Origin of the sequence: Pseudomonas sp. LTJR-52 (genome assembly GCF_003691465.1) — a bacterium.
In the GTDB taxonomy this organism is placed as follows: Bacteria; Pseudomonadota; Gammaproteobacteria; order Pseudomonadales; family Pseudomonadaceae; genus Chryseomonas; species Chryseomonas luteola.
This window is the reverse complement of sequence record NZ_CP033105.1, coordinates 2332501-2563186: the sequence shown is the minus strand read 5'-3', so window position 1 is coordinate 2563186 and position 230686 is coordinate 2332501. Positions and strand designations below refer to the sequence as shown.

The following is a 230686-nucleotide window of genomic DNA, read 5'->3' as shown; positions in this document are numbered from 1 at the left end:
GGGCTCAGGGTGCTGCTCAACGAGCATGTGGTGATTGCTCACAACGGGGCTGAGCTGGTGCTGGCAGGAATTACGGATTATTCCGCCGGAATGTTTGTGCCGCAGCACAAAAGCGATCCGCAGGCGGCGCTCCAGGGTGCGCCGAACAACGTGCCCAAGGTTCTTCTGGCCCATCAGCCACGCTCAGCAAAGCTGGCAGCCGAGGCGGGGTTTGATGTTCAGCTTTCCGGACATACTCATGGAGGGCAGTTCTGGCCGTGGATGCATTTTGTGCGTTTCCAGCAGCCGTGGGTGGCCGGTATCCATCGGCTGGGGAGGCTTTGTGTCTATATCAGCCGAGGCACAGGTTATTGGGGACCTCCGATTCGCTTTGGTGCGCCCTCGGAAATCACCCGCATCCGACTGGTCTCTGCGCGTCGCTGATTACTTGTCGGACGTGGCGGTTGCTGGCGTAACCGCTGCATCCAGGAACAGAAGTGATCCGCTGAAAGACACCGCCATGAACAGGAACCAGGATACTTTGCGCAGCATCCAGATGATGATGTCGCTGCGGTTATCTGCACTGTTCAGCATCAGATGATGCGTTTTGAAGGGGTCGAAAAAACCTAGCAGGCCGAACAGTGCCAGCGTGCCGCAAAACAGGAAGACTAGCGCGAGTGCGTAATAGCGCGCGTTCTTCGAGGCGAGTAAGTTGTGCATGAAATTACCTTTGAAAAGACGTTGGATAAATAAGGCCCGGTCGGTCTTTTCAGCAACAATGCTGCGCTCTTGTTCAGGAGCGGCATGATTGATTTATCAGGTCTGAAAGCTCGATGCCCATATGCTCTATGACGGCACGGCTGTCCGATACTTGAATCGGGCCGTCGACGTACGACAGGTTCAGACCTGGTTGATGCCAGCCTAGGCGGTATTGGGATTGTTCTAGGAATAAGGGCGTTAGCCCGTACAAGCGCAGCATGAAGCTGAAAAGAGGCGTACCGGCGCAAAGGCAAATACGGTACGCATCATATGGCTGGCTCTTAATATAAGGGCAGAATGCTGGGTTTCAAATACCGCTGAACCAATTGTAGCCCTGATCTTCCCAGTACCCTCCCGGGTATTGGTTGGTTACAAACAGCTCGCCAATATGCTTGGGGTTCTTGAAGCCCAGCTTGGTGGGTACGCGCAGGCGAAGCGGGTAGCCGTAGTCGGGCGGTAACGGTGTCTTGCCAAAGTCCAGTGCCAGAAGGGTTTGTGGATGAAGGGCAGTGGCCATGTCGATGCTGGAGTAATAGCGGTCGGCACACTTGAAGGCAACATACTTTGCCGTGGTGTCAGCGCCGATGTGTTCGAGAAAGGTCTTGAGCGGTACGCCACTCCACTGACCAATGGCACTCCAACCTTCGATACAGATCAGCCGAGTAATGTCGCTGCGCTGAGGAAGTCGCCGCAGCGCTTCCAGCGTCCAGGGCTGCTTCTTTTGTACGAGCCCCGAGACCTCAAGGCGATAATCGCTCAAGTCTACGTCAGGAACGTTGTATTCAGGGTAAAAGGCGTTGAAAGGAAAGGGGTGAGTGATCTGGTCTTCCCGGTAGACCGGCGCCAGACGCTGGCCGCTAAACAACCAGGCCTGAACCCGATCATTCCAACGGGACAGGGCCCAGAGCACCTTGTCTACCTGATCGCCATCCTGCAGATTACAGCCAGTCAGCATGGCCATGGCGCCAACGGTAAGACCGGAGCGCAGGAACAGTCGCCGCTGCAGGTTAACCACTTGCGTACGCTGCGCTGGCTCAAGGTGAATTCTAGTTTTGCGCTCACTCATGATGCGCTTCCTTGGCCCGACCGGTGATCATCGGAAGAAAAGTGCGAGGGACAAGCATGACGAGGGTCAGGTGGATAATCACAAACCCGCCGATCCCAGCCATGGCAAGGAAGTGGACATAGCGTGCCCGGTCAAATCCACCGAACAGAGTGGCCAAGGCCTGCAACTGTACGGGCTTCCAGATTGCAAGACCCGACAGTACGACCAGAGCGCCCATGGCCAGTACGAACCAGTACATCAGCCGCTGCACAGCGTTATACGTACCCAGTCGATGGGCTAGCCGAAAGCGCAGCGCATCCATAAGGTCCTGGCGAAAGGCCTGGACGCCTATGGGCAACAAGTCCCGACGAAAGTGTCGACTGGCGAGGCTGTACAGCACATAGAGGGCGCCATTGATCACCAGGACCCACATGACCGCGAAATGCCAGGCAATGGAGCCACCCAGCCAGCCGCCCAAGGTAGCCCAGGTCGGAAAGGCGAACCCGAATAGCGGTGAGGCGTTGTAGATACCCCATCCGCTCAAAAACATGCAGGGCATGGCAAGGGCGTTGATCCAGTGAGTCAGGCGTACCGGCCAGGTATGCACCAGCCGCCGCGTGGTAGTCGGATGCGTCATGGGTCATCTCCGATAGGAGGGTAGGCGCACCGCTCCGGTGCGCCTCAGCTGGACTACATGGGTGGGGTATAGCCGTCTTTGCCGATTGCAACGCCTTTGGCCGTCTTGCCATCAGCATCAGGAAACAACACGATCTTGGTTCCAGGCTTGAGTTCGTCCGCCTTGCCGGGTTCTACATAGGCAATCGGCACATCTTCAGGCACATGCAACTGCTTTTCGCCGCCCTTGTACTGCACTGTCAGGGTGCGGCCATTGGCGTTTTTAAGTTCGCCCACAGTGCCATTGGTCATAGTGCCAGCGGAGCCATCAGCATTTTCCCACCCATAGTGACCCTCGCCAGTACCCCGCAGGCTGGCTTCAAATACGGTAACTTCCAGTGCCTTGAGGCTGCCGTCCGGCTGCGGAATGGCGGCGGAACCTACAAAGCTGTTGGGCTCGATCGCGTCCAGTTTGGCCGGAGAGACCAGGCGATAAGATGTCTTGTCAGTCAATGCAACCGACAGGTGTTGGCCATTGCGAGTGGTGAGATTCAGCATATTGGATTGAACGGCATCTACCGTTCCGCGAACCGGCTTGACGGTAGGCATGGCGGCGCCGGCGGGCGTGGCGGCATGGGCAAGCAACGTGCTGCTCAGCAACAAGGTACCTAGGGCAGTGGATAACAGATTCTTGGTCATGGGCGAATCCTTCTGGGATAGGTTGCAGGAGCCATGCTCGCGCAGGGAAGGGGTCATGAAGATGACGGGGGAATGACAAAAATGTAATCCACCGTCGTCGCCGTGCTCGTTAGAATCGACTGATCGCAGGAGAGCAACTGTGCACCTATTACTGATTGAAGACGACACAAAAACCGGTGAGTACCTGAAGAAAGGGCTGGGTGAGTCCGGCTATGTAGTGGACTGGGCCCAGCATGGCGCGGACGGCCTGCATATGGCGCTTGAGCAGCACTATGGCCTGATCATTCTGGACGTCATGCTGCCTGGTATCGACGGTTGGCAGATCATGGAAGTGCTGCGCAAGAAGCATGATGTGCCTGTCCTGTTTCTTACCGCCCGCGATCAGGTGCAGGACCGTATCCGCGGCCTTGAGCTGGGTGCGGATGATTATCTGGTCAAGCCGTTTTCGTTTACCGAGCTGGTGTTACGCATCCGTACGCTACTCAGACGTGGCGTTGTCCGTGAGGTCGATCACTATCACCTGGCAGATCTTGAGCTGGACTTGCTCAGGCGGCGCGTCACGCGGCAGCAGCAGGTGATTACGCTGACCAACAAGGAATTCGCATTGTTGCATCTGCTGCTGCGCCGTGAGGGTGAGGTGCTGTCGCGTACCTTGATCGCGTCGGAAGTGTGGGACATGAATTTCGATAGCGACACCAATGTAGTGGATGTGGCCATCAAGCGACTACGCAGCAAGATCGATCAACCCTATCCCATCAAACTTATTCATACGGTACGCGGCATTGGCTACGTCTGTGAGGCTCGGCCATGCGCACCCGAAGACAGCCTTCTCTAACCCTCCGGGCAACCCTGGCCTTTGCGGTCGTCGCGATGCTGACCGTAGGCGGCGCGGGCGTTTATCTGTACGGCTCGTTGAAACACACGCTACTGGAGCGCAGTGATTATGCCGTACTTGGGCGGGTCGACCATTTTCGTAAATTGTTGAGGTATGACCTGAACCTGGCGGATCTACAGCGCAATCCGCAGTTGTTCGAAAACATGCTGGGTAATGAGGAGGATGTCTTCATCATCAGCCAGCAGGGACAGCCTATCGTCATGGTCAATCCCAAGCAGGCCATACTGCCGGATTTGCCTATGGTCGGCAGTGACGAGTCATTGAGTCTGGATGACCTGCGCAGTGGCGTTGCGCCGAACAATATTCCCCTGCGCGCAGCGGCAGCTGAAGTCCGTTCCGGGGATACCTCGGTTCGTGTCGTGGCGGCTCATCTGCTGGTCAAGGAAATGGCCATGCTTGATACATTCCGTGAGCGCATCCTGGGCGCCGTAGTGCTGGCGTTTCTGCTGACAGCTATTCTAGGCTATCTATTGCTGCGCAGAGGGTTGCTGCCTATTCGTGAAATGGCTGCCCATGCCGCAACAATCACACCCGCGCGATTGAACAGTCGGCTCGACCCCGCCAATACGCCCAAGGAGCTGGATCAACTCACCACGGCGTTCAACGGTATGCTGGATCGGCTGGCAGATGGTTACCAGCGTCTGGTGCAATTTTCAGCGGACCTTGCCCATGAGATTCGCACGCCTATTGGTTCGCTGATGGGGATCTGCCAGGTTACGTTGCAGCAGCCTCGTTCCCGGGATGAGTACCAGAGTGTAATTGCCTCCAATCTGGAGGAGCTGGAGCGTATTTCGCGCATGGTGGAGAGCATTCTGTTTCTTGCCCGCGCCGATGATGCACAGGCGGTACTTGATTACAAAACCCTGGCGCTCGCAGACGAGCTGGAGCGTGTAGCGGACTACTTCGAAGGGCTGGCCGAAGAGCGTGAGCTGCGGCTCAGTACTGAAGCCGACGGGAAGTTGGAAGCTGATCCGCTGATGGTGCGCCGTGCGCTGAGCAATCTAGTTGCCAACGCCATTCGATATGCGGACAAAGGTTCCGTTATCCATATCCGTACACTGCAAAAAGGACAGGAGCAATGGATCCAGGTAGAGAACAGCTGCCCTATGCTCGAACCTCGTCAGCTGGAGCGCTTGTTTGATCGGTTCTACCGAGGTGATGCGGCACGGCATGGCTCGGAATCCAACGGGCTTGGACTGGCGATTGTAGCAGCCATCATGCGTCTGCATGGGGGAAGTGCAAGCGTCGAGCAGGATGAGCATCGGCACATTTGCTTTACCTTGCGCTTTCCCCATGTGGCTCCAAAGCGCGAGTCCATACTGACGGCACCTATGGCAAAAGGCTTACACGGATAGAAGTCGGTTGGCGCTAGGCCTGCATGCAGCATCTGCGTAATCTACACATATCGGAATGCAGCGCAGGAAGCGCTCATCGCACCTCAAGGACGACGACCACGCCAGGATGGCAACTTGACAGGATGTTGAGTAAGGTCGACGAAACCCCGCCAAGCGCGGGGTTTTTCGTTTGCGCTGAATAATTATTGGGTATTTATTTCGGCCGGTACATCTTGAAGAGCTGCGCTTCGGTAATCTCGAAATAGTCTGCCGGGCCACCCCCGCGCAAGATGGGCCGTGCGGCCGCAGTCTGGTAGACCCCATCGACCAGGAGGGATTTGTCGATATGCACGCCGACCACCTCGCCCAACACCAGCCAGCTTTCCACCGAATCCCCGGCTGCGGTTTGCAGTTGGATCAGTTGAGTGAGCTTGCATTCGAAGGACACCGGGGTTTCGGCAACACGTGGTACCGAGATCACGCGTGAGGGTGCAGTCGTCAACCCGGCCAGCTCAAATTCGTTGACCTCCGGCGCTACCGCTGCACAGCTGGTGTTCATCTGTTCCGCCAGTGCGCGTGTCGCAAGGTTCCAGCAGAACTCACCCGTCCGCTCGATATTACGTACGCTATCCTTATAGCCAATGCTGGAAAAGCCGATAATGGGCGGCACATAGTTGAAGGCATTGAAGAAACTGTACGGCGCCAGATTCAATTGCCCCTGCTCGTTGTGAGAGGAAATCCAGCCAATCGGACGTGGGCCGACGATCGCATTAAAGGGATCGTGGGGCAGATCATGGCCTTTGGCGGGTTCGTAGAAATGAACGTGTTCAGACATCGACAGCCTCTCCTGACTAGATGATTACATACTGACACACACCAGTTCGGAGTGACGCAATGCCATTTGCTTTTCTTGATACGGAGTTCACCAGTCTTACCGCGCAAGCCAGACTGGTTTCGCTGGCGCTGGTTGTTCCAGACGGCCCCGAGTTCTATGTTGAATTGCCGCAGAATTGGGACCTTGCAGACTGCTCTGACTTTGTCATTGAGATTGTGCTGCCGCAGCTGGACCCTGTGCAGTATGGCATGAGCGTGCCGGACGCCAGGGATGCGCTATGGCAGTTTCTATCCCGCTTTGATGAAGAGGTCATCGTATGCTGTGATGCGCCACTGTGGGATTGGGAGTTCTTCAGTCAGCTGGCATATCGCCATGGCAAGTGGCCTGCCAATGTACGTAACGCGCCCCGTAACAGCTATGACCTGATACCCGATCTTGCCGAGGCAATTGCTGAAGAGCAGATGCCTCATCACGCACTGCTGGATGCGCGTCTGGTAGCTGAACAGTATCTTTCAGCTACCAGACGTTAAGTGCCAGTCTACAGGCTACCGACGGTATCAGTAGAATAATGCAGGGTGCGGCCCGGAGGATTGGTTACCACTGGTACGTAGCACTTAACTGCGCCGTACGTTGCGAGCCATACCAGCACCATGAGTATGAGTAGCAGGTTGTGATGTATTCCTTGTCCGTCAAGTTGGTTACATTCAGCGCCAGCCGCAAGTTGTCGGTAGGGCTATTGATGTGGCCGATGTCATAGTGGATGGCGGCATCAAACAACGTATAGCCGGATACTTTTAAAGTGTTGGCGGCATCACCCCAAGAGGAGCTGACGTAGCGTACACCGCCGCCTACACCAAGACCTTTAACCGGCCCCTCATGAAAAGTGTAATCGGCCCAGGCGGAAGCGGTATGGCGAGGCAGGCCGTACGTAGTCGTGCCTTCCACGGGTACCTCGGAATCGTTTGCAACACCCGTCACCCCAGGGGCTCTGTTGGTGGTGTTGTTGGATTTTGTGATCCGGTTGTCGAGGTAGGCGTAGGCGGCAGTGATGTCCAGATTGTTGGTCAGGCTGGCTTTGCCTTCAATCTCCAGTCCACGGGACTGGACTTTGCCATCCTGTACCTGGCAGCGACTGCCGTTACACAGATGGGTAGGGTCTGGATCGAGTGTCGGTACGTTGGTTTTGCGCAGATCAAACGCCGCGATGGTGATAAAGCTGTTGCTCCCAGGCGGTTGGTATTTGATTCCTATTTCGTACTGCTTGCCTTCCGATGGCTGAAAAAGCGAGCCGCCATAGAGCGTGCCCGACTGCGGCTCGAACGACTCCGCATAGCTTACATAAGGTGCGAACCCATTATCGAACAGGTAGACCAGCCCCAGACGTCCTGTAAATGCTTCGCTGGACTGCGAGCTTTTGGCTTTTCTGCCGGTGCTGAGGGTGAGAGTGCTATTGCTGGTATCGGCCCAGTCGTATCGTCCTCCTATTAGCAGGACCCAGCGGTCCCAACTCAGGTGATCCTGTAGATAGAGACCTTTCTGCTCACTGCGCTGAGTCGCGTCGGTCGAGAAGGCAGGATAGCGATCGATACCGGTATAGACAGGGTCGAAGATATCCAGGCTACTGCCTTTTCCATAACCGGCCTTGGTATCGCTGCTGGTGTTCTGATAGTCAGCACCCAGTAACACGGTGTGCTGTAACGGGCCCGTACCAAACTTGGCCTGGAGCTGGTTATCGAGGGCGTAGGCGTCAATATCCACATCGGTTGCAATGGTGCTGCGGCTCATCGTGCGGTAATCAGGCGCCAGGACAGACGCGTTGTACAAGCTGCGGTAAATACCTTCGCTGCGCAGGTAGCGCGCGTTTTGCCTTATGGTCCAGATGTCGTTGAAGTGATGTTCGAACTGATAACCGAGTGAGTAGTACTCGCGATCAGACTTTTCGAACTCCTTGTCACCGTCGTAAAAGTCGACCTTGATGCGCCTGCCGGTTGGACTATGCAGTGCTGAGCCATAGGCGGGAATGGAGCCGTAGGAGCCCCCTTTGGGATCCCGCTGGAAATGGCCCAGCAGTGTAAGGGTCGTGTTCTCCGAGGGGCGCCAGCTGAATGACGGTGCAATAGACTGTCGACGTACTTCGGTGTGTTCGATCTGGCCAACCGCATCGTCATAAAGACCCAGCAGACGGTAGGAAAACTCTCCTGCGTCGTCTAAAGGACCGCTGAAATCCAGCGTGGTCCGCTTCTTGTCAAACGTGCCTACCTGAACACCGATTTCATGGTAGGGCGTATCCAGGGGACGCTTGCTGACCATATTGATCACGCCTGCCGGGCTGGATTGTCCATAGAGTACCGACGCAGGCCCTCTTAGTACCTCTACACGCTCCAGATCAAAGGCATCTTCCTGAGGAAGGGCATCCCGGCTGCCGGGCATGCGCAGCCCGTCTAGGTAACTGCCTGGTGAAAACCCCCGAATGGTCAACTGGTCCAGGCGCGAGGCGGTAGCGCCACGACTTTCCGGAATGACGGCCGCGGTGTAACGCAGGATCTGATTGAGGCTCTGCGCATCCTGAGCCTGCATCTGATCACGGGTAATGACCGAAATGGACTGCGGTGTCTCGATTAATGAGGCATCGGTCTTGGTCGCCGTAAGGCTGCGATTGGCGACATATCCACTCACCGGCCCTGTAGGACTTTCATCCAGCAATTCCTCGCTGATTTCGGTAGCGTCCAGTTCAAGGGCAGCCTCTTGTTCAGCCGCATTTATGGGTGTGGCAAGCAGGGTCACGCAGGCAACGATAGCGCAAGATGAAGCAGCAGAGCGGTACATACAAGTCCTTTGTAGATAAGCGCTTAAGTACAACCACAGCTAATAGCGCGAGGTGAGAGGTTTTCTATCTGCCTGATAACTTATATCAATTGAGAATTTGTATCAAAAAAGAAAATATCTCATTACAAATCAGCCATAAGGCTTTATCGACGTAACGGGATAGGATGGATGTGAGGTAAGAGCTAAAGAGGTCAAGCAGGCGGAAAAACGCTTCTCATTAGTGATTTTTACATGCTTTATGTACTGCTGCGCGATACATGAAAGCGGTGCAACCGGTGCGAATTTCTTTTGCCAATGTGGTGAGGGGGCGCTTCCAATAACCTTCAATAAGGAAAACCTGTGGTGATACTTAGAAACGCTCTGCTCTGTATTGGTCTTGGTAGCGTTGTACTTAATGCAAGCGCGCATGAACTCTGGCTTGAGCGGGATGTAAGTGGCCCCATACGTGTCTACCTCGGCGAGCCGGACGAGGGCGTATTGGAAACCGGCGAGACCATTGCGGCGCTGGCCCCTACCACTCAAGTGTTTACCCATGATCGAAATGCAACGGCAAAGGTTGTAGCACGTGAAGATCATCTGGAGGCTGCAGTAAACGAGCAGGGGGATGTTCGCAGTTATAACGATCAGGTCTGGAAACCTTGGAAGGATGAGCAGGGCCATTATACAGCCGCCTTGATGCACGCTCGTGCAGGCCGCACCGAGACCAAGGCATTGCTGGATTACGAACTCGTGCCTGCTGCTGCAAACAGTAACCGCTTTACCTTATTGTTCAAAGGCAAGCCGCTTGCCGAACATGATGTGGTTCTGTTCGATCCAAAAAATCAGGCGCTGAAATTGAAGACGGATAGTCAGGGCGTTGTCGATGTCCCTGCCAAGGAGAAAGGCCGGTTCATCTTGGCAAGTGGTTACCAGACGCCTGCGAATGGTTATGAAGTAGCCGGTCAGAAGATGGATAATCTCTATTACGGTACTACCACAAGCTTTATCGTGGATTGACGGCTGCACACTAAATGCACTGTTACTTCTCCGCTGCTTTCGCTAGTAGCAGCGGAGACACGTCAAACATTTAGTTAAACATGCTTTCGGGGCAACCCAAGCGGCGCGAAATGGCTTGGGCTGTTTTCAACAGCTCCTGAACATATTCTTCTTTAAGCTCTTCTCTGAAGCGAAAGCAGGGGAAGGAAACACTCATCCCAGCAATGACATGGCCGAAGCGGTCATGGATGGGCGCGGCAAGGCAGCGCATATTCTCTTCGAATTCTTCTTTGTCCTCACCGTATCCCTGGCTGCGGATAAGTGCCAGCTCCTCAAGGTAGGCTTCCAGACTCGACAAAGTATTGGCCGTACGAGGCTGGAAGGTCTCGCTCGCCAGGCGCTTGCGTACATCCTGCTCGTCGCGCCAGGCCATCAGTACCTTGCCAATACCTGTGCAATAAAGCGGCGCACGCAAGCCGATCCGCGAGTACATCCGCAGGTTGTAGCGCGAGTCGATCTTGTGGACATAAACGATATTGTCTTCATCGAGAATGCCCAGATGCACTGTTTCGCTCGTAAGCTCATTGATGGTACGCATGCCGGGCTCGGCTTCACGTACAAGATCAATATGCGGTAATGCCTTACTGCCCAGTTCGAACAGCCGCACGCTGAGGCGATAACGATCCTCGCTGTCCTGCACCACGTACCCCAGCGATTTAAGGGTCTGTAGAAAGCGGTAGACGGTGCTCTTGGACATGTCCAGCTTTTGCGCAATTTCTGAAACGCCACTTTCTTCAGGACACTGACCCAGCGCTTCCAGAACAGCCATGGTCCGGCTAACCGCGGTTACAGATTCATTATTGGTAGTGGGACTATCCATGCGGGCTCCTCTGCGAACGTTGTTAAGTGTATCTGAATTCCATTTCGAAACAGCGTTTCATTTTTCTTGACGTGCCTTATTGAATCGCTACACTCGGTTCAATACAGGAATTGAAATCGCGTTTCAATAATGCTGATGTAGGGGCCGCAAGCGTGGAACCCCGCTACAAAAATAAGAAGGCACCAGATGATGCAGGCTATTCGACAACGGTATCTAATGCCCGTCCAGGCAGACGCGTATGTGACGAATCGGGTGGGGGGCTCCCTATGACGACCCTCTTCAAATCTTTGCCATCCCCGATACGAGTTGCCCTGGTTGGTGAATGCATGATCGAGCTGCAACGCGACAGCGTAGGCATGATTACTCAGGCATTTGGCGGGGATACACTCAACGCCGCGGTCTACCTGGCTCGGCTATGCCAGTCCACGGCCATTTCGGTGGACTATATAACCGCCATCGGTCAAGACCCGTTCAGCGAGGCCATGTGTCAAACCTGGCAGGCTGAAGGGCTGGGTACACAAAATGTGCGACACCTGTCTGACGCATTGCCTGGTCTTTATTTCATCCAGACTGATGAGCAGGGCGAGCGGCAGTTTCTTTACTGGCGTGGTGAGGCGGCCGCCCGACGCTGCTTCGATGGTCATGAATCAGACCAGACGCTAGCAGCCTTGCTCGACTATGACGTGATCTACCTGAGTGGCATCAGCCTGGCCGTCCTGACTGCCGAAGGCCGTGCACGGCTTCTTGAGACATTGGCCGAGGCGCGCAGGCAGGGCACGCGGATCGTGTTCGATAATAATTACCGTCCCCGACTCTGGCCGGATCGCGCTACGGCGCAGCACTGCTACCAGGCATTGCTGGCATTGGTCGACCTGGCGTTGATTACTTGGGAAGACGATGTCGAGCTGTTCGGCTTCTCTTCACCTGAGGTCTTGTTCCGCGCATATGTCGAATCAGGCGTTACTGAAATAATCCTCAAGCGGGGGGAGGCTCCGTGTCTGATCCATACCGGACGGCAGGTTCTGACGATTCCCGGCGAGAAGGCGCAGCAGGTGGTCGATACCACCGCCGCCGGTGACTCCTTCAGCGCAGCATACTTAGCCTGTCGTCTGCAGGGCGGTAATCCTGAACAGGCTGCCCGGTGGGGTCACCGGTTAGCTGTCAATGTCATTCAGCACCGAGGCGCCCTGATCCCGCCTCCCGCTATGCCGGCAATGCCCGCGCTTTCGTATTCCCTAGCTGCCCAGGCTTGAACAATGAAGATAAGAGAAGCCCGCGTTATCGTGACCTGTCCCGGTCGTAATCTGGTCACTCTCAAGATTGTGACTGACGAAGGTCTTTACGGAATCGGCGATGCTACCCTCAATGGCCGTGAGCTGGCCGTGGTCGCCTATCTGGAGGAACATGTTATTCCTGCCTTGATCGGACGGGATGCTCATCGAATCGAAGACATCTGGCAATACCTGTACCGCGGTGCCTACTGGCGTCGTGGGCCCGTCACCATGACGGCGATTGCCGCGGTTGACCTGGCGTTGTGGGACATCAAGGCCAAGGCCGCCAATATGCCGTTGTATCAATTGCTTGGCGGCAAAAGTCGTGAGCAGGTGATGGTATACGGGCACGCTACCGGCAAGGACATTGAGTCCTGCCTGGATGAGGTAGCCCGACATGTAGAGCTGGGCTATAAGGCCGTCCGAGTCCAATGTGGCATTCCCGGTATTCCCACCACCTATGGTGTAGCCAAGCGCGAAGGTGAGCGCTACGAGCCGGCAGACAGTGACCTGCCGGCCGAACATGTCTGGGATACCGCCAAGTACCTCAAGTACGTCCCCAAGCTGTTTGCTGCGGTTCGTGAACGCTTTGGTGATGACTTGCACATCCTCCATGATGTGCACCATCGCCTGACGCCCATTGAAGCAGGGCGTCTGGGTAAGTCGGTAGAGGAATTCAATCTGTTCTGGCTGGAAGATTGTACACCTGCCGAGAATCAGGAAGGTTTCCGCCTGATCCGCCAGCACACCACCACACCGCTGGCGGTGGGTGAGGTTTTCAACTCGATTCATGACTGCCGCGAGCTGATCCAGGAGCAGCTGATCGACTATATCCGCGCCACCCTTGTACATGCCGGCGGGATTACCCATGTCCGGCGCATCGCCGATCTGGCGGCGCTGTATCACGTGCGTACCGGTTTTCACGGCGCGACTGACCTGTCACCGGTATGCATGGGAGCGGCACTGCACTTCGATACCTGGGTACCTAACTTTGGCATCCAGGAGCACATGCCCCATGAGGAGCGGATCGATGAAGTCTTCCCCCACGCCTATCGATTCGAAGATGGTCATTTCACGCCGGGCGAAGCGCCAGGGCATGGCGTAGACATCGATGAAGATCTGGCGGCGCGCTATCCCTACAAGCGTGCCAGTCTGCCGGTAAACCGCCTCCTAGACGGCACGCTCTGGCACTGGTGAATCATGCTCGACAATGAGAACAACAGACGGGTACGCACAATGAACAAACAGAACCGATTGTATGCAGGGAGGCTGCTGGGTAGCGCCGGTGCAGCCGTTAGGTCGATCCAGAGGAGTGGCAAATAATGAAAGCTTTTCAGGTACGGGCTCCCCATGAGTTCAGTCTGGCCCAGGTCGAGACACCAGTCGCTGCGCCAGGTGAGGTGGTGGTAGGCGTGGCGTATGCGGGTATCTGCGGTTCGGACATGCATATCATCCATGGGCAGAACGCGTTCGTTCGGTTTCCCCGGGTGACCGGGCATGAGTTTGCTGGCGTCGTTCAGGAGGTCGGCGAGGGTGTCGAGACGCTGAGCGTCGGCGATCGTGTCTGCGTGGATCCGGTTATCAGTTGTGGTACCTGCTACCCCTGCCGTGTTGGCCGGCCTAATGTCTGTACCCATTTGCAAGTGATTGGCGTGCACCGCGACGGTGGTTTCAGCGAGCGCGTCAGTGTGCCAGCGGAGAACGCTCACAAACTGCCAGAGGGAATGCCGCTCAGCCATGCCGCCTTGGTGGAGCCGTACTCCATCGCGCTGAACGTGCTTGATCGCATGCAGCCTCAGCCAGGCGACTCTGTACTGGTCTATGGCGCTGGAGTGATTGGGCTGACCATCGTGCAGATGGCGCGCGCCCTGGGACTTACCGATATCACTGTTACCGATGTGATTGATACGCGCCTGCAAACAGCCCGGGCGTTGGGCGCGACACGCACGATCAACGGGCAGGCACAGGATGTGGAGTCTGTCATGAAAGAGCAGACCGGAGGCGAGGGCGTACCGCTGATTGTGGACGCGGCCTGTATTCCTGCGTTGATGCCTCAAATGGTGCGGCTGGCGTCACCCGCCGGGCGGATTGGTCTTCTGGGTTTCAATGCAGCGCCCAGCGACCTGGTACAGCTGGAAATGATCAAGAAGGAATTGACGCTAGTAGGATCGCGGCTCAACAACCGTAAGTTTCCGCGGGTGATTGAGCTGATGGCGACCGGAAAGCTGAATGCGCAGGATCTGATCAGCCATCGCGTAGCCTTTGACGATATGCCTGAGGCCATTGATCTGATCGAAAGCCATCCTGAGCAGACGCGTAAGGTGTTAGTGGAGTTGATGCACGTGGCGGGTTAACTCGGACGGCCTGAGCCGTCTTTCCAATCGATACGCGCCCACCCGGGCGCCCTCACCGATAAATACAAGAAGCGGGAGGTTTTCATGTTTGGTCAAGGTCGTAGCCTGGTACTCGTCATGCTGTTTCTGGCGGGTGTCATCAATTATCTGGATCGCTCGGCATTGTCTGTGGCGGCTCCGTTCATTCAGAAGGACTTTGGGCTCAATGCTGGCGAGATGGGGCTGATCTTCAGCAGCTTCTTCGTAGGGTATGCAGCCTTCAACTTTGTCGGCGGCTGGGCAGCGGATCGTTATGGTGCCAAAACCACGCTGCTGGTGGCTATGGTGCTGTGGTCACTGTTCAGTGGCTTGACAGTGCTGGCCCTGGGATTTGCCTCATTGTTCCTGATCCGTGTGCTGTTTGGCATGGGGGAAGGGCCGCTGAGCGTGACAACCAGCAAGATGGTGAACACGTGGTATGCGCCCGATAAGCGAGCACGCGTCTTGGGTGTTTCCATGGCCGGTACGCCGTTGGGTGGCGCCATTTCCGGGCCGGTGGTAGGCATCATTGCCGTTACCTACGGCTGGAAGGAGTCCTTCATCGTCATCATGATTATTGGCCTCGTTTGGGCGGCGGTGTGGTTCAAGTTCATCAAGGCCAAGCCGGACGGCGCGGCAGCACGTGAAATCGAAGAAGGTGAACGGCTCACCGAGATTGCTAATGTGCCGACTCAGCCACTCCGGTATTACCTCAAGCAGCCTACCGTGCTGTTTACCGCGCTTGCCTTCTTCACCTACAACTACACGCTGTACTTCTTCCTGACCTGGTTCCCAAGCTACCTGACCATGGCCCACGGCATGAACGTGAAGGACATGAGTATCGCGACCGTCATCCCCTGGATTCTGGGGTGCTTGGGACTGGCACTGGGTGGCTTCGTGTCCGACTTCGTGCTCAAGAAAACCGGCCGGGTGATGTTCTCGCGCAAGGTAGTGCTGGTGGGGTGCCTGTTGTGCTGTGCGGTCTGCATCGGTTGCGCCGGGCTTGTTTCCACCATGTATAGCGCGGTAGCGCTGGTGGCGCTGTCTGTATTCTTCCTGTATCTGACCGGCGCCATTTACTGGGCCATCATCCAGGATACCGTACCGGCGGCACGGGTCGGTGGAGTAAGCGGCTTCATGCACTTCCTGGCCAACACCTCCGGCATCGTCGGACCAACCGTGACCGGTTTTATCGTCCAGTTTACCGGGGCATTTACCAGTGCCTTCCTCCTGGCAGGTCTCTTGACGGTTGTGGGTGCGCTGTGTGTGGCCCGTTTCGTCAAGCCTATTGCCCCTGTGCAGGCGGAGATGGCGCCACCGGTCGCTACGCCGTCAGTACTGGGCCGTTCCTCGTAAGGAGTTACAGATGCAGTACACATGTGTAGAACAAGGGGCGCTTGAAGGATTCTGCCAGCAGGTATTCAGAGCCCATGGTCTCGCCGCACCGGACGCCGAACTCGCTGCCCGGGTGCTGGTGAACTCTGACGCCCGGGGCATTCCTTCCCATGGCGTGGCACGTCTGCCGCGCTATGTGCGAGGGCTCAAGGCGGGCAGTATCCTGACAGATGCCAAGCCGAAGCTGGTTCATGAAACGCCGCTCTCGCTGGTGTTGGACGCCCAGGGCGGTATGGGCACCACGGTCAGCCAGCAGGCCATGGATGCCGTGATTGCCAAAGCCTGCGAGCACGGCGCGGGTTTCGCGACCGTACGCGATTCGAACCACTTTGGTATTGCCGCTTGGTACGCCATGCAGGCGCTGCCCCATGACCTGATTGGCATCGCCATGACCAATACTGCGGCACTTGGCGTTCCCACGCATGGTCGACGATGCATGTTTGGCACCAACCCTATCGCTTTTGCCGCGCCAGCCGACAGGGAAAAGGCCTTTGTGCTGGACATGTCGACCACAGCCGTGACGCGCGGCAAGCTGGAAGTCTATGGCCGGCAGAACACACCGTTGCCCACTGGATGGGCTGCGGCACCGGATGGAGGCGATGCCCATGATGCCCCCAGTCTTCTGGAAAGCATGAACATCTATGCAGGCGGCGGGTTGCACCCATTAGGCGGTGCGGGCACCGAGTTTGGTGGCCACAAGGGCTATGGTCTTGCCGTGATGGTCGACATCCTTTGTGGCGCACTGGCGGGGCATGGGTTTGGCAAGCACCTGCACGATACGCCTGGGAGTACGGGGCGAGTAGGGCACTTTTTTGCTGCTTTTCGAATCGACCTGTTCCGTCCCGCGGATGAGTTTCGCCAAGCCATGGATCAGCTTCTGTCAGACCTGCGCACCTCGGAGCCTGCCGCAGGGCACGATCAGGTCTGGTACGCGGGACTCAAGGAAATCCAGGCCCAGGAAGCGGCATCGCGTGAGGGTGTGTCGGTTGAGACAGGAGTGATCGAATCCCTTCAAGCGCTGGGGGAAGCCTGTGGCGTTACTCTGGCAGGAATCAAGGAGCCTTCCCATGCGTGAAGTCGAGCGGTATCCCTCAACCTATCCAAAGCCGATCATCGGCATTGTGCATCTGGGCCTTGGTGCATTTCACCGAGCGCATCAGGCGGTCTACCTGGAGCGCACTCTGGCACGGCATGGTGGAGGCGAATGGGGTATATGCAGCGCCAACATTCGGTCCAACCGGGTACTTGTCGATCAGCTTCGTGCCCAAGACTGCCGCTATCACGTGGCCGAATACCGCGACAGTGATCACGTTGCCTTGCGGGAAATCGCGGCGCTGCAGGAGGTACTTTATGCCGGCGAAGACGGTGAAGATAAAGAAGCCTTGCTCGAACGAATGGCCGATCCGGCGACACGCATGGTAACGCTGACTGTGACGGAAAAAGGGTACTGCTTGAGTCCCGCCACTGGGCAGCTACGCATAGATGACCCCAATATCGCCCATGATATTCGCACGTCCCATGCGCCGCGTACAGCCCCAGGTCTGCTGGTAGAGGCCTTGCGCCGCCGTCATGCCCGTGGGGTAGCCCCCTTTACAGTATTATGCTGTGACAACATGCCGGACAACGGCCAGCGAACACGGCAGGCGGTAACGCAACTGGCGGCTGCCCAGGACGAACGACTGGCCGCCTGGATCATTCAGGAGGTCGCGTTTCCCAGCAGTATGGTAGACCGCATTGTTCCTGCCATGACTGACGCCTCGTTCGAAACGTTGCGTCAGCTTGGGTGTGAGGACTCGGCAGCCGTTATCGGCGAAGCCTTCAGCCAGTGGGTGATAGAGGATCAGTTTCCTCAGGGGCGGCCCGACTGGGAGCAGGAGGGGGTGCAGATGGTGGCGGATGTACGTCCATTCGAAACCATGAAACTACGCTTGCTCAATGGCAGCCATTCACTTTTGGCCTACGTAGGTGCACTGGCAGGTTATACCACGGTGTATGACGCCATGAACGATCCTGCGCTGGTCAGCCTTGTCCGGCATTACATGAAAGACGAGGCCATGCCGACGCTAGAGATGCCGGCAGGAATCGACCTCAACGCCTATGCTGATGATCTGATAGCACGCTTTCGCAACGACAGCCTCCAGCACCGTTTGCATCAGATCGCTATGGACGGCTCGCAAAAGCTGCCCCAGCGCTGGCTCTCCGGAACGGAAGCACGGCTTGCTCAGGGAGGCGGAATCAGCTGCATTGCGTTTGGCGTAGCGGCCTGGATTGAGTACTGCTCCGGGCAGAGCAGCCAAGGGGCGCATGAGGTAAATGATCCGCTGCGTGACACCTTTGCTGAGTTGCATGCGCACCGGCAGGGCGAAGCACTGGTCGATGCCTTTCTGGGACTTACGGATGTCTTTCCGGCGAGTCTGGCCGAGCAGGAGGCGTTCCGGCAGGCCGTGCATCAAGCCTACCGTGTGCTGAGCGCCCAAGGTATTGCCGCGGCGCTCGCAGAAGCGACGAACAATAATAATCACTGAGGAGCGAAGTCATGGAGCATACCTGGCGCTGGTTCGGCCCTAACGACCCCATCAGCTTGAGCGACATCCGGCAGACCGGTGCGACAGGCATCGTTACGGCCTTGCATCAGGTTCCCAACGGGGAAGTCTGGACAGTAGAAGCGATCAGTGAACGAAAGGCGATGATCGAGGCAGCTGGACTGACCTGGTCGGTGGTGGAAAGTATTCCCGTTCACGAGGATATCAAGCGAGGCTGTGGCCGCCGCGATGACTACATTGGCAACTACCAACAGAGCCTTCGCAATCTCGCGGCGTGCGGTATCGATATTGTCTGCTATAACTTCATGCCCATCCTAGACTGGACCCGTACGGACCTCGCATGGCCGCTGGAGGACGGCGGGTGGGCACTACGCTTTGATCAGGATGCATTTGCCGCGTTTGATCTCTTTATCCTCAAGCGTGAAGGCGCCGAGGCGGACTACACCGAGGACGATATCCAGCGGGCCCGTACCTATTTTGACAACCTGGACGACACCCGGCGCGATACGCTCGTTGCTACCTTGATTGCCGGTCTGCCAGGCGCTGAAGAGCACTATAGCCTGGATGATTTCAAAGGACTGCTTGCGACCTATGCGGATATTGATGCGGAACAGCTCCGGGAGAACCTGAGCTACTTTCTCAAAGCCATCGTACCGGTGGCCGAGGAGGTGGGCGTACGCATGGCCATTCACCCCGACGATCCGCCACGGCCTCTTCTGGGCTTGCCTCGTATCGTGTCTACCGCACAGGACGCCCAATGGCTTCTTGATGCGGCACCCAGTCCGGCCAACGGGTTGACCTTTTGCACCGGATCCTACGGGGTGCGTGCAGATAACGACCTCGTTGCCATAGCTCGGCAGTTTGCGCCTCGCATCTATTTCACTCACCTGCGCTCGGTGAAGCGCGAGGCTGATCCGCGCAGCTTTCACGAAGCGCATCACCTGGCCGGAGACGCAGACATGGTCGGTGTGATCCGTGAGCTGGTTCTGGAAGAGCGTCGACGCGAACATGAGCATGGTCCCCGACTTCCCCTGCGGCCCGATCATGGTCATCAGCTGCTGGATGATCAGCATCGCCGCACCAACCCCGGCTATTCACTGATCGGCCGTCTCAAAGGATTGGCAGAGTTGCGCGGGGTAGAGCTGGCCGTGCGTCAATTACTGCAAAATTGACATTACCGTGAGAACGCCATGGAACTGATAACAAAAACAGGCGGGATCGATACCGCCAAAGCCGTGATTCGCCTCCACCCGCAGGACGACGTCCTCGTGGCGCTGCAGCCGCTGCCGGCAGGGCTTGCTATCGTGCAGGAAAGCGTAACCCTCAGTCAGCCCATTCCCGCAGGCCACAAGTTCTCGGTGCGCCGGATTGATAGCGGGCAACCGGTGCGCCGCTATGGTCAGATCATCGGCTTTGCCACGACCCCCATCATGCCCGGCGAGCACATCCATGTTCATAACCTGGCGATGGGCGAGTTTGCCCGGGATTATGCTTTTGGAGAGGATGCCCACGTGCAGGCCTCTCCCACCGAGGGGCCGATGTTTCAAGGCATTGTCCGCTCGGATGGTCGTATAGCGACGCGCAACTATATCGGTATCCTGACCTCGGTAAATTGCTCGGCTACTGTAGCTCGGGCAGTGGCTGACTATTTTCGGCGGGATATCAATCCGGCCGCCCTGGCGCCTTATCCCAATGTGGATGGCGTCGTTGCGTTGACACACAGCTCCGGCTGCGCTGTGGATTCAGCAGGCGAGCCTCTGGCCATCTTGCGCCGCACCCTGGGCGGATATGCCGTCCATCCCAATTTCGCGGCGGTCATGGTGATCGGACTTGGCTGCGAAACCAACCAGATCGAAGGCATGATGGCGGCTCAGGGGCTGGAAGCGACCGCAACACTGCGTACGTTCACCATCCAGGATACGGGAGGTACGGCCAAGACCGTAGCCAAAGGCATTGCGTATGTGAAAGACCTCTTGAACGAAGCCAATCGCATCGAGCGCCAGCCTGTGAGTGCCCGTCATTTAATAGTAGGCTTGCAATGCGGCGGCTCGGATGGCTACTCCGGTATTACCGCCAATCCGGCCCTGGGTAATGCGGTGGACCGATTGGTAGCCTGCGGTGGTACGGCTATCCTGTCCGAAACACCGGAAATATATGGTGCCGAGCATCTGCTGACCCGTCGGGCTACCAGCCGTGAGGTAGGCGAAAAGCTCATCGAGCGCATCTATTGGTGGGAAGAGTATTGCCGACGCACGGGAGCGGAGATGAACAACAACCCGTCTGCAGGCAACAAGGCGGGTGGCCTTACGACCATTCTGGAAAAATCGCTTGGCGCGGTAGCGAAAGCCGGATCAAGTAACCTGATGGCTGTCTATGAATATGCCGAGGCGGTAAGGGCTCAGGGGCTGGTGTTCATGGACACGCCCGGCTATGACCCGGTTTCCGCTACCGGGCAGGTGGCGGGTGGCGCAAATCTCATTGCCTTTACCACCGGACGGGGCTCAGCCTATGGATGCGCACCGGCGCCCTCGATCAAGCTCTCGACCAATAATGCCCTCTGGCAGCGTCAGGAAGAGGACATGGACATCAACTGTGGCGAAATCGCGACCGGTACGCTGACCATCGAAGCATCCGGAGCCGAGATTTTCGACAAAATGCTCAGGATTGCCTCGGGCGAGCGAAGCAAGAGCGAGCAGCACGGCTATGGGCAGAATGAATTCGTTCCCTGGCATATTGGCGCCATCACATAATCTGTTCTGCTGCGCGGTGTGATCCTTCCTGTATCAGCACGGCGGGTCAACCAACAGCCTGATCACACGTTGGCGCCTGATTTCCAGAAAAGCTGGAAGGGTGGTACGTGGTCCGCGCTGGATGCGACAACTGGCCGGATTCTCTGCCAAGTGCCTGCCACCGGTACCAATCCGGTGACGTCAAAACATGCAGTCGGGTTAGGGCCAGTAGCTTCGTCGCCGGGTCTGGTTTATGCCGGTTCGGTGTCTGGTGACATGGTAGTGCTCGACGCCAATACCGGGGCTACTATCTGGAAGTATGCGTCAGGTGGCTCGGTAGCCAGTGCGCCATCGCTTATAAATGGTCAACTGTTCTGGGGCTCTGGCTATGGTCGCTTCAATTTTGGCAGGCCGCAATAACAAGCTTTATAAGTTCACACCAGTCGGCTCCGCACCAGCTCCGCATTGATCAACGTACAAAGCCTCCTGTCTGACCGCAGGGGGCTTTTCAGATGAGGCCGCACGGCATGCTTTAATGTTGGTTTTATATCTATAAATAACATTAAATTAAATAAATAAGTTTTTGATTTATAGTGATTAAATCTTCTATTCGATCAGCTTTGAACAGATCTTTACTTAGCTACCCGGTACTTAAAAAACCTTTCACTTAAAGTTAGATATAGGATCAAGTGTTTATTTTAAGCGATTGAAATTTAAGGATAAAAACGTCCGGTGCAGTAGTCTGGAAAATTAGGATCTAGTAGTGCGTAAAGTACCTTGAGAGGTCGAAGCGTTCTGTCTCGCGCTCGAATCAAGTGACCCTTCAGGTTAAAGGCCGTCGAGTCCGCCGCGTCGTGCAACAGGGACTCGATGATTAACCAATACTCAATCAATATGGCGTCTTTACCACCGGCTCGGACAGCTTCATGAAAAATCGGCCTACGTTCATAGGTTGTGGCTAAGCTGAGTAAGCGTGGCCATCTTGTGGTTGCGGATACTATTCAGGCATTAACTGTGCAGATCGTGTTCGATCACCTGGATATTTCACACCGATTTTGGCTGTTTATCCTTGCGGCTCGGTAGGCTGCCCAATGCTGTATAGCCGGAGCTTGTTAGCAATGGTGGTATGGGAGACGCCAAGTCGCTTACCCAGTAAACGACTGCTGGGGTATTGGGTGATCAGCTGTTCCAGCACTGCCTTTTCGAATCGACCAACAATTTGATCAAGATTACCGTCCAGCGTGAAGTGTCCCAGCGGTTGTGGGGTACCGTAATCAGGCAGACGTATGTGCTCAGGTTTAACCACCTTGCCTTCGGCCAAGGAAACCGCTTGAAAGAGTGCATTTTCAAGCTGACGCACATTGCCAGGCCAGGGGTAATGGCGTAGTCGCTCGAAGGCGGCAGGGGCCAAAGGCTTGAACGGGCAGCCGATCTGGCGGCTGGCTTGATCCAGAAAGTGTTCGACCAGCGGCTCCAGTCCATCCAGGCACTCCCGCAAGGGGGGGATGTGCAGCGAAAGCACATTGAGGCGATGGTACAGATCCTGGCGAAATTCGCCTTGTACGCACAGATCGGACAGATCCTGCTGGGTGGCGCAGATGACACGGACGTCCAGGTAGACCTCCTCATCGCTACCCACCCGGCGAAAAATCCCATCTTGCAGAAACCGAACCAGTTTGGCTTGAAGGCGCAGGCTCATCTCACCCACTTCATCCAGAAAGAGCGTGCCGCCGGCGGTAAGCTCAAGCAGTCCAAGCTTGCCCTCTGGCCGAGCCCCTTCGAATGCACCAGCGCTGTATCCAAACAGTTCCGTCTCAGCCATCGACTCGGGCAGACCCGCACAGTTAAGCACCATGAAGGGGGCTTGACCGCGAGGGCTCGCCAGGTGACAGGCCCGCGCCAGCAGCTCTTTGCCGGTACCGGTTTCGCCGGTAATCAGCAGCGGCGCATCAAGAGGAGCCATGCGTCGCGCCTCCCGGACGACAGCAGCCATGGACCTGGAGCTCTGGAAGATGCTGTCAAACCCTCGCAGCTCCTGCTTGCGTACCTGATAGATACGCTCGCCCACCTGGTCGGCACGATGCAGCGTCAGTACGGCGCCCGCCAGGGCCTCGCTGTCGTCATGCCCGGTCTGCAGGGGAGTGATATCGGCCAGAAAGACATCGCCCTTGATCTGGATACGCAGACCATTGAGCCGGGATTTGTTGGCACGAACCAGCTCAGGCAGGTCCAGCTCATCCACATATTTAGAGAGTGCCATCCCGGGCACCTCGTCCACTCGGGCACCCAATAGCTGCGCTGCTGCGCGGTTGGCTGCAACGATATGGCCAGCCATATCAATCGACAGCACGGGAAACTCCAACGCGCCGAGCAGCGTATTGAGTTCCAGGTGGCGACGCTCGCTGGGCATGAGGCTGATGCGCCAGATATCGAACACACCGGGGATGGCCGCGAGCTTGGGTCGCAGTGCCTGGAATTGCAGATTGATCAGATTAGGGCAGTAGAGATAGACCGTATTGCCTTGGTCGCCTCCCACCTCGCCACGGGCCACGTTAATCCCGTAGTCAGCCAACAGATTGAGCATGTCGCGCAGAATGCCTACGCGGTTCTGACACAAAACTTTGATTCGCATCGAGCGGGCCCATTGTTGTGATTATGGCGGGCGGTGCAGCCGAATTTTTCAGTGGGCCGCAAATTGAGTGTCAAGAATATGTGCCAGATATGTCCTTTATCAAGTAAACCGCACAGCCTGAAGTGAACCCTTAACAGTTTTCTGTAAAGATTTTCTTACGAATCATCCAGGCAACCTATGCCGCCTTGATCTTTTACCCTTATACACACAGCCCGCCTTCGCGCTATTGCTAGAGCCATACAACAAGACCCAGCGGCATCCGCCGTCAAGGAGGCTACATGAAAGGTACGCAGTACGTGGCGAGAAAACCGGATGAGTCTGGTTTTATCCATTACTCGGATGATGAACACGGTGTATGGAATACGCTGACCACCCGTCAGTTGAAGGTGATTGAAGGCAAGGCCTGCCAGGAATACCTGGACGGTATTACCCAACTTGATCTGCCTATGGACCGCATACCCCAGTTGTCCGAAGTCAACCGCGTACTGGAACGCACCACGGGCTGGCGCGTGGCACAAGTGCCAGCGTTGATCCCTTTCGAGACGTTTTTCGCCTTGTTGGCTAGCCAGCAGTTTCCAGTCGCCACGTTCATTCGAGCCCGGGAAGAACTGGACTATTTGCAGGAGCCCGATATCTTCCATGAAATCTTTGGCCATTGTCCGCTGTTGACCAATCCCTGGTTTGCCGAATTCACCCATACCTACGGCAAGTTGGGGCTCGCTGCTTCCAAGGAAGAACGCATCTTCCTGGCGCGCCTGTACTGGATGACCATCGAGTTTGGACTGGTGGATACGCCGATGGGACGTAAGATCTATGGAGGCGGTATCCTGTCATCGCCCAAGGAGACGGTGTATTCGCTTTCGGCCGAACCGGAGCACCTGCCGTTCGACCCCATCGAGGCCATGCGTACCCCGTATCGAATCGATATTCTGCAACCCGTCTATTTTGTGTTGCCTGAACTCAAGCGGCTATTCCAGGTCGCTCATGAAGACATCATGGGCATGGTTCGCGAGGCCATGCAGCTCGGACTTCACAAACCCCGCTTTCCGCCCAAAGCAGCCTGATATTACAAGGAGAACACATGACTGCTACCGCTCTGAAACAAGGCCACTGCGAAGCCTGTAGCGCCGATGCCCCCAAAGTCAGTGAAGAAGAGCTGGCGGAGCTGATTCGGCAGATTCCGGACTGGAACATTGAAGTGCGTGACGGAATCATGCAGCTCGAAAAGGTCTTCCGCTTCAAAAATTTCCGCCATGCGCTGGCGTTCACCAATGCCGTTGGTGCCATTGCCGAGGAAGAAGGGCATCATCCCGGTCTCTTGACCGAATGGGGCAAAGTGACGGTGACCTGGTGGAGCCATTCGATCAAAGGGCTTCATCGCAATGATTTCATCATGGCGGCTCGCACGGACGAGGTGGCGGCTACAGCGGAGGGGCGGAAGTGAGCCATTTCAAGACGGTCGACTGGGTAGCCGGCGACCCGATCATGGGGCTGCTTGAAGCGTTTCGAGCCGATTCGAACCCCGCCAAGCTGGATCTGGGTGTAGGCGTATACAAGGATCGACAAGGTCTTACTCCCATTCCCAAAGCTGTCAAACTGGCGGAGCATGCATTGATTGGCAGCGAACAGACCAAAAGCTATGTTGGCGGCCACGGCGATGTGAGCTTCGGGACCTACCTGCTGCACCTTGCTCTAGGTGCACATAGCGCGGTGATCGGTGACAAACGGGCCGGCTGTACCCAGACCGCCGGTGGTACAGGAGCCCTGCGGCTAACAGGGGAGTTCATTGCGCAGTGTCTGCCAGGCAAGGGCGTCTGGTTGAGTCAGCCAACCTGGCCGATTCACGAAACGCTGTTCAGGGCCGCCGGGCTCGCCGTGCAGCATTACCCCTATGTGGGGGCAGATAACCGTCTTGATGTAGCCGGTATGCTCGAAGCCATGCGGCAGATTCCCAAAGGTGACGTCATCCTGTTGCACGCCTGTTGTCATAATCCGACTGGCTTCGATTTGAGTCGGGCCGATTGGCAGCAGGTATTGGGGATCGTAAAGGAGCGCGAGCTGCTGCCCTTGTTCGACTTTGCCTATCAGGGGTTTGGCGACGGGTTGGAAGAAGACGCCTGGGCTGTCAGGTTATTTGCCCAGGCGTTGCCAGAGCTTTTGATTACCAGCTCCTGCTCGAAGAACTTTGGTCTGTACCGTGAGCGTACGGGAGGGCTGATCGTGGTGACGGAAGATGCAGATCGTCTTCTGGCCGTACGCAGCCAGCTCGCCTCGATTGCCCGTAATCTCTGGTCTACGCCACCTTCCCATGGTGCGGCGGTCGTGGCCGAGATCCTGGGTACTGCTTCATTGCGCACAATGTGGGAGGAAGAAGTCAATGCCATGCGCACGCGTATCACGAGCTTGCGCAAGGGACTGGTCGAAGCACTGATCCCTTTTGGCTTGAACGAGCGCTTTGCTCATATTGCCGAGCAGCGCGGTATGTTCTCCTATACGGGGCTCACCGCTGAGCAGGTCGCACAGCTCAAGGCGCGTTATAGCGTTTATCTCGTCAGTAGCGGCAGGGCCAATGTCGCCGGGCTGGACGAGAGCCGGCTTGATGAGCTGGCACGTGCGATTGCCGAGGTCTCTCGGTAGCGGAAAAGCCGGCAATCGCCGGCTTTTCTTTTAGAACGTGCCCTGGTAATGCCCACCATCGAGCAACACGTTCTGGCCGGTCATGTAACTCGCATGTTGGCTGCATAGAAAAGCACACACCGCACCGAATTCATCTGCCGTGCCGAAGCGTCTGGCCGGGATCGTCTGTAATCGCTGCTGAACAATATCTGCCACCGGCTTTCCAGCAGACTGTGCAGAACGCTCCAGTGTGTTTTGTAGCCGATCGGTATCGAAAGAGCCTGGCAGAAGGTTGTTGATCGTAACGTTGCGCTCCGCCAGACGAGCCTGACGCGCAAGCCCGGCGACAAACCCCGTCAGGCCGCTGCGTGCGCCATTGGACAAGCCCAGAATATCGATAGGCGCCTTGACGGCAGAGGACGTGATATTCACGACACGACCGAATCCTCGCTCCGCCATGCCATCAACGGTTGCCTTGATCAGCTCGATGGGCGTCAGCATATTGGTCTCGACGGCGCTCAGCCAGTCCTCCCGCGTCCAGTCACGAAAGTCTCCCGGCGGAGGTCCGCCTGCGTTGTTCACAAGGATGTCGACCTGGGGACATTGAGTCAGGAGTGCCTGTCTGACGTTTTCATCACTGATATCGCCTGCGACACAGCGGACTTCAATAGCAGGATTGAGCGAGCGTAGAAATGTGGCGGTCTCCTCCAGTGCTTCAAGGCCGCGTGCATTGATTACCAGGTTGACGCCTTCCTGAGCTAACGCACTGGCACAGCCTTTACCCAGCCCCTTGCTGGCAGCACATACCACTGCCCAGCGTCCCGAAATGCCTAAATCCATTGTTCTTCCTCCGGTTGCGAACACGCAAGATCGGAGCATTAGGCTATAGCGGGAGGGAAAAGTTGATACAGAGGAGGAGCCTGGACCCTTACGGGTCCAAGTGTCTGGCTTAGTCAGCCGAAGTGGCTGCCAGCGAAGGTTCTGCGGGGTTGGCGTCCGGCTTACGTTTGAGGCGATAACACGCCACCATGATGACCAGCCATACCGGAATGGCGTAGACCGAGATATTGATGCCGGGAATCAACAGCATGGTGCCCAGGATGAAGACTACAAACGCCAGGCACAGGTAGTTCCCATAGGGATACCAGAACGCCTTGAACGCCGTGCTGACACCCTGGCGCTTCATCTGCGCACGAAACTTCAGATGCGCCAGGCTGATCATCGCCCAGTTGATTACCAGCGTTGCCACTACCAGCGACATCAGGAGCTCAAGCGCCTGCTGCGGCATCAGATAATTGACAACTACCGCCAGGAAGGTAATGGCGGCCGAGAACAGAAGGGCACTTACCGGTACGCCGCGAGTATCGACCTTGGCCAGGAAACGAGGCGCATCGCCTTGCTCAGCCAGACCCAACAGCATGCGTCCGTTACAGTAGCAACCACTGTTGTAGACGGACAACGCTGCGGTCAGTACGACAAAGTTCAGGATGTGGGCCGCTGCATCACTGCCAATCAGAGAGAAGATCTGGACAAAGGGACTACCGCTGTACGCATCGCCGGAGGCAGTCAGCGTCTGTACCAGCGAATCCCAGGGCTTGAGTGAAAGCAGAATGATCAGGGCGCCGACATAAAAGATCAGGATACGGTAGATCACCTGGTTGATGGCTTTGGGAATGACTTTCTTGGGCTCCGAGGCTTCGGCGGCGGTAAAGCCCAGCATTTCCAGGCCACCAAACGAGAACATGATAATGGCCATGGACATGACCAATCCCTGAATGCCGTGGGGGAAGAAGCCGCCATGCGACCACAGGTTGCTGACAGAAGCCTGTGGGTCACTGCCACCGATAAGCAGGTAAGTTCCCAGCAGGATCATGCCGATGATGGCAACCACTTTGATGATCGCAAACCAGAACTCGGCCTCGCCGAACAGTTTCACATTGGCCAGGTTAATGGCATTGACCAGCAGGAAAAAGAAGGCGGCGCTGGCCCAAGTGGGTATCTCCGGCCACCAGTAGTGAATGTACTTGCCAACCGCCGTCAGCTCGGACATGCCTACCAGGATATAGAGAACCCAGCAGTTCCAGCCTGACAGAAAGCCGGCAAAGCCTCCCCAGTATCGATGAGCGAAGTGGCTGAACGAGCCGGCTACAGGTTCCTCGACAATCATCTCGCCCAGTTGGCGCATGATGAGAAAGGCAATAAATCCCGCCAGGGCATAGCCCAGGATCATGGAAGGGCCGGCCGACTGCATGACGCCTGCCGAGCCAAGAAACAAACCAGTACCAATAGCGCCACCCAGGGCTATCAATTGGATATGGCGATTTTTCAGGCCACGTTTGAGTGTACCCGATTGGGTGTTACGACCAACCATTTAAACGTCCTCACGCAAGGTGTTGTTATTGTGCGGTGTGAAGCGTGTCTATGCGAAGGCCAAACTAGGTAAAAATGTCGCAGGTACTCCGCCTTTTATCGGTTGAAGCACTCTTTTGATGAGTACACCTGTGATAGGTAAGGTTAATCGAGGCGGTTTTAGAGCTAGAAAGCAGGCAGTCTACGTTCAGGATCATGCGTCACCTTTTATTGTTGTATGTGACGGAGCGGACGTACCGGAGAAGCGGTAATGGAATGTCCTTTCCAGTAGACCTATATGAGCCGAAGCCAACTTAGGTAACAACCCCGGCCTGAAGAGCCAGGGCTGTTCCCGTGAGAGAAAGTGTCACGTTTTTCTGACAGCCGCGCCAAAACCCGCGATTTACGAGGCTTGCCGTAAAAGTTTTTTGACGAGCAGATCACTGTGTGGATTAACGCCTCAGTCAATCAAGCGGCCAGGGGCAGCGTGAAATGAAAGGTGCTGCCTTGTCCGGGATCGCTCACGGCCCAGATTCGGCCTCCATGCGCTTCCACAATTCCCTTGCTAATGAATAGGCCCAGCCCGGTTCCGGTTGGATTGCCTGCCTTGACGTGCCAGTAACGATCAAAGATATGCTCCAATTCGTCATCGGAAATGCCTATGCCGCTGTCTCTGATGGAGAAGCAGGCGTGGCTACCCTCACGCGTTACGGATATCTCGATACTGCCACCAGCAGGCGTGAACTTGATACCGTTACTGATCAGATTCGACAGCACCTGAAAGAGCCGCTCGGCATCGGCATTCAGGATCACGTCGTCTTCTACATGAACCTTGAGCTGAATGGATTTGGTTTCGGCGAGCGACTGCAATAGCTGCACCGCCTGGTGGACCAGACTGGAAGCGTCATGGGGTTGAGAAGAGATCTGAAAGCGGCCCGATTCAATTTTGGACAGGTCCAACAGGTCGCCAATCATGCTATTCATGCGTGTAGCGACCGTTTGAATGATGTTGATCGCCGATAGTAAGCGTTTGGATGATTCACGTTGATCGCCCACGATCATCCGCTGCATAAGACCTGCCTGCATGGTCACGATCGTCATGGGATTACGCAGGTCATGGGAGACTACCGCCACAATCTCGTCACGTGCACGAACGGCCTCGCGTTCACGGGCGACCTGAAGGGCCAGATCAATTTCTATCGCTGAGCGTCGCAAGTCCTTGACGGCATAAATATCTCCAGGAAGCCAGCGCTTGGAGCGTCCACGTACCTGCTCTCGCCAAACGGCAAAGCTGCGCCGCGGATGAGGACGCAGCTGACCGGTCTCTGGGTCCGCTTCCAAGGGTTTATTCGGATTACCGCTCCATTTGAGGGTTTTGACCAGCTCTGGTCTGAACCACAGCACCATATTGGTGACTGGCTTGGGCAGGGTAATAGCCATAAGGCCGCTACCCAGGTGCGCATAGGTAGAGGCATCAGCCAGCTCATTGGGTAGACAGCGCGTATGGAAAATCCCGCTCTCGCCAAGTTGCGATTCAGCCCATTGGGCAAGCGCCCTGATTTCAGTATCACCCGGGCAATCCCCCACGACCAATACGCGCTGATCGACTAAAATGGCAGCGCCACTGGCATCCGCAAGCGCCAGAAGATCGTCTCCTTTGTACATCAGCCCGATCAACGCCTCATTTTCAGCCGAATGCATGGCTTTCACCAGGCGAGAAAGGTATTCCTGCTTGGCTTCACGCTGCTGTTGGGCATCCCGCTCCTGGAGCGCATTGATCTGGAGCGACGTTAACTCGCCAATTGCCTGGCAAGCGGCACGGATTCGGTAGGGAAGGTAATGGGGCTCCCTATGACCGCAGCTGATCAGGCCCCATAAGGAATCGCCCTGCATAAGCGATACACTCATTGACGCCCGCAAGCCCTGATAGCCGATGTATTCTCGATGCAGCGGTGAAACACTGCGCAGGATTGCACAGCTAAGGTCCACCGGCTGGCCTGTCTCGCTTCTGAATGGCGGGAGCAGGGGGACCGGCTCATAGCGAGCATCGGGAATCAGGCGAATCCAGTTATGCTCATAGAGCTTACGGGCTTGGGCCGGTATATCAGAGGCAGGAAACCGAAGCTCGAGGTAGGGATCTACCTCAGGATCTCGCGCCTCTGCCACCACTTGGCCGTCACCTTCGTTATCGAATCGGTAGACCACAACCCGGTCGAAACCTGTCAGGGCTCGGACCTCCTCTACAACCACCTGCTGCAAATCCGCCAACGTGCGTACTTTTTGCAGGCGACGCAGCGCGCGTGAATTCAGAACGCCGTCAGAAGGCGAAGTGGGTTGAGCACGTTCCAGTTCGAGAAAGATCAAGCCATCATGTTGATGCAGCAGACCCTCGTATTCGTGGCCTCCGACCGTCAATAACAGTGGATTGACCTCGTCGAAATCGGGCTGCCGGAGCGCTTGCTTGACCTGCGACAGCGCTTGAGCATTCAGGATCTTTGCAAGAGGCTGTCCAAGTACCGCATCCGCTTTGCAGTCCAAAAGCGTAGGGAGGTTGGCGCTGATGTGCTGAACGCGAGTATCGGCTTCTCTAAAAGCAATCAGGTACCCATGAGGCTGAATAGCGCCTGGAATATGAATAGGCTCGCTCTCACAGCGTATGGGGTCGGCTTCGCGTTGATCGTGGCCAGTCATGCCGAATGTGAACTCCTTCTAATCCAGAGCTGTGCAGTCAATAACTGCCACTTCGTCTGTTATAGATGTGACTGCATTTGGCCTTGATCGTTTGATCAAGGTGTCGAAGCGGTAGGCACCCCTAGGTGCGTGAACGGTCAAAAACTACCGAGAATGGCAGGGTGGAGCAGGGTTATGCAGCAGATTGACGTGGTTGTGGTAGGAGGAGGGCAGTCCGCGCTGGCAGTTGCCTATTTCCTGCGTCGTACGTCACGTTCATTCGTGTTGCTGGATGCAGAGCAGCATCCAGGTGGTGCCTGGCAACATGGGTGGGATTCGTTGCATCTTTTCTCACCGGCCAGCTCCAGCTCCATTCCTGGTTGGCCCATGCCTCCTACCCACGAAGAAACGCCTTCGCGTGACCGTGTCCTGGATTATCTGACCCGGTATGAGCAGCGTTACGGGTTTCCCATCAGGCGTCCTGTCTGGGTAGAGAGCATTGAGCCACACCCGAACGGCTTGCTGGTCAAGGCTGGCGCAGAGGCATGGCTGGCCCAGGCGGTAGTCAGTGCAACCGGAACCTGGCGACATCCCTACACGCCCCACTACCCGGGCCAAACGCTGTTCAGAGGACAGCAGATTCATTCGGCACAGTATGTCAATGCCGAGCCTTTTATGGACAAAACCGTATTGATTGTCGGAGGGGGTAATTCAGGGGCTCAGATCCTGGCTGAAGTATCCAAGGTGGCAGAGGCTCATTGGATTACCCTGGCGGATCCACAATTTCTACCGGACGATGTGGATGGATATGTCCTGTTCGAGCGAGCAACCGAGCGCTGGAGGGCGCAGCAGGAAGGCCGCGTCTGGGATGAGCCCGCGGGTGGGCTGGGCGATATTGTCATAGTTCCCAGCGTGAAGGAGGCAAGGACACGAAGCGTATTACGGGCCGTGCGGCCATTCGAGCGCTTTACTGAGAGCGGCGTAGTCTGGTCCGACGGACATGAAATTGCAGTAGACGCGGTAATCTGGTGCACGGGCTTCAGGCCTGCGTTGACGCATCTGGAAGCGCTGGGGCTAGTCGAGCCGGATGGGCGCGTTCAGGTTAACCGCACTCGTTCGGTCAAGGAGCCCCGTGCGTGGCTCGTGGGCTACGGTGAGTGGACCGGTATGGCATCAGCAACGCTGGTAGGCGTCACCCGAACGGCACGGAGCACCGTTCAGGAGATTGAAGTCTATCTCGATCAGAGGGAGCGTTGATTGACGCGCCGGGACAGTGCCTCGGCAGATTCCTTGCGTTCCGAGTAACGATCTACCAGATACGTCTGGCGCCCACGGAGCAGGAGCGTGAACTTCATCAGTTCTTCCATGACGTCCACCAGGCGATCGTAATAGGGCGAAGGTTTCATTCGTCCTGCCTCATCGAATTCCAGAAACGCCTTGGGCACCGAGGACTGATTTGGAATCGTGAACATCCGCATCCAACGACCTAAAACACGCAGTTGATTCACGACATTGAAAGACTGCGAGCCTCCGCAGACCTGCAGAACAGCGAGGGTCTTGCCTTGGGTAGGGCGAACCGCACCCATGGCCAGCGGAACCCAGTCGATTTGTGCTTTAAAAACGGCGCTCATGGAGCCGTGTCGCTCAGGTGAACACCATACCTGACCTTCTGACCATTGCATCAATTCCCGCAGCTCAACGACTTTCTCATGGGTATCGGGGGCATCGTCAGGCAAGGGGAGACCTGAAGGGTCAAAAATTTGGACGTCGGCGCCAAAATGTTCGAGTAGAAGAGCGGCTTCCTGTGTCAGGAGTCGGCTAAAGGAGCGCTCTCGGTTCGATCCATAAAGCAACAGGATCCTGGGCTTATGGGGCAGGGGCTGCTGACTATCCAGGCGCTCGACAGCGGGAATGTCGATCAGGGACATATCGAGATTCGGCAGGTTATCCAAGTGAAGCCTCCCGGTCAGTTGCCAAGCGCATTAACTGCGGAGCGGAGTTCGTCCCGATTCAACCGATCAAACGGTAGGGCAAGGAATGCCTGCACGCGCTGCTCGATGATCCTTAGCGTTTTCTCGAAGGCTTGCTGAATATCCGCTTCGCTGGCCTCCAGTGCAGAGGGATCCTCCAGCCCCCAATGAGCCTTGAGTGCATGACCAAAATAGACCGGGCAGGCTTCGCCAGCTGCACGGTCGCAGACGGTAATAACCACATCAGGCGGAGAGTCAGCAAACACGTCGGAAGACTTGCTATAAAGTCCCTCCGTTGTAATACCAGCCCTTTTTAGAGCATTTAAAGTCAATGGACTGACCTCCCCGCTAGGATGGCTACCAGCGCTAACCGCCTCGAATCCATCAGGAGCCAGATGATTGAACATTGCCTCCGATAGAATGCTTCTGCAACGGTTATGGGTACACATGAACAGTACTTTCATAAAGCCTCCTGGCGCTTACAGACTTAAACGCAGAGCGAGCGCAGCAAGCGTCGCGAGCAAAACGGGCAGGGTAAGCACGATACCTACCTTAAAGTAGTAACCCCAGGTAATCGTAATGTCCTTGCGTGCAAGAACATGTAGCCAGAGCAGCGTGGCTAGACTCCCGATAGGGGTGATCTTCGGGCCCAGGTCGCTGCCAATAACGTTGGCGTAAATCATGGCCTGCTGGACCACACCGGTGGTTTCACTGTCATGAATGGAAAGCGCTCCAATGAGAACCGTGGGCAGGTTGTTCATGATGGACGACAAAAAAGCGGTTAGCAGGCCGGTTCCGATTGCAGCGCCCCATACACCGTAATGAGCACAATATTTCAACGCCTGCGTCACGTAGTCTGTCAGACCCGCATTGCGTAGCCCGTATACCACCAGATACATCCCAAGGGAAAAGACGACAATTTGCCAGGGAGCGTCCTTGAGCACCTTCTGGGTGCTGATCACATGACCTCGCGCCGCAATTACGAATAGCAGCAGGGCACAGGCCGCAGAAATGACGCTGATAGGTACACCCATCGGCTCAATGATGAAGAAGCCAATGAGCAGAAGGCCCAGCACCCACCAGCCAGCAATGAACGTTGCACGGTCGCGTATGGCTTCACGGGGGTCCTTGATCTGGGCCAAGTCGTAGTGCTGAGGGATTTCACGGCGGAAAAACCAGAGCAGCATAATCAGCGTGGCCAGGATGCTCACGATATTCACGGGTGCCATGATGGCGGCATATTCGCCAAAGCTGATGCCGAAATAATCCGCCGAAACGATGTTTACCAAGTTGGATACCACGAGCGGCAGACTGGCTGTATCGGCAATAAAACCGGCCGCCATGACAAATGCCAGCGTGGCGGCTGGAGAAAAGCGCAAGGCCATTAGCATGGCGATGACAATAGGGGTGAGGATCAGCGCCGCACCGTCATTGGCGAACAGGGCAGAAACCGCAGCCCCCAGCAGAATAATGAACGCGAACAGCCTGCGTCCATTGCCGCCACCCCAGCGGGCGACATGCAATGCGGCCCATTCGAAAAAGCCCGCCTCATCCAGTAGCAGGCTGATGACGATAATGGCGATAAAGGTGGCAGTAGCATTCCATACGATATGCCATACGACCGGGATGTCTCCCAGGCTTACGACACCTGTCAGAAGTGCCAGAACGGCTCCTAGGGATGCGCTCCAGCCCACGCCTAGCCCTTTGGGCTGCCAGATGACCAGAACGATCGTTATCAGAAAGATCAGAGATGCAATCAGCATGCATGAAACTCAATGGAAGGTTGACGTTGATTAACAGCAAAGCGCCTTACGCTCGGGACGGTTACCCATTTTGTGCAGGCGTTCCATGTCCATCTCGAGCCACGCTGGATTGGCTTCCAGCGTGCTTCGAAGGACAGCCTGAATCCAGCCGGGCAAGGTCGGGTGAACCCGGTAATACACCCATTGGCCCTGGCGACGATCCGCTAGCAGTCCACATTGGCGCAGGTGTGCCAGATGGCGAGAAATCTTTGGTTGGATTTCATCCAGAGCGCTGGCGAGTTCACATACACATAGCTCTTCCTCTTGAAGGATCAGCAATGTCATGCGTGCACGGGTCTCGTCGGCGAGGCATTTAAACAGGAGTGAAGGCGTCAGGGATTGGGACATATATGGCTTCCTTCAATAAGGGAGGCACTATAATTAATATATGAAAATTCGTATATATGCATATCCATATAATCTGTCAGCACTTACGTTGGAAACGTATTTGCTTGCTGGCCGCTCTGATAAGAACAGACAAAGAGTGCAGGTGTGAATCATGAGCAGTATCTGGAGCATGACGCTGGCAGCCTTTCGTGATGCAACGGCTGCCAACAGCTCGACACCCAGCTGTGGGGCAGCAGCGGCCGTCTCGGCCACGATGGGAAGTGCGTTGATACTCATGGCGCTGCGGATCAGCGAATCCAAATCGGCTGCTCCTGGTCGGAGCGAGCTGATCAAGCGCGTCGAGCAGCAGATGGCGAAGCTTGGTACCTACGCCGACGCAGATGTAAAAGCGTTTGAGCGCTATATGGATGCGGCTCGACTACCGGAGCATTCCTCAATCCAGGCAGAAGAACGTGAGCAGGAGGTACAAGATGCCGTGGTCGAGGCCACGCAGGTCCCGTTGGAAACAGCAGAAACCTGTCTCGAACTGCTTCGTCTGGCGGAAGAAGGCGTTTCGTTTACGTCCGAGAATGTGCTGAGCGACATACTGTCTGGAAGTTTGTTATTGCAGGGTGGGTTATCTGCGGTACTGCTCAATGTAGATGCAGATGCAGAGATGCTGGAGGAGGGCAAGGTGCGGGATGAGGCAGTTACAAAACGGCAATGGCTTGAGCAGCAGGCAGACCTGTATCTACAGTCCATTAGGAAGGCAGTCTGTACCCGCTAGACACTTTCCTACGGATGTGACTAGCCATTTGGCCTGAATAAGCCAAATGGTTCTATCGTACCTGTACGGTGTTGCAGTACGGGTTAAGTTGCTTTTTCGATAGCTAGGGCCAGCAGATCCTTGGGTTCCAGGTCACGTCCCAGTACATCAATCACGCCCGGCGTAAAGCTGGCCGTGATTTTTTTGGGATTGGACTTCCAGCCCTGAAGAATCATCAATGTCGCCTTCTGGCCATTCTTATGGATGACCCGTAAGGAGGCACGTGATAATTGCGTCAAAAGTGCCTCAATTTCGCTGATTTCTTCAGTATCGTGCGGAATAATGATCAGCTCGTTGCGTTTGCGATCATCAAAATAGATTTCTTCGGTGCGGCGCAGGGCGTTGTTGTATTTGGCCATGGAAAGGTATCTCGAAATCGGTAGGGAGACGGGAGCAAAGGCTCTGAACCAGTCTCAGTATTGCTGGAGCTCCATCAGCTACGACCGGCCATGAGAACGGTGAACTGTTCAGCCTGAGCCTCGCCTGAGAAAAATTTCAGGCGATCTGAAACGAGATTTTCCAGCCGCTATAGCGTTTGCATACTACGCACAGGCAGTTTGCAAACGGTTTCCAATTTAATGGGGCAACCGTTACGAGCACTTACTCGACGACAACGGCGAAATTTGGCGGGGATCAAAAAATTTCATAGCTGAATCAACTTTTTACCCTCAGCATGAATACCGCGTTGCTCAAACCCGTCCATCTCACGTGCTTGAAAGGGTAGCGTTCATAGCGCTAGAAAAGTGAGACGCATGTCTCGTTATTGCATTTTGCTGTCTTCTGATCGTCATAAAGTCGACGCCAATACGAAAGAAGTTGCACCGATACGCAGCGAAGCCGTGTTCATCTACCAACTCCTGCACACATCGACTGATACCAAGTCAAGATTTACCGTTCGTCGGGCGTGCTACTTGAAAAAAGCGAGAGGGTTCCTATATGGAGTCCTGCAGGGCGCCGAAGTCGGGCCCTGCGTTGAAACTTGCTGATGACTCAGGAGATTCCCTATATGAACACTGCATTCTCTCTTGCTCCCTTGTTCCGCCATTCCGTTGGATTCGACCGCTTCAATGACCTGTTTGAATCCGCGCTACGCAACGAGTCGGGCAGCTCCTATCCACCCTATAACGTGGAAAAGCATGGCGACGATCGCTATCGCATCGTGATCGCGGCTGCCGGCCTTGCCGAAGACGACCTTGAGCTTGAAGTGGAGCGGGGCGTGTTGACCGTGAAGAGCGGCCGCCGTGAGAAGAGCGCCGACAGCGTGACCTACTTGCACCAGGGCATCGCCCAGCGTGCCTTCAAGCTGTCCTTCCGCCTGGCTGATCATATCGAGGTGAAGGGCGCGAGCTTGAAGAATGGCCTGCTCAACATCAATCTGGTACGTGAAGTACCGGAAGAGGCCAAGCCCAAACGCATCGCCATCAACGGTCAGTTGCGTGCCGATGAAAAGCCTGCGCTGGAAGGCCAGATTGCCTAAGTACAGCAGGCATCAGACCCTAGAAAAGGGACGCCATGTGCGTCCCTTTTTGTAATATTTAAGTAATACCAGCCCATATAGACTTTTCAAACACCTCCATAAAAAGCAAAAGCAGCAAGTCATCAGGAAAAAACGCTACGTTAAGAGACTGGCTTCATACAAACGTAGCTTTCATGCCAGGAGAAGAGGGTATTACCAGCCGTAGAAATGAATTTCTGTCTAACCAAATATTTTTTTCAGTGCTCCAGCTTCATCTTTTCCTTCCAGATCAGCGGAGCGGGGAGTTTGTATCGGCATTGTAATCAGCGTTTCGAGCAGTAATCGAACGGCTGAGAATACGCCCAATGTATCCAGAACTTTGGCATTGTTCCATAATGTTGATGCTTACCTCATGAAGCATGATTGGTAAAAGCGGGTACGTTGCATATGAACCGTTACGAGTATTTATAAAGTCCCGTAGCGGTAGGGGAGGAGTACTATTTAAAAGCCTTGGCGACTCGAGAGCCTGTATCGCGGCCTAGGACCTCACAGATTCGCTGACCTGCGGCAATCAGCCGAGAAAGATCTACTCCAGTCTGGATACCAAGGCCGTTGAGCATGTAGAGCACGTCCTCTGTGGCCACATTACCGCTTGCACCCGTTGCATAGGGACAGCCTCCCAGGCCGGCAACAGAGCTATCGACCACAGAGACACCCTCCAGCAGGGCAGCATAGATATTGGCCAATGCCTGGCCATAAGTGTCGTGGAAATGCACAGCCAGTCGATCACACGGAATCTCTTGGGAGAGCTTACCTATGAGCGTTCGTACAGCGCCCGGTGTACCAATCCCTATCGTGTCACCCAATGAAATTTCACGGCATCCCATATCAATCAGTTCACGTGCAACTGATAAGACTTGATCAGGCGTAATGTCGCCCTCATAAGGACACCTCAGTACGCAGGAAACATACCCACGGACGCTAATCCCATGCTGCCGTGCAGCCTCCATTACAGGTTTAAACCGCTGCAGGCTCTCATTGATAGAGCAGTTGATATTACGTTGAGAAAAGCTCTCGGATGCTGCTGCAAAGATGGCTATTTCTTTCACACCTACATTCAGGGCAGCTTCGAAACCCATCATGTTAGGCGTCAAGGCACTATAGGTAATACCAGCCCTTTTAGAGATCTTCAAAAACAGATCAGAACTCCCTGCCATCTGCGGGACCCATTTGGGAGAAACAAAACTACCCACTTCAATGTAATCAAGGCCAGTATCAGTCAAATCATTTACCAGCCGTACCTTGTCCTCCAGGCTAATCGGCTGTGTTTCATTCTGAAGGCCATCTCGTGGGCCTACCTCAACCAGACGAACACGCTCAGGCAACATCATTAGCCTCCATTTCAACCAAGGTTGAACCCTCGCTGACCATGTCACCCTCATGGCAAAGGATGGCCTTGAGCATGCCTGGAGTCTGGGCCCGGATGGTATGTTCCATCTTCATGGCTTCCAGAACCACCAGCGGGGTGCCAGCTTCAACGCGTTGACCTGGTTCTACCAGTATCCGCACAATGCTGCCATTCATAGGAGCGGTAAGCCCACCTGAGTGGGCCGTTTTATTGGTTGCGGCCTGTATGGGATCGAAGCGGGTAAGGGTGTGGGTTTCGCCTTGCCAATCCAGATAGAGGTTGTCGTCGCGGCGCTGCGCCTTGACCTTTCGATCTTTTCCATCCCAGACAACACGCTGTTTTTCTTCATTGCATATCAGCGTTACTGCCTGCCGATTCGGCAAGCCTGCTCGCCATCCGGGCAACGATGCCCAGGGAGCGCTGGGGTCATCAGCCCTTGCTACCGGCGGCTCACTGCCTAGCCAGCCTTGAACAGCTGCTTGCCAGAAATCATTGGCATGCTCTACAGGGGCTGGCAGCAATTCATTCCGATACCGAGGAATGAAATCTGTATCCAGTTCAGCACGCGCGAAGGCGGGGTGAGCCAACACGCGCTTGAGAAAGGCCAGGTTGGTTCGCAGCCCGCCTACCTGGGTATGCTCCAGCATGGCGAGCAGACGTTGTCTGGCTTCTTCGCGGTTCTCGCCCCAGGCGATGATCTTGGCCAGCATGGGATCGTAAAAGGGCGATACTGTATCACCCTCGGTTACACCACTATCGATGCGGCGACCTAGACCACTGGCGGGTTCCTGATAGAGATGCAAGGTACCGGTAGCGGGCAAGAAATCATTGCCAGGATCTTCTGCATACACGCGTACCTCAATAGCATGTCCTTCAAGCGGGACCTGATCCTGAGTGATGGGCAGGACTTCACCTCGGGCGATGCGAATCTGCCAAGCAACAAGATCCAGTCCGGTGATAGCCTCTGTCACAGGATGCTCTACCTGTAAGCGCGTGTTCATCTCCATAAAGAAGAATTCGCCACGGTCGTCCAACAGAAACTCGACAGTACCGGCACCGACATAGCCGATCGCCTGTGCAGCCCGTACGGCAGCTTCTCCCATGTCTTTACGCAATGCAGGAGAAAGTCCGGGGGCAGGGGCTTCTTCTATGACTTTCTGATGGCGACGCTGAATCGAACAGTCGCGCTCGTTCAGATACAAACAATGACCGTGCTGATCGGCAAAGACTTGTATTTCGACATGTCGAGGCTTGAGCACGTATTTTTCAACCAGCATGCGGGCGTCGCCAAAGGCAGATTGAGCTTCACGCTGCGCCGAGGCCAAGGCATCAGCCAGATCGGCCTCTCGCTCAACGATTTTCATGCCCTTGCCACCACCGCCGGCAGCCGCTTTCAGCAGAACGGGATAGCCGATCTGCTCGGCGGCCTGTCTGAATGTTTCTAGCGTCTGGTCCTCGCCATGATAGCCGGGAACCAGGGGCACGCCGGCGGTTTCCATCAGGGCCTTGGCGGCAGACTTGCTACCCATCGCCTCAATTGCGGAGGCGGGAGGGCCAAGAAAGAGCAGGCCTGCTTTTTCAATAGCCTGGGCAAAAGCTGCATTTTCGGAAAGAAAGCCATACCCCGGATGGATAGCCTGGGCACCGCTGTGCTTGGCCGCTGCAATAATCTTGTCGATACACAGATAGCTTTCGCCCGGTTTACTACCACCCAGGTTAACAGCCAGGTCTGCTTCGCGAACATGGCGGGCTGTAATGTCGATCTCGCTGTGCACGGCGACCGTTCGGATGCCCAGCGATTGGGCGGTACGCATGATACGACAGGCAATCTCGCCGCGATTGGCGATCAGGAGAGTGTCGAGAGGCTTTAACATGCTCATACGGAGGGCTCCTGCCAGCTGGGCATACGTTTTTCAAGGAAGGCGCCTAGTCCTTCCTGTGCTTCAGGGCTTACCCGCAGTGATGCAATGAAGTGCTGGGTATAACCTTTCAATGCATCATCCAGGTTTGCAGCCGTACCCACTTGGTGTAGCAAGCTCTTGCAGGCTTTAAGGGCTGCGGGGCTGTTGAGGAGCAGATTGTTTTTCCACTCATTGACGGCGGCTTCCAGCTGGTCAGCCGGGTAGGTCTCATTCAATAGTCCCAAGGCTTGCGCACGACCACTGGAAAAGCGCTCGGCTGTCAAGGCATAGCGGCGCGTGGCTCGCTCGCCAATAGCCCGGACGACATAAGGGCTGATCACTGCCGGAGCCAGACCGATGCGGACCTCGGAAAGGCAGAACACAGCATCCTGCGAACCGATGGCCATGTCGCAACAGGCAATCAATCCAAGCGCTCCACCAAAGGCCGCTCCCTGCACGACCGCCAACGTAGGTTGGGGTAGGGCATGAAGTGTTTCCATTAAAAGGCTCAGTCGTTGTGCATCGTCATGGTTTTCCTTGAGGCTCAAGGTGGCCGATGCCTGCATCCAGGCAAGGTCTGCTCCTGCGGAAAAGTGCCGTCCCTGTCCACGCAGAATCAGAAACCGGATGGCCTCATTAGCACCAATTGCTTCCAATGCGTGAATGAGCTCGGCAATCACCTCGGCATTGAACGCATTGTTTTTTTCCGGGCGGTTCAGCCACAAGGTGGCAACGCCGCGGCTGTCGACATCAAGTTGCAAGGTCTGGTAAGTCATCGCGGGATTCCTTACATGCGGAACACGCCAAAGCGGGTCGGCTTGATAGGTGCGTTTAAAGAAGCGGAGATAGCCAGAGCTAGTACTTCACGCGTCTGGGCAGGGTCGATCACGCCGTCATCCCATAATCGGGCGCTGGAGTAGTAGGGGTGACCCTGACGGTCGTACTGCTCAAGGATCGGCTCTTTGATGGCCGCTTCCTCTTCCAGGCTGAGTGCTCCGCCTGTCCGCTCGGTCTGTTCCCGCTTGACCTGCACCAGTACACCGGCTGCCTGTTCACCGCCCATTACCGCGATACGGGCGTTAGGCCACATCCAGAGGAAGCGGGGATCATAGGCTCGGCCGCACATGCCGTAATTGCCCGCGCCAAAGCTGCCGCCAATGATCACGGTAAACTTGGGGACTTGTGCGCAGGCGACAGCGGTCACAAGCTTGGCCCCATGCTTGGCAATGCCGCCTGCTTCATATTTCTGGCCAACCATGAAGCCCGTGATGTTTTGAAGAAACACCAGTGGAATACCTCGCTGACAGGCCAACTCGATGAAGTGCGCACCTTTTTGCGCCGCCTCGGCAAACAGGATGCCGTTATTGGCCAGAATTGCTACGGGGTAGCCGTGTAAATGCGCAAAACCGCAGACCAGCGTAGGCCCGAACAGCGTCTTGAACTCATCGAATTCGCTACCATCAACCAGGCGTGCAATCACTTCGCGAACGTCGTAGGGCTGTTTGGCATCTGCCGGGATAACGCCATAAAGCTCATCGGGTGAGTATTTAGGTGCTACAGGGGAGCGCATCTGTACCTGACCCTGTTTGCGCCAGTTCAAATGGCCAATACAGCGACGCGCCAGGGCAAGGGCATGCTCATCATCCTCCGCGTAGTAATCCGCCACGCCGGACACCTTGCAATGTACATCAGCGCCACCCAGTTCCTCAGCGGTCACCACCTCACCGGTAGCGGCTTTGACCAGGGGCGGACCGGCCAGAAAGATGGTGGCCTGGTTGCGAACCATGATGGTTTCGTCCGCCATGGCGGGCACATAGGCGCCACCGGCAGTACAAGAACCCATCACTACCGCAATCTGCGGAATGCCTTGGGCGCTCATGGTTGCCTGGTTGAAGAAAATTCGTCCGAAATGCTCGCGATCAGGAAAGACCTCATCCTGTCGGGGCAGGTTGGCACCGCCAGAATCCACAAGGTAGATACACGGCAGTCGGTTCTCTTTGGCAATGGCTTGGGCACGCAGGTGCTTTTTGACGGTAAGGGGGTAATACGTCCCTCCCTTGACCGTCGCATCGTTGGCAATGATCATGCATTCCACACCCTCGACTCGGCCAATGCCGGCTACCACGCCAGCCGCCGGTACGTCCTCGCCATAAACCTCATGGGCGGCAAGTTGGGCAACTTCCAGGAACGGCGAGTTGAGGTCAAGCAGGTGATCAATGCGGTCTCGTACCAGCAATTTGCCGCGTGAGGTATGACGCTCCTGCGCCTTGGGTCCGCCGCCTTGCTGGATGTGGGCAAGCAGCGCGTGCAGGTTCGCCACCTGTGCCTGCATGGCGTCTTGATTGCGGATAAAGTCAGGCGAGCGGGGGTCGAGCTGACTGGTTATAACGGTCATGGCGGATCTCGCTTCAGCGTTGTTGTTAGAATGTCCGCAGGATAAAAAGCGGGTTACATCGTTTCCTTGAACAACTCGCGCCCGATCAACATGCGCCGGATCTCGCTGGTCCCCGCACCAATTTCGTACAGCTTGGCATCGCGCAGGAGGCGGCCGGTCGGGAATTCGTTGATATAGCCATTGCCGCCAAGAATCTGGATGGCATCCAACGCCATCTGAGTGGCTCGCTCAGCCGTATAGAGAATGACGCCCGCGGCATCTTTGCGCGTGGTTTCTCCTCGATCACAGGCTTGGGTAACGGCATACAGGTACGCGCGGCTGGCATTGAGTTGGGTATACATGTCCGCCACCTTTCCCTGGATCAGCTGGAACTCGCCAATGCTCTGGCCAAACTGTTTGCGGTCGTGAATGTAGGGGACAATGACATCCATGCAGGCCTGCATGATGCCGACAGGTCCGCCAGAGAGTACGACACGCTCGTAATCCAGCCCGCTCATAAGTACCTTTACGCCCCCGTTCAGGGCGCCAAGGATGTTTTCTTCCGGCACCTCGACGCCATCGAAAAAGAGTTGGCAGGTATTGGAGCCTCGCATGCCCAGCTTGTCGAACTTGTTGCTGCGGCTGAAGCCTTTCCAGTCACGTTCAACGATGAATGCTGTGATGCCGTGTGGTCCTTTATCCAGGTCAGTCTTGGCATAGATCACATAGGTATTGGCATCTGGTCCATTGGTAATCCAGGTTTTAGTGCCGTTGAGGATGTAGCGGTCACCCTGTTTCTCTGCACGCAGTTTCATGGAAACGACGTCAGAGCCGGCATTGGGCTCGCTCATGGCCAGCGCGCCGATATGCTCACCTGATACCAGCTTGGGCAGGTATCGGGCTTTCTGCTCAGGTGTACCATTACGGTGGATCTGATTGACGCACAGGTTCGAATGCGCGCCATAGGAAAGGGCGATAGAAGCCGAGCCTCGGCTGATTTCTTCCATGGCCACCACATGAGCCAGATACCCTAGCGTCGAGCCGCCGTACTCTTCATCCACTGTGATACCCAGGAGGCCCATGTCGCCAAATTTGCGCCAAAGGTCATGGGGAAACGTATTCTCACGGTCAACGGCTTCTGCACGGGGTGCGATTTCCGCTCTGACAAAGCTTTGCACCTGCTCGCGCAGCATGTCGATGGTTTCGCCGAGGCCAAAGTTGAGCGAGGGGTATGTCATAGGGTCACCTGTGATTGTTTTTGTCTGGTGGAAGCAAAAGGGATCAAGCCGTGGCGTTAGCCATTTCCAGCGCCGCACGACAGCGTTCTTCAGCCGTGTCCAGTTCAAGCTGCATTTGTTGAATATCCAGCAGCTGCTGTGCAAGCTGCTCGCGACGTTCCGCAATCTTGGTCAGCATGCTATTGAGCTGCTTCTGGTTACCTGAACTCGGGTCATACAATTCGATCAATTCCCGGCACTCCGCCAGCGAAAACCCGATTCGCTTACCCCGCAGAATCAACTTGAGCGTGACGCGATCCTTGGCCGAGTAGATGCGCTCCTGACCACGCCGCTCGGGCGTAAGCATGCCTTGCTCCTCATAGAAGCGAATGGTTCGGGTTGTAATGTCCAGCTCTCGGGCCAGATCGGAAATGCTGTAACTCGCCGTCATATGTAAACTCAACTGGATTACCTTTACGTTAACGTAAAGCTGGTCAGCGAAGCTGTCAACTCGCTTCGGTAACGTCTAGATGCAAATACCTCGCAAGCATGCCAGACACCTCTTCAGAAATTTGGCTGTACTGGTTGGATACAACGACTTGCCATGCCCTTTACGTTAACGTAAAGATAACTAGGCTTTAGCGGTAGCCACATGAGTCAGCAGCTCCCACAACAATGACAAGAAGGGAAAGCCATGAACCAACCGAGCTATACCCAGGGCCGTCAAGACAAGCCCTTACTGGCCATGACGATTGGAGAGGCCTTTGATCTTACGGTAGCCCGTTACCCTGAGCGCGAAGCGCTAATTGTTCGTCACCAGAATGTACGGCTGACCTGGCAGGCGTTGGCCGAGGAGGTAGAGCGTTGCGCCAGGGCCTTGGTAGCATTGGGTGTAGAGCAGGGGGACCGACTGGGTATCTGGGCACCAAACTGCATGGAATGGTGCGTCACGCAGTTTGCCAGCGCTAGAATCGGGGCCATTCTGGTCAATATCAACCCGGCATATCGGGTAGGTGAGCTGGAGTATGTGCTGAAGCAATCCGGCTGCCGTTGGCTGGTGTGCGCGCATACCTTCAAGACGTGCGACTACCACGCCATGTTGAACGAGCTTCTCCCTGATCTTGAAAGCCAGCCCCCAGGGCGGCTGCGCTGTGTAAACCTTCCGGATCTGCACGGCATAATCACGCTGGGCGAAACGGCACCTGCCGGTTTCCTGCGTTGGAGTGATCTTTCCAGTTTCGCCAAGCAAACGAGCACGGTTGATGTGCATGAGCGCAGCGCGCTACTTCAGTTCGATGACCCTATCAATATCCAGTACACCTCGGGCACCACAGGCTTTCCCAAGGGAGCCACTCTGAGTCATTACAACATTCTCAATAACGGCTACATGGTGGGAGAAAGCCTTGGGCTGACCGAGCGGGATCGTCTGGTCATTCCCGTACCGCTGTATCACTGCTTCGGTATGGTCATGGGTAATCTAGGTTGCCTGACCCACGGTTCCACCATGATTTATCCAGCGCCATCTTTTGAGCCGTTGGCAACATTGAGCACTGTCTCGGAAGAGCAGGCCACCGTGCTCTATGGCGTTCCCACCATGTTTATCGCCGAACTTGATCATCCTGAACGTGTGCGTTTTGACTTGTCCTCCCTGCGCAGCGGCATCATGGCAGGATCGACATGCCCGATCGAAGTGATGCGCCGAGTCATAACCGAGATGCACATGAGCGAAGTGCAGATTGCCTATGGCATGACCGAGACCAGTCCGGTCTCTCTTCAGACTGGCCCGGACGATGAACTGGAGCGCCGCGTTACCACCGTGGGCCGCAGTCAGCCCCATTTGGAAAGCAAGATCATCGATGAGCAGGGCCGCATCGTTCCTCGTGGGCAGATAGGCGAGTTATGTACACGCGGCTACAGCGTGATGCTGGGCTATTGGGAAAACCCAAAGGCCACATCCGACGTGCTGGACGGTGCCCGCTGGATGCATACGGGCGACCTTGCCTGCATGGACGAGCAGGGCTATGTGCAGATCGTAGGCCGCAGCAAGGACATGATCATTCGGGGTGGTGAAAACGTCTATCCACGTGAAATCGAAGAGTTCCTATTCCGTCACCCGTCAGTGGCAGATGTTCAGGTGATTGGCATTCCTGACGACAAGTACGGTGAGGAGATCGTCGCCTGGGTCAAGTTGCATGACGGGCATAGCCCGCAGGAGGAGGTACTTCGCGACTTCTGCAAGGCCCACATCGCACACTTCAAGGTGCCGAAACATGTTCGCTTCGTAGACGAGTTTCCCATCACCGTAACGGGCAAGATTCAGAAATTTCGCATGCGGGAAATCATGATCGAGGAGCTGACGCAGCGAAAGGCATCGTAGTGCGTATCGCTCCCGCTGGTTATGATGTCAGCGGGAGCGGTACTCTAAGCATACGAATACGAGCGGTTCATCCCTGCAACCGCTCGATTCAACACCTTACAGCTGGGTGGTACGAATGCGCTGCAGAGTCTCCTGTACCTCAGCGGCAGCGTCTACAAACGAGGCTTGTTGCCTCAAGCGGGCCAGCAGTTCGGCACGCTTGCGTTCGGCAGTAGCCAGATAACGCTCCTGCACCGGGCCGAACCCCCGAATGTCCAGCGGTAACTTGGCAAGCTCAACCGCAACGGAATAATTGTCAGGCGTCAGACGCTGCAGGATTTCATCCAGGTTGGCTTCGTATTCCCTGAGCGTCTTCAACTCTCGCTTGCGGTCTTCAGTGCGGGCAAAGGGGTCCAGCCAGGTATTGCGGATACCTTTCAGGCGCGCCAGCACGCTGAAGCCTTTCATCATCCACGGTCCAAACTGCTGCTTCTTCGGCCCCTCACCAGCCTTGGGTTTATTGAAGATAGGCGGAGCCAAATGGAAATTGAGCGTGTAGTCGCCTTCAAACATCGAAGCAATCTTGCGCTGGAAGTCGCCATCGGTGTACAGACGCGCCACCTCGTATTCGTCCTTGATAGCCAGGACCTTGTAATAGCCACGGGCAACCGCCTCACTCAACTCTCCGGCTTGTCCCATCAGGGCAGTATCAGCCGCCTTGATCTTTTCAAGACGCGCAAGGTAGCGCTCGGCATAGGCGGTGTTCTGGTACGCCGTCAGATCATCCACACGCCGCAGAATCACTTCTTCAAGGGTTTTGGATAACTGGTGAGACGCGGTAACAACGGAGCCTTCCTTGACCTTCTGCTCGACCCGCGCCTGGTCAACGGCAGTTCGACGGCCCCAGATGAAGGCTTTTTTGTTCAGCTCGACGGCAGCGCCATTCATTTCGATCGCCTGGAATAGCGAGTCCTGGCTAACCGGCAGCCAACCTTTCTGATAGGCCACTCCCATCAAAAAGGTATTGGTTGCAATCGAGTCGCCCATCAGCGAAGTAGCGATACGGCTGGCATTGAGGAAAAAGGCACGATCCGTTCCTACGGCTTCGGCGATCTGAGCGGCCATGTCCGTAGACTGGAATTGAGGATCAGGATGGGTGTGAACATCGCCACTGTTTGCCTGATGGGCAAAGGTGCGAACAAAGTGGCTGGTTACGCTTTCCTGGCTGTTAACGAGCGCATGGGTGACGCCCTGGCGAAGCTTATCAAGCGTCTCGGCATTGGCACTGACGATGAGATCGCCACCTAACAACAGGTTGGTTTCACCTTCGGCAATGTGGGGTGCAAAGAGCTGCTCCTGCCGCTCGGCGATACGGACATGGGTCCACACTGCGCCACCTTTCTGCGCCAGCCCCGCCATGTCCAGCGTCAGCACTCCCTTGCTTTCAAGATAAGCCGCCATGCTCAGGAGGGCACCGATCGTGACGACTCCTGTACCGCCCACACCGGTTACCAAAATGCTGTAAGGCTCGCTGACCGAGGCCAGTACAGGCTCAGGCAGATCCCAGCTATCGGAAGGGTCTTCCGCCAGCGCCTTGGCCTTGCGCAGCTTTCCGCCTTCCACCGTGACAAAGCTCGGGCAGAAACCTGAAAGACAACTGAAATCCTTGTTGCAAGCGGATTGGTCGATCTCGCGCTTGCGTCCGAACTCAGTCTCGACCGAAGCCACGGACATGCAATTGGACTTGCTGCTGCAATCACCGCAGTTTTCACACACGGCCTCGTTGATCACAACGCGACGAGCGGGATCAGGATAGGCACCACGCTTGCGGCGACGTCGCTTCTCGGCGGCACATGTCTGGTCGTAGATGATGACGGATGCGCCCGGGTGCTCTCGCAGCTCACGTTGCACAGCGTCCAGCTCGTCACGGTGTTTGACCGGTACATTCTCGGCAAGCCCTTTGACTGGCTTGTATTTGTCCGGGTCATCCGTGACGACCACGATGCGCTCGATACCCTCGGCGCGTAGCTGCTGGGAAATCTGCGGCACGGTCAAGGTACCGTCCACCGGTTGGCCGCCTGTCATGGCCACGGCATCGTTGTAGAGAATCTTGTAGGTAATCGGTACTTTCGCGGCGACCGATGCGCGAATGGCTAGAAGCCCTGAGTGGAAATAAGTCCCATCGCCCAGGTTCGCAAATACATGCTTTGTCTGGGTAAACGGTGCCTGTCCTACCCAGGCAACACCTTCACCACCCATCTGGCTGAATGTCTGGGTGTGCTCAGGGTAGATCCAGGTTGCCATGTAGTGACAACCGATCCCGGCCAGTGCGCGACTGCCTTCCGGGAGCTGAGTAGAAGTGTTGTGTGGACAGCCAGGGCAGTAATGGGGCATCCGCGCCATCTTGGTGACCAGTCCGCCTTTAGCCGCCAACTGAGCATCCAACACCGCCAGGCGCATCTGCAGCAGGCCATTGGACTGGCGTTGCAGGATGCGCTTGGCCAACGCACGGGCAATCTGCGCTGGGGTCAGGTCACTGGTGGCCGGGAGCAGCCAGTCCGTATGGGGCAGTGACCATTCGCCCTTGTCGTCAAACTTGCCCACGATGCGTGGACGGACATCCTCGCGCCAGTTGTACAGCTCTTCTTTGAGCTGGTATTCGATCAACTGGCGTTTTTCTTCCACCACGATGATTTCTTCCAGCCCGTCGGCAAAATGCCGGACGCCTTCGGCTTCCAGGGGCCAGACCATGCCCACCTTGTACACGCGCAAGCCGATCTGCCGGGCCATGTCTTCGTCGATACCTAGAATCTTCAGGGCTTGGCAGACTTCCAGATACGATTTGCCTGACGTGATGATACCGATGCGGGCGTTGGGAGAATCATGGGTGATGCGGTCGAGCCCGTTGGCCCGCGCATAGGCGAGGGCGGCATAAAGCTTATGCTCCAGCAAGCGCTTCTCTTGCACCAGTGGCGGATCGGGCCAGCGGATGTTGAGACCATCCGCCGGGAGCTCATAGGTAGGCACCTTGGGCTGTACACGAAGCGGGTCGACATCGACCACCGCGCCACTTTCCACGGTTTCCGAAATGGCTTTCATGGCCACCCAACAGCCTGAATAGCGGGACATGGCCCAGCCATGCAAACCAAAATCGAGGTATTCCTGCACCCCGGAGGGAGACAATACCGGCATCATCACGGCCTTGAAGATGTGCTCGGTCTGATGAGGCAGGGTGGAAGAACGAGCGCCATGGTCGTCACCAGCGATAACCAGCACGCCGCCAAAGCGTGAAGAGCCTGCAGCGTTAGCGTGGCGAAAGACATCGCCACAGCGGTCAACGCCTGGGCCTTTGCCATACCACATGCCAAACACGCCGTCGTATTGCGCACCCTGGAAGAGGTTGACCTGCTGTGATCCCCAGACGGCCGTAGCGGCCAGGTCTTCGTTCAGGCCGGGCTGAAAGACAACGTGATGCTGTTTGAGATGGCTCTGAGCCTTCCATAAAGCCTGGTCTAGGCCGCCCAGTGGCGAGCCACGGTAGCCCGAGATGAACCCAGCAGTATTCAAACCTGCTGCAAGATCGCGTTGCCGTTGCATCAAGGGTAGGCGAACGAGCGCCTGGATACCGGTTAGCAGGATGCGCCCGCTTTCCAACGTGTACTTTTCATCCAACGTCTTGTTGGCTGCACTCATTCGCTATTCCTCGATTTATTGTTTTTGTCATCAGGATCGGGGCGAGCGAAGCCCCATTTGCTTTTGAGTGTAGGAAGGGGTACAGGTAACGTAAAATTCTAAAAACCGCACTCAGGTATTCGAAAATCAGATGGCCAGCTCCAAAGATATTTCGATGCGTCAACTACGCTACTTTGTGGCGGCTGCCACCACGGGCCGTTTCTCCCAGGCGGCATTGGATGTCCATGTTTCCCAGTCCGCGATTACCTCAGCAGTGGCTCAACTGGAGGAAAATCTGGGGGTCAATCTGTTTGAGCGACAGCCCTACGGGGTTGCTCTGACAGCAGAGGGGCACCGGTTCCTGCAGCATGCCCGGCACATTCTCGATACGTTGAATGATGCACTCAAGGAACCCCTATTCTTGAGTCATACCCAGGAGGGAGTGGTGCGCGTAGGAGCCACCTACGCAGTGCTGGGGTATTTTCTGCCCAGCCTGCTGGCTCGCTTCAAGCGCAGCTATCCGCAGGTGGACATCGATCTGGTCGATTTGGATCGGCCCAGTATCGAGCAGGCTATTCTGGAAGGGCGCCTGGATCTTGGCCTGATCATTGTGTCCAACAGCGAGGCCATTGACCGTTTCGAGCATTATGTTCTGATTCGATCACGGCGCCAGCTCTGGCTGGCTAGTCATCACCCGCTGATGACCAAACCCGACATTACTCTCAAGGATGTGGCCGAGCATGCCTATATTCTCGGGACGGTCGAAGAGGGCGAAGCCTCGACCCAGCGCTATTGGCACGCCCGCGGTCTGGAACCAAAAGTCGCGTTTCGAACGTCTTCCATGGAGTCTGTACGTGGCCTGGTTGCCCATGGATTTGGCGTGACCATCCTATCGGATATGGTGTTTCGTACCTGGTCGCTTGAAGGCAAGAAGATCGAGGTCCGCCCGCTCAATGATGCCGTTCCGCCTATGGAGCTCGGGCTGATCTGGAAGCCGGATACCGAACTGCCGACGGCGGCAGAAGCCTTTCGACAATTTCTCATTCAAGCCTGCGGAATGTAGAAGCACTTTTGCTAGATAGTAATGTTGTCGTATAACCGTTGCAGACCTAAACATAAGCACAACAGAAAAGAGGAGAATGCCTTGAGCTACATGGCAGCCATCAACCGATACGAATCCATGCCTTACCGTCGGGTAGGCAAGAGTGGTCTGGTCCTGCCCGCGCTGTCCTTGGGCTTGTGGCACAACTTCGGTGACACCACACCCATTGAAAACCAGCGGGCCCTGTTGCGTACTGCGTTCGACTTTGGCATCAACCATTTCGATCTGGCCAATAACTATGGCCCCCCCTACGGCAGCGCCGAAACCAACTTCGGCCGAATCCTGCGGGAAGACTTCAAGCTCTATCGGGACGAGCTGATCATTTCCAGCAAAGCCGGCTGGGACATGTGGCCAGGGCCTTATGGACAGGGCGGCGGCTCACGCAAGTACGTCCTGGCAAGCCTTGATCAGAGCTTGAAGCGTATGGGGCTGGATTACGTCGACATCTTTTACTCCCACCGCTTCGATGCCAACACACCACTTGAGGAAACCGCCAGTGCATTGGCTACGGCCGTGCAGCAGGGTAAGGCCCTGTACATTGGCATATCATCCTATTCGGCTGGCAAGACACGCGAGATGGCGGCGCTGCTCAAGGAGTGGAAGGTTCCTCTTCTCATCCATCAGCCTTCCTACAACCTGTTCAATCGCTGGATCGAAAAAGACCTGCTGGATGCAACTGATGAGGTCGGTGCAGGCGTCATCGCATTTACACCGCTGGCCCAAGGCTTGCTGACCGGCAAATACCTCAATGGCGTACCGGAGGATGCACGGGTGAACCGTCCCGGTGGTGCCTCCTTGCGACCGGAGCACCTGTCCGATGACAACATCGCACGGGCGCGCGCACTGAACGAGATTGCCCAGCGTCGCGGTCAAAGTCTGGCTCAGCTTGCCCTGGCTTGGACGCTACGCGATCCGCGTGTCACCTCGGCTCTGATTGGGGCGAGTCGTCCGGAACAGTTGCAGGAAAATATCGGAGCCTTGAGCAATCTGTCCTTTAGCGCAGAGGAACTGGCAGAAATCGATAAGTATGCAGTTGAAGGGGGAATCAATCTGTGGGAAAAACCCTCTACCGATAGCCCTATCTGATCGAGTGAAAGGGTACGACCTCTTCAGGTCGTACCCTTTGGAGAAGTATATGCAACCCGCATGGCCGCTCACCTTGTTTTACGATGGCGACTGTCCGCTGTGTGTCCGCGAGATTCGACATCTGCGTCGACATGCTGACCCTGCACGTCTTTTATTTACAGACGTAGCTGACCCGGCCTTCGAGGCACCGGCACTTGGCATGTCATCACAGCAGTTCAGGGATCTGTTGCACGCCCGATTTGCCGACGGGCAATGGGTCAAGGGGCTGGATGCAACCTATTGGAGTTGGCGAGCGGCAGGGCTTGGCTGTTGGGCAGCCCCTCTTGCCTGGAAGCCGCTGCGGCCGTTGTTTGATCTGGGTTATCGCCTGTTTTTGCGCGTTCGCCCGCAACTGGCCTGGATTCCTCATCCGGAAGGCTCCAAGCGCTGCAAGGATGATCAATGTACGCTTCCTGAGAAATCGAACGCTACCCGCGATTAACAGCTAGAAAGTAGCTCTATAAGGTTTCTTAAGAGGAAATTACCAACAGGTCATCTTTATTCCTTACCGTTTGGTTTGAGGATCCGGACAATCTTTGAACTTTTCCTATGCGTTCTGATGTCCCTATAGCATCACTGCCAAGGGAGTGGCCTTATTCATACAGCCCGCCCATGTCCCAGACAGGAGGGACCTTCACGCTGTTGGTGACGGGACTTTTCAACCAACGTTGGAAGAACGCGCATGAAAGCACTCTGTTGGCACGGGAAAAACGATATCCGCTACGACACTGTTCCGGATCCCAAGATCGAACATCCACGTGACGCCATTATCAAGACAACGAGCTGCGCCATTTGCGGCTCCGACCTCCACCTCTATGACCATTTCATTCCCGGCATGGAGTGCGGCGATGTTATGGGCCATGAATTCATGGGAGAGGTGGTTGAGGTCGGCTCGGAAAACAAAGAGTTAAAGGTAGGCGATCGCATCGTCGTGCCATTCACCATTACCTGTGGCGAATGCGAGCAATGCAAGCGTGGTAATTTCTCTGTCTGCGAGCGCTCCAATCGCCGTAAGGACTTGGGTGACAAAGTGTTTGGTCACTCCACAGCAGGCCTTTTTGGTTACTCGCACCTAACCGGCGGTTACGCAGGCGGGCAGGCCGAGTACGTACGTGTTCCGTTTGCAGATTCTACCCATGTAAAGGTTCCAAGCACGCTTACGGACGAACAGGTACTGTTCTTGGGTGATATTTTCCCCACGGGTTGGCAGGCTGCGGTGCAGTGCGACATTCAGCCTACTGATACCGTAGCGGTCTGGGGGGCGGGTCCGGTGGGTCAGTTTTGTGTGCGCAGCGCCATACTGCTGGGCGCCAAGCAGGTCGTGATGATCGATAACGTGCCTGAACGACTGCTCATGGCAGAAGCGGGCGGGGCGATAACCATCAACTTCGACAAGGAGAGCGTGGTTGAGCGTCTGAACGAGCTTACCCTCGGTAAGGGTCCTGAAAAATGCATTGATGCCGTAGGCCTTGAGTCCCATGCGACGCGGTCGCTGGATGCCGTTTACGATCGGGTCAAGCAGGCGACCATGATGGAGAGTGATCGTCCTCATGTATTACGCGAGATGATCTATGTCTGTCGCCCGGCGGGCATTTTATCTATCCCGGGCGTTTACGGCGGTCTGGTCGACAAGATTCCCATGGGGGCGCTCATGAATAAGGGGCTTACCATGCGCACCGGGCAAACGCATGTCAAACGTTGGACGGATGACCTGCTGCGCCGTATCGATGACGGACAGATCGACCCCTCATTCGTGATTACCCATACGGTAAGTCTTGACCAGGGCCCGGAAATGTATAAGACCTTCCGGGACAAACTCGACAACTGCATCAAGGTTGTTCTGAAACCTTGAGGGAGACGGTTATGACCATGCTTGAGAAATTTTCATCCCCCCAACGATCTCTAGGCGCTTCAGACAAGCTGGCCCGTGGCCTCGGCTTTTACAGCCTGGGTCTTGGTCTCCTGGAGTTGGCTGCTCCACGGCTATTGACCCGCGCCTTGGGTATGGAAGGGTCGGAGAATATTGTTCGTGCCTATGGGGTGCGTGAGATTGTCAGTGGTGTCGGCGCGCTGAGTGACAACCCTACACCTGCGCTCTGGAGCCGTGTAGCGGGTGATGCCCTGGATCTGGCCACATTGGCGACGGGGCTGAATGCCGATAATCCCAAGCGGGGAAACGTGAAAATCGCGATGGCTGTTGTGTTGGCTACCGCGTTGGTCGATGTCATGGCAACACGGGGCATCACGGAGCGCCACCACCGTCCACGACACATGCCTATACGTGATTACAGCAATCGATCCGGCTTTCCAAAGTCAATAAGCGACATGCGTGGTGCCGCAAGCGACTTTGAAACACCGGCTGATATGCGAGCCGATATCGGTAACGGTTATGCACGTGCAGATACTAGCCGCGCGTGATCAGAAACTAAAATGACAAGGCCTGCTTGAAAGCAGGCCTTGTCATTTCAGGCGAGGTGAGACTGGGAAAATGCGTTGTTACCTATCTCATCAAGCAAGAACGCCTGAAGCTTTTCGAAGGGAAGAGGGCGACTGGGTAGAAATCCCTGGGCAAGGTCGCACTGGTTATCGATCAGAAAGGTAATCTGTTGCTGGGTTTCCACGCCTTCGGCAATGACTTTCAAATGCAATTTATGTCCCATGGCAATGATGGCTTCCGCCAGATCAAGGTCCCGCGCATTGTTGGGAATATCCTGAATGAACGAGCGGTCCACCTTGATGGCATCCAAGGGAAGCTGACTCAGATACGCCAGTGATGAGTAACCTGTACCAAAATCGTCAATGGACAACCGCACGCCAAGCTCACGCAGCTGCCTTAGCTGCCCGATAACCTGGTCAATGTTGGCCATTAGCGCGTTTTCGGTTACTTCAAGTTCGAGAAATTGGGGCTCCAGACGTGCGTGACTCAAGGCTTCCTGAACGTCGGATACGAGCCTTTCACGCTCCAAACTGCGTACACAGCAGTTGACCGCAACTCCAATCTTAAAGCCTTGCCGATGCAGTTTCTTGATATCACGACAGGCTCGGCGAACCACCCAACGATCAATATCGGCAATAAACCCGTTTGCTATCGCAATATCGATAAAGTTACCGGGCAGCAGGAGACCTTGTTCCGGGTGCTGCCAACGCACCAATGCCTCTACGTGGCAAACCTTGCCGCTACTCAAGTCAAAGACGGGCTGGTAATACACGGTCAGATTATTACGACTCAACGCCTGTCGTAGCTCTTCCTCCATCTTTAGCTCAAGAGACGCTTTGCTCCTGAGCTGCTCCTGGAAGAAATACAGCATGTTGCGACCATTAGCCTTGGATTTGTACAAGGCCAAATCGGCGTGCTTCATGAGATCTTCACCGGTCGTTGCATCCTGCGGGAATAGGCTGGCCCCAATGGACGTGGTTATAACCATTTTTCGACCGGCCAGGATAATAGGCTCTTTCATCTTTTGCAGGATGCGGCGCCCCAACAGCTCGGCCTCATAATTCTCTTCAACGTTGGCAAGAATGCAGAATTCATCACCGCCCAGGCGTGCAATCAGGTCTCGCTCACGCAGGGCACTTTTCAGGCGCTGAGCCACAACACGCAACAGCTCATCACCGGCATCATGACCTAATGAATCATTGATCCGCTTGAAATTGTCCAAATCCAGAAACAGCAGTGCCATGGAAGTGCCTTGGGCCGCATGTTCATCCAACCGCATCTGGATTTCCTTGTTGAAGGAATAGCGATTGTGCAGACCTGTAAGGGCGTCGAAATGAGCGATGTTATGGAGTGAAGCCTGTGTGCTATCGAGTTCGTGGAGCAGGGCGTTGACCCGTTCAAGATCTCGACGCTGGCTTTCCAGCTTCTTTCCTGCCCATACCGCAACCAGGCTGCAGCTGATAATAATCAGCGAAATAAAGGCCGTCGCTATGCCTAGGTAAGGTGAGTGATTGTCAACGTGCGCACCAGGGTCAAACGTCGAGCCGGCGGGGAGGGTAAAGGTAACGGCCGCCATACCACTGAAATGCATAGAGATAATACCTGCACCCAGCGCCAGACTCGCCGCCAGTTTCAACTTGAGCGGAGCAGGGTTGTCCGGCTGGCGTAGCTTCAAGATCAACATCATCGATCCGAGGCTGGCCAACATCGATACCACAATAGAAAGCACGAATAGCCAGGGATCATAGTAGGCCGTCGCAGCAGATTGCATGGCGGCCATACCGATGTAATGCATGGCTGTAACCCCCAAGCCAATACTGATCGCCGCGCCGATATATTGCTTGGCGGTAAGAGCAGGGCGACCAATCATGACCATGGCCAGCAAGGACGCCATGATAGCGATGACCAGCGAAAGGGCTGTAAGGCGATGGTCGTAATACACCGGGATCGGCATGACGAACGCCATCATGGCGAGGAAGTGCATCGACCAGATACCGCCGCCCAAACAAAAGGCACCGATCCAGCGCCACAGCATACGCGTTCGGCGATCATCCGCGACCGCAACATCAGCAAGACTTAGCGCGGTATAACCGGCAGCAGTTGCAATCAGATAGGAAAAGACAACCAATAGAGAAGTGTGGCTATGCTCGACAGGCGAAAGGCCGGATTGCTGAAGATCTGTGAGAAAATGAATACCTAACCAGTCCACGGCGAGCCACCTTTAAAGCTGAACGGCATTTGCCTATAAAAATGAGATCAATCTCACACAGCTTAGTTCTTTAACGGTTCGTTGGAAGCGGCACGAGACGGCTTTCGTAAGTACTTGTGTCTTCTATAAAATCCTATAAACAAGCCAAATTTCCGATTATGGACGTAATCGGAAATTGGTATACTAAAAAACCTGCCTTTCAGTGTTATTTCAATGCTTTTCTCGTCTAAACCCCAGCCTTTATTTGACACTTATGCCAGTTTTCTTGGGCTTAACGCTACGTCTTATGAGGCAGAACATACGTCTATCCTGAATTACTTAAAACGATTTGAGCCTAGTATTCCGGCTAAAGACGATTATTTTCATGTGCGTGAATTTCTGCGCTCTTATGCCGGCTGGGAAACGACATTCAAAGCCTATCGCACCCAAGTTGAGCGTCTCCTTCTGTGGAGCTGGATCAAGGAAGGGAGGTCTATCCTTTCGCTCCGCCGCCAGGATGCCGAGGCGTTCCTGGCATTCAGTCAGGAGCCTGACGAGGACTGGGTGGGCACCTCTGTTCGTCGCCGCTTCATTCTGAAAGATGGCAGCATGGAGCCCAATCCGTTGTGGCGTCCCTTTGGGATTCAGGGTGACAAAGCCTCACGCAAGCTTGCTGTCGAAACAGGAGACGACGATGACACTACCCCAGAACGCTATGAAATGGCTCAGGGTACGCTCAAGCAAGTCTTTGCAATCTGCAGCTCATTCTATGATTACCTCAATGATCAGGACGTGTTGGTGGGTAATCCCTTTCGGGCAATCAAGCAAAAGAGCCGCTTCTTTCAAAAGAAAGCCAAGGCTATCAGCGGCAAGGTTCTTGACCGCCTTCAATGGGAGTTCGTTATCGAAACAGCGGAATGGATGGCTGCAGAGGAGCCTGAAAAGCACGAGCGTACACTCTTTATCATAGCGACCCTGTTTTCACTCTACCTGCGAATCTCCGAACTTTCCGGGCGGCCCGGCTGGTCTCCCACCATGGACGCCTTTCAGAAAGACCCTGACGGTTCCTGGTGGTACGTTGCAATTGGCAAGGGCAACAAGGAGCGTCGTATCTCGGTCAGTGATGACATGCTGGTCTATCTCAAGCGCTACCGGGCCTTCCGCAATCTGACGCCGCTGCCATATGCCGGAGATCCTGCGCCGCTACTGACCAAACACAACGGGCAAGGCGGCCTGACCGATCGGCAGATTCGCAACCTGGTACAGGAATGCTTTGACACGGCGCTTGTACGAATGAAACAGGAAGGTCGCAGCGAAGACGAAGTATCCAATCTGCGTGCAGCCAGCGCCCATTGGTTACGCCACACCAGCGCAACCTACGATGCACCAAGCAGACCACTCAAACACCTGCAGGAAGATCTTGGCCACGCCAAGGCGAGTACAACGCAAGACATTTACTACAACGCCATTAACCAGGAGCGAGCGGCGTCTGGTAAACAGCGGCGCCTGAAAGATCAATAAAGAAGTGAGCCATAAAAAGCTAAAAAAGCTCATATGGGGTTTCGCAGCGTTCAAGGCGCTGCCCATGGCTCCATATCCAGAATACATAACTTCGCATAATGTATATTATGTTAAATAATATATTAGCAAGCACTGGCACCTCTATCCCCTTCATGGGTTTTGGGTCTTAAACCTTCCTCTGGATCCGGTTAAGCCAAGACAGATTTTCTTGCCTCGTTAATGAGCCTTCCTACGCCTTGTCTTTTTCTTACTGCCTGATACAACTGCCCAACTGAAATTCACTTTGCGTGTTCAGTAAACCTTTTCTGCGTGCGTGCAGCCTCGATGTTGCGCCTTATCCTGTCACTCAAGGAAAGCCTGGTATGTTCAAACGATTTGCAGCAGATGCTTTGGGATTAAGCGACATCGGATCGATTATCAAACCAGCAGACTTCGACAAAGTCGATGCGGACGACTATCTCTTTCACGAGGACGGTGAAAAGATTTTCTTTCTGATCAAATCGAAAAAGGATGAATACTGCTTTACCAATCTGGCGTTGATTCATGTGGACGGCGAATCTGCGGTATCGTCCAAGCGCACTATCAAACGCTACGATTACCTCAGCGAGCGTATTCAGAGCGTCATGATTGAAACGGCCGGCACGGTGGATCTAGATGTCGAGCTGAAATTCGTCATAGGCGGCAAACCCTTCAGCATCGATATCAAAAAGACCTTTCTTGAACAGGTCAAAGACATCTACAAGTCTCTGATCGGGATCAGCAAGATTCAGCACCTGGAAGAACTCAAGCGTGCCAATGCACTAAAAGTACTGGATGTGACGGCCTCCATGTACAAGATTGCTAACCCAGCATCGCCTGAACACATAACCCAGCAATACACAGGTACCTTGGATACGCTGAATACATTGATGCTGGAGACTTATATGACCCATGACTACAGCGCTGTATTCAGTAAGTATGTCCAGGCTTAAATATTCGCCAAACAGCAATAGATAAAGTTTACATAAAAAGTAAAATGCGTAATGGGCGGCAGCTATCACCGCCCTATTCCCTCGGATTGCCTTCAGCTACTGTCCATTCTTTTAAAGCTCTGTATTGCACGCTTCCCTGGCTGCTTTCCGATATAAACAAGGCAAAGCGCTCTACTGGCCACACCAATGACGGTAGTCCATTTGGCCGATAGCGGCTTTTACGTGCAGCCGTCAGGTGTGGGACAAAGGATCTGCGATCCAGCGGAACGCCCAAGCTCTTCAGTCCCCGGTTTAGATCGTCAACCAGCGACACCAGCGGCACAGGCGTCTGGGATGCAATCATGCTGATAAGCCCCTGATGCCAACGCTCGACGCGATCAAGCACGACCGTACATGGCTCAAAGCGTATGTGATCGCCTAGAGCCATAAGCGCGTCTATCTGTTCTTCTGGAATTTCACCCAGAAAAGCCAGTGTCATGTGAAGATTTTCAGGAGGAACCAGGCGCCCATCCATGCCCTGCTCCTTTCGCCAGGCGACTACACGTGTAATCACAGAGGCTGGGCACGGCAACGCAAAAAACATACGCATGATGATGGAATTCCTATAGTCAGAGCGATCAAACACTCTGACTCAGGAGCGGAAGCCTTATTCCGGTTTTTTGTAGGCGACGCAATCCACTTCGACTTTGCAGTCAATCACCATGCTCGACACTACACAGGCGCGTGCAGGCGGATGCTCGCCAAAATATTCCTTGAATATCCTGTTGAAAGACATGAAGTCACGAGGATCATCCAGCCATACACCGCAACGCACCACATGTTCTGGACCGTAGCCGGCTTCCTTGAGAAGGGCCATGACGTTATCCAGGCATTGGCGCGTTTGAGTGACGATGCCGCCTTCGACCACCTCTCCGTTGACCATAGGGGTCTGGCCCGAGACGTAGAGCCATCCATCAGCCTCAACAGCGCGCGCAAACGGCAGGTGCTGCCCGCCTGTCCCGCTACCACCCTCAACACCGTAACGTTTAATTGACATGTCATCCTCCTAATTAAAGTGTGTACGCAGGTCGCCTTGCCGGGAAAGGAAGCGACCGTTTCTATGGGGAGTCAGTTGTTTAGCTGAATACGACAGGATTCCATTTACCCAGACAGCATCGATCCCCTCTGCGACAACCTTGGGCGTTTTGAAATCGGCGGCGGCATGTACAGTTTTGGGATCGAACAAGACCAGATCCGCCCAATAGCCTTCCTTGATTAATCCGCGCTTGTAGAGCCCAAAACGGGCCGCTGAAAGCCCGGTCATCTTGTGTACCGCGGTATGCAGGGGAAACAGGGCCACGTCGCGACTGTAATGTCCCAGCACTCGCGGAAAGGCGCCCCACAAGCGAGGGTGCGGGAATGGGTCTTCGGGTAGGCCGTCCGACCCGATCATTGATAGCGGATGAGCCAGAATGCGCCTCACATCGTTTTCATCCATCCCGTAATACACTGCCCCGGCCGGTTGCAGGCGTTTGGCAGCATCCAGTAGCGATACGCCCCACTCCTCTGCAATGTCGTTCAGGTCGCGGCCGCTCATGTCAGGATAGGGTGTAGACCAGGTAATGGTGATGCGAAAATCAGCTGTTACCTGCTTGAGATCCAGCGTTGAGGAACTGGCCGAATAAGGATAGCAATCACACCCAACTGGATGATCCCGTGCAGCTTGCTCCAACGCCGCAAGAAGCTGGGGACTACGTCCCCAATTGCCTGCACCGGCACATTTGAGGTGCGAGACGATAACGGGCGCCTTCGCATGACGACCGATACGAAACGCTTCGTCCAAGGCCTCTAGTACAGGCTCGAATTCGCTACGCAAATGTGTGGTGTATACCGCTCCGTAGGCGTCCAGCTCTGAGGCCAGTTCCATTACTTCGTCAGTACTTGCGTCATAGGCCGAGGCATAAGCGAGCCCTGTGGAAAGCCCCAGCGCACCTTGCTCCAGACTCTCACGCAACTGAGCCCGCATGGCAACAATTTCTCCAGGCGTTGCCGTACGATAAAGGTCATCCATATGGTTGCTGCGCAGTGCTGTATGCCCAACGAGGGCAGCAACGTTTGCGCCTGGGCGCGCCTGTTCGACGGCTGACTTGTAATCGGCAAATGTCGGATAGGCAAAGGCCGATGCTGGCCCCAACAGGTTCATTGGGTCTGGCGGCTCGCCCCGTAGACTGACGGGGGAAGCACTAATGCCACAGTTACCTACGATAACAGTCGTTACACCCTGGCTTAGCTTGGGCAGCATCTCCGGTTGACGGATCACCACGGTATCGTCATGGGTATGAACATCAATGAAGCCCGGTGAAAGCACCCTCCCCGCGGCGTCAACCTCATGGGTTGCCGTTGCCCCACTTATGCATCCTATCTGTTCTATTCGGCCGTTCTGTATAGCGATATCCGCCTGATAACCCGGCGAGTTGCTGCCATCGATCACCTGTGCATTGCGGATAAGAGCATCGTAGGTTGGCATTGTCAGTCTCCCAGCGGCAATCGCTCATCGCCGCCACGGTAGTCGTCCATGGCGAGCTTGATGCGCCGCAAGCGTTCCTGATTCGCTTCAGGTGCGCTCAATGCCAGCTCGGTAGCCAGAATATCCACGGCGAGCATCATTCCGTAGCGGGCAGCGGTAGGTTTATAGATAAAGTCTGTTTCAGCCAGAAACAGCGGCAGTACGACATCAGCCAGTTGGGCAACCGGCGATGCTTCAGGTGCAATGGCCAGAATGCGAGCGCCGTACCCCTTGGCCAGCTGCAACGACTCGACAAGTTCGGGCGTTATGCCTGTCATCGAGCAGGCAATCACTACCTGATCCTGGCCCAACGTGGCCGCTGTCAGGCGCATCAGAACCGGATCATGATAAGCCGCGATGGGATATCCCAGCCGAACCAGCCGGTATTGCAGTTCATCCGAAAAGATCGTGGAGCAACCGCCCATACCAAAGGCGTAGACCATGCGCGCCTCGTGAACGAGTGCAACCGCCCGTGCAAAGGTTTGCTCATCGAAACGGGCCAGATGCTGGCGAAGCGTTGCTTCAATGTCACTGACGATATTGCCAAAGAATGCAGAATGCTCCGGTGCGTGTGTTCGGCCCAGAAACCGCGCTCCAACACCGCTGGCCTGAGCCAGCTGCAAGCGCAGGTCCCGCAGGTCCTTGCACCCTGCGCTGCGGGCAAAGCGGGACAAGGTCGCACTACTGACCTCAGCCCGTGTCGCCAGCTCGTCCAGGCTGGCGCTGGCTGCGAACGGCACATCCTCCAGGATCAGGCGAGCGATACGTTGTTCGCCTGCACTCATATGCTCAAGACGTGCACGAATTTGATACAGAATATCCATTACAGTACAGCCGCCAATGCCAATGTCAGAAGAAAGGCGATGATGGAGATCAATGTTTCCAATACGGTCCACGTCTTGAACGTCTGGGTTACCGTCATGTTGAAATACTCCTTGATCAACCAGAACCCGCCGTCATTTACATGGGAAAAGATGACCGACCCTGCCCCGGTAGCCAGAACCAGCAGTTCAGGGTGTGGATAGCCTAACCCTAACGCAACAGGCGCGACGATGCCTGAAGCCGTGGTCATGGCGACCGTGGCCGAGCCGGTGGCAATGCGCATTAGTGCAGCAAAAAGCCACCCCATCATCAGAGGTGACAGGTTGAATTCCCGGGCCAGTCCAACGATTTCGGTGGTCACACCGGCATCGATAAGGATTCGGTTTAGCCCTCCACCAGCGCCTACCAGTAATGTGATCGTTGCCGTTGGAGCCAAGCATTCATTGGTAAATTTCAGGATCGCATCGCGGTTGAAGCCTTGAGCCAGCCCTAACGTCCAAAAACTCACCAATGTGGCAACCAGCAGTGCAATCACGGAGTTGCCGATAAATTGCAGAAACTGATTGAAGACGCTGCCCGGCGTTGAAATCAGGTTGGCCCAGCCACCCATCAACATCAGCACAACGGGCAGGATAATCGTACCGATTGTGACGCCAAAACCAGGCAGCTGTTTACGAGGCTCACGCTCGGTAAACTGCTCGGCCAGTGGGTTTTCGGCTGGTAACTGAATCTTTGGAACGATGAACCTGGCGTAGACCGGTCCGGCAAGAATAGCCGTCGGAATACCTACGAGAACCGCATAGAAGAGCGTCTGCCCTACCGAGGCATGATAGGACTGCACGGCCAGCATGGCAGCAGGATGCGGCGGAACGAGCGCATGCACAACCGACAACCCCGCGACCATGGGCAGACCTACCATCAGGATAGAGACACCTACACGGCGGGCCACGGTAAAAGCGATAGGAACCAGCAGCACGAAGCCCACTTCAAAAAACAGGGGCAGCCCCACGAGAAAGGCAATGCAGACCATCGCCCAATGGGCATTGCGCTCGCCGAACCTGGCAATCAGGGTACGAGCGACCTGCTCTGCGCCGCCTGACTCGGCCATCATCTTGCCGAGCATGGTGCCCAATGCCACGACCAGGGCGATATGACCAAGCGTCTTGCCGACACCGGCCTCATAAGAGGCAACAATCGTATTGGCTGGCATACCGGCGACCAGAGCCAGTCCTACCGATACCAGGGTAATCACGATAAAGGGATTCAGCCGATACCGCGCAATCAAGACAATCAACGCAATGATGGCTACTACGGCATAGATCAGAAGCCAGAACCCGATAGAAGGCGTCATCGAGCATTCCTCGTGTCTGAGTCCGTCCAAGGCTGGACGGCACAACGTCATTGTTAGAAATAAGTAGCGACGGCTCCGGTGACACGGTATTGCTCATCTACCAGGAGGAGCTGCTTCCATTTATCGAACGTGAGACATGGATGAGAAATATCGAAACACAGCATGTCCCCTACCTGCAGATCCGCCTCGGGTGGTACGTCCATAAAGGCATGCTGATCCATCATGGCGCTGACCTTCCAGGCTGCAGGCGCCTCCATTGGAGAGGCGGAATGACCGGGCCGAAAATGCAGCGTGGGAACAGGGAAACCGGCATCGAACGCCGCATCACGCTTGCCCAGTGCAATGATGGCGCGACCCGGCTCGGGTCGTGATTGCACATAGGCCCACAGCTGCAGGGCGGGCAGAAGGCTGCGCTGCATTTCCTGTGCAACAGGGTTATTGGCTTGAATACGTGCCTCGGCCGCTTTGTATATACCTACGTCATGGGTGAGATAGCAGCCGGGGCGTAACACAATATCCAAAGGCAGCCCCGTCTGAGGAAGCGCAAACTCCTCGGCAACCAGATCGAACCAGGCAGACCCAGCGCCTGACAGAATAATGCGAGGCTCGGCAAACCCGCTTTCATCAGCTATGGCACGCGTCCTTGCTACGGTTTGCTTAAGAAAATCACGGATTTCGGCCTCCTCTTTCAGGACCCCCTCGTAGACCTCAACCCCTACCAGGGCCAATGCGTGTGGCCAGTGTGAAATGGCGTCTCGCACTGCCTTTTCCTGCTCCTCATTACGCACCCCAGTTCGCCCACCTGATACGCCGTATTCGAGTAGAACCCTGAGACGCTGACCTCTCCCGCTGAAGTAACGCCCCAGGCTTTCGACGTTCTGAGGGGAATCAACTACACAGCAAAAGCTGAAACCGGGATCGGCCTCTTGCAGATCGGCAATCAGGGCCATATTGGCTTGGCCAACCAGCTGATTGGCCATTAGCACACGCCGTATCTCGTGGGTAAACGCAACGCGAACCTGTGGTGCAGTGGCGAGCGTAATACCCCAGGCCCCCGCCTCCATTTGCCGCTTGAACAATGCCGGGCTCATGGTGGTTTTACCATGCGGCGCAAGCCGTACGCCGTATCGCTCCATGAACTGCTTCATCCACTGCAGGTTATGCTCGATACGCTGTTCCCGCAGTACCGCAACAGGCAGACTCACGTCCTCCTTCAAGATATCCCACCCTGAGGCGGCAACTTCTTGGGTGGAGACAGTACCCACTAACGAACCGAGACCTTTTCCGAGTCCATCGACTTGTTCAGATGCAGCATGGTGAAGCTTCACGGCGATTCCCCTGCCTGGCTTTTTGAAAGCAACATACACCGAAGCGAGGTTTTATCAATTGATTGTGAAAACTAATTTCATAAGCAGAAGACCTGATGCCGTTATTGGATAAAAACAGGTCGTATTTAGGGAGAGATTGTGCTTTTGGCAGGGCATGTAGAGACAATGGGCTCGTCTGTCATGACTTTGTGAGCAAAGCTCAATGCATCCTTTTGAGAGACCAGCCAAGCCCCTGAATGGCCTTCGCCCTTATATACATGAGCCTCAATTGTCGTACCGGCATTGCAGGCCTCCCGAACCAGTAGCTGCTGCCCCTCTGGACGAACATCCCGGTCCGCATCGCCGGTTCCGACAAACAAGGGCTGGTCCAGCTTCAAGGTATTGAAGCGATATTGAGGCAAAAGAATCTTGGCCATCGTCTTTACCGCCTCGGGTTGAACCGTATTAGCCTGAGTGAGGCCCGCCTGCATGACCTCTCGTGCCAAGGTGCCCACACACAAGCGGGCGGCCTTTTCGAATAACGGCATGGCTTTTGGCGTAAACAGCGTCGAAGCATCGGTTACTGGCTGCCTCTGATGGGCAACCAGAGCTACGTAAAACATATAGGCAATACCGGGATCCACCTGGTTAGGATCTACCCCCGAGACGGTCATCGTTCTTTCCGTCAGATACGGTATACCTGTGACTATCGTGCCCTTGATATCCAGCTCCGGCGCATACTCCTTGGCAAATCCGGCCGTCGCAAAGGCCGCCCCGCCCCCTTGGGACTGTCCTGCCACGATCACCTTGTTGGCGATAGGATATCGTCCATCTGTAACGGCGCGGATACTATCGAGCACACCGTAGGCCTCAGAGCGTTTGGTCAGGTAGGGATGCAAACCGGGCGTGCCAAGCCCCTCATAATCCGTCGCGACAATGGCGTAACCCTGCTTAAGCCAGCGATTCAAGTAATCTTTGTAAACGGTTGGTGCTTCATTCCAGGACGGCGCGCAGACATCGGCCACGCCTACCGTTCCATGAGCCCACGCAAGCAACGGCCACCCTCCCCCAGGCGGTCGCCCTTTGGGAACGAACAACTGACCAGAGACCGTAATGGGCGAGCTGTCCAGACCGCTCACTGACGTGTAAAGAATACGAAACTGCCCTTCTGCATCCTCCAACCGATTTTGTGGGGGAAGTGGCTCACTGCGCAGCAACTCACCTGCAGCGGTTGGAATAGGTTTATCCCACCGATAGAACGTTGAAACGCCACCGTCCCCCGAATCCCAAGACTCTTGAGCCTTGGCTGACTCTATTCCCACTAGTAACAACTGGGCACTGACCAGCAGAGTTGCTCTGAGCAGTCCTCTACGTTCATGAACAGGTCTTGCTCTGAATGACATCGTACTGTCTCTCTGCAGAGTTTATGGGACGGCTTTTATGCAAGACAGCGACGACGACTCATCGTTTGATCAATGCCCTTTTGACCTGCTGCGCCGTACCAGAAATAGGAGTGCGAAGGCTCGCACAGTTAAAAAACCGAAGACCGTCTATCCTGTTTTTGCTTGTCGTACCGCTTCGCTTGGAATACTGTATATCCAAACAGGAAAAGGACTGAGGTTGCATTATGTCGCTTGATCAAGCGGAAATGACAGTTAAGCAAGACCTGGAATGTGCTCTGGCATCGCTGGACATGCAGCGTGACGATTTTCTCGAACTGGCGCGCGGCATCAGACAGAAAATCTCGGAAGAGACTGAGGAAGCCGTTGAGCTGGAAGCCAATCTTGGCTGATTGCTCTTGAGTTAAACGGTACTTCTCCCGCTGCGGCTGCACCTGATCAGCCGCACGCTAATCTCCTGATTAAAGCTTTTTGCTATATCTATAGCGCCGGAAGCTATTTTATTAGCCCACTTGTGTAATCTTATAGTTCTAGATCCTTACATTATGGAATAAGAACATGAGAACCGCTCTGCGTCGTTATTTCACGTTTGCAAGCCTGGCTCTGGCACTCGGTATCTCCGTTAATGCCCATGCAGAAGACCTGTTAAAGGAAGTCAAGCAGCGCGGTACGCTGGTGATTGGGCTTGAGGGTACTTACCCTCCTTTCAGTTACCAGGATGAAAACGGCAAGCTGACCGGTTTTGAAGTCGAGTTTGCCCAGGCGCTGGCCAAAGAAATGGGCGTACAGCCAAAAATCCAGCCGGGCAAATGGGATGGTTTATTGGCCGCGTTGGATTCCAGGCGTCTGGATGTGGTGATCAATCAGGTCACCATTAGCGAAGAGCGCAAGAAAAAATATGATTTTTCGACGCCCTATACGATCTCCGGTGTCCAGGCAATGACTCGCAAGAACGAGCAGGACACCATCAAGAAGCCGGAAGACTTGGCCAACAAGAAGGTGGGTGTTGGTCTTGGTACCAATTATGAGCAATGGCTCAAGGAAAACGTACCACAGGCTGATGTTCGCACTTATGAAGACGACCCAACCAAGTTTCAGGACCTGCGTGTAGGTCGGATCGATGCCGTTCTGGTAGACCGACTGGCCGCCTTTGAAATGGCTGCTAAAACCGGCAACCAGTTTGTACCGGCAGGCGAACCGTTCAATCGTCAGGAGTCGGGCGTGGCCGAGCGCAAGGGAAATCCCGAATTCCATGCCGCCATCGACCAAGCCATTGCCAAGATGAAAGCTGATGGCACGCTGGCCAAGCTCTCACAGAAGTGGTTCAAGGCTGACGTCACTCAATGAGCGAATCCAGCCTTCAACTGATACTGGATTCGCTTCCGTTTCTGCTCAAAGGTGCTGTCTGGACTGTACTACTCAGTCTGGGCGGCATGTTTTTCGGGCTGGTGCTGGGGTTCTTTCTGGCACTGATGCGGCTTAGCCAAAGCATGGTAGTGCGCGCAGTAGCGCGGGTATACGTGTCCTTCTTTCGAGGCACCCCACTGCTCGTGCAACTGTTCATGATCTATTACGGCTTGCCTGAGCTGGGCATTCAGCTAGATCCTCTGCCCGCTGCGCTCGTGGGTTTTTCGCTGAATATGGCCGCTTACATCTGTGAGATTCTGAGGGCAGCCATTGCCTCGATTGACCGAGGACAATGGGAGGCGGCTGCCAGCATTGGCATGACACGGACACAGACACTGCGTAGGACCATCCTTCCTCAGGCAGCCCGTACGGCGCTCCCACCTTTAGGTAACAGCTTCATTTCGCTGGTAAAGGATACCTCTCTTGCGGCTACCATTCAGGTCCCAGAGATGTTTCGCCAAGCGCAGCTCATTACGGCGCGTACCTTTGAAATCTTCAGCATGTATCTAACGGCAGCATTGATCTACTGGGTTCTGGCCAGCACCCTGGCGGCGTTGCAGAACACGCTGGAAAATCGGGTAAACCGGCATGATCAGGAGCGTTGAGTCATGATTGAAGTACGTAACCTGACCAAGTCATTCAATGGCCAGCCGGTGCTCAAGGGGATCAATCTGGATGTAGCAGCGGGCGAAGTCGTTGCCATTATTGGCCCCAGTGGCTCCGGCAAGACTACCCTGCTTCGTTGCCTGAATCTTCTTGAAACGCCCGATAAAGGCCGTATCCGCGTTGCGAATATCTCTATTGATGCAAGTCAGAACCTGAACTCGCAGCAGAGCCAGATTCGGGCGCTCCGCCAACGCGCCGGCTTCGTATTTCAAAGTTTTAACCTTTTTCCTCATCGTACGGCTCTGGAAAACGTGATCGAAGGGCCGATTGTGGTCAAACGGGAGGCCAGGGAATCCGCCGAAGCCCGGGGCCGGGCATTACTGGCGAAGGTAGGCCTGGCGGGCAAGGAAGATGCGTATCCCAGACGGCTATCCGGCGGACAGCAGCAGCGCGTTGCCATTGCCCGTGCGCTGGCGATGCAGCCCGAGGTTATTCTCTTCGATGAGCCCACGTCAGCCCTTGATCCTGAGCTGGTCGGTGAGGTGCTGACAGTCATTCGTGACTTGGCCAATGAGCAGCGGACCATGGTAATCGTGACGCACGAGATGAGCTTCGCCCGTGACGTGGCGCATCGCGTGCTGTTTGTCGATCAGGGCGTGATCGTGGAACAAGGAGAAGCTAAGGAGCTGTTTGCCGATCCCCAGGAAGAACGGACGCAACGATTCTTGAGCAAATTCAGAAGTCATGAAGGTTAGGCGCTAACCTCTGTGGCCTGTTGGTCACTGCTTGTCGGGCCACCTCGGTTAATAGCTGGAACAGCCTATTAACCGAGGTGGCCCAAGATTACTTGGCGCTGTTTCGAGCTAGTCAGTGCATTTAAACGATAAACATATTTAATTCATGACTATATCGCTTTCGATGCTTGTAACGGCTTGTAATCGAGAATGCAAAGAATACGCATAATCAAACAGTCGCTTTCTTGTTGATCCGCATGCATGATTTGCGGCCTTTTCAGCTGGCTGAGCCCGTTCGCTATGAATTTACGTTTTTGCCTCATTGCCATGACGGCCCTGGCAGTTATTGGCGATAACATGCTCATTCCGTTTTATCCGCAATACTTTGCTAGCCGTTTTGACGATCCTCGTCCCGAGCAGGTCGGTGCCTACCTGGCTGCTATTTGCGTTGTTGTCATGTTTGCCTTTCCTCTCTGGGCCAAACTGGCCAAGCGGGTGCATCCTATTCGGATCCTGATCTGGACACAGTTGGCTGCGGGGCTGCTCAGCGTATGCTGCTATACCATCGACTCCCTGCCCTTGTTCTGGGTTGTCTCACTAGGCATGGTGGTCTTCAAGGGCAGCTATCTCTTGATGTATCCCTATGTGATGAGTCTGGAAGCCAAGGAAAGCCACACGCGAACCATTGGCACATTGTCGGTTGTGGTGCATTTCGGAGCCATCTTTGGCGCCGCTGTGGGCGGGCTGGTTCTCCAGGCGCTGGAAATGGGCGAAGTGTTCCTGATCATGGCGCTGGGCGACTTCATTCAGATGGCGATCTGTATGCGTCTGATGCGAGACAAACCTCCCGCTTCGGGAGAAGCTCCAGCCTCCAGCGAAACCCCGGAACAATCTGCAGCCGAAGTGCCTATCGCCAAACCAGGTAGCCACCTGATCATTTACAAGCTCTGTCTGATCATGTTGCTGTTCTACTTCAGTGCCTATGTCATTCGACCGTTCTTCTCGGTTTACTGGCAACAGGTTTCCGCTCTGGAAAATGAGCTCGTCACCGGCTTCGTCTATTCGCTGCCAGGCGCTGTAGCGCTAGTTGCACTCTGGTGGAGCAAGCGAGCCAGCCAACAAGGCCAGGCCTGGGAAGGTATCCTGTCCGCCCTGCTGCTTGGCGTCTGCGGTATTTTCATTCAGGGCGTTGAAAACGAAGTGGCCATCCTAGGAGGCCGTCTGCTGTTCGGCTGGGCCTTGTATCAGGTCACGGTGCGCCTGGATGCGCTCATGTTCGAGATGAGCAAGCCCGAGGCGTATGCTGTGGACTTCAGCAAGGTCAATTTTTTCCAAAGTCTGGGTGTCATGTGTTCATCCTATGGCGCTGGGCTTCTCGTCAGCCATTTCACGCTTTCTACGCCGTTCTGGGTAGGCGCAGCCGGCCTGCTGCTCACGGCAGTTCTCTTTCCGCTACTGGTTAAAGCGCCCAACAAGGCTGCAACAGCGGCCAAGGCGTAAATGGTTGAGGCGGTGGCAACCCTCTGCCACCGCTCACCCTGTTCCGCTCATCGCAATCTAGCGAAATGTGACACCTGGATTGCTAATGATAATTTGATGCATTTGTATTTAAGTGTTTAAATCGGCATTTCCGAGCATGTCCTCCCGAACGGCCGAACCAGACGTTCGGGAGATGACATCTAACCTCGTTCTGGGTCCGACGTATGACGATTCAGGTAAAGACTGATCTTACCCGCCTGCTGGATCTTTCCGCCCTTTCCTATTTAGGGCTCAAGGGAACGATAGGCCCTGCAGGCCCGGATGACCTCGCCTGCGGCAGTGCCAAAAACCATGTGCGCATTGCAGCGCTTTATGACCATTGGCAGCAGGCCCATCCGGAGGCCGGCCCCCATTACTGGTCAGCGCGTAGCTGGACGCTCATGGTCTGGCAGCCGATCTACCTGACGATTCTGGGTGTCCACCTCGGTCGATGTGCTCCTTCTCTCGATCAGTTTGCCCAGCGCGTACACCACGGGTTCGTGGCAGGGTTTTACCTGCATGATCATTGTCCCTATATCGCCGACCAGGACACGTTGATTCGTGTCGCCGCCAAGCAATTACAGAACCTTTGCGAACGGCAGCTGGAAGAAGCAGGCACGGTTTTCAAGCTCAACCCGAAAATGGCCCGCCGTCTGGCAGCAGACTGTGTGCTGGCAGCCCTTCTCTATGTGCAGAACAACCTGCGCGAAACGCTATGCAACACCCGTATGCGTGTGCTGGAAGGTATGTGGCTAGAAGCGCTGGGCCTCAAGGACAACAGCGAGCTGATCTGCATTGCGCTTGACGACGGACAAGAGCGGCTGGCGCTTGGACGCAAGGTCTGCTGCCAACACTTCCGCCGCGCAGATGGCGAATTATGCAGCACCTGCCCCAAGCTCAAGCAGGAAGAGCGCATTGCCCGTTTACGACAGGAGTTAACCCTTGAAGCTGCAACTCACTGATATCCGCGTCAACCGCGGCGGACGACTCATTCTGAGTCTGGACCAGCTGCGGCTTGCCGGAAATGAGCTGACAGTCATTCTAGGGCATAACGGTTCCGGCAAGTCGACATTGATGAACCTGCTGGCGCGTCAGACCGTGCCCGACAGTGGCAGGATCGAGCTGGATGACCAGCCCATCGCACGGTTGAGCCAGCGGGAATTTGCGCGGCTGATTGCCTTTCTGCCTCAGCGGTTGCCGGAAGTCGCCGGGCTTACAGTACGTGAACTGGTGCGCCTGGGCCGTTTTCCCTGGCGCGGTCTGTTAGGCCGCTGGCAGCGTGAAGATCTGACGATCATCGAGCGAGCCATGCAACAAACCGATGTGGCACATTATGCCGATCACCTGACCGACACCCTTTCCGGCGGCGAACGGCAACGGGCCTGGATTGCGATGCTGCTAGCCCAAGAATCGCCACTGATTCTGCTAGATGAACCCACATCGGCCCTGGACCTCTCCCATCAGTATGAGCTGATGGGCCTTTTACATGAGCTGAACCAGAAGACCGGCCGCGGAATTGTCGTCATTCTGCACGACATCAATCTGGCTACACGTTATGCCGACCGTATCGTTGCCCTCAAGCAGGGTCGGCTGTTCTTTGACGGGACGCCACAGGCCTTGTTGTCCAGTCGTTTGCTATCCGAGCTGTACGAGATCGATATTCAACTCATTGAGCAGCCTGCGGCGCAGCGCAAGATTGCGGTTGTCGCCTGAAGATGCACGTTACCCGCACCGGGACGGGCGTCCCGTCCAGAAACATGTTATCTACTGCACCAGGTCTTCTGCGTTATCCGCTCACGCTACTGTCATTGCTTCTGGTACTGCTCGTACACCTGCAGATTGCTTCACCGCTGTCGTTAGGTCAGCAGTGGCATGCATTGTTCGATGCAGTCAGCCAGGATTTCACGCTGCTGCAATTCCGTGACTCGGCTCTGCCGCGGGTTGTAATGGGTCTTCTGGTTGGGGCAGCGTTGGGCTTATCAGGCAGTCTTCTTCAGCAATTGACGCAAAATCGTCTGGTTTCACCCATGACTATCGGGTCGGCCTCAGGGGCATGGTTGGGACTGGTTTGTGCCACGCTGATTGCACCAACCCTGGCTGCCGATCATGGTGAATGGGCCGCGCTACTGGGCGCAATGGCTGCAGTAGGCATTGTCCTGTTGATTGCAGGGCGATCTGGTATTGCTGGTCTTCCAATCGTTTTGGCCGGTATGGCCATGAATCTTCTTCTAGGAGCGCTGGCCTCGGGGCTCGTATTGCTCAACGATCAGTACGCCCGGAATCTTTTCCTCTGGGGGGCTGGCGATCTGGCGCAAATGGACTGGCAATGGGTCATCTGGCTGCTGCCCAAGCTGGCGGTCGGTCTGCTTGTCCTGGCCTTTGCCCAGCGACCGTTGACCCTGCTGCGCCTGGGCAGTGAAGGCGCACAAGCACGCGGCATGAATTTATGGCCGGTTATGTTGATGCTGTTTCTCGCCTCACTGTGGCTCACATCCGTTTCCATTACCGCGGTCGGCCTGATTGGATTCATTGGTCTGCTCACACCTAATCTTGCGCGGTTGTTCGGCGCTCGTACCGCCTTTGATGAGCTGCTTTACAGCACGCTGCTGGGAGCTGTTCTACTGCTGACAACCGATGCACTGGCTGTGCTCGCCAGTCAATGGACGATCAACCTGATTCCCAGCGGAGCCGCGGCCGCATTGATAGGTGCACCGGCACTCTTATGGCTTTCGCGCCGCAAAATGTCGGCAGAAGATCAGCGTGGACTGATGCTCCCAGGCAATAGCGACCGGAGAATCACCACATCAGGCTGGGTAATTATTCTGGGCATTGCCCTGGCGATTGTATTACTGACCCTATGCTTGGCGCCGGGCGCCCAAGGATGGCAATTGAACTGGCCCTCCTCCCTCGTCTGGTCCTTTCGCTGGCCGCGGACGCTAACGGCCGCCTCGGCAGGATTCGGACTGGCGATTGCAGGCGTCATTCTTCAACGTCTGCTGCGCAACCCTTTGGCGAGTCCGGACATTCTTGGCCTTTCCGCTGGGGCAACGCTGGCCCTTCTCATAAGTGCGTTTGTCATGGGTGGGACTATCCAGACTGCAGGCGGGCCATTGGCGGCTTTTGCCGGGAGCATGCTGGTCTTAGCTGTACTGCTTCTGTTTGGTCGCCGGCACCAATACGCACCGGGCATGCTGGCATTAGTAGGCATCTCCCTGATGGCATTGCTGGACGCCATCCTTCAATTTGCCCTGGCCAAGGGGACAGCAGACTCCTTCGCCATCATGGGCTGGTTGGCAGGTTCGACCTACCGGGTTTCGGCCAGCCAGTCTGTCGGACTTTGTGTAGGCGTTCTGCTTATCGGAGGGGTCAGTCTATTGTTCCATCGAGGCCTGTCGCTGATTTCGATAGGTGACGGCGTGGCCCTTGGTCGCGGCCTGAATCTGACGCGCCTACGTATCGTGCTATTGGTTCTGGTTTCGCTGATGTGCGCGCTCGTGACCAGCGTAATGGGGCCGGTCGCCTTTCTGGGCCTGCTGGCACCGCATATTGCAGCCATCCTGGGTGCCAGGAAAGTCCTGCCTCAACTCTTGCTCGCCACCACGCTGGGTAGCGTCTTGATGCTTGTTGCCGATTGGATAGGCCGCGTCATGATCTATCCGCTTCAGATGCCGGTAGGCATTGTGGCGTCCGTTCTGTGTGGAGTCTATTTCATTATTTTGTTAGCCAGACAGCGAGGCGCGTAGGGTTGCTCAAGCATAAAATCAGTCCCAGCCTGCTCCGTTGGGTCCTAACCGGACTCTTAATGATCGGCTCTGCACTCGCTCACGCAGCCGAAACACCGCAGCGGGTAGTCGCGCTCACCTGGGAAGCGGCTGAGCATTTGGTCGAAATGGGGATCACGCCCTTGGCGGTAGCGGACGCCGATGACTACAAGGTGTGGGTCGTGCGCCCTGCTTTGCCATCATCGGCTCTCAATGCTGGAAGCCGTGTCGAGCCCAATCTTGAGCTCTTGGCCGAACTCAAGCCAGACCTGATCATCTCCAGCCCGGCTCTTGAAGATCTACGTGGCAAGCTTGAACGGATCGCCCCGGTAGAGTCATTCGACAGCTATCGACAGGATCACAACAATTACGAAACCGCACGGCAAAATTATCTGACTCTGGCCAAGCAGTTTAATCGCCTCGATCAGGCACAGCAGCGCTTGGCGGAAATGGATCGCCATATTGCTGAACTAAGGCAGCGGCTGCTGGAGCACTTCAATGGCGAACCTCCGAAGGTCACGGTGATTCGCTTTTCTACGCCGGCGGTGGCTTATGTGTATGGCGACAACTCCATGCCCCAATATGCCATGAACCTACTGCATCTTCAGCCTGCCTACCCATTGCCAGCCACTGCCTGGGGTATCACACAGAAACCTATCAGTGAGTTGGGGAAAATACGTGAAGGCGCTGTACTGCATATCGAGCCGTTTGCCCAGGAAGACAAACTCTTTCCTACCCGCCTCTGGCAGGCTATGCCATTCGTGCAAGCACGTCGATTTGCTACGGTCCGCTCAACCTGGACTTATGGCGGTGTTTTTTCGGTGGAATATCTGGCTGAGTCGCTTGTAGACGCGCTCCTGACCTTACAGCCTGAGTAACGAGCTTTCTGCTCTTAAGCTCGCTCTAAGCTTATAGCTCGAAAGTATTTATAACTCTTTTTAAATTCCTTTAACGTCTATTTACCGGATCACCGGACCTGCACTGATTTTTCATCTGTCGGTCCGGCTCCGCTGTGGATCTGGCCGGCATTGCTCATTGCGAGGCCGTATGCTCAAGCCAGATACCCTTCTTGATAACGACCAGGATGTAGCTCCACCCGTCTACCCTGCCCGTATTCTCACTACCGACGCCGAAGCCATTGCTGCTGCTCATGAGCTAGCCCGTTTCGCTGCGCAAGAAGCATCGCTGCGTGATCAGGAGCGCAAACTTCCCTGGGCCGAAATCGAGCGTTTTACTACCAGCGGTCTGGGTAGCGTATTCGTTCCCAGAGCCTTTGGAGGCCCTCAGGTTTCCTTTGTAACGATTGCTGAAATCTTCAAGATCATTGCCAAGGCTGATCCAGCACTGGCTCAAATTCCCCAAAATCATTTCAGCATTCTCAATGTCATTCGAAGCGTAGCGTCCGCCGAGCAACAGCAGCGTCTATTCGAAAGTGTGTTGGCTGGCTGGAGAATAGGCAATGCAGGCCCCGAGCGCGGCAGCAAACATACATTGGACCTGAAAGCGCGCCTGACATCCGAAGGTGATCACTTCCGCTTGAACGGCGAAAAGTTTTATTCGACAGGTGCCCTGTTTGCCCATTGGGTAACCGTCAAGGCATTGGATGAAACCGGACGACAAGTCATGGCGTTCGTCCGGCGCGGAACACCGGGGCTTCGAATCATTGATGACTGGTCCGGCTTTGGACAGCGCACCACAGCAAGCGGAACAGTCATTCTCAATAATGTTCGTCTCCCCGCAGAAGACATTATTCCGATCGGATTGCTAAGCACTAAGCCTTCCTTACAAGGTGCGTACGCGCAGCTGATCCATGCAGCCATCGATGCAGGCATAGCCCTGTCTGCTTTGGCTGACTTGAGGTGGTTTGTTGTTGGTAAAACTAGACCCTGGCCTGAGGCTGGTATTACTAAAGCACGAAATGAGCTTTATCTGATTGCAGAGGTTGGACGGCTAGAAGTTGAACTGCATGCAGCTGAGGCGCTACTGCAAAAGGCAGCCGAAGTGCTTGATTCCTTTAAGGACCAGCCTGTTGATGAATTGCAGGCTGCTCAAGCCTCAATCGCAGTAGCCCAGGCCAAGGTACTGACCTCTGAGATTGCGCTAGCCGCAAGTGAAAAACTCTTCGAGCTGGCTGGCAGCCGAGCCACGCTAGCTGAGTTCAACCTTGACCGACATTGGCGCAACGCACGGACGCATACCCTTCATGACCCTGTGCGCTGGAAAGTACATGCCATTGGCAATTATCACTTGAATGGCATATCCCCTGCCCGCCACGCCTGGATCTGAGCCATGAATGCACCTGTATTGCACGGTATTGCCGACCGGATCGAAAGTGATGAACAGGCATTAATGATTGCTACCGAGCTGGCCACCCTTTTCAAGCAAGACGCCGCTCAGCGGGATCAACATCGGACGCTGCCGTGGAGTGAATTGGAGCAGTTCTCCCAGTCCGGGCTCTGGGCCATTACAGTACCCAAAGCGCAGGGAGGTGCTGAAGTCTCCAGCGTAACGCTTGCCAAGGTCATCGCTATTATTGCTGCGGCAGATGGCTCCCTGGGCCAGATACCGCAAAATCACTACTACGCCTTGGAAGTGCTGCGGGTAAATGGCAGTGCTGAACAGCAGCGCAAGCTGTATACCGAGGTGCTGGCGGGTGCCCACTACGGCAATGCACTGGCCGAGATTGGCACCAAGACGGTACTGGACCGCACTACCCGTCTCATATCTGACGGGGACGGTTTCAAGGTCAACGGGCGCAAGTTCTATGCAACCGGCGCACTGTATGCTCAGCGCATCCCCACCTCGGTTGTGGATGACGAAGGCAAGCAGCGGCTGGCCTTTATCCCGCGCACCCGTGAGGGCGTAACCGTCATTGATGACTGGTCTGGCTTTGGGCAGCGGACCACAGGCAGCGGCTCGGTCGTGCTGGATAATGTCGCGGTAACGGCTGATGAGGTCGTACCCTTTCAGACAGCATTCGAGCGCCCTACTACGGTAGGCCCTTTTGCCCAGCTGTTACACGCAGCGATCGATACAGGCATTGCGCGAGGTGCTTATGAGCATGCCCTTCTTTTTGTCCATGAACAGGCACGTCCCTGGCCCGATTCCGGTGTTGAGCATGCCTACGAAGACCCCCTGACGATCAGTGACATAGGTCGGCTGGCCATACGTGTTGCCGCCGCGGAGGCCTTGCTTGAGCGGGCTGGAGAGGCACTCGATAAGGCGCAGCAAGGTCCGACCGCAGACACCGTAGCTGCCGCCTCCATTGCGATCGCTGAGGCGCGTGCGTTGAGTACAGAGGCCTCTCTACTGGCTGGTAATAAACTCATTGAGCTGGGTGGTGCCAGGGCCAGTCTGGCAGAGCATGGGCTTGATCGTTACTGGCGTAATGCACGTGTACATACCCTGCATGACCCCGTGCGCTGGAAATATCACGCCATTGGCGACTACTACCTGAACGATACCCTGCCGCCCCGACGCAGCTACCTCTGAGGTTGTCATGGCAAAGAAACAGATTCGGCTAAACGCCTTCAACATGAATTGTGTCGGGCACATCAACCATGGGCTCTGGACGCATCCACGGGATGCGTCCACCCAGTACAAGACGCTGAGCTATTGGACTGAGCTGGCTAAGCTGCTGGAGCACGGTTTATTCGACGGTTTATTCCTTGCTGACATCGTAGGGGTCTACGACGTGTACGGTGGCGGTATCGACCTCACGGCGAGGGAGTCCATCCAGCTTCCGGTTAACGACCCTCTCCTTCTTGTCTCTGCCATGGCGTCCCATACCACGCACCTTGGGTTTGGTGTGACTGCAAATCTCACCTATGAACATCCGTACCTGCTGGCTCGACGGTTCTCAACGCTGGATCACCTAACGGCCGGCCGTATCGGCTGGAACATCGTGACGGGCTATCTGGACAGCGCAGCCAGGGCGATGGGGCTTACCGCTCAGCATGAGCACGATCGTCGCTACGATCAGGCTGATGAATATCTAAGCGTGCTTTACCAACTGTGGGAAGGCAGCTGGGAAGATGATGCTGTCATCGCTGACCGCCTGGGCCGTGTCTACGCACGACCGGATAAGGTGCACAAGGTTAGACACCACGGAGCGTTCTACGACGTTGAAGGTTATCACCTGAGCGAACCCTCCCCACAGCGCACACCTCTGCTTTACCAGGCTGGATCCTCCGAGCGCGGTGTCCATTTCGCCGGGCAACATGCGGAATGCGTTTTCATTGGCGGTCAGAATATTCAGGCGGTCCGGCATCAGGTTGACCGAACACGTGCCTGCGCAGTAGCCGCCGGGCGTACGCCGGACGCCATCAAAGTCTTTATGGGGTTGAGCGTGATCGTTGCGCCGACTGAAGCTGAGGCCCGGGAAAAGCATGCGGACTATCTACGCTACGCCAATCCAGAAGCAGGCCTTGCTCACTTTTCCAGCTCGACAGGTATCGACTTCGCAGGTTATGGGCTTGATGAGCCTATCCGTTATCAAAAGACCAATGCTATCGAGTCGGTCGTCAAGGCGTTTACCGCCAAGGACAGTGGTTGGACCAAGCGCAGGCTCCTTGAGCAGCACGCCTTGGGCAGCCGATACCCGCTTGTTGTTGGCTCGCCAAGCCAAGTGGCGGATGCACTGGAGCAATGGATCGACGAAACCGGGCTAGATGGATTCAACCTGACACGCATCGTTACGCCGGAAAGCTATACGGATTTTATCGACTTAGTAATTCCAGAGTTGCAGGCACGGGGTCGCTACAAGACAGCCTACGAGCCAGGCACCCTGCGTGAAAAGCTGTTCGCCCAAGGTGCTCGGTTACCACCAGACCATGCCGGTACACATTGGCGAAACCTGACACATCAGGTCAGCCAAACGGCTAGACGAACTGCAATTTGATCTCAACGACTACTGGAACGCTTCCAGCCTCGCCTCCCATGACCTTGAACAGGATGACCGATATGCTGCACCGATTGAACCCAGGCCGTGGCTGGATAAAGACCTTCGCCCTTACAGCACTGCTAGGCGCTGCAGGCATGACCCACGCGGCCGATCTTAATGAGCCACTGAAACTCGGCACAACAGCAGCCTTTGCCCCTCCACTGGAAGCGGCTGTAGCTGAAGCTGGAAAGCAAGGGTTGAAGGTAGAGCTGGTCGAGTTTACCGACTGGATCGCCCCTAATGTCAGCTTGGCTAACGGGGACATTGACGTGAACTACTTCCAGCACATTCCGTTTCTAGAAAATGCACGAAAGGAAGGTGGTTATGACCTGATTCCCTATGCCCCCGGCATCATCAACAACGTAGGCCTCTATTCGAAAGAGTATAAACGCTTCGAAGACCTGCCGGACGGCGCCCGTGTGGCAATTGCCAATGACCCTGTCAATGGAGGACGTGGCTTACAACTACTGGAAAAAGCAGGCCTGATCACCTTGAAGCCCGACGTGGGATACAAGGCGACTCCAGCCGACATCCTGACCAATCCCAAGCATATACAGATCATCGAGCTGGAAGCCGTTCAACTGGTGCGCGCCTATGATGATGTCGATCTGGTCCAGGGCTACCCGGCCTACATCCGCCTGGCCAATACCTTCGACCCCTATTCGGCTCTGCTTTTTGACGGGCTTGATCACCCTGAATATGTCATCCAGTTCGTCATTCGGCCTGACCGGCAGAACGACGAACGCCTGCGCAAGTTCGTCAATATCTATCAGCATTCCCCGGCTGTGCGTGCAGCCTTGGACAAGGCGCACGGAACCCTTTACCAAACCGGCTGGAGGAGCTGATTCATGGCGGGATCGATTACACCTATTCGGCAGGCTCGAAACACTCATGAAGCAGAGGCGGACCAATCCTCTCATGCACTACCCTACCCCCTTACCTCTACCGCACTGGAACGCGCCGAGACCCATATCCGCTTTCAGGATGTTGGTAAAACCTATAACGGTGAGCAAGGGCCAGTGCGTGCGCTGCATGGTATAGATCTGGCTGTGCGCAGGGGTGAGATATTCGGCATCATCGGGCGCAGTGGTGCGGGCAAGTCTTCCCTGTTAAGGACAATCAACCGACTCGAGCAGCCAAGCGAAGGACAGGTTCTGATAGACGGCGAGGATATTGGACGCTACGGCACAAGCGAGCTGGTTGCCTTGCGCCGACGTATCGGCATGATCTTTCAGCACTTCAATCTGCTTTCTGCCAAAACCGTACGGCAAAATGTGGAATTGCCTCTTAAAGTCGCTGGCGTACCGTGGCAGGAGCGGCAGCAGAAAGTCACCTCACTCCTCAAGCTGGTAGGTCTGGAAAACAAGCATGATGCCTATCCTGCACAGCTGTCTGGTGGTCAGAAGCAACGCGTCGGTATTGCTCGGGCGCTTGTCCATGATCCCGACATCCTGTTGTGCGACGAAGCGACTTCAGCGCTGGACCCTGAAACGACACAGGCCATTCTGGCGCTGCTGCGTGATATTAATCGATCGCTGGGACTGACCATTGTATTGATCACCCATGAAATGGAGGTGATTCGCGAAATCTGCGATCGTGTCGTCGTGCTTGAGTGTGGTGCAGTAGTCGAACAAGGCCCCGTATGGAGAGTCTTTGGTGATCCCCACCATGACGTGACCCGCACCCTGCTCTCTCCGTTGCAGCAAACGCTATCAGATGATCTTAAAGCGCGTCTGCAGACACAACCGCTACGCCAGAACGATACCCTCCTACTTGAACTGCGCCTAAACGGCACCAACAGCCGTGAGCCTGACCTGGGATTACTCTTCAACGCGCTGGGTGGACAGCTCACGCTTATCAGATCAAGCATCCAACGACTTCAAGGGCGCACGGTAGGCCATCTGCTGGTCTCGATTAGGCACTATCCCCACGCTCAGGAAGAGCTGATCAAGCGGGCTCGGCATATTTTCGACGATGTGGAGGTATTGGGTTATGTCGCTGCTGATTGATCGTCTATGGCAAGGGCTACTGGATACGCTGCTAATGGTAGGCGTCTCATCCCTGATCGCATTGATTGCCGGTATTCCACTGGCTGTATTTTTGGTTACCAGTGGTAAAGGTGGAATGTTCGAGGCTGTCCGCCTGAACACGCTGATTGGGAGTGTCGTCAATCTCTTCCGCTCCATTCCCTTTCTGATCCTGATGGTGGCTCTTATTCCGTTCACCCGCCTGATTGTAGGCACCACTTACGGTGTATGGGCCGCCGTCGTACCGTTGGCTATCGCAGCAACGCCCTTCTTCGCCCGTATCGCTGAAGTGAGCCTGCGTGAGGTAGACCATGGTCTGATCGAGGCCGCCCAGGCCATGGGATGCCAACGCCGACATATCGTCTGGCATGTTCTGCTACCTGAGGCCATGCCGGGTATCGTGGGCGGATTCACCATTACGCTTGTTACGATGATCAATTCCTCTGCCATGGCGGGTGCCATTGGTGCGGGCGGCCTGGGAGATCTTGCTTATCGCTATGGTTATCAGCGGTTCGATGTGTCAGTTATGTTCATTGTCATTACAGGGCTGGTATTACTTGTCACATTGATTCAATTTGGCGGGGATCGCTTGGCGAAGGCGTTAAACCATCGAGCATGAGCCGATAAAAAAGGCCAGTCGGGAGCCCGCTGGCCTTTTTTGCATTCGTATGAAGTTCAAAACAGTTCGATCTTGAGTCCTTCGGACTGCACTTCGTGTCCCCGACCTATCTCTTCAAGATGGCCTTTGTGCTGTGAGTGCGTCACGTAGCTGTTCAGGTGCTTTTGCATCCGAGCATCGAGATCAGGTAGCTCCCCCGGCTGACAGGTTTCAGGTGAGGCAAGCCCGACACCATAGGCCTCCATAACATCGCTCAAGGTGTCCAGCATATGACTGCTCTGCTCCAAGCGCTGACGTAGCGGGTCCTGGAACTGCAAGCAGGACAGCACGTTTTGAAGGTCATTATTTACTTCGGAACTCAACCCCTTAACGCCGCTCACTACAGTTGTCATGCAATCAGCTGCTTCCTGCAGATATTTGACCATCGAGCGCAACTCATTACCCACATGATCCAACCCGCTCTTGGCTAAAAAATCCTCTTGGCGATTTTGGGCTGCTGTTGACTCTTCTTCAAAGCGCGAGGCCAGATTTTGGATGGTTGAAGAGATTGAATTAGCAGCTTCTGCCGTACGGGCAGAAAGATTACGTACTTCGGTGGCCACTACAGCAAATCCACGTCCAGAGTCCCCTGCCCTTGCAGCCTCGATGGCAGCATTAAGCGCGAGCAGGTTGGTCTGCTTGGCAATATCGCTGATGAGTGCAATCAATGGTCCCGTCGCCTTGACCTCTTCATATAGTCGGCGCATACGCTCGATATCGCTGCTCAGGCTTTCTTTGCGCTCCTTCTCAAATGAAGACAGCGTAGCCAATGTCTTCTCGTTGCGCAGCTGATGGCTATCCGCCTCGCGAGATAATTGCTTAGCAGAGCTACAGCCTTCACTTACCGTCTCGGATAGCTTCTGACCTGTAAGATGAATGTTATTGAGACGCTCAATTGCACACAGTACATTGCGCTCGGTCTCATCACTCACCTCTTTCAGGTTACGCTGCACGATGCGGCTCAGGCCAGGTACGGCATTTGCCGTGGCGACTGTCTTATCAAACAGTCCCGCATGTGTGCTTCCCTCTTCCAGCGGCTCAGAAACATGGACAGAGATCTGGGACAACTTCCACGTCATTAATAACAATGGAATGGAGAAAAACACGGCGACGCCCATGCAGGCCAGGGTTGACTGTTGCGCCAGCCAAGCCGACCAGACCGGCGAGCTGAGGCCCAGCGCCACGATGGTCAGCAACAATCCGGCTTTGAGGTAGGCTTGGTTGTTCATTTTGGCTCCTTAGGCGCCCGGCAGGACTTGCTTGATGACCTTGAGCAGGTCCGCTGCCCCGACAGGCTTCACTAGCCAGCCGGTGGCACCATTCTTTTTGGCCTCGTCACGCTTGCTTTGCTGGCTCTCGGTAGTGAGCGCCAGAATGGGAACAAAGCGCATTCCAGGTAACGCACGAGCCTTGCCGATCAGCTCAATACCACCCATGTTGGGCATATTGATGTCGGTGATGATCAGATCCGGCTTGTAGCCGCCTTGCAGCTTGCTCATCGCCTGCACGCCATCATTGGCCGCCTCGACTTTAAAGCCGGACATTTCCAAGCTGCTGCGCAGACTCATCAGCATGGTCGCGGAGTCGTCGACGATCATGATGTTCTTGCTCATTTCACTCTCTCCTACGCATTCAGTGCGGCTTCAAGCCACACCTTTATATCGGTATTTTTCGGCCAAACTGAAACGTTTGGTTTCAATGCCATAAGTACTTGCAGATCAGCGGTATGCAGGTGTTCGAGGTCACCCAGATTGACCTTTGCGGCCGGGTTTTTCACCAGCCATTCCAGCAGGGTTTCGGCCTCTTCCACCGTGACTTGATCAGCCAATACGGCTACGCTTTTCTTGAAGGTAATGCTCATTCGAATAGCTCCGTGGGGTTGAGGATCATTAGGATGGAACCATCCCCCATCACGGCCGTACCGGAGTAACCAGATAGCTCACCGAGAATGCCCACCATGGGCTTTAGGATGATGTCGATCGAGCCGTGGAAATCATCAATGATCAGGCCGACCAGCTCGCCTCGGCTGCGTAGCACCATCAAGGCGTACTCATCATCCTCGTTAAGCACCTGCTCCTCGGAGACCGCCAGCATCTGGTTCAAACTCTTGAGCGGAATCGTGCGACCGCGCAGTTGCGCGGTGGGCTGATGCTTGATGGTATGGATCGAATCCTTAGGTAAGCGCACGGTTTCCATGACTTGATCCATGGGAATGCCAAAGCGCTGACCGCCTGACTCAATCACCATGACCTGCGTTACTGCCATGCTCAGCGGCAGTGTCAGGCTCAGCTGCGTACCCTTGCCGACCTGACTGGTCAGGCGCAGTTGGCCGCCCACTTTTTCGATACCTGAGCGCACCACATCCATACCAACGCCACGGCCGGACAGATCGGAAATCTGCTCCGCAGTCGAAAAGCCCGGCAGGAAGACCAGATTGACCAGCTCCTGATCACTCATCGCATCCAGGGCGGTCTGTTCGACCAGACCTTTACCAGCCACCTTGGCCTTGATCTTTTGTGGATCGATACCGCGACCATCGTCTTCAATAACAATAACCACATGGTCCGCGTTCTGGCTGGCGCGAATACGCAGCGTGCCGGTTTCCGGCTTGCCAGCGTTTGTACGCTCCTCCGGAAGCTCCAGCCCGTGATCCATGGAGTTACGGACGATATGCACAAGCGGATCGGCCAAGGCCTCGATCATGGATTTGTCCGCTTCGGTGTCTTCCCCTTCCAGGATGAGGTTGACCTTCTTGCCCAGCTTGCGCGCGATATCACGCACCAGACGCGGGAAGCGCTGCAGCACGAAAGAAACCGGCATCATGCGTACTTGCATGATGGCGTCCTGCAGGTCTTCGGCGATACGGTTGACTACGGCATATTGAGCCTTGATCTCTCGCGCCAGCTCGCGCTGACCATATTGGTCTTCAGCACGCTCGGCCAGATAGGGTAATCCGTTCTTGGCAACTACAATCTCGCCAATCAGGTTCATTAGGCGGTCGATCTTTTCCTGCTCGATCTTGAGGACCTTAGGCGTAACATGATTGCCAGCCTCCTCCTGACGCCGACCGGCAGATGCCTCGGAAGGCGCGCGTGCAGCTTCCGCCACCGGAACAACAGGTGCTGCGGGATCAAGCTGTGCCGACAGCCATGCGCTCATGGCCTCTTGAGTACGACCCTCTTCTTTGGGCACCTCGGATATGGGGTCAGCACCTGCCTGCCAGTGTGCCTGGAACCAGGCCATGATCGGTGTGGCGCTGCGCTGCTGATCGGCATCTATCACGCTACGCTGCAAGGTCTCATTGAGTGCAGGATAAGCCATGAGAACATTGGTTAATGTCCGGACGATGGCGGCATGCTGACCGCTACGCCAAGGCTGAGAAAGACAGGCAGCCAAGGCTATCTGCTGAGTGCCTACTACGTCCCGTACCAGTGGATCGATTGCTTCGTTACCATGGCTTGAGCTCTGTTGAGCCTCTTCGTCCGGAGCAGGTGCAGTAAACAGTGCCGCTGTTACGGCCTCCCAGCTGACCTGATCACTGACATACCGGAAGTGCTCAGCCAGATCCTCTTCCCGTATCGCTAACAGGAATTCGATACGCAGATTGCAGTGATAGGCATCCAGTTCTGACGCTGCCGCCCAGGGCTCTACAGCGGTCACACGACGCCAGAAAATGTCCGGCAGCTGACGCACCAGGTGCAAAGGATCGGTGCCCTGGAAAAAACAATCGGCGGCAGGACAATACTCAACACGGTAAACGCATTGTTCGTCCTTCAAACGATCGGCTATGTGCTGACGTACTTCATCATTCAGTTCAGTAGCCCAGGCGGGCGACTCGCTTTCAGACGTACCGTTTTTTGCGTCAGCAGCAACCACGGCCGTCTCGCTGCTGGTAAGCCACGCGCGCAGCCCATCGACCAGTTCACGAGGCGGAACCTGAAAGCCGTCACCCGGCTGACCGTTTTGTTCGATCTCATCCAGGAACTCGCTAACATAGTCAGCCGTGTTCAAAAGCTGATCAGCCAGTTGTTGATTGAAGTCCAGCTCACCGTTACGGACTGCATCCATCACGTCTTCAGCGGCATGCAATACACTGGTCAGCGCCGGAAAATCAAACAGGCCTGAGTTACCTTTAAGCGTATGCACCAGGCGGAACAGTTCGCCCAGTGGGGCGGTATCGCCAGGCTCTCGTTCCATGGCGAGCAAGGTACTGCCAATAGACTCCAGGGCTTCCCGGCTTTCCTGAATAAACTGTTGCAGCAATGCGTTCACTGGGCACCTTCTCCGGTCAGAACATTCACCAGCCTCAGCAACGCTTCCGGCTTAATCGGTTTAGTTAAGTAATAATTAGCACCAGATTCCCAAGCCTGCTGACGATCATGATCACCCGACTCGGTTGTAATCATTACCGCAGGGGCCTGTTCAATAGGCCGGGAGCGCAATTCACGCAGGAAGCTGAAGCCGTCCTGCATGGGCATATTCACGTCTACCAGATACAGGTCGTAGGGCGTCTCGAGGCTTTTTTCCAGCGCCTCAATGCCGTTGATGGCCTCGTCAACGTGATAACCGGCTTTCTCTAGTATTTGTCGGTTGAATAGCCGTACGGTGGCCGCGTCGTCGACGATCAGAATGCGTTTCATCGGGCCTCCAACGGCTTCTGGTAAACAATTGCTTCAGGGAATTTGCGCACCTGGAACAGAGACGAGATACGACTCATGGACTCCGAGTGACCCAGGCAGATCATCCCGCCTGGATTGAGTGCATCAAAAAACGTGTCGGCCGCCTGGCGACGCGACAGGTCATCGAAATAGATCAGCAGATTGCGACAGAAAATAATGTCGAAGCCCTTATAAGCCTTCACATCGGCAGCGCTCATTAGGTTTACCCGGCTGAACTCGACGCTTTGACGAATATCGTCGATCAGCTGGTAATCCCCGCTTTTCTGCTGCTTGAAATACTTTTCCAAAAGCGTGGCCGGCAGGTTGTGTACCGAACGCGGGCTATAAAGGCCTCTTCTGGCGCGCTCCAAAATGTTGGTGTCGATATCCGAGGCGATCAGCTCAACATCCCACTCCTCAATACCCTTCCAGTATTCGAGCAAGTACATGGCGATGGAGTAAGGCTCCTCACCTGAGGACGACGGCATCGACCAGATACGAATGGGCCCTGAGTCACGCTTACGTCGGGTGACCTCCTCCAGCATGTTCGTCACGAGACACTTGAGCTGATACTCCTCGCGGAAAAAGTAGGTCTCATTGACGGTCATCGCATTGACCAGAGACTGCAGCTCATCACCCGATGCCTGAAAACGCAGGTTCACAAAATAGTTGCGAAAAGTACCCGCGTCCGTGGCCTCGATGCGCTCGATCAAGCGCTTGTCCACGAAATAGCGCTTCGAGTCATCGAAGTGGATACCGGTCTTGCGGTAGAAGAATTCGCGAAACTTCACGAAGTCTTCCTTGGTAATCGCGGGTGTCTGGCTCACAGGGCTGATTCTCCACGCAGGCGCTGGATAGCCAGATCAACGGCGAAACGCAGGTAAGCCTCATCAGGGAAGCGCTCAAGACAAGCCTCAAGCACCGGCACCGCACGCTCGCTCCCGATTTCGCACAGCAGATCCACGGCGCAGGCACAAACGTTAAGGTGCGGGTCATGCTCCAACAGGTCGATCAGCCACAGCTCGACATCCGGATGCTTGAGTGATTCCAGAATGCCGATAGCCAGGATGCGGACGTCGGCGTCGTAGTCCTGCAGCGCGTTCTGAATCAACCCAGGGTGCTGAACACCTGCCGTCTTCAGAGCTTCGATGGCATCGTTACGTAGCGCCGCATCCTCACTGCGCAGGCAGTCAAGCAGAGCGGTGACTGAGCTGACATCGGCGATAGCAGCCAGACTGGTGATAATGGCCTCACGCACAGACGGTTCGGCTTCTTCTTCCAGACGATCGATCAGAGCGCTACTGGCGTTTGGAAACCTAGCTATTGCTCGTGCGGCCAAGCGACGAGCCGCGGTATCGGGGCTGTCGAGTGTATCAAGCAGCTGCTCGAACCCGCTTGGCTGGTCATCACCGGCCTGATCGGCCAGAGTATTACGAACGAGTGGCATGGCGGGATACTCGAGAAGACGTAGTGGTTTTACCGCTGCCCCAACGGATAAGGGTGGCGGCCATTTCAGTGCAGGCCATAATTTCCGTGGCACCGCCACGACGAATCAGCTCCGCCGGCATACCAAACACAACAGATGATTCCTTGGATTCAGCCAGGGTGCGGCCCCCACGGCGCTTGAGTTCGGTCATTTCATCAGCACCGTCGTACCCCATACCTGTCAGCATTACGCCGATCAGTTGAGTCGGTAGAAAGTGCTGCATGGCAGTCTCCACCATCAGGCTGACGGAGGGATGCCAGAGGTACTTGTTGTTTTCCGGCTTGGGCAAGGCATAAGGACGGCCTGCACGACGACCGATACAGACGTCACTACCCCCCATCCCAACGTAAACCGTACCCGCCTCGAGCGGCAGGGGTCTGCTGACCTCTACCACCGTGAGTGCGCAGACATTGTTCATGCGCTCGGCGAAAGCACGGGTAAAGTTGGCCGGCATGTGCTGGGAAACCACGATCGGCCAGGGATAGCTCGCCGGAAGCTTCGATAGAATTTCTTCCAGCGTACGAGGGCCGCCAGTAGAGGAGCCGATCAGCACAAGGCCTTCACCTAAGTCACCTGCCAGCTCTACGGCTTTTTCCACCGGCTCGCGCTCGATTTGGGAGCAAGTCTGGGAGCGAGTCAGCGCGGTTGATCCGGCGCGTGGTTTTCCCGCCTTCTTGAGCTGAGCGCCAGCAGCGGCACGCACCTTGGCAACCAGGCTGTCACGCACCTGATCGATATTCAGGGAAATCGTACCGCCCGGTTTGGGAAAGAAATCCACCGCGCCGAGCGCCAACGCTTCAAGCGAGGCAATAGCGCCCTGCTCGGTCAGCGATGAAAACATCACGACCGAACGAGGCTTTTCTGCCATGAGCATAGACAAAGCCGTCAGCCCGTCCATTTCAGGCATATTAATATCCAGGGTGATGACGTCCGGATCGAACTGGCGAGCCAGCTCAATCGCTTCGAGGCCATTGCGGGCCATTTCGAGTTCGAAATCACCTTCGGCCTCGAACACCTTTTGCAGATGGCGACGCATTAATGCGGAGTCATCGACGATAAGCAGACGAATCATGACGGCAGCACCCTTCCCTTATGCGACGCTCGACAGGGCGCTAAGCTCCTGCTCGCCGAGAAGCTGACGCGGCTCGACAAGCTGGATCATGCGCTTCTGCTTGGGCAGGTTTGCCACGCGACCAAACAGGCGCTGCTGTTCACTCGACAGTGCCGGTGCAGGCTCGATAAGGTTGCGTGAGATTTTCAGCACCTCAGCGACCGAATCCACGATAAAGCCGGTGCGCAGGTCATTGATGACAAACACCATGATGCGCTGGCGATCATTGTTCTCGATGCTCGGCAATCCGAAGCGGCGGCGCTGATCGATTACCGGCAGCACAACGCCACGCAGGTTCATGACACCCTCGACAAAGGAAGGCGCCTTGGGTACATGCGTCAGGTTTTCCGGGACGCGAACGATCTCCTGGACGCTGTCGATGGGTACGCCAAACTCTTCTTTACCCAAACGGAACACCACCAGTTGCTCTTCGTCGTCGTTATCAATCTGGTCCAGCAGCTCTTCGTCCACGTTCGGCTCCTTATCGGTTGTATTCAACACATGCTGCACGGACTGGTGCTGAAAGAGGCGTTCAGCCGATACCACCGAAACCAATCGCTTGCCGTTTTGCAGTCGGCATAAACCGGTCAGTTCAGCCATGCTCTGATCACGCGCCAGCATCGGCGGCATGGGTTCGACTTCACTGGCAGGCACCCGCAGCACTTCATTAACGCTGTCAAGAATGATCCCAACCGACACCCCGGCGAGACTTACCACCAAGATGCGGCTGCGCTCGTCCGTCTCTTGACTGGGGAGATGGAACATCTCACGCAGCGACACCAGCGGCAGCAGGCGCTGGCGCAGCGTCATCACGCCGCGGACATGGGAGGCCGACTTAGGCACGGAGACTATGTGCTCGGGAACCTGAACAATCTCCTGAACATCCTCGATGGCGATACCGTATTCCTGACTGTCTACAGTAAAGCTGACCAACTGAAGCTCATCACTGTCCTCATCCTCATCGGCGGTGTCAGGCAGAGCGGACATGCTGCTGGCCATGACAGTACGCTGGAGCAGACTGTTCTCGCTGAAGCTGTCTCGGATCAGGGCCTGGAAATCCAGGATCATTACCAGTTCGTGGCCGCCAACCTGCTTGAGCAGCCCTGTCAGGAGGCGGGTGTTGATCGTGGACTGGACATGGCTGACCGGCTCGATTTGATCGTCTTCCACCATGATGACACTGGCAACACGGTCAACCACGAAACCCAGCGGCTGGCCCAAATTGAGCACAATGGCACGGGTCGAATCATCGGCATCGCGGGCTTCCATGTTGAACAAGGTCCGCAGGCAGATAATCGGCAACACGTTACCGCGCAGGTTGGCCAGACCGTTCAGGGCTGGCGGTGTTAGTGGTACACGGATCACCTCCGGTACACGGATGATTTCCTGCACAGGCAACATCTCGACCGCGAACACCTCCTCACCGACGGTGAACGTTACGAACTGATGCCCTTGAGCCAGCTCGTCGTCATCTCCCTCGCCGCGTACGACGAGGGCTTCATTTGCAGTTGTTTGAGTCATCTCGATCCCCTCACTTCAGGGACTTAGGCGCTTTGCAGCTCGTCTGACAGGGAGGCAATCTCTTCAATGGCGGCGGACAGCTCCTCCGCACCCTGCGATTGCTGCTTGGCAGCAGCGGCGGCTTCCTGCGCAGCATGCTCAGCTTCTTGGGCGGCTGCGGAAATCTGCTCAATACCTGATTTCACTTGCGCAATACTGGCGCTGATTTCTTCAGCAGACTTGAGGATGTCAGAAGAACCCACTTCCACGCTGGCAATATCACCGCCCATGGAATCCAGGTTGCGGGTAATAACCGTAGCTTTTTGAGCTTCGGCCAGGGCGGAACTGATGATTTCCTCGAGATCGCGACCCACTACACCGATCTGGTCCTGAACAGCTTTTACCAAGTCCTTGATGCGGTCAGCGTTCTCAGCCGAGTCATGGGCGAGGTTACGAATGTCTGTAGCCACTACCACAAAACCTTTACCAAACTCGCCGGCACGGGCTGCTTCGATGGAGCCATTCACGGCCAGCATGTTGGTTTGGATAGACACTGTAGTAATTGCGTCGACGATCTTGTCGATTCGGCGGGAAATCAGCTCCAGATCCTTGATCTGCTTCAAGCTGACACGCGTCGCTTCAATGGAAGCCATTACGCCATTCACTAAAGTATCGATATTGCCTTTGTTGGCGCTCATCAGCGTCTTGATGGCAGAGGCCTTTTCCAGCCCCATCGAGGCACGACTCTGAGCTAACTCCAGACCTGTCTCTATCTGAGTAACAGCCGCAGCAGATTCTTCTGTTGCAGCAGCCTGTGTTTGTGCGCCCTGACGGATCTGATCAATCACTGTTGCGATTTGGCTGGAAGCACTGTTAATTTCCTGAACGGCTGAAGACAGCTCCTCAGCCGCCGAAGCCACTTCCTCAGCACTCTTGCTGACATCGGTAGATGTCTTCAGCTCTTCAGCCAATTCAGACAAACTCTGAGCGGCCTGCTCGCACTCAGCCAGGGCCTGGGCCTGCTCATCAACTGTCTTGGCGGATTCTTCAGCGGCAGCAGACTGCTGTTCAGCAGCCGAGGCGATGGAGTCGGCACCACGCAAGGCTTGCTGAGCCGCCGCGCTACTTTGTACAGCGCCAGCAGCAATATCTTGAGCCCCCCTCACAATCTCGATGCAATCCAAGCGGATCTGTTCGAGCTGTTGAGTAATAACGCCCCCCTTTTCTACTTCAGTCTGGATGGTTTCAGCAGAGAGGTTAATGCCTTGAGCGATACTCTCTACGTCATGCTGGATCTTCCCAACCATGTCGGAGATCTGCTTAGCACTCTTTTCAGACGTTTCGGCCAGGGTGCGGACTTCGTCAGCCACTACGGCAAAGCCTTTACCATGTTTACCTGCACGAGCAGCTTCAATGGCAGCATTCAGAGCCAACAGGTTGGTCTGATCGGCGATACGGCCAACAGCCTTGACGATCTCACCGATATTGGCGGCTTGTTGCTTAAGTTCCGCCACACGCTCAACTGACCCCGCTTGACGCTCAGCAGCGATACCAACATTGGAAATAAGTGCAGTCACATCGCTATTAACGGTAGCCGCCAGGCGTTGCATCGCTTCAGACTTCTCTTGGGCAACTGCAGCGCTCTGCTGCTGCAACTCAAGTGAGCGTCCAACGATTTCGAAGGCCTTTAAAGACTGCTGGGCTGCACCTGAAGCCTCTTCAGCGCCGCTGGCGATTTGATCAGCCGCACGCTTCAGCTCCTCCGCTGCAGAAGCAGCCTCGTTCACACCTGTGGATAATTGATTGGTAGCTGCGGCAATACGCTCAGCAGCCTGCTGCTGCTTGGCCATGGTACGAGCGCGCTTGCGTTGTACTTCAGCATCACGGGCTACATTACGGGATACGACTTTTTCAGCTGCGGTGGAAGGCGCGGTGGGTTTCTTGACCAGTGCCATGAAAAACTTCCTCAACTACGAACGATGGTTTCATTGATAAATGGATGCATACGCAGCTGGGTGGCTCCTGCTCACTCCAAAGCGTGCGGCCTGTCTGATGTAGGCCGAAACACTTCGGCTCGCCTGACATCCACGGCAGGCATATTTAAGCGTCGGTGCTCAAGAGAAACTATCGGGGAGAACCTGAGGTAAAACGTCTGCTTTTCCTAAGAAAAAACCTGAAACATCTAAGCCACCGAGCGGCTAAAGTTTCAGGATGGATGGCAGAATCGAAGGCCTGCCACGCCGTAAGCTCAAAAAAAAAAGCCGCTCTACAGCGGAGCGGCTCTATGACACAACAAGCTGAAAGAACTAAGTCATTTACCTAATGGCAATATGCTTTTCCTCAAAAATAACGGCGTCAACCGGCGGACTGATCAAGAAACCCTGCATCTGGTCACAATGCAGTTCCTCTAATAACCGTTGTTGCTCCAGCGACTCGACACCTTCGGCTACAACCGTCATCGACAAGGCGTGAGCCATCTCAATGACGCTTTTCACAATGGCACGATCAGAAGCATTGCTGGCCATCTCGTTAAGAAAGCATCGATCAATCTTGAGTGTGTCCGGCACAAAGGAACGCAAACTTCCCAAGGTCGAATAACCCGTACCGAAGTCGTCCACTGCTATCCGGACGCCCAACGTTTTTAGATCATTGATGATGGCGCTCGACTCGCTGCCTGCCTCAGGCATGATGGACTCGGTAAGCTCCAGTTCCAGGCAGCCCGGCTCAATACCATGTCGCTCCAAACTAGCTCGCACTTGCTCGCATAGGTCGGGTTGCAGCTGGCGAAGCGACAGGTTCACCGCTACTACAAAATGGCCTAGCCCTCTTGATTGCCACTCAGCCAGTTGCGCCAGAGCCTGGTCGATACACCAGAGCCCAACGGGCACGATCAGGCCGGTTTCCTCAAGCAATGAAATGAACCGTAGCGGACTAAGGAGACCATGAGCTGGATGTTCCCAGCGAATCAGGGCCTCGGCGCCACATACCTGTTGATTAGCCATATCCACTTTGGGCTGGTAATACAGAACGAACTCGTTTTGATCGATCGCACGACTAAGTTCAGCTTCAAGCTTAAGCGTATCGAAGCTGTGCTTGAGCAATCCTTGGTTGAAGAATTGATACCCATTGCGCCCAGATTTCTGTACGGCGTACACGGCAGCATTGGCGTTCTTGATCAATTGCTCGGCCGTGTCGCCATCCAGTGGGTATTGAGCTACACCGATGCAACCTGTCAGCCGGATCGATTCTGTCGCCAATAAGAAATGCTCATCAAGCGACTGAAGCAAGGCCTTGATAACATCATGCACATGCGCCATTTCCTCCTCTCGGCTCAACAGTACCGCAAACTCATCGTTGGCTAGATTGGCAAGATAGCCCCTTGCGCCTAATACGGTCTGGAAACGCTCGGAAACCTGATTGACCAATTCATCCCGTATACGCTGACCCAGGCATTGCTGGACCCACTTGATACGATCAAGCCCAATGAAGAGTACCGAGAACTCGCGATTACCCTTTCCAGCCTGAACACATTGTTCTTCCAAGCGTTTATGGAACATGACTCGGTTGGGTAACCCACTTAAACTATCGAAATGCGCAGCCGCATAAAGTTGTTCCTGGTAGGTGCGCGCCTCGGTGATGTCTTCGGCGATACCCACAATACGAGCAACCTCTCCTTGGGCGTTCGGAAATGGAAAAGCCTTATTACGGACCCACAAAAGTTTACCGTTGGCATCGACTGAGCGGTACTCGACCTCAGCAGACCGGTGATGCCAGATCACTTCTTGGTGAAAGCGCTCAACCAATGGTTGATCATCCTGATGGACAAGGCTGATCCATTGTGTCGCGTTCTCGTATAACAACTCAGGAGAATGTCCCCATATTTTCTGGAAAGCTGGGCTTACATAGCTGACTTTTTCCTTGGAAATGTCATATACCCAGAAGACATGAGGAAGATATTCAACCATTTCCCTGAAACGAGCTTCACTTTCTTGAAGCTGAGCTAAAAGGTCTCGCTGAAAATCGATATCCATCAGCGATCCTGCGAAGCGCACCAATACACCCCCTTCCCGCTCGGCCTTGCCACGGATCCTGAACCAATGCCAGCCCATAGCCGTCTGCAGACGCAGCTCGATATCAAATGGCGCGTCGTGCACCAGATGGCATTCAAGCATAGATACCAACGCCTCGGTCTCATCGGGATGAGTATGTTCAATCAACCACTGTGGAAACGGTTGATGCTCATCAGGGATGCTTCCTATCAATTCAATGAAACGCTCGGACAGGTAAAGCGCTTTACGCTGTGGGATCCACTCCCACAACCCATCGCTCGAGCCTTCGTAAATCAACTTGAGCCGTTGGGCCTGAGTATTTAGTGTTCGTTGAAGACGAGCCGTTTCGGTGACATCCTCATGCACAATAAGTAATTGCTTCTGCTCAGTGTCCATTAGCAGGGCAAACATCTTGAAGACGCGAACCTCATCGCCCAAGTTCATTTTGAACTCCAGGCTGAAAGGATCACCTTCTCCATCTAGCAGAGACTGGAGTTTAGCCAAAATAGTCTGCGCCACGGCCTCACCCCGGCCTGCCATACCTGCACAGAATGTCAGGTAATTCGTTCCAGCATCCGGCCAGTCCCACTGGGCGGGATGGGTATCAATAAACTGGGTCCACGCTTGATTGACGGTAATTACAGTACCGGCTTCGTCCAATACACATACCAACTGCGGTAGTGCATCAAGAATACTGCGTGTAAAGGCTTCCGCCTGAATCAGGCGCTGCTCGCGATGCTTCTGCAAGGACACATCCTGCATGCAACCGACCAAAAGGCCTTGGGGATGAGCTTTAGGGCGAAGCACCACACCTGCAAATTGAAAGTTTCTCCATGCTTCCGACCGCCCGACGTGCCGGAGACGTAAAGAGACACTCAAGGAAGCTTTTCCCTCGGTCAAATCCAGCAGCGCTGAAACCAGTCCCAGACGATCATCAGGATGCAAATGCTTCATCAGCTCATCCTGATGCGAGCCACCTGCCTCCATGGAGATATTCAGGAGCTGTATCGCCTGCTCGGACAGCATAAGTTCACGCGAGGCCAGATCGAATTGCCAATCAGCGAAACGACCAATTTCCTGAGCCAACCGCAGGCGAGTTTCTGTTGTCTGGCTCTGTTGGACGCTGGCGACATCCGAGGTGATGTTGCTAAAGAACACCGTGATACCGTTAGGTCGCGGATAGGCGCTGACACGATGCCATTGCTGAAAAGGCCGAAAATAAAATTCGAAATGACGAGGGAAACCGGAATACATTACATCCCGATAAGCCGAACCGAGTTCCCGATCTTCATCCTCCGGGTAAAGGTCCCAGATGTAAGCGCCCAATAGCTCTTTTCGTGTGCGCCTGAGCAGGACCTCAGCCATTTCATTGACCTGAATGAAACGCCATTCCTGATCGAGCCGATACATTCCTTCATCAAGGTTATTCAGAAGGGCATCAAATTCATCGTGGGTATTTTTAAGCTTGGCAGCGTTACGCTGAGCTTCAGTAATGTCCCAAGAGAACGCCAATATCGTCTCGATCTGCCCCTGCTGCCCACGGACAGGCAGGACCAGTACATCCCACCATTTGGATGTGCCGTTGAGGGTGTCACATTGGCCAACAAAACGCCCCGGCATGCCCAAACAGGCCTGATCAAATGCCTTACGCGCCTTTTGAGCCCATTCGTCTTTCCAGAAGCTCAACCAATCCGCGCCGTGGACCTGCTCGGAATTGCAAACTTCCATGAGCAATCGACCCTGGTCGTTCATGCTTAAAAGACGACCGCTCAAGTCAATCTCTTTAAGGCATACGTCAGGCGACTGGGTAAGGGCCGAACTTAACTGCGCCAACAAATGGTTGTGTATGTGCTGCTGTTTGATTCTCGTCTTCAGCCGAGCCACCTTCCCCGAAAGATAGCTGACCGAAATAACCAACCCGCAAACGATCACGAGATGAATATCGATATCGTAGGGGTGGGGATCAATGACATACCAGACCAGACACCCTGCAAGGGTAACCAGCCCGCAAACGCTGAACGCTTGCCAAGCCAGACGCTTTACCGTGGCCATTGTCAGCGCGCATCCCCAGACCAGTAACGCAACCTCTAGCCGGCCAAGGCCCAGGCAAAGGAGACTGACCATGGAAACGCCCAAGCAGAGCGCCCACGAGTAGGACACTGAAAACAAAGCAGAAGGTGCGTCTGAAGCATTATGACGTGAGAGATAATGCTCCAGGAAACGATCAGCTTGGGATGAAAATGAAGACATAGGGCACCCTTTCAATAGCCAGTGACCTAGTGTGCGAAACTTGCGCTACCTTGACTATCAGGGAATTCCCTAAGCCAATAGGCTGTTAATCCTCAGGGCTTATCAAGCCTTTACGTACAGCGTATAAAACCAGCGAGGGCACATCATGCAGATTAAGGCGGTCCATGATTTGCGAGCGATGGGTATCTACGGTTTTTACACTGAGTCCAAGGCCCTGAGCGATATCCCGTGTCGAGCAACCACGTGCAATCAAACGCAAGATTTCTGTTTGCCGGGGCGTCAATACCGAACCGCCGCTACTACTCTCGCGTGGCCGGCCTTCGACGATAGCGGACTGAATAACGGTCTGGGCAATGCCAGGACTTAAATACGACTCGTTGCGGGCCAGGGCTTGCAAAGCAAGGTCTAGCTCCTGTGCAGCCGCATCCTTGAGCAGATAGCCCCGCGCACCTAGGCGTAATGCAGCCAGAACATAGTCAGGTGTAGCATGCATGGAAAGCATAAGAATCTGAACATCTGGATACTGTTCACGCCATTGGCGTAGCGCATCGAGACCACTAAGGTGCTTCATGCTGATATCCAACAATAAGATGTCAGGTTTATGCTCCCGCAGAATACTTTCTACATCGGAGCCATCTCCTCCCTCCGCCACAACCTCATAGCCAGGCTGGTCTTCGACCAAAGACCGCAGCCCAGCCCTAATCAAGGCATGATCATCAACGAGCGCTACACGGGTTACCAAGCTCATTCTCCTTTCATCAATTAATCGCAACAGGCAGAACCGCTGTGATACGTGTGCCTACGCCCGATATGCTTGAGATCCTGACCTTCCCGTTTAAAGAAGCCACCCGCTCATGCATGCTGGTAAGCCCCAGACTTCTGGCCCCCTGAGACGCACTGCTGACATCAAATCCGCAACCATCATCCAATATCTCTAATCTTAGCCCTTCGACGTCATGACTTAAGGTGATCCTTATGGAAGCTGCCTGCGCATGCTTAGCTACATTGTTCACGGCCTCCTGAATGATTCTGAACGCGACAACCGCCATGTCGGCTGACAGGTTATCCAACGTCCCTTCAACATTCAGCTCCCATTGAGTAGACGTAGCCCCTAGAAATTGGGACAGATGCCACCGCACGGCAGCTTCAAGTCCTAGTGTTTCAAGTTGTAGCGGATGAAGGGACAACGAGAGGCTTTTCACCTTGGCCAGAGCATCATTTACGCTTTGGCCAAGGTCGGTAGCTAATGTTTTGACTTCAGATTCATGGTCGAGTTTGCGAACAAGTCGTTGCAGGTGCAGCTTGATGCCTGTGAGCTGCTGTCCAATATCATCATGCAGATCACGGGCCAGCTGTCGGCGCTCAAACTCCTGCACCTCGATCAACCGCTGGGACAGACGTTGCAAGCTCTTATTGGCTACCTCCAGGTCCCGGCGCATCTGAGAGGCTTGACTGATATCCCGAACAAGCAACTGCACGTCACGGTATCCATGCTCTTCAAGAATGATTTCAGCCAATTCAGCCTCGAACTCTGAGCCGTCCAGCCGTAATAATGTGATATGCCTGAATGTCTGCTCTTGCGTCAGACCTTTATGCAAGGCATCAAGGCGGTCCATCTCGCGCTCCCGATGATCCGGATGGAAACACAGCCCGATATCCAGCGCCCGTAACCGCGCACCTGAATGTTCGGCGAACATATGGCAGGCGGCTTTATTGGCGTATGTAACACGCCTCTGATGGATGATCAGTACACCTTCAGGAAGGCTATCGACCATGTGCTCGTATCGCTTCTGCTGCCTAGCCAGTGCCTGCTCGGCCACCTTGATTTCGGATACATCAATAAACGTCCCGAACAGTGTTCGAGCGACTCCCTGTTCATTTCCTATGAGTTGAGTACGCTCAAACACGTAGCGAAGCTCTCCATTATTTGGAGTAACCCGATACTCATGAGTGGTCTGCCCCACCGAAGCCGCCTCATGATATATCTTGGCCATGCGCGCTCGATCATCCCGGTGAATAAGAGAAAGAAAGCGCTCGAAGGTAAGTTCTTCCTGTCTGGGGTCCAGGTTGAGGATTGAATAAATCTCAGGCGACCAGCGAATCGACTGGTCTTTTAGATCCCGCTCCCAATAACCCATCATGCCAATATGCTGGGCCAGCTCAAGCTGCCTCAAGCTATTGGCCAGCTTTTTCTCAAGCTCGAAATGAGCACTGACGTTTTGTGCCATCAGAAGCCCGTAAGGCTCATGTTTGAAAATATGCTCATGGCAAAGCACATCTACATCCATGGAATTGCCGGATTGATTGATGTGCTTGCGAATGCCAGAAAGACGCTGATTGTTAATACCGTTTTTATGGGTGCGATTTTTAAATTCATCCCTATCACTGGGTGCGTACAAGTCAGTGATCTTCAGCTGGGCAAATTGAGCACTGGTGTAACCATAAGCCCTGTGAGCCGCCTCATTTGCCTTGATGATAAGGAGACTGTGCTTGTCATAGAGCCACATGGGTGCTGGATGGATTTCGAATAACGCTCGGTAATCGCCTTCCGACTGGCTGATCAGTCGCTGGGTCTGAATTGCAATTTGAGTCAGCCGCTTGATAAACCACCATCCCGTGATGGCCGTAAACAAGGTAAATAGCAGCCCGCGAAGCGTATAGCTCCATTCAGGAAGCTTTAATGTCTCAATGACAAAGGACGTACCTACGATCCAAAGGACACCCACTACGGTATATACCAGAACCAGTCGCCATGGGGCTGACAGCAGGATATTTCGAGAGGACGACACTTGGGTGTCAATATCGGATGAACGCATAAACATCAAAGGACGGATTACCTATTCAAGTGACTCGCCTCAACACGAGGTGCTTATTTAATTAGTAGCACTGAATGGCCGTTTGGCTAAGTAAATCGACGCTGCATATCCCTTGAAACTGTCATCAGCCAAGCCTTTCCATAAGGATGTCGGCCTTTCCTTGATAAGCTTTACGTTTATAGCTGAAACGATTCATTACTTTCTTCTCAATAATTACGTATGACGTGTTCAAACGAGCTGGGATTGTTGGCATTCATTCCTCATATAGGCTGGTATTACTACTCGTTTGATGACCGTTCAGCTGCTAAAGCCGCTCTAGCCGGGAGGCTGGGGAACCAGAGTCCGAGAAGCCCAGTCGGAATTGACAAGCGCTGAATCGTCAGCGCCACCAAGTCCAAGTTCCTTGCAGCATTGAGGTGAGATGCCATGATGATCATCGATATCACCCGCAGCTATGCGCGCAATGTGTCTGCTGTGGCACGTATTCAAACTATTCAAGCCGCTAACGACGCTGATGCCGGTAGTGTTGATAACACCCCCCTTCCGCCTGAAAGCCCTACTTCGCTTTAAACCCACCGACTGAATCAGCCGATAAAGCCGCGCTTCGCGGCTTTTTGATTCCTAAGGACTCTGGATGATGTCCATCGACTGGTCGACATTTCTCTCCTCTCCGTGGCTGGCTACTCTGGTAGCGGCATGTGTTTCGATGGCGATCGCCAGTATTGCCGTACTGGTTATTTCTACTGTACTTAAACGAATCGCGCGGCCTTTTTTGCTGGCCCAGACACTGATCCGCTACTCCGAGCGCCCTGCCCGCCTGCTGATTCCGCTGATAGCTTTGCAAGGTGTATTGGGTTCAGCGCCTGACACCCTGCCCCTAATTGGTGGCTTAAGGCACCTGACAGCTCTGATCACAATCGCTGCGTTTACCTGGTTGGGTTTACGGTGCGTAAAAGCCATTGGCGCGACCATTTCCATTCGCCACCCGGTCAATATCGAAGATAACCTTCGCGCCAGACGTATTCAGACCCAGACGCGCGTCATGGTGCGCAGCCTGGGTTTTGTCGTCTTTCTGGTAGGCCTGTCATCCATGCTGATGACGTTTCCCGAGGTCAGGCAAATCGGTGCCAGTCTGCTCGCTTCCGCTGGTGTGGCCGGTATCGTGGCGGGTATCGCCGCACGCCCTGTACTAGGCAATCTCATTGCCGGTCTGCAGATTGCCGTGACCCAACCCATTCGGATTGATGATGTTGTGATCGTCGAGGGTGAGTGGGGCCGGGTTGAAGAGATTACCGGAACCTATGTCGTGGTGCGGATCTGGGATGATCGTCGCTTGGTAGTACCCCTGCAGTACTTTATCGAGAAGCCTTTTCAGAATTGGACCCGCACCAATTCCAGCCTCATGGGATCGGTCTTTATGTGGGTGGACTATTCACTTCCGATGGAGCCGATACGCGCTGAATTGGAGCGTGTGTGCAACGAAGTGCCCCATTTGTGGGATGGCCGTGTATGCGTCTTGCAAGTTACGGATGCTTCGGACAGAGCCATACAGCTACGCGTCCTCGTTACCTCTCCAGACTCGTCCAAAAACTGGGATCTGCGCTGCCATGTACGTGAGCGCCTGATTGCCTTCGTAAATCGGGAATTCCCCGAGTGTTTGCCTCAGCTGCGGGCGGAAGTGGGCACGCAAATCAAACGGCCTCATTCAGTATCCGACGAAATGCACAACACGCCAGCTAGACAGCCTGAAATCTGAATTTAAGGCGATTACGCAGAGTACTGTCGCGTAATTGTAATGATCTTCGCTAAAGCTGCAGGCGCGTGCTTTATTTCAAACCAGCCAGAAGCGGCACGGTTCTAGCACGTTCGTCAAATGTGCATACCCAACCAGGAAACTTAGGCGAGCTGGCGCAGGTCATCTTTTATGCAGACTGGACTATCGGGCGCAACCTTGCAATGCCCTTTGTCCAGTCCCTTACAGGGGGACGTCGCCAGGGGGCTGTAAGCAGCATGGCTGTGGACGTTTTTGATCGGTATGTCGGCTTCGACGAGAAGCGTTCATTGGGCAAACCTCAGTCATTACTGCTTTTTGGGAGCGCAATATGGCAAATGCCGTTGTGGGGAAATTTGAAACGCTTGTAGCTGCGAACTCAGCAGAAGTGCGCAATGCCAATCGCTTCCCTACTCAAACCGACGAGCGCCAGCTCAAGCTGAGCTCAGTCGTTGAAACACGTAAGCGTATTTTGTTCGTAACACCCGAGATTACCGATTTCGTAAAAGCTGGTGGCCTGGGAGAAGTCTCCGCCGCCCTGCCACGTGCGTTGTCCTCTAAGCATGACGTCCGGGTTCTTATTCCCGGCTATCGTCCTGTCATGGATGCCATTCGCGACGAAATGCAAATTGTCGGACGTATTCCGGCACTGGCTGCCATGCCTGCCTGCGACATCGCCCGTGTCGATCAGGAAGACGGTCTCGTGATTTATGTGTTGGTCTGCCCCGAACTTTATGAGCGTCCGGGTACACCTTATGCCGATACCCATGGCGCCGACTGGGTCGACAACCATATCCGCTTTGGTCGACTGGCTTCGGCGGCAGCGGATCTGGCGGCAGGTACGGCGTCCATTCGCTGGTGCCCTGATCTCCTGCACCTGAATGACTGGCAGACAGGCCTGGCCGCAGGTTATGTGCAATGGCGCGGACTGAAGACACCATCAGTGATGACCATTCACAACCTGGCCTATCAAGGCGTATTCCCCCGTTACTGCATGGCAGACCTCGGTATCCCAGCCGAAGCGTTTTCCATTGACGGCCTTGAGTATTACGGCAAGATTTCCTTTCTCAAAGCAGGCTTGAGCTACGCCAGTCACATTACGACGGTAAGTCAGACTTATGCCAAGGAAATCACCACACCTGAGTTTGGTTGTGGGCTGGAAGGTCTGCTTCAGGTCAAGGCCAGGCAGGGCAAGCTGTCCGGAATCCTCAACGGAATCGACGAGGGCTGGGATCCTTGCAATGACCCACACCTGTGCCAGAGCTTTTCTCCCTATGACTGGGCAGGCAAGCAGGCCAACGCAGAGCGTATCCGTAAAGATTTCGGTCTTGAAGTCTCTGAAGGCCCCTTGTTCGCGGTCGTTTCCCGTCTGGTGCACCAAAAAGGTATCGATCTGACCATTGAAGCAGTTGACCACATTATTTCCCGTGGCGGTCAGCTGGTGATCATTGGCTGCGGAGAGCCTGCGGTCGAGCGCGCAGTGAATGAGCTGTCCAAGCGCTACAAGGGTCGCGTTGGCGTACACGTAGGTTTCTGCGAGACCGAAGCTCGCCGCATGTTCGCAGGCAGCGACTTCCTGTTGATGCCCTCTCGCTTCGAGCCTTGTGGCTTGAGCCAGATGTATGCGCAGCGCTTTGCCTCTCTGCCGATTGCACGCCGTACAGGTGGTCTGGCGGACAGTATCGAAGACGGTGTTACCGGTTTCCTGTTCGACAAGCACACCCTGGAGAGCTACACGAAATCTATTGATCGTGCATTCGAAGTGTTCGAGCGTAAGGATCTGCTGCAAGCCATGCGTCGACGCGCCATGAACGGCCCGTTCTACTGGTCTCAGAGCGCTCAGCCGTACGATGAGCTCTATCAATCGCTGCTTTCTAAAGTTCGTCAGGAACAAGCTGCGATCTGATTCAACTTTAGCGCCATCTTTCTGGTCATAGAAAGAACACTCCCGCCTTCATGGCGGGAGCGCGCACCACAAACCGAACCTGCACCCACGTGCCTTACCCTGCCCTCCACTGGGAGACAGAACGCATGAAGGACTTGTCACGCCCGTCCAAAAATAACCGCTACGCCTGGCAATGCACGGCTGGCGCCACTCTTCTCTCCGACAATCGTACCCAATTCTGTTTCTGGGCCCCCAGCGCCACTGCTGTCGACGTAGTGCTCGATGGCGGCATGATTGTTCCCATGCAAGCCCTCGATGGGGGTTGGTTCAGCGCTGAAGCCGCCTGTGGTGTCGGCACACGCTACCGCTATCGTATCGGTGATCTTCTGGTTCCCGATCCTGCGTCCCGGGCCCAGGCGGGTGACGTACATGAGGCCAGCATTGTCATTGATCCGCATACCTATGAATGGCGTCATACCGAGTGGAGCGGCCGTCCCTGGCACGAGAGTGTTATCTACGAAGTCCATGTCGGTACGCTGGGTGGATTCAAAGGCGTTGCAGATATTCTGCCCAAGCTGGCTGCACTTGGAGTCACGGCCATCGAGCTGATGCCGCTGAGCGAATTCCCTGGCGGTCGCAACTGGGGTTATGACGGTGTGCTGCCCTACGCTGTGGAATCCTCCTACGGCACGCCTGAAGATCTCAAGGCCATGATCGATACGGCCCATGAGCATGGTCTTATGGTGTTCCTTGATGTGGTCTACAACCACTTCGGCCCGGACGGCAACTACCTGCACGCCTACGCCGAAAAATTCTTCCGTGAAGACATCCACACGCCCTGGGGTGCAGCCATTGACTTCCGTCAACAGGCCGTACGCAGCTACTTCAAGGACAATGCCTTAATGTGGCTGATGGAATACCGCTTCGACGGTCTGCGCTTCGATGCGGTCCATGCCATTGGTGACAAGGGTTTCCTCATGGAAATGGCAGACGAGATTCGCTCAACGGTCGAGCCGGGTCGCCATGTGCATCTCGTTCTGGAAAACGAGGACAACACCGCCTCCCTCCTGGGCGGCGTACATTACGATGGGCAGTGGGCGGATGACTGGCACAATGTGATTCATCCCATGATTACCGGTGAGAACGAAGGGTACTACCAGGACTTCACCCAAGACGCCACTGCCAAGCTGGTTCGTTGCCTGAGCGAAGGCTTTATCTACCAGGGCGAAGACACTCGCCACGGCAAGGGGCGCGGGGAGCCGAGCAGCCATCTGCAACCAACGGCCTTTGTCATCTTCCTGCAGAACCACGACCAGATTGGCAACCGTGCCCTTGGTGAGCGCCTGACACTTCTCGCCCCAGAGAATGCTCTAAAAGCCGCTACGACTCTCTTGCTGCTCAGCCCCATGATTCCACTGCTCTTCATTGGTGAGGAATGGGGTAGCCGGCAGCCCTTCCTGTTCTTTACCAGTCATAACGAAGAGTTAGCCAAGCTGGTAAGAGACGGTCGCCGCAACGAGTTCAAGGATTTCGAATTTTTCACCCATGAAGAAAACCGGGAAAAGATCCCGGACCCTAATGCGGTTACCACCTTTGAAGATTCGAAGCCCAATTTTGGAGAAGCGGACCAGCCAGATCATGCCTTGTGGGTCGGACTCTACAAAAAGCTTCTCGAGATTCGCCATCAGGAGATTATTCCGCGTCTGCCTGGTGCTCGTCCGGCAGAGGCTAAAGCGTTAGGCGAAAAGGCGGTCACCGCCTGCTGGACGCTGGGTGATGGTGCCCGCCTTACGTTGGAAATCAACCTGAGCGAGCAAGCCGTTTCTGTCGATGCCAAGCAACCGGGTCGACTGCTCTTCGCCAGCATGGACAATGGTCTCTCCACGCGCGAACAAGGCCAACTGGCTGGACATACCGCCTTCGCCTGGCTGGAGGATGCTCAATGAACGATTCTGACCAACTGCACGCACTGGCAGAAAAAGCTGGCATCTCCATTCACTGGGATGCCTATGACGGCACGCCTCAACAGGTATCGGATGAGGCCTTGTGTAGTCTGCTCGCCGCACTTGGCTTGCCCGCAGATTCGGAGGCGGACATCAAGGCCAGCCTGGCCAAACTGGATGAGCTGGAAGACAGCGAAAACCTTCCTCCCCTCATTACCGGAGACTGCAACAAGCCTGTCGGCCGGACAGGTCAGTTCAAGGCTGGACAGACCTATGCGCTTACCCTTGAATCGGGCAGCAGCGTGACCGGCAAGGTGGACGGGAACGGCCAACTCGCGCCCATCGACACCATGGGCTATCACACCCTGAAAATAGGCGAACAGCAGGTCACCCTGGCGATTGCACCCGAGCGCTGTTACAGCATTGCCGATGCCCTGGGTAAACCCGAACCGCGAACTTGGGGCTTGGCCGTGCAGGTGTATAGCCTGCGTCGTCCCGGGGATGGTGGCCTGGGTGATCTGAAAGCGCTCGAAGAGTTTGTCCGCTCGGCGGCAGAGCTGGGCGCCGATGCAGTTGCTATCAGCCCGCTGCATGCCATGTTCAGTGCTGACGGCAACCGTTACAGCCCCTATTCACCCTCCAGCCGGATGTTTCTCAATATTCTGAATGCTTCTCCTGCCGCGATTCTGGGTGAGGAAGCGCTCCAACACGCCTTGGACAAGACTGGTCTGGCGCAGGAGTGGTCCCGCCTGGAAGGACTGGAGATGGTCGACTGGCCTGCCGTGGCCAAGACTCGCCTGCGTGTACTCAGGGCGCTGCACATGGACTTCCGCGTGAAAAGCGGTGAGTTGCAGGATGATTTCAAGGCCTTCCGCCAACAGGGTGGCGAAGCGCTGGAAAATCACTGCCGGTTCGAAGCGCTACATGCATCCTTTGCCCATGGTACCGCGGCGCCCAGCTGGCAGCACTGGCCAAAGGAATATCAGGATCCTCAAAACCCTGCCGTCGCCACGTTTGCTGAAACCCATGCACAAGACGTGGAGTTTTACGCGTTCACGCAGTGGCTGGCCGCCCGCGGCTTGGAAAGCGCGCAAAAGGCTGCCCAAGCGTCAGGTATGAAAATCGGCCTTGTTGCTGATATTGCCGTAGGCGCCGATGGCGGCGGCAGTCAGGCATGGAGCCGGCAGGAAGAGCTGCTGTCATCCGTCAGCGTAGGAGCGCCACCTGATCTGCTCAACCAGCGCGGCCAGGGCTGGGGAATTTCTGCATTCTCACCTTCAGGCTTGCAGCGTCATGGCTTTCGGGCATTTCTTGAAATGCTCAAGGCGAATTTTGCCCACGCAGGCGGTGTACGTATCGACCATGTGATGGGTCTGCAACGACTGTGGCTGGTGCCCGAAGGCGCCTCACCGGCCGATGGCGCCTATCTGTCTTATCCCATTCAAGACATGCTTCGTCTAGTGGCTCTCGAGTCCTGGCGTAACGAATGCATTGTCATGGGTGAAGACCTGGGCACCGTACCGGAAGGGTTTCGTGAGCGCCTGATGGAAAAGTCCATCATGGGCATGCAAGTGCTGATGTTTGAGCGCGACGAAGACCAGAACTTCAAAGAGATCGAGGATTGGAACAACACCTCCATCGCCATGACCACGACGCACGATCTTCCTACCATGACTGGCTGGTGGATCGCGCGTGATATCGAGTGGCAGGCCCGTCTGGAACAATTGGCGGAAGATACCACCGAAGAAAAAGAAAAGCAGAAGCGTGTAGAGGATCGCCAGCGCCTGGCCAAGACATTGGGCCTGAAAGACACCAGCCTTGACAGTGCCAAAGCGGCTGTAGATGCCTGCATAAGCCATATCGGTAAAACCCCGGCACCACTGGTTATCCTGCCGGTTGAAGATGCGCTGGGCCTGGAAGAACAAGCCAACCTGCCCGGCACCATTGATAGCCACCCCAATTGGCGCCGTCGCTGGCCGGATCAGGCCAGCACCCTACTCAATAACGAAACCCCCAAGCGTCGCCTGCAGTTACTGGCGGCAGCCCGTCAAGAAGCGGAGAGCCACTCATCATGAGCCCAGTGCGCGCGACTGTTCGCCTGCAGTTTCACAAGGACTTTACCCTGGACGATGCCATTCCCCTGGTCGATTATTTTGCCGACCTGGGCATCAGTCATATCTATGCCTCCCCCATCACCACGGCCAGAGCCGGCTCGGTTCACGGCTATGACGTTGTGGACCCTACCCGTGTCAATCCTGAATTGGGCGGTGAAGAGGCCCTGCGTCGTTTGGTTGCCCGTCTGCGCGAGCGTGGCATGGGACTGATCGTCGACTTTGTACCCAACCACATGAGCGTGGGCGGATCGGAGAATGCGTGGTGGCTGGATGTGCTCAAATGGGGACGCCATAGCCCATACGCCAAATTCTACGACATCAACTGGTACAGCCCCGACCCTGAGTTGCATGGTCAGCTACTGCTGCCTTTCCTGGGTGGCGCTTATGGTGACATCCTGCAGGCCGGTGAGTTGAAGCTGGTATTTGATGAGAAAGACGGTTTCCGGGTCGAGTACTACGCGCACCATTTCCCTATTTCACCGCCTACCTACGCCGATATCCTACGCGCAAGCGACGCCTCTGAGTTGCGCCTGTTTGCCGATGCGTTCGAGGCCCGCGAGGGTGACCGTGAAGGCGCCAATGAGGCCGTTACCCAGCTGGCAGAAAGTGCTCGTCAGAACCCTGCAGTCAAGGCAGCGCTGGACCAATGCCTGGCAGCTTTCGATGCAAGCGACGCGGCCAATCACGAGCGTCTGCATGCGCTGCTGGAGCGTCAACATTACCGTCTGGCAAGCTGGCGTACCGCTTCCGACGATATCAACTGGCGCCGCTTCTTCGATATCACCGAATTGGGTGGCCTGCGCATGGAGCGCCCCGAGGTCTTCGACGCGCTGCATGCCATGATTTTCCGACTGATCGGCGAAGGCTTGATCGACGGTCTGCGCCTGGACCATATCGACGGTCTGGCCAATCCCCGTGGCTATTGCCGCAAGCTGCGTCGACAGATCGATACGATCTGCCAGAGCCGTCCCAACGGCACGCCTGAAGGCGGCTTCCCCATTTATGTGGAGAAGATCCTTGCCGAGGGCGAGCACCTGCGTGGCGACTGGGGCATTGACGGCACCACCGGCTATGAGTTCATGAACGAAGTGTCGGGGGTTATGCATGATCCGGCCGGCGAAAAACCTCTGAACGAATTCTGGGCTGAAAAGACCGGACGCCCAGCCGACTTCATGGAAGAAGTTCGTGAGGCGCGCCGCCTCGTGGTGACTACTGCACTGGCCAGTGAATTCGAATCCACTGCGCATACATTGCATGTTGTGGCTCAGCAGGACTGGCGTACCCGTGACATCAGTCTGGGTTCCATTAGGCGCGTCTTGCTTGAGCTGATTACCTACTTCCCGGTTTACCGCACTTACGCCAGCGTGGCTGGCTTTACTGGTGAGGATGAAAAGTTCTTCCAGAAGGCCGTAGACGGTGCGCGCCCCAATCTTTCGGAAGCCGAGCTACCAGTACTGGAACTGCTGCATGAATGGTTGGGTGGCAAGGCTCCCTGCCGTCAGCCGGTGGGTAGCGTGGCACGTCGCGAGCAGCGTCGCGCTATTACCAAGTTCCAGCAGCTGACCTCACCTGTTGCAGCCAAGGCCGTGGAAGACACCTCCTGTTACCGCTCAGGCGCCCTACTCTCGCGCAACGATGTAGGGTTCGACCCACAAAACTTCAGCCAGAGCACAGAAGAGTTCCATGCAAGCAGCAAACTGCGGTCCGAGCAGTTCCCACGCAACATGCTGACTACCGCGACCCATGACCACAAACGCGGCGAAGACACACGAGCACGCCTCGCGGTCATCTCCGAAATGGCGGATCTCTATACCCAGGCTGCAACCCGCTGGTTGGAGATGGGTTCACCGCTGCGGGGAACCTTTGCTGACAAGCCTGCCCCTACCCCGGGTGATGAGCTGATGCTCTACCAAACCCTGCTGGCCAGCTGGCCGCTTGATCTGGCAGCCGATGACAAGCAGGGGCTTCAGGCGTATCTGGACCGTCTCCTGCCCTGGCAGGAAAAAGCCTTACGTGAAGAGAAGCTTGAGTCAGACTGGTGGACGCCTAATACCGAGTACGAAGCAGCGTGCCGTAATTTCCTGGAACAATTGATCACCGGTGAAAAAGGCGGGGCACTTCGTAAGGAAATTGTCGAGACGGTAGCCCGTATCGCTCCTGCAGGTGCGCTGAACGGCATGACCCAGGCGGTGCTTAGAATGACCGCACCCGGTGTACCGGACCTCTATCAGGGATGTGACTTCTGGGATCTGAGTCTGGTCGAGCCTGATAACCGCCGCCCGGTGGACTACCCGCCTCGCATCGCTGCGCTGAAAGAGGCCAAGGCCCCGGCAGAGCTGCTTTCCAGCTGGAAGGATGGCCGCGTTAAGCAGAGTGTGATTGCAAGAACCCTGGCGGCTCGTACCTCCCATGCGGATGTGTTTCTCAAGGGCCAGTACATACCGCTGGAAGTCTCGGGAGCACAGGCGAGCCACGTACTGGCATTCGCCCGTGAGTATCAGGGCAAGGCCGCTATCATTATTGTACCGCTGCGCGTTTGGCGCTTCATTGGGGAGAACCCTACTCCCTCTTTTGAGGCATCAGCATGGCAGGACACCTCTGTAAAAGTGCCAAAACAGTTCATCGATCAAATTTTTACGGAAACTTTCAGCCATTCATCTGTCCATGTGAAACAGAGTGAACTTTCATTAAGCGAGCTTCTTGCGAGCTTTCCTCTTGGTTTATTGATTACACAAGACCTGTCACAAGGAGAGACATTATAATGAGTCAACGCACCGAACGCATTCAGCAGCTCGCCTACCAGATTTGGGAGTCCGAAGGTCGCCCTGCTCATCAAGAGCATCGCCATTGGGAAATGGCTACCAAGCTCTATGAAGCCGAGCAGCAGCAAGGTGTAGCGCCTGAAGCTGCAGCAGCGCCTGTAGCCAAGCCCAAGAAGCCTCGTGCAACCAAGCCCAAGGCTGCCTCGCTGGCCGAAAAAGCGGTCGAAAAGGTCAAGGAAGCCGTCAAGCCCAAGACTGAAAAGCCTCCGGTCGAAAAAACCACAGCTGCCGCTGCAGCGCCCAAGAAGCCCCGTGCTCCGCGTGCCAAGGCCGTACCTAAAGAGTAAGTCCTGCCTTAATGTCTCTGCCCCTTCTGCTACCAGTAGAAGGGGTAAACACTTTTTCTCTTTGATATGTGGCTCTGCTTATATATCAAAAGGCCATATACCTTTTATCTGGATACTATTAACGGCCGATAAAAGGCTGGAACTAGCCTTCCCTCTGCGTATCAATTCCAGCACTCGATTCAAGGTGTTCGGGTGTAATTTTAATCCTATGAGAATTGATACCATGGCACACCGTCCTGAAGTTCCTCAACCTGACCCGATCGTAAGTGACAATCCTGCCAAGATGCCTAGCTGTATCGAGTTTGAACCACGCGATCTAGACGGCTGGTTAACTTCCGAGCCTAATTGCTGCCAACTAAATGCCAATCCACACACGGCGGATTTTAATTAATCAGTTAAGACTCAAATGAATAGGTCTTACCATGCGCCATCTATTTGCAGGCAATGCTCTCAACCTACCATTTAAGCAAGGGATGAGCATCCAAAAAAGGCCTGGACCGCTCGTCAGCCTTGGGCTCTAGCGGGTGAACCGTAGCCTCATGAGGCTATCCCATACAGTGAAGGGTTAGCAGTTAATAGCGGTAATAACTGCTATTTCCAGAAACCAACGTGAGGGTAAATTCATGACTGCCAAGAACAACAATCCTGGTAATTTTGCCAACGATCGTGAAAGAGCGGCCGAGGCCGGACGTAAAGGTGGCCGTAATAGCGGGGGCAACTTTGCCAATGACCGTGAGCGTGCAGCTGAAGCCGGCCGCAAGGGCGGTTCCAAATAAAAGGTGTTGATCTTCCGACTCGTTACTAAGTTGTGCGGATCACCATTAAAAAGGCGGAAAAGAATGTTAATTCTTTTCCGCCTTTTTAATTCAATATGAAATTTATAACTCTACAAATCTTATACACGAAACCTTATAAAAATAACTATTTATTTATTGAAACTTGCGCTGCTTCGCTCTAACCGGCATGACACACGTCCTTTCGGAACTGCCAGCATCCGGGAGCCTCTATACCTATGACGTACAAGAAGGTCCGGAAACATCACGTTACCGGATGGTTGAAAGTGCCTCGCTCCAGACAGAGCCGGTACCGTTACCTCAATACAGGCAGCACCTGGTTGAGCTCTAAGACATAGACCTGAGTCGATTACTATGAGCGCTAACAAGCCTAGCGATAGTTCTGAGAAGACCCAAAACGCTTTCGTCAACCGCACGACATCCCGCATTCGCGAAGGACTGCCCTATCCCCTGGGAGCCACCTGGGACGGCTCCGGCGTCAACTTTGCACTGTTCTCGGCCCATGCTACCAAGGTTGAGCTTTGCCTGTTTGATCAGGATACCCTTGAAGAGATCGAGCGCATCGAGTTGCCCGAGTACACCAATGAGATCTGGCATGGTTACTTGCCTGACGCACGCCCGGGGACGTTGTACGGTTATCGCGTACACGGCCCCTATGAACCAGAGGCAGGCCATCGCTTCAACCACAACAAGCTACTGATCGATCCCTATGCCAAGCAGATCGTAGGCGAGCTTGAATGGAACGATGCGTTGTTTGGTTACACCATTGGCCATCCTGACGGTGATCTCTCGTTCGATGAACGCGACAGTGCACCTTATATGCCTCGCTGCCGAGTGATCGATCCGGCCTTTACCTGGGGTACTACTGAAAAGCCCAAAGTACCGTGGGAACGTACTGTCTTTTACGAGACCCACGTGCGTGGGTTCACCATGCAGCATCCTTCTGTGCCGGAAAACACCCGCGGCACGTTCTCTGCGTTCCACGAAAGCGATGTTGTAGATTACATCCGTTCGCTAGGTGTAACGTCCGTCGAGCTGATGCCCATCCATTACTTCCTGGATGACAACCACCTGCTTGAGAAAGGGCTGCGTAATTTCTGGGGTTATAACACCCTGGCCTTTTTTGCCCCTCATGCCCGTTACATGGCCAGCCAATCCATCGGCGAGTTCAAGATCATGGTCGCGAGGATGCACAAGGCCGGCCTTGAAGTCATTCTCGACGTGGTCTACAACCATACCGCCGAAGGCAATGAGATGGGCCCGACCCTCTCGCTCAAGGGGATCGATAACGCCAGCTATTACCGCCTGATGCCGGACAACCCGCGCTATTACATCAACGACACTGGCACCGGTAACACGCTCAATATGAGCCACCCCTGTGTACTGCAGATGGTGACTGACTCCTTGCGCTATTGGGCAACCGAGATGCGTGTGGATGGTTTCCGCTTTGACCTTGCCACCATCCTAGGCCGCGAACCCCATGGTTTCGACGAAGGCGGCGGTTTCCTCGATGCCTGCCGTCAAGATCCGGTACTCAATCAGCTCAAGCTTGTTGCCGAACCTTGGGATTGCGGTCCAGGCGGCTATCAGGTGGGTAATTTCCCACCCGGCTGGATGGAGTGGAACGATAAATTCCGCGATACGGCACGGTCCTTCTGGAAAGGCGATGACGACAAACTTGGCGACTTTGCCAAGATCGTTCTCGGCTCGGGTGATCAATTCAACCAGCGTGGCCGCAAGCCGGCGTCGTCAGTCAACTTTGTCACTGCTCACGACGGCTTTACCCTCAACGATGTAGTGTCCTACAACGACAAGCACAACGAAGCCAATGGCGAGGGCAATAACGACGGCCATTCAAATAACCTGTCCTGGAACTGTGGCGTAGAAGGTGAAACGGACGATCCGGAAATCATCGACCTGCGCTACCGCCAGATGCGTAACTTCCTGGCAACCCTGTTCTTCTCCCAAGGCACACCGATGCTCTTGGCGGGTGATGAGTTCGCGCGGACTCAAGGCGGCAATAACAACGCCTATTGCCAGGACAGCGAAATTGGCTGGATAAACTGGGACATCAAGGAGCGCAGTGCTGAGCTTCAGGATTTCACGCGCCGACTCATCGAGCTTCGCATGAAGTATCCGTTACTACGTCGTAGCCGCTTCTTTACTGGCGTATACAACGAAGAGCTGGATATCAAGGACGTCACCTGGTTAATGCCCAGCGGTGAAGAAATGGGCATGGAACAGTGGCAGGACGGCAGCAATCGCTGCATGGGCATCCTGCTTGACGGTCGTGCGCAACCTACGGGGATTCGCCGTGCCGGCTCTGATACGTCGCTTCTGATGATCGTAAATGCTCATTACGATATGGTGGATTTCACATTGCCCGAAGTGCCTCAAGGTGAGCACTGGGTTTTGCAGGTTGATACCAATCAACCTGATTTGTTGGAAACCGGCGACACCTTTGCGTTTGGCGATGTCTATCAAGTAACAGGACGGTCATTTCTGTTGTTCGAATTGACCAAGCAAACCAAACGGAGGAAGCGTCAAGCATGACGAACGCAACAAAGGGTTTCTCGTTCAAGATCCTCACTATCAACACGCATAAGGGCTTTACGTCCTTCAACCGCAAGTTCATCTTGCCGGAGCTGCGTGACGCAGTGCGCACGACATCGGCTGATCTCGTGTTTCTGCAAGAAGTGTTGGGTACGCACGAGAAGCACCCGTTGCGCTTCGAGAACTGGCCAGCGGCGCCGCAGTATGAGTTTCTGGCTGATTCCATGTGGACCGATTTCGCCTACGGGCGAAATGCGGTCTACCCGGATGGTCACCATGGCAACGCCGTACTGTCCAAGTTTCCGATCGTGACGTACCAGAACCTGGACGTGTCCATTACCGGCCCGGAAAAGCGCGGCTTGCTGCATTGTGTGCTGCGCGTTCCGGATCATGACCTTGATATCCATGCGATCTGTTGCCATTTGGGGCTCAGAGAGAACCACCGTCTGCAACAGCTGAAACTGATGTGCAAGCTGATTGAAAACCTGCCGGAAGATGCACCGCTGGTTGTTGCAGGCGACTTCAACGATTGGCGCCAACGCGCCAGCGATGTGCTCAAGGCGGGCGCAGGACTTGAGGAAGCGTTTCTGAACGCCAACGGGCAACACGCTAAGACATTCCCAGCGCGTATGCCCATGCTGCGATTGGACCGGATCTACACACGCAACCTTACTGTGCGCACCCCTGAAGTCTTATCCAACCGCCCTTGGTCTCACCTGTCCGATCATGCCCCGCTGGCTGTGGAGTTGTGTGTATGAATCCGCAATGGCGAGACGGCAATCGAATTCAGCTCCTGGAGAATGGCGAAGAATACTTTCCTCGGGTATTTGAAGCCATCTCCCGGGCCAAGCGGGAAATCCTGCTGGAAACCTTCATTCTGTTTGAAGACAAGGTAGGCAATGAGCTACACCGTGTACTGACAGAAGCAGCCCGGCGTGGCGTACGCGTTGAGGTCACGGTGGATGGCTACGGTTCGGCGGAATTGACCAAGGACTTCCTTGATAAACTCGTTCTTGCCGGTGTTCGCTTCCGCTTTTACGATCCGCGTCCCCTCTTCATGGGGCGTAGGACCAACCTCTTCCGCCGTCTTCATCGCAAGATCGTTGTCATTGATGCTGAGATCGCCTTTGTTGGAGGCATCAATTTTTCTGCTGATCATCTAGGTGACTTTGGTCCTACGGCCAAGCAGGACTACGCAGTAGAAGTTGAAGGCCCCATCGTAGCCGATATTCATCGCTTTAGCCTTGAGGCTCTGGGCAATAGCGAAGAGCCTCGTCGCTGGTGGGGTCGACGCCGCAATGAGCCTGCTCGCAACGACTTCCCCGGTGATGCACAGGCACTGTTCGTCTACCGAGACAACGAAGAGCATCGTACAGATATCGAGCAGCACTATATCGAGATGATGCGAAGCGCCAAGCGTGAAATCATCATTGCCAATGCCTATTTCTTTCCCGGTTATCGCCTGTTGCGTGAGCTGCGAGATGCGGCCCGGCGTGGCGTGAAGGTCAGACTGATCGTCCAGGGCGAACCGGATATGCCGATCGTGAAGGTCGGTGCACGGATGCTTTACAACTACCTTGTACCTGAGGGCGTTGAAGTTTATGAATATTGCCGCCGCCCTCTACATGGCAAGGTGGCGCTGATGGACGATTATTGGGCTACGGTGGGCTCCAGCAACCTAGACCCTTTAAGTCTTTCTCTTAACCTCGAATCCAATCTCATCTTCCATGACCGAGCCTTTAATCAGGTCTTGCGTGGTCGGCTCGAACAACTCATGGCGCAGCATTGTCAGCATGTGGACATGACCAAAGTGCCGCGCAAGACCATCTGGCACTTGGCCAAAACCATGCTGGTGTTTCACTTCCTTCGGCACTTCCCTGCCTGGGTAGGCTGGTTACCGGCACACACCCCTAAAATAGCGTTGGTCGAACCGCCCGCTCAATCGCATCTTGAACGATCCGATGTAGCAGATCCGGAACGTGCGAGGACTCATACATGACCGCCACTCTAAGGCACTCTCAGGATGCCTCCGTGAAGTCGAAACCTTCTCCCAAAGGTAAAGTGTGGCCGATCGCCAAGAGGCTTCTGACCTACGCTTTTTTCATTGCCGTTACTGTTCTACTCGTGATGTATGCCCGGCAGGTGAACTGGGTGCAGGTCTGGCATTCCATTCGCCAGTATGGCTGGACCGCTATCCTCATGGCCGTGGGCCTGGTTGTGGTCAGTTATATCATGTATGGCTTTTATGACCTGATTGGGCGAGCCTACTGCAGGCACAAGCTGGGCAAACGGCAGGTGATGATCGTGTCGTTTATCTGTTATGCCTTTACTCTTACGCTCAGTACATGGGTAGGCGGCATTGGCTTGCGGTACAGACTCTATTCTCGCCTGGGTCTGGAAAGCGGCACCATTACCCGTATCTTCAGCCTAAGCCTGGCGACTAACTGGCTGGGCTACATCCTGCTGGCAGGGATTATCTTTACAGCAGGGCTGGTGAAGATTCCGCCACATTGGTACATCGGCAATATGACGCTACGGATGATAGGCATTGGCCTCGTCACCTTTATTGCTGTCTATCTGCTGTTTTGCCAGTTTTCCAAACGTCGCTCATGGACCATCAAGGGGCAGGACCTTAATCTGCCTTCCCTGCGCATGGCCTGTATTCAACTGGTCGTCTCCTCCATCAACTGGATGGCAATGGGTGCCATTATCTATGTGCTGCTCGGACAGAAGATGGATTATGTGTTTGTGCTGGGCGTCCTGCTCATCAGTAGTTTTGCTGGTGTCATCACGCATATTCCAGCCGGAATCGGAGTGCTGGAAGCAGTTTTCGTGGCCTTCATGGGGCATGAACTGGATCATTCCTACATTATTGCGGCGTTACTTGCCTACCGAGCCATTTATTTCATCGCTCCGCTGCTGATTGCCATTGTTGTGTATTTCTTCATGGAAAGTCGCGCCAAGAAAATCCGGGCACGAAATGAGGCCAAGATGGAAAAACAGGACGAACAGGCGCAGGCCAAAGGTCCGGCAGCCTGACCGGCTGCCGAATCCTTATCGGTTGTTGGGTTGATGCATGGTGACCAATCGGTTGAAGGTCACCTTACCCCCTTCGGTAGAAGGTCCCTCCTTGTCCTCCACATAAGCGCCCGCCTTAAAGTAAAGGTGGTAACTTGCCCAGCGCTGATCCAACTGTACAGACAGCTCCCCGTTTCCGCGCCCATGTGTAAAAAGCCTTACGCTCAGCACACCGGTCCGACTCAAGCGCAACTCATAACTGAACGGACCGTCCAATGGAATATTGCGTAGCAGAATTTGTGGCGGAATCTTGAGGGTGTCCGGCTTGGTACGAATCAAGGCCTCAACCTGTCCAGTGACAGGCGTTTTCCCCTCCATGGTAGGGTCCAGACGATAACGCAGGCTGATCAATGCTGAGTCCGGTGTACCCTGACTATCTCCCACCGTACGGATCTGTCCGATAATCATCTTGCCACTGGAAGGCACTTGATTAACGCGCAGGTCAGCCTGCATCAGGCTGACGGAGTCTTCGTATTTCCAATTGTATCCACTGCCATCCGGGCGCGTTTCCCGAAGCTCAGTACTGGGATAGTTGAGTTCCGGCGTATAACGTCCTGTTACGGGAGCCCAGAGGGTCACGCTACCATCGGGAGTACGATAAAAGTAATCACTGCGGTAGTTGCGATTGAGTACGTTGGTCTCAATAACGACAGGACTGGATGGCTCGGGAATTGTCAGATTCCACTCTGCCAGATCTACCATGTGAGTCCTCCCTGATTACCTATAAAGACCCTGATCCGGTGCTACTGCATTAGTAGAACCCATAGCGTGTCAATAAAACGTGAATGATGCAAACAGCCGCTTAACAACCCCGACAGCAGTAAAATATCAGCCTCTTTCACCAGTCAAAAAACGCAAGAAAAACGGCGCGTTAAGCGCCGTTTTCTTTTGCTATCTTCCGATCAATGCTCGGGCCGGGTGCCAGGTCTCAGGATAACAACCCCCAATGGCGGCAACTTCAGATTCAAAGAGGCTGGCTGGCCATGGCTGGAGGTTTCGTCGGCCATGACGGCACCGCTATTGCCGAACCCACTCCCACCATAAATATCGCTGTCGCTATTGAAGAGCTCCAGCCACTGCCCCCCTTCGGGAACGCCTATCCGATAGTCGCTACGGGGAACGGGCGTGAAGTTTCCAACAACCAGCAGGGGCCGCTTCTGTGAGTCGAAACGCAACCAGGCAAATACGCTGTTGGCAGAATCATCACCTACCAGCCACTGGAAGCCTTCCGGTTCGCAGTCATGCTCGTGCAGCATGGGCTCTGCCCGGTATAACCGGTTCAGATCCGCTACCAGCTTTTGTACACCCTGGTGGTTCTGATGCTGCAGCAGGAACCAGTCCAGTTCGCGGTCGTGGCTCCATTCACGCCATTGACCGATCTCGGACCCCATGAACAGCAGCTTCTTGCCCGGATGCGTCCACATGAAGGACAGGTACGCACGCAGGTTGGCAAACTTCTGCCAATTGTCACCGGGCATCTTGTTCAGCAAAGACCCTTTGCCATGCACGACTTCATCATGGGAAATAGGAAGAACAAAACGCTCGGAATAGGCGTATACCATACCGAAGGTCATGTTGTGATGGTCGTAACGGCGGTAGATCGGATCACGCTCGATGTAATGCAGCGTGTCATGCATCCAGCCCATGTTCCACTTGTAGGAGAACCCAAGGCCGCCCTCGGAGGTAGGCTTGCTGACACCAGGCCATGCGGTTGACTCCTCTGCAATCATCAACGCACCGGGCGCTTCTTCATGCACCACATCGTTCAAATGGCGGAGAAAATCGATTGTCTCGAGGTTCTCGCGGCCGCCATATTTATTGGGAATCCACTCGCCCTGCTTGCGAGAATAATCGCGGTACAGCATGGATGCAACCGCATCCACACGCAGGCCGTCTATATGGAAATGCTTGAGCCAATGCAGCGCAGACGACAGCATGAATCCGTGTACTTCATTGCGCCCAAGGTTATAGATGTAAGTGTTCCAATCCTGATGGAAACCTTCGAAAGGATGCTCGTACTCATAGAGTGCTGTACCGTCGAAACGCGCCAGTCCATGGGGATCCGTCGGGAAATGCGCGGGTACCCAGTCGAGAATTACACCGATGTGCGCCTGATGGCAGGCATCTACGAAGGCTGCAAAGTCAGCCGGCGTGCCATGACGAGAGGTTGGAGCGAACTGCGACAGTGGCTGATAGCCCCATGACCCGCTGAACGGGTGCTCCATTACCGGCAATAGCTCGATATGGGTAAAGCCCATTTCCTGAATATAGGGAATCAGCTGTTCGGCTAGCTCCCGCCAATTCAAGATGCGACCATCGTCGCCACCGTCACGACGCCATGAAGTAGAGTGCAGCTCGTACACCGAGAACGGCGCATGAACAGACTGGCGTTCCTTGCGCTGCGCCATCCAATCATCATCATGCCATTCGAACGGAGCCGGATCAGCCACTACCGAGGCGGTGCAAGGCGGTAGCTCCGTTGCCAAGGCGACTGGGTCAGCTTTTAGGGGCAATAACCCGTGCTGACCAAGGATTTCGTACTTGTATGAATCACCTGGCTTGATGCGGGGGATAAACAATTCCCACACCCCTGCACCGTGCCGTAGGCGCATCGGGTGACGGCGACCGTCCCAAGTGTTGAAGTTACCGACTACGGAAACCCGACGCGCATTCGGTGCCCAGACAGCAAAACGTACACCCTGAACACCGTCGATGGTCATCGCTTGAGCACCCAGGCATTGACCCAGCTGACGATGCTTACCCTCATTGATCAGGTAGATATCGACGTCGCCCAACAGCGTACCAAAGCTGTAAGGGTCTTCTGTCTCCTGTACGCCACTGGGCCAGCGGATCCTGAAGAAATACGTTGCCTGATAGTCCAGGCGGGCATAAAACAGCCCGGGAATCTGCCCGGCTTCCATATGGGCCAAGTGGCGACCGCTCTCACGCTCGACCAGCTCGACACCCAGCGCATTGGGTAAAAAGGCACGAACCAGAAACCCGGTACCATCCGGGTGAGGCCCCAAGATGGCAAACGGGTTGCCATGTTCTCCGCGAGCCAGCGCGTCCGCCTCTGGAGCAGACAGCTGGGCGTAGTCTGGTTGGTGGTTCTGGGGTGCTACGGCTTGAGTCATCCTTTTGCTCCCGAAATGAGCGAATCCACAATGGCGGCTACGCCGCGCAGCGGAATGTTGATCCAGTTAGGCCGATTGGCCGCTTCATAACCAATTTCATAAACGGCTTTCTCTAGCGTATAGAGATCCAGCGCTGCCTGCTCACCACGCTCGCTCCACTCATGGGCGATACCGGCAGCAGCCTCACGATAAGCCTTAAGGAAGGCCGCGTAAGCCGTTGTGCGATAGGTCTCTGCTGCCTGTCGCCGTTGACGCATTGCCTCTTCCGACGTATCGGCACCACTGTTACTGCTCATGGTGAGCATAGCCGCCGCATAGTCAAAGGACCGCAGCAGACCTGCCACGTCCTTGTGCGGACCGTACTTGGCACGACGCTCGTCCAGCGAACGGGCAGGCTCACCTTCAAAGTCGATCAGGTAGGCATCGTCCTGAGACACCAGGACTTGCCCAAGGTGCAAATCTCCGTGAACACGGATGCGCAGGCCACCGGCTACGTCTTCGGCAAGGGCTTCAATGCGCTCGCCAAGCTCCTTGCGCTGAGATACCAATTTGTCGAGGTGCTGGGTGCTGGCGCTATCCAGGGAGGCGCGCTTGTTCTCAAGCGTATCCAGCGCAGCGTCAACCTGCTCCCGTACACGGTGAGCAAACGTACGCGCGGAGTCTGCATCGATCTTCTCGGGTGCAAACGCAGCGTCATCGGTGTCCTGGGCAAGCAAGGTGTGCATTTCACCCAGGCGCTGCCCCAGAATGGCGGCAAAGTTTTCCAGATCGGACATGGCGGTGAACTCGTTCTCCACCTCTGACAGACCTGCCTCCAACATGTCACGGGTTACCTGATCCAGCTTGTCCAGCGTCCACTTCCAGGCATCCCCCTGGTTATGGATCTGAGGCTGCACCAGCATGAGCACATTGGGTGTGCCCTCTTCGTTGTAGCGTGTTACCTCACCCAGCAAGGGCGCCATGTTGGCAAAGCCTTTGTCCGTCAGGAACCGACCCATTTCGACTTCAGGGTGAATACCTGTCGCTACCTTCCGGATCAGCTTGAGCATGTACTTGTCGCCTACAATGAGCGAACTGTTGGACTGCTCTACACCCATGTGCCGAATTTCAGTTTCATCGGTTGTAGTAAAGTTCTCGACATCCATGTACGGCTGGAAGCGGATTTCACCTGCAGGCGACTTCAGTACGGCCTGATCCTTGAAGGCTTTGAACACCCCATGCACAAAGCTGGTCAGCGTAAAGGCATCGGTAACCAGACCTACGTTGCGAACATGGCGAATGCGGGACATCGCCAACTGGGTAGCCAACGGACTGCAATGCTGGTCACTCTCGGCCAGGAAGCCCAACGGCAAGGCATAGTGCTCCTGACCCTTGGCATTTTTCACGCAGACTTCCATGAACAGCACGGGGAATTTCGGCGTTGGAATTTCCACAGCGTACATGAGAGTGACCTGCTGGATCGCCTCGTCCTTGCTGCCGAACCAGCGGCGCTTGGGCAGGTACAGCGGCAGGATTTCCTGCTCAAGAGCCTTGCGCGGCGTACCGCTGAGCAACTCTTGCAGATTCTTTTTGATGACGAGCGTTTGGAAGTCAGGCATGGTTTCTGGAGGCTCGGAGTGCCACGCAGGCATCTGTTCATTGCCTGCGAGATAAAACCAATAAAATCCGTACGGCTGAAGTGTCAGCATGTAAGGCAGTTGGCCAATGGGCGGAAAGGCACTGCCTCCCAGCATTTCCACGGGCACCTTGCCTGCCATGGATGACAGATCCAGTTCGACGGCCTGGGCAGCACGCGATACGTTGGCAACACAGAGAATGGTCTCGTGCTCGCCTTCGGGCGTGGTGTAGTCACGCAAATACGCCAGAATACGGCGGTTAGTTGGCCGGAGCATCTTCATAGTGCCGCGACCAAAGGCTTTCTGTTGCTTGCGCACGGCCAGCATGCGGCGCGTCCAGTTCAGCAGCGAATGAGGATCGCGCGCCTGTGACTCTACGTTGATCGACTGATAGCCATATAGCGGGTCCATTACCACCGGTAGCACGAGGCTGGCCGGGTCGGCACGGGAGAAGCCACCATTGCGGTCGACCGACCATTGCATCGGCGTACGTACGCCGTCTCGGTCGCCTAGGTGAATATTGTCGCCCATGCCGATTTCATCGCCGTAGTACATCGTAGGCGTACCTGGCATGGAGAGAAGCAGGCTATTGAGCAGTTCGATCCGCCGACGATCCCGCTCGAGCAGCGGTGCCAAGCGACGGCGAATCCCCAGATTGATGCGCGCACGTCGGTCCGAGGCGTAAAAATTCCACAGATAATCCCGTTCCCGATCAGTCACCATTTCAAGCGTTAGTTCGTCGTGGTTGCGCAAAAAGATCGACCATTGACAGTTCGCTGGAATTTCAGGGGTCTGACGCAGGATATCGCTGATAGGAAAGCGGTCTTCCTGGGCGATAGCCATATACATGCGAGGCATCAGCGGAAAGTGGAACGCCATGTGGCACTCGTCACCTTCGCCAAAGTACTGCTGCGTATCTTCCGGCCACTGATTGGCTTCCGCCAGCAACATCCGGTCCGGGTAATTCGCATCGATCTCGGCACGAATCTGTTTGAGTACCGCATGGGTTTCGGGCAGGTTTTCGTTATTGGTGCCGTCACGCTCCACCAGATAGGGAATGGCATCCAGACGCAAGCCATCGACGCCCATGTCTAGCCAGTAGCGCATGATCGAGATCACCGCTTTCATGACCTGAGGGTTATCAAAGTTCAAGTCAGGCTGGTGCGAGTAGAATCGGTGCCAGTAATACTGCTCAGCGACAGGATCCCACGTCCAGTTGGACTTTTCGGTATCCAGAAAGATGATCCGCGTACCATCGTACTTCTTGTCATCATCTGACCAGACATAAAAGTTACGCGCCGAAGACCCTTTCTTCGCCTTGCGTGCGCGCTGAAACCAGGGGTGATCGCTAGAGGTATGGTTGATTACCAGCTCAGTGATGACCCGTAATCCCCTTTTGTGCGCCTCGGCAATAAAGCGCCTGGCATCCGCCATGGTGCCGTAATCCGGATGCACTCCACGGTATTCGGAGATATCGTACCCGTCATCGCGGCGCGGCGACGGGTAGAACGGCAGTATCCAAATGGTGTTAACGCCCAGGCCAGCAATGTAGTCGAGCTTATCGATCAGGCCAGGGAAGTCACCGATTCCGTCGTTGTTGGAATCGTAAAATGACTTCACGTGAACCTGATAGATGACCGCATCCTTGTACCACAACGGGTCATTGATAAAGGCCGCCGATTTGCGCGAGCGCGTTTTTTTTGGTTTCGCCATTTATAGTCTTCCTTTGGCCTAGATGGCCGGGCGGATACGCCATATGCCAAATGGCATGGAAGGATCGAGACGCGTCCATTGTGTTTTCCCGTGCCATGTCCAGCGGTGGCCGGTCATGAGGTCTTCGCCATGCATGGATGCATTATCGTCGAGTCCGAATTCCCACAAGGGGAGTTCAAAGTGGCCTTCCTGGGCGTTATGGGGATCAAGATTGATTGCCACGAGTACGAAATTGCTGAGATCGGGCGTGTACTTGCCGAACAGGATGATGTTGTCATTGAACACGTTGTAGAACTTGATCCCCAGATGTGTCTGGAGAGCCGGGTTCTGCTTGCGGATCCGGTTGAGCTGTGCAACTTCCGCCATGATGTTGCCCGGCGCATACCAGTTGCGGGGGCGCAACTCATACTTCTCGGAATCCAGATACTCTTCCTTGCCGGGCGTTAACGGCGTGCCTTCACACAACTCAAAACCTGAATACATGCCCCACAGGCCCGACCCCATGGTGGCCAGCGCTGCGCGAATCAAAAACCCTGGACGCCCACTGGTCTGTAGGAAAACCGGATTGATGTCCGGCGTGTTGACGAAGAAGTTGGGCCGATAGCATTCGCGCCAGGGCGAACTATTGAGCTGTGTGAAATATTCCGTCAGCTCAGCCTTTGTATTGCGCCAGGTAAAATAGGTATAGCTCTGCGAATATCCGACTTTGCCCAAACGGGCCATCATCGCTGGCTTGGTAAAGGCCTCGGCCAGGAACATGACTTCTGGGTCACGGCCACGGATATCCGCAATCAGCCATTCCCAGAACGGCAATGGCTTGGTATGGGGGTTATCGACCCGGAAAATCTTGACGCCCTGCTCCACCCAATGCCAGACCACATCACGCAGCGCGAGCCAGAGGTCCGGGACGGAATCCTTGGCATAAAAATCGACGTTAACGATGTCTTGGTACTTTTTGGGCGGGTTTTCCGCGTAGCGCATGGAGCCATCAGGACGCCAGGAGAACCAGCCCGGATGCTCCTTGAGCCAGGGATGATCAGGTGAACACTGGATGGCAAAGTCGAGTGCGATTTCAAGACCATGGTCAGCCGCTGCGGCAACCAGCGCACGGAAATCTTCAAGCGTTCCGAGTTGCGGATGTACGGCATCATGGCCGCCATCGGGACTACCAATGGCATAAGGGCTGCCAGGCTGATCAGGACCCGCACCCAGGGTATTGTTCTTGCCCTTGCGGTGGGCGAGACCGATCGGATGGATCGGTGGGAAGTACAGGACATCGAAGCCCATGTCACGTACACGAGGCAGCTCACCGATTACATCGCGAAAGGTGCCATGACGCTGTGGGTCATTAGTGATCGAGCGGGGAAAGAGCTCATACCAGCTGGCGAATTGTGCCTTGAGGCGCTCAATATCCAACGGGTACTCGACGCTGTGAGTCAGATGCGGATAGGCATCGGCGTCACGCATGTTGCGCTCAGTTTCCGAGCTGAGCAACAAAGCCACCTTGTCACCTTCGGTAGCGCACTGATCGAACCGTGCCAGCAAGGATTCCAGACCGGGCCGCACCTCGTCATCCGCACGAGTCAGGGCCTGTTCCAGATGGATGCGTCCTTCCTGCAACTCAAGTCCGATCGGCACACCAGCGCCATATTTCTTTTCAAGCTCGTAGCGGTAACTGCCGTATACATCCCACCACGCTTGAACGACAAATTCATGTCGAGCCACCTGTACCGGCGTGAACTCGCACAGCCACAGGTCATTGGTTTGAAGCTCCAGCGGTACTCGCTGCCAGTCTTCAGCACCCTCCACGCGCCACAGTACGCAGGCGGCCAGCTTGTCGTGCCCGTCTGCGAAAATGGCGGCCTTTACTGTAATGGGCTGGCCGGCGATGCCCTTGGCAGCGAATTGTCCGTTATCCACTGTCGGGCTGACCGACTCGATGGCAATTCTCGGTGTTTGCGACGCCGTTTCCGGGTCATAAGGTAGATACGCGAGTGAACCGGGGAGATCGGTATTCGACATCGAGCCTGACTCCTTAAAGTGCTGTTGGCTGGCTCATGCCCAGCTTCCGGCGATCGGAACATCCTTCGATGCCTTGTGGCGGGTGCGGCGGAGGGTCATAACCTCTACCGCGCTGAGCCCAATAGGTATGAAATACTGAGCCGACGCCTAAGGGAAAAGTTCAGGCTATTGATGGAGATAAGTTGCAAGCAGCCGAACGGTTGACTCGGCTGCAGCACAGGCGGGGGGAAGAAATCAGGCGTGTCGGGCAATGCACTGCAGACGCACTGCCCGTCTACTTACTCAAGGGTCAAGACGACCCGCCCTTTGAGGCATTCGTTTTCCACGAGCCGATGGGCTTCCACAAACTGGTCAAACGGCAACGTATGCGCAACGACGGGCTTGAGCAGACCATCCCGGGTCATTTGATTAATCACCGTCAGCGCGCGCTGTACCGCATCGGCATGGGGCTCCAGACCAAGCTCTGGATGGCCTGTAAAATCCAGGACGCTATGCCGGAAAATCTGCAGGTGTTTCTTGAACGCAGCGCAGGCCGGAAAGGACGCCTCGTTACCACCACCCATGCCGTAAATGATCAGCTTGCCCCGTGTCGCGGCAATATCACCCAGGCGGGACAGCTGCGGACCACATAGCGCATCCAGCACAACCTCAACGCCGCGGCTCTCGGTAAAACGCTCTACTTCCAGCACCAAGTCCTGTTCGTCGGTCGATACGACCTTCACAGCACCCAACCCTTTAAGCATTGCGCGGTTTTCCGACTCGCTGGTAGCCGCGATCACCTGTGCGCCCAACGCGGCCGCCAGCTGAACCACCGCCGGGCCGACGCAGTTGCTGGCTTCGGTGACTAACACCTGCTGTCCGGCCTTGAGTTGAGCCAGATCCACCAGAGCAAAATAGGCCAGGAGCAGACCGGCATAATGCACCGCCGCTTCAGCCGGCGTCAGCGTGTCAGGGTATTCGGTCAATGCCTGCTGGGGCATTAGCACCATGTCACCACTGGCCGGATACTGGTTGATCGAGTGGGCAGGAAAGCTGGCCACTCGCATGCCTGGTTGGAAATGGCGGACGCCCTCGCCCACGGACACAACCTCACCCGCCAGCTCAGAGCCAAACCCAGCCGGCAACGTAGCAGGCTCATCGGCCAGGTTCTGCCGCCAGAGCACGTCGCCCCAACATACGCCCAGCGCCTGTACACGCACCAATACTTCCCCTGCACCAGGCTCAGGAGTGGGTTGGTTTTCGCAGCACAGGACATCAGCACTGCCGAACTGGTGAAAGCGAATCACACGGGACATCGCAAACCTCTTTGGTGGATTCCGTATGGCTATGGACTGTATCCAAGCTGGCGCCTCAACGCTACCCGCCCGTATCGATAGTTGTCATGAATGCCAGTGATGCAAGGCTTGACGCCGCCCTCGACTCACTACAGTCTCATGCGCTCGAACAAATGCATGGCCACGGTTAAGGGCATACCATGAATCGCAACGATCTTCGCCGAGTAGACCTCAACCTGTTGATTGTGTTCGAGACGTTGATGCGGGAGCGGAGCGTAACCCGCGCTGCTGAAAAGCTCTTTCTGGGCCAGCCCGCCATCAGCGCCGCCCTTGCCCGCCTGCGCAGCCTGTTTGACGATCCATTGCTGGTCCGCACCGGCCGCACGATGGAACCTACACCCCGTGCCATGGAGATCTTCGGCCTGCTTTCACCAGCCCTGGACTCAATCTCCTCGGCCATGAGCCGCGCACAGAATTTCGAACCGGCAAGCGCCGATCGCGTATTCAGAATAGGACTGTCGGACGACGTCGAGTTTGCCCTGCTGCCGCCCCTGCTCAGGCGCCTTCGCGCAGAGGCACCCGGAGTAGCCTTGGTCATACGCCGAACCAACTACCTGAACATTTCCAGCCAACTGGCCTCCGGCGAGATAACAGTAGGCGTTGCCTACACCTCCGAGCTGCCCGCCAATGCCAAACGCAAGACCTTGCGGCGCTCGCGCTCAAAAGTGCTTCGGGCCGATTCCATTCCCGGCACGCTGACCTTGGACGACTTTTGTGCTCGCCCTCATGCTCTGGTATCGCCTGCTGGAGACCTGAGTGGCTTTATCGATGATGCGCTGGCCACGCTGGGCAAGCAGAGGCGCGTCGTGCTGGCAGTCCCCCAGTTCAACGGTCTGGGAACACTGCTGACCAATACGGACCTGCTAGCTACCGTCCCTGACTACACCGCCCAGGTATTGGCTTCCAATGGCGGCTTGCGCATTGAGGACCCACCTCTGGAGGTGCAATCCTTTGAACTCTCCATGGCCTGGAGCGGTGTGCACGATAACGATCCTGCCGAACGCTGGTTACGCTCTCGTATACAAATGTTTGTGGGAGATCCAGACAGTTTATAGTTATGGGCTGGTATTACATAGCTAAAAATAGTCTGCTATCGATACATTTGAGGGCTTTTATCATTTTGATCGATAGTTAAATTCAGAGTGTTCGATTCGATCGTGTCAGACCCTTGAGCCAGACTCCGCCGTACTTAAATTTTCCTCACTTTGTCCGGCGGAAACGAACATGGAACAGTCTTCCACTCTCTGGCGATCTTCTCTGGCATTAGCCAGCGTTCTATTGCTCAGTGCCTGCGACAACAAGCCTGATGCGTCGGCCACAGCACCAGCAAAGCCCAAGGTCAGCGCCGCTCAGGTCATCCAACAACCGATCACTGAATGGGATGAGGTTACCGGCCGTCTCGAAGCGCCCGAGTCTGTCATCATTCGTCCGCGCGTTTCGGGCTATATCGATCGGGTTGTCTTTCAGGAAGGCACCCTGGTTAAGAAAGGCGACCTGCTTTTCCAGATCGACCCCCGCCCCTTCCAGGCCGAAGTGAAGCGTCTGGAAGCGCAGCTGCAACAGGCCAAGGCTCATCTGAATCGGGCTCAGAATGAAGCGCAACGTGGCGAGCGCTTGCGCTCAAGCAATGCGATCTCTGCCGAAGTAGCGGATGCCCGCACCAGCGAAGCACTGGAAGCCAAGGCGACGCTTGCCGCTACGCAAGCCGAACTGGACGCAGCCCGTCTGAACCTGAGCTTTACTCAAGTTACTGCCCCCATTACAGGTCGCGTTGGCCGGGCCGAGGTCACCGCAGGTAATCTGGTAAATGCTGGAGAAAGCCAGCTCACTACGCTGGTATCCACCGACAAGGTGTATGCCTATTTCGATGCTGATGAACGTGTTTTCCTCAAGTATTCCGACTTGAAACGCCAAGGCGTGCGGGGCGAAGCCAGTCCGGTCTTTATGGGGCTTTCCAGCGAAACCGGCCACCCTCACCTAGGCAAGATGAACTTTCTTGATAACCAGGTTGATCCCCGTACAGGCACCATCCGTGGAAGGGCCGTATTCGAAAACACTGATGGCCAGTTTACTCCTGGGCTTTATGCAAGGCTGAAGCTGGTCGGCAGCGGTACCTATAACGCGATGCTCATCAAGGATGAGGCTGTAGGTACTGATCTGGGCAAAAAATACGTGCTGGTAGTCAAAGACGACGGCACCGTGGATTACCGCTCGGTTGAACTGGGTCCGAAAATCGAAGGGCTGCGGATCGTCCGTACAGGTCTGGCCAGCAATGACAAGGTCGTCATCAATGGTCTGCAACGCATCCGTCCTGGCTCCCAGGCAGACGCTCAGATCGTACCCATGGCTGACGAGGCCACCCTGGCTGCACTCAAGCATCAGCGCGAGCTGGTAGCGAAAAGCCTACCTCTGCCGGACAAGCCGATTCAGCTGACTGCCAACGATACGCGTCGTTAACACCGTCTAACCCTGCCGCCAAGCCCATGCACCTCGCTCTTCTACCAGGAGAGCGACGGTGCCCTGTTGCTCGCGTTTACAAAGGAATGGTCCGATGAACTTCTCACAGTTCTTCATCAAGCGTCCCATTTTCGCGGCCGTTCTCTCGCTGATTATCTTGATCGGCGGAGCCGTCTCGCTCTTTCAACTTCCCATCAGTGAATACCCGGAAGTCGTGCCGCCCACGGTAGTGGTTCGCGCCACCTTCCCGGGTGCCAACCCCAAGGTTATCGGCGAGACCGTGGCAGCCCCGCTGGAACAAGCCATGAACGGCGTCGAGCACATGCTCTATATGTCGTCCCAGGCCACTGCCGACGGCAAGATGACCCTGACCATTACGTTTGCCTTGGGCACAGATCTGGATACGGCGCAGGTACAGGTGCAGAACCGTGTCACCCGTACCCTGCCCAAGCTGCCTGAAGAAGTGCAGCGTCTGGGCGTAACCGCTGACAAGGCCTCACCGGATCTGGCCATGGTGGTGCACCTTACCTCGCCCGATGAGCGCTACGACATGCTGTACCTGTCCAACTATGCGCTGATCAACATCAAGGACGAGCTGTCCCGCCTGGACGGTGTGGGTGATGTCCAGCTGTTCGGCATGGGCGAGTATTCCCTGCGTGTGTGGCTTGACCCGAACAAGGTGGCCTCCCGCGGCCTGACGGCAACAGATGTCGTCAATGCCATTCGTGAGCAGAACCGCCAGGTTGCGGCAGGCTCTCTGGGCGCCCCGCCCGCGCCCAACGCGAACAGCTTCCAGCTGGCCATCAACACCCAAGGCCGCCTGGTCAATGAGGAAGAGTTCGAAAACATCATCGTTCGAGCCGGCGCAAATGGTGAAATCACCCGCGTGAGGGACATTGCGCGCGTTGAATTGGGCTCGAACCAATACGCCCTGCGCTCGCTACTGAACAATAAACCCGCCGTCGCCATACCGATCTTCCAGCGTCCAGGCTCCAACGCAATCGACTTGTCCAATCAGGTACGGGCGAAAATGGCTGACCTGAAGAAGAGCTTCCCTCAGGGTATGGACTACTCCATCGTTTATGACCCTACGATCTTCGTCCGTGGCTCCATCGAAGCGGTCGTGCATACCCTTTTTGAAGCCATCGTGTTGGTTGTGCTGGTTGTGGTGCTGTTCCTGCAAACCTGGCGCGCTTCTATCATCCCGCTGGCAGCCGTTCCGGTTTCGCTGATCGGCACGTTCGCCTTGATGCACTTGTTCGGGTTTTCACTGAACGCGCTGTCCCTTTTCGGGCTGGTATTAGCAATTGGGATTGTGGTGGACGATGCCATCGTGGTCGTGGAAAACGTCGAGCGGAACATTGGGCTGGGCCTCTCTCCGGTTGCCGCAACCCAGCGAGCGATGCGGGAAGTAACCGGTCCTATCATCGCTACCGCGCTAGTGCTGTGCGCTGTGTTTGTACCCACCGCCTTTATTTCCGGATTGACGGGACAGTTCTATCGACAGTTCGCCCTGACCATTGCTATTTCAACGGTCATCTCAGCCTTCAACTCGCTTACGCTCTCCCCTGCACTGGCAGCCGTCCTGCTCAAGGGACACGATGCTCCTAAGGACCGCTTTTCGCGCTTGCTGGATCGCCTGCTGGGCAGCTGGCTGTTCGCGCCATTCAACCGTATGTTCGAAAGAGCCAGTCACGGCTATGTAGGCGTGGTTGCACGTGTGCTTCGCCGCGGCTCGATTGCGCTGGTGGTCTATGCCGGTCTGATGGCGCTGACGGTGTTTGGGCTGACGAACACGCCTACAGGTTTCGTGCCGCAACAGGACAAGCAGTATCTGGTCGCCTTTGCGCAGCTGCCTGACGCTTCTACGCTGGATCGTACCGAAGACGTCATCAAGCGGATGTCCGATATCGCGCTCAAGTATCCGGGCGTGGAAAGCACTGTGGCGTTCCCGGGACTCTCTATTAATGGGTTTACCAACAGCCCCAACAGCGGCATTGTCTTCGTGACACTCAAGCCCTTCGAAGAACGTAAGGACCCGAGTCTGTCAGCCAACGCGATTGCAGGTGCACTTAACGGCAAGTTCAGTTCGATTCAGGATTCGGTCATCGCGATCTTCCCGCCTCCGCCAGTTCAGGGCCTGGGTAGCATTGGCGGTTTCCGTGTGCAAGTCGAGGATCGAGGCAACCTGGGCTACAACGAGTTGTTCGCCCAAACGCAGAATATCATTGCGAAAAGCCAGAACGTGCCGGAACTGGCAGGCCTGTTCTCCAGTTACCAGGTCAACGTTCCGCAAATTGATGCCGATATTGATCGTGAGAAAGCCAAAACTCATGGCGTTGCGATCAGCGATATCTTCGATACGCTACAGGTCTACCTGGGCTCGCTGTATGCCAACGACTTCAACCGCTTTGGCCGTACTTTCCAGGTCAACGTACAAGCCGATCAGCAGTTCCGCCTTGAAGCCGATCAGATCGGCCAGCTGAAGGTACGTAACAACCTGGGCGAGATGGTGCCGCTGTCTACCTTCGTGAAGGTAAGCGATAGCGCAGGTCCCGACCGCGTGATGCACTACAACGGGTTTATCACAGCCGAAATCAACGGCGCCCCGGCACCCGGTTACAGCTCGGGCCAGGCACAGGCCGCGCTGGAAAAACTCATGAAGGAAGAGTTGCCCAATGGCATGACCTACGAGTGGACCGAGCTGACCTACCAGCAAATCCTGTCGGGCAACACGGCCTTCCTGGTCTTCCCGCTGTGCGTGCTGCTGGCCTTCCTGGTGCTTGCTGCCCAGTACGAAAGCTGGAGCCTGCCGCTTGCCGTTATTCTCATCGTACCAATGACGCTTCTGTGCGCTATCACAGGTGTCATCCTGTCCGGGAGTGATAACAACATCTTTACCCAGATCGGCCTGATCGTCTTGGTTGGCCTGGCCTGCAAAAACGCAATTCTGATTGTGGAGTTCGCCAAGGATAAACAGGAAGAAGGCATGGACCGTGTGGCAGCCGTACTGGAAGCATGCCGGTTGCGTCTACGTCCGATCCTGATGACCAGCTTTGCCTTCATCATGGGCGTGGTGCCGCTGGTGACGTCTACCGGTGCAGGTGCCGAGATGCGTCATGCCATGGGCGTTGCGGTGTTCTCCGGCATGCTGGGCGTGACCTTCTTCGGCCTGTTGCTGACTCCCTTGTTCTATGTACTGATCCGCGCGTTCGTCGAGCGTCGCGCTGAGCGCCGTATCGCCGCACAGGAGGTGCTGTCATGAGAATATTCGTTCCAAGCCTATTGGTCCTTGCCTTGAGTGCCTGTGCGGTCGGTCCGACCTATCAGGCACCGCAAACCGAACCGGCTCATCTGCAGAGCGCGGCGGGCAGCCAATATGATCACTCCCGTTTCCAGGCACAGTGGTGGCAACAATTCGAGGACCCCACCCTTAATCAGCTGGTGGCGCGCTCGATTTCCGGCAACCGGGAGCTTCGCGTGGCCTACGCCCGGCTGCGCTCGGCTCGTGCCCTGCGTGATGACACGGCCAATGACCGCTTTCCTGTTGTGACCAGTCGCGCCAGTAGCGAGATCGGCAAGGCGCAGCAGCCGGGCTTCACCGATAAGCGTACAAACAATGAGCGTTATGATCTTGGATTAGACATGGCCTGGGAGATTGATCTCTTCGGCCGGATCCAGCACCAACTGGAAGCCAGCGATGCTCAGGCAGACGCCGCGCAGGCAGAACTCAATCAACTGCAGGTCAGCCTGATTGCAGAACTGGTAGACGCCTATGGCACGCTCCGCGGTGCCCAGCTGCGCGAGCATATTGCGCAGGAAAACCTGAAGAATCAGCGGGCCTCCCGGCAATTGACCCAAACCCTGGATGAAGCAGGCGTAGGCAGCCAGCTGGATGTCTTGCGGGCTGATGCACGCCTTGCGGCCACCGAGGCGACTCTGCCGCAACTCCAGGCAGAAGCGGCGCGGGCAAAGAATCGGATAGCGACCCTGATAGGCGAACGGCCTGATGCGATGAGCATTGACCTTTCACCCAAGCCATTGCCTGCAATTGCCAAGGCGCTTCCCATTGGTGACCCGGCCGAGCTGTTGCGCCGCCGTCCGGATATCCAGGCAGCCGAACGTCAGCTGGCAGCCGCAACCGCGAATGTCGGTGTAGCTACTGCAGATCTCTTCCCACGAGTTAGCCTGAGCGGCTTTCTAGGGTTCACCGCGGGGCGGGGTTCCGAGATCGGCTCTTCGGCCGCCCGCGCATGGGGCCTGGGTCCTACCCTGAGCTGGCCAGCCTTTGACTTAGGTAGCGTTCGCGCACGCCTGCGTGGGGCCAAGGCAGATGCCGAAGGCGCCCTGGCCAACTATGAGCAGCAAGTGCTGCTTGCCCTTGAAGAAAGTGCCAATGCCTTTAGCGACTATGGTAAACGTCAGGAGCGCCTGGTTGCACTGATTCGCCAGTCCGAAGCCAGCCGCGCAGCAGCCGAGCAGGCAGCGATCCGCTACCGTGAAGGCGGGTCGGACTTCCTGGTATTGCTGGATGCAGAGCGCGAGCGACTGGCGGCGGAAGATGCCCAAGCCCAAGCGGAAGTTGAGCTCTACCAAGGCATTGTGGCGATATATAAATCACTAGGCGGCGGTTGGGAGATCCCCAACGTCTGATCCTTCGGTTAGGGGCGACGATGTCGCCCTGGCCCGCGGCTTTCCCTGCTCCTTGGGCCGCGGGCTTTTTCTTGTTACGGCTCACTCCTGGCGAGCGGATCCTGCTGAAGCTCAACGGCATCCCAGCCACCACCCATTGCAGCAATCAACTGAACGCTGGTAACCAGACGACTACCCAACAACGTCAGGTTGGTGCGTTCGTTGTTTAATGCTGTGGTTTGCAGCGTTACTACGTCAAGATAATCGATCAGACCTGCACGGTACTGATTCTCTGCCAGACGCAGCGACTCCCGCGCCGAATCCAGTGCCTCCTGCCTTACACCGGACTCCTGATTAAGAACGTCCAGCTCAACTAGGTAATCTTCGACCTCCTTGAAACCGTTGAGTACCGCCTGACGATATTGGGCAACAGTCTGATCATAAGATGCTTCGGCCTGCTCGACCTGTGCACGGCGTGCACCGAAGTCAAACAATGTCAGATCGAATGCTGGCCCGATGGACCAATAACGGTTAGGGGTGCTGACCAGATTACCCCACTGGCTGTTTCGATAACCGCCCGAGGCTGTCAGGGAAAGCGTCGGGTAATATGCCGCCTTGGCAACACCGATCTGGGCATTGGCAGACATTACCTGCCGCTCGGCCTGAGCAATATCCGGACGACGCTGCAACAGCTCGGACGGCACGCTGGCAGGGATGCCGGGCACGGTCGGTACTGTCTCCACTGCCGCTAGACTGAACTCGGATGGCGGAACACCAATCAACACAGCAATCGCATTTTCCAGCTGCGCACGCTGGTACTTGAGGTCAATGGCATCCGCCTGGGTACTTTTGAGCTGGGTCGTAGCCTGGGCAACGTCTGAACGCGTAGTCATACCGGCGCGATACTGGTTTTCGGTGACCCGTAGTGACCGCTCATAGGCCTGCACCGTAGCATCCAGGAGCCGTTGCTGGGCATCCAGAACCCTCAATTGCAGATAGTTCTGGGCCAGCTCCGATTGCAGACTCAACTTGGTAGAGGCCAACTCGGCCACGCTGGCTTGCGCCGATCCTGTTTGGGATTCCACGCTGCGGCGAATGCTTCCCCACAGGTCAAGCTCCCAGCTGACACCAAGACTGGTGGTGTAGCTGTTGGAAGTAGTGGCGCTGCTGGTGCCTTGTGGCAATGTGACGGTCGTTCCTGTTGACGTCTGATACTGATAACTCGAACTGCTTCCACCGCCCTGCCCCGAGCGTGTTGCGCCAGCGCTTCCGGTTACCGCGGGAAGGAAGGAGGCGCGTGCTTCGCGTACCAGAGCGCGTGCCTGGCGATACTGGGCTTCATACTGGGCCAGTGTCTGGTTAGAGTTCTCCAGGCGTTGCATCAGACCATCAAGGGTGCTGTCTCCATACACCTCCCACCATTGCCCCCGCTTGGTGGCATCGCTGGGCTTGGCCATCTGCCAGCCTTCAGCATGCTTGAATGCGATGGGCGTAGTGACCTGGGGTCGCTGGTAGTCCGGGCCCACCGTACAGCCGCCCACGACTAAGGCAAGGGCAAGTCCCAGGTAATGGGGACGAGCTGAAAACGACATCATGATGATTTCTCCATGGGCGCATGCGTGCGCGAGCCTGCTCGGCGTCCCGCCCAACGGCGGTTGAACCAGTGTCGCAGACGGTCCAGATACAGGTAGATAACGGGAGTGGTATATAACGTCAGCAACTGACTGCCAATCAAGCCACCAATGATGGTGATCCCCAGCGGCCGACGCAGCGGCGCATCACCGCCCATGCCCAGAAGCAAGGGCAAGGCGCCAAGCACTGCAGCCAGCGTGGTCATCATGATTGGTCGGAAACGTCTGACGCAGCCATCCAAAATCGCCTCGCGAGGCGCCAGCCCCAGACGCCGCTCGGCATCCAGCGCAGAGTCCACGATCATGATGGCATTCTTCTTGACGATCCCAATAAGGAGGATTACGCCAATAAGTGCGATCAAAGTGAACTGCGTATTGAAGAGCTGCAGCGCCAGCAAAGCTCCAACGCCCGCCGAAGGCAGCGTCGACAGAATCGTCAGTGGATGGATATAGCTTTCATACAACATACCCAGCACGATATATACCGCAACCAGGGCAGCCACAATAATCAGGGGCATAGCGCTCTGGGACTGCTGCGCCATGCTGGCATTTCCCGCAAACGCCGTCTGTAATCCAATCGGAAGCTTCAAAGGTTTGATCGCGTCACGGATCGCATCCCTGGCCTGACTGATACTTACATCAGGCGCGAGATCGAAGGAAAACGTCGACGCGGCAAACTGACCGTCATGGGCAACCCGCAGCGGAGCGTTACTGAACCGATAACGAGTGAAGCTGGAAAGCGGGACACGATTACCCTCGCTGGTGACCACATACACCTGGCTCAGGACGTCTACGCTCTGCCTGTACTGATCACCCACACCCAGCACAACGTGATATTGGTTGCGGTCCTCGTACATAGTCGAGATTTGCCGCTGCGAGAACGAGTTGTTCAAGACGGCATTGATCATCTCGATGTTGACGCCGTAACGGCTGGCCGTGTCGCGATCGATGTCCAGGGACAACTCAACTCCTTTGTCTTGTGAATCACTGTTCACGGAAATGATCTGCGAGACCTTTCGAAGAGCAGCCTCGATCCGTGGATTCCAGGTACGCAAAAGCTCTAGGTCGTCACTTTTGACCGTGAATTGATAAGCACCATTTCCTTCCCGCCCTCCGGCGCGAAAGTCTTGTGACGCCACCAGGAAGAGGTTGGCACCAGGCACCTGAGCTGCCGCGGCTTTGCGCAGCCGCATGGCGACGGTCTCGACTGGATCGCGCAGGGAGATATCCTTGAGCGTAATAAAAAATGACCCGCTATTGGTGGATGAGCCGCCAGGCCCTCGACCTCCGGTAAAGCCCAGCACATTGTCGACCGCCGGATCGGCCATGAGCACTTTCCGATAAGCCTCCATCTTGCTCTGCATCCCACTGAAGGAGATTCCCTGATCTGCCACAGCATAGCCACGCAGGCGGCCGGTATCCTGATCCGGCAGAAAACCCTTGGGTACTACGGCATACAGGTAAAAGTTGAGCGCAATCGTGGCGATCAGAATCAATAGCATGAGAAACGAGTGATCCAACGCCCAGGCAAGGCTTGCCCGATAATACCGGGACATTGCCGCAACCAAACGACTTGTCTTTTGCTCTACAGGCGTTTCCTTGCGGGGCCGGTGCGCCCTGAGAAGCCTGGCGCACAGCATCGGCGTAAGCGTCAGCGATACGACCATCGACACCAGAACGGCAACCGATAGCGTCACTGCAAACTCGCGGAACAGGCGACCGATAATGCCCGTCAGCAACAGAATCGGCAGAAAGACCGCCACCAGCGACAGGCTCATGGAAAGAACCGTGAACCCTACCTCGCGCGCGCCCAACAACGCGGCCTGATAGGGCTTCTCGCCCTCTTCGATCCGGCGGGCAATATACTCCACCACCACAATGGCATCGTCGACCACAAACCCGGTACAGACGATCAACGCCATGAGCGACAGGTTATTGAGCGAAAACCCGCATAGATACATCACCGCAAAAGTGCCCACCAGAGAAATTGGTACGGCAATGCTGGGGATTAACGTCGCACGAATGTCCCGCAGGAACAGGTATACCACTAGAATGACCAGGGCGATGGAAATGATCAGCGTAAACTCGGCTTCATGCAGCGAATCACGAATGCCGGGGCTACGGTCATCCATGATGCTCAGCGTGACGTCCTTACCCAATGTCTCCTGTAGCGTTGGCAACTGCTCCCGGATACCGTCGATGGTTTCGATGATATTGGCGCCGGCCTGCCGTGAAATCAGAATGAGCACCGCTGGAGAATTATTGGAGAAACCAAGGTTGCGGGTGTCTTCGACTGAATCGGTAATGGTGGCTACATCGTCCAGTCGCGCTACTTGCCCATTACGGGTACGAATGATGAGCGGTTGATAGTCACTCGCTTTGTTCAACCGGGAATTGGCGTCAATTTGCCAATGCAGATCGCCGTACTCAAATGCGCCTTTGGGCGAATTGGAATTGGCCGCATTGATTGCGGTACGAACATCGTCCAGAGATAAGCCATAATGGTTGAGCGCATCCGGGTTCAGATCAATCCGCACGGCAGGCGACGAACTGCCGCCTACGCTGACCTGACCGACACCTTTGGCCGAGGCCAATTTAAGGGCGACCGTATTGGATGCCAGATCATAAAGCTTGCCCTTGTCCAGCTTATCCGACGTGAGCGCCAATACCATGATAGGCATATCGGCCGGATTGATCTTACGGTAGGTCGGATTGCTGGGCATTCCCGTGGGCAACGAAGGCACCGCCGCATTGATGGCAGCCTGAACCTCACGCGCGGCACCGTCGATGTTCTTATCCAGATCGAACTGGATAATGATGGTGGTACTGCCCTGAGAGCTGGTAGACGTCATTTCAGTAATCCCTGAAATACGTCCCAGTGAGCGTTCCAGAGGCGTGGCTACTGAAGAGGCCATGGTCTCGGGACTGGCTCCTGCCAGCGTGCCGCTGACCACAATGGTAGGAAAATCCACCTGTGGCAGCGGTGCAACCGGCAGCAAACCGAAAGACAGCCAACCGGATAGCACGATAGCCAGCGTCAACAACAAAGTCGCAACCGGTCGCCGGATGAACAGTGCCGAAAAATTCATCGGATTTCCCCGGAGAAATCCAGGTTATGCCGATAGCGCCAGCGGTTGAATCGTGTGGCTAACCGGCCAAACGCCAGGTAAATGACCGGAGTGGTAAACAGGGTCAGCAGCTGGCTAACCAGAAGACCGCCTACCATCGCAATACCCAGCGGCTGGCGCAGCTCGGCGCCTGCACCACTGGCCAACATCAATGGCAAGGCGCCCAGCAAGGCAGCCATGGTAGTCATCAGGATCGGCCTGAAGCGCAGCAGACAGGCTTGGTAGATAGCCTCCTCTGGTGTTTTACCCTCTTCCCGCTCAGCTTCAAGGGCAAAGTCGATCATCATGATGGCGTTCTTCTTAACGATACCGATCAGGAGAATGATGCCGATGATGGCCACCATGCCGATGTCCTGCCCGGCAATCCAGAGTGCCAGCAACGCTCCTACCCCGGCCGAAGGCAGCGTCGATAGAATCGTGACGGGATGGATAAAGCTCTCATAAAGAATTCCCAGCACAATGTACATGGTGACCACTGCGGCCAGAATTAGCAGTAGCGTACTCGACAGGGAAGACTCGAACGCCAGCGCTGCACCCTGGAAATGGGTATCAACAGTTGCCGGCATTTTGAGATCCTGCTCCGCCTGACGAATCGCTTCCACAGCCTCACCCAGCGATACACCCTTGGCCAAGTTGAAGGAAACTGTCGCGGCGGGTAACTGCCCGGCATGGTTGATCGCCAGAAGGGTATTGCGTTCCTCTACATGGGCGATGGCCGATAGCGGCACCTGCCCACTAGTTGTAGTAGTCGTGCCGTTAGTAGTGGTCGTCGTAGAGCTTGGCACGTAGATCTGCGTCAGCGCCTGCGGTCCCAGCTGGAACTGCGGCCCCACTTCCAGTACGACCCGGTACTGGTTGGACTGGGTAAAGATGGTTGAAACCAGGCGCTGACCAAACGCATTGTACAATGCGCTGTCAACATCGCTCAGGCTGACGCCCAGCCGAGACGCGTTATCCCGATCAACGCTGATATAGGCCTGCAGGCCGCGCGGTTGCAAGTCACTGGCGACTTCCGTCAGCTGCGGTAGCGTCTGCAAATGCTCGACCAGCTTTGGAACCCAAGTCTTGAGCGTTTCCAGGCTAGAGTCGACCAGGCGGAACTGGTATTGCGTACGACTAACCTGATCTTCCACGGTCAGATCCTGTACCGGCTGCAGATAAAGCTTCATGTCAGGCAAATCGGCCATCTGGTCCTGAAGGCGTGTAATGATTTCCGAGGCAGATACATCTCGGGCATCATGAGGCTTTAAGTTGATCAACATGCGCCCGGTATTGAGGGTCGGATTATCACCATCAACCCCAATAAACGATGACAGACTGTCGACCGCAGGGTCCTGCATGATGATCGAAGCCAGCGCCTGTTGCCGCTTGGCCATCCCTTCAAAGGACATGCTTTGCGGGCCTTCGGAAATTCCCTGAATCAGGCCTGTGTCCTGAAGCGGGAAAAACCCCTTCGGCATGAAGAGATAAAGCACCGCGGTCAGCACCAGCGTACCGATGGCAACCATCAGTGTTAGCGGTTGATGCCGAAGAACCCAGCGCAAACCTGTAGCGTATCGTTGAATCATTCCGTCGATAACGGCTCCGGCCTTGCGCGAGAATGCGCTCTGCTTGTCTTCCGGAACATGACGCAACAGTTTCGCGCTGAGCATCGGTGTGAGGGTCAACGAAACCACGCAGGAAATCAGAATGGAGACAGCCAGCGTAATGGCAAACTCACGGAACAGTCGCCCGGCAATGTCACTCATGAACAGAAGCGGGATCAGTACAGCAATCAGCGAGAAGGTCAGCGAGATGATCGTGAAACCTACCTGCTTTGAGCCTTTGAGTGCAGCCTCAAGTGGCGATTCTCCCTCCTCCAGATAGCGGGCAATGTTTTCGACCATGACAATGGCATCGTCAATGACGAAGCCGGTAGCGATCGTCAGTGCCATCAACGACAGGTTGTTGATGGAAAAGCCAGCCAGGTACATAACCCCAAACGTACCGACCAACGACAACGGCACAGCGACACTGGGAATCAATGTCGCCGAGATGTTGCGCAGGAACAGGAAAGTCACCATGACCACCAGTCCTATAGCCAGCACCAGTTCGAACTGAACATCACGGACCGATGCCCGGATAGTGGTTGTGCGATCCGTCAGCACCATCACATCCAGGTTTTCCGGCAAGGTCTCTTGAAGGGTTGGCAGTAGCCGCTTGATCTGATCCACAACCTGAATGACATTGGCGCCGGGCTGCCGCTGAACGTTCAGAATGACGGCAGGAGTGTCGTTGGCCCAGGCAGCCAGCTTATTGTTCTCAGCCCCATCGATCGCCAACGCAACGTCTTTCAGCCGTACAGGCGCACCGTTCTGATAGGCGATGACGAGGTTTTTGTACTCATCGGCTGATTGCAGCTGATCATTCGCATCCAGTGTCGATGAGCGTGTCGGTCCGTCAAAGCTTCCCTTCGGCCCGTTCTGGTTGTTGTTAGCGATGGCGGTCCGCAGGTTTTCCAGACTCAAACCATAGGCCGCTAATGCAGTAGGATTGGCCTGAATCCGAACAGCAGGACGCTGCCCGCCAGATAGGCTAACCATACCGACGCCACTGACCTGAGCAATCTTCTGCGCCAGGCGGGTTTCCACCAAGTCCTGAATCTTGGGCAAGGGCAGGCTGCTGCTGGTGACTGCCAACGTCAGAATCGGGGTATCGGCCGGATTGACTTTGCTAAAGATCGGCGGCTGCGGCAGGTCGTTGGGCAGCAGGTTATTGGCGGAGTTGATCGCCGCCTGTACTTCCTGCTCCGCCACATCCAGATTACTGTCCAGACTGAACCGCAGCGTTATGACAGAGGCGCCTCCAGAGCTGGTGGAAGACATCTCCTCCAGCCCAGGAATCTCCCCTAACTCTGACTCCAACGGCGCGGTCACGCCTGAGTTCATGATTTCAGGGCTAGCTCCCGGATAAAGGGTCTTGACCTGAATGGTGGGATAATCAACTTCTGGCAGCGAGGCTACAGGCAACAACCGGTAAGCAATAATACCGGCCAGCAGAACAGCGACCATCAATAAGGTGGTCGCTACCGGCCGAAGGATAAAAAGACGAGACGGGTTCATTCACCGGCTCCGCCGCCTAACGTGGCCTCATTGGCGTCCGGATCTGACTTGGGCGCAGTTTCCGTAATAGGCTGAGTAACCTTGACTGTCTGGCCGTCACGCAGGCGGTCGAGTCCTTCTGTCACAACAGTTTCACCGGCATTCAGGCCTGAGCGGACCTCTACTTGCTCGCCCTGTATCTCGCCCAGGCTGACTTTGCGCGTTGCAACCTTATTGCCTTCGCCAACGACGAAGACGTAAGGCCCTTCGTCGTTACGTTGAATGGCCGAGATCGGAATGACAATGACATCGCTCAGCTCCAGCGCATGCAAGCGGACATTAACGAACTGATTGGGAAACAGCGACTCATCCTGATTATCGAAGCGAGCCTTGAACTTGACCGTGCCCGTGCTGGTATCGATCTGGTTGTCCACCGTTACCAACGTACCCGTTGCCAGAACCCTGTTTCGCCCGCGGTCCCATGCCTCTACGGCCAGCGGCTTTCCGGTCGCCATTTGGCGACGCACCGTGCTGAGCTGATCCTCAGGCAGGCTGAATGTCAGGGCAATAGGCTTGGTTTGGGTAATGGTTACTATCGGCGTAGTGTCACCGCTAGCCACCAGATTACCCACGTCCACCTGACGCAGACCCAACCGGCCGCTGATGGGAGCCCGTACTTCGGTAAAGGTCAGGTTCAGTCTGGCATCGGCTACCTGCGCTTCGCTGTTCTTGACGGTTCCCTGATACTGAGCAACCAGCGCCTGCTGTGTATCCAGTGTCTGCTTGGCTACTGAGTCTTCCTTGAAGAGCTGGCGATAACGCTCCAGATCGATCTGTGCATTCTTCAGCTGAGCCTGATTCTCCTGCAAGGTGCCCTGGGCTTGTGCCAGCGCCGCCTGATAAGGCCGCTGATCGACGACAGCCAGTACGTCCCCGGCCTTCACCTCCTGCCCTTCAGTAAACAGTACCTTGGCCAACTGACCGTCGACACGGGCATGAACTTCAACCGTGTTGTAGGCCGTTACCGTGCCCAATGCATTGAGGTAAACCGAAAGCGTCGTTTTTTCGGCCTTTCCAGTGCTCACAATCATGTCTGTTGGAGCCATGGAACCACGGCGTCCGGCTCCAGCCGGCCCTTTCTGCTCAGTTTGAGCAGCGTTACGACCGGAAGGATCCGCCTGTTCAGGCGATTTACCTAGAAAATGCCATGCAGCTACAGCGCCAACCGCTACTACCACAACAGCAATCAACAAAGGAAATTTGGAGCGAGAAGGTTTGGAATTGAGGGAATCGCTCATGAACGCCACAGCAATAAGTTTCGGAAAGATAACGGTAAGCCGCAGCCTTCATCAGGCCAAGCGGATTTACGCGTTGTTTACATACAGGATTGAATGGTGCGGAGCAGCAAGCAATACACTGCCGCCAGAATGTCATAAGAGTATGACGGAACGTTGGATTCTGCCTTGCCTTGTTACATCTCGAAGCGCATCGACTTCATGCATCAGCACCCGGGCCTTGATCGAGGCCCGGGTGCTTTTCTTCTACCTTATTTCAGCGCTGCAATAGCCGCTTCGTAGTTGGGCTCCTGCCCAATTTCAGGCACCAGTTCGCTATAAAGCACCTTATTATTTTCATCCAGAATCACTACCGCACGTGCGGCAAGACCCGCCAAGGGGCCGGACGCGATGGCAACACCGTAGTCTTTCAGAAACTCGCGACCACGCAGCGTAGATAGGTTGATTACATTTTCGATGCCTTCCGCACCGCAGAAACGCTTCTGGGCAAACGGCAAGTCAGCTGACACGCACAGGATCACGGTGTTTTCCAGCTTGGCGGCTTCGGTATTGAACTTGCGAACCGACATGGCACAGGTCGGGGTATCCACACTGGGGAAAATATTCAGCACCTTGCGCTTGCCAGCAAAGCTTTCCAGCGTGGTATCGGCCAGATCGCCATTGACCAGGCTGAATGCCGGTGCGGACTGACCCGCCTGAGGCAGAGTACCTTCAATCTGAACCGGATTACCGCGAAGAGTGACTTCTGTCATGACCTGTTTCCTACAATTGAATGGAACATCAAGTAAACACGCTTCGCCTCAGGCTTTAAAGCCTGAAGACCTGTTTATTGCAAATCATCCCTACCGTGCACTAGCGGGTCACTACCCAAGCGTTACCCTGTTGCCCGACCAATACGATCGGGCAACCCTGGCGAGTTAGAAGTCTCGCTTGTAGAAGAAATCCAATGAGCTGGCAATACCACTGGCTGCTTCAAGATACAGCTGCTTGGTAAGCTGATAACGCAAGGCGACCGTATTGGCCGGCTCGAAGACGCCTACACCGTATCGAAGCGCCAAGCGGTCGGTAATATTGCCTGACGCAACGACACTGGTCTTGTCGCCTGTCCCTTCGGTATCCAGCTGAAAGTTCTGTACGCCCAAACGCTGCGCCAGCTCACCCGCCGTGGATGATCCCCCGGCAAGGCCCAGCGCAAGTGCGGCCTGCCCCAACATATTGTTCTCGCCCTCGTCGTTGTTAGTCAGTGGGCGCCCTAGAACAATATAGGCCAAGGCTTGCTCCTGCCCCATGGTGGGATCCGAAAACACTTCGACGCGCGGCTGATCAGCCAGACCTGACAGGCGTAATCCTGCGGTTACGTCATCCACGACACGCACCGCTTCCACGTCCAGGAACGGTTGAGCGATCGGACCCTGGAAGAATATACGCGCTCGCCGAATAGTCAGTCGCTGCCCGTAAGCGCGGTAGCGCCCATCCGTTAAACGAACTTCACCACGCGTATCCAGGTTGTCACCAATATGAACGTTCCCTTCAAGGTTGGCGGTCAGGCCGAATCCCGAGAACGTGAGCTTGTCTTGCCCCACCAGTACATTTACATCCATGGACAGCTGGGTCTCCTGCTTGGGCGCAGGCGCTTCCTGTCCAACGATTACCGCATCATTGGAAACCTTGACGGTAGACGGTGGTAACTCCCGAACCGTAATGGCACCGCTCGGCACGCGAACCGTACCCTTGAGCGCCAGACTACCGTTCTGCATGACAATATTCAGGTCAGGCGCCACGATAAGGTTAGCATAGGGCTCAACCACAACAGGAAGACGATCGCCACGTACGGCGACATTCATGTCCAATCCATCCGCCCAGGATATCGCTCCACTCACATTACCCTGGCCGCGCTCGCCGCTGCGCCATCCACCGCTCACGTTCGCTTGGTTCCCGGCAATCAGAGCAGTCAGCCGAAGATCTTGAAGACGGGTTGGAACGATACCGCCCCCGACCTGACCATTGCTCAAATCGATCCGACCATTGATCGAAGGTTGAAGCAGCGTACCGCTTACCTGACCACTACCGTCGATTCTTCCGTCCAGCTGCTCAATACCTGAAACAAACCCTTTGGCAATGGCTACATTCAACCCGCGCAGATCGAAGCGCCCTGAGACAGGCTTGTCATCAGGCCGTGGATCAATCTGTGCATTCAGGGTGAGGTTGCCAAGCTGCGGGCCGCTAAAATCCAGAGAGGCGCGCACATCGTTCGGGCGCAACGCACTATTGAGCTTGAGCGTGTCATAGGCAAAATCTGCCCACTGACCATCGGCATTACGTGCTCTCAGCGTCCCTGTGCCTGCGTCGACTGTAACCGTGCCGTCTGGCCCGCTCTCAGGAAGATCAAGACGGATATCAGCATTAAGCGCACCTTGCCAGCCAAAATCCTCGGGCAGGAAAGGCGCCAGTCCGGCAAGGTCAAAGTTGCGCAGATGGTAGCGTAGCCGTGGTTCCGGCATCAGGCGCTGGTCCTCCCCACAGAGCGAGGCTTTACCTGATAGCCAGCAGTGCTGGCCAAGCGTCAGTTGCCCGTTTGCCAGACGCTCAAGGCTTGCAGGGTTTTGCAGGCGCCAGTCCTGGGGACCACTCTGGACAGCACCTCGAGTAAGCCGCCCTCGCCAGTTCATCGCATCATCGAGCGTACCCTCCAGGGCAAGCGCCAGATTTGCCAGCGGCCCTTTTACATCAAGCGTGACCGCCTGCTGATGACGGTTACCCTGTCCATCGAGCGTCACACGTCCAATGTCGCTAGTGCCTGCACGCACACCGGAGGTTAATAGCTGGATTCGTCCCTGCTGACGCGCATCAAGCGTACCTTTAAGGCTCAAGACCGCCAGCCGGTTGGTTTGATAGGCAACCTCTTGCCCATTCAACACCAGCTCCCCTTGTGGCGCCTGCTGAGTTCCGCGCAAATCCACTTTTCCATTAATGGCACCAGCCAGACCTGGCCATAACTGGCCGAGACGAGGCAAGTCGATATCCAGGTGCCCTTTCCATTGCTCGGCCAGCTGACCGCTTCCCTGAATGCGATTACTGCCCAGACGGACAGTCAGGTTATCAAGATCCCATTGCTTATCCTGACCACGCGCCTGCGCTGCCAGCTGAGCAGGTTGACCTCTCAGCTGTCCCTGCAGTTCCAGATCAGCCGTTACACGCAGCTGCTCACCCTTGATTTCTCCTTCACTGCGTAGCGGTCCGCCCAGATTACCAGGCAGCTGGGCGACCCAGAATGCAGGATTAAACTGGCTGAGGTTCAGGTTCGCCTTCCAACCAATGCCATCAGCAAACCGGACATTCACCTGCCCCTCGGCACGTCCTTGCCCGGCATGTAGATCCAGCGACGGCAAATTGATCTGTGTGAGATCACCTGTAAACGGCGTTACCAGTGTGAAATCACCGGCAGGCCCCATTAGTGCAGCGTCCACATTTCCGATATAGCGCTCATCGGCGTACTGAACTTCACCTTTCAATCGACGCAGCGCTACGGGCGGCTCCTCAATCTCCGGGTACAGCCGACGCCATGGGAACTCATTCCAGTTAATAGTGGCATTCGCATTGAGTCCTTCCGACCAGCCTGCTTTGCCGCTCAAGACGACTTTACGCTGCTGCCCCGCATCGAGCGTCAGTCCTTTAAGGTCTGCACCTTCTGCCGTAACAGTGCCATCAAGCTTCAGGGCGACGTCGCCTCCTTCACCCGGCAGTACAGACGTGCCCACCAATTTATATCCATCTGTAAGAGTGCCGTTTGCAGTCAGGTCGAGCGCGTTGAGCGTCAGGGTCTTTGGCAGATCCTTTGTTGGCTTGAAACCGTTGGCCGTCAGATGCAGCGAAGCCGGCACACCCTTTGCCAAAAGCTGCACGTCGCCTGTCAACCGGCCCGGCAGGTAGCCGCTGCTGTCGGCCTGAAGAGTCAAGCTTCCCTGCAGATCACCTTCCACATGTAAGGTCAGTGGCCACTCCTGCTGGTCAGGCGCAGGCAGACGGGCATTGGCGTCCGCCGTCAAAGGCCATTGCCCGGAGGGCTGCAACGTCCCGCTAAGGCTGAGCATCATGTCGTCGCGGTGCGCATCCAGCTGCTCAATGACCAGGCTGCCACCCTCAGAATGAGCGCGTAGCGTGGCGTTTGCGAACTGCTCATTGCCATCGAGCGTAAACCGTCCTATGCGTACATCACCCAGCTGAACGTCTACCGGTAGCTTGAGGTCGGGTAACGTAACCGGCCCCTCATCGGGCGTCTGCTCCTCAGTGGGCGCCAGATCGAGATTGATCTCGCTGGCTACGAGCGTATCGATGCAAAATGTTCGCTTGAACAGGCAACCAGGCGACCAAGCGAACTCAGGAGACACCAGCCTAACCTGCGTACCGGCTTGAGCCCAGGTCAGCGTGTCGGCCTTCCAGTGCCCTCCCAGTCGACCCGTATAGCCTTCCACTGCAAGCCCGGGAACCCGGCCCAACACCCAACGGCTTCCAGACTCGGTTCCCAATAAAATGGTCACGCCCAATACAAGAACAACGACAACCGTCAGCAGCGTGGCGCCAACAATCTTGAGCGCACGCATCATAATTCCGGCCCCATCGAGAAATGCAAACGAAAGCCACCTTCTTCATCAAGGCCATGAGCCAGATCGACACGTATGGGCCCCACTGGCGAAACCCAACGGATACCAAGGCCGATACTGGTCTTGATATCCGGATTATCGAGCGCATTGAACGCTCCCCCCTGGTCGACAAAGGTCGCCAGTCGCCATTTATCCTTGAGCGGATACTGGTACTCAACGCTGCCGGTGACCATGTATCGTCCACCGATTCTGTCTCCATCGGAGTTCGTGGGCGATAGCGTCTGGTAGTCATAGCCCCTGACGCTCTGATCACCACCGGCAAAGAAGCGCAGCGATGGCGGAATCTGCTTGTACCCATTAGTAGCATTGCCGCCGACCTGAACCCGCCCTAGCAGCCGGTGCCCACCGGCAAAAGTGGTCAGGCCACGCGCTAGCGCCGTCACATGCACCATGTTGGCGTCGGACACGATGCCCTCTTTGGCAGCCGAGACACCAAACTGCAGTCGGTAACCATGGCTGGGATCGATCCGATTATCGCTGCGCAGGTAGGAATAATCGACACCCGGCATGAGCAGTGTCGATAGACCGGAATCGTCTCCCAGACGGTATTCCTCTCGCTGGAGTTTCAGGGAGAGCACCCGTGTCCAGCCGCTGGGCAATTTGCGATGCCATTCGGGCCCGACGGTAAGCAGGCGACTCAGCGAATCGTCATCGGCGATTTCTTCATACTGATATCCCCCCGCCAAACGGAATTTATCGTTGATGGGGTCGCGCCCGGGAATGTCATACCAGGCGCCGATGTTCTGACGTGGCGCGGAAAGCTCCATCTCCGCGCCCAGGCTATGCCCCTGCGCATTGAGCCAATGTCGATCCCAGGTTGCGCGAACACGCGGGCCGACATCGGTAGAATAGCCAAGCCCCAACCCCAGCGTGCGTGGCTTGCGAGTAGTCAGATTCACCATGACCGGAATCGTCTGGTCTTTGGCATCTGCCGGAATAGCGTTGACGCGCACGCTGTCGAAATAACCGCTTCGGAGCAGCGTCTGCTGAAGCTCAGCAAGGATTTCCGAATCATAGGACTCGTCTGGCTTGAACGGCACCATGCGATTGAGCAGGTCTTGATCGAATGGAAAATCTCCTTCGTATTCCACGTTACCCAACCGGTAGCGAGGCCCGCTTTCGTAAACCAGCGCAATGTCTGCGTAGCCAGCCTGCGGATCGATGATCAATTTCTGCTGGGTGAAGTGCCCACTGAAGAAGCCATAACGTGCAGCCTGATTCTGGATCAGTGTCTTGGCATCTTCATAGAAGCCATGATTGAGCTGGGCGCCAGACTTCAGATTGGCACCATCGGGCGCCTTGAATGACTTGAGTTGCCGCGCCGGACCTTCCACGCGGATATCTACCTGGCGCAGTCGAACGGGCTCTCCAGTCTGGATATCCAGTATCAGCCGAGGCGTCTGCCCTGGCTCGACCCGGCTATCAATCTGCGCATGGTAGTAGCCCAGTGCCTGGGCAGCCTGCTCCGCCTGGCCTTCAGCCGTACGCCGCAGCCGTTGCAAGGCAACCGCATCCCGATCGGCAAGGCTGCCTATATACGCAGAAATGTTATCCCGCAGCGCACGATTATCAGGCGTAACGTGCACGGTGAGTTCGGCCGCTTGGGCCATGGCGACGCCGCTCATTAAAAGCAGGCCGGCAATACTGAGTCGGAGTCGTAGATGAAAAGTCATGACGCGATGCTACCGGGCGAGTGGTCGTGAGACAAACGCAGCGTCGTGGCGTTCATCGGCTATACCAGCGAAGCAGGCTCGTCATGAAGCCGTTCTATACGCTAGGATGGCCATTTTACCGAGAGTCTTCTTCGCCCATGAAGATTGTTTGCTTTAATATCAATGGTTTGCGAGCACGTCCTCATCAGCTGGCTGCCTTGATCGAACGTCACGCACCCGATGTTATCGGGCTTCAGGAAACCAAGGTCTCGGATGACCAGTTCCCGCTGGCTGATATCGAGGCGTTGGGCTATCACGTTCACTATCACGGGCAGAAAGGTCACTATGGCGTAGCACTGCTTTCGCGCCAGGCACCGCTGGAGATCCACAAGGGCTTCCCCAACGACGGCGAAGAGTCCCAGAAACGTTTCATCTATGGCGTTTATGCCGACCATAACAACCAGCCGGTCGTCATTATGAACGGCTATTTTCCGCAGGGCGAAAGCCGGGACCATCCTGTCAAGTTTCCTGCCAAGACCAAGTTCTATGCAGACCTGCAGCAGCTTCTCGAACAGCGCTACTCCACCATCACACCGCTGCTGCTAATGGGCGATTTCAATATCTCACCGGAAGACTGCGATATCGGCATTGGTGCCGATAATGCCAAGCGCTGGCTGCGTACCGGCAAGTGCAGCTTTCTACCCGAGGAGCGCGAGTGGCTGGCCAAGCTCAAGAACTGGGGGCTGGTTGATAGTTTCCGCCACCTCAACCCTATTGTTGCGGATCGTTTCAGCTGGTTTGATTACCGTAGCAAAGGATTTGAAGCGGAGCCCAAGCGGGGTCTTCGCATCGATCTGATCCTGGCCTCGCAAGGTGCCCAGCCTCGCCTCAAAGACGCTGGTATTGACTATGACATCCGTGCCATGGAAAAGCCCTCTGACCATGCCCCTATCTGGGTTGAGCTGACCTGACGCGATACAGTGGTCTGCGCAAGCAGGCCACCTCACACCGCAATAGTGGCAAAAAGCTGCCGTTGTAACGTTTTCGTCATTTTTCCCTTTTATGCTGCCCGCGTCTCATTTCCAGGGTAGCTGTAGGAATATGAATTCCGCCCGTCAGGATTCCATCCGTTGGAGCCGTCTTCTTGCCGGCGCGCTTCTCGGCATCGTTTGCACCGTCTCATCATGGTCGACCGTGGCGCAGCCATTACCGCTTCGCACAGATGGCAAACCGGTATTGAGTATCCATGGCTCCAACACCATCGGCGCTCAGCTTTCCCCGCTCATGGTCGAAGGCTTTCTCAAAACACATGGGTTCGAGACCATAAACAGCCGGACTGGCAGTCATGAAAACGAACGTATCATTATTGGCAGACGCGCCAACGGCGATCAGGTTCGCATCGATATGGCGGCGCATGGATCGAGTACCGGCTTTGCCGATCTTATTCATGGCGATACCGATATCGCTGCTGCCTCACGTCCTATCAAGGACAGCGAGGCACACGAACTCAAGCGCTTGGGTAATGCACGAGATGCCGGATCCGAGCATGTCATTGGTATTGATGGCATCGCTATCATCCTGAACGCGGCGAACCCATTGACCACGCTTTCAACCGATGAGTTGGCCCGACTCTTTTCAGGCGATGTGAAAAATTGGAAGGACATTGGGGGTTCACTAGGTCCTGTTCACTTGTATGCGAGAGATGACCAGTCAGGCACCTTTGATACCTTCAAGGAACTGGTCATGTCTTCTCATGGCAAAAGCCTTTCGCCTATGGCTACGCGTTTCGAATCCAATGACGAGCTATCCGACGCTATCAGCCAGGATCCATATGGAATCGGCTTTGTCGGACTGGCCGCTGTAGGCAAGGCAAAAGCCGTATCGATATCTGACGGATCGGCGCTAGCCCTCCCCCCAACGGTTACCACCGTTGCTACAGAGGACTATCCCCTCTCACGTCGTCTGTTCTTCTATAACAAACCCGACGAGAAAAATCCGTGGGTAAATGCCTTCATCCGCTACGCTCAAAGTTCGGAGGGGCAAAGATGGGTCAGCAAGAGCGGATTCGTGGCTCAAGAAGTGCTGGCGGTCCAGCCCGCCGTGCCGGCAGATGCGCCAGCGTTTTATCGTCAGCTTGCCGACCACGCGCAGCGCCTTTCAGTCAATTTTCGCTTCGCTGAGGGTAGCGCCACGCTGGACAACAAAGCCAACCTCGATATCGAACGTCTGATGACTTACCTCAGAGAAAATGACAAGCTCGACAAGAAGGTAGCACTGATTGGCTTTAGCGATACAAAGGAAGACTTGAAGCGAGCCGAGCTGCTCTCCAAACTACGCGCCATGGCCGTACGGCGGGAGCTAAACAAGGGTGGCGTGATGTTCCATGACATCGTAGGGCTAGGCGATGCCTTGCCTGTAGCGGCCAATAGTGATGAAGGCCGGATGAAGAACCGGCGCGTAGAAGTGTGGGTCTATTGAGATCACGAAGCCAACCGCTTTGTTAGATTCAACCCTACCTCTATGGAGGTGTGACGCCGGGCCCCTCTGACGATCACCCGATCGCCATGTCGGAGTCACCTAACGACATCGACAGGATAGATCATGCCCGACGCATTTGATTTCCTGACTACGCCCTTCATGGGCGCCGCCGCTTGGCTGTGGCTGAGCTTTCTTATCATCGTACTCTTGCTTCTGATCTTCGATCTGGGTGTCCTGCAGCGCAATCATCACGAAATAGGCATCAAGGAGAGCCTGGTGATGTCGGCAGGCTACATCTCGTTCGGGATCGCCTTTGGTGGATGGATCTGGTACGAATTTGGTGCCACTCGCGCCCTTGAATATTACACAGGCTATCTGGTCGAACAGTCGCTTTCGATGGATAACGTCTTTGTCATGGCGCTGATCTTCAGCTTTTTTCAAATTCCGCGTAAATACCAGCATGAAGTCCTGTTCTGGGGTGTACTCGGCGCCATTGTCATGCGTGCCATCATGATTGGCGTTGGCGCTGCGCTGGTACAACGCTTCGATTGGATCCTTTATGTATTTGGCGCATTCCTGTTGATCTCAGGAATCAAAATGCTCTTCAGCCGCCACGACGACCAGCCCGACCTGGCCCAAAATCCCATGCTGCGCTTCTTGCGCAAGCATATCCGCGTAACGGATCAGCTTCATGGTGATCGCTTTCTGATACGCAAGGAAAAGGAAGGCTCCAGCAAGCCCCTGGTCTACGCCACCCCGCTTCTCTTGGCGTTGATACTCATCGAAATGGCGGACCTGGTTTTTGCGGTGGATAGCGTTCCGGCCATCTTCTCGATTACCCAGGAGCCTTTTATCGTTTACACATCAAATATTTGTGCCATTTTGGGCCTTCGAGCGCTCTACTTTGCCTTGGCTGCCATGATCAGCCGATTCGCCTATTTAAAATATGCGCTGGCGTTGGTGCTCATTTTCATCGGGGCCAAGATCTTTGCACACTCCTTCATTGGCCCAATCCCGGCACCGCTATCACTGGGTGTGACCTTTGGTCTGCTGGCTGGTGGTATCGTGTTGTCGTTGTTCAAGACACGCGACACGCCGAGCACTTAAAGACAGGCACCTCTAAAAACAACTCCGGCCCTTGTGGGGGTCATAAATAACGGGTCCAAAGAATCTGGACCGTAGGCTGAGCCCGACCAATATCATACATAGCGCCACTGTTTGTCGTACCAGAGCCTTCTGGTGCATTACCGGGGGCCTGCTCGGGAGAAAAGGTGGAAGGCCACGCTGTGGTATCAATCGTGGTGGAGCCTCCAAGTTGTTGAATGCTGCCCCCTTGAGCGGCAGACGTAATCGTACCGTGGACCCGTGTGTTCCCGGTTGTCACAACGTTATTACCCGCCACTACGCTGCCATAAACATCGTTACTGGCTCCCAAAGTGACCGTCCCCCCAGAGAAAGTGCCGTTGAGGTACCCCCCCGCTAGCAGCGCCACGTTTCCTACAGCGGAGGGTTTATAAAGACCTTTTGCTATATCACAAAGATTCAAAGGATAGAGTCCAGCCAAATCCAGGCTGGCCGGAACGTTGTCTTCTGCGCGTCGTGTATTTCTACAAATCGGATCAAAGCCAGCATAATTGACAGCGATGGTTTTATTTTTGGCGGTAGTTGCTATGTTGCCCGTCGCAATAATGCTGTTGTAATAAACACCGCCTCCAGCTTGAACATCCCCTTGAAACCATAGGACACCTGGCGCAAGGCTCCAGCCAGAAAGCGACCACAAGCCATTTCTGTAAGTTATGCAGCCATTAAATGTAGTTGCGCCCTGACATATTGTCTTATTAGGCTGAAGCGGAGCGGTACACATACCCTGAGCATTAACTTCGTTACAAAGAAAGTCACGGTAGCCTCTTCCGCCGGCATCCGGGTAATTCCCCAAGAGATAAACACCGTTAGCAATACCACTGACACCCTGGACAGTTACCTGTCGCTGCCCAGTGGATGAGAGTTGAAATACATAATTGGCGTTGGAACGAAGTTGATAAGCGTCTACCTTACTCGTCTGTACTACTGTTTCTTTCACAGTTTGAACAGTAACGCGCGGTACATTGACCTGATAATTAACAGTCCGTACTACGTTTACCTTGGAATTTTTATCTACCGTGAACGCACCGCCAACTGTTCCGCTTGCAACAACAGCAGTACTTGCGGTCAAAGCGCCTTGTCCATCGAGGCGGCTAGTTATCTCTCCTCGATTTATTATTGTATTACCCTGGGTTTTAACCGTCTGGACCGCGCCGTCATCAATTCGTATATCGCCAATAGCCGCTACAGCCGTACTGTTATTGGAACCGAAATAAGTAACCTTACCATTGGTATTGATTTCTCTAGCTGAATCCTTACTTGTCCAAAAAACGTCTGCTTGACTATTAAGTGTCGTGATAGCGCCACTGCTTATATTGACATTCCCGGTTACGTTCGCTGTCGAAATCTGACGCCCAGCCATATTAAGCGTGCCATTGGCGGTAACCGTTCCCGCGCTGGCATTTCCGGTTAGGGTTACGTTCTTGATAGCTGAGACAGTTAGTGCCGAAGCGTTTCCTTCCAGCGTCACGTTGCCGTTTGTCGTCAATGAACTGACAGAAACCGAGCTGCCGACCGTAATATCATCCGTTGAACTGATTGCATCCAGACCCGTGACATTACCAGAAAGATTGACCTTTCCTTTGACACTTATATTGGCCTGTTGCGGCCCTTCGAAGCTGACAGACCCATTTAGGTTGAGATCTGTACTAATTCGGATGAGAGGCGGTACTGATGCAGGACTTGAGGGACCGGTCGCACCAGAAGCAGCTCCAGTCGTCGGGCCTGTACCCGTTGAGGTGTAGTCCAGCGGATTGACCTCAAAAATCGCTTGTACGATGGCAGTTGAGTCGGCTGCTCTACCCGTAACATTAGCTACTATGCGGTACTGATCGCTTTTGGGCTTTGTCTTGGACAATAGCTCTACCCGTAATCCTTCAGTTCCGCCTACAGCGATTTCTCCCGCCGCAAGCGCCTCCAGATCATTTGTAGATCGGTTTGTCAAAAATTGTCTCAGCAGCTCCACGCCTGTCCAGGCCTTCAACTGGGCTGGCGTTGTTGCATGAACCGCCAGCTGCCGCTCCTGCGTGCCTTGCACCATGTACATCATGCCTAGCGCTGCAATGGTCAGCGTCATTCCAGTCAGCAGAATGACCATCAGTGAGGCGATACCTCTTTGGCGAGCCGGAAAGCTAATCATGGCGCGAAATTCGACAGGCACGTGGTAAAACTAATCGTCAGCGGCTCAGGCTGCGGTTCCAGATCCAACACGGGAAAACGCACCTGTACCGCATGAACCCCTTCATTTGTACTAAAAGGCCAACATGTCGCTTCGACCACTTGCATATAGGCGCCCTGTGTATCGCTGCCCATCTCGTTGATCAGGTCAGCCGTGATCCAATCCAGCGATGCCCACACCTTCGCACTTGTGCACTTCATGGGTTTGAGCAGTACAAGTCCTGAGGAAGTCGAGACCAGACCGCTGCATTGATAGGCATCCGCGATCGGAGCGGCCGTAATAGTGCTGGCATTGAAGCCCCAGATAATCGCGTTTCCCAACGACCCTTTAATCGGATCCGCTTTAGTAAAATCGATTACCGTTCCACCCGATAATTTGCGCACATTGTTTTCGTCTGCCTTGGACAGCACTGCATCACGAATGAAGACCAGATCCGTACCTAGTTGAGGTCGCTTGGTACCAGTCACCGGCAAACCAAACCCTGCCTGTTGCAAAGCGATCTGTGCAGTCAAAAGTCCCGAGGCTTTCTGCCCCTCCACCTTGGCCAGGCTTGCCGACTCTACACTTACGCCTACCAGGGTCCGGTATAGCGACAACATCGCCAGTACGGTAATCAGCGAAATGACCATGCCTATCATGAGGCTGATCAGATTAAATCCCCTCTGACGATTATCTGTCACAGATCGCCCACCTGAATGGGCAGACCAAATACCTCCTGATCCATGGCGCGGGTCTGTAGCATAACGTGTTGAGGAGACGCATCTACTGTGCGTCCACCCAGCGAAATAGCGCCCGACGTCGTCGTGCACTCCACATCCAGTGGAAATGGGGAACCATCAATGGGTGAATAGACAATGGCCTTGCTATTGGCGCTATTACCTGGACAGAGCGTTGTTCCATAGACATGCAGCAGGTTGCGCATTTGCACCACGATGTAGTTCTGGATATGCAGGTCTGTTTGCGTCTGCTGAATACGCGTGGCGATATGAATCATGCCGATGCCTATGATTGACATCAGCAAGACACCCACCAGGGCCTCGATCAGCGTATCGCCGCGCTGACAAGACCTACTATTAAATAATGGTGATCGGAAGCGCATCTTCTCGACCCGCCTTCACTGCCAGATCCACCGTGGCGCAATCAAGTCCCGACGGGCTACTTTGGAAAGGTAGCGCTCGGTTATCCAATGCGACGCACTGGAAGGACTTGTTGTCGGACTCGATGGTAACTTGTTTGGGTAGCGCACTGCTCCATACAACCTGGGCATTACCCACCTGCCCGCAGTTAAAGGCGCTTTGCCCGGCAACTGGCTGGGCCAGCACCAAGGAAGTGTCGTTCAAACAGAGCAAGGCAGCAGGTTTATCCGCTCCGACGACGCCCGCCGGGTTCCTCAATGCCATCGCCTTGGCCCGCGCAATTCCCTGTTGAAGAACACTGGCAGCATCACGCTGATGAGCACTGTTCAACCATCCCTGAGTCAAGGGAACGCCTGCCATCAAAAGAATACTCATCACAGCCAACGTGACCATTAGTTCGATCAGGGTGAAACCCTTGGCCTGTTTTACCATGATGTCACTCCTGGGCACCCGGTCGCGGTACGTTCGTTCTTGCTTGTCAATGTAAGTGTACAGGTGCTCAACTTGGCACTCTTGCCACGGGCAGATACCGTATAGGCCGTATCGGTGACTTGAGTGATCATGTATTCGAAATCCGCACCCTGAGCAGGCTGCCATTTGCCATTAAACAGCGCCTGTGTGGCAGCTGTGGTCGTCGTAACCGGCGCAGAGGAATATTTCAGGGTACGCTGCCGCACGTTCTCCATATTAAGTCCAAGCGCCACAAGGTCGCCCTGCGCTGTCTTGATCTGGCTGCGGGTGACATACGAGCTGTAGGACGGAACCGCGATAGCCGCCAGGATGCCGACTATGGCGACCACAATCAGAATTTCGATAAGTGTAAAACCGCCGCTGCGGCGAGTATCGATATGCTTATGCATGTGTTTGAACCTACGTCTCTTTAACGTCCATGCACGATAATTCCGAACAGTGTTCGGACTTTCCCTGAACCATTGATCGTTATACAGCCAACTACCAATACCTATTCAAATGCTGTGCCAGCTAAGCAAACTGTTGTTCTGCTTCAGGCTGGACACAGCATCAATAAAGGGCCAGAGCACCTTCAAACTTTATGCATATACGATAAGAGAAGCTGGTAAAGCGCCATGATGCAAGTCGTTGATGACAATATTCTGGCGCAAAGCTAGCGAAGCGGAAGACGCTGCCAGAAAACAGTCTAGCCAGAAGGGCCCTTTCCTCAATCACATACTTACTTTTAGCTTTAACTTTATTCATTAAGTAGCTGATTAGTATGTATAAATTAGAAAATACTAGAAATTACTTTAACTTTTTAATCTGTGTTCTGAAATGAGGTATAGCTTTCTAGGCCTCTCATCTGATAACGCTTTAATACGGCAAATACTCATGCAGTGGCTTACGTAACGAAACCCTGCTCAGCAGCGTCTACACGGTAATATCGCTTTATTGGATGCTTAGCTAATGATCCAATAAACAGTTCAAACATTCAGGAACGCTTTTGTTGTCCATGTCGAACACCGAGTCCCAATCACAGCGACCTTTTGCAGTTACGCTTGTAGTCGTTTCAACTGTTCTCTTTACTTTCCTTGCTTATCTGACCATTGGAATCCCACTTGCGGTCCTGCCCAAATATGTGCACGACCAGTTGGGATTCAACTCAGTCGTCGCCGGACTCGTCATTAGCAGTCAATACCTCGCTACGCTTCTCTCACGATCCCATGCTGGTAAAGTCATCGATACCATAGGCGCCAAGCAAGCCGTCATTTATGGCATGGCTGGATGTGGCATCAGTGGGATACTCATGCTGGCATCTACGCTTTTGCAGAACGCACCCTCAATCAGCTTAGGGTGTTTGCTGGCAGGACGCCTTATCCTAGGCTGCTCGGAAAGTCTTGTAGGAACGGGCGCCATCAGCTGGGCGATTGGTCGTACCGGGGCTGCACACACGGCCAAGGTCATTTCCTGGAATGGCATCGCCAGCTATGGGGCCTTGGCCGTTGGCGCACCCTTGGGCGTAATGCTGGTCAATGGTCTAGGCCTATGGAGCATGGGTGTCAGCATTCTTTTGCTTGCCCTGCTAGGCTTCTACCTGGCCAGACCTAAACCTGCCATTGCAATTGTGCCTGGTAAACGCATGCCCTTTCTCAATGTGCTGGGGCGGGTTGCGCCGTATGGCATGGGCCTTGCGCTAGGCGGAATCGGCTTTGGAACCATCGCAACCTTCATCACACTCTTCTACAGCAGCCGTCATTGGGACAACGCGGCCTTTTGCCTGAGTGTATTCGGCTTTTTCTTCATCTGTGCACGCCTCTTGTTTGCCAATGCCATCAATCGACTAGGCGGATTTCGGGTAGCGACTGTCTGCCTGACCGTTGAGACGTTCGGATTACTGATGCTCTGGCAGGCCTCGACACCTTTCCTTGCGCTTGCAGGCGCAGCTCTGACCGGGTTTGGCTTTTCCCTGGTATTTCCTGCACTAGGTGTCGAGGCCGTCCGGCTGGTGCCAGCCGCGAACCGAGGCTCGGCGCTGGGCGCCTACTCAGTTTTCATTGATCTCTCATTAGGTATCACGGGTCCATTGATTGGAGCCATTGCAGCGAACTTTGGCTATCCCATCATGTTCCTAAGCGCAGCCCTGGCGTCGTTAATGGGCTTGGCATTGAGTATCACGCTGCTAAAACGGAATCCTAACGTCTGAGCCGGGAGGCCCTACCTACTGATGAACGCTTCAGAATCCGTTGCCATTACCTTGCGTATCGCCTCAATCGTCGTTTTCAGCTTTTTGACGTTTCTGGCCATTGGTCTACCGCTTGCCATCCTGCCCGGATATGTCCATGACACCCTGGGCTTTGGGTCGGTCATGGCAGGCCTGACCATCAGCATCCAATACATCGCCACCCTGTTTACACGCCCGATTGCAGGCAAGATTGCTGATAGCATCGGCCCCAAGAAAGGCGTAATCGCAGGACTGTTTGGCTGCGGCATCTGTGGCATCCTGACTTTCATCTCAACTCTGCTACAGGACTTTCAGGTTGCAAGCCTGGTGCTGCTTATCATAGGACGAGTCTTTCTAGGATGTGCCCAGGCACTGATTGGTACAGGCTCACTGAGCTGGGGCATGGGCAGTGTTGGGATGCAGCATGTCAGCAAGGTGATTTCCTGGAACGGGATCGCAGCCTACGGCGCCTTGGCCATTGGTGCCCCGCTAGGCGTTGCCATGGTAAGCAGCCTGGGACTCTGGAGCCTGGGTGTAAGCATTGTCTTACTGGCCGCCATCGGCCTGGCCCTGGCCTGGAATAAAGAGCCTGCTCCTGTCATTCCTGGCGAGCGCCTCCCCTTTCTTCGCGTCTTCTGGCGCATCAGCCCTTATGGACTGGGTCTACTGTTAAGCTCGATTGGCTTTGGCACCATCGCGACGTTCATTACGCTGTACTACGGCAGCCATGGCTGGCCAAACGCTGCCTATAGCCTAACCGCATTTGGTGCTGCGTTCATCTGCGCCCGTCTTTTATTTGCAGGAACAGTCAACCGCTTCGGCGGATACCCCGTCGCTATTGTATGCTTTATCGTGGAAACACTAGGTCTACTGCTTCTGTGGTTAGCTGTTTCACCCGGCATGGCCATGGCAGGAGCCGCGTTAGCAGGATTTGGCCTCTCGCTTGTTTATCCCGCCCTGGGTGTAGAGGCCATTGTAAAGGTCCCCGCCACTAACAGAAGCGCTGCGCTAGGTGCCTACTCACTGTGCCTGGACATGTCGCTCGGAATTACCGGCCCCGTAGCCGGCAGCATTGCCAATGCGTTTGGCTTCAACTCCATTTATCTCTTTGCTGCAATGATGTCTCTAGCAGGCCTTCTGCTGTGTCTTTGTCTTTTCAAACAGGCGCAGCGCGCTATGGAAACACCTAACGCCAGGCAGGATCGGCCAAGCTAGGTTTACAGATGAAAGTATCCAGCTGATACGTATGTCAGCTGGATACTTTCGTTCAGCACACACTAACAACCTGTGGCGTAAAAGCTTCGGGCCAAGTTAGCAAGATATTATCAATAATGCCTCGCATTACACATCAAGCACTTACTGTAGAACCCGTGCTCATCATCGTGATGGCTTAACAAGCCCTCACAATGGATACACCCTCCATGCAGCCTTCCTTTTTTCCAGCGCAGCAGTTTTTGGAGGCGTGTTAACAACCACGAGAGACCTATCGACAAACTTACCAACCACATCATCAAGCTAATCAGCTTGGCAGTAATCGCTAGATCCAAAAGCACTAGCGCTTCAACGTTACCCGCCCAAACGAAAAGAACGATCGAAATAGCCTGACCTACCAAAAGCACCAATAAAGGCATGGCAAAAAGTCTAAAACCCATAGAGCCCAACACGAATAAAAGACAATTAATGACTCCTTTGAAGACGCCTAGCCATACAAACAACCGGGCCAATCTTATCGGGTAAGCCGAAACGTTGACTCAATATCAATTTAACGGCCTCCTATCCCAAAGCTGAAATGAACATCAGACTCAAGGCATTCAACGCTACGTCGATCCAAGAGAGGCCATTATACAATTACCAGACGCTATCAAATGGCCACTAGTCTAAAAGCTTTGCCGCTGGTGCCATAAGGAGCCAACAGAGCATGGCTCCCATATCCAAGTGATTACTAACAGCTCTTTCCGTACCTAAATCATTACCAAAGCTTGCGCCTAGGCTGCTTGTCTTGAAAGAGCACCTGCATCAGGCGCCCGCTTAATGCCCCATGATTTTTTAAAAATGGAATTTCCTATATAAACTCATATCAGAGTTTCTTAGTTTTATTAATGACCTGCAAAACGTCAGCTTATAGTTCTTACTCAACGAGCCAAACACCTGAAAAAGCGACAAGCGGTCCATAAGACCTAAACAATTGATATTGTTTTTAACCCTCTCGCCCCCATATCTGGAAAGCACGACCTAGAACTTCTAAAATTTAAAACTAGCGCGTAAGTTAATTATAACGCACGCTTCTGCCCGTTTAGATATCAGCTTACTGAGCAACTCCCAACTTCAGTTCTCAGGAATGATTGAGCGTATTGATAGGCAAACTAAAATAGTCGGCTTATACGTATGGACATCAGTAATGTATACAAAAGACCGCAGCCCTAGTGCTGACTGTGAGGCTTCGAATGGCTAGAGGTATCAACAAGGTTATTCTCATTGGCAATGTAGGTGCCGATCCTGAAATCCGCTATACGCCCAATGGTAACCCCATCACTAATATCACCCTTGCAACCAGTGAAAGCTGGAAGGACAAGCAGAGTGGTCACTTGCAAGAACGAACCGAGTGGCATCGGGTCGTCTTCTTTGGCCGACTGGCCGAGATAGCCGCCGAATACCTTCGCAAAGGGTCACAGGTTTACGTAGAGGGTACGTTACGCACACGAAAGTGGCAGGGCCAAGACGGGCAAGACCGCTACACGACTGAAGTTATCGTCGACATAAGCGGTACCATGCAACTGCTTGGCGGCCGAGGGGATAATGAACCATCGAGTAACCGACAATCCGGCAAACAACCCTCTGGGCAAGCCCGTAGGCCTACACAGCCGCAGCCCTCAACTCAGCCGGCTCCAGACTACGACAGCTTCGATGATGATATTCCCTTCTAAAGGCGCTTAGGCGCCTTTTCTTCTGCCCATGTGATGGCCGGCTCCCAGTCCTTCAGGGCATACGCACATCGTTTCTCAGGCGGTGAATGATGTGTCATTCACCTTTTGAGCTAATTTTTTTCGCTCGCTGTGCAGCGCTTTTAAATTTTTATGGTCATAGCTGGCAGATCAGCTTCATCACTTCGTTTTGTCGCCCAGCTGACTCACGCTTCCGCTCTATCTCTACTCAGCAAGGAATGCTTTATGACCCGCATACAACTTCGCCGTCGACTCATCTGGACAAGTTTTGCTTACGCACTGCTTTTTTATGCAGGGGTTATTTCTGTATTAGGCTTGGCTGATTTTGTAGCTAGTTAGTGATAGTTAAGAGTTAAAATTAGTCACACCTAAAGCCCCTTCCTCTTTCGTGCTATCTATTAGGCAAAGCACTTATGAGAAGTTAGCTACGCAACTAACTCAAGCTGTTCCACATATTTTTAAAAGACGCTATTAATTGTTAAACAAGCACTAGCCAACTTCAAACGTTAAGAGTAAAAAGAGAGCGGCACCAAAATGCCATCATCCTTAGCGTATTCATGGAGCGAAACGTTATGAACGAGTCGTCAAAAGTAGAGACCGGTAATTTGCTGAGCTGGCTATTTCTTGCCGCTTTCAGTATGACCGTGTGGTGGGCGTATGATGGAGATTCCTGTCTTGAGCAGTGTAGGCCATCGGCTGACATGTCATTAGCGGCCAATGTCAACGACCAACGCAGTGTTGACATGAGCCTGACGGCGAAAACAGATTTCGACGTTTCTCATCGTCGTTATCGCTGACCGTAAGACAAAGCTCCACTGCATGTGGAGCTTTGTCTTTAAAAGGCTTAATGATCGCTATTTACAAGCAGCCTGATACGGTGCTTCTGATTCCAGCAAAAGGAAAGGGATTATTCGCCTTGCCGTCTCGCAGGACGACTTTAGTCCCATGCGAAGTCTTGTCAGCAATAACCAGTGCCGGAGCTGGCGAGGCCAACCCTTGAGGAACCAGGGCTTTGATACTACTTCCCTTCCTCTCAATAATAACTTTTGACTGATTGACAGACAGGTCTGTCATCAGGCACTCCATAAAGGCATCTGGATCTTTATTTGATCTTCCCGCTAGAGAAGGCTGTACCTTTTCAATATCGCCAACCCCAGCGCAACCTGTTAAAGCAAGGCTGATAACTACTACTAAACGCTTCATGCCTACCCCGGCTAAAATGCTCCATTGATTAAATACGAATCCAGAACCTTTGGAGCCGTCCCGATCAATTAATATCAAGAAAGATGTTCGAATGAAAGCTGCATCAACAGTATTGGTGCGGCCGCGTCAGATTGGCTAAGTGTCACAGTAGTTCTTCAGGATCTTTGTCAGGCATCAGTCGATGCCAATCAACACCCAACCCTAGACACAACGGGACCAGCATCCACAGCCAGTAACTGTGCCTGAATCCAAAGAAAATACAGCCAAACGCCAATAGAAACGCCCACCCCTCTATTTGGAGATTGCGCTTCAGGTTGATCCATTTTCCCATATAGACTCAGCCGCTCCAGACTATGCTGTACAGAGCGAACTACAACGTTAAACCTGTAAGGATACTCAAGATTTGAGTGATCGAAAACACAACCCGACACTCAGTACCGATTTCAAGATCGCTGGTTATTGATCAGGATAGCGCGCGTTTCTTTCGATACTCTCTGTTTTACACCAAATAAAGTACTGCTTAACCGACTATTGCGGCAGAATTGTCGATGTGCAGGAAAGGCTTTGTATATCCCCACCATCAAAGTTACGCATCGGCGCTTCAGAAATACAAATAATTCTTATTTAGAATACAGACAAAATGCATAATTACGTCTGAAAGTAATTTGAGAGTATTTTAACGCGCTACCAATTAGCGTATTCAATAGCTCGAACTACCCTGAAATACCAGCAGCCCTAGCGCTTGCCTCTGAGTATTCATCGGTCAGTACAAGAGCCACATCATCAGTCGAAGACATTTTTTGTATGGATCTGGGTCGCCCTTCTAGGTGCTTCATTAACTTCCTTGGAAGCCCAGAAGTCCAACAATGTAAAACTGGTCAGCCAAAAGAAGCATTCAGTACCGAAATGGCTGAGCGCTTATAGCCTGTTTTCTCCAAACAAGCTCCATTTGAGTACCGTTTGCAGATCACCAGTGAGCAGAACACACGCCTGGCTAGTCGCACAGCCAAGCAGGCAACACCAGACGTCACAACTATTCTCCAAGCCGTTTCAGCCTCAATGAGCCTACTTCCCAACGTTTATGACTCGATCGAATATAATCCGATCAACGACTTTACGCCCCTAGCCTTGTTAGGGGACTACACCTATGTTCTTGCTGTAGGGCCAGCAGTTCTACAATCTATCCAGAGCGTGGATGCCTATGTCGACTGGGTTAGCAAAAAATCACACTTCTGAGATATAGGTATAGCCCTGTATGGGTCTCAAAGTCATCTGGCAGGCTTGATGTTGGGCTGCGAAGAAGAAATTACTCTGCGCATGCAAAAATACAGTCACATTACAGCCATTATCGACGACCTACTCGACGGAGGAATGGCCGCCACAATATTTATATGCGGACAGGTTAAGCCGTAGAGCAGAAGGAAAGGTACACGCCCTTACTGTAACCAGCAAAGATCGCCTTCATAACTGGCCGGCCGTCAAATCCTTCACTGGGCAAGGTATGCCGATGGATATAAACGGCTGGATTGGATGGTTCGTGTCAGCTAATACACCAGACCCAGCGATTTCCGACTTATTTAATAAAGTAGCCCGTATGCAGCAGACCCAGGGCTATCAGGAATTGCAAAAGCGTTATCTGCTTACTCAGGTTTCTCTTTCACCCGAGCAAATTCAAACCACACATCACTGATGAAAATGGTTATTCCCGTAAGCTCATAACAGAGTTAGGTATAAACAAGCTGAGCAATAGCGCCTGAGCGTCACAACGGATAGTTTCTGAACTTGACCAGCACCGCTTCGGCAGCCTATCTGAGGGCCTACCTGCACAATCAGCAGACACATAAGTTCAGACAATGTGAAGACCAGCTTGATACGGAAGCGAAACCCGACTTATCGGCCGGGTTTCAACAAGCTGAATCAGCACTTATGAATACCCTCTTTAGAAGCAGGCCATATCGCTGCGTGCTTCGTACCAGTGTATAAGGCGCTGCTCCCAAACATTATTTCTCTTGTGAAGGAATAAACTCAGCGACTGCCTGATCCGCCGCCCGAGCCGGATGAAGATCCGCCCGCCCCCCCAGTGCCGCCCATACCGCTGCCCGCACCTCCAGGTCCACCTGCCGCACCACCTTGCTCCTGCGGACTGACATCACCGCCCCCTTGATCTTTGCCCCACGGTACGCAGCCAGTCGCCAACAATGCCCTGAATAAAATACTCGTCACCCATGCTGCTCGTTTCATTTTGGATCCTCTTGTCTGGACTAAGTGGGACCTTCAACATGGCCAATAAGTGCAAGACGAGAGGCTCTACGGCGTTTCTTTCCTAGAAGTCATTCTGGTGCTTGTCCTGGGCACTATCCATAAGCGTCAGAAGAGCTTCACTAATGAAATCAGCATTTGCTGCAAGCTCTTCAAGGTGCTCCATGGCACGACCTGACACATCGGTTGACCCGCGCTGATCAATCCAAATTGCAAGCTCCTCAACCGCTGCGCCGAGCGCTAATTGGTTCCGGTTTAAACGGGACAGTAACGCCACCATGATTTGTTGATCACCGTAAAGCATACCGGGCAGACTCCTGGGCTTGGAAACACCGTATACATATCATTAGCAGACTATATTTTATTAGTAAGATATTAACCTAAAAAAGAATAAGTGTGCATACGAAAGTCCGTCACATTCGAAACGTAAAATCGAAACGCCACCACTATCGCAAAACTCCAAGTCTTGCTTTACTTAGCCACTTAGCGGTTCTCGTTAACAACAACTTTAATCTGGTAAGAGAACATGGAAAGAAGACCAGCCGAACATGAGAAATTTTATTTTTACAACTCATCATTTGATGCTTTAGAACTTGTTAAAAAACATACACTTAATGAACAAGAGCCTACAGAAGGCTGGCTTACCAATGCATTTGGCGTACTAATAAACCCAAAGTATCTGCCTGAAATCTTAGCTGGCCATGAGGGAAGAGTAGAAGGCGCTCCAATTCCAGCTAACTGGCACTCTGATCTAGCAGAATTCGGAGCTGTGTTTAGAGCTATTGAGTTAGCGCCTGGTCCAAAATTCACGATGTTTGAACTAGGGTGCGGCTGGGGTTGCTGGATGAACATCTCGGGAGTGGTTGCTAGACGAGCCGGCTTAGAATGCATGTTATATGGAATCGAGGGTGACGAAGGTCATGTCCAATTTGCTAAGGAATGTTTGCAAAAAAATGGCTTTGGTCAAAATCAGTTTAACGTGGAATGGGGTATAGCTGCCGCGGATACTGGCTTTGCACTTTTCCCTAAGCAGGAAACTTCAGGAGTTTCTTGGGGTGGAGAGCCTATTTTTGATAAAAATGAAATAGATGCTAAGAAATTAGTCGCAACTGGTAAGTATGAGATATTACCTCAAAAATCTTTGGAAATCGAAGCAAGGCATCTAGACAGAATAGATCTACTACATATAGATATTCAGGGCGGTGAATTAAACCTAATCACAAAATCCATGAACTTTCTGAATAAGAAAGTGGCTTACATTATGGTAGGCACTCATTCGCGCCAGATCGAGGGCGGGCTTTTTGAGCAATTCGTTAATCATGGCTGGACTCTTGAAATAGAGAGGCCTGCGATTCTACATGTTGGAAATAATCCAAATGTACTCGTAGATGGAGTACAAGGCTGGAGAAACCCTCGCCTCCTTTCTGATGCAGATTTAAACAAGGTTTCGGTAAAAGGAGAATTAGTCATACAAGCATATTCTTCAGATATAGTTGCCGACAGCACTGTCCAGCTTGAGGTTCTTATTAACAACCAGTCTGGCAGTGACTGGAAAGGGGAAGGCATTCACCCTGTTAATCTTTCCTACCATTGGTTGAACAAAAAAGGCAAACCAATTGTTTTTGATGGCATTCGTACAAGTTTATTAGGAACTTGTATTAGAGCAGGCGAGACAAAAACGCAAACCATTACGGTCAAAGCTCCTTCGAACCCTGGCGATTACCAACTTCAGGTGACAATGGTACAAGAAGGCATTCAGTGGTTTGAGTCCGCAGGTTTTAAAACGAGCTTCGTTCCGGTACAGGTTAGTCTTTAAGAGAAAGAGCCTCACAATGCTGAGGCTCTTTCTTGAGTTAAACCTTCAAATTAAAATATTTTTGGTTAACAACTAAAAAATCGGCACATAAATTTTTTAGTTGATCCTTTATGATTAAGCTAGCAAGCTCTGAGCAATTTAGACATCCGCTATCGGTCACCGTATAACTGCAGGCACAGTTATGCCACAATATGCCTAATGTCGGGAACGAATCCCGCTTTCATCACCGGTCAGCTGGGTCATAGCGTTCAACTGCTGCTATCGCCTTACGCCACTGGATCTCTTCACAATCAGACTGCAACGAGCTGGCAAAACTTCAAATTGGCCTTGAATCGGTCCTCGCCTCGCTTATGACAGTCTGGACACCGCGACAGGTAAGACTCTTGATCTCCACCGCAAATATCACCATGCAGTTCGGGGCAAAGCCCCTGTTTGAAAATGTTTCAGTCAAATTCGGCAATAGCAACCGTTACGGCCTGATCGGCGCGAACGGTTGTGGCAAGTCGACCTTCATGAAGATTCTGGGTGGTGATCTGGAACCGTCAGCGGGTCAGGTCATGTTGGAGCCGAATACTCGTCTGGGTAAGCTGCGCCAAGATCAGTTCGCCTATGAGGAGTTTACCGTCATCGATACGGTCATCATGGGGCACACCGAGCTGTGGAGGGTTAAAGCCGAGCGTGATCGCATTTATGCACTTCCGGAAATGTCGGAAGACGACGGCATGGCGGTTGCCGAGCTTGAAGTTCAGTTTGCCGAAATGGATGGCTACACAGCCGAATCACGTGCAGGCGAACTACTGCTCGGGCTCGGTATTCCTCTTGAACAGCATTTTGGTCTCATGAGTGCCGTATCGCCAGGCTGGAAGCTTCGCGTACTTCTCGCGCAGGCGCTGTTTTCAGATCCAGACGTGTTGCTGTTGGACGAACCCACCAACCACTTGGATATCAACACAATCCGCTGGCTCGAAGGTGTACTCACTGCGCGCAACAGCACCATGATCATCATTTCGCACGATCGCCACTTCCTTAACAGCGTCTGCACGCACATGGCCGATCTGGATTATGGTGAGCTGCGTCTGTTTCCTGGCAACTATGACGAATACATGACGGCCGCCACCCAGGCGCGTGAGCGTTTGCTGTCTGATAATGCAAAGAAAAAAGCACAGATTGCCGAGCTTCAATCCTTTGTCAGCCGTTTCTCGGCTAACGCCTCCAAAGCAAAGCAAGCTACAAGCCGAGCACGCCAGATTGACAAGATTCAGCTTGAAGAGGTAAAGCCTTCCAGCCGGGTAAGCCCTTTTATTCGCTTCGAACAGACCAAGAAATTGCATCGCCAGGCTGTAACGTTAGAGAACGTTGCCAAGGGCTATGACGGCAAGCCGCTTTTTGACCGCTTGAGTCTTCAGATTGAAGCCGGTGAGCGCGTAGCCATTATCGGACCGAACGGGATTGGTAAAACCACCCTTCTCCGCTGCCTTGTCGGCGAGTTGCCTGTCGATAAAGGTGAAGTCAAATGGACAGATAGCGCGGAGGTTGGCTACTTCGCCCAGGATCACGCTGAGGATTTCGAAGACGATATCAACCTGTTCGACTGGATGGGCCAATGGACCCAAGGCGGAGAACAACTGGTACGTGGAACGCTAGGTCGGATGCTATTCTCCAACGATGACATTCAGAAGTCTGTAAAAGTCATCTCGGGTGGCGAACAGGGTCGTATGCTGTTTGGCAAGCTTATCCTCAAAAAGCCTAACGTACTGGTAATGGACGAGCCGACAAACCACTTGGATATGGAGTCCATCGAAGCCTTGAACCTGGCGCTCGAAAACTATCCCGGTACACTGATTTTTGTCAGCCACGACCGCGAATTTGTGTCCTCGCTCGCTACCCGTATTGTTGAGCTGACCGAAACAGGTATTACTGACTTCAGTGGTACCTACGATGATTACCTGCGTAGCCAAGGCGTAATTGTCTAGGCAAATGTAGCCTTTAGTATATAACGCTACAAAAAGCGGTGAGATTTATTAAAAGTCCACCGCTTTTGGGTTTTATCCTGAGCTCCGCGCTTGTATCATCCGCCATGCTTTTCCGATTCGCCCATGAAACGGATATTTCAAGCATGTTCCGGTATGTCCGGCTGTTGAAAAGAGAAAATGCCTTTTCCTACGTCGCTCACCTTGTCGAGTCGTTGTGTACTCGATCCTTCCATCAGGCAGCCATGATGCCTGACCGCAGCGATATTCTTCGTTTCCTTAAGCATCGCCGCCGACTGTCTTTAATAGAATTATCTGTCAGCATTGTTAGTCTGCTTACGATCTGGCTTAAGATTGTTTATAACGTATTTCCGTTTGTGTTTTATGCCTCAAGCCCCATATGGATAAGGTGTGGCTTTGCATCGCGTCACAGCCAGATACGCCTAACACGCGAGCTCGAGGTATCTGAACTAGGTAATGCAGGCTCAAGTCGTAAAAGGCTTGGCCTTTATAATTCAAGAATGACCTTGTGCTTCAGGAGTACCATTAATGACCCAACGTGGTAGCGGAGAGTCGGATCTCGTTTTCGTGGGAGCCGGCATCATGAGTGCGACGCTTGCTGTCATGCTCAAGGAACTTGACCCCTCATTGAATGTGGAAGTTCTAGAGCTACTCAGTTCCGGCGCCGCCGAAAGTTCCAACCCTTGGAACAATGCCGGCACAGGTCACGCAGCACTTTGCGAGCTGAACTACACCCCGGAAGGCAAGGACGGTACGGTAAACATTACCAAGGCCATCGATATCAACATCATGTTCGAGACGTCCAAGCAGTTCTGGACCTACCTTGTCGAACAGGGCCATTTCGATTCGCCTAGAAGCTTTATCAATCCTGTTCCTCACCTAAGCTTTGTCCGCGGCGATAAGGATATTTCGTTCCTGCGCAAGCGCTTCGAAGCGCTGTCGGCGAACCCCTTGTTTGCCGGGATGGAATACACTGAAGATCGTGCAAAGCTTGAAGAGTGGATGCCCCTGATGATGAAGGGACGCACCACGAATGAAAAGATCGCGGCGACACGCACCGAGAGCGGTACCGACGTGAACTTTGGCGCACTGACCACTAACCTGCTCCATCACCTGACCAAGCAGCCGGGCACCAAGATTACGTATAACCAGAAGGTTACTGATCTGCATCGTGAGCCTGACAATCGCTGGCGACTGACCATCCAAGATACCCAGACTGGCGCAACTCGTACCTTACGGGCCCAGTTTGTTTTTCTTGGCGCAGGCGGCGGTGCTCTGCCACTCCTGCAAAAGTCCGATATACCGGAAAGCCACGGTTATGGCGGTTTCCCGGTGAGCGGTCAATGGCTGCGCTGTGACAAGCAGGAAGTGGTCAGTCAGCATCAGGCCAAGGTGTATGGCAAAGCAAGCGTAGGCTCGCCTCCCATGTCTGTACCCCATCTGGATACGCGTGTCGTGGACGGCAAGAAATCTCTACTGTTTGGTCCATTTGCAGGCTTCACAACGAAATTCCTGAAGCAAGGCTCCTTTATGGACCTGCCTAAATCCATTCGAGCCAACAATCTGGGCCCCATGCTGGCTGTGGCACGAGATAACATGCCCTTAACCAAGTATCTGATCGGTCAGGTCATGCAGACGTTCGACCAGCGTATCGAGGAGCTTCGAGGCTTTTATCCAGAAGTGGACAAGAATGACTGGCGCCTTGAGATTGCAGGTCAACGCGTTCAGATCATCAAGAAAGATCCAAAGACGGGCGGCACTCTGCAGTTCGGAACGGAAATCGTGTCGGCACAGGACGGATCGATTGCAGCGCTACTGGGTGCCTCTCCAGGCGCGTCGACGTCAGTCTCGATCATGCTTTCGCTCATTCAGCGCTGCTTCCCTGAGCAATACAAGAGCGAGGCCTGGCAGGCACAGTTATTGAGGATGTTCCCAGCACTCAATGGTTCGCTGGATAAGGACCCTGAGCTGCTTCATCGCGTGCGTTCACATTGTAATGAAGTTCTGCAACTCCGATAATTATCGGTAAAAGAGGACGTGTTGAGCACGTCCTCTTAGAATAATTAGAATATCTAACTAGCGTGTATTCACTGGACAACCGTCCACCCCGCCCCGAATACCGCCTCAGTGACTGTCGAATGCCATGAGAAACTCTTCCATGGCATTCGATTCGCGACCTTACTCAAGCCACCGCAGACGTCCAATCCACCCAGCCAAACTTCCAGGTTGCCAGGATCAGCAGACCAAAGACGATCCGATACCAAGCGAACATCGCATAACTGTGGTTACCAATAAATTTCAGGAGACCACGGACGGCGATCATCGCGAAAATAAAGGACGTGATGAAACCGATAGCGAATACAGGTAGGTCACTGGGCTGAAAAAGATCCCTGTACTTGTAGCCTGAATAGACCGCGGCGCCGACCATGGTAGGCATGGCGAGAAAGAATGAAAACTCGGTAGCAGCTTTTCGAGAAAGGCCGATCAGCAAACCACCAATAATGGTAGACCCCGAACGGGAAGTACCTGGGATCATAGCCAAGCATTGAATGCAGCCAATCTTGAGCGCATCGACCCAGGTCATGTCATCGACATGATCGATATTCGTGTTGTGTTGGCGCCGCTCCGCCCACAGCATGATCACGCCACCAATAACCAGTGCCATGGCTACCGTGATGGGATTGAACAGGTATTCATGGATCGCATCGGCAAAGGCAACGCCCAGAATGACGGCTGGAAAGAAGGCTACCATCAGATTTACGGTAAACCGTTGAGCCTCTCGTTGGCGGGGCAGGCCGACTACGACATCGATGATCTTGCGGCGAAACTCCCAAACGACAGCCAGGATCGCACCCAACTGAATAATGATGTTGAACGCCATAGCTCTATCGCCACCAAATCCCAACAGGTCGGCCACAATAATCTGGTGACCTGTACTTGAGATCGGCAGAAATTCGGTCAAGCCTTCTACGATGCCCAAAATTAGCGCCTGGATGGCACTCCATAGATCCATTCGTTTCTCCATATAGCTGCCGAGGTAGCAGCGCTAGCTTGCTTATTCAATTGGGGAGTCAGGTCTACAACCGGAACGCCGTGAACAATACCAGAGGCCTTACTTTTCGTTGGCATACGTTCAATAAAACGGAGCGATACAACTGAAGGTAAGATACGGTCCCTGTCCGACATATTTTCCCAGGGTGCTTAGGGTGTCTTCTTTTGAAATAGTTGCAGCCGTTTTAGGCGTTATCGCGGTCTGGCTCACGGTTCGGCAAAATGTTTGGGCCTGGCCGGTCGGATTGGTCATGGTCGTGATGTATGCCTGGGTCTTTTATGATGTCAAACTGTACTCAGATATGCTGCTTCAGGGCGTTTATGCCGTTCTGCAGCTCTATGGCTGGTGGCAGTGGGTCAAGGGCGGACAAGATCATCAAGGACGACACGTCACTCGTCTTTCAAATGCAGCTCTGCTGGGTAATCTGCTGGTAGGTGCTCTCGGGACAATTGCCTTAGGTTATTTAATGAGCACCCATACCGACGCAAGCCAGCCCTGGCTGGATGCGGGGCTAACCAGCTTTAGCCTGGTTGCTCAGCTCTGGATGGCACAGAAGCGGGTCGAATGTTGGGTGCTTTGGTTCGTAGTCGATGTAATCTACGTTGCGCTCTTTATCTACAAGGCCCTCTACCTGACCGCCCTGCTCTATGTACTGTTTGTTGGTTTGGCCGCGCGCGGCTGGTTTGTATGGCGACGTGAGGTAGCAACCGTATGAAGGTGATCGTACTGACAGGCCCTGAATCCACTGGCAAGTCATGGTTGGCTCAAACGCTCAAAGACAATCTGGACGGAATGCTGGTAGGCGAATATGTGCGGGAATACTTTGCTACGCTAGGGCGCGATACTACCTACGAAGACATCACCCCTATCGCGCGTCGCCAGCTTGAACATGAAGACGTAGCACGCCAGCAGCGCCCCGCTCTTCTGATCCTAGATACTCATCTTTTAAGCAACATCTTGTGGAGCCGCTTTCTGTTCGATGATTGCCCAGACTGGCTGGAAGCTGCATTGCTTGCGCGCCACTACGATCTTCATCTGCTGCTGGACCCGCGGGAAGTAACCTGGAGCAACGACGGACAGCGCTGCCAGCCTGATATGCGAGACCGCCTGGCCTTTTATGAGGCTTGTAAAGCGTGGCTGGATAACCATAAGCAAACCTATCGGTGCATCGGAGGCAACTGGGCGAATAGACAACGCCTGGCCTTGCAATATGTCACTGAGTTGCTGGAAGGTTAGCGTACCTGCATGTCTATCCAGTAAAATGATGAAATCATTTGGAGGCCCTATGCCAGACGACGATTTCTCATCATTCGCCAGTGAAATGCGAGGCGTTCGACGCTTGGTAGATGACCATGCAGACACCGGTAAACCGCGCACGGATCGTCAGCAGGTCGTCAAGCGTCGTGAAGCCGCCATACAGTCAACGGCAGCTATCAAGGTTGATGGTTTGTCCGATCAGTTCATCATCGACGTGGGGGCTGAGGACGAGCTTTACTGGGCACGTGATGGTGTTCAGGATAGCCAGATTCGTAAGCTCAAGGCCGGGCAGATTCCGTTTGACGGCAGCCTGGACTTGCATGGCATGACGGTAGAGAAAGCGCGCGAGACACTGTGGGACTTTATCGCTGAAGCGACGAAATTCGAAGTTCGCTGCGTTCGCATTACTCACGGGAAGGCAGCGCGCCTTGATGGACGACGTCCACTCATCAAGAGTCATGTCAACACTTGGTTGCGTCAACATTCTCAGGTGCTGGGCTTTGTGTCTTGCCAACCGCGCCATGGCGGTACTGGCGCCGTCTATGTACTGCTTAAACGAACCATGCTGGAAGGTCGGGACGAATAACCTAGCTTTCCAGTCAGAATTGATTTTAATCGCCGCAGCCCCTACTCTCCTCATCCCGCATCGCTGCGGTGTCAATATCCATAGGAATTACCATGTCATTGGAACAACACTACTCCGCCATTCTTTCTCAGTTAGGCGAGGATGTTTCCCGGGAAGGCTTGCTGGATACGCCCAAACGTGCCGCCAAAGCCATGCAGTACCTGTGCAAAGGCTACAACCAGACGTTGGAAGAAGTGGTTGGAGACGCGCTGTTCACTTCAGACAATAGCGAGATGGTACTGGTCAAAAACATCGAGCTGTATTCGCTGTGCGAGCACCATATGCTGCCCTTTATCGGCAAAGCTCACGTAGCTTATATGCCAAGCGGCAAGGTGCTGGGCTTGTCCAAAGTTGCTCGCATCGTTGATATGTACGCGCGCCGCCTGCAGATTCAGGAAAACATGACCCGTGAAATTGCCGAGGCGATTCAGAAAGTCACCAACGCGGCGGGTGTAGCGGTAGTCATCGAGGCTCAACATATGTGCATGATGATGCGCGGCGTCGAGAAGCAGAACTCATCGATGGTTACTTCCGTCATGCTTGGTCAGTTCCGTAGCAACGATGCAACACGTGCCGAGTTCATGGGCCTTATCAATCGATAAGTCTGATGCTCGTGAAAAACCGGTCTGAATGGCCGGTTTTTTATTTAACCTGCATTACGGTGTTGGGCCTGCACGTCATCAAGCCCCTTGGCCTGGATAGTCCATAACGACTCGAACAGTCCTCCACTTCGCTGCAGAACAGCCGGTGGGCCATCTTCGACAATACGCCCTTTGTCCATTACGATGACCCGATCGAACGATGCGACTGTAGACAACCGATGGGCTACTGCCAGAACGGTACGTCCACGAACCAGATCCGTCAGCGCCATTTGAATTTCCTTTTCTGAATGCGTGTCCAGCGCAGAGGTCGCCTCATCCAAAATCAGGATGGGAGAGCCCTTCAAAAACGCCCGCGCAATGCCCAAGCGCTGACGCTGCCCTCCTGACAAGCGAGCCCCTCGTTCGCCTACCAGTGTGTTGTACCCTTCGGGTAGCTGGCGTATGAAATGATCGCAATAGGCGTGACAAGCTGCTTTATAGACCTCTTCGTCCGTAGCATCAGGTTTTCCATAACGGATATTTTCACGGATGGAGCGATTGAAGAGAGCAATCTCCTGCGGCACCACTGCGATGGCTGCGCGCAAGCTGTCTTGGCTGACTTCATGAATAGGCTGACCATCGATAAGAATTCGACCGCTACTCACTTCATCCAGACGTTGAAGAAGGTTAATCAGCGTAGATTTGCCTGCCCCGGAGGTGCCCACTAGGCCAACCTTTTGGCCTGAGGGAATGTGCAAGGACAGGTCATTGATGACTTTGGATCCGTCAGGATAGCTGAATGAAACATGCTCAAACGTGATGGAGCCTGATTTGGCATTGAGAGTAGCAGCGTTTTCTGTGTCCTGAATGCCATGGGGCTGGGCAATCACCTTGAGCGTATCGGCCACCGTTCCAAACTGCTGCGCGGCATCGACCAGTGCCAGCGCCAAGTCTCTGGAGCCATGCAGAATACGGAAGGTCAGTGCACTCACCACGACGACGTCACCAGGCGTAACAGTACCTTGTCGCCACAGGTAAATAGCCCAGAGCAGCATAGAGCCAGCCATCAAGGTCAGGCATATATCGTGTAGAACTCGAGCTTTCTCCACGTACATCCAGCTACGACGCTGGGCACGTGCCTCAACACCCAGTTCCTGCGCCAAGCGATCACGCTCTCGAGCCTGAGCCGAAAAAGCCTTGATAGTCCAGACATTGGAAACCATGTCCACAACCTCTCCGCCTACACGCGACGCTTGTTCGGCAAAGGCCTGATGCTTATGGCGACCACGGATGCCAAAACCCGTAATGATGCAGCCAACCAGCAGCACAAAGCCTATCAACGCCAGCGCCATTTCCCAGCGGATGGACAGCATAACGACTACAGCCCCCAGGAAATCGGTACAGGGCGGGACGATACGCCACGTCAACGCGGAAAAAATATTCGCGACGGCTGTGCTGGTCTGATTGATTCGATTGCCCAATGCGCCAGAGAAATGCTCCTTGAAGTAACGCATTGGGTGGCCGGTCAGATACTCGAACAGATCGATTCGCAGATCTACGCCTGTCTTGACAATAGTCCGACAGCCAAGCCACCCACCTCCTCGCCACAGGATGTTTTCAAGAGCAATAAGTCCGATGAAAAAACCAAAGGGGAGCCAGACATTAGCTTCCATCCGGTTGTCACTGGCCATGGCATCCACAAGAAGCTTCATGGCGTACTGAACGGCAACGGCGCAGGTGGCGCCGCCAACCATTAGGAAAAACAACCCTCCAAACGCCAAACGGCGCCGACAGACATAGCGCCATAGAAACGCGATCGGACGAGAGGGGAACGGTCGCCCCCCTGGAGAGCTGGAAGTGTTGCTCATGAAGCCTGCCCTTCAGCCATCGCAGCGAACTGAGCCTGTTGACGCTCCAGCTCTTCTGCCAACGGAGAATAAATGGCTCGATGACCCTGAGGATCAGCATAACCATATAAACCGACTTCACATAGGCGCTCATCGTTCCATCCTGGATAGTCCAAGATCGGATACAGGCAAATGCCTTCGACAGGGATATTCTGAGTCATGGCATTACGAACTTCTTCACATACGTATGCCAGCCATGAAGGCCTCGCCTCACCTTCCGCTCCTGTCTCTGCAATCATGAGCGGCCGCTGGTAGCGGGCATAGACCTCAGCCAACATTCCACGCAAGGGACGATACAGTGGATCATCCCGAAAAACGGTTTTACCGCCGTTAAACCATTGATTGTCGGAATAGAAGTTGAGTCCAACGATATCAAGATATTCAGCCTTCCCACCGAGCCCCGGCCAAGCTTTTCCACACAACATGTCCCAGGCTTCGAACTGAGACTGCCGGTAGGCTTCGGCCGCCTCGCGGTCTGCTGCTCTACCAGAGGCAGGAATCACATTGATGAGTGGGTCCGCCTGGACGAACCGAGCCTTGGGCGCAACACCACGAATGGCTTCGATGGCAGCAATCGAGGCTCGGATCAACTGATGCTTGAGTTCAGCTCCCCGCTTGACACCCTTGGGGTTGAACTGACCCGTATCACCACCACCCCATGCCCAAAAGGATATTTCATTGACTGGACAATAAAAGGGTATCTCTATGCCTTCGTCACGCATAAACGTGGCAACAGCCTTTGTGAATCGCTCAAAGCGTTCCACAAAGCCGGGATACCAAATATCGATGTCGTCAGGCCACCCATAGTGGCACAGGTCCCACACAATCTGAACACCCTCTTCCCGGGCGGCTTTGACCTGGGGAAGCAGGCTCGACCAGTCAAAAAAACCTGGACGCGTCTCAATCAGATGCCAGCGCACACCATCACGAGCAGCCTGAATACGATGGGTACGCAAGCGCACAAAGTCGGCTTTCGCAAAGCGATCATGCCCCGTCGCCTGGATCAAATCCAGGCGACGGTTATCGAAACGGCGGTGAGTTGAGCACTCGAACCCACCCAGGAAAAAACTGTTAAAAGTCCCAGGTACATGCATCGTAATGTGCTCCGGTCTTTATACTGCTGAGACTTCAGCAGTGTCCTCAACCACACCTTCCGATTCCGCGATACGCTTGTAGGCTGTCAATGCCTGTCCAACGACCTGGTCCATGTTGTAGTACTTGTACGTACCCAAGCGGCCCAGGAATGTCACGTTAGGCGTTGAGTTAGCCAACTCCTGATATCGCTTGTAGAGCTCGGCATTTTCCGGGCGAGGGATTGGATAATAGGGGTCGCCCTCCGCCGACGGATATTCATAGGTCACGCTGGTTTTCAAATGCTCTTGGCCGGTCAGGTGCTTGTATTCACTGATACGGGTGTATGGAACATCTTCAGAGGGATAATTGACGACTGCCACAGGTTGGAACTGCGCCGAATTGACCGTTTCGTGATGGAACTTTAGCGAGCGGTACGGCAGCTTGCCGTAGCAATAATCAAAATATTCATCGACAGGACCGGTATAGATCAGATGATCGAACTGGAATTCGTTACGGATCTCGCGGTAATCGGTGTTGAGCATGACCTTGATGTTGGGATGATTCAGCATCTTCTCGAACATACGGGTGAAGCCATGCAATGGCATGATCTGGAAGGTATCGCCGAAATAGCGATCATCCGTATTGGTACGGGTAGGAACGCGCGAAGTGACTGATTTATCCAGCTGTGAAGGATCAAGCCCCCATTGCTTGCGGGTGTAGCCACGGAAGAACTTCTCGTAAAGCTCACGGCCTACCTGATTGATGACGACATCCTCGGATGTCCGGATAGGCTCTACCGGTTCAGCCCGACCTTTCAGGAAGCTCTCGGCCTCCTCGTCTGTTTTCAGGTCAAGACCATACAGCGCATTCACCGTGGTACGGTTGATCGGGATCGGTACCAGTTGATCGTCCACATAAGCAAGCACCTTGTGCTCGTAGGTACGCCACTCGGTAAAACGGGAAAGATAATCCACGATCCGCTGCGAGTTGGTATGAAAAATATGCGGGCCGTAGCGATGAATCAGAACCCCTGCCTCGTCATAGTGATCATAGGCGTTGCCCGCAATATGGGGCCGGCGGTCTACAATCAGGACACGCTTGTTGAGCCCTACGGCCAGACGCTCAGCCAGTACGCTCCCGGCAAATCCGGCGCCTACGATCAGATAGTCGAACCCACGTCTCTGGGATTCGTTTGAACTCGCTACACCTGCAGACATGGCTTCCCCCTCGTTTATCGTGCGCATTTCATTTGCTCCGTCATGCCCTGCCAAGTGGCATCCCACGACATTTCACCCAGGATAGAGTCGGCCTGTTTCAAAAGCCCTTCCCGGTCCTGGGCATCTACCAGCGAAGCCTCTACGGCACGAATGAATGCTTCAGCGCTATCTGCAATACGGACGATACCCGACTCACCATAGGTGCGTACCACATCGGTAATGGGTGTCGATACGACAGGCTTACCGCCTGCCAAGTATTCGGGCGTCTTGGTAGGACTGATGAAACGTGTCGACTCGTTTAAGGCAAAAGGCATGATCGCGACGTCCCAGCCCGCAAGATAATGGGGCAGCTCGTCATATACCTTGCCGCCCAAGAGATGAATGTTGTCGAGCTTAGGCAAACTATTGGGATCTATCTTGACGACCGGACCAATCAGCACAATGTGCCAATCAGGCCGTTGACGCGCGACCTCGGCCAGCAAGTCGATATCCAGACGCTCGTCAATCACGCCATAAAACCCAAGACGCGGATGCGGAATACTGTTCTGGTCATCAGGATCAAGCTGCTCGGCGCGGGCTTGAGCGAAATGAGCGATATCTACACTGCTCGGGAAAGGATGGGCGTTAGGGTGGCGCTCGCGCTTGGCCTCATACAGGCTATAACCGCCCGTAAACACCACATCGGCCTTTTCCAACAGAAGTCGTTCACGCTCTAGCATTTCCGGCGGCGCGCCTCGGAAAGCAGAAAGCTCATCCATGCAGTCATACACGGTAAGCGTGGATTTGAGGTGATGGCTGAAGGGCCAGCTCATGGGAGTGTAATACCAGAGAACCGCCTCCTCAATTCCGGACTCTTCGACGTATCTGTCCAGCAGACGCTTCAATACTGCCTCAGCCGCCTCGCCCTGTACGTCAGCAGGCAGTCTGGGTACCAGACGCGTAACGCCTAGATCAGCTTCGACTTCTTCAAGCCAGGGATTAGGTTCATCCGATGGCATCGGCTCTTCAAAGAACAGTACGTTGTAGTCGCGCGCAAAGCGGGACATCAAGTGCTGAGGCCGTTGGTAGACGAAATTCCAGCGCAGATGGGAAAGACAGATCAGGGTAGGAAGGTTTTCCCTGCCTGATGCATCAAAGCCCATTTCCGTTCTGGATGACGGCTTTGACTTGCCAATCTCATATTGAAAGGGTCCAGCCCAGCTCATCGATTACTCCTTAACTCGTGTATGACCAAGTCAGGAACTCGTACAACACGAATCGAGTTCTATGCCTTTTCCCGTTGGAAAGATCCGATTCTTTCCATTTAAGAGCTAAACCCGCCGGCTACTCAATACGCCAAAACCGGCAAAAATCAGAACACCTTGCATTCGAACATCATCGAATATCAATAGAGTCACTGGGCGGTGAGACTGGTTCTGAGCAAACCCAGTTCCAACCCTTTCGTCGATACATGTTTTTTTACACTTACCTCATTCCTGTAGGAACTAGTCGTCATATCACCGGGTCTGGCTTTATACATGCATATTCTTTGTGCATGGCCTGTCTTGTTTGCCGCTTCGAATAGGCCGCTGAACCTCGTTCAGCGCTTCGCTGTGTCGGCGTGCTTTGTATTACGACTAGATCAATGGAGCGTGACGATGATTCTTGTGACTGGGGGCGCGGGTTATATAGGGTCGCATGCTGTTTTGGAGCTGTTACTGTCAGGGCAAGACGTTCTCGTGTTGGATAACCTGTGCAACAGTTCACGTGTAGCATTACAACGGGTCGAGCAGCTAGCTGGCCGCAGCGTGCATTTCGTCAAAGGTGATATACGCCGACGCGCGCAGTTGGATGCTCTGTTTGCACAATATCCAATCGAGGCTGTCCTGCACTTTGCCGGGCTCAAAGCAGTAGGCGAAAGCGTCAGACACCCGTTGAGCTATTACGACAATAATGTGGGTGGCAGCCTGACGCTTTGCCAGGCAATGGCTGACGCGGGTGTCTTCAAGCTGGTATTCAGTTCATCAGCAACCGTTTACGGCATGCCTGACACGGTTCCTATCAGCGAGCAGGCACCTACCGGTATACCAACCAATCCGTACGGGCAATCCAAGCTCATGGTTGAAAACCTGCTGCGTGATCTGGCTGCTGCAGATCCTCGCTGGTCCATTGCCCTGTTGCGCTATTTCAATCCCATAGGTGCACACGAATCCGGCATGATTGGTGAAGACCCAAGTGGCATTCCCAATAACCTTCTGCCGTACATCACGCAGGTAGCCATTGGCCGTTTGGAGCGCTTGAGCATCTATGGCTCGGACTACCCTACTCCAGACGGTACCGGGATACGTGATTACATTCATGTGGTCGATCTGGCCAAAGGACATCTTTCCGCCCTGCGCAAGCTACAAAGCGTCAAGGGAGCGCACGTCTGGAACCTTGGAACCGGGCGCGGCTATTCGGTACTGGAGTTAGTCAGGGTGTTTGAAGAGGTTGCACAGATGCAGCTGCCCTATCGCTTGGCGCCTCGCCGCGTGGGGGATGTTGCGGAGTGCTGGGCCGATCCTCACAAAGCCGAACAGGAACTGGGTTGGAGAGCAGAACGCAGCCTGACGCAGATGATTGCCGATGCTTGGCGCTGGCAATCGCAGAATCCAAATGGTTATCGTGTTGCAGAGACAGTGAAGAAGTCCATCAAACAGATTCCAGCAAAGCCTATTACAGGCACTACCGGAAGCCGGATAAACACGTCTGCCAACGCCTCGGCTTGATTCTCAGCTATAAAAAGGCCGCTGTAAAACAGCGGCCTTTTTATTCCCGTCAATCAGTCATACATGCCCACATGCTGCGGATGGCTTGCAACACGCTGCAGCCAGGCATTGATGGCAGGGTACCGAGACAAGTCGAATCCACCCTCTGCCGCTACGTGCGTATAGGCGTAAAGCGCAATATCGGCAATGGAGTACGTATCGCCTACCAGATACGGTGTCCGGGAGAGTTGCTGCTCCATAACATCCAATGCCTTATAGCCTCCCTTAAGGCAACTTGCATGTTCGGCACGCCGCTCTTCAGGCATGTCAAGGTAAAACTGAATAAACCGCGCCACTGCTACGTAGGGCTCATGACTGTACTGCTCGAAGAATTGCCATTGCAGTACATGAGTCCGCAAACGCGGCTCCTGCGGCAGGAATGTGCTGCCTTCTGCCAGGTAGTTCAGAATGGCATTGGACTCCCATAGGTAGGAGCCATCATCCAGCTCAAGCACAGGAATCTTGCCATTGGGGTTTTTTTCAAGAAACGCTGGAGAGCGTGTCTCGCCCTTTAAGATATCTACATCAACCCATTCATAGGCAAATCCGCGCAAGGCCATCATCAGCTTGACCTTGTAGCAGTTGCCGGAACGCTGGTCTCCATAAATCCGGTACATAATGATCTCCTTTCATTACAAGGCCTGGGCGGCCTTTATGACACTGGCCAAACGGCTCAGCCCTTCATCAACACGCTCAGGTGCCACATGGCTGAAATTCAGGCGCAAGCGACCAAGGTTGCCCTCCGGGTCACTGAAGAAAGGTTCCCCAGGCATGAAGGCCACATCCTGAGCCAAAGCGGGCTCCAACAGCAAGCGTGTGTCGATTGGCTGGCGCAGTGTTAGCCAGAAAAATAGCCCCCCCTGAGGCTGATTCCAGTCTGCAAGCTCACCAAAGTGGCGAACCAGCGCAGCCTGGAAGGCATCGCGACGAGCACGATAGAAATTGCGCAGCTCCTGAATATGGGCTTGATAGCGTGGCGTTCCGACCCACTGTAAGGCCTGCCATTGCCCGATACGGTTCGTATGCAGATCAGCGGCCTGCTTGAGGCGCAGCAAATAAGGATACAGATCAGGAGAGGCAATCAGATAACCCACGCGCAAACCGGGCAGTAACGTCTTGGAGACCGTACCGGTATAGATCCAGCTGGTTCTCTTCAAGCGGCTTACGATAGGCGTAGCCGGTGCATCATCAAAGATCAGCTCGCGATATGGCTCATCTTCGATCAGTGTGACGCTGAACTCATCCATCAAGGCTGCCACCTGATCACGGCAGGCTTCGGTGTAACGTACACCGGACGGGTTCTGGAAAGTAGGAATCAGATAGGCAAAGGCTGGCTTGTTGGTCTCGAGGCACTGGCGCAGCGCTTCAATATCCATGCCTTCCGCCGTCAGTGGTACTGTCAGGCAATCAGCACCGAAAAATTGAAAGCTCTGCAGCGCAGCCAGATAGCTGGGGCCTTCTAACAGCACCTGAGTATCTTGGTCGATGTAGAGTTTTGCAGCCAGATCCAATGCCTGTTGCGAACCAGCTGTAACCAGTACTTGACTGGCATCACACTCAACGCCCAAGGCTCTGGCCTGGGCAGCGATCGCGTCGCGCAGCTCCGGCTCTCCTTCGCTCGTTCCATACTGCCCCAGATTCACCGGCAGAGCATCCCATTCCACGCGAGGCAACATCTCCTGCGCAGGCAGACCACCTGCAAAGGACATCACTTCCGGACGCTGTGCCGCTGCCAGAATTTCGCGGATAAGACTGCTTTTTAGACGGGTAACGCGCTCAGAGAAAGCCATGGAAGCACCAGTAGTCAGCGGCCGGAGAATAAGTCAAACTGCTTGACCGAAACTACGCTGAACCGGATAGAAGCGTCAATATGCTTGACCTAAAAAATACCGTAGCCCAACGCCAGGCGATGCAGTCATTCTTCTTCGGCTACCAGGCATTTACCGCCAAGGCCGACGAAATGCTTTCGCGCCGCGGGTTTAGCCGCGTACACCAGCGTATTCTCTTTTTCGTCGCTGGCTCGCCAGGAATCAGCCACAAAGAGTTGCTGGAGGCTTTGGGGGTTACCAAGCAGGCCGCTAATCCGCCCGTTCGCCAGCTAATTGAAAAAGATATGCTTGTGGTGGAGTCAGACGCGGAAGACAAGCGCAAGCGCAAGCTGCGACTGACATCGCACGGTGCAAAGCTTGAGCAGCTCCTGCGGCGGGAACAAGTCAAGCTGCTACAGCGTGCCTTTGACGAAGCCGGAGAAGCCGCGGTAGAGGGATGGATGAAAATCAACCAGACGCTGGCAGGCCAGGAGCGCCAACGCGAATCGAGCCGGAAAGACGGGTCGACTTGAGCACAGCTAGCGGCTTCATTCAGACAAAGCCTGATCGACTGTACGGCTCCTTCTATAGATGAGTGTATCGGTACGCCAGCCGACAGGCTGTTTATGCTGGAAAAAAAGGGAAGCCCAGCCATGACAGCCGAATTACTTACCGCTTTTATACTTTTTGCCTTCGTATCCTCAGCTACCCCGGGTCCCAATAACATGATGCTGCTCGCGTCAGGCGTTAACTATGGTTTCCGCCGGACACTTCCGCATATGTTCGGCATTAGCCTTGGGCATATGGTGATGGTAATCACAATGGGATTGGGTCTTGGACAATTGTTCAGCCTGTACCCCTCACTGCACATAGCCTTGAAGGTCGTAGCTACTGCATACCTGTTGTATCTGGCATGGAAAATTGCCAACGCCGCACCGCCTACGCCCAAGCAGGCTTCCGGCAAACCATTCGGTTTTTTTCAGGCAGCTGCCTTTCAATGGGTCAATCCAAAAGCCTGGGTAATGGCCATAGGCGCCGTCACTACGTATTTGCCCGTTCAAAATTTCAACAGCAACCTGCTGCTGATAGCGCTGCTGTTTGCGCTTATCAACTTGCCTAGCGTTAGCCTTTGGACGCTGTTTGGTATGGCATTACGTACACTTTTGAATAGCCCGATGCGTCTGCGTGCGTTCAACTGGACGATGGCTGCCCTGCTAGTTATTTCTCTGTACCCCATTCTGCTGTCTACCCATTGAAGACCGTACCATGACCGTATCCACCGCCTTGCGCCCGTTTGCCGACACATCGCCTTCTTCAATCGTTGCCGGTTTCGTAGCGATGCTGGTTGGCTACACCAGCTCCCTGGTGCTTATGTTCCAGGCAGGCCAGAATGCAGGGCTGAACAACGCTCAGATTTCCTCCTGGATCTGGGCGCTGTCCATCGGGATGGCGATAACCACGATCGCGCTCTCGCTGCGCTTCAGGACTCCCATCGTCATCGCATGGTCTACCCCCGGTGCTGCCCTGCTGATGACCAGCTTGCCTCAGGTCCCTTACAGCGAGGCTATTGGCGCTTTCATGTTATGCGCCCTCCTCACGGCCTTCTGCGGTATGACTGGCAGCTTCGAGCGTCTGATGCGCAAGGTTCCTGCTGCATTGGCCGCCGCGCTGCTGGCAGGCATCCTGTTTCGGATCGGCATTGAGATCTGCTCGGCTACTGAGCAGCAACCTCTGCTTGTAATAGGCATGTTCCTGACGTATTTGCTGACCAAGCGGCAGGCACCCCGTTATGCCGTATTGGCTGCCCTGATGATTGGAATGATCATCGCCGCCGTCATAGGGCTGTTGCATTTCGAGCACTTTCATTTGCAATTGGCGGTGCCTGTCTGGACCACACCGTCCTTCTCCATGTCCGCCATCATCAGCATTGGTATTCCGCTATTTGTTGTTGCCATGGCTTCTCAAAACATGCCAGGCATTGCGGTTTTGCGGACCGACGGCTACCAGACACCTGCCTCCCCCCTGATATCCGTTACCGGAATAGCCTCGTTACTGTTGGCCCCATTCGGCTCCCACGGAATTAACCTGGCGGCCATCAGCGCAGCCATCTGTACAGGGCCTGAGGCCCACGAAGACTCACAAAAGCGCTACACCGCAGCGCTCTGGTGCGGCTTCTTTTACGGTATAGCCGGAACGTTTGGTGCAACACTGGCAGCCCTGTTTGCAGCGCTTCCTAAAGAATTAGTGCTATCCATCGCCGCACTTGCACTGCTTGGGTCCATCATGAATGGGCTTAACAGTGCCATGAGCGACCCCAAACAACGCGAAGCCGCTCTTGTCACTTTTCTTGTAACCGCTTCAGGCATGACATTATTAGGCGTTGGGTCGGCTTTCTGGGGAGTGGTCGCAGGCCTGATCACCCAGTTAGTCCTGAATTGGAAAAAGGCTACTTGATCAACGATATAGGTAGAGCCCATACAAAAACGGCTCGCCTAGGCGAGCCGTTCGAGCACAGGTAACCGCTTAGCGTTTACCGCGATTATTACTACCAAAGCCTGGACGCTGACCTTCACGGGCTGGACCATTACGGCGCTGTGCCGGTGCGGCCCGTTCCCGGGCAGGACGCTCGCGACGTCCGTCATCACCAGAGTCATGCTCTTCACGAGTCCGTACCGGACGCTTGCGCCCACTTTCGGATGGACGCTCGGCTAATGGCGTGCCACCACGGCGGCCCTCGCCCTGCGGCTTGCCAGAGCGCTTGTCACCACGGCCGCCGCGGCCAGCCTCAACAGGCTTGCCGGACTTGCGCTGCATACGCTCAAGCTTTTCGCGAACCTTCGCGGTCACAGGAGGCAATTCAACAGGCGTCAGCCCTACTTCTGCGCTGAGAATATTGATTTCACCCTGCATCATCTCGCGCCAGCGGCCCATGGACAATTCAGCCGTCAGGAAAACCGGTCCGAAACGTACCCGCTTCAAGCGGCTGACCAGCACGCCCTGGGATTCCCACAGGCGACGAACCTCTCGGTTACGTCCTTCCATGACCACGCAATGGAACCAGTGGTTGAAACCGTCACCATTGGGAGCCTGTTGGATATCGGTAAAACGTGCAGGACCGTCTTCCAGCATGACACCTGCCTTGAGACGCTCGATCATGGCCTCATCGACTTCACCACGCACACGTACCGCGTACTCCCGGTCCATCTGATAAGAGGGATGCATCAAGCGGTTGGCCAGCTCACCGTCGGTCGTGAACAAAAGCAGGCCGGTCGTGTTGATATCCAGACGACCAATGTTGATCCACCGCCCGCCTCTCAGGCGCGGCAATCGGTCAAACACCGTAGGACGCCCTTCGGGGTCATCACGGGTGCAGACTTCACCTTCAGGCTTGTTGTAAATCAGTACACGGCGAACATTTTCGGCGGCTTCTTCGCGGCGTAGCACACGCCCGTCCACAGCAATGGCATCCTGAGGCGTAACACGCTGACCCAGAGTGGCGACATTTCCGTTTACTTGAATACGGCCCTCGGCAATCCAGGCCTCCACATCACGGCGGGAACCTACACCCATACGGGACAGGACTTTCTGGAGTTTTTCCCCGATTGGGGTATGAGGAGTGTTGTCGTTCATAAGGCACCTCCCGGTGTAAGCGGCAACAAAAAGGCGCGCATCATAGCGTCACCTAGCCCTTGAGCCTAGCGACTAAATGACTCGACGTGCAGGCCTTTCGACAGAAAAGAGATGGATGGTCTGAGATGCAGACGGCCTGCATGATGCAGGCCGTCGAACAAGATGACTGCCTTAATCGAGCGCAGCCAGGGCTTCGCGGCAAAGCTGCTCTATCTTTGTCCAGTCACGCGCCTTGATAGCGTCGGAAGGCAGCATCCAGCTACCTCCTACGCACATGACATTGCTCTGCTGGAAATAGGCTTTGACATTACCCGGATTGACGCCGCCCGTTGGGCAGAATCGAAGATCGCCAAAAGGACCGGCAAAGGCTTTAAGCGCGTCTATTCCACCGTAAACATTGGCCGGGAAGAGCTTGAAGCGACGGTAACCCAGCCGATAGGCACGCATGATGTCTGAAGGCGTAGCAATACCGGGCAGTAGCGGCACATCGCTTTTAACGCCTGCCTCAAGGATTTCGTCCGTGCAGCCGGGCGTTACAATGAACTGAGCACCTGCTTCTACCGCAGCATCAAACATGTGGGTGTCCAGAACAGTACCGACACCCACCGTTAGCTCTGGGCGTTCCTTGCGCAGCAGGCGCACAGCATCCAAACCATGGGCAGAGCGAAGCGTGACTTCCAGTGTCTTGAGCCCCCCCGCTGCCATCGCGTCAGCAAAAGGCAGGACGTCAGCCGGATCGTTGATCACGATGACGGGCAGGATGCGTGCTTTCTGGCTCAGCGCATCAATGGCAGCGATCTTGTTTTGCATGTCACTCATCCTCAAGGGCACCAATAGATCTTCAGCGGCTGTCGCAGGAAGGCGCTGATAGGAGTCGCCAGCTCATCACCGGCAGTTGCAGCGGTTTGCAGAGCGGCCAACTTACTCTGGCCCTGGATGGCCAGGAACTGATTGTGAGCACCAGACAACAATGCGCGTGTCATGGTTAGGCGTTGACGAGGCACGGAAGGTGCCCACATGGGCAGGCACAAGCGCTCACTCTGTGGATCAAGCGCATCTTCAAGCCCAGGGCTTCCGGGAAACAGCGAAGCAGTATGTGCATCGTCGCCCATTCCCAGCACCAGCACATCGATAGGCTTGGGCAGATTCTGCAAGCGGTTATCAGCCTCCTGAGCAGCCGTTTCAGCGTTTTCGCCAGCGGCATACAGGTCTACAAAAGTCGCCGCACGGGCTGCATGACGTAACAGGTGCTTGCGAATTAGCCCGCCGTTGCTATCCGGATGTTCTAAAGGCACCCAGCGCTCATCGGCGAGCGTAATCGTGACCTTCGCCCAGTCCAACTCCTGCTCGGATAACTGTTCAAAGAATGGCACTGGGCTACGGCCACCCGAAACTACCAGTGTGGCCGCCCCTTTCTGTGCAATGGCTTCACGAAGCGCAGCCGCTACAGCCTGGGTCAGCTGCTCAGCATGGGCCTCACGACCGTTCAGCTCGATGAATTCGACGCCTTGTGGCAGGTTAGATATCGCCATACCAGGATCTCCCGTCACGTGCAATGAGAGCAATGGAAGTCAGCGGGCCCCATGTGCCAGCTGCGTATGATTTCGGGGTATCGCCCATTTTTTCCCAGCCTTCCATGAGCTGGTCGCACCAGCGCCAGGCCGCCTCGATCTCGTCCTTGCGCACGAAGAGAGACTGGTTGCCCTGCATCACTTCCAGCAACAAACGCTCATACGCGTCTGGTACCCGCGCCGACTTGAAGGCCTCGGAGAAATTGAGCTGCAACGGACCGCTGCGCAGCTGCATCCCTTTACTCAAGCCTTGATCCTTGGTCATGACCTGCAGGGAAATCCCTTCGTCCGGTTGAATACGGATGATCAGTCGGTTGTTGATCAGACTCCGCTGCTCAGGCGCAAAGATGTAGTGTGGCGGTTCTTTGAAGTGGATAACGATCTGCGAAAGCTTTTGCGGCATACGCTTGCCGGTACGCAGATAGAATGGCACGCCGGACCAACGCCAGTTACGAATATCCGCGCGAATGGCCACGAATGTTTCCGTGCTGCTGCTCTCGTTGGAGTTTTCTTCCTCCAGATAGCCGGGCACCGGCTTGCCATCGCTGTAACCACTCGTGTACTGGCCCAGCACGACGCGGCTGGCCAGCTGATCGGCGGTGATCGGCTCGAGCGCCTTGAGCACCTTGACCTTTTCGTCACGGATACTGTCCGCCGAGAGATCAGCGGGCGGGTCCATTGCAGTCAGGCAAAGCAGCTGCAGCAAGTGGTTCTGCACCATGTCGCGTAGCTGCCCGGCCTGATCGAAATAACCCCAGCGGCCTTCGATTCCTACTTTCTCAGCAACCGTAATCTCCACATGGGAGATATAGTTCTGGTTCCATTGGGTCTCGAACAGGCTGTTTGCAAACCGCAGAGCAATCAGATTTTGTACGGTTTCCTTACCCAGGTAATGGTCGATACGATAGACCTGACTTTCCGGGAAGAACCGAGCCACGGAGTCGTTCACGACACGCGAAGACTCAAGGTCATGGCCGATGGGCTTTTCCATGACGACACGTGTACGACTGCTAAGCCCTACCGCATCAAGATTCTCGCAAATCGAGCTGTATACTGAGGCGGGTGTTGCGAAATACGCAATCACCGTTTCGGAGTCACCTACGTCTTCGGCCAGTCCGGCATAGTCTTCCATGCGTCGGAAATCCATGGCACGGTAGCTTAAGCGGGCGGCGAAACGTTCCCAGACGGCTTGATTCCAGTCAGCATTCGGCACGTAATGCCGAACCCGCTCTTCAATATGAGCGAGCTGCTTGGTGCCGTCTCCTTGATCTCGAGCAAGCGCGACGATACGCGTGTCATCATGGAGGAGACCTTCGCGATCGAGTTGGTAGAGAGCCGGAAACAACTTGCGCAGAGCGAGATCGCCCAACGCGCCGAACAGGGCCAAAGTGCAAGGGAGTACGCGAACTGCTGGCATATATTCGTTCTTTTACGAAAAGTTGGTGAATGAAAGCCCAGTTTAAGTGAGCTTTCCCCTTTTACGTAGTATAAAAATCAAAAATTTAATAAAACCTTTTTGTGCAGCCTTATTCCTCTATAGCTGTACGATAAAAGGATGACAACTTTCAGGAGCATTTGATGGATCGGGCCAGCACATTGCTGCAATTGATTCAGACCCGTCTGCCGGAATTGAACCGTGCCGAACGCAAGGTAGCCGAGGTTATTCTAAACAATCCACGGCAGGCTACCCGCCTGACCATTGCGGCCCTGGCACAGGCAGCACACGTCAGCGAACCGACCGTCAACCGCTTCTGCCGATCACTGGGAATCAGCGGCTACCCTGAAATGAAGATTCAGCTGGCCCAGAGCATCGCCAGCGGCGCCGTCTACGTAAGCCAGGCGGTGGAAGCGGATGATGAGCCTGAAGCCTACTCAGAAAAAATTTTCAGTAGTACCATCGCCTCGCTCGATAATGCTCGTCAGCGCATGGATGCTCAAGTGATCAATCGAGCCGTCAATCTCCTGATTCAGGCACGGCAGATTCATTTCTTTGGCCTGGGTGCATCTGCACCTGTAGCGCTGGATGCCCAGCACAAATTCTTTCGCTTCGGTCTAGCTGTTTCGGCCCATTCAGACATTCTGATGCAACGCATGCTTGCGTCTGTAGCGCAGATGGGCGAAGTCTTCGTCATCATTTCCTACACCGGCCGCACGCGCGAACTGGTGGATGTTGCCAAGCTGGCACGGGATAACGGGGCATCAGTTATCGGGATGACTGCTGCTAATTCTCCGCTTGCGAAGGTTTCAACACTTAGCCTTGATATTCCAGTGCCCGAAGATACTGATATCTATATGCCAATGTCGTCACGTATCGTTCAGCTGACAGTACTCGACATTCTGGCCACTGGCGTTACGCTGCGCCGCGGCGTTGATTTCCAGCCGCACCTGCGCAAAGTAAAGGAAAGTCTGGTAGCAACACGCTATCCAATGGAGCAGGAACAGGAAGAGTTGTAATCGACGAGAAAGGCTGGAGCAGTACGCTTCAGCCTGTAGCGAGGTTATTTCTTCTTGAGCTTCTTGAGACGCTTGCTGGCCTTTTCGACCACATCCTTGCGCTCTTTGTCCTTCATGGACTTCCAGCCCTTGATTTCATCGCGGCTGCGGCCGCATCCCTGACAGACTTCATCCTTGAGCTTGCATTGGCTTACGCAGGGACTCTCAACCTTACCCACAGGGCTACCTCAGCATCTGGACACAGCGAACAGTATAAACACACTGTTCGCTGCGCCCAGTACCATCTGCGGAATTAGAACACCGCTTGGACCTTCAGGCCGCCGACAACAGCATTATCGACTTCCTTGACGCCGCCCGGGTTACGCATGTACTGAATATTCGGACGTAGGGTGAGCCAGTTGGTCACGTGTACGCCGTAGTACAGCTCAGCATCGTATTCGCTGTACTGCAGCGGTACGTATCCTGGGTTGTCATAATCGTCGATACCGGTAGCAAGGTTGGCTGCACGCTGCGCATCACGCGCATCGCTGTTGGTATGGATACGGGCTACACCAAAACCGATGTCATCTTTTGGTCGCGCATCGAATGGTCCCTTATACACCACACCAGCCTGGATGTAGTTGTCTACCTTGTTGGTAGCCTTGTCATGCACCGTGAAGTTGGCGAATACACTCAGACCACGAGAAGCATCACCGTTGTGCTTGGTCAGCTGCTGCTTGGCTACAACCCAGTAGCCATGCTTACTGGAATGACGGCTGGAAACACCATCCACATCATCCGCATCAGCGGTGCTGTAGTAGTAACCGAAGCGGTACTCACCCGGCAGGCTGTTCAGCGTTGGCAACCATACCAGCTCAACTGGCAGGATCACGCCTTTGGCACCGCTGGTATTCATCTTGAAGCCATTACCGGTTTCAAGCAGCGACGGGTTCTGCTCGTAAACCCCAACCTGGGCAAACAGCTCAGGTGTCAGGTTGTACTTGACGCGCATGGCCCACTGGCTGACCGGCCAGTTGTACCACTGATCACCTACCCAGTTACCCACCTGGGAGCCACAGAACGCCAGGTTCTGGAAGTCACAGTCGAACGAGTTGAAATCTTCACCCTCGCCGAAACGACCCGCTTTGATGTCTAGGCGGCCATCAAAGAACCCCTTGCTCAACCACAACTGGGTAAGGCGCCAGGTCTGGCCTCGACCCCAGACTTCTTGTACGGAAGAATACGTACCGGAACGTGGATCACCAATATTGTCGTTGGTCAGGTTACGGCCGTCACGTGAAGTAATGGCAACCTTGAATACGGAATTCTCCCAACCCAACGTCTTGTTCATGTCGACAGCCAGGCCGAACATGTACTGGGAAGACCAACGTGCGGTGTGATCCTTGTCGTATCCACCTCGCATGTTGGTAGCGCCTTCCCCGACGTACTCCAACTTGATGTCGTAACCCTTATCTAGCAGTTCAGTACGCAGGCCACCCCAATCGCCTGTCATACCACCTGCTTCAGGGTCGAAGGCATCGGCTGCATGGGCAGTGGCACTTAGTCCACCCAGTGCAGCTAACGACAACACAGCCAAGTGCCGTACGCGTTTGCCTTTATGCTTATACATTCTTCTCGGTCCTTTATAATTTTTAATGGGCTATACGCAACACACCACAGGTCCCACGCCAATAACTGGCTAAACTTCACGGCAGAACATTGAGTACCTCGTAACAGGCTCCCATGGTGTGGTAGTCGACCTTTCCGGCCGGACTTTTTTCGTCGGAATACTTGGTATTTCGACGGTCGAGAATGCGCCACCAAGCGCCATACTCGTGATCAATGAAATGCTCCCAACTATAGTGCCAGAGCTGTTCATATTGTTTCCAATATTTACCGTTACCGGTGCGCTCGGCAAGCAAGGCTGCAGCCGCCAAGGCCTCGGCCTGAACCCAGAAGTACTTGTCTGGATCACAAACGCTGCCATCCGGAGCGAACCCGTAATATAGGCCACCATGTTCATGATCCCATGAGGTTTTCCACGCGGCATCAAACAGCTCTGCAGCACGTGGCGCCAACCATGCTTGGGGACGATGGCGCTCGAGAATCAGCAAGAGCTTGGCCCACTCGACCTGATGTCCAGGCTGGAAGCCCCAAGGGCGGAACAGGTTGGCAGGATCATCTCTGTTGTAATCCCAATCGATGCTCCAATCCTGATGGTAATGCTCCCAGATCAACCCGCCTGATACATCCTGAGCAACCTCAGCGCTTTCCTGGCCAAGTGCTGCCTGGCGCTGAGTCATGTTGAGTGCAAGCGTTTCGGCGCGGTCCAGATAGCGGGACTCTTGTGTCGCCTCATAGGCAGCCAGAAGCGCCTCGCAGGCATGCATGTTGGCATTTTGTCCACGATAGGAGGAAACCTCGGACCAGTCGGCACTGATCTCATCACAGTACAGACCGTCTTCTTCGCGCCAAAAATGACGCTCAAAGGTGTCCCAGGATTCAGCCAGCCATGCTCTGGCCTCCTCGACTCCTGCCATGACGCCGTGAGAGTACGCCAGGATAACGAATGCCAGACCATAGGCATGATTGGTGCCGTCTACTACTTTGTTGCCCTTCAGTAGCCAGGCGTAGCTGCCATTGGGCTGCAGATGCTTCTCCCTTAGAAAGCGAAGCCCGTGCCGTGTGGCGCCCAAGTATTCAGCGTTGCCAAACTGCCGATAGGCCATTGCAAAATTGAAGACGAAACGGGTACTGGAGACAAGATGGCGCGTCTCTCGATCATAGATATCGCCATTGTCACGGAAGAACTGGAAAAACCCGCCCTGCTCGTCGATGCAGCGTGGATAGTAGAAAGCCAGCGTATGCTGGATATGATCCAGCAGAGTGTCACGTTGACGGAAGTCTGGAAAGTTCATGCGAAGTCCCTTAGGCAGGAAGCGGCGAAGTCGCCATCATGGCGCGAACGTCATTAAGCGTCGGCGCATAAGCCCCCGATTTCTGGCAAGACACCGAGGCACAGGCAGCTGCGAAAAGTAGTCGCTCTTCCAGTGATGCGCTTGAAATGATCCCTGACGCCAACCACCCCGCCATACAGGCGTCACCGGCACCTACGGTGTCCGCCACATGAATCGGAATACCAGGCTGAGTCCACTCCCCCTGGCTGGAAAGCAGCGTGATGCCCTTGGCACCCTGCGTATAGAGGATGTTGGCCTCTGGATTCATCTCCCGCAAGCGGCTCAAGCCCTGTTCAGGCGTTAGTCCGGGATAGATATTTTCCAGGTCTTCGTCAGAAAGCTTGATGTCGTCTGCCAGCTGCACAAGGGTTGGAAAGATACGACGACAGTAGTCATCGCCCATCAGGTTTCGCCAGTTGGGGTCGTAGCTGATACGTTTACCTGCTGCCTTGGCCTTTTCTGCCTGTTCAAGCAGTTTGGAAGCCAACGGCTCACGGGCCAGACTGATGCAGCTGAAGTGGCAGAGTTCAGCTGCCTCGAGCCAGCCGTGCGGCAACGCATCCGGATCAAAGGCTAGATCCGCCTCCCCAGCAAAGAAATATCGGGGTGGATTGCTGGACGGTACTACTGCCACCAGCGGATCAGCTTCGACCCGCTGCAGAAAACGCATATCCAGTCCGGACACCTGAGACTGCTCATGAATCTCATCGCCTAGAGAATCCTGGCTGATTGATCCCGCAAACGCAGCGGGTACGCCCAGACGCGCCAGCGTCCGAGCAACATTCCACGGTGCACCGCCTGGATGGCCTTGCCACTGTCCGGGTGAATGCTGGACCAGATCGGTCAAGGCCTCTCCAAAAACCACCACACGTGGCAATGTCATAACTTTCTCCTAAGCGATACGAGCACCTGAAGCAGGTTCGAATAATACGAGACGCTCTACATCAAGCTCTAGCGTTACGATTGATCCGATTTCAGGAGTGTCGACTGGCGCTACTCGGCAACACACCTGGACGCCATTGACCTCGACATAAACCAGAGTGTCGGGGCCTGTTGGCTCCACGACCTGCACTCGGGCGTTGACCAATGGCAAATCGCCGATCTGACCACTGCGAATACAGATTTGCTCAGGTCGAACCCCTAAAATTGCTTCGCGACCGTCTGCCAGAGCGGTTTGAAGCATGGGTAGACCAATAGCGGTACGCTCGCCATGCCCCTGCAAACGCACCACAGGGCGCCGGTTTTCCTGCTCCAACGCGACAGGAATGAAGTTCATTGGCGGAGAACCAATGAAGCTGGCCACGAAGAGGTTGGCGGGGTTGTTGTAGATTTCCTGGGGAGTACCAAACTGTTGAACTTCTCCCTCTTTCATAACTGCGACACGGTCGCCCAGCGTCATGGCTTCGATCTGGTCGTGAGTAACGTAGACAGTTGTAGTCTTGAGCCGCTGGTGCATTAGCTTGATCTCGGTGCGCATTTCCACACGCAACTTTGCATCAAGGTTTGAGAGCGGCTCATCGAACAGGTAAAGCTTGGGGCGGCGCGCCAGTGCGCGCCCCATGGCGACACGTTGTTGTTGCCCACCGGATAGCTGCGAGGGTTTGCGCTCAAGCAGGTGCTCAATCTGCAAAAGCTTGGCGACACGGTCCACTTCCGCCGCGATCTGGTCAGCAGGTGTCTTACGGATCTTCAACCCAAAGGCGATGTTTTCCCGCACCGTCATGGTCGGATACAACGCATAGGATTGAAATACCATGGCGATATCGCGATCCTTGGGCTCGACCGCAGTTACATCCTCACCACCCAGCATGATGGCCCCGCTGGAAATATCTTCCAGGCCAGCAATGGCGTTCATGAGCGTAGACTTACCGCAACCGGAAGGACCAACCAGGATCAGGAACTGCCCGGTCTCGATACTGATGTTGATACCTTTAAGCGCTTCCTGAGCAGCGTTGCCGTAGGTCTTGCGGACATTTTTAAGTTCTAGTGCGGCCATGATTGTTCTTATCCTTTGACGACGCCCGAGGTCAGACCACGGACGAAATACTTGCCGGCGAAGATGTAAACGAGCAGTGTCGGCAGCGCCGCAATCATCGCAGCGGCCATATCCACGTTGTATTCCTTGGCCCCGGTACTGGTATTGACGAGGTTGTTGAGCGCTACCGTAATCGGCTGCGCAGAGCCGCTGGCAAACACTACGCCAAACAGAAAGTCATTCCAGACCTGAGTGAATTGCCAGATCAGGCTTACCATCACGATAGGGGTGGAAAGCGGCAGCAGGATCTTCCAGAAGATGGTGAAGAAGCCTGCACCATCTAGACGTGCCGCCTTGATCAGGGCGTCCGGAATACCGACGTAATAGTTCCGGAAGAAAAGCGTTGTGAAGGCCAGACCGTAGATGACGTGAACCAGCACGAGTCCGGTCGTGGTATTGGCCAGACCCAGCTTGCCCAAGGTGAATGACATTGGTAACAGAATGACCTGGAACGGGATGAAGCAGCCGAACAGCAGCATGCTGAACAATACGTTCGAGCCCTTGAAGCTCCACTTCGACAAGGCGTAGCCGTTAAGCGCACCGATGAAAGTCGAGATGATGACGGCAGGAACCGTGATCATGAAGGAGTTCCAGAAGTACTCGTGAACCGTACTCCAGGCCTTTATCCAGCCAATGAGTGTCCAGTCTACGGGTAACGTCAGCAGGTTACCGGTGCGCACGTCATCCGGTGTCTTGAAGCTGGTTAACAGCATGACTACCAGTGGCACGAGATAGACAGCGCAAGCCACCAGAAGCGTAGTGTGAATTGCAATGCGGTTGAAAGACCAGCGCTTGCTGTGGGAAAGATCAGCCATGACGCTTGCTCCGCAGTTCGGAATAAAGGTAAGGCACCAGGATGGCAAGCACCGCGCCAAGCATCAGGACGGAGCTGGCCGCCCCCAAGCCCATTTGCCCGCGTGTAAAGGTGTGTTGATACATGAAGACCGCAGGAAGGTCGGATGAATAACCGGGTCCACCGGCGGTCATGGCCATTACCAAGTCAAAGCTCTTGATCGCAATGTGTGACAGGATCATCACGGCACTGAAAAAAACAGGTCGCAAACTGGGCAGAACGATGCGCAGATAAATCGTGGGCAGCGAGGCTCCGTCAATTTGTGCGGCACGAATGATGGCGCTATCCACGCCGCGTAAACCGGCCAGGAACATAGCCATGACAAAGCCGGAGGCCTGCCAGATCGCAGCGATCAGCAAGCAATAGATGACCCTATCCGTATCAACAAGCCAGTCAAAGCGGAAACCTTCCCATCCCCAGTCGCGCAGGAGCTTGTCCAGGCCTAACCCTGGGTTGAGCAGCCACTTCCAGGCGGTACCGGTAACGATCATCGATAGCGCCATGGGATAAAGATAAATGGTGCGGATAAAACCTTCGCGTCGGATGCGTTGATCCAGCAGGATGGCGAAGAACACGCCGATGATCAGGCAAAGCAGAATAAACATCCCGCCAAAGATGGCCAGGTTTTTACAGGCCACCAGCCAACGGTCGTTAGCCAGTAGGCGTTCAAACTGGGCAAGACCTGCAAAGTTATACACCGGCATGAAGCGGGACGTGGTCAATGAGATCACGGCGGTCCACAGCATGTAGCCGTACAGGCAGACAATCATTGCCATCGCGGTAGGGGCCAGAACCAGCTTGGGAAGCCATTTCTGGAGGCGGTCAGGCTTTCGTACAGACGTGCTGGTACCTGTGCGCATGATTTGCACTTCGCTTAAAGACATCGAAGAACTCCTGATCCAACCCGTAGGTTGGTATTTGCATCAGGACCGGGCGTCTTGCAACGCCCTGCCCTTACTGCATTACTGCGCCGCTTTGATGGAGGCGACCAGTTGTTCGGTCGCCTTTTTGGGGTCGGCGCTTGGATCGTTGAAGAAGTTGGTGATCACATCGAAGACAGCGCCCTGGATATAGCTGGTGTTGGCCATGCTATGCGCCAGGCTTGGCTCCGCTTTGCCCGAGTCGTTGGCTGCCTGGAAATCCTTCATGGACTGTTTGGCACAGTCATCGAACTTCGCCATGTCGATATCATTGCGAACAGGAATCGAGCCTTTGTTCAGGTTGAAGACTTCCTGGAAAGGCTTGTCGATGACAGTACGGGCCAAGTCATCCTGGGCTTTCCTGTTTGCCTCGTCCTTGAGCTTGAACATGGCCAGGGAATCGATGTTGTAGATGAAGTCACCCTGAGTGCCCGGCATGACTACGCACAGGTAGTCCTTGCCAGCAGTCTTGTTTGCAGCCGTAAACTCGGCCTTGGCCCAGTCGCCCATAATCTGCATACCGGCCTTGCCATTGATGACCATGGCGGTAGCCAGGTTCCAATCACGGCCCGCTGCATCTGGGTCGATATAGTTGCGAATACGCTTGAAGGTCTTGAACACTTCAACCATCTTGTCGCTGCGCAAAGTGTTTTCTTCAGTTTCGACAAATGCCTTGTGATAGTCCTCTGGCCCCATCATGGCCATGACCAGCGACTCGAAAATGGTGGTGTCCTGCCAGTTCTGACCGCCGTGGGCAATCGGGATGATGCCTGCTGCCTTGAGCTTGTCTGCAGCCTCGAAGAACTCATCTAGTGTCGTTGGCACCTTGGCGCCCGCTTTCTGGAAGGCCTCAGGGTTTATCCAGAGCCAGTTGATGCGGTGAACACCGGCGGGAACGGCGACGTAATCACCATCATGCTGCATGGTTTCAGCGATGCGCTTGGGCATGATGCTGTCCCATTTTCCAGCCTTGGCGATGTCGTTCAGGTTGGTAAGAAAGCCCATGTCAGCCCACTCCTGAATGTCGGGGCCTTTGAGCTGTGCTGCAGAAGGAGGATTGCCAGAAACCGCACGGGTTTTCAGAACGGTCATCGCGGCTTCACCGGCGCCGCCAGCAACCGCGAAATCCTTCCAGGTATCGCCCTGCTTTTGCATCATTTGCTTGAGGGTATCGACAGCCCGAGCTTCACCACCTGAAGTCCACCAATGCAGGACTTCCACTTCACCCGCCTGGGCGGTTAGGGGTAATTGGCTCAAGCAGGACAAAGAAACCGCGAGGGCGAGACGATTGAGTGCTTTCATGATCAGTGACCTTGTTGTTTTTATAAATCTGATCGGAGTCTAGCCAGCCCTTGGCCAGCGTGGGTAACGAAGGGAATCATTAATGTCACAATGCCGTTACATTAGGCGGCTTTTGTAGATATCGATCACAATTTTACGCCACTCGTTTCAGGGCGCCTCTAGCGCGGCAATGTCAGCGTGACCCGCAGGCCCCCTTCCCGACGATTACGCAAGACGACCTCCCCCCCATGGGCATGGGCTAAATTGCGCGCAATCCCGAGCCCCAATCCGTATCCCTGCTGTTGACCTGTCAGGCGGACATGCGGTTCGAAAACCTGCTCTAAATCCTTTTCTGGCACCCCTGGGCCTTCATCGTCGACATGCAACATGAATACCTTGCCATCATCCTCCACCGTTAAATGCGCCCGATTCCCGTACTTCAGCGCGTTGTCGAGTACATTGCCGATACAGCGCTTCAAGGCCAGCGGCTTGCCGGGATAGAGAGCCACCGCTTTACCTTGCAACGTCGCTCGAGGCTGCTCACCGGCCTGGTAAGGCTCGACGATATTGCTCAGCAGGAGATTGAGGTTTACCGACTCGATATTTTCATGAATATCGGTGTCCTTGACGCACTGCAGTGCTCCCTTGACTAGCAGATCCAATTCGTCGAGGTCTCGATTGAAACGCGCCTGCAATGCCTCATCCTCCAGTAACTCAGCGCGGAGCCGCAGCCGGGTGATAGGGGTCCGCAGATCATGGGAAATCGCACTGAAAAGCTGGCCCCGCTCGGCTAGGTATCGACTGATACGGTCACGCATGGTGTTGAAGGCGCGCGTGACTTCCTGAATCTCACTCGCCCCAACTTCAGGAAGGGGTTGAACCTGTGCCTCCAGCGAAAGCTCACGTGCCTCTTGCGACAAACGTTTAAGCGGCCGGCTCTGCCAGTGGATGAGCAGGCCGATGAACAAGAGCAGAAAAGCGCTGCTGAACAGGATGAACCAAGCCTGCTGCAGAGGCAGGAACGGCTCATCCAGGGTGAGATAAGGGGCTGGCATCAGTGTCCCGATGTAGACCCACTCCTCCGGACCTATTCGTATCTGGGTGACCAGAATGGGCGGATCTAGTGGTTCAAAGCTGAGAACGTAGTGCGCCCAGGAGCGTGGCAACTCATCCAGGGAAAGATTGCCATTGAACAGGCGCAGGTGCTTGGGGCTGACAAACTCCACATACATCGGCATCCCATTGCCGAGACGCTCCCGCAAGACTGACTCCACAGCATGAAGTACCGCCTGCTTGCCAGGCGAATCGGGCAGCGGCTCCATGATCAAGGGCTTTTCATTAAGCGATACGAAAAACCGTGTACCGCCCATATTACGCAACTGCTCCAGCACTACCGGACGATACGCCGGCGGTAGCAGACTGAAGTAACGCACGCTGGCCGCAATGGAGTAACCAAGGCTGCGCGAAGCGTTCAGCAGACCTTCCATTCGGCTGGCACGCAAGTGCGATATCCAGAAGAGGCTGGAAACGCCCTGGGCCAGCAGAACCGCCAGCAGCGTAAGCAACAGCATTCTTCCCAACAATGAGTGCGGTACCAGCCGCTGGAGTGCCTTAAAAAACATCTGCGGTCGGGCCATGCACCTGCGCCGCCAGAAGGTAGCCACTGCCGCGTACCGTGCGAATTAGTCGAGGCGATTTCCCAGTGTCACGCAGCCGTTGACGCAAGCGGCTGACGGCCATGTCCACGATGCGGTCAAGCGGCATGACTTCACGCCCCCGCGTCGCGTTGGCAATCGTGTCACGGTCAAGTATTTGCTGGGGATGATCTAGAAACAGTTTGAGCAGAGTGAAATCAGCGCCGGACAGAATGACCTCTTCTCCGTCCTGGTGGAACAGCCTGTGCGTGACAGTATCAAGACGCCATTCATCAAACACCAATGTGTGCCCCGACTTGGCGTCACCAAAACCTGCGCGCCGGAGAAGCGCTTTAATCCGCGCCTGTAATTCCCGCGGGCTGAATGGTTTTCCAATGTAATCGTCAGCGCCCAATTCAAGGCCAATCACACGATCTGCCTCATCGGAGCTGGCGGTCAGCATGATGATAGGTACTTGAGAGATGGAACCACTCAGCGCCCTGACCCAACGGCAAAGGCTGAAGCCGTCCTCACCCGGCAGCATGACATCCAGTATCAGAAGATCAGCCGGCTCGGCTTTAAGCGCAGTACGAAATCCGTAGCCGTCTGCCACCGCTCGAACGCTAAATCCGGCACGACTCAGATAAGCCTCAAGAAGCTCACGAATGTCCTGATCGTCATCGACCAGCAGGATGGATTTACCCATCGGCGTCATAGCGTTGTCCCTTGTCTTTTTTATTATTGCCCTGGTGTCGAAGCATGCACGACACCAGGGGGAACGCCAAGAGGTGAAACGCGGTATTACTGACCGTTCAGGCTTTGCTGCAAGGCAACCCCTGCGCCAAACAGGCCAGGGTATTCGGCGGTGACCAGCCAGGCAGGAATATCCTGCAGGTAGGCACTGCTCGTCTTACCCTTGTCCGCAAACGCCTTGGCAAAGGCGCCGTTCTGGAAGCGCTCGACAAATCGCGGCAGAATTCCACCAGCGATATAAACGCCACCCAACGCACCTAAGGTCAGCGCAGCATTACCTGCCACACGGCCCAGCCATACGAAGAACTGCTCCAGCACCTCGTCGGCATAGGCGTCACCGGACAGCGCCATTTCACAGATCTCGGCAGCGGTCACGCACTTCTCTTCGCGGCCATCCAGTTCACAGCTGGCCTTGTAGAGATTCACCAGGCCATTGCCGGAAATAATACGCTCCGCCGACACGTGGTTACCAAACTGGCGCTTCAGGATTTTCCAAATTTCGAACTCACGTGGCGTGCCGATCGGCAAATCAACGTGACCGCCTTCGCTGGAAAGTACCATCCAGCGGTCACCCCCGATCGGCAGCAGACCGGCCACACCCAGGCCAGTACCCGGCCCGATGATCAGACGTGCCCGATTGGCATGCGCCGCTCCCTCACGGACCTGAACGCAATGCTCTTTGTCCAGCTTAGCTACAGCCCAGGCCATTGAGCTGAAGTCATTGATCAGAAGCAGGTGAGTCAGACCAAGCTCAGCGCAAAAACGCTCGCGGCTGATAACCCAGTGATTATTGGTAAAACGGAAGTCACCCTCGCCTACCGGCCCCGCGCAGGCGAGACATACGGAGTGGATATCGTCAAGAGCGACACCGGTACGCTTGAGGTATTCACGCACAGCATCTTCGGGACGCTCGAAATCGGCACACGCCATCACCTCGATCGCATCAAGCTGCTGGTCACGCCACAATGCGAAACGGGCATTCGTGCCCCCGATATCCCCTACCAAAGCCAAATTCATTTCAGCGCCTCCAGGCTGGATGTAAATGCACTCGCACCCTTTTCGGCGGTGCTCATTGCTTGCCGCATGAACGCAAAGAGTTCACGTCCCGTTCCAATTCCCATGCCTTGCGGGGGCGCCACCTGCTCCCGAGCATTCCACTCGGCAGGATCAACCACCACGATCAACTCTCCGGTTTGTCCATTGACACGAACCAGATCACCGTCACGTACTTTCGACAACGGACCGCCATCGATTGCCTCAGGGCACACATGGATAGCCGCTGGCACCTTGCCAGATGCTCCAGACATACGTCCATCAGTCACCAGAGCAACCTTAAAGCCTCGATCCTGTAACACGCCCAGGTAAGGCGTCAGCTTATGTAACTCCGGCATACCAAGGGCCTTGGGTCCTTGAAAGCGGACCACCGCTACAAAATCGCGGTCCAGCTCACCCGCCTTGAAGGCATTAGCAAGCTCGGCTTGATCAGCAAATACTCTAGCAGGCGCCTCTACAATCTGGTGATCAGGCGCTACGGCAGACACCTTCATGACCCCACGGCCAAGGTTGCCATCCATCACACGCAAACCACCTTCAGGGCGGAACGGGCGCTCGACCGGACGCAAGATTTCTTCATCCAAACTCGCCACAGGTCCTTCGCGCCATGTCAATGTGCCATTCTCCAAGAATGGCTCTTGCAAGTAACGACGTAATCCATGACCCATGACGGTGTTCACATCTTCATGCAGCAAACCGGCATCCAAAAGGGTGCGAATCAGGAAATTGGTGCCGCCAGCCGCATGAAAATGGTTCACATCCGCCTTGCCGTTGGGGTAAACCTGCGCCAGCGTCGGAACGACAGCCGACAGATCCGCCATATCCTGCCAGGTCAGTTCGATACCAGCCGCCAATGCGATGGCGGGAATATGCAGGGTATGGTTGGTAGAACCACCGGTTGCATGCAAGGCCACGACCGAGTTGATGATGGCTTTTTCGTCAATGATTTCGCCCAACGGGATGAAATTACCGTTCTGCTGGGTGATGCGCGTTACCTGACGGGCCGCCTCACGGGTTAGCTCATCACGTAAAGGCGTATAGGGATTCACAAAGGATGAGCCTGGCAGATGCAGGCCCATCACCTCCATAACAACCTGATTGGTGTTAGCTGTACCGTAGAACGTGCAGGTGCCCGGGCTGTGATAAGACTTCATTTCCGACTCAAGCAACTCCTCGCGGGTGGCCTTACCCTCGGCGAACAACTGGCGTACCCGGGCTTTTTCCTTGTTGGAAATGCCTGAAGGCATTGGACCACCCGGTACGAAAACGAATGGCAAATGACCAAAACGTAGAGAGCCAATCATCAGGCCAGGAATGATCTTGTCGCAGATGCCCAAGCACAATGCGGCATCGAACATATTGTGGGACAGTGCCACAGCGGTGGACATTGCGATGACTTCACGGCTCAGCAAGCTGAGTTCCATACCCGCTTCGCCCTGGGTTACGCCGTCACACATGGCTGGCACTCCACCGGCGAACTGACCAACGGAGCCTATTTCGCGCAGGGCATCTTTGATGATCTGGGGGAAATGTTCGTAAGGCTGGTGCGCAGACAACATGTCGTTGTAAGACGAAACGATAGCGACGTTAACCTCATCCATAAGGCGCAGACGTTGCTTGTCCGCAGGACCGCATCCGGCTACGCCGTGGGCAAAGTTGGCGCATTGTAGCTTGGCACGCTGAGGGCCTTCGCTCGCAGCTGCCCGGATCATTTCAAGGTAGCGCGTACGCGTAGGGCGGCTACGCTCAATGAGACGCTGTGTAACTTCAAGGACGCGAGGATGCATGGTTCCGATTCTCCAGGCAGGCGAAAAATTTGTTGTTTTTAAAACAAATTTGATCTGAGTGGCTATTATTCCTCTCAAAATACGCGATAGTGTAATTGTTTTTACAACAAATCCTGCCAGAACGAGGTTTCAAATATGAGCATTCGTATTGCTATCAATGGTTTCGGGCGTATCGGCCGTAATGTTCTTCGTGCGCTTTACTCCGGAAATTATCGTCAGCATATGCAGGTTGTCGCCATCAATGACTTGGGTGACGCGTCCATTAATGCCCATCTCCTGGAATTCGACAGTGTGCATGACCGCTTTAATGCCGAGATTTCCGTTGGTGAGAACAGTTTGACCGTTAACGGCGATCGCATCGCCGTGTCCGCCATTCGTAATCCGGCGGAGCTTCCCTGGAAAGACCTGAATGTTGACGTAGTGTTCGAGTGCACCGGTCTGTTCACTACACGTAGTAAAGCAGCCGCTCACCTGGATGCCGGCGCGTCTAAGGTTATTATCTCCGCACCCGGCAAAGATGTTGATGCCACCATCGTGTATGGTGTGAATGACGGTATTTTGCGTCAGTCGCATCAGGTTATTTCCAACGCATCCTGCACAACCAACTGTTTGGCTCCGGTCGCCCAGGTCCTGAACCGTGAGCTGGGTATTGAGCATGGCCTGATGACCACGATCCATGCCTATACCAATGATCAGAACCTGTCGGATGTTTATCACTCCGACCCCTTCCGTGCTCGCTCGGCAACTCAGTCTATGATTCCAACCAAAACCGGTGCAGCTGAAGCCGTAGGTTTGGTTTTGCCAGAATTGGTAGGTAAGTTTAGCGGCATGGCCGTACGTGTGCCGACCATTAACGTGTCGTTGGTCGACTTGACCATTCAGGTTTCCAAGACAGCCGACGCCGAGACGATCAATGCCTTCATGAAAGCGGCCAGCGAAGCCTCGCCAGTATTGGGTTATAACGACCGTCCACTGGTGTCGATCGACTTCAACCATAACCCGCTGTCCTCAATCTTCGATGCCAACCACACCAAGGTCACAGGCAATCTGGTGAAGGTCATGGCCTGGTACGACAACGAGTGGGGATTCTCCAACCGTATGCTCGATACCTGTCAGGCACTGGTAAACGCTCCGGCGTAACACAGAACCTGACACAGACGAATCGGCCGGATCATCTCCGGCCGATTTTCATTATAGCGGCTATTGCCTCATTGCTCTTCCCGATCCTCTCCCACCGGATCGATGGCCTCTTCCAGGCGCAAATCGTCAAAATCAATCTTGAGCCCGGTTTCCATGACATCCAGCTCCGCCAGTAATGTCCGGAAACTGGTTTCCTCTGCTGGCTTGGCTGATGTTTCGGCAGGCTCCGGTGACATGACTGACACATCTTCTGCTGCCAGCGCGTGATCGTCGAGAACAGGTTCTGGCTCGAACTCCATCTCGCGAATAGCGGCCAGCGTTGGCAACTCATCCAGGCTTTTCAGGTTGAAATAATCCAGAAACGCTCTGGTAGTGGCAAACATGGCCGGGCGGCCCGGCACATCACGATAGCCAACCACGCGAATCCATTCGCGCTCAAGCAATGTCTTGACGATCTGGCTGTTGACTGCAACACCACGCACTTCTTCGATTTCACCACGGGTGATTGGCTGTCGGTAGGCAATCAGCGCCAAGGTTTCCAGAAGCGCCCGCGAATAACGCGGCGGACGCTCATCCCAAAGACGACCGACCCAGGTTGAATACCGCTCCTTGACCTGCAGGCGATAACCGCTGGCCACTTCCTTGAGCTCAAAACCACGCTTCTTGCACGAGCCGGCCAGCACAGCGAGTCCATCGCGTAACTGCTTGGGCTCGGGCCGCTCATAGTCATCGAAGAGTTCCGCGAGGCGTTCCAGCGTCAGCGGTTTACCGGCAGCCAGCAGTATTGCTTCGAGCAGAGGCGCGAGTTCTTTAGGGTCAGAAACATTCATGGCGCGCATCTTAAAGAGGTTGTTGCCAGAGCAGAAGCCACCCTGAAGAATTTCCGATGATCTTATCCAGATGTCCATATCTGTGGGGCACCTGTCATTGCAGACAGACACAGCGCACAGCACACTTGATTGATCCGTCCTGAGTATGAACCATGAATGCCGTCCGCGTTGTTGCCAGCCTTCTCTATCCAGACGTAATGAGCCTGGATGTAACCGGGCCGTTGCAGGTTTTTGCGTCTGCCAATGTTGAACGGCAGCGACAAGGGCTGTCTCCGGCTTATCAGATAAGCCTTCTGGCTGATCAGCCCGGCCCAATCATGACCTCATCTGGCATTCAGATCGTGGCGGATCAATCCTGGCGTGACATGCCTGCAAAGCAGCTCGATACCCTACTGATTCCTGGCGGTATTGGCGTCGAGCAGCAATGTCGACATACCGAACTGCTGGACTGGCTGCAACAGAGCCAGCCTCGCCTGCGTCGTCTGGGGTCCGTTTGCTCCGGCGCCCTGATCCTGGCTGAGGCTGGGCTGCTGAAGGGCCGACGCGCCACGACACACTGGGCTGACCTGAAAGCGTTGCAGCGTTACACCGCCATACAAATTGAGGGAGACCGCCTGCATACCTACGATCCTGCCGGGCAGGACGGTTATGCCGATGTCTTTACTTCCGCCGGTGTTACGGCAGGTATTGACCTTGCGCTGGCCCTGATTGAAGCGGACCTGGATCGACCTACAGCATTAAGCGTAGCGCGCAGACTCGTCATGTTTTTACGTCGTCCCGGTGGTCAGGCACAGTTCAGCGCCTGTCTTTCGCCGGAGCCCAGCCGAACTCCTCGTTTGGCCGCATTGTTGGACTGGATACCCGCGCACTTGGGGGAAGATCTTTCCATCGAGCGTCTGGCAGAGCAGGTCAACATGACGCCTCGCACCTTGTCGCGTGCATTTGGCAGGGAGTTGGGCATCACTCCGGGACGCTATGTAGAACAGGTTCGCCTGGAGACCGCCAGAGCACTTCTACATGATGCACAAGCCTCAATCAGCACCGTTGCTCGCCTCTGTGGCTTCGGCCACCCGGAAAGCCTTCGCCGGACGTTTCAGAAACATTTGTCAGTCAGCCCGCAGGCGTATAGCGCCCGATTCGGTGACCCCATACGAGGACTTGATCATGCTTGAGCTACGCCCTAACTGTGAATGCTGTGATCAAGACCTGCCACCTGACACAGGCGACGCATTCATTTGCTCTTTCGAGTGCACATTCTGCAAGACATGCGCCTTGAGTCACCTGCATGGCTGCTGCCCCAACTGTGGAGGTGAGCTGGTCAGAAGACCGGTTAGACCGGCACAAAAACTAGAGCGCTTTCCTGCCAGCCTGAACAGAAAGATACAGCCCTGCCGATAACCATGCAGGCTTTCTGATGGACACACTCTTAAGGTCCATACCTGGTACATCAACGCTATCGCCGCCTCAAGCGGAGCGGATTTGAGCGGCAAGGTAGCGCAGAACGCAGCATTCAGGATTCGCCAGCGCTTGGTCGAATTTGCGGCTCGCACTATGGTGCCCGCGAAGAAAATGTTGCCTTCACTAACGGCTATGTAGCATATGGGAACAGCAGCCGGCCTTCGAAAAGTTGATCCGCAGGGGCTATATCGGTCAGATATCTCTCGAAATTCCTACAATAACGGATACCCCCCTGATTTCCGCATCAAGCCGGTGGAAGATCGAGCCCGAGGGTAACCATATCTCACTCCTACGCCGTAGGCGAGCCGCCCTTCATATGAGGCATTGCTGTCTGGTACAAATTAAAGGACGCCGTTGCCAGCCTAGCGGATTACCGGATTCACCCAAATGTTGATGCCCTCCCCACTCGAGTATGTACTGTAGAACGTGAAATTGACGAAACGCCTGGAGCAGGCCGAGGCCTGCACCACGGCAAACCCCGCCACTGAGCAGGTAAGTGCATGAAAGAAAAGACGGGCTGGTTAGCCGAGCTGGCCACTTTTGAATCCCGGGGCATTCCGTGCGTGTTGGTCACCGTTGTTGAAGAGAAAGGCTCAACGCCGCGTACTACAGGGACAAAAATGATAGTCATTGCCGATAGTTTACGTATGACGATTGGCAGCGGTCACCTCGAGTACAAGGCCATCGAGATTGCGCGGCAGATGCTCAAGGAAGGAATACGCGAGCCGCGCATCGAACGGTTTGCGCTGGGTGAAAGTCAGGAACCATGCGGCACGGAAGCCACAGAATTGCTGTTTGAGCCCATGGGCCAGCACACGGTGCACGTCGCCGTGTTTGGTAATGGACATGTGGCGCGTTCCCTAGTACCACTACTAGCCAGCCTGCCATGCGAGATACGCTGGATCGACTCACGTGTTCGGGAGTTTCCAGACACTCTTCCTAGGGGAGTTACCAAAATCGTCACGGACGAACCTCTGGATGAAGTAGACGCCATGCCAGGCGGCACCTACTTTATCGTCATGACGCATAATCATCCGTTGGACCTTGAGCTGACCGAGCGCATCCTGACCCGTAACGATTTTGGCTATTACGGACTGATAGGCTCTAAAACCAAGTGGGTGAAGTTTCAGCATCACCTTGCAACCAAAGGTTTTACAACCGAACAGATCAATCGCGTACGTTGCCCTCTGGGAATCCCGCAAATTAAAGGTAAACTTCCTGCGGAAATTGCGATCTCTGTAGCGGGAGAAGTTATCGCGACCTATAGCGCACAGGCTACGCTACAAGAAGCCTCTCCACTGCGTCTCGTTCAGCCGACACATAACCATTCCTAATAATGTCGCGCGGGTTTGAATTGTCGACCTTGCAGTGGTTGATCGTGCGCGACAGGTTGCATGCTTGACCTGTCTACCGTTAACACACTGGATGATTAAGAAGGGATATGACTACTCAAGCCTACCGTGCCGCCCTGCTCCATTGCGTCGCCGACCCGAATGATGTCGGCATTGAGGCTGCCTGTGAATTCGTTGAAGACGGACTGCTGGTAGTAACTGATGGTCGCATCGAAGGGATGGGACATGCTGCCACATTGCTGCCCGTACTGCCTGAAGGAACTGAGGTTATCGAATACCCGGACACCTTGATTACACCAGGCTTTATTGACACCCATATTCATTATCCGCAGACGGGAATCATTGCATCGTACGGTGAGCAGCTACTGGACTGGTTGAACAATTACACGTTCCCGGCCGAAGGCGCCTTTGCTGATACAGCCAAGGCAGCCGAAGTCGCTGATATTTTCCTGAAAGAACTGCTACGCAACGGAACAACGACTGCACTGGTGTTTGGCACCGTGCATAAACAATCCGTAGATGCCTTCTTTGAGGCTGCCGAGAAGCTCAATCTTCGGATGATCGCAGGTAAGGTCCTGATGGACCGAAACGCTCCAGATTTCTTGGTGGACACGCCGGAGTCTGGCTATAACGACAGTAAGGAGCTGATCGAGCGCTGGCATGGCAAGGGCCGCTTGCACTATGCCGTCACTCCACGCTTTGCACCAACCAGTACGCCAGAGCAGCTTACGCTTGCTGGAAAGCTGCTTGAAGAATACCCGGACATCTACATGCACACGCACCTCTCTGAGAACCTCAAGGAGATCGAGTGGGTAAAGTCACTATTTCCCGAGCGCAGCGGCTATCTGGATGTATATGACCATTACCAGCTGCTTGGTAAGCGCTCCGTGTTTGCACATGGCGTTCATCTCTGCGATGAAGAATGCGCCCGCCTGGGTGAAGCCGGATCAGCCGTAGCGTTCTGCCCTACTTCAAACCTGTTCCTGGGTAGCGGCCTCTTTAAGCTACCGCAATTGGAACAGCACAAAGTAAATGTAGGCTTGGGTACAGATGTCGGAGGCGGAACAAGCTTTTCAATGCTGCAAACCGTCAGCGAGGCTTACAAGGTCATGCAGTTGCAAGGTGAGAAGCTGCATCCGTTCAAGGCGTTCTACCTGGCAACACTGGGCGGCGCTCGTGCATTACGCCTGGAGGACCGGATTGGTAGCTTTGCCCAAGGTAACGACGCGGATTTTGTGGTACTCGACTACCATGCGACGCCTCTGTTGAGCTACCGCTTAAAGCAGGCTAAGTCACTGGAAGAGAAGTTGTTTGCCTTGATGGTGTTGGGCGACGATCGGACCGTAAAAGAAACCTATGCCATGGGTGTAAAAGTGCACCAGCGCTAAAGGCACCATAAAAAAGGCCGGCTAAGAGCCGGCCTTTTTACAGGAGGAGGTTTTAATTTCCCACGATCAATAGCGGATTGAATCCACTTCGATCAAACTTGCCCTCTTCTGCAAGCTTCATATCCAGCATGAGACTGGCTAAATCGTCAGCCATTGGCTCAGCGCCCAGATTGAACTCCTTTGTCACAATCTTGAGATAGCTGTTGCAATCGCTACACGTTTCCACCTGAGCGGCTACAGGTGCCTTACCCTGCTCATCCTCGAGACTTAGGTATTTCACCGTACGGCCTTCTCCGCACACGCTGCACTTGCTACGTTCCAGATGCCACTCAGTCGAACACAGACCACAGTGCAGATAGCGTACGCCACTACGGTCTCGATCAGCATGAATAATGCTGGCAACAGGAGCCGACCCGCAGCATGGACAAATCGTTCGTGCATTACCGGACGGCCTTCTGGGTGGCGAAGATAGACACTGGGTGAGACGAACCCAGGCGATCTGCAATGCCGCAGAGATAAAAGGCAGCAACGCACGATGCTCTACAGGGCCTGGACGGCCATCCAGAATATCGTCCGCCAGTGCTTCCCTTGTCTCATGGTCCAGCTGACGCAGTGCAGTCAAAAGCTCACGCTGCTTATCGGCTACGTGGAGCTCAAGCGTATCAAGCAATGCGTTCAGCTCAGCCTGCCAGTCAATGTCACGACGCAAAGCATTGATTCCAAGCGGCGGCATGCCATGCTCGAGGGCCAGATCAAAAGCGCTCGAATCTGGCAGCCAGCTAGCGTTATGCTCGTTCAGAACAATGTCCTGCGCCTTGACCAGCTGAGACATGAATGCCAGGAAACCGCTTAGTGGCTCAACTTTCTCAGAAAGATCCTTGAGCCGTCGTGCCCGCATGGCAAATACCTGCTTTTTAGGCAGTACAACGGGTGCCGGATCCATGATCCCCGTAGGCGAGGTCCCATATTGGTGAGTGGCAGTGGCTGTCACGGCGTCCCCTTCGTTGGCATATGATGCTCATTGACCGCACCCGAGCGCGAGCCGGTTCTTTCCTTTTCCTTACGCTCTTGTTCGACAATATCGTCGTACCAGAGACGGTGATGATGCTTGGCCCAGGCTCGGCTTACGCGCCCCTGAGTCATCGCCCGGAAAGAGCCTTTTACCCAGATCGCCGAGTAAACATGGATGATCAGAGTAATAATCGCGATAAAGGCGACATAGGCATGTACCAGACTGGAGAGTCGCAGCCATTCACGAGGGAAGTACTCTGCGAAATAAGGGCGCCAGATGACAATGCCTGAAATCAGCAGCAGCGGCACACTCATAACCATCAACCAGTACACCAGTTTCTGGCCAGGATTGTTAATGCCAATGGGTGGCGCCAGCTCGTCCCGGTTACTGAGTACATCACCAATGTGCTTCATCCATTCAATGTCATGACGCTTGAACAAGTTGACCTTGAAAAAGCGTATAGCCATGACCACAAAACAGAGCGCCATGATCACCCCAATGAAGGGATGAACCATGCGCGTTACTGTCGGACCGCCAAATAAGGCGGTCAGGTCAAAAAAGAAGGGATGAAAGAACGCCAGCCCACTGAGCACCAGGCATACGAATGTAATCGCGATGACCCAATGGTTCAAACGGCTGAACGTGCTGTACCGCAGAATGCCTTTTTCGTTGCTCGAAGGGGTCATTTGCGATCCTCCTCTAGGGCCTCATGACGGATCTCCTCATCCGGCGTATCTTCTGGCTCTTCCTTGGGCCCCTTCATGACGTAGTGAGCAAATCCAGCCAGGGCTGTCAGACCAATCATGGCGGACATGATGGGCTTGGTAATCCCTTTCCACAGGCCAACCATAGGGCTGATCTGCGGGTCGCGAGGCAAATTGCTGTAGAGCTCCGGCTTGTCGGCATGCTGTAGAACATACATCACGTGCGTACCACCCACGCCAGGCGGATCGTACAGACCTGCATTGGCATAGCCGCGATCGTTGAGCTGTCCTACCCGCGTCAGCGCATGCTCGGTCATGTCTTCCTTGGTACCAAACATGATCGCACCCGTCGGGCAGGTCTTCACGCAGGCGGGCTCCAGACCATGATAAACACGGTCTGAACATAGCGTGCACTTGTAGGCCTTTTGATCCTTCTTGGAAATGCGCGGAACGTTGAAAGGACATCCCGAAACGCAATAACCGCAGCCAATGCAGTGCTCGGAGTTGAAGTCCACGATACCGTTGGCATATTGCACAATCGCCCCGGGTGCCGGACAGGCCTTCATGCAACCAGGCTCTGCACAGTGCATGCAGTTGTCCTTACGGATCAACCACTCCAGATTGCCCTGCTCGTTCACATACTCATTGAACCGCATGACCTGGAAGGTAGTGGGGCTAAGGTCTGCCGGATTATTGTAGCTACCATCGCAATGACCGATCTCATCACGCAGATCGTTCCACTCCGAACACGCTACCTGACAAGCCTTACACCCGATGCACCGGGAAACGTCGATCAGCTTGGCGACCTTCTCCACCCCGCCGTCACGTGTGTGCGGCGAGGCTTCGGTGGTCGCGGACCGGGCGACGATGTTTTGAAAGTTGACTTGATCGCCTCTCATGATTATCGCGTCCTCATACCTTCTCGACGTTCACTAGGAACGACTTGAACTCAGGCGTCTGCGTGTTGGCATCGCCCACCACTGGAGTCAGGGTATTGGTCAGGAAACCTTTCCTGGCAACGCCTTTGAAGCCCCAGTGAATAGGAATACCGATCTGGTGCACCGTGCGTCCCTCCACTTGAAGCTTATGGATACGCTTGGTAACCACCGCAATGGCACGGATGAAGCCACGTTTTGACGTAACCTTTACCGTATCACCAGCCTTGATACCGAGTTCACCTGCCAGATCTTCGCCAATCTCCACAAACTTCTCCGGCTGTGCGATGGCATTGAGTCGTGCATGAGTCGTCCAGAAGTGGAAATGCTCAGTAATCCGGTAAGTTGTCGCAGCGTAAGGGAAGTCCTTGCTGGTGCCTAATTGCTCACGATCTTTTACGAAGATACGGGCAGCAGGGTTGTTCTTGGCTGCAGGGTTATCAGGATGCATCGGGTTGTAATCGAGCGGCGACTCGAAAGGCTCGTAATGCTCGGGGAACGGCCCCTCCGCCATCATGCTGCCACCAAAGAAATGCGCAACGCCTTCCTGGTTGAGAATGAACGGACTGGCACCAGCCTCCGGCGGCGATGTCCACGGGAAGTCCGGAATGTCCGGTCCTGCCCATCGCTCACCATTCCACCAGATCAACCGCTTTTCAGGGGCCCAGGAGGTTCCATCGGGACGGGCGCTGGCACGGTTATACAGGATGCGCCGGTTAAGCGGCCATGCCCAAGCCCAGCCCAACGTAATGCCTACATTATAAGGATCGGAGTTGTCGCGGCGATCCATCATGTTTCCGGCTCGTGTCCAGGCCCCTGAATAGATCCAGCAGCCGCAGGCTGTACGACCATCATCCGTCAGATAACCAAAGTCATCCAGCAGGTCGCCCTTCTTATGGGTAATGGTCTTGCCATCAGCACTCGGCAGATCAGCCAATGCGCGACCGTTGTACTCCTGAGCAATATCTTCTGGATTAGGCTCCTCGGGATTGCTATAGGGCCAGGTCAGGTTAAGGATTGGATCAGGAAACGCTCCGCCCTCGTCACGGTACATCTGCTGCAGGCGATGGAAAATACCCGCCATGATGGCCACATCCGGACGTGCTTCACCAGGTGGTGGCGCTGCACGCCAGTGCCACTGCAGCCAGCGGCAGCTGTTGACGATTGCACCGTTTTCCTCGGCAAAGCATGTAGTAGGCAGCCGGAAGACTTCAGTCTGGATCTTCGAGGAATCCACATCGTTGTACTCACCGTGATTCTTCCAGAATTCGGTGGTCTCGATATCCAGTGGGTCCATCACTACCAAGAACTTGAGTTTGGAAAGTGCCTCAACGTTCTTGTTCTTGTTGGGGAACGAAGCCAGGAAGTTGAAGCCTTGCGCCAGGTAGCCTGTTATCTCGCCATTGTGCATACGCTCAAGGGTATGCATAACGTCGTACAACGGCTCTGTGAGCTTTGGCAGCCAGTCATAACACCAGTTGTTTTCTGCCGTGGCTGCATCGCCATACCATGACTTCATAAGGCTGACATGGAAGCGCTTGAAGTATTTCCAATAAGACACCTGCCCTGGACGTAACGGCTGCTTGGCACGCCGCTCGATATAACCGTCAAAATCCTGCTCTTCATGGGAAGGCAGACGGATATAGCCAGGAAGCTGGTTTGAGAGCAGGCCCAAATCGGTCAGGCCCTGAATGTTGGAATGCCCACGCAAGGCATTAACCCCACCACCCAGCATGCCGATGTTGCCCAACAACAGTTGCACCATACTGCCGGCACGAATCATCTGCGCGCCAACAGAATGCTGTGTCCAGCCCAGCGCGTAGAGAATGGTCATGGTTTTGTTTTCGGCAGCCGTCTCGGCAATCATGTCCCAGACTTTCTGGACTTGATCACGCGGCATACCGCAAACGCTTTCAACCTTCTCGATGGTGTAGCGGCTGTAGTGCTTACGCATCAGCTGATAAACGCAGCGGGGATGCTGTAGGGTTGGGTCTTCCTTCACCATACCGTTTTCATCGAACTCGTAACTCCAGCTCGACTTGTCATAAGCACGGATATCGTCCTGCTTATAGCCGGAGAACAAGCCGTCATGAAAGTCGAAATCCTCTTTTACGATGATTGCGACATCGGTATAGGCTTTTACGTACTCATGGTTGATCTGGTCGGTAGTCAACAGATAGTTGATCAGACCGCCCAACCACACGATGTCAGTGCCTGTCCGAATGGAGGCATGGTAATCCGCCACGGCGCCCGTACGGGTGAAGCGCGGATCGATTGAAATGAGTTTGGCGTTGTTCTTTTCCTTTGCCTCGATTACCCAGCGAAAGCCTACAGGATGCGCCTCAGCCGAGTTACCGCCCATGGAAAGGATCAGATTGGCATTGCGGATATCAGTCCAAGAATTCGTCATCGCACCGCGACCGTATGTTGGGGCAAGACCTGCCACCGTCGGTCCGTGTCAAACGCGCGCTTGGTTATCCATTACAACAACACCAAGGCTACGTGCAACTTTCTGAGTCAGGTAAGCCGTCTCATTCGAGGTGGCAGACGCTGCAAGAAAGCCTGTCGTAGTCCAATGGTTGACCAGATGACCATGCTGGTCACGGGTCACAAAGTTCTTGTCGCGGTCATCCTTCAAATGACGAGCAATGCGGTCCAGCGCTTCGTTCCAGCTGATACGCTTCCATTCATTAGAGCCCGGCTCGCGAACGGAGGGGTGGGAAAGACGGGACTCGCTTTTGACGAAGTCAAGCGCGCCAGCACCACGAGGACACAGAGAACCACGGCTTACCGGATGATCCGGATCGCCCTCAATGTGGTAAATGTCTTCAACAGTATTGATGCTGTTATCGCCTCGGCTATAAATCAGCATGCCGCATCCTACCGAACAGTAGGTGCAGGTATTACGGGTAACTTTGGCTGCAGTAAGTTTAAAATAACGGATGGACGCCATAGCAGGCTCGGGCGCAAAGCCCAGCATTGCCATGCTCGACGTTGCCACCCCGGTCGCGCTTAATTTTAAGAAGTTTCTTCGCGATACACGGATCGACATGGGGGTTACTCCAGGCACAACTTTCACGGATCAACCCTTCGGCCCCAAGATATTCGCAATTGTTCCCTAAAAAGTTCCACTACCTTACGAAAGGTTACAAAGGGTAAATATATAAATAGGCACGCCTTGAGTCTTCACTGTACACGTTGCGCTGCTAAAAGGACTGCCTGCTGCCCGGTACATGGTGCGCTCCATTGCTGTTTACCTATGCCAACAATGCGCCAGATCGGTATCCACACAGTACAACGCCGGAGCGATATCGGCACTTGGAGAGCCGTGCGCAGTGTGCAGCACATGGGTTTAATCGCCCCATGACCAGCCTCTTGAAATGGCATTGAATCAGGCAATGCGTGATGAGCCAGAGCAAACTAGGAAGCCAGCCGTTTGTCCCGCTCAGACAAGCCTTTTCTGATCGTAGTCACGTCCGCTGGTGATACGCCTGGTCCTGACCTTATCAGGACCTTCCTTACCAACGAAGAGCAAGGCATCAGTTATCACCAAGGAGTCTTGCATTACCCTATACGGGCACTTTTGAATATCGAAGACTTTCCAATTGTTGACCAAAGCGGCACAGCCAATCGACAACCCGCGACTGGCCGTCATCAGATCCACATACCGCTTGGTTATACTGATAGCTTTAGCCAGTGATCGCGACATGCAAAAACTCAGATGGATGCTGTTTGGCTCAGGGCTAACCCTGGTAGCGCTGGGCCTCTTCTTGTGGTTTGACAATGAGCAGATGTCTCGATTGATACAATCCACTAACACGCCCCCACCTATCAAAAATCCAGGCAGCCTTTACGCCACGGTACAATCGCAACAGATGCCACCTACCGCTATAGATGATTTCGCTCAGGTCGAAGGCATCATTCACGAACGCTGTACGGTCTGTCATTCCAGTCAACCCACCAGCCCCTTGTTTAGTGAGGCACCGGTTGCGGTTCTATTGGATACGCCTGATCAGATCCGGCAAATGGCCCCGCGAATCAAGCAGCAAGCCATAGATTCCAATGCTATGCCCTTAGGCAATGTCACGCAGATGACTCAGTCCGAGCGAGACCTCATAGGACGCTGGATTTCAACGCTTAATGGCGGCCGCTGAAGCTATCAGACATTTTCTAGCCCTCGACGCAACTGCTTCTTAAGCAAACGGGCACTGTCCAAGCAAACAAGCAGTACGGCAATCCAGATCGGTCCGTATGTCCAGAGCTGGGAAGAGACAAATGCTTCGTCCAGCAGCAGGATCGCGACAAACACAAGCAGGGCCGGCTCGATGTAGCTTAGGATACCAAACAGCCCCATTGGCAACAGTCGGCTTGCAGCCATCATGGCGCCGAAGGCCACCGCGCTCAACAAGCCAAGCCCCGGTAGAAGGATCCACAAGCTCGGCGCCACCTGCAGAGCCGAGGCAGGACTGAAAAAATAGAGCAGCACGATAGCCAAAGGCGCCATGCACAGCATTTCTAATATAAAGCCGGACAGCGCATCGATTTTCATCCAACGCCGCAACATGAAATAAGGTGGGTACCCCAGAGCCGATACCAGCGTAACCCATGAAAACGCCCCGGTAGCCCACCACTCATGAATGACGCCGATCAAGGCGAAGACTACAGCGACCCGATATAACGGTCTCATCTCTTCGCCGTAAAACATGCGGCCGACTATGACCATCACCAGAGGCAACAGGAAATAGCCCAGTGTTATATCCAGAGTATGCCCTGTCATCGTTGCCCAGACAAATACCCCCCATTGCGATCCAACCAGTAAGGTGCTGCCTATTAGAGCCAAAATCAGCCGAGGCTCACGAAGCAATCGAGCAAGCGCCTGTCGCAGCATAGCGCCCTGTCGTGTCAGTACCAGAAGCAGCAACACCATGGGAATCGACCATAGAATGCGTTGCGTCAGCACCTGAACACCGTCCAGTGGTTCCAGATAATTGAAGTACACCGGCATCACAGCGAACAGTACGGAAGAAAGCACCGACAACGCCATACCCCGGCCAGATAGAATCATGCGAATGCCCTGCGTCCCAAACGATTGATCATCAAAGAGGCCACGATAACCCCACCACCTAATAGCAACCGAACAAGATCCACATCTCGATTCCAGATAAGGATATTCACGATTAGACCGGCAGGTACATGCAGTTCGTTCAAAATTGCCAGTGTTCCGCCATTGACCCGGGTTGAGCCGATCGTCCACCAGTACATGCCCAGCGCCGTGGCAAACAGTCCCATCCAGATCAGTACGCCCCACTGTACGGCTGTTTGGGGCATACGCTCCAGGTTGCCAAACAATAGAAATGACGGCAGCGCAATCAGTAAGGCGCCTAGGAAAAAGTATCCAAAACGGTGATACAGCGGGATATCCGAGGGATGACGCTGTACCAGGTACTTACACAATACCTGTCCTGCCGCGAAGGTCAGATTGGCCAGCTGCAACAACAGAAATCCTGACAGATACTCACCTTCGAGCCGCTCCAAGCGAATCACGACGGCCCCTAGAACCGCCACCACAGCGGCGACCGATGACCACGGATTGAAGCGGCGACACACTACATCATCCAAAAGCGTCACATAAATAGGCGTCAGTACGGTAAAAAGGAGTACTTCCGGTACCGTCAGAACTGCAAAGCTTCGGTATAGGCACAGGTATGTAATGCCGAATTGAAAGGCACCCGCCACCATCAAACCTGCAATGAAGCGCGGCGCAACACCTCGCCACCGAGTAAACGGCAGAAACACAGCAGCGGCCAGCAATACTCTGATCAATACAGCAAAATCACTGTCGACCTTACCGGCCAGGTATTCCCCTATCAAGCTGAAGGAAAACGCCCAAAGTACAGTGACAGACAACAGATACGGCATAACGACCACTCAGCAAAAGGTGCGCGACAGTAACGCGCTTTCTAGCATCAGAAAAGTCTTCACCTCTTGATACCGAATCCACGAGACACCAGGAATAACTAATGCCCAGACGAAAAAAGCCTCCCGAAGGAGGCTCAATCCAAAGGTAAACGCCTGAGCTTAGAATGCTTCGGCCAATTGAGCCTTCGCCAGTTCCAGCCCCTTCGCCATTGCTTCTGGCCCCATCGCAACGCCCTCCACATGGATAAACGTCACGTCAGTAATGCCAATGAAGCCCAGCACCTGCCGCAGGTAAGGCTCCTGATGATCAAAGGTATTTGCAGGGCTTCCGGTGTAAACACCACCACGCGCCGTCAGAATATATGCGCGCTTGCCTTCAAGAAGCCCTTGGGGCCCCTGCTCAGTGTACTTGAACGTCACACCTGCACGTAGTACATGATCCAGCCAGGCCTTCAGGGTACTAGGGATAGCAAAGTTATACATGGGTGCGGCCAGTACGAGAACATCGGCTGCCAACAGCTCTTGGGTCAGCTCGTTCGAACGTGCAAGAGCTGCTTTTTGTGCCTCGGAATGTGTCTCGGCTGGGCTCATCCAACCTGCCAGAAGGTTTTCATCCAGGTGAGGAATAACATCAACGGCAACATCCCGTACCGAGATTTTGTCTTCTGGATGTTTATGCTGCCACGCTTCGATGAACTCAGCGGTAATCTGACGAGAAATCGAACCTTCTTTACGAGCACTGCTTTCAATCACGAGAACCTGAGACATTATGCTGGCGTCCTTTGTAATGGGAGAATGAGCACAGCTTAATAACAATTAAGTTGATATAAAAACGGAATTTATAGCTAATACCAATCAACTTTATTGATATAAAAGTATCTTATCACGGCGTTTACGCTGCCCGATTCGCTAAGGAATAGGTATGAAGGCTCCTCGAGTTACGCTAGACCAATGGCGTACCTTACAGTCAGTGGTTGACCACGGCGGTTTTGCACAAGCTGCCGAGGTACTACATCGCTCTCAGTCATCCATCAGTTATACCGTCGCGCGCATGCAGGAGCAGCTAGGCGTTCCGCTGTTACGCATCGAGGGACGCAAGGCAGTACTGACAGAAGCCGGAGACGTCTTGCTAAGGCGCTCACGCCAACTGGTTAAACAGGCTAGCCAGCTGGAAGAACTTGCCCACCATATGGAGCAAGGCTGGGAAGCAGAGGTACGCCTGGTAGTCGATGCGGCCTACCCTACTTCCCGTTTGGTCAGCGCACTGACCGAATTCATGCCACAAAGCCGTGGATGCCGGGTTCGCCTGAGGGAAGAGGTACTGTCTGGTGTAGAGGAAGCCTTACTTGAAGGCATGGCCGATCTTGCTATCAGCGGTCTGAATATTGCGGCTCACCTAGGCGCAGGCTTGGGTACAGTCGAATTCGTCGCAGTCGCCCATCCAGATCATCATCTGCATCGACTGCAGCGTGAGCTGACGTTTCAGGACCTTGAGGCTCAGATGCAGATTGTCATACGAGATTCCGGTCGCACCCAACCACGAGACGCTGGCTGGCTGGGCGCGGAACAGCGCTGGACCGTCGGGAGCCTTGCTACAGCCGCCACCTTTGTCCGCAATGGGCTGGGGTTCGCCTGGCTACCTCGTCATTCTATCGAGCGTGAAATCAATGAAGGTACGCTAAAACCTCTTTCGCTGAGCCAAGGAGGTAACCGCTTCCATCCTTTTTATATGTATCAGAGTCGAGAGCGCCCGCTCGGTCCTGCCTCTCAGATACTGGTTGAATTGATCAAGAAACAAGGGACAGGGCATGGCCAGTCTTGATAAGTGCCATGCAAACCGCGCTACGCTCATACATAACCAACCCTAAACCCAAAAGGAGCGCTTATGCTCAAAGCTTTCTTTACTGCCGCCACGCTTGTACTGGCTTCTTCTGCCTGGGCTGCCGAAAATCCTCATGTCGTGCTGACCACCAACCAGGGCGAAATTGAACTCGAACTGGATGCACAAAAAGCGCCTGTCAGCGTACAGAATTTCCTTTCTTACGTAGATTCAGGTTTTTACAAAGGCACCATCTTCCATCGCGTCATTCCAGGCTTCATGATCCAGGGCGGCGGATTTACCCAGGACATGCAGCAAAAAGACACACAAGCCCCTATTCGCAATGAAGCGGACAATGGACTTAAAAACACACGCGGTACCGTATCCATGGCACGCACCTCAGCGGTCAATTCGGCAACCAGCCAGTTTTTTATCAACGTCTCAGACAATGCCTTTCTTGATCATGGCCAGCGGGATTTTGGTTATGCCGTCTTCGCAAAAGTTACTCGCGGCATGGACGTAATAGATAAGATCGCCGGTGTCTCGACTGTTAACAAAGGCATGTTCCAGAACGTTCCACGCGAACCGATTTTGATCCTCGCGGCCAAAAGATCATAAGCCTGCTTCCGATTAAAGTGTGACTGCTTATTCTGCTGACAGGCAGTCACACGCCTCTAAGGATCAGGCTTAAGACAGCGCGGCTTCCTGCCGCATACACTGAACGGCAACGAGAGCGCATATGGTTTTTCGCCTGTTTGAAACTATTATTGATCCCTTCAAGCCTGCCTCCGACGAAACACCTCCCAGCAACGTGATGCGGTTCTACATCCACTACCTTAAACAGGCCTGGCCTGCTTTTCTCTTTCTATTGGTAGTAGGCCTGGTAGGTTCCCTTATTGAGGTCGCACTCTTCAGCTTCCTGGGTCGAATCGTCGACTTGGCACAAAGTTCTGCTAACAGCACGGCTTTTTTTCAGGAGCATGGCCACGAACTAGTCTGGATGGCAGTCGTTACACTCTTGTTGCGTCCACTTTTTATCAGCCTGCATGACCTGCTGGTCCATCAAACCATTACTCCTAGCCTGACTACACTGATTCGTTGGCAAAATCATCGCTATGTCTTGAAGCAGAGCCTCAGCTTCTTCCATAACGATTTTGCCGGTCGTATTGCCAACCGTATTATGCAAACCGGAGCCTCGTTACGGGACTCCGCTGTCCAGGCAGTGGATGCCATCTGGCATGTGCTTATCTACGCCGGCAGCGCTCTGGTTCTTTTTGCCCAGGCTGACGTCTGGCTTATGGCTCCCCTGATTATTTGGATCATTGCGTACATCCTTACCCTCTGGTACTTCGTACCCAAGACCAAGGAGCGATCCGTCATCTCGTCCGAAGCACGCTCAAAACTGTCCGGACGGATTGTTGATGGCTACACAAACATCATGACGCTCAAACTCTTTGCTCATACTCGGCAAGAGGAAGACTACGCTCATGAAGCCATGGCAGAACAAACAGAAAAAGCTCGCTATGCGTCACGTCTGATTACCGCTATGGGTGTCACTATTTCCCTGTTGAACGGCTTCCTGATCGCCGGAACGACGGGACTTGCCCTGTTGCTTTGGCATAAAGGTCTTATCTCAATCGGAGCGATCGCTCTTTCTACAGGACTTGTCATCCGTATCAACAACATGTCCGGCTGGATCATGTGGGTAGTCAATGGCATCTTCGAAAATATTGGTATGGTTCAGGATGGCTTGGAAACTATTTCCCGCCCCCGCACCGTCATTGATCAAAGCAATGCTAAACCACTTGAGATTGAGCGAGGCGGAATCCGCTTTCAAGAGATTGCCTTTCACTATGGCAAAACCCGTGGCGTTATCGAAAACCTTAACCTGGACGTAAAGCCCGGAGAGAAAATAGGCCTTGTCGGACCCTCTGGCGCAGGTAAATCTACGCTGGTTAACGTCCTGCTTCGCCTGTATGACTTGGAAAAAGGGCAAATCTTGATTGATGCCCAGGATATTGCTCACGTCACTCAGGAAAGCCTTCGCAGCAACATAGGTGTTGTAACTCAAGACACATCACTACTGCATCGCTCGATTCGCGAGAACCTGACGTATGGCAGACCCAATGCAACAGACGAAGAAATTCAAGCAGCCGTACATAAGGCTAGAGCAGATGAATTCATTCCATTACTGACTGATGCGCAAGGACGAACCGGGCTCGATGCGCAAGTAGGCGAGCGCGGGGTCAAGTTGTCCGGCGGGCAACGCCAGCGTATTGCGATTGCACGCACCCTACTCAAGGACGCGCCTATTCTTCTGCTGGATGAAGCAACATCAGCACTGGACTCAGAGGTCGAGGCTGCCATTCAGGAAAGTCTCGAAACGCTTATGAAAGGCAAGACTGTGATAGCCATCGCTCACCGTCTCTCTACCATCGCACGTATGGACCGACTTGTTGTGATGGATAAAGGCCAGATCGTTGAAACCGGCTCCCATGAAGAATTGATTGCTCGAGGGGGGGTATACGCCCGTCTATGGCATCACCAGACGGGCGGATTCGTAGGAGAAAGCTGAGGCTATTTCAAAAGAGCTGTTTGGCAATATTGGTCAAGCAGCTTTTTTTGATTTTCAATATCCAAGCCAGGATAGAAACCTTGAATCTTCTGAAAACCACCAAACCACCATTGCTTTTCAGTCACGCACTCATAGACAGGACATTGCTCGCTACGGGCGGCACAGTCCTGGTAGTACGTAAGCATCTGGCTTTTGTCAGCGTTGCCTTGAAAACTTCCCTTCCGGTCTTTTAAGGAAAAGAAGTCAATAAAGGCAGGGCCGTTATAATGTCTCACCTGCACTTCAAGCGCGGATGGGTAGAAAATCACCAGCAATACGTTAAAAAGCAGCCACATGATCAGCGCTGTAACGGGTACAGGCAGCCGTGCGCGATAACGTCCTCCCGCCTTTATGAAGGCAGCAGTGACTGCAGTTGTAAGTGCCAACGCGAACAATAACGATGTCAGGCCATTGATAACATACCCACGTGTACCCGCCTCCAGTCCATTGGGTAGCGACACTGAGTCATAACCAATATGAATCAGCTCCCATCCGAGCTGATTACCAAGTACAGCGAGCATTACCAGCACTGCAGCAATTCCAATAAGCACCCAAAAAGTGAGCTTGGTTGGCGATTCCTTTGATACGTTCTTTGCCACGGGACCCCTCATACATGATTAAAGCCGCGAGCCTGCCTTGCTTGCTATCACAGCGCAACGACTTTCAGCGAGCAATGAATGCCCGCAATTGTTAATCATAAAAAATGCCTGATTAGAAACCGCTTTTGCGTTAACCAACAGCAGCTTCACACGTTGCTTCTCCCTCTGTTTACGCCTCTACAGCCCCCTCGTATTCGTCTAACATGAATCATGTGATCTTCAGGTACACCTTACCGATAGGCGCAGTCAGTCGGCGAAGTGGGATATAAAACATGAGAAGTCGAAAAAATTATGACGAAACTGTTAAACTCCGCGCCCATCAGAACCGCATGTCGCGGTAGTTCGAGCTGATCACGTGGAAATTTTTAAAGAATTCACCTTCGAAGCAGCCCATTTCCTGCCTAATGTTCCAGAAGGACATAAGTGTGGGCGCCTACATGGGCACTCCTTCAAAGTAGCCATCTATCTTGAAGGGCCGGTTGATCCCCACACAGGATGGCTACGGGATTTTGCTGATATCAAAGCGATCTTCAAGCCTATCTATGAGAGACTCGATCACTACTATCTGAACGATATTCAGGGTTTAGAGAACCCGACCAGTGAAAATCTGGCAATCTGGATTTGGCGTGAACTGAAACCACAGTTACCCGAACTCTCTCGGGTCCGTGTTCACGAGACCTGCACAAGCGGCTGCGAATACCGCGGCGACTGAATATTACCCATTTATTACACAAAGGGTCAGTTGTCTGGCTGCTTTCTGACATAATTGCTGCCTTTCAACTGTCGATGAAACGATATGTTCGATCTCTTCAGCGGGCTAGATGTCTGGGTAGGCATTAGTCTGGTTCTTGCCTTGGCTTTCGTGCTGACATTTGAATTCATTAACGGTTTTCATGACACCGCAAATGCTGTCGCAACCGTCATTTACACCAAGGCGATGCCGCCTCATTTAGCGGTTATGTTCTCAGGTATATTCAATTTCCTGGGCGTTCTGTTTGGTGGTGTTGGTGTTGCCTATGCCATTGTTCACCTCTTGCCAGTCGATCTACTCATTAATGTGAACACAGGTCATGGCCTCGCGATGGTCTTTTCGCTTTTGGCTGCTGCCATTACCTGGAACCTAGGCACTTGGTATTTCGGTATACCAGCTTCTAGCTCTCACACTCTGATTGGCTCAATTTTGGGTGTTGGTCTTACTAACTCTCTTATCACAGGTATCCCCTTAAGCGAGGGCGTTAACTGGCAGAAGGTAATTGATATCGGCCTTTCGCTTATTGCCTCTCCAATAGCGGGTTTTGTACTGGCAGGCGCTATTCTTATAGGTCTAAAGCGCTGGCGCCCCCGTTCCAAGATGCATAAGACACCTGAGCAACGCCGCGAAATAGACTCAAAAAAGCATCCACCTTTCTGGAACCGTTTGATGCTAGTCATCTCGGCCATGGGTATGAGCTTCGTGCACGGCTCCAATGACGGCCAAAAAGGGATTGGCCTCATCATGCTGGTACTCATAGGCATCGTGCCAGGTAAGTTCGTCTTGGATCTGACTAGCACCACCTATCAGATTGAACGCACCCGTGATGCGGCTATTCACTTGGGTCAGTTCTACGAGCGTCAATCAAGTGTTCTGAAGGAGTACTTGGATTACACAACTGGCAATCGGGATCTTCCTGAAGAGTTCAGCTGTGAAACCAGGCTTACAATCCCTACACTTAATGCGTTGTTAAGCAATCTGAATGGTGTGACCGACTATCGCGCCATGACCGTGGATCAGCGGACCCAGGTACGCCGCTATTTGCTTTGCTTGGACGATTCCGCAAAGAAAATTAGCAAGCTTCCCGTTCTGGAAGGCCGCGATGTTGAAGATCTGAACAGGCTGCGTAAAGACCTTACCAGCACAACAGAATATGCTCCGTACTGGGTGATCATCGCAGTAGCATTGGCTCTAGGGATCGGAACCATGGTCGGTTGGAAGCGAGTGGTACTGACAGTAGGTGAAAAGATAGGCCGGCAAGGAATGACGTATGCACAAGGTGTTAGCGCGCAGTTTACTGCCGTAATCGCCATCGGCGCCGCGAACATTTATAGTCTGCCCGTATCCACTACACACGTTCTATCTTCTGGTGTAGCAGGCACAATGATCGCCAACCGCAGCGGTCTGCAAGGCAGTACGGTACGTAATATCCTATTAGCTTGGGTATTAACTCTACCCGCCTCGATGCTGCTTTCAGCTGCCCTTTTCTGGTTGTCCAACCAGTTTATTGGGTAAGATCTTAGCTTGGTAGCTAACTAGCTATGATTGCTAGTTAGCTACTCGCCTCAGGCAACTACTCGTCGAATTCCTGTAGAAGTTCTAAACATCTCTTGCTTTAGCGAGTCTGTATAGGTATAGCCCCTTTAAGGGATATCAATACGCTTGAGCAGTATGGTGACGCCATGAGCCCAGCAGCCTATATAGTATTATTGATTATCGGATGGCTCGCATTAGCCGGTACGATGTTATGGGCAATGCTTAGAATAAGCCGATCTCCACGGCATCATAGACATTCGCACCCTGAAACAGACAAGCCGGTTACAGTAAAGCCTACTGGCTCAAAACCTCCGCAGCATCTTTTAAACCTATCTCATAAGGCTCGTTCCTTCCACGCCTGAGCGGCTAATAAAAACCGACCTATTAAGGTCGGTTTTTATTCATCTCTTCGCTATATCGAGCTGACCAACAAGGGCACTACTTCCGTACTGCTTTCGAACTCTCGTTCAATCATCTTTTTCAAAGTCAATAACGAATCCTGAGAGGCTGGCTTTTCAAAAAGTTTTACGTGAGAAGTGATAAGGCCATTTAGCCAAGCGGCTAATTGCTCAGCAATTGTCTCCTTAGCATCACCTTTAACTTGAAAGGCAAAGCCAGGAACTTCTCCAATAACAAAACCAGAACCAATAGCAGCAAACATAAATCCACCTCACTCAATGCTTGTATCTAGTTGAGTGAGCAAGCGAGAGGGAGTTCGTGACTGTTTATCGGGAAAGAGCTTTTTTGCTTAAAAGAAGAGGCCTAACCTCAGTAAGCAGGCGGAGAGACAGGCGGCAGCAAATAAGCAGTTCTTGCAGGCCATGCAAGAAAGGAAAGCCCATCGTCTTTTATTTCCTGCCGCAAAAGCAAAACCCCCGGGCGGTTAGGCCTGGGGGTTTTGGGTATAGGTGCTTGACGATGACCTACTCTCACATGGGGAAACCCCACACTACCATCGGCGATGCATCGTTTCACTTCTGAGTTCGGAAAGGGATCAGGTGGTTCCAACGCTCTATGGTCGTCAAGCAATTCGGGTGGGGAACCGGTGTCTAGTCGTTTCCCCGAATGGGTATGTGATCGGTATTTGCGGTTCAACCAAGCTTTCGGCTGGTCTTTACCAAACAACAGATTGTTTGGGTGTTATATGGTCAAGCCTCACGGGCAATTAGTATCGGTTAGCTCAACGCCTCACAGCGCTTACACACCCGACCTATCAACGTTGTAGTCTTCAACGGCCCTTTAGGAAGCTCAAGGCTCCAGTGAGATCTCATCTTGAGGCAAGTTTCCCGCTTAGATGCTTTCAGCGGTTATCTTTTCCGAACATAGCTACCCGGCAATGCCACTGGCGTGACAACCGGAACACCAGAGGTTCGTCCACTCCGGTCCTCTCGTACTAGGAGCAGCCCCTCTCAAATCTCAAACGTCCACGGCAGATAGGGACCGAACTGTCTCACGACGTTCTAAACCCAGCTCGCGTACCACTTTAAATGGCGAACAGCCATACCCTTGGGACCGGCTTCAGCCCCAGGATGTGATGAGCCGACATCGAGGTGCCAAACACCGCCGTCGATATGAACTCTTGGGCGGTATCAGCCTGTTATCCCCGGAGTACCTTTTATCCGTTGAGCGATGGCCCTTCCATACAGAACCACCGGATCACTAAGACCTACTTTCGTACCTGCTCGACGTGTCTGTCTCGCAGTCAAGCGCGCTTTTGCCTTTATACTCTGCGACCGATTTCCGACCGGTCTGAGCGCACCTTCGTACTCCTCCGTTACTCTTTAGGAGGAGACCGCCCCAGTCAAACTGCCCACCATACACTGTCCTCGATCCGGATAACGGACCAGAGTTAGAACCTCAAGCATGCCAGGGTGGTATTTCAAGGATGGCTCCACGAGAACTGGCGTCCTCGCTTCAAAGCCTCCCACCTATCCTACACAAGCAGGCTCAAAGTCCAGTGCAAAGCTACAGTAAAGGTTCACGGGGTCTTTCCGTCTAGCCGCGGATACACTGCATCTTCACAGCGATTTCAATTTCACTGAGTCTCGGGTGGAGACAGCGCCGCCATCGTTACGCCATTCGTGCAGGTCGGAACTTACCCGACAAGGAATTTCGCTACCTTAGGACCGTTATAGTTACGGCCGCCGTTTACCGGGGCTTCGATCAAGAGCTTCGCTTGCGCTAACCCCATCAATTAACCTTCCGGCACCGGGCAGGCGTCACACCCTATACGTCCACTTTCGTGTTTGCAGAGTGCTGTGTTTTTAATAAACAGTCGCAGCGGCCTGGTATCTTCGACCGGCATGGGCTTACGGAGCAAGTCCTTCACCCTCACCGGCGCACCTTCTCCCGAAGTTACGGTGCCATTTTGCCTAGTTCCTTCACCCGAGTTCTCTCAAGCGCCTTGGTATTCTCTACCCGACCACCTGTGTCGGTTTGGGGTACGATTTCTAATTACCTGAAGCTTAGAGGCTTTTCCTGGAAGCATGGCATCAACCACTTCCTCTTCATAAGAAGAGTCGTCATCAGCTCTCGGCCTTAACTGTCCGGATTTACCTAAACAGTCAGCCTACCGCCTTAAACTTGGACAACCAACGCCAAGCTGGCCTAGCCTTCTCCGTCCCCCCATCGCAGTAATTAGAAGTACAGGAATATTAACCTGTTTCCCATCGACTACGCCTTTCAGCCTCGCCTTAGGGGTCGACTCACCCTGCGTCGATTAACGTTGCGCAGGAACCCTTGGTCTTTCGGCGTGCGAGTTTTTCACTCGCATTGTCGTTACTCATGTCAGCATTCGCACTTCTGATACCTCCAGCAAGCTTCTCAACTCACCTTCACAGGCTTACAGAACGCTCCTCTACCGCTCATCTTGCGATGAACCCGTAGCTTCGGTGTGTAGTTTGAGCCCCGTTACATCTTCCGCGCAGGCCGACTCGACTAGTGAGCTATTACGCTTTCTTTAAAGGGTGGCTGCT

At 54.6% G+C, this 230686-nt stretch carries 189 protein-coding genes, 2 rRNA genes and 4 pseudogenes (2 of these 195 running past the window's edge); 93 read left to right on the top strand and 102 right to left on the bottom strand.

Translation table 11 applies throughout. From position 1 onward, the window contains the following. Positions 1–423: the 3' end of a metallophosphoesterase gene (locus EAW52_RS12065; RefSeq protein ID WP_122042579.1), read on the top strand. The gene continues 702 nt to the left of window position 1, outside the view; the window shows 423 of its 1125 coding nt (coding positions 703–1125); its start codon lies beyond the left edge, outside the window; it ends in the stop codon at positions 421–423. Here the strand turns inward: EAW52_RS12065 and EAW52_RS12060 are convergent, their stop codons facing one another. From EAW52_RS12060 to EAW52_RS12045, 4 genes are all read right to left on the bottom strand, one after another. Further along, positions 424–699 (bottom strand): hypothetical protein, encoded by a 276-nt coding sequence (locus tag EAW52_RS12060; protein WP_010798273.1) that lies wholly within the window; start codon positions 697–699, stop codon positions 424–426. Positions 700–1045: 346 nt separating this feature from the next. Beyond that, positions 1046–1804 carry a molybdopterin-dependent oxidoreductase gene (locus EAW52_RS12055; protein ID WP_122042578.1) on the bottom strand — a complete coding sequence of 253 codons (759 nt, stop codon included), beginning with the start codon at positions 1802–1804 and terminating at the stop codon, positions 1046–1048. Then, complete coding sequence (locus EAW52_RS12050) at positions 1797–2420, bottom strand: cytochrome b/b6 domain-containing protein (RefSeq protein ID WP_122042577.1); 624 nt, start codon at positions 2418–2420, stop codon at positions 1797–1799. Before EAW52_RS12050 ends, EAW52_RS12055 begins: the two co-directional genes overlap by 8 nt. Before the next feature lie 53 nt (positions 2421–2473). Next, the gene (locus tag EAW52_RS12045; RefSeq protein ID WP_122042576.1) at positions 2474–3097 is read right to left on the bottom strand and encodes a hypothetical protein; all 624 of its coding nucleotides are present in this window, start codon (positions 3095–3097) and stop codon (positions 2474–2476) included. 139 nt (positions 3098–3236) lie between these two features. On the opposite strand from EAW52_RS12045, the gene EAW52_RS12040 reads away from it, so the two are divergent. Together EAW52_RS12040 and EAW52_RS12035 are read left to right on the top strand one after the other, a co-directional pair. After that, positions 3237–3932 carry a heavy metal response regulator transcription factor gene (locus tag EAW52_RS12040; protein ID WP_122042575.1) on the top strand — a complete coding sequence of 232 codons (696 nt, stop codon included), beginning with the start codon at positions 3237–3239 and terminating at the stop codon, positions 3930–3932. Further along, positions 3905–5347, top strand: a complete 1443-nt coding sequence (locus EAW52_RS12035; RefSeq protein ID WP_122042574.1) for a heavy metal sensor histidine kinase — start codon at positions 3905–3907, stop codon at positions 5345–5347. The genes EAW52_RS12040 and EAW52_RS12035 overlap by 28 nt, the downstream gene beginning before the upstream one ends. Before the next feature lie 193 nt (positions 5348–5540). On the opposite strand, the gene EAW52_RS12030 is transcribed toward EAW52_RS12035, so the two are convergent. After that, positions 5541–6161, bottom strand: a complete 621-nt coding sequence (locus EAW52_RS12030) for a flavin reductase family protein (protein WP_122042573.1) — start codon at positions 6159–6161, stop codon at positions 5541–5543. 59 nt (positions 6162–6220) lie between these two features. Here EAW52_RS12030 and EAW52_RS12025 point away from each other — a divergent pair, with 59 nt between their 5' ends. Further along, on the top strand, positions 6221–6691 hold the full coding sequence (locus tag EAW52_RS12025) for a 3'-5' exoribonuclease (protein WP_122042572.1): 471 nt from the start codon (positions 6221–6223) through the stop codon (positions 6689–6691). A 64-nt stretch (positions 6692–6755) separates the two neighbouring features. Here EAW52_RS12025 and EAW52_RS12020 read toward each other — a convergent pair whose 3' ends face one another. After that, entirely contained in the window at positions 6756–8987 is a 2232-nt protein-coding gene (locus EAW52_RS12020; protein ID WP_122042571.1) for a TonB-dependent siderophore receptor, read from the bottom strand. Between the two features lie 342 nt (positions 8988–9329). Between EAW52_RS12020 and EAW52_RS12015 the strand changes: the two genes are divergently transcribed. Beyond that, positions 9330–9983 (top strand): DUF4198 domain-containing protein, encoded by a 654-nt coding sequence (locus EAW52_RS12015; RefSeq protein ID WP_256680791.1) that lies wholly within the window; start codon positions 9330–9332, stop codon positions 9981–9983. A 70-nt stretch (positions 9984–10053) separates the two neighbouring features. Here EAW52_RS12015 and kdgR read toward each other — a convergent pair whose 3' ends face one another. Further along, positions 10054–10842: a DNA-binding transcriptional regulator KdgR gene (kdgR, locus tag EAW52_RS12010; RefSeq protein ID WP_122042569.1), complete on the bottom strand. Its 789-nt coding sequence runs from the start codon at positions 10840–10842 to the stop codon at positions 10054–10056. Between the two features lie 266 nt (positions 10843–11108). Between kdgR and EAW52_RS12005 the strand changes: the two genes are divergently transcribed. From EAW52_RS12005 to EAW52_RS11965, 9 genes are all read left to right on the top strand, one after another. After that, complete coding sequence (locus EAW52_RS12005; protein ID WP_122042568.1) at positions 11109–12095, top strand: sugar kinase; 987 nt, start codon at positions 11109–11111, stop codon at positions 12093–12095. A 3-nt stretch (positions 12096–12098) separates the two neighbouring features. Next, a complete protein-coding gene (gene manD, locus EAW52_RS12000) occupies positions 12099–13310 on the top strand; it encodes a D-mannonate dehydratase ManD (protein ID WP_122042567.1) in 1212 nt (403 codons plus the stop codon). Positions 13311–13435: 125 nt separating this feature from the next. Beyond that, on the top strand, positions 13436–14467 hold the full coding sequence (locus tag EAW52_RS11995) for a Zn-dependent oxidoreductase (RefSeq protein WP_122042566.1): 1032 nt from the start codon (positions 13436–13438) through the stop codon (positions 14465–14467). Between the two features lie 84 nt (positions 14468–14551). Next, positions 14552–15841, top strand: coding sequence for an MFS transporter (locus EAW52_RS11990; RefSeq protein WP_122042565.1), 1290 nt, complete (start codon positions 14552–14554; stop codon positions 15839–15841). Positions 15842–15851: 10 nt separating this feature from the next. Then, positions 15852–16955, top strand: coding sequence for an Ldh family oxidoreductase (locus EAW52_RS11985; protein ID WP_122042564.1), 1104 nt, complete (start codon positions 15852–15854; stop codon positions 16953–16955). Further along, entirely contained in the window at positions 16948–18405 is a 1458-nt protein-coding gene (locus tag EAW52_RS11980) for a mannitol dehydrogenase family protein (RefSeq protein WP_122042563.1), read from the top strand. Before EAW52_RS11985 ends, EAW52_RS11980 begins: the two co-directional genes overlap by 8 nt. Positions 18406–18416: 11 nt before the next feature. Beyond that, positions 18417–19595, top strand: coding sequence for a mannonate dehydratase (gene uxuA, locus EAW52_RS11975; RefSeq protein ID WP_122042562.1), 1179 nt, complete (start codon positions 18417–18419; stop codon positions 19593–19595). Between the two features lie 18 nt (positions 19596–19613). Further along, on the top strand, positions 19614–21173 hold the full coding sequence (locus EAW52_RS11970; RefSeq protein ID WP_122042561.1) for a UxaA family hydrolase: 1560 nt from the start codon (positions 19614–19616) through the stop codon (positions 21171–21173). Positions 21174–21191: 18 nt separating this feature from the next. Then, positions 21192–21572: a PQQ-binding-like beta-propeller repeat protein gene (locus EAW52_RS11965; protein ID WP_218567927.1), complete on the top strand. Its 381-nt coding sequence runs from the start codon at positions 21192–21194 to the stop codon at positions 21570–21572. Between the two features lie 643 nt (positions 21573–22215). Here the strand turns inward: EAW52_RS11965 and EAW52_RS11960 are convergent. Beyond that, on the bottom strand, positions 22216–23784 hold the full coding sequence (locus tag EAW52_RS11960) for a sigma-54-dependent transcriptional regulator (protein WP_122042560.1): 1569 nt from the start codon (positions 23782–23784) through the stop codon (positions 22216–22218). 278 nt (positions 23785–24062) lie between these two features. Here EAW52_RS11960 and phhA point away from each other — a divergent pair, with 278 nt between their 5' ends. The 3 genes from phhA to EAW52_RS11945 are packed head-to-tail and all read left to right on the top strand — an operon-like array spanning position 24063 to position 26421. Then, positions 24063–24848, top strand: coding sequence for a phenylalanine 4-monooxygenase (phhA, locus tag EAW52_RS11955; protein ID WP_122042559.1), 786 nt, complete (start codon positions 24063–24065; stop codon positions 24846–24848). Positions 24849–24865: 17 nt separating this feature from the next. After that, entirely contained in the window at positions 24866–25228 is a 363-nt protein-coding gene (locus EAW52_RS11950; protein WP_019365745.1) for a 4a-hydroxytetrahydrobiopterin dehydratase, read from the top strand. Next, positions 25225–26421 (top strand): amino acid aminotransferase, encoded by a 1197-nt coding sequence (locus EAW52_RS11945; protein ID WP_122042558.1) that lies wholly within the window; start codon positions 25225–25227, stop codon positions 26419–26421. The genes EAW52_RS11950 and EAW52_RS11945 overlap by 4 nt, the downstream gene beginning before the upstream one ends. Positions 26422–26451: 30 nt before the next feature. Here the strand turns inward: EAW52_RS11945 and EAW52_RS11940 are convergent, their stop codons facing one another. From EAW52_RS11940 to EAW52_RS11930, 3 genes are all read right to left on the bottom strand, one after another. Continuing rightward, positions 26452–27240 carry an SDR family oxidoreductase gene (locus EAW52_RS11940; RefSeq protein ID WP_122042557.1) on the bottom strand — a complete coding sequence of 263 codons (789 nt, stop codon included), beginning with the start codon at positions 27238–27240 and terminating at the stop codon, positions 26452–26454. A 109-nt stretch (positions 27241–27349) separates the two neighbouring features. Then, positions 27350–28771: an amino acid permease gene (locus EAW52_RS11935; protein ID WP_074826438.1), complete on the bottom strand. Its 1422-nt coding sequence runs from the start codon at positions 28769–28771 to the stop codon at positions 27350–27352. A gap of 446 nt (positions 28772–29217) precedes the next feature. Continuing rightward, a complete protein-coding gene (locus EAW52_RS11930) occupies positions 29218–31440 on the bottom strand; it encodes an ATP-binding protein (protein ID WP_122042556.1) in 2223 nt (740 codons plus the stop codon). Positions 31441–31614: 174 nt separating this feature from the next. Here EAW52_RS11930 and EAW52_RS11925 point away from each other — a divergent pair, with 174 nt between their 5' ends. After that, positions 31615–32676, top strand: a complete 1062-nt coding sequence (locus tag EAW52_RS11925) for an ArsO family NAD(P)H-dependent flavin-containing monooxygenase (protein WP_122042555.1) — start codon at positions 31615–31617, stop codon at positions 32674–32676. Here the strand turns inward: EAW52_RS11925 and arsH are convergent. From arsH to EAW52_RS11905, 4 genes are read right to left on the bottom strand one after another with little or no spacing between them, the layout of a single operon-like run. After that, positions 32661–33371 (bottom strand): arsenical resistance protein ArsH, encoded by a 711-nt coding sequence (gene arsH / locus EAW52_RS11920; protein WP_256680790.1) that lies wholly within the window; start codon positions 33369–33371, stop codon positions 32661–32663. The genes EAW52_RS11925 and arsH overlap by 16 nt on opposite strands. A gap of 14 nt (positions 33372–33385) precedes the next feature. After that, positions 33386–33853 carry an arsenate reductase ArsC gene (locus EAW52_RS11915; RefSeq protein WP_122042554.1) on the bottom strand — a complete coding sequence of 156 codons (468 nt, stop codon included), beginning with the start codon at positions 33851–33853 and terminating at the stop codon, positions 33386–33388. A gap of 15 nt (positions 33854–33868) precedes the next feature. Beyond that, complete coding sequence (locus EAW52_RS11910) at positions 33869–35152, bottom strand: arsenic transporter (RefSeq protein ID WP_074826447.1); 1284 nt, start codon at positions 35150–35152, stop codon at positions 33869–33871. Positions 35153–35182: 30 nt separating this feature from the next. Beyond that, complete coding sequence (locus tag EAW52_RS11905) at positions 35183–35539, bottom strand: metalloregulator ArsR/SmtB family transcription factor (protein ID WP_122042553.1); 357 nt, start codon at positions 35537–35539, stop codon at positions 35183–35185. A gap of 151 nt (positions 35540–35690) precedes the next feature. Here EAW52_RS11905 and EAW52_RS11900 point away from each other — a divergent pair, with 151 nt between their 5' ends. Next, a complete protein-coding gene (locus tag EAW52_RS11900; RefSeq protein WP_122042552.1) occupies positions 35691–36305 on the top strand; it encodes a cyclodeaminase/cyclohydrolase family protein in 615 nt (204 codons plus the stop codon). Positions 36306–36388: 83 nt separating this feature from the next. On the opposite strand, the gene EAW52_RS11895 is transcribed toward EAW52_RS11900, so the two are convergent. Beyond that, complete coding sequence (locus EAW52_RS11895) at positions 36389–36703, bottom strand: hypothetical protein (RefSeq protein ID WP_122042551.1); 315 nt, start codon at positions 36701–36703, stop codon at positions 36389–36391. A gap of 647 nt (positions 36704–37350) precedes the next feature. On the opposite strand from EAW52_RS11895, the gene EAW52_RS11890 reads away from it, so the two are divergent. After that, positions 37351–37821, top strand: coding sequence for an Hsp20 family protein (locus EAW52_RS11890; RefSeq protein WP_122042550.1), 471 nt, complete (start codon positions 37351–37353; stop codon positions 37819–37821). A gap of 476 nt (positions 37822–38297) precedes the next feature. Here the strand turns inward: EAW52_RS11890 and EAW52_RS11885 are convergent, their stop codons facing one another. The 6 genes from EAW52_RS11885 to EAW52_RS11860 are packed head-to-tail and all read right to left on the bottom strand — an operon-like array spanning position 38298 to position 45151. After that, complete coding sequence (locus EAW52_RS11885) at positions 38298–39191, bottom strand: hydroxymethylglutaryl-CoA lyase (protein WP_122042549.1); 894 nt, start codon at positions 39189–39191, stop codon at positions 38298–38300. Then, positions 39178–41088, bottom strand: a complete 1911-nt coding sequence (locus EAW52_RS11880; RefSeq protein ID WP_372238891.1) for an acetyl-CoA carboxylase biotin carboxylase subunit — start codon at positions 41086–41088, stop codon at positions 39178–39180. The genes EAW52_RS11885 and EAW52_RS11880 overlap by 14 nt, the downstream gene beginning before the upstream one ends. Beyond that, positions 41085–41885 (bottom strand): enoyl-CoA hydratase-related protein, encoded by an 801-nt coding sequence (locus EAW52_RS11875; protein WP_122042548.1) that lies wholly within the window; start codon positions 41883–41885, stop codon positions 41085–41087. The genes EAW52_RS11880 and EAW52_RS11875 overlap by 4 nt, the downstream gene beginning before the upstream one ends. A gap of 11 nt (positions 41886–41896) precedes the next feature. Continuing rightward, positions 41897–43504 carry a carboxyl transferase domain-containing protein gene (locus EAW52_RS11870; RefSeq protein ID WP_122042547.1) on the bottom strand — a complete coding sequence of 536 codons (1608 nt, stop codon included), beginning with the start codon at positions 43502–43504 and terminating at the stop codon, positions 41897–41899. Between the two features lie 53 nt (positions 43505–43557). Continuing rightward, positions 43558–44721, bottom strand: coding sequence for an isovaleryl-CoA dehydrogenase (locus EAW52_RS11865; RefSeq protein WP_122042546.1), 1164 nt, complete (start codon positions 44719–44721; stop codon positions 43558–43560). Positions 44722–44764: 43 nt separating this feature from the next. Continuing rightward, positions 44765–45151 carry a MerR family DNA-binding transcriptional regulator gene (locus EAW52_RS11860; protein WP_010798313.1) on the bottom strand — a complete coding sequence of 129 codons (387 nt, stop codon included), beginning with the start codon at positions 45149–45151 and terminating at the stop codon, positions 44765–44767. 243 nt (positions 45152–45394) lie between these two features. Here EAW52_RS11860 and EAW52_RS11855 point away from each other — a divergent pair, with 243 nt between their 5' ends. Next, on the top strand, positions 45395–47077 hold the full coding sequence (locus tag EAW52_RS11855) for an AMP-binding protein (protein ID WP_122042545.1): 1683 nt from the start codon (positions 45395–45397) through the stop codon (positions 47075–47077). A gap of 96 nt (positions 47078–47173) precedes the next feature. On the opposite strand, the gene EAW52_RS11850 is transcribed toward EAW52_RS11855, so the two are convergent. Further along, positions 47174–50749: an indolepyruvate ferredoxin oxidoreductase family protein gene (locus EAW52_RS11850; RefSeq protein WP_122042544.1), complete on the bottom strand. Its 3576-nt coding sequence runs from the start codon at positions 50747–50749 to the stop codon at positions 47174–47176. A gap of 130 nt (positions 50750–50879) precedes the next feature. Here EAW52_RS11850 and EAW52_RS11845 point away from each other — a divergent pair, with 130 nt between their 5' ends. The 5 genes from EAW52_RS11845 to EAW52_RS11825 all read left to right on the top strand — a co-directional run bounded on the left by EAW52_RS11845 (position 50880) and on the right by EAW52_RS11825 (position 55373). Next, a complete protein-coding gene (locus EAW52_RS11845) occupies positions 50880–51791 on the top strand; it encodes a LysR substrate-binding domain-containing protein (protein WP_122042543.1) in 912 nt (303 codons plus the stop codon). Between the two features lie 81 nt (positions 51792–51872). Next, a complete protein-coding gene (gene mgrA / locus EAW52_RS11840; RefSeq protein ID WP_122042542.1) occupies positions 51873–52916 on the top strand; it encodes an L-glyceraldehyde 3-phosphate reductase in 1044 nt (347 codons plus the stop codon). Between the two features lie 49 nt (positions 52917–52965). Next, complete coding sequence (locus EAW52_RS11835; RefSeq protein WP_122042541.1) at positions 52966–53397, top strand: thiol-disulfide oxidoreductase DCC family protein; 432 nt, start codon at positions 52966–52968, stop codon at positions 53395–53397. A gap of 240 nt (positions 53398–53637) precedes the next feature. Next, positions 53638–54807, top strand: coding sequence for a zinc-dependent alcohol dehydrogenase (locus EAW52_RS11830; protein ID WP_122042540.1), 1170 nt, complete (start codon positions 53638–53640; stop codon positions 54805–54807). Positions 54808–54818: 11 nt separating this feature from the next. Next, positions 54819–55373, top strand: coding sequence for a hypothetical protein (locus tag EAW52_RS11825; RefSeq protein ID WP_122042539.1), 555 nt, complete (start codon positions 54819–54821; stop codon positions 55371–55373). Between the two features lie 47 nt (positions 55374–55420). Here the strand turns inward: EAW52_RS11825 and EAW52_RS11820 are convergent, their stop codons facing one another. Next, on the bottom strand, positions 55421–57601 hold the full coding sequence (locus tag EAW52_RS11820; RefSeq protein ID WP_122042538.1) for a bifunctional diguanylate cyclase/phosphodiesterase: 2181 nt from the start codon (positions 57599–57601) through the stop codon (positions 55421–55423). Between the two features lie 366 nt (positions 57602–57967). On the opposite strand from EAW52_RS11820, the gene EAW52_RS11815 reads away from it, so the two are divergent. Together EAW52_RS11815 and EAW52_RS11810 are read left to right on the top strand one after the other, a co-directional pair. Beyond that, on the top strand, positions 57968–59101 hold the full coding sequence (locus tag EAW52_RS11815) for a tyrosine-type recombinase/integrase (RefSeq protein WP_256680789.1): 1134 nt from the start codon (positions 57968–57970) through the stop codon (positions 59099–59101). Positions 59102–59463: 362 nt separating this feature from the next. Beyond that, positions 59464–60072 carry a PH domain-containing protein gene (locus tag EAW52_RS11810; RefSeq protein WP_010798324.1) on the top strand — a complete coding sequence of 203 codons (609 nt, stop codon included), beginning with the start codon at positions 59464–59466 and terminating at the stop codon, positions 60070–60072. Positions 60073–60145: 73 nt separating this feature from the next. On the opposite strand, the gene thpR is transcribed toward EAW52_RS11810, so the two are convergent. The 7 genes from thpR to EAW52_RS11775 all read right to left on the bottom strand — a co-directional run bounded on the left by thpR (position 60146) and on the right by EAW52_RS11775 (position 67500). After that, on the bottom strand, positions 60146–60661 hold the full coding sequence (gene thpR, locus EAW52_RS11805) for an RNA 2',3'-cyclic phosphodiesterase (protein WP_122042536.1): 516 nt from the start codon (positions 60659–60661) through the stop codon (positions 60146–60148). A gap of 57 nt (positions 60662–60718) precedes the next feature. Then, entirely contained in the window at positions 60719–61108 is a 390-nt protein-coding gene (locus EAW52_RS11800; RefSeq protein ID WP_122042535.1) for a RidA family protein, read from the bottom strand. A 9-nt stretch (positions 61109–61117) separates the two neighbouring features. Then, positions 61118–62578, bottom strand: a complete 1461-nt coding sequence (locus tag EAW52_RS11795; RefSeq protein WP_122042534.1) for an amidohydrolase family protein — start codon at positions 62576–62578, stop codon at positions 61118–61120. A gap of 2 nt (positions 62579–62580) precedes the next feature. Then, the gene (locus EAW52_RS11790) at positions 62581–63441 is read right to left on the bottom strand and encodes a MurR/RpiR family transcriptional regulator (protein ID WP_122042533.1); all 861 of its coding nucleotides are present in this window, start codon (positions 63439–63441) and stop codon (positions 62581–62583) included. Continuing rightward, the gene (locus tag EAW52_RS11785; RefSeq protein WP_122042532.1) at positions 63441–64790 is read right to left on the bottom strand and encodes a gluconate:H+ symporter; all 1350 of its coding nucleotides are present in this window, start codon (positions 64788–64790) and stop codon (positions 63441–63443) included. The genes EAW52_RS11790 and EAW52_RS11785 overlap by 1 nt, the downstream gene beginning before the upstream one ends. 53 nt (positions 64791–64843) lie before the next feature. After that, positions 64844–66055, bottom strand: a complete 1212-nt coding sequence (locus tag EAW52_RS11780; RefSeq protein ID WP_218567944.1) for an amino acid deaminase — start codon at positions 66053–66055, stop codon at positions 64844–64846. 188 nt (positions 66056–66243) lie between these two features. After that, a complete protein-coding gene (locus EAW52_RS11775; protein ID WP_256680788.1) occupies positions 66244–67500 on the bottom strand; it encodes an alpha/beta fold hydrolase in 1257 nt (418 codons plus the stop codon). Between the two features lie 224 nt (positions 67501–67724). On the opposite strand from EAW52_RS11775, the gene EAW52_RS25945 reads away from it, so the two are divergent. The 15 genes from EAW52_RS25945 to EAW52_RS11705 all read left to right on the top strand — a co-directional run bounded on the left by EAW52_RS25945 (position 67725) and on the right by EAW52_RS11705 (position 83111). Next, on the top strand, positions 67725–67889 hold the full coding sequence (locus tag EAW52_RS25945; RefSeq protein ID WP_010798332.1) for a hypothetical protein: 165 nt from the start codon (positions 67725–67727) through the stop codon (positions 67887–67889). 166 nt (positions 67890–68055) lie between these two features. Beyond that, complete coding sequence (gene tcyJ, locus EAW52_RS11770) at positions 68056–68844, top strand: cystine ABC transporter substrate-binding protein (protein WP_122042530.1); 789 nt, start codon at positions 68056–68058, stop codon at positions 68842–68844. Then, positions 68841–69509: a cystine ABC transporter permease gene (tcyL, locus tag EAW52_RS11765; RefSeq protein WP_122042529.1), complete on the top strand. Its 669-nt coding sequence runs from the start codon at positions 68841–68843 to the stop codon at positions 69507–69509. Before tcyJ ends, tcyL begins: the two co-directional genes overlap by 4 nt. Positions 69510–69512: 3 nt before the next feature. Continuing rightward, positions 69513–70265, top strand: coding sequence for an L-cystine ABC transporter ATP-binding protein TcyN (gene tcyN / locus EAW52_RS11760; RefSeq protein WP_122042528.1), 753 nt, complete (start codon positions 69513–69515; stop codon positions 70263–70265). A gap of 279 nt (positions 70266–70544) precedes the next feature. Further along, on the top strand, positions 70545–71744 hold the full coding sequence (locus EAW52_RS11755) for an MFS transporter (protein WP_122044787.1): 1200 nt from the start codon (positions 70545–70547) through the stop codon (positions 71742–71744). Positions 71745–71947: 203 nt separating this feature from the next. Then, complete coding sequence (locus tag EAW52_RS11750; RefSeq protein WP_122042527.1) at positions 71948–72724, top strand: siderophore ferric iron reductase; 777 nt, start codon at positions 71948–71950, stop codon at positions 72722–72724. Next, positions 72705–73475, top strand: coding sequence for an ABC transporter ATP-binding protein (locus tag EAW52_RS11745; protein WP_244322578.1), 771 nt, complete (start codon positions 72705–72707; stop codon positions 73473–73475). The genes EAW52_RS11750 and EAW52_RS11745 overlap by 20 nt, the downstream gene beginning before the upstream one ends. A 44-nt stretch (positions 73476–73519) precedes the next feature. Further along, positions 73520–75505 carry a Fe(3+)-hydroxamate ABC transporter permease FhuB gene (gene fhuB / locus EAW52_RS11740; protein WP_122042526.1) on the top strand — a complete coding sequence of 662 codons (1986 nt, stop codon included), beginning with the start codon at positions 73520–73522 and terminating at the stop codon, positions 75503–75505. Between the two features lie 59 nt (positions 75506–75564). Further along, positions 75565–76401: an ABC transporter substrate-binding protein gene (locus EAW52_RS11735; RefSeq protein ID WP_256680787.1), complete on the top strand. Its 837-nt coding sequence runs from the start codon at positions 75565–75567 to the stop codon at positions 76399–76401. Positions 76402–76570: 169 nt separating this feature from the next. Beyond that, on the top strand, positions 76571–77809 hold the full coding sequence (locus EAW52_RS11730) for an SfnB family sulfur acquisition oxidoreductase (RefSeq protein WP_122042525.1): 1239 nt from the start codon (positions 76571–76573) through the stop codon (positions 77807–77809). Between the two features lie 3 nt (positions 77810–77812). Continuing rightward, a complete protein-coding gene (locus EAW52_RS11725) occupies positions 77813–79015 on the top strand; it encodes an SfnB family sulfur acquisition oxidoreductase (protein WP_122042524.1) in 1203 nt (400 codons plus the stop codon). A gap of 7 nt (positions 79016–79022) precedes the next feature. Then, the gene (locus EAW52_RS11720; RefSeq protein WP_122042523.1) at positions 79023–80423 is read left to right on the top strand and encodes an LLM class flavin-dependent oxidoreductase; all 1401 of its coding nucleotides are present in this window, start codon (positions 79023–79025) and stop codon (positions 80421–80423) included. 137 nt (positions 80424–80560) lie between these two features. Then, entirely contained in the window at positions 80561–81310 is a 750-nt protein-coding gene (locus EAW52_RS11715; protein WP_256680821.1) for a MetQ/NlpA family ABC transporter substrate-binding protein, read from the top strand. 3 nt (positions 81311–81313) lie between these two features. Further along, complete coding sequence (locus tag EAW52_RS11710) at positions 81314–82474, top strand: methionine ABC transporter ATP-binding protein (protein WP_122042521.1); 1161 nt, start codon at positions 81314–81316, stop codon at positions 82472–82474. Then, positions 82458–83111 carry a methionine ABC transporter permease gene (locus tag EAW52_RS11705; protein WP_122042520.1) on the top strand — a complete coding sequence of 218 codons (654 nt, stop codon included), beginning with the start codon at positions 82458–82460 and terminating at the stop codon, positions 83109–83111. Before EAW52_RS11710 ends, EAW52_RS11705 begins: the two co-directional genes overlap by 17 nt. 56 nt (positions 83112–83167) lie before the next feature. On the opposite strand, the gene EAW52_RS11700 is transcribed toward EAW52_RS11705, so the two are convergent. The 14 genes and pseudogenes from EAW52_RS11700 to EAW52_RS11640 form a co-directional block, all read right to left on the bottom strand. After that, positions 83168–84229 carry a methyl-accepting chemotaxis protein gene (locus EAW52_RS11700; RefSeq protein WP_372238916.1) on the bottom strand — a complete coding sequence of 354 codons (1062 nt, stop codon included), beginning with the start codon at positions 84227–84229 and terminating at the stop codon, positions 83168–83170. Positions 84230–84388: 159 nt separating this feature from the next. Next, positions 84389–84763, bottom strand: coding sequence for a response regulator (locus tag EAW52_RS11695; RefSeq protein WP_122042518.1), 375 nt, complete (start codon positions 84761–84763; stop codon positions 84389–84391). A gap of 11 nt (positions 84764–84774) precedes the next feature. After that, positions 84775–85011, bottom strand: a complete 237-nt coding sequence (locus EAW52_RS11690) for a hypothetical protein (RefSeq protein WP_010798349.1) — start codon at positions 85009–85011, stop codon at positions 84775–84777. Continuing rightward, positions 85008–87422, bottom strand: a complete 2415-nt coding sequence (locus EAW52_RS11685) for a chemotaxis protein CheA (protein ID WP_122042517.1) — start codon at positions 87420–87422, stop codon at positions 85008–85010. Before EAW52_RS11685 ends, EAW52_RS11690 begins: the two co-directional genes overlap by 4 nt. Beyond that, positions 87419–87790: a response regulator gene (locus EAW52_RS11680; RefSeq protein WP_010798351.1), complete on the bottom strand. Its 372-nt coding sequence runs from the start codon at positions 87788–87790 to the stop codon at positions 87419–87421. Before EAW52_RS11680 ends, EAW52_RS11685 begins: the two co-directional genes overlap by 4 nt. Further along, positions 87787–88635 carry a protein-glutamate O-methyltransferase CheR gene (locus EAW52_RS11675; RefSeq protein WP_010798352.1) on the bottom strand — a complete coding sequence of 283 codons (849 nt, stop codon included), beginning with the start codon at positions 88633–88635 and terminating at the stop codon, positions 87787–87789. Before EAW52_RS11675 ends, EAW52_RS11680 begins: the two co-directional genes overlap by 4 nt. Continuing rightward, complete coding sequence (locus tag EAW52_RS11670) at positions 88632–89255, bottom strand: HEAT repeat domain-containing protein (protein ID WP_122042516.1); 624 nt, start codon at positions 89253–89255, stop codon at positions 88632–88634. Before EAW52_RS11670 ends, EAW52_RS11675 begins: the two co-directional genes overlap by 4 nt. After that, positions 89239–90366 carry a chemotaxis-specific protein-glutamate methyltransferase CheB gene (gene cheB / locus EAW52_RS11665; RefSeq protein ID WP_122042515.1) on the bottom strand — a complete coding sequence of 376 codons (1128 nt, stop codon included), beginning with the start codon at positions 90364–90366 and terminating at the stop codon, positions 89239–89241. The genes EAW52_RS11670 and cheB overlap by 17 nt, the downstream gene beginning before the upstream one ends. Before the next feature lie 18 nt (positions 90367–90384). After that, positions 90385–91926, bottom strand: coding sequence for a chemotaxis protein CheW (locus EAW52_RS11660; RefSeq protein WP_122042514.1), 1542 nt, complete (start codon positions 91924–91926; stop codon positions 90385–90387). 23 nt (positions 91927–91949) lie between these two features. After that, positions 91950–93071 (bottom strand): methyl-accepting chemotaxis protein, encoded by a 1122-nt coding sequence (locus EAW52_RS26830; protein WP_372238915.1) that lies wholly within the window; start codon positions 93069–93071, stop codon positions 91950–91952. Beyond that, positions 93048–93515: pseudogene (locus EAW52_RS26825) on the bottom strand (methyl-accepting chemotaxis protein); the annotation flags it as partial. The pseudogene EAW52_RS26825 and the gene EAW52_RS26830, both read right to left, overlap by 24 nt. Positions 93516–94220: 705 nt before the next feature. After that, complete coding sequence (locus EAW52_RS11650) at positions 94221–98204, bottom strand: EAL domain-containing protein (protein WP_122042512.1); 3984 nt, start codon at positions 98202–98204, stop codon at positions 94221–94223. 85 nt (positions 98205–98289) lie between these two features. Next, on the bottom strand, positions 98290–98946 hold the full coding sequence (locus tag EAW52_RS11645; RefSeq protein WP_010798358.1) for a response regulator transcription factor: 657 nt from the start codon (positions 98944–98946) through the stop codon (positions 98290–98292). Positions 98947–98962: 16 nt separating this feature from the next. Next, the gene (locus EAW52_RS11640; protein ID WP_177411907.1) at positions 98963–100993 is read right to left on the bottom strand and encodes a PAS domain S-box protein; all 2031 of its coding nucleotides are present in this window, start codon (positions 100991–100993) and stop codon (positions 98963–98965) included. A gap of 453 nt (positions 100994–101446) precedes the next feature. Between EAW52_RS11640 and EAW52_RS25940 the strand changes: the two genes are divergently transcribed. From EAW52_RS25940 to EAW52_RS11585, 12 genes and pseudogenes are all read left to right on the top strand, one after another. Further along, complete coding sequence (locus EAW52_RS25940; protein ID WP_010798360.1) at positions 101447–101590, top strand: hypothetical protein; 144 nt, start codon at positions 101447–101449, stop codon at positions 101588–101590. A gap of 64 nt (positions 101591–101654) precedes the next feature. Then, positions 101655–102776: a mechanosensitive ion channel family protein gene (locus EAW52_RS11635; protein ID WP_019365617.1), complete on the top strand. Its 1122-nt coding sequence runs from the start codon at positions 101655–101657 to the stop codon at positions 102774–102776. Between the two features lie 346 nt (positions 102777–103122). Continuing rightward, complete coding sequence (glgA, locus tag EAW52_RS11630) at positions 103123–104697, top strand: glycogen synthase GlgA (RefSeq protein WP_019365616.1); 1575 nt, start codon at positions 103123–103125, stop codon at positions 104695–104697. Between the two features lie 125 nt (positions 104698–104822). Continuing rightward, positions 104823–106622 (top strand): malto-oligosyltrehalose trehalohydrolase, encoded by a 1800-nt coding sequence (treZ, locus tag EAW52_RS11625; RefSeq protein ID WP_019365615.1) that lies wholly within the window; start codon positions 104823–104825, stop codon positions 106620–106622. Beyond that, positions 106619–108694, top strand: coding sequence for a 4-alpha-glucanotransferase (gene malQ, locus EAW52_RS11620; RefSeq protein WP_122042510.1), 2076 nt, complete (start codon positions 106619–106621; stop codon positions 108692–108694). Before treZ ends, malQ begins: the two co-directional genes overlap by 4 nt. After that, positions 108691–111495: a malto-oligosyltrehalose synthase gene (gene treY / locus EAW52_RS11615; RefSeq protein WP_122042509.1), complete on the top strand. Its 2805-nt coding sequence runs from the start codon at positions 108691–108693 to the stop codon at positions 111493–111495. Before malQ ends, treY begins: the two co-directional genes overlap by 4 nt. Next, a complete protein-coding gene (locus tag EAW52_RS11610) occupies positions 111495–111842 on the top strand; it encodes a DUF2934 domain-containing protein (protein WP_019365612.1) in 348 nt (115 codons plus the stop codon). Before treY ends, EAW52_RS11610 begins: the two co-directional genes overlap by 1 nt. Positions 111843–112489: 647 nt before the next feature. Continuing rightward, a pseudogene (locus EAW52_RS11605) lies at positions 112490–112618 on the top strand (general stress protein); the annotation flags it as partial. Between the two features lie 372 nt (positions 112619–112990). Beyond that, on the top strand, positions 112991–115189 hold the full coding sequence (gene glgX / locus EAW52_RS11600; protein ID WP_122042508.1) for a glycogen debranching protein GlgX: 2199 nt from the start codon (positions 112991–112993) through the stop codon (positions 115187–115189). Next, entirely contained in the window at positions 115186–115947 is a 762-nt protein-coding gene (locus EAW52_RS11595; protein ID WP_122042507.1) for an endonuclease/exonuclease/phosphatase family protein, read from the top strand. Before glgX ends, EAW52_RS11595 begins: the two co-directional genes overlap by 4 nt. Then, positions 115944–117188 carry a cardiolipin synthase ClsB gene (clsB, locus tag EAW52_RS11590; protein WP_122042506.1) on the top strand — a complete coding sequence of 415 codons (1245 nt, stop codon included), beginning with the start codon at positions 115944–115946 and terminating at the stop codon, positions 117186–117188. The genes EAW52_RS11595 and clsB overlap by 4 nt, the downstream gene beginning before the upstream one ends. Positions 117189–117220: 32 nt before the next feature. Beyond that, positions 117221–118228 carry a YbhN family protein gene (locus EAW52_RS11585; protein ID WP_019365608.1) on the top strand — a complete coding sequence of 336 codons (1008 nt, stop codon included), beginning with the start codon at positions 117221–117223 and terminating at the stop codon, positions 118226–118228. 15 nt (positions 118229–118243) lie between these two features. Here the strand turns inward: EAW52_RS11585 and EAW52_RS11580 are convergent, their stop codons facing one another. The 5 genes from EAW52_RS11580 to EAW52_RS11560 form a co-directional block, all read right to left on the bottom strand. After that, positions 118244–118969, bottom strand: a complete 726-nt coding sequence (locus tag EAW52_RS11580) for a polysaccharide lyase family 7 protein (protein ID WP_122042505.1) — start codon at positions 118967–118969, stop codon at positions 118244–118246. A gap of 200 nt (positions 118970–119169) precedes the next feature. Next, positions 119170–121401, bottom strand: coding sequence for a 1,4-alpha-glucan branching protein GlgB (gene glgB, locus EAW52_RS11575; RefSeq protein ID WP_074826583.1), 2232 nt, complete (start codon positions 121399–121401; stop codon positions 119170–119172). Beyond that, positions 121398–124730: a maltose alpha-D-glucosyltransferase gene (gene treS, locus EAW52_RS11570; protein WP_122042504.1), complete on the bottom strand. Its 3333-nt coding sequence runs from the start codon at positions 124728–124730 to the stop codon at positions 121398–121400. Before treS ends, glgB begins: the two co-directional genes overlap by 4 nt. Before the next feature lie 18 nt (positions 124731–124748). Then, positions 124749–126752: an alpha-1,4-glucan--maltose-1-phosphate maltosyltransferase gene (locus EAW52_RS11565; RefSeq protein ID WP_122042503.1), complete on the bottom strand. Its 2004-nt coding sequence runs from the start codon at positions 126750–126752 to the stop codon at positions 124749–124751. A gap of 278 nt (positions 126753–127030) precedes the next feature. Next, on the bottom strand, positions 127031–128047 hold the full coding sequence (locus EAW52_RS11560) for a zinc-dependent alcohol dehydrogenase family protein (protein ID WP_122042502.1): 1017 nt from the start codon (positions 128045–128047) through the stop codon (positions 127031–127033). 179 nt (positions 128048–128226) lie between these two features. Here EAW52_RS11560 and EAW52_RS11555 point away from each other — a divergent pair, with 179 nt between their 5' ends. The 4 genes from EAW52_RS11555 to EAW52_RS11540 all read left to right on the top strand — a co-directional run bounded on the left by EAW52_RS11555 (position 128227) and on the right by EAW52_RS11540 (position 135196). Continuing rightward, positions 128227–129141 carry a LysR family transcriptional regulator gene (locus tag EAW52_RS11555; protein WP_074826592.1) on the top strand — a complete coding sequence of 305 codons (915 nt, stop codon included), beginning with the start codon at positions 128227–128229 and terminating at the stop codon, positions 129139–129141. 169 nt (positions 129142–129310) lie between these two features. Then, the gene (mexE, locus tag EAW52_RS11550) at positions 129311–130543 is read left to right on the top strand and encodes a multidrug efflux RND transporter periplasmic adaptor subunit MexE (protein ID WP_122042501.1); all 1233 of its coding nucleotides are present in this window, start codon (positions 129311–129313) and stop codon (positions 130541–130543) included. A gap of 94 nt (positions 130544–130637) precedes the next feature. Beyond that, positions 130638–133808 carry an efflux RND transporter permease subunit gene (locus EAW52_RS11545; RefSeq protein WP_122042500.1) on the top strand — a complete coding sequence of 1057 codons (3171 nt, stop codon included), beginning with the start codon at positions 130638–130640 and terminating at the stop codon, positions 133806–133808. After that, the gene (locus tag EAW52_RS11540) at positions 133805–135196 is read left to right on the top strand and encodes an efflux transporter outer membrane subunit (protein ID WP_122042499.1); all 1392 of its coding nucleotides are present in this window, start codon (positions 133805–133807) and stop codon (positions 135194–135196) included. The genes EAW52_RS11545 and EAW52_RS11540 overlap by 4 nt, the downstream gene beginning before the upstream one ends. A gap of 74 nt (positions 135197–135270) precedes the next feature. Here the strand turns inward: EAW52_RS11540 and EAW52_RS11535 are convergent, their stop codons facing one another. The 7 genes from EAW52_RS11535 to EAW52_RS11505 form a co-directional block, all read right to left on the bottom strand. After that, positions 135271–136770, bottom strand: a complete 1500-nt coding sequence (locus EAW52_RS11535; protein ID WP_122042498.1) for an efflux transporter outer membrane subunit — start codon at positions 136768–136770, stop codon at positions 135271–135273. Continuing rightward, positions 136767–139895, bottom strand: a complete 3129-nt coding sequence (locus tag EAW52_RS11530) for a multidrug efflux RND transporter permease subunit (RefSeq protein WP_122042497.1) — start codon at positions 139893–139895, stop codon at positions 136767–136769. Before EAW52_RS11530 ends, EAW52_RS11535 begins: the two co-directional genes overlap by 4 nt. Then, positions 139892–143035 carry an MdtB/MuxB family multidrug efflux RND transporter permease subunit gene (locus tag EAW52_RS11525; RefSeq protein ID WP_019365597.1) on the bottom strand — a complete coding sequence of 1048 codons (3144 nt, stop codon included), beginning with the start codon at positions 143033–143035 and terminating at the stop codon, positions 139892–139894. Before EAW52_RS11525 ends, EAW52_RS11530 begins: the two co-directional genes overlap by 4 nt. Continuing rightward, positions 143032–144312, bottom strand: coding sequence for an MdtA/MuxA family multidrug efflux RND transporter periplasmic adaptor subunit (locus tag EAW52_RS11520; RefSeq protein ID WP_122042496.1), 1281 nt, complete (start codon positions 144310–144312; stop codon positions 143032–143034). Before EAW52_RS11520 ends, EAW52_RS11525 begins: the two co-directional genes overlap by 4 nt. 248 nt (positions 144313–144560) lie before the next feature. Continuing rightward, on the bottom strand, positions 144561–145061 hold the full coding sequence (gene tpx / locus EAW52_RS11515) for a thiol peroxidase (protein ID WP_010798387.1): 501 nt from the start codon (positions 145059–145061) through the stop codon (positions 144561–144563). A gap of 165 nt (positions 145062–145226) precedes the next feature. Further along, positions 145227–148910, bottom strand: coding sequence for a translocation/assembly module TamB domain-containing protein (locus tag EAW52_RS11510; RefSeq protein WP_122042495.1), 3684 nt, complete (start codon positions 148908–148910; stop codon positions 145227–145229). After that, positions 148910–150643: an autotransporter assembly complex family protein gene (locus EAW52_RS11505; protein ID WP_162997625.1), complete on the bottom strand. Its 1734-nt coding sequence runs from the start codon at positions 150641–150643 to the stop codon at positions 148910–148912. The genes EAW52_RS11510 and EAW52_RS11505 overlap by 1 nt, the downstream gene beginning before the upstream one ends. Before the next feature lie 137 nt (positions 150644–150780). On the opposite strand from EAW52_RS11505, the gene xthA reads away from it, so the two are divergent. The 3 genes from xthA to EAW52_RS11490 all read left to right on the top strand — a co-directional run bounded on the left by xthA (position 150781) and on the right by EAW52_RS11490 (position 154207). Then, positions 150781–151593, top strand: coding sequence for an exodeoxyribonuclease III (gene xthA / locus EAW52_RS11500; RefSeq protein ID WP_122042493.1), 813 nt, complete (start codon positions 150781–150783; stop codon positions 151591–151593). Positions 151594–151723: 130 nt separating this feature from the next. Then, positions 151724–153100, top strand: a complete 1377-nt coding sequence (locus tag EAW52_RS11495; RefSeq protein ID WP_122042492.1) for a phosphate ABC transporter substrate-binding/OmpA family protein — start codon at positions 151724–151726, stop codon at positions 153098–153100. Between the two features lie 123 nt (positions 153101–153223). Next, positions 153224–154207, top strand: coding sequence for a TerC family protein (locus EAW52_RS11490; RefSeq protein WP_122042491.1), 984 nt, complete (start codon positions 153224–153226; stop codon positions 154205–154207). A gap of 40 nt (positions 154208–154247) precedes the next feature. Here EAW52_RS11490 and EAW52_RS11485 read toward each other — a convergent pair whose 3' ends face one another. Genes EAW52_RS11485 through EAW52_RS11465 form a run of 5 tightly spaced genes read right to left on the bottom strand, consistent with a single transcriptional unit; the run spans position 154248 to position 158415 of the window. Then, the gene (locus EAW52_RS11485) at positions 154248–156401 is read right to left on the bottom strand and encodes a DUF342 domain-containing protein (RefSeq protein WP_162997624.1); all 2154 of its coding nucleotides are present in this window, start codon (positions 156399–156401) and stop codon (positions 154248–154250) included. Then, entirely contained in the window at positions 156377–157099 is a 723-nt protein-coding gene (locus tag EAW52_RS11480) for a PilW family protein (RefSeq protein ID WP_019365589.1), read from the bottom strand. Before EAW52_RS11480 ends, EAW52_RS11485 begins: the two co-directional genes overlap by 25 nt. Then, the gene (locus tag EAW52_RS11475; RefSeq protein ID WP_139272271.1) at positions 157096–157434 is read right to left on the bottom strand and encodes a hypothetical protein; all 339 of its coding nucleotides are present in this window, start codon (positions 157432–157434) and stop codon (positions 157096–157098) included. The genes EAW52_RS11480 and EAW52_RS11475 overlap by 4 nt, the downstream gene beginning before the upstream one ends. A gap of 58 nt (positions 157435–157492) precedes the next feature. Next, entirely contained in the window at positions 157493–157987 is a 495-nt protein-coding gene (locus EAW52_RS11470) for a Tfp pilus assembly protein FimT/FimU (protein WP_010798396.1), read from the bottom strand. Next, complete coding sequence (locus tag EAW52_RS11465) at positions 157981–158415, bottom strand: type IV pilin protein (protein ID WP_122042487.1); 435 nt, start codon at positions 158413–158415, stop codon at positions 157981–157983. The genes EAW52_RS11470 and EAW52_RS11465 overlap by 7 nt, the downstream gene beginning before the upstream one ends. Before the next feature lie 605 nt (positions 158416–159020). Between EAW52_RS11465 and EAW52_RS11460 the strand changes: the two genes are divergently transcribed. The 4 genes from EAW52_RS11460 to EAW52_RS11440 all read left to right on the top strand — a co-directional run bounded on the left by EAW52_RS11460 (position 159021) and on the right by EAW52_RS11440 (position 163968). After that, complete coding sequence (locus EAW52_RS11460; protein WP_122042486.1) at positions 159021–160211, top strand: MFS transporter; 1191 nt, start codon at positions 159021–159023, stop codon at positions 160209–160211. Positions 160212–160232: 21 nt separating this feature from the next. Continuing rightward, positions 160233–161444 carry an MFS transporter gene (locus EAW52_RS11455; RefSeq protein WP_122042485.1) on the top strand — a complete coding sequence of 404 codons (1212 nt, stop codon included), beginning with the start codon at positions 160233–160235 and terminating at the stop codon, positions 161442–161444. A 1229-nt stretch (positions 161445–162673) separates the two neighbouring features. Continuing rightward, positions 162674–163153, top strand: coding sequence for a single-stranded DNA-binding protein (gene ssb, locus EAW52_RS11445; protein ID WP_122042483.1), 480 nt, complete (start codon positions 162674–162676; stop codon positions 163151–163153). A gap of 590 nt (positions 163154–163743) precedes the next feature. Further along, on the top strand, positions 163744–163968 hold the full coding sequence (locus EAW52_RS11440; protein ID WP_074826650.1) for a hypothetical protein: 225 nt from the start codon (positions 163744–163746) through the stop codon (positions 163966–163968). Positions 163969–164029: 61 nt separating this feature from the next. Here EAW52_RS11440 and EAW52_RS11435 read toward each other — a convergent pair whose 3' ends face one another. Then, positions 164030–164374, bottom strand: a complete 345-nt coding sequence (locus tag EAW52_RS11435; protein ID WP_019365581.1) for a hypothetical protein — start codon at positions 164372–164374, stop codon at positions 164030–164032. A 142-nt stretch (positions 164375–164516) separates the two neighbouring features. Next, a complete protein-coding gene (locus EAW52_RS11430) occupies positions 164517–164705 on the bottom strand; it encodes a hypothetical protein (RefSeq protein ID WP_122042482.1) in 189 nt (62 codons plus the stop codon). A gap of 629 nt (positions 164706–165334) precedes the next feature. On the opposite strand from EAW52_RS11430, the gene EAW52_RS11425 reads away from it, so the two are divergent. Further along, entirely contained in the window at positions 165335–165610 is a 276-nt protein-coding gene (locus EAW52_RS11425; protein ID WP_122042481.1) for a tripartite tricarboxylate transporter substrate-binding protein, read from the top strand. 271 nt (positions 165611–165881) lie between these two features. Continuing rightward, entirely contained in the window at positions 165882–166064 is a 183-nt protein-coding gene (locus EAW52_RS11420; RefSeq protein WP_372238890.1) for a hypothetical protein, read from the top strand. Between the two features lie 335 nt (positions 166065–166399). Here the strand turns inward: EAW52_RS11420 and EAW52_RS11415 are convergent, their stop codons facing one another. Together EAW52_RS11415 and EAW52_RS11410 are read right to left on the bottom strand one after the other, a co-directional pair. After that, positions 166400–166615 carry a hypothetical protein gene (locus EAW52_RS11415; protein WP_122042479.1) on the bottom strand — a complete coding sequence of 72 codons (216 nt, stop codon included), beginning with the start codon at positions 166613–166615 and terminating at the stop codon, positions 166400–166402. 82 nt (positions 166616–166697) lie between these two features. After that, positions 166698–166937, bottom strand: a complete 240-nt coding sequence (locus EAW52_RS11410) for a hypothetical protein (RefSeq protein ID WP_122042478.1) — start codon at positions 166935–166937, stop codon at positions 166698–166700. A gap of 222 nt (positions 166938–167159) precedes the next feature. Here EAW52_RS11410 and EAW52_RS11405 point away from each other — a divergent pair, with 222 nt between their 5' ends. Then, positions 167160–168449, top strand: coding sequence for a hypothetical protein (locus EAW52_RS11405; protein WP_122042477.1), 1290 nt, complete (start codon positions 167160–167162; stop codon positions 168447–168449). Between the two features lie 129 nt (positions 168450–168578). After that, positions 168579–168793: pseudogene (locus tag EAW52_RS26395) on the top strand (site-specific integrase); the annotation flags it as partial. On the opposite strand, the gene EAW52_RS26820 reads toward EAW52_RS26395, so the two are convergent. Continuing rightward, a complete protein-coding gene (locus EAW52_RS26820) occupies positions 168740–168862 on the bottom strand; it encodes a hypothetical protein (protein ID WP_372238914.1) in 123 nt (40 codons plus the stop codon). The pseudogene EAW52_RS26395 and the gene EAW52_RS26820 overlap by 54 nt on opposite strands. On the opposite strand from EAW52_RS26820, the gene EAW52_RS11390 reads away from it, so the two are divergent. Both EAW52_RS11390 and mqo read left to right on the top strand, forming a co-directional pair. After that, positions 168833–170422: an ABC-F family ATPase gene (locus EAW52_RS11390; RefSeq protein WP_122044783.1), complete on the top strand. Its 1590-nt coding sequence runs from the start codon at positions 168833–168835 to the stop codon at positions 170420–170422. The genes EAW52_RS26820 and EAW52_RS11390 overlap by 30 nt on opposite strands. Before the next feature lie 546 nt (positions 170423–170968). Beyond that, positions 170969–172459 (top strand): malate dehydrogenase (quinone), encoded by a 1491-nt coding sequence (gene mqo, locus EAW52_RS11385; protein ID WP_122042476.1) that lies wholly within the window; start codon positions 170969–170971, stop codon positions 172457–172459. Positions 172460–172622: 163 nt separating this feature from the next. On the opposite strand, the gene EAW52_RS11380 is transcribed toward mqo, so the two are convergent. Continuing rightward, entirely contained in the window at positions 172623–173453 is an 831-nt protein-coding gene (locus EAW52_RS11380; RefSeq protein WP_010798420.1) for an undecaprenyl-diphosphate phosphatase, read from the bottom strand. Between the two features lie 193 nt (positions 173454–173646). Here EAW52_RS11380 and pnuC point away from each other — a divergent pair, with 193 nt between their 5' ends. The 4 genes from pnuC to folE all read left to right on the top strand — a co-directional run bounded on the left by pnuC (position 173647) and on the right by folE (position 175976). Then, the gene (gene pnuC / locus EAW52_RS11375; protein ID WP_037030284.1) at positions 173647–174207 is read left to right on the top strand and encodes a nicotinamide riboside transporter PnuC; all 561 of its coding nucleotides are present in this window, start codon (positions 173647–173649) and stop codon (positions 174205–174207) included. Continuing rightward, positions 174204–174728, top strand: coding sequence for an AAA family ATPase (locus EAW52_RS11370; RefSeq protein ID WP_122042475.1), 525 nt, complete (start codon positions 174204–174206; stop codon positions 174726–174728). The genes pnuC and EAW52_RS11370 overlap by 4 nt, the downstream gene beginning before the upstream one ends. A gap of 49 nt (positions 174729–174777) precedes the next feature. Then, complete coding sequence (locus EAW52_RS11365; protein ID WP_122042474.1) at positions 174778–175335, top strand: Smr/MutS family protein; 558 nt, start codon at positions 174778–174780, stop codon at positions 175333–175335. Between the two features lie 92 nt (positions 175336–175427). Beyond that, entirely contained in the window at positions 175428–175976 is a 549-nt protein-coding gene (folE, locus tag EAW52_RS11360; RefSeq protein WP_010798424.1) for a GTP cyclohydrolase I FolE, read from the top strand. Positions 175977–176020: 44 nt separating this feature from the next. Here the strand turns inward: folE and EAW52_RS11355 are convergent, their stop codons facing one another. The 4 genes from EAW52_RS11355 to EAW52_RS11340 are packed head-to-tail and all read right to left on the bottom strand — an operon-like array spanning position 176021 to position 181358. Next, positions 176021–177823, bottom strand: coding sequence for an ABC transporter ATP-binding protein (locus EAW52_RS11355; RefSeq protein WP_122042473.1), 1803 nt, complete (start codon positions 177821–177823; stop codon positions 176021–176023). Beyond that, positions 177820–178956, bottom strand: coding sequence for a family 1 glycosylhydrolase (locus EAW52_RS11350; protein WP_122042472.1), 1137 nt, complete (start codon positions 178954–178956; stop codon positions 177820–177822). Before EAW52_RS11350 ends, EAW52_RS11355 begins: the two co-directional genes overlap by 4 nt. Positions 178957–178974: 18 nt before the next feature. Beyond that, positions 178975–180180: a UDP-galactopyranose mutase gene (glf, locus tag EAW52_RS11345; protein ID WP_122042471.1), complete on the bottom strand. Its 1206-nt coding sequence runs from the start codon at positions 180178–180180 to the stop codon at positions 178975–178977. Beyond that, complete coding sequence (locus tag EAW52_RS11340; RefSeq protein WP_122042470.1) at positions 180168–181358, bottom strand: glycosyltransferase family 1 protein; 1191 nt, start codon at positions 181356–181358, stop codon at positions 180168–180170. The genes glf and EAW52_RS11340 overlap by 13 nt, the downstream gene beginning before the upstream one ends. Before the next feature lie 432 nt (positions 181359–181790). Here EAW52_RS11340 and galE point away from each other — a divergent pair, with 432 nt between their 5' ends. Next, the gene (gene galE / locus EAW52_RS11335) at positions 181791–182900 is read left to right on the top strand and encodes a UDP-glucose 4-epimerase GalE (protein WP_122042469.1); all 1110 of its coding nucleotides are present in this window, start codon (positions 181791–181793) and stop codon (positions 182898–182900) included. Between the two features lie 53 nt (positions 182901–182953). Here galE and EAW52_RS11330 read toward each other — a convergent pair whose 3' ends face one another. Further along, positions 182954–183556 carry a glutathione S-transferase family protein gene (locus tag EAW52_RS11330; RefSeq protein WP_122042468.1) on the bottom strand — a complete coding sequence of 201 codons (603 nt, stop codon included), beginning with the start codon at positions 183554–183556 and terminating at the stop codon, positions 182954–182956. Between the two features lie 15 nt (positions 183557–183571). Then, positions 183572–184729, bottom strand: a complete 1158-nt coding sequence (locus EAW52_RS11325) for a PLP-dependent aminotransferase family protein (RefSeq protein ID WP_122042467.1) — start codon at positions 184727–184729, stop codon at positions 183572–183574. 80 nt (positions 184730–184809) lie between these two features. On the opposite strand from EAW52_RS11325, the gene EAW52_RS11320 reads away from it, so the two are divergent. From EAW52_RS11320 to EAW52_RS11310, 3 genes are all read left to right on the top strand, one after another. Beyond that, positions 184810–185280 (top strand): MarR family winged helix-turn-helix transcriptional regulator, encoded by a 471-nt coding sequence (locus EAW52_RS11320; protein ID WP_010798432.1) that lies wholly within the window; start codon positions 184810–184812, stop codon positions 185278–185280. Positions 185281–185400: 120 nt separating this feature from the next. After that, complete coding sequence (locus tag EAW52_RS11315; protein WP_122044782.1) at positions 185401–186003, top strand: LysE family translocator; 603 nt, start codon at positions 185401–185403, stop codon at positions 186001–186003. A gap of 10 nt (positions 186004–186013) precedes the next feature. Next, positions 186014–187201 carry a benzoate/H(+) symporter BenE family transporter gene (locus EAW52_RS11310; RefSeq protein ID WP_010798434.1) on the top strand — a complete coding sequence of 396 codons (1188 nt, stop codon included), beginning with the start codon at positions 186014–186016 and terminating at the stop codon, positions 187199–187201. Between the two features lie 69 nt (positions 187202–187270). On the opposite strand, the gene rluB is transcribed toward EAW52_RS11310, so the two are convergent. The 4 genes from rluB to zwf all read right to left on the bottom strand — a co-directional run bounded on the left by rluB (position 187271) and on the right by zwf (position 191365). Beyond that, a complete protein-coding gene (gene rluB, locus EAW52_RS11305; RefSeq protein WP_122042466.1) occupies positions 187271–188377 on the bottom strand; it encodes a 23S rRNA pseudouridine(2605) synthase RluB in 1107 nt (368 codons plus the stop codon). Between the two features lie 171 nt (positions 188378–188548). After that, positions 188549–189196, bottom strand: a complete 648-nt coding sequence (locus tag EAW52_RS11300) for a bifunctional 4-hydroxy-2-oxoglutarate aldolase/2-dehydro-3-deoxy-phosphogluconate aldolase (RefSeq protein ID WP_122042465.1) — start codon at positions 189194–189196, stop codon at positions 188549–188551. Between the two features lie 2 nt (positions 189197–189198). Next, positions 189199–189909, bottom strand: coding sequence for a 6-phosphogluconolactonase (gene pgl / locus EAW52_RS11295; RefSeq protein WP_122042464.1), 711 nt, complete (start codon positions 189907–189909; stop codon positions 189199–189201). Beyond that, the gene (gene zwf, locus EAW52_RS11290) at positions 189896–191365 is read right to left on the bottom strand and encodes a glucose-6-phosphate dehydrogenase (protein ID WP_010798438.1); all 1470 of its coding nucleotides are present in this window, start codon (positions 191363–191365) and stop codon (positions 189896–189898) included. The genes pgl and zwf overlap by 14 nt, the downstream gene beginning before the upstream one ends. Before the next feature lie 161 nt (positions 191366–191526). Between zwf and EAW52_RS11285 the strand changes: the two genes are divergently transcribed. Beyond that, positions 191527–192402 (top strand): MurR/RpiR family transcriptional regulator, encoded by an 876-nt coding sequence (locus tag EAW52_RS11285; protein WP_010798439.1) that lies wholly within the window; start codon positions 191527–191529, stop codon positions 192400–192402. A 44-nt stretch (positions 192403–192446) separates the two neighbouring features. Here EAW52_RS11285 and EAW52_RS11280 read toward each other — a convergent pair whose 3' ends face one another. The 12 genes from EAW52_RS11280 to edd all read right to left on the bottom strand — a co-directional run bounded on the left by EAW52_RS11280 (position 192447) and on the right by edd (position 205654). Next, a complete protein-coding gene (locus EAW52_RS11280; RefSeq protein WP_010798440.1) occupies positions 192447–192620 on the bottom strand; it encodes a DUF1289 domain-containing protein in 174 nt (57 codons plus the stop codon). Between the two features lie 74 nt (positions 192621–192694). Next, complete coding sequence (locus EAW52_RS11275) at positions 192695–194011, bottom strand: carbohydrate porin (RefSeq protein ID WP_019365555.1); 1317 nt, start codon at positions 194009–194011, stop codon at positions 192695–192697. 76 nt (positions 194012–194087) lie between these two features. Continuing rightward, positions 194088–195299 (bottom strand): AGE family epimerase/isomerase, encoded by a 1212-nt coding sequence (locus EAW52_RS11270; RefSeq protein WP_122042463.1) that lies wholly within the window; start codon positions 195297–195299, stop codon positions 194088–194090. A gap of 10 nt (positions 195300–195309) precedes the next feature. After that, entirely contained in the window at positions 195310–196221 is a 912-nt protein-coding gene (locus tag EAW52_RS11265; protein WP_122042462.1) for a carbohydrate kinase, read from the bottom strand. Positions 196222–196230: 9 nt separating this feature from the next. After that, positions 196231–197334, bottom strand: coding sequence for an ABC transporter ATP-binding protein (locus tag EAW52_RS11260; RefSeq protein WP_122042461.1), 1104 nt, complete (start codon positions 197332–197334; stop codon positions 196231–196233). An 8-nt stretch (positions 197335–197342) separates the two neighbouring features. Then, positions 197343–198188: a carbohydrate ABC transporter permease gene (locus EAW52_RS11255; RefSeq protein WP_010798445.1), complete on the bottom strand. Its 846-nt coding sequence runs from the start codon at positions 198186–198188 to the stop codon at positions 197343–197345. Further along, positions 198181–199110, bottom strand: coding sequence for a carbohydrate ABC transporter permease (locus EAW52_RS11250; protein WP_256680785.1), 930 nt, complete (start codon positions 199108–199110; stop codon positions 198181–198183). Before EAW52_RS11250 ends, EAW52_RS11255 begins: the two co-directional genes overlap by 8 nt. A 78-nt stretch (positions 199111–199188) precedes the next feature. After that, positions 199189–200448, bottom strand: a complete 1260-nt coding sequence (locus EAW52_RS11245; protein ID WP_122042460.1) for an ABC transporter substrate-binding protein — start codon at positions 200446–200448, stop codon at positions 199189–199191. Positions 200449–200606: 158 nt separating this feature from the next. Next, positions 200607–202064: an ATP-binding protein gene (locus EAW52_RS11240; protein ID WP_019365549.1), complete on the bottom strand. Its 1458-nt coding sequence runs from the start codon at positions 202062–202064 to the stop codon at positions 200607–200609. Next, complete coding sequence (locus tag EAW52_RS11235; RefSeq protein WP_010798449.1) at positions 202039–202776, bottom strand: response regulator; 738 nt, start codon at positions 202774–202776, stop codon at positions 202039–202041. Before EAW52_RS11235 ends, EAW52_RS11240 begins: the two co-directional genes overlap by 26 nt. Positions 202777–202862: 86 nt before the next feature. Beyond that, the gene (locus tag EAW52_RS11230) at positions 202863–203831 is read right to left on the bottom strand and encodes a glucokinase (RefSeq protein ID WP_122042459.1); all 969 of its coding nucleotides are present in this window, start codon (positions 203829–203831) and stop codon (positions 202863–202865) included. Next, on the bottom strand, positions 203828–205654 hold the full coding sequence (gene edd, locus EAW52_RS11225) for a phosphogluconate dehydratase (RefSeq protein ID WP_122042458.1): 1827 nt from the start codon (positions 205652–205654) through the stop codon (positions 203828–203830). Before edd ends, EAW52_RS11230 begins: the two co-directional genes overlap by 4 nt. 135 nt (positions 205655–205789) lie before the next feature. On the opposite strand from edd, the gene gap reads away from it, so the two are divergent. Further along, positions 205790–206794, top strand: coding sequence for a type I glyceraldehyde-3-phosphate dehydrogenase (gene gap, locus EAW52_RS11220; protein WP_122042457.1), 1005 nt, complete (start codon positions 205790–205792; stop codon positions 206792–206794). 68 nt (positions 206795–206862) lie between these two features. Here the strand turns inward: gap and scpB are convergent, their stop codons facing one another. Further along, a complete protein-coding gene (gene scpB / locus EAW52_RS11215; RefSeq protein WP_122044780.1) occupies positions 206863–207624 on the bottom strand; it encodes an SMC-Scp complex subunit ScpB in 762 nt (253 codons plus the stop codon). A 152-nt stretch (positions 207625–207776) separates the two neighbouring features. Between scpB and EAW52_RS11210 the strand changes: the two genes are divergently transcribed. The 4 genes from EAW52_RS11210 to guaD all read left to right on the top strand — a co-directional run bounded on the left by EAW52_RS11210 (position 207777) and on the right by guaD (position 211822). Then, the gene (locus tag EAW52_RS11210; protein ID WP_122042456.1) at positions 207777–208796 is read left to right on the top strand and encodes a GlxA family transcriptional regulator; all 1020 of its coding nucleotides are present in this window, start codon (positions 207777–207779) and stop codon (positions 208794–208796) included. Then, on the top strand, positions 208789–209022 hold the full coding sequence (locus EAW52_RS11205) for a DUF1272 domain-containing protein (protein ID WP_122042455.1): 234 nt from the start codon (positions 208789–208791) through the stop codon (positions 209020–209022). Before EAW52_RS11210 ends, EAW52_RS11205 begins: the two co-directional genes overlap by 8 nt. A gap of 560 nt (positions 209023–209582) precedes the next feature. After that, positions 209583–210416: a xanthine dehydrogenase accessory protein XdhC gene (gene xdhC, locus EAW52_RS11200; protein WP_122042454.1), complete on the top strand. Its 834-nt coding sequence runs from the start codon at positions 209583–209585 to the stop codon at positions 210414–210416. A gap of 107 nt (positions 210417–210523) precedes the next feature. Further along, positions 210524–211822, top strand: a complete 1299-nt coding sequence (gene guaD, locus EAW52_RS11195) for a guanine deaminase (RefSeq protein ID WP_122042453.1) — start codon at positions 210524–210526, stop codon at positions 211820–211822. A 52-nt stretch (positions 211823–211874) separates the two neighbouring features. Here guaD and fdhE read toward each other — a convergent pair whose 3' ends face one another. Genes fdhE through fdnG form a run of 4 tightly spaced genes read right to left on the bottom strand, consistent with a single transcriptional unit; the run spans position 211875 to position 217519 of the window. Next, positions 211875–212765, bottom strand: a complete 891-nt coding sequence (fdhE, locus tag EAW52_RS11190) for a formate dehydrogenase accessory protein FdhE (protein ID WP_122044779.1) — start codon at positions 212763–212765, stop codon at positions 211875–211877. Between the two features lie 44 nt (positions 212766–212809). Next, positions 212810–213520 (bottom strand): formate dehydrogenase subunit gamma, encoded by a 711-nt coding sequence (locus EAW52_RS11185; protein ID WP_122042452.1) that lies wholly within the window; start codon positions 213518–213520, stop codon positions 212810–212812. Next, a complete protein-coding gene (gene fdxH / locus EAW52_RS11180; RefSeq protein WP_122042451.1) occupies positions 213517–214437 on the bottom strand; it encodes a formate dehydrogenase subunit beta in 921 nt (306 codons plus the stop codon). The genes EAW52_RS11185 and fdxH overlap by 4 nt, the downstream gene beginning before the upstream one ends. Before the next feature lie 13 nt (positions 214438–214450). Next, positions 214451–217519: a formate dehydrogenase-N subunit alpha gene (gene fdnG / locus EAW52_RS11175; protein ID WP_162997763.1), complete on the bottom strand. Its 3069-nt coding sequence runs from the start codon at positions 217517–217519 to the stop codon at positions 214451–214453. 390 nt (positions 217520–217909) lie between these two features. Between fdnG and EAW52_RS26815 the strand changes: the two genes are divergently transcribed. Both EAW52_RS26815 and EAW52_RS26390 read left to right on the top strand, forming a co-directional pair. Further along, positions 217910–218173 (top strand): ureidoglycolate lyase, encoded by a 264-nt coding sequence (locus EAW52_RS26815; RefSeq protein WP_122042448.1) that lies wholly within the window; start codon positions 217910–217912, stop codon positions 218171–218173. A 217-nt stretch (positions 218174–218390) separates the two neighbouring features. Beyond that, positions 218391–218627, top strand: a pseudogene (locus EAW52_RS26390) (hypothetical protein); the annotation flags it as partial. A 5-nt stretch (positions 218628–218632) separates the two neighbouring features. Here the strand turns inward: EAW52_RS26390 and rarD are convergent. The 3 genes from rarD to EAW52_RS11145 form a co-directional block, all read right to left on the bottom strand. Further along, the gene (rarD, locus tag EAW52_RS11155) at positions 218633–219538 is read right to left on the bottom strand and encodes an EamA family transporter RarD (protein ID WP_122042447.1); all 906 of its coding nucleotides are present in this window, start codon (positions 219536–219538) and stop codon (positions 218633–218635) included. Further along, positions 219535–220392 (bottom strand): carboxylate/amino acid/amine transporter, encoded by an 858-nt coding sequence (locus tag EAW52_RS11150; protein ID WP_122042446.1) that lies wholly within the window; start codon positions 220390–220392, stop codon positions 219535–219537. The genes rarD and EAW52_RS11150 overlap by 4 nt, the downstream gene beginning before the upstream one ends. 159 nt (positions 220393–220551) lie before the next feature. Further along, the gene (locus EAW52_RS11145; RefSeq protein ID WP_122042445.1) at positions 220552–221160 is read right to left on the bottom strand and encodes an FMN-dependent NADH-azoreductase; all 609 of its coding nucleotides are present in this window, start codon (positions 221158–221160) and stop codon (positions 220552–220554) included. A 154-nt stretch (positions 221161–221314) separates the two neighbouring features. Here EAW52_RS11145 and EAW52_RS11140 point away from each other — a divergent pair, with 154 nt between their 5' ends. The 3 genes from EAW52_RS11140 (at position 221315) to EAW52_RS11130 (ending at position 224786) form a co-directional block, all read left to right on the top strand. After that, positions 221315–222214, top strand: coding sequence for a LysR family transcriptional regulator (locus tag EAW52_RS11140; RefSeq protein ID WP_010798469.1), 900 nt, complete (start codon positions 221315–221317; stop codon positions 222212–222214). A 63-nt stretch (positions 222215–222277) separates the two neighbouring features. Then, a complete protein-coding gene (locus EAW52_RS11135) occupies positions 222278–222829 on the top strand; it encodes a peptidylprolyl isomerase (RefSeq protein WP_122042444.1) in 552 nt (183 codons plus the stop codon). A 121-nt stretch (positions 222830–222950) separates the two neighbouring features. Beyond that, complete coding sequence (locus EAW52_RS11130; RefSeq protein ID WP_122042443.1) at positions 222951–224786, top strand: ABC transporter ATP-binding protein; 1836 nt, start codon at positions 222951–222953, stop codon at positions 224784–224786. 2 nt (positions 224787–224788) lie between these two features. Here EAW52_RS11130 and EAW52_RS11125 read toward each other — a convergent pair whose 3' ends face one another. Next, positions 224789–225424: a hypothetical protein gene (locus EAW52_RS11125; protein ID WP_122042442.1), complete on the bottom strand. Its 636-nt coding sequence runs from the start codon at positions 225422–225424 to the stop codon at positions 224789–224791. Positions 225425–225779: 355 nt separating this feature from the next. On the opposite strand from EAW52_RS11125, the gene queD reads away from it, so the two are divergent. Both queD and EAW52_RS11115 read left to right on the top strand, forming a co-directional pair. Continuing rightward, on the top strand, positions 225780–226136 hold the full coding sequence (queD, locus tag EAW52_RS11120; RefSeq protein ID WP_010798473.1) for a 6-carboxytetrahydropterin synthase QueD: 357 nt from the start codon (positions 225780–225782) through the stop codon (positions 226134–226136). Between the two features lie 84 nt (positions 226137–226220). Next, a complete protein-coding gene (locus EAW52_RS11115; RefSeq protein WP_122042441.1) occupies positions 226221–227690 on the top strand; it encodes an inorganic phosphate transporter in 1470 nt (489 codons plus the stop codon). A gap of 433 nt (positions 227691–228123) precedes the next feature. Here the strand turns inward: EAW52_RS11115 and EAW52_RS11105 are convergent, their stop codons facing one another. The 3 genes from EAW52_RS11105 to EAW52_RS11095 form a co-directional block, all read right to left on the bottom strand. Next, positions 228124–228372: a hypothetical protein gene (locus tag EAW52_RS11105; protein ID WP_019365524.1), complete on the bottom strand. Its 249-nt coding sequence runs from the start codon at positions 228370–228372 to the stop codon at positions 228124–228126. Positions 228373–228621: 249 nt separating this feature from the next. After that, positions 228622–228737, bottom strand: a 5S ribosomal RNA gene (gene rrf, locus EAW52_RS11100). A gap of 118 nt (positions 228738–228855) precedes the next feature. Next, positions 228856–230686, bottom strand: a 23S ribosomal RNA gene (locus tag EAW52_RS11095) (it continues 1060 nt past the right edge of the window).

Coding starts and splice junctions, on each gene's coding strand:
- EAW52_RS12060 (WP_010798273.1), bottom strand. CDS start 699: ATGCACAACTTACTCGCCTCGAAGAACGCGCGCTATTACGCACTCGCG.
- EAW52_RS12055 (WP_122042578.1), bottom strand. CDS start 1,804: ATGAGTGAGCGCAAAACTAGAATTCACCTTGAGCCAGCGCAGCGTACG.
- EAW52_RS12050 (WP_122042577.1), bottom strand. CDS start 2,420: ATGACGCATCCGACTACCACGCGGCGGCTGGTGCATACCTGGCCGGTA.
- EAW52_RS12045 (WP_122042576.1), bottom strand. CDS start 3,097: ATGACCAAGAATCTGTTATCCACTGCCCTAGGTACCTTGTTGCTGAGC.
- EAW52_RS12035 (WP_122042574.1), top strand. CDS start 3,905: ATGCGCACCCGAAGACAGCCTTCTCTAACCCTCCGGGCAACCCTGGCC.
- EAW52_RS12030 (WP_122042573.1), bottom strand. CDS start 6,161: ATGTCTGAACACGTTCATTTCTACGAACCCGCCAAAGGCCATGATCTG.
- EAW52_RS12025 (WP_122042572.1), top strand. CDS start 6,221: ATGCCATTTGCTTTTCTTGATACGGAGTTCACCAGTCTTACCGCGCAA.
- EAW52_RS12020 (WP_122042571.1), bottom strand. CDS start 8,987: ATGTACCGCTCTGCTGCTTCATCTTGCGCTATCGTTGCCTGCGTGACC.
- kdgR (WP_122042569.1), bottom strand. CDS start 10,842: ATGGATAGTCCCACTACCAATAATGAATCTGTAACCGCGGTTAGCCGG.
- EAW52_RS12005 (WP_122042568.1), top strand. CDS start 11,109: ATGACGACCCTCTTCAAATCTTTGCCATCCCCGATACGAGTTGCCCTG.
- manD (WP_122042567.1), top strand. CDS start 12,099: ATGAAGATAAGAGAAGCCCGCGTTATCGTGACCTGTCCCGGTCGTAAT.
- EAW52_RS11995 (WP_122042566.1), top strand. CDS start 13,436: ATGAAAGCTTTTCAGGTACGGGCTCCCCATGAGTTCAGTCTGGCCCAG.
- EAW52_RS11990 (WP_122042565.1), top strand. CDS start 14,552: ATGTTTGGTCAAGGTCGTAGCCTGGTACTCGTCATGCTGTTTCTGGCG.
- EAW52_RS11985 (WP_122042564.1), top strand. CDS start 15,852: ATGCAGTACACATGTGTAGAACAAGGGGCGCTTGAAGGATTCTGCCAG.
- EAW52_RS11980 (WP_122042563.1), top strand. CDS start 16,948: ATGCGTGAAGTCGAGCGGTATCCCTCAACCTATCCAAAGCCGATCATC.
- uxuA (WP_122042562.1), top strand. CDS start 18,417: ATGGAGCATACCTGGCGCTGGTTCGGCCCTAACGACCCCATCAGCTTG.
- EAW52_RS11970 (WP_122042561.1), top strand. CDS start 19,614: ATGGAACTGATAACAAAAACAGGCGGGATCGATACCGCCAAAGCCGTG.
- EAW52_RS11960 (WP_122042560.1), bottom strand. CDS start 23,784: ATGCGAATCAAAGTTTTGTGTCAGAACCGCGTAGGCATTCTGCGCGAC.
- phhA (WP_122042559.1), top strand. CDS start 24,063: ATGAAAGGTACGCAGTACGTGGCGAGAAAACCGGATGAGTCTGGTTTT.
- EAW52_RS11950 (WP_019365745.1), top strand. CDS start 24,866: ATGACTGCTACCGCTCTGAAACAAGGCCACTGCGAAGCCTGTAGCGCC.
- EAW52_RS11940 (WP_122042557.1), bottom strand. CDS start 27,240: ATGGATTTAGGCATTTCGGGACGCTGGGCAGTGGTATGTGCTGCCAGC.
- EAW52_RS11935 (WP_074826438.1), bottom strand. CDS start 28,771: ATGGTTGGTCGTAACACCCAATCGGGTACACTCAAACGTGGCCTGAAA.
- EAW52_RS11930 (WP_122042556.1), bottom strand. CDS start 31,440: ATGACTGGCCACGATCAACGCGAAGCCGACCCCATACGCTGTGAGAGC.
- EAW52_RS11925 (WP_122042555.1), top strand. CDS start 31,615: ATGCAGCAGATTGACGTGGTTGTGGTAGGAGGAGGGCAGTCCGCGCTG.
- EAW52_RS11915 (WP_122042554.1), bottom strand. CDS start 33,853: ATGAAAGTACTGTTCATGTGTACCCATAACCGTTGCAGAAGCATTCTA.
- EAW52_RS11910 (WP_074826447.1), bottom strand. CDS start 35,152: ATGCTGATTGCATCTCTGATCTTTCTGATAACGATCGTTCTGGTCATC.
- EAW52_RS11905 (WP_122042553.1), bottom strand. CDS start 35,539: ATGTCCCAATCCCTGACGCCTTCACTCCTGTTTAAATGCCTCGCCGAC.
- EAW52_RS11900 (WP_122042552.1), top strand. CDS start 35,691: ATGAGCAGTATCTGGAGCATGACGCTGGCAGCCTTTCGTGATGCAACG.
- EAW52_RS11895 (WP_122042551.1), bottom strand. CDS start 36,703: ATGGCCAAATACAACAACGCCCTGCGCCGCACCGAAGAAATCTATTTT.
- EAW52_RS11890 (WP_122042550.1), top strand. CDS start 37,351: ATGAACACTGCATTCTCTCTTGCTCCCTTGTTCCGCCATTCCGTTGGA.
- EAW52_RS11885 (WP_122042549.1), bottom strand. CDS start 39,191: ATGATGTTGCCTGAGCGTGTTCGTCTGGTTGAGGTAGGCCCACGAGAT.
- EAW52_RS11880 (WP_372238891.1), bottom strand. CDS start 41,088: ATGAGCATGTTAAAGCCTCTCGACACTCTCCTGATCGCCAATCGCGGC.
- EAW52_RS11875 (WP_122042548.1), bottom strand. CDS start 41,885: ATGACTTACCAGACCTTGCAACTTGATGTCGACAGCCGCGGCGTTGCC.
- EAW52_RS11870 (WP_122042547.1), bottom strand. CDS start 43,504: ATGACCGTTATAACCAGTCAGCTCGACCCCCGCTCGCCTGACTTTATC.
- EAW52_RS11865 (WP_122042546.1), bottom strand. CDS start 44,721: ATGACATACCCCTCGCTCAACTTTGGCCTCGGCGAAACCATCGACATG.
- EAW52_RS11860 (WP_010798313.1), bottom strand. CDS start 45,151: ATGACGGCGAGTTACAGCATTTCCGATCTGGCCCGAGAGCTGGACATT.
- EAW52_RS11855 (WP_122042545.1), top strand. CDS start 45,395: ATGAACCAACCGAGCTATACCCAGGGCCGTCAAGACAAGCCCTTACTG.
- EAW52_RS11850 (WP_122042544.1), bottom strand. CDS start 50,749: ATGAGTGCAGCCAACAAGACGTTGGATGAAAAGTACACGTTGGAAAGC.
- EAW52_RS11845 (WP_122042543.1), top strand. CDS start 50,880: ATGGCCAGCTCCAAAGATATTTCGATGCGTCAACTACGCTACTTTGTG.
- EAW52_RS11835 (WP_122042541.1), top strand. CDS start 52,966: ATGCAACCCGCATGGCCGCTCACCTTGTTTTACGATGGCGACTGTCCG.
- EAW52_RS11830 (WP_122042540.1), top strand. CDS start 53,638: ATGAAAGCACTCTGTTGGCACGGGAAAAACGATATCCGCTACGACACT.
- EAW52_RS11825 (WP_122042539.1), top strand. CDS start 54,819: ATGACCATGCTTGAGAAATTTTCATCCCCCCAACGATCTCTAGGCGCT.
- EAW52_RS11810 (WP_010798324.1), top strand. CDS start 59,464: ATGTTCAAACGATTTGCAGCAGATGCTTTGGGATTAAGCGACATCGGA.
- thpR (WP_122042536.1), bottom strand. CDS start 60,661: ATGCGTATGTTTTTTGCGTTGCCGTGCCCAGCCTCTGTGATTACACGT.
- EAW52_RS11800 (WP_122042535.1), bottom strand. CDS start 61,108: ATGTCAATTAAACGTTACGGTGTTGAGGGTGGTAGCGGGACAGGCGGG.
- EAW52_RS11795 (WP_122042534.1), bottom strand. CDS start 62,578: ATGCCAACCTACGATGCTCTTATCCGCAATGCACAGGTGATCGATGGC.
- EAW52_RS11790 (WP_122042533.1), bottom strand. CDS start 63,441: ATGGATATTCTGTATCAAATTCGTGCACGTCTTGAGCATATGAGTGCA.
- EAW52_RS11785 (WP_122042532.1), bottom strand. CDS start 64,790: ATGACGCCTTCTATCGGGTTCTGGCTTCTGATCTATGCCGTAGTAGCC.
- EAW52_RS11775 (WP_256680788.1), bottom strand. CDS start 67,500: ATGTCATTCAGAGCAAGACCTGTTCATGAACGTAGAGGACTGCTCAGA.
- EAW52_RS25945 (WP_010798332.1), top strand. CDS start 67,725: ATGTCGCTTGATCAAGCGGAAATGACAGTTAAGCAAGACCTGGAATGT.
- tcyJ (WP_122042530.1), top strand. CDS start 68,056: ATGAGAACCGCTCTGCGTCGTTATTTCACGTTTGCAAGCCTGGCTCTG.
- tcyL (WP_122042529.1), top strand. CDS start 68,841: ATGAGCGAATCCAGCCTTCAACTGATACTGGATTCGCTTCCGTTTCTG.
- tcyN (WP_122042528.1), top strand. CDS start 69,513: ATGATTGAAGTACGTAACCTGACCAAGTCATTCAATGGCCAGCCGGTG.
- EAW52_RS11755 (WP_122044787.1), top strand. CDS start 70,545: ATGAATTTACGTTTTTGCCTCATTGCCATGACGGCCCTGGCAGTTATT.
- EAW52_RS11750 (WP_122042527.1), top strand. CDS start 71,948: ATGACGATTCAGGTAAAGACTGATCTTACCCGCCTGCTGGATCTTTCC.
- fhuB (WP_122042526.1), top strand. CDS start 73,520: ATGTTATCTACTGCACCAGGTCTTCTGCGTTATCCGCTCACGCTACTG.
- EAW52_RS11735 (WP_256680787.1), top strand. CDS start 75,565: ATGATCGGCTCTGCACTCGCTCACGCAGCCGAAACACCGCAGCGGGTA.
- EAW52_RS11730 (WP_122042525.1), top strand. CDS start 76,571: ATGCTCAAGCCAGATACCCTTCTTGATAACGACCAGGATGTAGCTCCA.
- EAW52_RS11725 (WP_122042524.1), top strand. CDS start 77,813: ATGAATGCACCTGTATTGCACGGTATTGCCGACCGGATCGAAAGTGAT.
- EAW52_RS11720 (WP_122042523.1), top strand. CDS start 79,023: ATGGCAAAGAAACAGATTCGGCTAAACGCCTTCAACATGAATTGTGTC.
- EAW52_RS11715 (WP_256680821.1), top strand. CDS start 80,561: ATGACCCACGCGGCCGATCTTAATGAGCCACTGAAACTCGGCACAACA.
- EAW52_RS11710 (WP_122042521.1), top strand. CDS start 81,314: ATGGCGGGATCGATTACACCTATTCGGCAGGCTCGAAACACTCATGAA.
- EAW52_RS11705 (WP_122042520.1), top strand. CDS start 82,458: ATGTCGCTGCTGATTGATCGTCTATGGCAAGGGCTACTGGATACGCTG.
- EAW52_RS11700 (WP_372238916.1), bottom strand. CDS start 84,229: ATGACGTGGAAGTTGTCCCAGATCTCTGTCCATGTTTCTGAGCCGCTG.
- EAW52_RS11695 (WP_122042518.1), bottom strand. CDS start 84,763: ATGAGCAAGAACATCATGATCGTCGACGACTCCGCGACCATGCTGATG.
- EAW52_RS11690 (WP_010798349.1), bottom strand. CDS start 85,011: ATGAGCATTACCTTCAAGAAAAGCGTAGCCGTATTGGCTGATCAAGTC.
- EAW52_RS11680 (WP_010798351.1), bottom strand. CDS start 87,790: ATGAAACGCATTCTGATCGTCGACGACGCGGCCACCGTACGGCTATTC.
- EAW52_RS11670 (WP_122042516.1), bottom strand. CDS start 89,255: ATGCCACTCGTTCGTAATACTCTGGCCGATCAGGCCGGTGATGACCAG.
- cheB (WP_122042515.1), bottom strand. CDS start 90,366: ATGATTCGTCTGCTTATCGTCGATGACTCCGCATTAATGCGTCGCCAT.
- EAW52_RS11660 (WP_122042514.1), bottom strand. CDS start 91,926: ATGACTCAAACAACTGCAAATGAAGCCCTCGTCGTACGCGGCGAGGGA.
- EAW52_RS11650 (WP_122042512.1), bottom strand. CDS start 98,204: ATGTCTTCATTTTCATCCCAAGCTGATCGTTTCCTGGAGCATTATCTC.
- EAW52_RS25940 (WP_010798360.1), top strand. CDS start 101,447: ATGATGATCATCGATATCACCCGCAGCTATGCGCGCAATGTGTCTGCT.
- EAW52_RS11635 (WP_019365617.1), top strand. CDS start 101,655: ATGATGTCCATCGACTGGTCGACATTTCTCTCCTCTCCGTGGCTGGCT.
- glgA (WP_019365616.1), top strand. CDS start 103,123: ATGGCAAATGCCGTTGTGGGGAAATTTGAAACGCTTGTAGCTGCGAAC.
- treZ (WP_019365615.1), top strand. CDS start 104,823: ATGAAGGACTTGTCACGCCCGTCCAAAAATAACCGCTACGCCTGGCAA.
- malQ (WP_122042510.1), top strand. CDS start 106,619: ATGAACGATTCTGACCAACTGCACGCACTGGCAGAAAAAGCTGGCATC.
- treY (WP_122042509.1), top strand. CDS start 108,691: ATGAGCCCAGTGCGCGCGACTGTTCGCCTGCAGTTTCACAAGGACTTT.
- EAW52_RS11610 (WP_019365612.1), top strand. CDS start 111,495: ATGAGTCAACGCACCGAACGCATTCAGCAGCTCGCCTACCAGATTTGG.
- glgX (WP_122042508.1), top strand. CDS start 112,991: ATGAGCGCTAACAAGCCTAGCGATAGTTCTGAGAAGACCCAAAACGCT.
- EAW52_RS11595 (WP_122042507.1), top strand. CDS start 115,186: ATGACGAACGCAACAAAGGGTTTCTCGTTCAAGATCCTCACTATCAAC.
- clsB (WP_122042506.1), top strand. CDS start 115,944: ATGAATCCGCAATGGCGAGACGGCAATCGAATTCAGCTCCTGGAGAAT.
- EAW52_RS11580 (WP_122042505.1), bottom strand. CDS start 118,969: ATGGTAGATCTGGCAGAGTGGAATCTGACAATTCCCGAGCCATCCAGT.
- glgB (WP_074826583.1), bottom strand. CDS start 121,401: ATGACTCAAGCCGTAGCACCCCAGAACCACCAACCAGACTACGCCCAG.
- treS (WP_122042504.1), bottom strand. CDS start 124,730: ATGGCGAAACCAAAAAAAACGCGCTCGCGCAAATCGGCGGCCTTTATC.
- EAW52_RS11565 (WP_122042503.1), bottom strand. CDS start 126,752: ATGTCGAATACCGATCTCCCCGGTTCACTCGCGTATCTACCTTATGAC.
- EAW52_RS11560 (WP_122042502.1), bottom strand. CDS start 128,047: ATGTCCCGTGTGATTCGCTTTCACCAGTTCGGCAGTGCTGATGTCCTG.
- EAW52_RS11555 (WP_074826592.1), top strand. CDS start 128,227: ATGAATCGCAACGATCTTCGCCGAGTAGACCTCAACCTGTTGATTGTG.
- mexE (WP_122042501.1), top strand. CDS start 129,311: ATGGAACAGTCTTCCACTCTCTGGCGATCTTCTCTGGCATTAGCCAGC.
- EAW52_RS11545 (WP_122042500.1), top strand. CDS start 130,638: ATGAACTTCTCACAGTTCTTCATCAAGCGTCCCATTTTCGCGGCCGTT.
- EAW52_RS11540 (WP_122042499.1), top strand. CDS start 133,805: ATGAGAATATTCGTTCCAAGCCTATTGGTCCTTGCCTTGAGTGCCTGT.
- EAW52_RS11535 (WP_122042498.1), bottom strand. CDS start 136,770: ATGATGTCGTTTTCAGCTCGTCCCCATTACCTGGGACTTGCCCTTGCC.
- EAW52_RS11530 (WP_122042497.1), bottom strand. CDS start 139,895: ATGAATTTTTCGGCACTGTTCATCCGGCGACCGGTTGCGACTTTGTTG.
- EAW52_RS11525 (WP_019365597.1), bottom strand. CDS start 143,035: ATGAACCCGTCTCGTCTTTTTATCCTTCGGCCGGTAGCGACCACCTTA.
- EAW52_RS11520 (WP_122042496.1), bottom strand. CDS start 144,312: ATGAGCGATTCCCTCAATTCCAAACCTTCTCGCTCCAAATTTCCTTTG.
- tpx (WP_010798387.1), bottom strand. CDS start 145,061: ATGACAGAAGTCACTCTTCGCGGTAATCCGGTTCAGATTGAAGGTACT.
- EAW52_RS11510 (WP_122042495.1), bottom strand. CDS start 148,910: ATGCGTGCGCTCAAGATTGTTGGCGCCACGCTGCTGACGGTTGTCGTT.
- EAW52_RS11505 (WP_162997625.1), bottom strand. CDS start 150,643: ATGACTTTTCATCTACGACTCCGACTCAGTATTGCCGGCCTGCTTTTA.
- xthA (WP_122042493.1), top strand. CDS start 150,781: ATGAAGATTGTTTGCTTTAATATCAATGGTTTGCGAGCACGTCCTCAT.
- EAW52_RS11495 (WP_122042492.1), top strand. CDS start 151,724: ATGAATTCCGCCCGTCAGGATTCCATCCGTTGGAGCCGTCTTCTTGCC.
- EAW52_RS11490 (WP_122042491.1), top strand. CDS start 153,224: ATGCCCGACGCATTTGATTTCCTGACTACGCCCTTCATGGGCGCCGCC.
- EAW52_RS11475 (WP_139272271.1), bottom strand. CDS start 157,434: ATGTCAATCATAGGCATCGGCATGATTCATATCGCCACGCGTATTCAG.
- EAW52_RS11470 (WP_010798396.1), bottom strand. CDS start 157,987: ATGGTAAAACAGGCCAAGGGTTTCACCCTGATCGAACTAATGGTCACG.
- EAW52_RS11465 (WP_122042487.1), bottom strand. CDS start 158,415: ATGCATAAGCATATCGATACTCGCCGCAGCGGCGGTTTTACACTTATC.
- EAW52_RS11460 (WP_122042486.1), top strand. CDS start 159,021: ATGTCGAACACCGAGTCCCAATCACAGCGACCTTTTGCAGTTACGCTT.
- EAW52_RS11455 (WP_122042485.1), top strand. CDS start 160,233: ATGAACGCTTCAGAATCCGTTGCCATTACCTTGCGTATCGCCTCAATC.
- ssb (WP_122042483.1), top strand. CDS start 162,674: ATGGCTAGAGGTATCAACAAGGTTATTCTCATTGGCAATGTAGGTGCC.
- EAW52_RS11440 (WP_074826650.1), top strand. CDS start 163,744: ATGAACGAGTCGTCAAAAGTAGAGACCGGTAATTTGCTGAGCTGGCTA.
- EAW52_RS11435 (WP_019365581.1), bottom strand. CDS start 164,374: ATGAAGCGTTTAGTAGTAGTTATCAGCCTTGCTTTAACAGGTTGCGCT.
- EAW52_RS11430 (WP_122042482.1), bottom strand. CDS start 164,705: ATGGGAAAATGGATCAACCTGAAGCGCAATCTCCAAATAGAGGGGTGG.
- EAW52_RS11420 (WP_372238890.1), top strand. CDS start 165,882: ATGGATATAAACGGCTGGATTGGATGGTTCGTGTCAGCTAATACACCA.
- EAW52_RS11415 (WP_122042479.1), bottom strand. CDS start 166,615: ATGAAACGAGCAGCATGGGTGACGAGTATTTTATTCAGGGCATTGTTG.
- EAW52_RS11410 (WP_122042478.1), bottom strand. CDS start 166,937: ATGCTTTACGGTGATCAACAAATCATGGTGGCGTTACTGTCCCGTTTA.
- EAW52_RS11405 (WP_122042477.1), top strand. CDS start 167,160: ATGGAAAGAAGACCAGCCGAACATGAGAAATTTTATTTTTACAACTCA.
- mqo (WP_122042476.1), top strand. CDS start 170,969: ATGACCCAACGTGGTAGCGGAGAGTCGGATCTCGTTTTCGTGGGAGCC.
- EAW52_RS11380 (WP_010798420.1), bottom strand. CDS start 173,453: ATGGATCTATGGAGTGCCATCCAGGCGCTAATTTTGGGCATCGTAGAA.
- EAW52_RS11370 (WP_122042475.1), top strand. CDS start 174,204: ATGAAGGTGATCGTACTGACAGGCCCTGAATCCACTGGCAAGTCATGG.
- EAW52_RS11365 (WP_122042474.1), top strand. CDS start 174,778: ATGCCAGACGACGATTTCTCATCATTCGCCAGTGAAATGCGAGGCGTT.
- folE (WP_010798424.1), top strand. CDS start 175,428: ATGTCATTGGAACAACACTACTCCGCCATTCTTTCTCAGTTAGGCGAG.
- EAW52_RS11355 (WP_122042473.1), bottom strand. CDS start 177,823: ATGAGCAACACTTCCAGCTCTCCAGGGGGGCGACCGTTCCCCTCTCGT.
- EAW52_RS11350 (WP_122042472.1), bottom strand. CDS start 178,956: ATGCATGTACCTGGGACTTTTAACAGTTTTTTCCTGGGTGGGTTCGAG.
- glf (WP_122042471.1), bottom strand. CDS start 180,180: ATGCGCACGATAAACGAGGGGGAAGCCATGTCTGCAGGTGTAGCGAGT.
- EAW52_RS11340 (WP_122042470.1), bottom strand. CDS start 181,358: ATGAGCTGGGCTGGACCCTTTCAATATGAGATTGGCAAGTCAAAGCCG.
- galE (WP_122042469.1), top strand. CDS start 181,791: ATGATTCTTGTGACTGGGGGCGCGGGTTATATAGGGTCGCATGCTGTT.
- EAW52_RS11330 (WP_122042468.1), bottom strand. CDS start 183,556: ATGTACCGGATTTATGGAGACCAGCGTTCCGGCAACTGCTACAAGGTC.
- EAW52_RS11325 (WP_122042467.1), bottom strand. CDS start 184,729: ATGGCTTTCTCTGAGCGCGTTACCCGTCTAAAAAGCAGTCTTATCCGC.
- EAW52_RS11320 (WP_010798432.1), top strand. CDS start 184,810: ATGCTTGACCTAAAAAATACCGTAGCCCAACGCCAGGCGATGCAGTCA.
- EAW52_RS11315 (WP_122044782.1), top strand. CDS start 185,401: ATGACAGCCGAATTACTTACCGCTTTTATACTTTTTGCCTTCGTATCC.
- EAW52_RS11310 (WP_010798434.1), top strand. CDS start 186,014: ATGACCGTATCCACCGCCTTGCGCCCGTTTGCCGACACATCGCCTTCT.
- rluB (WP_122042466.1), bottom strand. CDS start 188,377: ATGAACGACAACACTCCTCATACCCCAATCGGGGAAAAACTCCAGAAA.
- EAW52_RS11300 (WP_122042465.1), bottom strand. CDS start 189,196: ATGAGTGACATGCAAAACAAGATCGCTGCCATTGATGCGCTGAGCCAG.
- pgl (WP_122042464.1), bottom strand. CDS start 189,909: ATGGCGATATCTAACCTGCCACAAGGCGTCGAATTCATCGAGCTGAAC.
- zwf (WP_010798438.1), bottom strand. CDS start 191,365: ATGCCAGCAGTTCGCGTACTCCCTTGCACTTTGGCCCTGTTCGGCGCG.
- EAW52_RS11285 (WP_010798439.1), top strand. CDS start 191,527: ATGGATCGGGCCAGCACATTGCTGCAATTGATTCAGACCCGTCTGCCG.
- EAW52_RS11275 (WP_019365555.1), bottom strand. CDS start 194,011: ATGTATAAGCATAAAGGCAAACGCGTACGGCACTTGGCTGTGTTGTCG.
- EAW52_RS11270 (WP_122042463.1), bottom strand. CDS start 195,299: ATGAACTTTCCAGACTTCCGTCAACGTGACACTCTGCTGGATCATATC.
- EAW52_RS11265 (WP_122042462.1), bottom strand. CDS start 196,221: ATGACATTGCCACGTGTGGTGGTTTTTGGAGAGGCCTTGACCGATCTG.
- EAW52_RS11260 (WP_122042461.1), bottom strand. CDS start 197,334: ATGGCCGCACTAGAACTTAAAAATGTCCGCAAGACCTACGGCAACGCT.
- EAW52_RS11255 (WP_010798445.1), bottom strand. CDS start 198,188: ATGGCTGATCTTTCCCACAGCAAGCGCTGGTCTTTCAACCGCATTGCA.
- EAW52_RS11250 (WP_256680785.1), bottom strand. CDS start 199,110: ATGTCTTTAAGCGAAGTGCAAATCATGCGCACAGGTACCAGCACGTCT.
- EAW52_RS11245 (WP_122042460.1), bottom strand. CDS start 200,448: ATGAAAGCACTCAATCGTCTCGCCCTCGCGGTTTCTTTGTCCTGCTTG.
- EAW52_RS11240 (WP_019365549.1), bottom strand. CDS start 202,064: ATGGCCCGACCGCAGATGTTTTTTAAGGCACTCCAGCGGCTGGTACCG.
- EAW52_RS11235 (WP_010798449.1), bottom strand. CDS start 202,776: ATGACGCCGATGGGTAAATCCATCCTGCTGGTCGATGACGATCAGGAC.
- EAW52_RS11230 (WP_122042459.1), bottom strand. CDS start 203,831: ATGAATTTGGCTTTGGTAGGGGATATCGGGGGCACGAATGCCCGTTTC.
- edd (WP_122042458.1), bottom strand. CDS start 205,654: ATGCATCCTCGCGTCCTTGAAGTTACACAGCGTCTCATTGAGCGTAGC.
- gap (WP_122042457.1), top strand. CDS start 205,790: ATGAGCATTCGTATTGCTATCAATGGTTTCGGGCGTATCGGCCGTAAT.
- scpB (WP_122044780.1), bottom strand. CDS start 207,624: ATGAATGTTTCTGACCCTAAAGAACTCGCGCCTCTGCTCGAAGCAATA.
- EAW52_RS11210 (WP_122042456.1), top strand. CDS start 207,777: ATGAATGCCGTCCGCGTTGTTGCCAGCCTTCTCTATCCAGACGTAATG.
- EAW52_RS11205 (WP_122042455.1), top strand. CDS start 208,789: ATGCTTGAGCTACGCCCTAACTGTGAATGCTGTGATCAAGACCTGCCA.
- xdhC (WP_122042454.1), top strand. CDS start 209,583: ATGAAAGAAAAGACGGGCTGGTTAGCCGAGCTGGCCACTTTTGAATCC.
- guaD (WP_122042453.1), top strand. CDS start 210,524: ATGACTACTCAAGCCTACCGTGCCGCCCTGCTCCATTGCGTCGCCGAC.
- fdhE (WP_122044779.1), bottom strand. CDS start 212,765: ATGGATCCGGCACCCGTTGTACTGCCTAAAAAGCAGGTATTTGCCATG.
- EAW52_RS11185 (WP_122042452.1), bottom strand. CDS start 213,520: ATGACCCCTTCGAGCAACGAAAAAGGCATTCTGCGGTACAGCACGTTC.
- fdxH (WP_122042451.1), bottom strand. CDS start 214,437: ATGAGAGGCGATCAAGTCAACTTTCAAAACATCGTCGCCCGGTCCGCG.
- rarD (WP_122042447.1), bottom strand. CDS start 219,538: ATGATTCTATCTGGCCGGGGTATGGCGTTGTCGGTGCTTTCTTCCGTA.
- EAW52_RS11150 (WP_122042446.1), bottom strand. CDS start 220,392: ATGCCGTATCTGTTGTCTGTCACTGTACTTTGGGCGTTTTCCTTCAGC.
- EAW52_RS11145 (WP_122042445.1), bottom strand. CDS start 221,160: ATGTCTCAGGTTCTCGTGATTGAAAGCAGTGCTCGTAAAGAAGGTTCG.
- EAW52_RS11140 (WP_010798469.1), top strand. CDS start 221,315: ATGAAGGCTCCTCGAGTTACGCTAGACCAATGGCGTACCTTACAGTCA.
- EAW52_RS11135 (WP_122042444.1), top strand. CDS start 222,278: ATGCTCAAAGCTTTCTTTACTGCCGCCACGCTTGTACTGGCTTCTTCT.
- EAW52_RS11130 (WP_122042443.1), top strand. CDS start 222,951: ATGGTTTTTCGCCTGTTTGAAACTATTATTGATCCCTTCAAGCCTGCC.
- EAW52_RS11115 (WP_122042441.1), top strand. CDS start 226,221: ATGTTCGATCTCTTCAGCGGGCTAGATGTCTGGGTAGGCATTAGTCTG.
- EAW52_RS11105 (WP_019365524.1), bottom strand. CDS start 228,372: ATGTTTGCTGCTATTGGTTCTGGTTTTGTTATTGGAGAAGTTCCTGGC.